This is a genomic window from Bacteroides mediterraneensis, assembly GCF_900128455.1.
Classification (GTDB): domain Bacteria; phylum Bacteroidota; class Bacteroidia; order Bacteroidales; family Bacteroidaceae; genus Phocaeicola; species Phocaeicola mediterraneensis.
In genome coordinates, this window is the sequence record NZ_LT635783.1 from 38,794 (window position 1) to 269,479 (window position 230,686).

The 230,686-nt window shown below is 49.2% G+C and carries 181 protein-coding genes, 2 rRNA genes and 3 pseudogenes (1 of these 186 cut by a window edge); 61 read left to right on the forward strand and 125 right to left on the reverse strand.

Annotation, left to right across the window (positions count from 1 at the left end; genetic code table 11):
- Both BQ7480_RS00170 and BQ7480_RS00175 read left to right on the forward strand, forming a co-directional pair.
- The coding region (locus tag BQ7480_RS00170) for a RagB/SusD family nutrient uptake outer membrane protein (RefSeq protein WP_139255807.1) at positions 1–419 on the forward strand (419 nt) is incomplete at its 5' end.
- A gap of 680 nt (positions 420–1,099) precedes the next feature.
- Positions 1,100–2,359, forward strand: a complete 1,260-nt coding sequence (locus BQ7480_RS00175) for an alpha/beta hydrolase (protein ID WP_072541224.1) — start codon at positions 1,100–1,102, stop codon at positions 2,357–2,359.
- Positions 2,360–2,393: 34 nt separating this feature from the next.
- On the opposite strand, the gene BQ7480_RS00180 is transcribed toward BQ7480_RS00175, so the two are convergent.
- From BQ7480_RS00180 to BQ7480_RS00235, 12 genes are all read right to left on the reverse strand, one after another.
- Complete coding sequence (locus tag BQ7480_RS00180) at positions 2,394–4,619, reverse strand: S9 family peptidase (RefSeq protein ID WP_072543818.1); 2,226 nt, start codon at positions 4,617–4,619, stop codon at positions 2,394–2,396.
- Between the two features lie 141 nt (positions 4,620–4,760).
- Positions 4,761–7,169 carry a glycoside hydrolase family 127 protein gene (locus BQ7480_RS00185; RefSeq protein ID WP_072541225.1) on the reverse strand — a complete coding sequence of 803 codons (2,409 nt, stop codon included), beginning with the start codon at positions 7,167–7,169 and terminating at the stop codon, positions 4,761–4,763.
- A gap of 32 nt (positions 7,170–7,201) precedes the next feature.
- Positions 7,202–9,616: a family 43 glycosylhydrolase gene (locus BQ7480_RS00190; RefSeq protein WP_072543819.1), complete on the reverse strand. Its 2,415-nt coding sequence runs from the start codon at positions 9,614–9,616 to the stop codon at positions 7,202–7,204.
- Positions 9,617–9,635: 19 nt separating this feature from the next.
- Entirely contained in the window at positions 9,636–12,359 is a 2,724-nt protein-coding gene (locus BQ7480_RS00195; protein ID WP_072541226.1) for a glycoside hydrolase family 97 catalytic domain-containing protein, read from the reverse strand.
- Between the two features lie 160 nt (positions 12,360–12,519).
- The gene (locus BQ7480_RS00200; RefSeq protein WP_072541227.1) at positions 12,520–13,410 is read right to left on the reverse strand and encodes a DMT family transporter; all 891 of its coding nucleotides are present in this window, start codon (positions 13,408–13,410) and stop codon (positions 12,520–12,522) included.
- Positions 13,407–14,780, reverse strand: a complete 1,374-nt coding sequence (locus BQ7480_RS00205) for an aminopeptidase P family protein (RefSeq protein WP_072543820.1) — start codon at positions 14,778–14,780, stop codon at positions 13,407–13,409. The genes BQ7480_RS00200 and BQ7480_RS00205 overlap by 4 nt, the downstream gene beginning before the upstream one ends.
- Before the next feature lie 12 nt (positions 14,781–14,792).
- A complete protein-coding gene (locus BQ7480_RS00210; protein ID WP_072541228.1) occupies positions 14,793–16,145 on the reverse strand; it encodes a DUF6055 domain-containing protein in 1,353 nt (450 codons plus the stop codon).
- Positions 16,142–18,400, reverse strand: a complete 2,259-nt coding sequence (locus BQ7480_RS00215; RefSeq protein WP_072541229.1) for a DUF6055 domain-containing protein — start codon at positions 18,398–18,400, stop codon at positions 16,142–16,144. Before BQ7480_RS00215 ends, BQ7480_RS00210 begins: the two co-directional genes overlap by 4 nt.
- An 85-nt stretch (positions 18,401–18,485) precedes the next feature.
- Positions 18,486–19,976 carry a DUF4859 domain-containing protein gene (locus BQ7480_RS00220; protein WP_072543821.1) on the reverse strand — a complete coding sequence of 497 codons (1,491 nt, stop codon included), beginning with the start codon at positions 19,974–19,976 and terminating at the stop codon, positions 18,486–18,488.
- Positions 19,977–19,984: 8 nt separating this feature from the next.
- A complete protein-coding gene (locus BQ7480_RS00225; protein WP_072541230.1) occupies positions 19,985–21,703 on the reverse strand; it encodes a RagB/SusD family nutrient uptake outer membrane protein in 1,719 nt (572 codons plus the stop codon).
- A 13-nt stretch (positions 21,704–21,716) separates the two neighbouring features.
- Positions 21,717–24,815 carry a SusC/RagA family TonB-linked outer membrane protein gene (locus BQ7480_RS00230; RefSeq protein ID WP_072541231.1) on the reverse strand — a complete coding sequence of 1,033 codons (3,099 nt, stop codon included), beginning with the start codon at positions 24,813–24,815 and terminating at the stop codon, positions 21,717–21,719.
- Positions 24,816–24,841: 26 nt separating this feature from the next.
- Complete coding sequence (locus BQ7480_RS00235) at positions 24,842–27,280, reverse strand: glycoside hydrolase family 127 protein (protein ID WP_072541232.1); 2,439 nt, start codon at positions 27,278–27,280, stop codon at positions 24,842–24,844.
- A gap of 581 nt (positions 27,281–27,861) precedes the next feature.
- On the opposite strand from BQ7480_RS00235, the gene BQ7480_RS00240 reads away from it, so the two are divergent.
- From BQ7480_RS00240 to BQ7480_RS00265, 6 genes are all read left to right on the forward strand, one after another.
- The gene (locus BQ7480_RS00240; RefSeq protein WP_072541233.1) at positions 27,862–31,845 is read left to right on the forward strand and encodes a hybrid sensor histidine kinase/response regulator transcription factor; all 3,984 of its coding nucleotides are present in this window, start codon (positions 27,862–27,864) and stop codon (positions 31,843–31,845) included.
- A gap of 71 nt (positions 31,846–31,916) precedes the next feature.
- Positions 31,917–33,149: a 3-phosphoshikimate 1-carboxyvinyltransferase gene (locus BQ7480_RS00245; protein WP_072541234.1), complete on the forward strand. Its 1,233-nt coding sequence runs from the start codon at positions 31,917–31,919 to the stop codon at positions 33,147–33,149.
- A 7-nt stretch (positions 33,150–33,156) separates the two neighbouring features.
- A complete protein-coding gene (locus BQ7480_RS00250) occupies positions 33,157–33,576 on the forward strand; it encodes a phospholipase (RefSeq protein ID WP_072541235.1) in 420 nt (139 codons plus the stop codon).
- Between the two features lie 17 nt (positions 33,577–33,593).
- Positions 33,594–34,415: a metal ABC transporter permease gene (locus BQ7480_RS00255; RefSeq protein ID WP_072541236.1), complete on the forward strand. Its 822-nt coding sequence runs from the start codon at positions 33,594–33,596 to the stop codon at positions 34,413–34,415.
- A gap of 53 nt (positions 34,416–34,468) precedes the next feature.
- Positions 34,469–34,897, forward strand: coding sequence for a tRNA (adenosine(37)-N6)-threonylcarbamoyltransferase complex ATPase subunit type 1 TsaE (gene tsaE / locus BQ7480_RS00260; RefSeq protein WP_072541237.1), 429 nt, complete (start codon positions 34,469–34,471; stop codon positions 34,895–34,897).
- A 2-nt stretch (positions 34,898–34,899) separates the two neighbouring features.
- On the forward strand, positions 34,900–35,121 hold the full coding sequence (locus BQ7480_RS00265) for an immunity 17 family protein (protein ID WP_072541238.1): 222 nt from the start codon (positions 34,900–34,902) through the stop codon (positions 35,119–35,121).
- A gap of 72 nt (positions 35,122–35,193) precedes the next feature.
- Here BQ7480_RS00265 and BQ7480_RS00270 read toward each other — a convergent pair whose 3' ends face one another.
- A complete protein-coding gene (locus BQ7480_RS00270) occupies positions 35,194–35,796 on the reverse strand; it encodes a ribonuclease HII (protein ID WP_072541239.1) in 603 nt (200 codons plus the stop codon).
- Between the two features lie 163 nt (positions 35,797–35,959).
- Between BQ7480_RS00270 and BQ7480_RS00275 the strand changes: the two genes are divergently transcribed.
- On the forward strand, positions 35,960–36,541 hold the full coding sequence (locus BQ7480_RS00275) for a DUF3109 family protein (protein WP_072541240.1): 582 nt from the start codon (positions 35,960–35,962) through the stop codon (positions 36,539–36,541).
- A gap of 59 nt (positions 36,542–36,600) precedes the next feature.
- On the opposite strand, the gene BQ7480_RS00280 is transcribed toward BQ7480_RS00275, so the two are convergent.
- The 3 genes from BQ7480_RS00280 to dxs form a co-directional block, all read right to left on the reverse strand.
- Positions 36,601–37,992, reverse strand: coding sequence for a FimB/Mfa2 family fimbrial subunit (locus BQ7480_RS00280; RefSeq protein WP_139255670.1), 1,392 nt, complete (start codon positions 37,990–37,992; stop codon positions 36,601–36,603).
- Between the two features lie 66 nt (positions 37,993–38,058).
- Positions 38,059–39,396 (reverse strand): Trk system potassium transporter TrkA, encoded by a 1,338-nt coding sequence (trkA, locus tag BQ7480_RS00285; protein ID WP_072541242.1) that lies wholly within the window; start codon positions 39,394–39,396, stop codon positions 38,059–38,061.
- Positions 39,393–41,300 carry a 1-deoxy-D-xylulose-5-phosphate synthase gene (gene dxs, locus BQ7480_RS00290; RefSeq protein WP_072541243.1) on the reverse strand — a complete coding sequence of 636 codons (1,908 nt, stop codon included), beginning with the start codon at positions 41,298–41,300 and terminating at the stop codon, positions 39,393–39,395. The genes trkA and dxs overlap by 4 nt, the downstream gene beginning before the upstream one ends.
- An 84-nt stretch (positions 41,301–41,384) precedes the next feature.
- On the opposite strand from dxs, the gene BQ7480_RS00295 reads away from it, so the two are divergent.
- Both BQ7480_RS00295 and BQ7480_RS00300 read left to right on the forward strand, forming a co-directional pair.
- Positions 41,385–42,371: a GSCFA domain-containing protein gene (locus BQ7480_RS00295; protein WP_072541244.1), complete on the forward strand. Its 987-nt coding sequence runs from the start codon at positions 41,385–41,387 to the stop codon at positions 42,369–42,371.
- Complete coding sequence (locus BQ7480_RS00300) at positions 42,347–44,812, forward strand: bifunctional UDP-N-acetylmuramoyl-tripeptide:D-alanyl-D-alanine ligase/alanine racemase (RefSeq protein ID WP_072541245.1); 2,466 nt, start codon at positions 42,347–42,349, stop codon at positions 44,810–44,812. The genes BQ7480_RS00295 and BQ7480_RS00300 overlap by 25 nt, the downstream gene beginning before the upstream one ends.
- A 94-nt stretch (positions 44,813–44,906) precedes the next feature.
- On the opposite strand, the gene BQ7480_RS00305 is transcribed toward BQ7480_RS00300, so the two are convergent.
- The 8 genes from BQ7480_RS00305 to topA form a co-directional block, all read right to left on the reverse strand.
- Positions 44,907–45,509: a LysO family transporter gene (locus tag BQ7480_RS00305; protein WP_072541246.1), complete on the reverse strand. Its 603-nt coding sequence runs from the start codon at positions 45,507–45,509 to the stop codon at positions 44,907–44,909.
- Positions 45,506–45,784, reverse strand: a complete 279-nt coding sequence (locus tag BQ7480_RS00310) for a LysO family transporter (protein ID WP_072541247.1) — start codon at positions 45,782–45,784, stop codon at positions 45,506–45,508. The genes BQ7480_RS00305 and BQ7480_RS00310 overlap by 4 nt, the downstream gene beginning before the upstream one ends.
- Before the next feature lie 234 nt (positions 45,785–46,018).
- Entirely contained in the window at positions 46,019–46,495 is a 477-nt protein-coding gene (locus BQ7480_RS00315; protein WP_072541248.1) for a hypothetical protein, read from the reverse strand.
- Positions 46,485–46,994 carry an RNA polymerase sigma factor gene (locus BQ7480_RS00320; RefSeq protein WP_072541249.1) on the reverse strand — a complete coding sequence of 170 codons (510 nt, stop codon included), beginning with the start codon at positions 46,992–46,994 and terminating at the stop codon, positions 46,485–46,487. The genes BQ7480_RS00315 and BQ7480_RS00320 overlap by 11 nt, the downstream gene beginning before the upstream one ends.
- Before the next feature lie 64 nt (positions 46,995–47,058).
- Positions 47,059–47,832, reverse strand: coding sequence for an acetylglutamate kinase (gene argB / locus BQ7480_RS00325; protein WP_072541250.1), 774 nt, complete (start codon positions 47,830–47,832; stop codon positions 47,059–47,061).
- Between the two features lie 16 nt (positions 47,833–47,848).
- Complete coding sequence (speA, locus tag BQ7480_RS00330) at positions 47,849–49,741, reverse strand: biosynthetic arginine decarboxylase (RefSeq protein ID WP_072541251.1); 1,893 nt, start codon at positions 49,739–49,741, stop codon at positions 47,849–47,851.
- A gap of 31 nt (positions 49,742–49,772) precedes the next feature.
- On the reverse strand, positions 49,773–50,297 hold the full coding sequence (locus tag BQ7480_RS00335; RefSeq protein WP_072541252.1) for a shikimate kinase: 525 nt from the start codon (positions 50,295–50,297) through the stop codon (positions 49,773–49,775).
- Positions 50,297–52,627 (reverse strand): type I DNA topoisomerase, encoded by a 2,331-nt coding sequence (topA, locus tag BQ7480_RS00340; protein WP_072541253.1) that lies wholly within the window; start codon positions 52,625–52,627, stop codon positions 50,297–50,299. Before topA ends, BQ7480_RS00335 begins: the two co-directional genes overlap by 1 nt.
- Positions 52,628–52,752: 125 nt before the next feature.
- Here topA and BQ7480_RS00345 point away from each other — a divergent pair, with 125 nt between their 5' ends.
- The 4 genes from BQ7480_RS00345 to BQ7480_RS00360 all read left to right on the forward strand — a co-directional run bounded on the left by BQ7480_RS00345 (position 52,753) and on the right by BQ7480_RS00360 (position 57,574).
- Positions 52,753–53,163: a hypothetical protein gene (locus BQ7480_RS00345; RefSeq protein WP_072541254.1), complete on the forward strand. Its 411-nt coding sequence runs from the start codon at positions 52,753–52,755 to the stop codon at positions 53,161–53,163.
- Positions 53,164–53,580: 417 nt separating this feature from the next.
- Entirely contained in the window at positions 53,581–54,972 is a 1,392-nt protein-coding gene (locus BQ7480_RS00350) for a PTS galactitol transporter subunit IIC (protein ID WP_072541255.1), read from the forward strand.
- A gap of 23 nt (positions 54,973–54,995) precedes the next feature.
- Positions 54,996–55,916: a 5-dehydro-4-deoxy-D-glucuronate isomerase gene (kduI, locus tag BQ7480_RS00355; RefSeq protein ID WP_072541256.1), complete on the forward strand. Its 921-nt coding sequence runs from the start codon at positions 54,996–54,998 to the stop codon at positions 55,914–55,916.
- A gap of 203 nt (positions 55,917–56,119) precedes the next feature.
- Positions 56,120–57,574, forward strand: a complete 1,455-nt coding sequence (locus BQ7480_RS00360) for an MFS transporter (RefSeq protein ID WP_072541257.1) — start codon at positions 56,120–56,122, stop codon at positions 57,572–57,574.
- A gap of 64 nt (positions 57,575–57,638) precedes the next feature.
- Here BQ7480_RS00360 and BQ7480_RS00365 read toward each other — a convergent pair whose 3' ends face one another.
- On the reverse strand, positions 57,639–59,696 hold the full coding sequence (locus BQ7480_RS00365; protein WP_072541258.1) for an HD family phosphohydrolase: 2,058 nt from the start codon (positions 59,694–59,696) through the stop codon (positions 57,639–57,641).
- 85 nt (positions 59,697–59,781) lie between these two features.
- Between BQ7480_RS00365 and gltX the strand changes: the two genes are divergently transcribed.
- Positions 59,782–61,299 carry a glutamate--tRNA ligase gene (gene gltX, locus BQ7480_RS00370; protein WP_072541259.1) on the forward strand — a complete coding sequence of 506 codons (1,518 nt, stop codon included), beginning with the start codon at positions 59,782–59,784 and terminating at the stop codon, positions 61,297–61,299.
- A gap of 8 nt (positions 61,300–61,307) precedes the next feature.
- Positions 61,308–62,528: a 3-deoxy-D-manno-octulosonic acid transferase gene (locus BQ7480_RS00375; RefSeq protein WP_072541260.1), complete on the forward strand. Its 1,221-nt coding sequence runs from the start codon at positions 61,308–61,310 to the stop codon at positions 62,526–62,528.
- A 290-nt stretch (positions 62,529–62,818) separates the two neighbouring features.
- On the opposite strand, the gene BQ7480_RS00380 is transcribed toward BQ7480_RS00375, so the two are convergent.
- The 4 genes from BQ7480_RS00380 to rrf (BQ7480_RS00395) all read right to left on the reverse strand — a co-directional run bounded on the left by BQ7480_RS00380 (position 62,819) and on the right by rrf (BQ7480_RS00395) (position 65,419).
- On the reverse strand, positions 62,819–63,199 hold the full coding sequence (locus tag BQ7480_RS00380; protein ID WP_072541261.1) for a GntR family transcriptional regulator: 381 nt from the start codon (positions 63,197–63,199) through the stop codon (positions 62,819–62,821).
- Positions 63,196–64,080, reverse strand: a complete 885-nt coding sequence (locus BQ7480_RS00385; RefSeq protein WP_083581719.1) for a hypothetical protein — start codon at positions 64,078–64,080, stop codon at positions 63,196–63,198. The genes BQ7480_RS00380 and BQ7480_RS00385 overlap by 4 nt, the downstream gene beginning before the upstream one ends.
- Before the next feature lie 10 nt (positions 64,081–64,090).
- Positions 64,091–64,930, reverse strand: a complete 840-nt coding sequence (locus BQ7480_RS00390; protein WP_072541262.1) for an ABC transporter ATP-binding protein — start codon at positions 64,928–64,930, stop codon at positions 64,091–64,093.
- 378 nt (positions 64,931–65,308) lie between these two features.
- Positions 65,309–65,419 (reverse strand): 5S ribosomal RNA (gene rrf / locus BQ7480_RS00395).
- Positions 65,420–65,458: 39 nt separating this feature from the next.
- Here rrf (BQ7480_RS00395) and rrf (BQ7480_RS00400) point away from each other — a divergent pair.
- A 5S ribosomal RNA gene (gene rrf, locus BQ7480_RS00400) occupies positions 65,459–65,569 on the forward strand.
- A 406-nt stretch (positions 65,570–65,975) separates the two neighbouring features.
- On the opposite strand, the gene nadB is transcribed toward rrf (BQ7480_RS00400), so the two are convergent.
- Positions 65,976–67,562, reverse strand: coding sequence for an L-aspartate oxidase (gene nadB / locus BQ7480_RS00405; RefSeq protein ID WP_022353431.1), 1,587 nt, complete (start codon positions 67,560–67,562; stop codon positions 65,976–65,978).
- Positions 67,563–67,865: 303 nt separating this feature from the next.
- Here nadB and BQ7480_RS00410 point away from each other — a divergent pair, with 303 nt between their 5' ends.
- The 6 genes from BQ7480_RS00410 to BQ7480_RS00435 all read left to right on the forward strand — a co-directional run bounded on the left by BQ7480_RS00410 (position 67,866) and on the right by BQ7480_RS00435 (position 73,723).
- Positions 67,866–68,162 (forward strand): PH domain-containing protein, encoded by a 297-nt coding sequence (locus BQ7480_RS00410; protein ID WP_235816613.1) that lies wholly within the window; start codon positions 67,866–67,868, stop codon positions 68,160–68,162.
- Between the two features lie 29 nt (positions 68,163–68,191).
- Positions 68,192–68,584 carry a hypothetical protein gene (locus tag BQ7480_RS00415; protein ID WP_072541264.1) on the forward strand — a complete coding sequence of 131 codons (393 nt, stop codon included), beginning with the start codon at positions 68,192–68,194 and terminating at the stop codon, positions 68,582–68,584.
- Between the two features lie 22 nt (positions 68,585–68,606).
- Positions 68,607–69,947, forward strand: a complete 1,341-nt coding sequence (lpdA, locus tag BQ7480_RS00420) for a dihydrolipoyl dehydrogenase (protein WP_072541265.1) — start codon at positions 68,607–68,609, stop codon at positions 69,945–69,947.
- 13 nt (positions 69,948–69,960) lie between these two features.
- Positions 69,961–71,373 carry a D-alanyl-D-alanine carboxypeptidase/D-alanyl-D-alanine endopeptidase gene (gene dacB, locus BQ7480_RS00425; protein WP_072541266.1) on the forward strand — a complete coding sequence of 471 codons (1,413 nt, stop codon included), beginning with the start codon at positions 69,961–69,963 and terminating at the stop codon, positions 71,371–71,373.
- Between the two features lie 217 nt (positions 71,374–71,590).
- The gene (locus tag BQ7480_RS00430) at positions 71,591–72,385 is read left to right on the forward strand and encodes a gluconate 5-dehydrogenase (RefSeq protein WP_072543823.1); all 795 of its coding nucleotides are present in this window, start codon (positions 71,591–71,593) and stop codon (positions 72,383–72,385) included.
- A 102-nt stretch (positions 72,386–72,487) separates the two neighbouring features.
- On the forward strand, positions 72,488–73,723 hold the full coding sequence (locus BQ7480_RS00435; protein ID WP_072541267.1) for a DUF4861 domain-containing protein: 1,236 nt from the start codon (positions 72,488–72,490) through the stop codon (positions 73,721–73,723).
- A 79-nt stretch (positions 73,724–73,802) separates the two neighbouring features.
- Here the strand turns inward: BQ7480_RS00435 and BQ7480_RS00440 are convergent, their stop codons facing one another.
- From BQ7480_RS00440 to BQ7480_RS00535, 20 genes are all read right to left on the reverse strand, one after another.
- Positions 73,803–74,414 (reverse strand): polysaccharide deacetylase family protein, encoded by a 612-nt coding sequence (locus BQ7480_RS00440; protein ID WP_072541268.1) that lies wholly within the window; start codon positions 74,412–74,414, stop codon positions 73,803–73,805.
- A gap of 141 nt (positions 74,415–74,555) precedes the next feature.
- Positions 74,556–77,888, reverse strand: coding sequence for a DUF2723 domain-containing protein (locus BQ7480_RS00445; protein ID WP_072541269.1), 3,333 nt, complete (start codon positions 77,886–77,888; stop codon positions 74,556–74,558).
- 111 nt (positions 77,889–77,999) lie between these two features.
- The gene (locus BQ7480_RS00450) at positions 78,000–78,767 is read right to left on the reverse strand and encodes a metal ABC transporter ATP-binding protein (protein ID WP_072541270.1); all 768 of its coding nucleotides are present in this window, start codon (positions 78,765–78,767) and stop codon (positions 78,000–78,002) included.
- A gap of 10 nt (positions 78,768–78,777) precedes the next feature.
- Positions 78,778–79,662, reverse strand: a complete 885-nt coding sequence (locus BQ7480_RS00455) for a metal ABC transporter solute-binding protein, Zn/Mn family (RefSeq protein ID WP_394332640.1) — start codon at positions 79,660–79,662, stop codon at positions 78,778–78,780.
- A 342-nt stretch (positions 79,663–80,004) separates the two neighbouring features.
- The gene (gene mnmD, locus BQ7480_RS00460) at positions 80,005–80,664 is read right to left on the reverse strand and encodes a tRNA (5-methylaminomethyl-2-thiouridine)(34)-methyltransferase MnmC2 (RefSeq protein ID WP_072543824.1); all 660 of its coding nucleotides are present in this window, start codon (positions 80,662–80,664) and stop codon (positions 80,005–80,007) included.
- A gap of 71 nt (positions 80,665–80,735) precedes the next feature.
- On the reverse strand, positions 80,736–81,200 hold the full coding sequence (locus BQ7480_RS00465) for a YqaA family protein (RefSeq protein WP_072541272.1): 465 nt from the start codon (positions 81,198–81,200) through the stop codon (positions 80,736–80,738).
- Positions 81,176–82,111 (reverse strand): hypothetical protein, encoded by a 936-nt coding sequence (locus BQ7480_RS00470; protein WP_072541273.1) that lies wholly within the window; start codon positions 82,109–82,111, stop codon positions 81,176–81,178. The genes BQ7480_RS00465 and BQ7480_RS00470 overlap by 25 nt, the downstream gene beginning before the upstream one ends.
- A 2-nt stretch (positions 82,112–82,113) precedes the next feature.
- Positions 82,114–83,388, reverse strand: a complete 1,275-nt coding sequence (purD, locus tag BQ7480_RS00475) for a phosphoribosylamine--glycine ligase (RefSeq protein ID WP_072541274.1) — start codon at positions 83,386–83,388, stop codon at positions 82,114–82,116.
- Between the two features lie 23 nt (positions 83,389–83,411).
- On the reverse strand, positions 83,412–85,658 hold the full coding sequence (locus BQ7480_RS00480; protein ID WP_072541275.1) for a S9 family peptidase: 2,247 nt from the start codon (positions 85,656–85,658) through the stop codon (positions 83,412–83,414).
- A 13-nt stretch (positions 85,659–85,671) separates the two neighbouring features.
- Positions 85,672–87,192, reverse strand: coding sequence for a THUMP domain-containing class I SAM-dependent RNA methyltransferase (locus tag BQ7480_RS00485; protein ID WP_072541276.1), 1,521 nt, complete (start codon positions 87,190–87,192; stop codon positions 85,672–85,674).
- Positions 87,193–87,483: 291 nt separating this feature from the next.
- Positions 87,484–89,208, reverse strand: a complete 1,725-nt coding sequence (locus BQ7480_RS00490; protein WP_072541277.1) for a RagB/SusD family nutrient uptake outer membrane protein — start codon at positions 89,206–89,208, stop codon at positions 87,484–87,486.
- 24 nt (positions 89,209–89,232) lie between these two features.
- The gene (locus tag BQ7480_RS00495) at positions 89,233–92,577 is read right to left on the reverse strand and encodes a SusC/RagA family TonB-linked outer membrane protein (protein WP_072541278.1); all 3,345 of its coding nucleotides are present in this window, start codon (positions 92,575–92,577) and stop codon (positions 89,233–89,235) included.
- A gap of 181 nt (positions 92,578–92,758) precedes the next feature.
- Positions 92,759–94,045, reverse strand: a complete 1,287-nt coding sequence (locus BQ7480_RS00500) for an IS1380 family transposase (protein WP_048318236.1) — start codon at positions 94,043–94,045, stop codon at positions 92,759–92,761.
- Between the two features lie 392 nt (positions 94,046–94,437).
- A complete protein-coding gene (locus BQ7480_RS00505) occupies positions 94,438–95,601 on the reverse strand; it encodes an IS4 family transposase (protein ID WP_072541279.1) in 1,164 nt (387 codons plus the stop codon).
- A 247-nt stretch (positions 95,602–95,848) separates the two neighbouring features.
- Positions 95,849–97,471: a sialidase family protein gene (locus BQ7480_RS00510; protein WP_072541280.1), complete on the reverse strand. Its 1,623-nt coding sequence runs from the start codon at positions 97,469–97,471 to the stop codon at positions 95,849–95,851.
- 15 nt (positions 97,472–97,486) lie between these two features.
- On the reverse strand, positions 97,487–97,933 hold the full coding sequence (locus BQ7480_RS00515) for a NanQ anomerase/TabA/YiaL family protein (protein ID WP_072541281.1): 447 nt from the start codon (positions 97,931–97,933) through the stop codon (positions 97,487–97,489).
- A gap of 15 nt (positions 97,934–97,948) precedes the next feature.
- Complete coding sequence (locus BQ7480_RS00520) at positions 97,949–99,187, reverse strand: MFS transporter (RefSeq protein ID WP_072541282.1); 1,239 nt, start codon at positions 99,185–99,187, stop codon at positions 97,949–97,951.
- A gap of 38 nt (positions 99,188–99,225) precedes the next feature.
- Positions 99,226–100,413, reverse strand: coding sequence for an AGE family epimerase/isomerase (locus BQ7480_RS00525; protein WP_161946423.1), 1,188 nt, complete (start codon positions 100,411–100,413; stop codon positions 99,226–99,228).
- An 11-nt stretch (positions 100,414–100,424) separates the two neighbouring features.
- Positions 100,425–101,342, reverse strand: coding sequence for a dihydrodipicolinate synthase family protein (locus BQ7480_RS00530; RefSeq protein ID WP_072541283.1), 918 nt, complete (start codon positions 101,340–101,342; stop codon positions 100,425–100,427).
- A 73-nt stretch (positions 101,343–101,415) separates the two neighbouring features.
- Complete coding sequence (locus tag BQ7480_RS00535; protein ID WP_072543826.1) at positions 101,416–102,507, reverse strand: cyclically-permuted mutarotase family protein; 1,092 nt, start codon at positions 102,505–102,507, stop codon at positions 101,416–101,418.
- Positions 102,508–102,806: 299 nt separating this feature from the next.
- Between BQ7480_RS00535 and BQ7480_RS00540 the strand changes: the two genes are divergently transcribed.
- On the forward strand, positions 102,807–104,015 hold the full coding sequence (locus tag BQ7480_RS00540; protein WP_072541284.1) for an ROK family transcriptional regulator: 1,209 nt from the start codon (positions 102,807–102,809) through the stop codon (positions 104,013–104,015).
- A gap of 76 nt (positions 104,016–104,091) precedes the next feature.
- Here BQ7480_RS00540 and BQ7480_RS00545 read toward each other — a convergent pair whose 3' ends face one another.
- Genes BQ7480_RS00545 through BQ7480_RS00565 form a run of 5 tightly spaced genes read right to left on the reverse strand, consistent with a single transcriptional unit; the run spans position 104,092 to position 106,646 of the window.
- Positions 104,092–104,301 (reverse strand): helix-turn-helix domain-containing protein, encoded by a 210-nt coding sequence (locus tag BQ7480_RS00545; RefSeq protein WP_022353539.1) that lies wholly within the window; start codon positions 104,299–104,301, stop codon positions 104,092–104,094.
- Between the two features lie 14 nt (positions 104,302–104,315).
- On the reverse strand, positions 104,316–104,768 hold the full coding sequence (locus tag BQ7480_RS00550) for a DUF2975 domain-containing protein (protein WP_072541285.1): 453 nt from the start codon (positions 104,766–104,768) through the stop codon (positions 104,316–104,318).
- Between the two features lie 15 nt (positions 104,769–104,783).
- Entirely contained in the window at positions 104,784–105,434 is a 651-nt protein-coding gene (locus BQ7480_RS00555) for a DUF2975 domain-containing protein (protein ID WP_072541286.1), read from the reverse strand.
- A gap of 24 nt (positions 105,435–105,458) precedes the next feature.
- On the reverse strand, positions 105,459–106,298 hold the full coding sequence (locus BQ7480_RS00560) for a CPBP family intramembrane glutamic endopeptidase (RefSeq protein WP_072541287.1): 840 nt from the start codon (positions 106,296–106,298) through the stop codon (positions 105,459–105,461).
- 27 nt (positions 106,299–106,325) lie between these two features.
- Entirely contained in the window at positions 106,326–106,646 is a 321-nt protein-coding gene (locus BQ7480_RS00565; RefSeq protein WP_083581720.1) for a DUF3836 domain-containing protein, read from the reverse strand.
- A 471-nt stretch (positions 106,647–107,117) separates the two neighbouring features.
- Between BQ7480_RS00565 and BQ7480_RS00570 the strand changes: the two genes are divergently transcribed.
- From BQ7480_RS00570 to fucO, 3 genes are all read left to right on the forward strand, one after another.
- Positions 107,118–108,629 carry a glycoside hydrolase family 30 protein gene (locus BQ7480_RS00570; protein WP_072541288.1) on the forward strand — a complete coding sequence of 504 codons (1,512 nt, stop codon included), beginning with the start codon at positions 107,118–107,120 and terminating at the stop codon, positions 108,627–108,629.
- Between the two features lie 80 nt (positions 108,630–108,709).
- The gene (locus BQ7480_RS00575) at positions 108,710–112,177 is read left to right on the forward strand and encodes a family 78 glycoside hydrolase catalytic domain (protein WP_449374835.1); all 3,468 of its coding nucleotides are present in this window, start codon (positions 108,710–108,712) and stop codon (positions 112,175–112,177) included.
- 199 nt (positions 112,178–112,376) lie between these two features.
- Positions 112,377–113,531: a lactaldehyde reductase gene (gene fucO, locus BQ7480_RS00580; protein WP_072541289.1), complete on the forward strand. Its 1,155-nt coding sequence runs from the start codon at positions 112,377–112,379 to the stop codon at positions 113,529–113,531.
- Between the two features lie 118 nt (positions 113,532–113,649).
- Here the strand turns inward: fucO and BQ7480_RS00585 are convergent, their stop codons facing one another.
- On the reverse strand, positions 113,650–114,561 hold the full coding sequence (locus tag BQ7480_RS00585; protein ID WP_072541290.1) for a serine O-acetyltransferase: 912 nt from the start codon (positions 114,559–114,561) through the stop codon (positions 113,650–113,652).
- Positions 114,562–114,649: 88 nt separating this feature from the next.
- Between BQ7480_RS00585 and BQ7480_RS18290 the strand changes: the two genes are divergently transcribed.
- Positions 114,650–114,781: a hypothetical protein gene (locus BQ7480_RS18290; protein ID WP_262483140.1), complete on the forward strand. Its 132-nt coding sequence runs from the start codon at positions 114,650–114,652 to the stop codon at positions 114,779–114,781.
- An 85-nt stretch (positions 114,782–114,866) separates the two neighbouring features.
- Here BQ7480_RS18290 and rnr read toward each other — a convergent pair whose 3' ends face one another.
- Positions 114,867–117,017 (reverse strand): ribonuclease R, encoded by a 2,151-nt coding sequence (gene rnr, locus BQ7480_RS00590; RefSeq protein ID WP_072541291.1) that lies wholly within the window; start codon positions 117,015–117,017, stop codon positions 114,867–114,869.
- A 149-nt stretch (positions 117,018–117,166) separates the two neighbouring features.
- On the opposite strand from rnr, the gene BQ7480_RS00595 reads away from it, so the two are divergent.
- Genes BQ7480_RS00595 through BQ7480_RS00605 form a run of 3 tightly spaced genes read left to right on the forward strand, consistent with a single transcriptional unit; the run spans position 117,167 to position 120,060 of the window.
- Complete coding sequence (locus BQ7480_RS00595; RefSeq protein ID WP_072541292.1) at positions 117,167–118,069, forward strand: cation diffusion facilitator family transporter; 903 nt, start codon at positions 117,167–117,169, stop codon at positions 118,067–118,069.
- A gap of 6 nt (positions 118,070–118,075) precedes the next feature.
- A complete protein-coding gene (locus BQ7480_RS00600) occupies positions 118,076–119,086 on the forward strand; it encodes an NAD-dependent epimerase/dehydratase family protein (RefSeq protein ID WP_072541293.1) in 1,011 nt (336 codons plus the stop codon).
- On the forward strand, positions 119,083–120,060 hold the full coding sequence (locus BQ7480_RS00605; protein ID WP_072543828.1) for a phosphatase PAP2 family protein: 978 nt from the start codon (positions 119,083–119,085) through the stop codon (positions 120,058–120,060). Before BQ7480_RS00600 ends, BQ7480_RS00605 begins: the two co-directional genes overlap by 4 nt.
- Before the next feature lie 21 nt (positions 120,061–120,081).
- On the opposite strand, the gene dusB is transcribed toward BQ7480_RS00605, so the two are convergent.
- Positions 120,082–121,068, reverse strand: coding sequence for a tRNA dihydrouridine synthase DusB (dusB, locus tag BQ7480_RS00610; protein WP_072541294.1), 987 nt, complete (start codon positions 121,066–121,068; stop codon positions 120,082–120,084).
- Between the two features lie 88 nt (positions 121,069–121,156).
- On the opposite strand from dusB, the gene BQ7480_RS00615 reads away from it, so the two are divergent.
- Both BQ7480_RS00615 and BQ7480_RS00620 read left to right on the forward strand, forming a co-directional pair.
- Entirely contained in the window at positions 121,157–122,428 is a 1,272-nt protein-coding gene (locus BQ7480_RS00615) for a peptidase U32 family protein (protein WP_072541295.1), read from the forward strand.
- 283 nt (positions 122,429–122,711) lie between these two features.
- Positions 122,712–124,205 carry a DUF3843 family protein gene (locus BQ7480_RS00620; protein WP_072541296.1) on the forward strand — a complete coding sequence of 498 codons (1,494 nt, stop codon included), beginning with the start codon at positions 122,712–122,714 and terminating at the stop codon, positions 124,203–124,205.
- On the opposite strand, the gene mnmA is transcribed toward BQ7480_RS00620, so the two are convergent.
- Complete coding sequence (mnmA, locus tag BQ7480_RS00625) at positions 124,206–125,255, reverse strand: tRNA 2-thiouridine(34) synthase MnmA (protein WP_072541297.1); 1,050 nt, start codon at positions 125,253–125,255, stop codon at positions 124,206–124,208. It abuts the gene before it with no gap.
- A 679-nt stretch (positions 125,256–125,934) separates the two neighbouring features.
- Here mnmA and BQ7480_RS00635 point away from each other — a divergent pair.
- From BQ7480_RS00635 to BQ7480_RS00650, 4 genes are all read left to right on the forward strand, one after another.
- Positions 125,935–128,151 (forward strand): GH92 family glycosyl hydrolase, encoded by a 2,217-nt coding sequence (locus BQ7480_RS00635; protein ID WP_072541299.1) that lies wholly within the window; start codon positions 125,935–125,937, stop codon positions 128,149–128,151.
- A 27-nt stretch (positions 128,152–128,178) separates the two neighbouring features.
- A complete protein-coding gene (locus tag BQ7480_RS00640) occupies positions 128,179–130,470 on the forward strand; it encodes a GH92 family glycosyl hydrolase (protein ID WP_072541300.1) in 2,292 nt (763 codons plus the stop codon).
- Positions 130,471–130,480: 10 nt separating this feature from the next.
- Positions 130,481–132,706 (forward strand): GH92 family glycosyl hydrolase, encoded by a 2,226-nt coding sequence (locus tag BQ7480_RS00645; protein ID WP_072543829.1) that lies wholly within the window; start codon positions 130,481–130,483, stop codon positions 132,704–132,706.
- Between the two features lie 200 nt (positions 132,707–132,906).
- A complete protein-coding gene (locus tag BQ7480_RS00650; protein WP_210436342.1) occupies positions 132,907–136,230 on the forward strand; it encodes a glycoside hydrolase family 2 TIM barrel-domain containing protein in 3,324 nt (1,107 codons plus the stop codon).
- A 542-nt stretch (positions 136,231–136,772) separates the two neighbouring features.
- On the opposite strand, the gene BQ7480_RS00655 is transcribed toward BQ7480_RS00650, so the two are convergent.
- Complete coding sequence (locus BQ7480_RS00655; protein ID WP_072541302.1) at positions 136,773–138,752, reverse strand: alpha-L-arabinofuranosidase C-terminal domain-containing protein; 1,980 nt, start codon at positions 138,750–138,752, stop codon at positions 136,773–136,775.
- Positions 138,753–139,911: 1,159 nt separating this feature from the next.
- Positions 139,912–140,208, reverse strand: coding sequence for a hypothetical protein (locus tag BQ7480_RS00665; protein ID WP_072541303.1), 297 nt, complete (start codon positions 140,206–140,208; stop codon positions 139,912–139,914).
- Between the two features lie 30 nt (positions 140,209–140,238).
- On the opposite strand from BQ7480_RS00665, the gene BQ7480_RS00670 reads away from it, so the two are divergent.
- The 9 genes from BQ7480_RS00670 to BQ7480_RS00710 all read left to right on the forward strand — a co-directional run bounded on the left by BQ7480_RS00670 (position 140,239) and on the right by BQ7480_RS00710 (position 143,799).
- Complete coding sequence (locus BQ7480_RS00670; RefSeq protein WP_072543830.1) at positions 140,239–140,460, forward strand: hypothetical protein; 222 nt, start codon at positions 140,239–140,241, stop codon at positions 140,458–140,460.
- 46 nt (positions 140,461–140,506) lie between these two features.
- A complete protein-coding gene (locus BQ7480_RS00675; RefSeq protein WP_072541304.1) occupies positions 140,507–140,929 on the forward strand; it encodes a PcfK-like family protein in 423 nt (140 codons plus the stop codon).
- Between the two features lie 223 nt (positions 140,930–141,152).
- Positions 141,153–142,202, forward strand: coding sequence for a PcfJ domain-containing protein (locus BQ7480_RS00680; protein WP_317043137.1), 1,050 nt, complete (start codon positions 141,153–141,155; stop codon positions 142,200–142,202).
- Positions 142,203–142,228: 26 nt separating this feature from the next.
- The gene (locus BQ7480_RS00685; protein WP_022232584.1) at positions 142,229–142,486 is read left to right on the forward strand and encodes a hypothetical protein; all 258 of its coding nucleotides are present in this window, start codon (positions 142,229–142,231) and stop codon (positions 142,484–142,486) included.
- Positions 142,487–142,497: 11 nt separating this feature from the next.
- The gene (locus tag BQ7480_RS00690; RefSeq protein ID WP_072541306.1) at positions 142,498–142,713 is read left to right on the forward strand and encodes a hypothetical protein; all 216 of its coding nucleotides are present in this window, start codon (positions 142,498–142,500) and stop codon (positions 142,711–142,713) included.
- Between the two features lie 2 nt (positions 142,714–142,715).
- A complete protein-coding gene (locus BQ7480_RS00695; protein ID WP_072543831.1) occupies positions 142,716–142,937 on the forward strand; it encodes a DUF3873 domain-containing protein in 222 nt (73 codons plus the stop codon).
- Positions 142,934–143,173, forward strand: a complete 240-nt coding sequence (locus BQ7480_RS00700) for a DUF6956 domain-containing protein (protein WP_072541307.1) — start codon at positions 142,934–142,936, stop codon at positions 143,171–143,173. Before BQ7480_RS00695 ends, BQ7480_RS00700 begins: the two co-directional genes overlap by 4 nt.
- Positions 143,174–143,235: 62 nt before the next feature.
- Complete coding sequence (locus BQ7480_RS00705) at positions 143,236–143,439, forward strand: hypothetical protein (RefSeq protein ID WP_021908424.1); 204 nt, start codon at positions 143,236–143,238, stop codon at positions 143,437–143,439.
- 54 nt (positions 143,440–143,493) lie between these two features.
- A complete protein-coding gene (locus BQ7480_RS00710; RefSeq protein WP_072541308.1) occupies positions 143,494–143,799 on the forward strand; it encodes a hypothetical protein in 306 nt (101 codons plus the stop codon).
- 120 nt (positions 143,800–143,919) lie between these two features.
- Here the strand turns inward: BQ7480_RS00710 and BQ7480_RS00715 are convergent, their stop codons facing one another.
- The 38 genes and pseudogenes from BQ7480_RS00715 to BQ7480_RS17850 all read right to left on the reverse strand — a co-directional run bounded on the left by BQ7480_RS00715 (position 143,920) and on the right by BQ7480_RS17850 (position 174,164).
- A complete protein-coding gene (locus BQ7480_RS00715) occupies positions 143,920–144,264 on the reverse strand; it encodes a hypothetical protein (protein WP_022232581.1) in 345 nt (114 codons plus the stop codon).
- Between the two features lie 122 nt (positions 144,265–144,386).
- Entirely contained in the window at positions 144,387–144,875 is a 489-nt protein-coding gene (locus BQ7480_RS00720) for a glycoside hydrolase family protein (protein WP_210436343.1), read from the reverse strand.
- A gap of 34 nt (positions 144,876–144,909) precedes the next feature.
- Entirely contained in the window at positions 144,910–145,428 is a 519-nt protein-coding gene (locus tag BQ7480_RS00725) for a DUF3872 domain-containing protein (RefSeq protein ID WP_072541309.1), read from the reverse strand.
- 5 nt (positions 145,429–145,433) lie between these two features.
- Positions 145,434–146,345 carry a toprim domain-containing protein gene (locus BQ7480_RS00730; RefSeq protein WP_072541310.1) on the reverse strand — a complete coding sequence of 304 codons (912 nt, stop codon included), beginning with the start codon at positions 146,343–146,345 and terminating at the stop codon, positions 145,434–145,436.
- Positions 146,346–146,356: 11 nt separating this feature from the next.
- Complete coding sequence (locus BQ7480_RS00735; RefSeq protein WP_072541311.1) at positions 146,357–146,914, reverse strand: conjugal transfer protein TraO; 558 nt, start codon at positions 146,912–146,914, stop codon at positions 146,357–146,359.
- Entirely contained in the window at positions 146,911–147,903 is a 993-nt protein-coding gene (gene traN / locus BQ7480_RS00740; RefSeq protein WP_072543833.1) for a conjugative transposon protein TraN, read from the reverse strand. The genes BQ7480_RS00735 and traN (BQ7480_RS00740) overlap by 4 nt, the downstream gene beginning before the upstream one ends.
- A gap of 76 nt (positions 147,904–147,979) precedes the next feature.
- The gene (gene traM / locus BQ7480_RS00745; RefSeq protein WP_210436316.1) at positions 147,980–149,314 is read right to left on the reverse strand and encodes a conjugative transposon protein TraM; all 1,335 of its coding nucleotides are present in this window, start codon (positions 149,312–149,314) and stop codon (positions 147,980–147,982) included.
- On the reverse strand, positions 149,280–149,567 hold the full coding sequence (locus BQ7480_RS00750; RefSeq protein WP_072541313.1) for a TraL conjugative transposon family protein: 288 nt from the start codon (positions 149,565–149,567) through the stop codon (positions 149,280–149,282). The genes traM (BQ7480_RS00745) and BQ7480_RS00750 overlap by 35 nt, the downstream gene beginning before the upstream one ends.
- Before the next feature lie 4 nt (positions 149,568–149,571).
- Positions 149,572–150,195, reverse strand: a complete 624-nt coding sequence (traK, locus tag BQ7480_RS00755) for a conjugative transposon protein TraK (protein WP_072541314.1) — start codon at positions 150,193–150,195, stop codon at positions 149,572–149,574.
- A 143-nt stretch (positions 150,196–150,338) separates the two neighbouring features.
- Positions 150,339–151,364: a conjugative transposon protein TraJ gene (gene traJ, locus BQ7480_RS00760; RefSeq protein ID WP_072541315.1), complete on the reverse strand. Its 1,026-nt coding sequence runs from the start codon at positions 151,362–151,364 to the stop codon at positions 150,339–150,341.
- 3 nt (positions 151,365–151,367) lie between these two features.
- Positions 151,368–152,006: a DUF4141 domain-containing protein gene (locus BQ7480_RS00765; protein WP_072541316.1), complete on the reverse strand. Its 639-nt coding sequence runs from the start codon at positions 152,004–152,006 to the stop codon at positions 151,368–151,370.
- Positions 152,007–152,034: 28 nt separating this feature from the next.
- Positions 152,035–152,451, reverse strand: coding sequence for a DUF3876 domain-containing protein (locus BQ7480_RS00770; RefSeq protein ID WP_072541317.1), 417 nt, complete (start codon positions 152,449–152,451; stop codon positions 152,035–152,037).
- A gap of 59 nt (positions 152,452–152,510) precedes the next feature.
- On the reverse strand, positions 152,511–153,188 hold the full coding sequence (locus BQ7480_RS00775; protein ID WP_072541318.1) for a hypothetical protein: 678 nt from the start codon (positions 153,186–153,188) through the stop codon (positions 152,511–152,513).
- 43 nt (positions 153,189–153,231) lie between these two features.
- Positions 153,232–154,347: a conjugative transposon protein TraN gene (gene traN / locus BQ7480_RS18340; RefSeq protein WP_394332611.1), complete on the reverse strand. Its 1,116-nt coding sequence runs from the start codon at positions 154,345–154,347 to the stop codon at positions 153,232–153,234.
- Between the two features lie 79 nt (positions 154,348–154,426).
- Entirely contained in the window at positions 154,427–155,755 is a 1,329-nt protein-coding gene (traM, locus tag BQ7480_RS00785; protein ID WP_210436317.1) for a conjugative transposon protein TraM, read from the reverse strand.
- Complete coding sequence (locus BQ7480_RS00790) at positions 155,724–155,996, reverse strand: TraL conjugative transposon family protein (protein ID WP_072541320.1); 273 nt, start codon at positions 155,994–155,996, stop codon at positions 155,724–155,726. Before BQ7480_RS00790 ends, traM (BQ7480_RS00785) begins: the two co-directional genes overlap by 32 nt.
- A gap of 7 nt (positions 155,997–156,003) precedes the next feature.
- A complete protein-coding gene (gene traK / locus BQ7480_RS00795) occupies positions 156,004–156,627 on the reverse strand; it encodes a conjugative transposon protein TraK (RefSeq protein WP_004322024.1) in 624 nt (207 codons plus the stop codon).
- Between the two features lie 128 nt (positions 156,628–156,755).
- The gene (traJ, locus tag BQ7480_RS00800) at positions 156,756–157,781 is read right to left on the reverse strand and encodes a conjugative transposon protein TraJ (RefSeq protein ID WP_055220750.1); all 1,026 of its coding nucleotides are present in this window, start codon (positions 157,779–157,781) and stop codon (positions 156,756–156,758) included.
- Positions 157,782–157,784: 3 nt separating this feature from the next.
- Entirely contained in the window at positions 157,785–158,423 is a 639-nt protein-coding gene (locus BQ7480_RS00805; protein WP_055220748.1) for a DUF4141 domain-containing protein, read from the reverse strand.
- 36 nt (positions 158,424–158,459) lie between these two features.
- The gene (locus tag BQ7480_RS00810; RefSeq protein ID WP_055220746.1) at positions 158,460–158,873 is read right to left on the reverse strand and encodes a DUF3876 domain-containing protein; all 414 of its coding nucleotides are present in this window, start codon (positions 158,871–158,873) and stop codon (positions 158,460–158,462) included.
- Between the two features lie 260 nt (positions 158,874–159,133).
- A complete protein-coding gene (locus tag BQ7480_RS00815) occupies positions 159,134–160,957 on the reverse strand; it encodes a reverse transcriptase/maturase family protein (protein WP_072541321.1) in 1,824 nt (607 codons plus the stop codon).
- 580 nt (positions 160,958–161,537) lie between these two features.
- Positions 161,538–163,928 (reverse strand): annotated as a pseudogene (locus BQ7480_RS00820) (TraG family conjugative transposon ATPase); the annotation flags it as partial.
- Positions 163,925–164,257, reverse strand: a complete 333-nt coding sequence (locus BQ7480_RS00825) for a DUF4133 domain-containing protein (protein ID WP_071148924.1) — start codon at positions 164,255–164,257, stop codon at positions 163,925–163,927. The pseudogene BQ7480_RS00820 and the gene BQ7480_RS00825, both read right to left, overlap by 4 nt.
- Before the next feature lie 42 nt (positions 164,258–164,299).
- A complete protein-coding gene (locus BQ7480_RS00830; RefSeq protein WP_072541323.1) occupies positions 164,300–164,611 on the reverse strand; it encodes a DUF4134 domain-containing protein in 312 nt (103 codons plus the stop codon).
- A 171-nt stretch (positions 164,612–164,782) separates the two neighbouring features.
- Complete coding sequence (locus tag BQ7480_RS00835; RefSeq protein ID WP_072541324.1) at positions 164,783–165,499, reverse strand: conjugal transfer protein TraD; 717 nt, start codon at positions 165,497–165,499, stop codon at positions 164,783–164,785.
- Positions 165,493–165,789 carry a DUF3408 domain-containing protein gene (locus tag BQ7480_RS00840; protein ID WP_072541325.1) on the reverse strand — a complete coding sequence of 99 codons (297 nt, stop codon included), beginning with the start codon at positions 165,787–165,789 and terminating at the stop codon, positions 165,493–165,495. Before BQ7480_RS00840 ends, BQ7480_RS00835 begins: the two co-directional genes overlap by 7 nt.
- 17 nt (positions 165,790–165,806) lie before the next feature.
- Positions 165,807–166,109: a DUF3408 domain-containing protein gene (locus BQ7480_RS00845; RefSeq protein WP_072541326.1), complete on the reverse strand. Its 303-nt coding sequence runs from the start codon at positions 166,107–166,109 to the stop codon at positions 165,807–165,809.
- A 20-nt stretch (positions 166,110–166,129) separates the two neighbouring features.
- Positions 166,130–166,540: a DUF3408 domain-containing protein gene (locus BQ7480_RS00850; protein ID WP_072541327.1), complete on the reverse strand. Its 411-nt coding sequence runs from the start codon at positions 166,538–166,540 to the stop codon at positions 166,130–166,132.
- Positions 166,533–167,306 (reverse strand): ParA family protein, encoded by a 774-nt coding sequence (locus BQ7480_RS00855; RefSeq protein WP_072541328.1) that lies wholly within the window; start codon positions 167,304–167,306, stop codon positions 166,533–166,535. Before BQ7480_RS00855 ends, BQ7480_RS00850 begins: the two co-directional genes overlap by 8 nt.
- Positions 167,307–168,157: 851 nt before the next feature.
- The gene (locus BQ7480_RS00865; RefSeq protein WP_072541330.1) at positions 168,158–170,194 is read right to left on the reverse strand and encodes a TraG family conjugative transposon ATPase; all 2,037 of its coding nucleotides are present in this window, start codon (positions 170,192–170,194) and stop codon (positions 168,158–168,160) included.
- The gene (locus BQ7480_RS00870; RefSeq protein ID WP_018709714.1) at positions 170,191–170,523 is read right to left on the reverse strand and encodes a DUF4133 domain-containing protein; all 333 of its coding nucleotides are present in this window, start codon (positions 170,521–170,523) and stop codon (positions 170,191–170,193) included. Before BQ7480_RS00870 ends, BQ7480_RS00865 begins: the two co-directional genes overlap by 4 nt.
- Before the next feature lie 36 nt (positions 170,524–170,559).
- Entirely contained in the window at positions 170,560–170,871 is a 312-nt protein-coding gene (locus BQ7480_RS00875) for a DUF4134 domain-containing protein (RefSeq protein ID WP_072541331.1), read from the reverse strand.
- Positions 170,872–171,050: 179 nt separating this feature from the next.
- Complete coding sequence (locus BQ7480_RS00880) at positions 171,051–171,764, reverse strand: conjugal transfer protein TraD (RefSeq protein ID WP_072541332.1); 714 nt, start codon at positions 171,762–171,764, stop codon at positions 171,051–171,053.
- Entirely contained in the window at positions 171,758–172,054 is a 297-nt protein-coding gene (locus BQ7480_RS00885) for a DUF3408 domain-containing protein (RefSeq protein WP_072541333.1), read from the reverse strand. The genes BQ7480_RS00880 and BQ7480_RS00885 overlap by 7 nt, the downstream gene beginning before the upstream one ends.
- A 17-nt stretch (positions 172,055–172,071) precedes the next feature.
- Positions 172,072–172,485: a DUF3408 domain-containing protein gene (locus tag BQ7480_RS00890; protein WP_072541334.1), complete on the reverse strand. Its 414-nt coding sequence runs from the start codon at positions 172,483–172,485 to the stop codon at positions 172,072–172,074.
- A gap of 4 nt (positions 172,486–172,489) precedes the next feature.
- Positions 172,490–173,251 (reverse strand): ParA family protein, encoded by a 762-nt coding sequence (locus BQ7480_RS00895; protein WP_072541335.1) that lies wholly within the window; start codon positions 173,249–173,251, stop codon positions 172,490–172,492.
- A gap of 10 nt (positions 173,252–173,261) precedes the next feature.
- Positions 173,262–173,726 (reverse strand): hypothetical protein, encoded by a 465-nt coding sequence (locus BQ7480_RS17660; RefSeq protein WP_139255675.1) that lies wholly within the window; start codon positions 173,724–173,726, stop codon positions 173,262–173,264.
- 261 nt (positions 173,727–173,987) lie between these two features.
- Entirely contained in the window at positions 173,988–174,164 is a 177-nt protein-coding gene (locus tag BQ7480_RS17850; RefSeq protein ID WP_154670757.1) for a hypothetical protein, read from the reverse strand.
- Between the two features lie 7 nt (positions 174,165–174,171).
- Between BQ7480_RS17850 and mobA the strand changes: the two genes are divergently transcribed.
- From mobA to mobC, 5 genes and pseudogenes are all read left to right on the forward strand, one after another.
- Complete coding sequence (gene mobA / locus BQ7480_RS00905) at positions 174,172–174,618, forward strand: conjugal transfer protein MobA (RefSeq protein ID WP_083581724.1); 447 nt, start codon at positions 174,172–174,174, stop codon at positions 174,616–174,618.
- A complete protein-coding gene (mobB, locus tag BQ7480_RS00910) occupies positions 174,615–175,862 on the forward strand; it encodes a conjugal transfer protein MobB (RefSeq protein WP_072541337.1) in 1,248 nt (415 codons plus the stop codon). Before mobA ends, mobB begins: the two co-directional genes overlap by 4 nt.
- Before the next feature lie 32 nt (positions 175,863–175,894).
- Positions 175,895–176,185, forward strand: a pseudogene (locus BQ7480_RS00915) (YWFCY domain-containing protein); the annotation flags it as partial.
- Between the two features lie 4 nt (positions 176,186–176,189).
- Positions 176,190–176,978 (forward strand): annotated as a pseudogene (locus BQ7480_RS00920) (conjugal transfer protein MobB); the annotation flags it as partial.
- Positions 176,979–177,012: 34 nt separating this feature from the next.
- Positions 177,013–179,022 (forward strand): conjugal transfer protein MobC, encoded by a 2,010-nt coding sequence (gene mobC, locus BQ7480_RS00925; RefSeq protein WP_072541339.1) that lies wholly within the window; start codon positions 177,013–177,015, stop codon positions 179,020–179,022.
- A 41-nt stretch (positions 179,023–179,063) separates the two neighbouring features.
- Here mobC and BQ7480_RS17550 read toward each other — a convergent pair whose 3' ends face one another.
- The 22 genes from BQ7480_RS17550 to BQ7480_RS01040 form a co-directional block, all read right to left on the reverse strand.
- Positions 179,064–180,233: a GNAT family N-acetyltransferase gene (locus tag BQ7480_RS17550; RefSeq protein ID WP_083581725.1), complete on the reverse strand. Its 1,170-nt coding sequence runs from the start codon at positions 180,231–180,233 to the stop codon at positions 179,064–179,066.
- Between the two features lie 82 nt (positions 180,234–180,315).
- Positions 180,316–180,921, reverse strand: a complete 606-nt coding sequence (locus tag BQ7480_RS00935) for a GNAT family N-acetyltransferase (protein ID WP_072541340.1) — start codon at positions 180,919–180,921, stop codon at positions 180,316–180,318.
- A gap of 6 nt (positions 180,922–180,927) precedes the next feature.
- Complete coding sequence (locus BQ7480_RS00940; RefSeq protein WP_072541341.1) at positions 180,928–181,107, reverse strand: hypothetical protein; 180 nt, start codon at positions 181,105–181,107, stop codon at positions 180,928–180,930.
- Positions 181,108–181,185: 78 nt separating this feature from the next.
- The gene (locus BQ7480_RS00945; protein ID WP_072543837.1) at positions 181,186–181,821 is read right to left on the reverse strand and encodes an RteC domain-containing protein; all 636 of its coding nucleotides are present in this window, start codon (positions 181,819–181,821) and stop codon (positions 181,186–181,188) included.
- A gap of 247 nt (positions 181,822–182,068) precedes the next feature.
- Positions 182,069–182,491, reverse strand: coding sequence for a dihydrofolate reductase family protein (locus BQ7480_RS00950; RefSeq protein WP_072541342.1), 423 nt, complete (start codon positions 182,489–182,491; stop codon positions 182,069–182,071).
- A gap of 326 nt (positions 182,492–182,817) precedes the next feature.
- The gene (locus BQ7480_RS00955) at positions 182,818–184,119 is read right to left on the reverse strand and encodes a sigma-54-dependent transcriptional regulator (protein ID WP_072541343.1); all 1,302 of its coding nucleotides are present in this window, start codon (positions 184,117–184,119) and stop codon (positions 182,818–182,820) included.
- Positions 184,100–186,448 carry a hybrid sensor histidine kinase/response regulator gene (locus BQ7480_RS00960; RefSeq protein WP_072541344.1) on the reverse strand — a complete coding sequence of 783 codons (2,349 nt, stop codon included), beginning with the start codon at positions 186,446–186,448 and terminating at the stop codon, positions 184,100–184,102. Before BQ7480_RS00960 ends, BQ7480_RS00955 begins: the two co-directional genes overlap by 20 nt.
- 136 nt (positions 186,449–186,584) lie before the next feature.
- Positions 186,585–188,273, reverse strand: coding sequence for an autotransporter outer membrane beta-barrel domain-containing protein (locus BQ7480_RS00965; protein WP_139255677.1), 1,689 nt, complete (start codon positions 188,271–188,273; stop codon positions 186,585–186,587).
- A 42-nt stretch (positions 188,274–188,315) separates the two neighbouring features.
- Positions 188,316–189,323: a fimbrillin family protein gene (locus tag BQ7480_RS00970; protein ID WP_072541346.1), complete on the reverse strand. Its 1,008-nt coding sequence runs from the start codon at positions 189,321–189,323 to the stop codon at positions 188,316–188,318.
- A gap of 30 nt (positions 189,324–189,353) precedes the next feature.
- Positions 189,354–190,256 (reverse strand): fimbrillin family protein, encoded by a 903-nt coding sequence (locus BQ7480_RS00975; protein WP_072541347.1) that lies wholly within the window; start codon positions 190,254–190,256, stop codon positions 189,354–189,356.
- 83 nt (positions 190,257–190,339) lie between these two features.
- A complete protein-coding gene (locus tag BQ7480_RS18075; RefSeq protein WP_072541348.1) occupies positions 190,340–192,259 on the reverse strand; it encodes a fimbrillin family protein in 1,920 nt (639 codons plus the stop codon).
- A 47-nt stretch (positions 192,260–192,306) separates the two neighbouring features.
- Positions 192,307–193,224 carry a fimbrillin family protein gene (locus tag BQ7480_RS00985; protein WP_072541349.1) on the reverse strand — a complete coding sequence of 306 codons (918 nt, stop codon included), beginning with the start codon at positions 193,222–193,224 and terminating at the stop codon, positions 192,307–192,309.
- A gap of 26 nt (positions 193,225–193,250) precedes the next feature.
- The gene (locus BQ7480_RS00990; protein ID WP_072541350.1) at positions 193,251–194,147 is read right to left on the reverse strand and encodes a FimB/Mfa2 family fimbrial subunit; all 897 of its coding nucleotides are present in this window, start codon (positions 194,145–194,147) and stop codon (positions 193,251–193,253) included.
- The gene (locus BQ7480_RS00995) at positions 194,144–195,385 is read right to left on the reverse strand and encodes an OmpA family protein (RefSeq protein WP_072543838.1); all 1,242 of its coding nucleotides are present in this window, start codon (positions 195,383–195,385) and stop codon (positions 194,144–194,146) included. Before BQ7480_RS00995 ends, BQ7480_RS00990 begins: the two co-directional genes overlap by 4 nt.
- Before the next feature lie 28 nt (positions 195,386–195,413).
- Entirely contained in the window at positions 195,414–196,571 is a 1,158-nt protein-coding gene (locus BQ7480_RS01000) for a hypothetical protein (RefSeq protein WP_072541351.1), read from the reverse strand.
- Positions 196,572–197,001: 430 nt separating this feature from the next.
- Positions 197,002–198,141 (reverse strand): helix-turn-helix domain-containing protein, encoded by a 1,140-nt coding sequence (locus tag BQ7480_RS01005; RefSeq protein WP_072541216.1) that lies wholly within the window; start codon positions 198,139–198,141, stop codon positions 197,002–197,004.
- Positions 198,142–198,526: 385 nt separating this feature from the next.
- A complete protein-coding gene (locus BQ7480_RS01015; RefSeq protein ID WP_072541352.1) occupies positions 198,527–204,451 on the reverse strand; it encodes an N-6 DNA methylase in 5,925 nt (1,974 codons plus the stop codon).
- Positions 204,438–204,890, reverse strand: coding sequence for a DUF1896 family protein (locus tag BQ7480_RS01020; RefSeq protein ID WP_072541353.1), 453 nt, complete (start codon positions 204,888–204,890; stop codon positions 204,438–204,440). The genes BQ7480_RS01015 and BQ7480_RS01020 overlap by 14 nt, the downstream gene beginning before the upstream one ends.
- A gap of 156 nt (positions 204,891–205,046) precedes the next feature.
- Complete coding sequence (locus BQ7480_RS01025) at positions 205,047–207,146, reverse strand: type IA DNA topoisomerase (RefSeq protein ID WP_072541354.1); 2,100 nt, start codon at positions 207,144–207,146, stop codon at positions 205,047–205,049.
- 147 nt (positions 207,147–207,293) lie between these two features.
- On the reverse strand, positions 207,294–209,006 hold the full coding sequence (locus tag BQ7480_RS01030; RefSeq protein ID WP_072541355.1) for a DUF4099 domain-containing protein: 1,713 nt from the start codon (positions 209,004–209,006) through the stop codon (positions 207,294–207,296).
- A gap of 6 nt (positions 209,007–209,012) precedes the next feature.
- Positions 209,013–209,396, reverse strand: coding sequence for a helix-turn-helix domain-containing protein (locus BQ7480_RS01035; RefSeq protein ID WP_072541356.1), 384 nt, complete (start codon positions 209,394–209,396; stop codon positions 209,013–209,015).
- A 12-nt stretch (positions 209,397–209,408) separates the two neighbouring features.
- Complete coding sequence (locus BQ7480_RS01040; protein ID WP_072541357.1) at positions 209,409–209,759, reverse strand: helix-turn-helix domain-containing protein; 351 nt, start codon at positions 209,757–209,759, stop codon at positions 209,409–209,411.
- Between the two features lie 303 nt (positions 209,760–210,062).
- Between BQ7480_RS01040 and BQ7480_RS01045 the strand changes: the two genes are divergently transcribed.
- Both BQ7480_RS01045 and BQ7480_RS01050 read left to right on the forward strand, forming a co-directional pair.
- Positions 210,063–210,353 carry a helix-turn-helix domain-containing protein gene (locus tag BQ7480_RS01045; RefSeq protein WP_072541358.1) on the forward strand — a complete coding sequence of 97 codons (291 nt, stop codon included), beginning with the start codon at positions 210,063–210,065 and terminating at the stop codon, positions 210,351–210,353.
- Positions 210,354–210,384: 31 nt separating this feature from the next.
- Positions 210,385–210,678 (forward strand): helix-turn-helix domain-containing protein, encoded by a 294-nt coding sequence (locus BQ7480_RS01050; RefSeq protein ID WP_072541359.1) that lies wholly within the window; start codon positions 210,385–210,387, stop codon positions 210,676–210,678.
- A 96-nt stretch (positions 210,679–210,774) separates the two neighbouring features.
- On the opposite strand, the gene BQ7480_RS01055 is transcribed toward BQ7480_RS01050, so the two are convergent.
- Positions 210,775–211,134 carry a hypothetical protein gene (locus BQ7480_RS01055; protein ID WP_072541360.1) on the reverse strand — a complete coding sequence of 120 codons (360 nt, stop codon included), beginning with the start codon at positions 211,132–211,134 and terminating at the stop codon, positions 210,775–210,777.
- 26 nt (positions 211,135–211,160) lie between these two features.
- Entirely contained in the window at positions 211,161–212,396 is a 1,236-nt protein-coding gene (locus BQ7480_RS01060) for a site-specific integrase (protein WP_072541361.1), read from the reverse strand.
- A gap of 361 nt (positions 212,397–212,757) precedes the next feature.
- Between BQ7480_RS01060 and BQ7480_RS01065 the strand changes: the two genes are divergently transcribed.
- The 7 genes from BQ7480_RS01065 to cysS all read left to right on the forward strand — a co-directional run bounded on the left by BQ7480_RS01065 (position 212,758) and on the right by cysS (position 227,814).
- Complete coding sequence (locus BQ7480_RS01065) at positions 212,758–216,954, forward strand: two-component regulator propeller domain-containing protein (protein WP_083581727.1); 4,197 nt, start codon at positions 212,758–212,760, stop codon at positions 216,952–216,954.
- 210 nt (positions 216,955–217,164) lie between these two features.
- A complete protein-coding gene (locus BQ7480_RS01070; protein ID WP_083581728.1) occupies positions 217,165–220,305 on the forward strand; it encodes a SusC/RagA family TonB-linked outer membrane protein in 3,141 nt (1,046 codons plus the stop codon).
- 13 nt (positions 220,306–220,318) lie between these two features.
- Positions 220,319–222,178, forward strand: coding sequence for a RagB/SusD family nutrient uptake outer membrane protein (locus BQ7480_RS01075; RefSeq protein ID WP_072541362.1), 1,860 nt, complete (start codon positions 220,319–220,321; stop codon positions 222,176–222,178).
- Positions 222,179–222,196: 18 nt separating this feature from the next.
- On the forward strand, positions 222,197–222,916 hold the full coding sequence (locus BQ7480_RS01080; protein ID WP_072541363.1) for a DUF3823 domain-containing protein: 720 nt from the start codon (positions 222,197–222,199) through the stop codon (positions 222,914–222,916).
- Between the two features lie 206 nt (positions 222,917–223,122).
- Complete coding sequence (locus BQ7480_RS01085) at positions 223,123–224,130, forward strand: arabinan endo-1,5-alpha-L-arabinosidase (RefSeq protein ID WP_072541364.1); 1,008 nt, start codon at positions 223,123–223,125, stop codon at positions 224,128–224,130.
- A gap of 164 nt (positions 224,131–224,294) precedes the next feature.
- A complete protein-coding gene (locus BQ7480_RS01090; RefSeq protein WP_072541365.1) occupies positions 224,295–226,235 on the forward strand; it encodes a glycoside hydrolase family 97 protein in 1,941 nt (646 codons plus the stop codon).
- 97 nt (positions 226,236–226,332) lie between these two features.
- Complete coding sequence (cysS, locus tag BQ7480_RS01095; RefSeq protein WP_072541366.1) at positions 226,333–227,814, forward strand: cysteine--tRNA ligase; 1,482 nt, start codon at positions 226,333–226,335, stop codon at positions 227,812–227,814.
- Positions 227,815–227,901: 87 nt separating this feature from the next.
- On the opposite strand, the gene BQ7480_RS01100 is transcribed toward cysS, so the two are convergent.
- Positions 227,902–230,469: a M60 family metallopeptidase gene (locus BQ7480_RS01100; RefSeq protein ID WP_072541367.1), complete on the reverse strand. Its 2,568-nt coding sequence runs from the start codon at positions 230,467–230,469 to the stop codon at positions 227,902–227,904.
- An 81-nt stretch (positions 230,470–230,550) separates the two neighbouring features.
- A protein-coding gene (locus tag BQ7480_RS01105; RefSeq protein ID WP_083581729.1) for a BT_3987 domain-containing protein crosses the window boundary here: on the reverse strand, positions 230,551–230,686 show its final stretch. Its footprint extends 1,250 nt past the window's final position; only the last 136 of its 1,386 coding nucleotides appear in the window; its start codon lies beyond the right edge, outside the window — the gene reads right to left on this strand; its stop codon occupies positions 230,551–230,553.

A 230,686-nucleotide genomic window follows, 5' to 3' on the forward strand; every position in this document is an offset into this window, starting at 1 on the left:
GTTGCGAATTTATTGGTGAAGGTATGCGTTGGAACGATTTGGTACGTTGGTCTTCAATGGACCAGTTGGTGAATAATAAGTTTATTCCTGAAGGATGTAATTTCTGGGCTAAAATGTATAAGACTGCCATTTATGATGGTGAAGGGTATGAAGCCACAAACGTCGTTACTTATATTGAAGGACCGACAGATGCAAAAGCCAATATATCTTCACGTTCAGAAAGTACTTATATTCGTCCTTACAGAATTTTAAGCAACAATCCTGTATTTGATGGATATACCTGGATGAATGCACATTATAATTCTCCACTGCCGATTCGTGAGATTGAATTGCTTTCACCGGATGAATCAGTAGACACTTCTGTCCTTTATCAGACATGGGGTTGGCCTACAGTTCCGAATATGGAAGCGGAAAAATAAACTAAAGTTTTAATATTCTTTGAGAGAGGTTGTTCCGAATTTACACAGGAACAACCTCTCTTGTTATTTTGTCCCTGTCCAATAAAGCCAATTAGACATAAAAAGTATTGCTCAACTATAACCTGCAAACACCTCATCTATACTACATTCCTACTTTTACAGCCATCCGAGAATAGTACATTCCTGATATAGTATATAGGCAAAAACAGATAAATTCAAATATAGCCACCAGCCGTCATTTGTTGGCACCGAAAAGAACTCTACACAAGAACGTGGAAGCCATAAACACATGACGGCTGAATAAAAGCACATAACAACAAGATGATTACAAGCATCGGAACCCTTTACATCGTATTCACCACCATATTTACATCATATCCAAAGGATTGCTGACTTATCCAGTAATTTTATCACTCGACAATAGGGTGGTTGCCCGCTAAAATGCATACTTTTACCCATAAATAAGAATTTGGGAGTGACTAAATTCTAAGGGATATGGACTGAGTTCGCAATTGAAGTCAGTCCTATTTTTAGGCCTCCGCAAAATCTTTATCAAACAACAACGAGAAAGATATCACTTGCAGACTACCTTTACCTAACAAACTTTTACAAAACATATCACACTTACAAATTAAACCTCCAATAAAAGTCCTTACCTTTGCTAGAAAAATTATTCTGCCATGAAAAAAATTCTACCGTTCTTTATCGGAAGCTTATTTTTAGTTTCTACCCTCCACGCCCAGCAAACCAACCTGCAACGGGCCGCAACCATTCTGCAATGGATGAAAGACACCCAATGCGACAGTATCTATGCCTGTTTCGATGCAAAAATGCAGCAGGCCATTTCCTCCTCACAGTTAAAAGACATGTGGACACAGGTGGAGCAACAACTTGGCCCGCTAGAAAAAGAAAAAGAATGGAAACAGGATGCCATCGACGGTACGGTGGTCTACTATACTGATTTGAAATTCCAACGCGCTCCACTACGCTTGCTGGTGACCTTCAATGCAGATAACAAAGTGAGCGGACTCCGGTTGCTTTCGGTTCCTCCGGAAGAAAAACCATTGGTCGCCCCGTTCGACAGTGTGCATCTGGAAGAATCCCCCATTGAAGTGGTTTCCGGAAATTACAAACTACCCGGCACCCTCACCCGTCCGAAAGGAAAGACCCACCTTCCGATTATCATCCTGGTGCATGGCTCCGGCCCACAAGACAGAGACGGAAGTATCGGTCCCAACAAAATTTACCGGGACATTGCCTGGGGACTGGCCGCTCAAGGTATAGCTGTACTCCGCTATGACAAACGTACGTATGTATATGGAAAAGCCTCCGTTCCGGAAGGCAAAGAGATTACTCCCGATGAAGAAGTGGTAGAAGATGCGGTTTCAGCCTGCCAATTAGCGGCCTCCCTGCCGTTTATCGACAAGCGGAAAGTATTCATTGCCGGACACAGTCTGGGAGGACTACTGGCCCCGCTTATTGCTACCCGCTGTCCGTCGGTCACCGGACTTATTCTGCTGGCCGCTCCTTCCCGCCCACAGGATGACATTCTTAAAGAACAAATACGTTATTTGGGCTCATTGAACGGAAACACGGATGAAAAGCTTCTTGCCCAACAATACCAGCAAATAAAAGCCGCTGCCCCCCAAATCTATTGGGACTATCTGGACAAGTACGCACCTGTCATGACTGCCTGTTCCTTGTCTGTTCCGATGCTCTTCCTGCAAGGAGAACGAGATTATCAGGTAACGATGCAGGATTTTGCCATGTGGAAACTGGGAATGTTCGGCAAAACGAATGCCACGTTCCAGTCCTACCCCACCTTAAACCACTGTTTCATGGAAGGTACCGGTAAATCGACGCCGATGGAATACAATCACCCCGCACGGGTATACGGAAAAGTAATGGAAGATATAGCAAAATGGGTCACCCAAGAATGAATGACCCATTTTGCTATCTGTAAAACCGGATGATTTATTTTCCGGTTTTGATTTTATCCCATGACGGAGGAGTGACTCCCATCAAATTACGGACAAAGAAATCATATCGTTTGTGTTCGCCAAAATCCTCTCCCATGGTATGGTGAGCACCCGGAATCACCACCAGTTCAAAATCCTTATTGGCTTTTACCAACGCATTGACTACCTGCATCGTAGAAGAGGGGTCTACATTGTCATCCAATTCGCCGACCACCAGCATCAGTGGACGAGTCAGCCGATAGGCATTGTCCACATTCGAACAAGCACTGTAAGACTCATCTACCGGATATCCCATCCAAAGTTCGTTCCACCAGATTTTATCCATCCGGTTGTCATGACAACCACAAGCCGAATAAGCCGCCTTGTAGAATTCTGGATGGAACAGTACAGCTCCTGTAGATTCCTGTCCGCCGGCTGAGCAACCAAAGATACCGACACGGTCAATGTCCATATAAGGATATTTCTGTGCAGCAGCCTTAATCCAGGCAATGTGGTCGGGCAGTCCGGCATCTTTCAGGTTTTTGTAGCACACTTCCTCAAATTCTTTGGAACGGAAAGAAGTGGTCATACCATCTACCTGTACTACGATAAATCCAAGCTCGGCCAAAGAAGTCATCCACCAGTTATAAGAAGAGAAAGTCTTCGGCACATACTGGTCGCCCGGACCGGAGTAGATGTACTCAATCACCGGATATTTCTTCGACGAATCGAAATTGGACGGACGGTAAATCACACCCCACATGTCGGTTTTTCCATCACGACCTTTGGCTGTAAACACTTCGGGAGCCTTCCATCCGTTAGCCAGCAGTGCAGAAATGTCTGCCTTTTCCAGCTGCATACGGATTTTCCCATTCTTTGCCTCACGCAACACAGCTACCGGCGCCTGGTCTACCTTACTGTATACATCTACCAGATACTTATAGTCGGGCGAATACCAGCACTGGTGCATACCCTCTTCGGGAGTCAGTTCTACCAGGTTGCTGCCGTCGAAGTTGATTTTATAATAATGAATCAAGTAAGGGTCTTCCTTTTTATTCATGCCATTGGCGGAGAAATAAATCACCCCGTTGGCCTCATCCACATACTGCACACCACGTACGTACCATTCACCTTTGGTAATCTGGTTCAACGGTTTCCCTGTGGCCCGGTCGTACATATACAAGTGATTGTAATTATCCCGCTCGCTCGACCAGATAATCCGTTTACCGTCGCTCAGATAATTCCGGTAAATACGGGGATAATTTACGTATTTCTCTTCTTTCTCTTCAATCAACGGACGGACCTTTCCATCGACTGCCGACATTTCCAACACCCGATACACCTTGTGTCCGCGTTCGTTGTATTCAAAAGTAATGCCTTTGCTGTCTGCATTCCACATCGGAGCCGACAAATCATACTGATGACTAAACAACTCTGTAGAAGGAATCAACCGGCGACCGGATTCCACCTCAAAAATGCAGGGCACCTTGAAACGCAGCTCATCGCCCGGTTTGGCATACTCCTGCTTGTGCAGCTTCGGCTGTGACTGGTCGGCAGGAGAAGACTCCACATAATACACATAGCGCTTCTCTACCGGACGAATCCGACAAGACACCACCGACTTGGAGTCGGGCGACCATTGGATATAAGCAGAATAATAATTACTCAATGTACCGTCTTGGCTCAGCTGTTTCTCTTCGCCGGTCGCAATTTCACGCACATACACATTGTCGTTCTTGATGAAAGCCACCCATTTACCGTCGGGAGAAGTCACCGGACGTCCTTCTTTTTCATCGTCCACTTCCATCCAGTGGCGTTCTTTTCTACGGGGAGGAACCGCACCTTCATCGAGCAAACGGTTGTGCTTGATGCTGTAAGCCCAGAACTTACCGTCAAGTTGGAAGCGCAACGTATCAAGAGACACATTCAGCCGACAGTCCTGAAGCGGAAGATGATACGCATCCACCTTCCGACCTGACTGTTCAGATAAAGCTGTAGCCATTTTCTGCTGGTCGAACAAAGCTGTCCGTTTAGCCGATGCCGCATCCACCTTCACATACTCGTTTCCTTTCTCAGTCTGACGTACATACCAGAAAGAAGAAGTCTGTTCTACCCAGTGAGGCACCACTCCTGCATAAAGTACCTGCTTCATACTGTATCTCTCCCGAAGCGCATAAGCCCGGTTATAATCTTCTACTGTACCCTGTGCAAAAAGCGGCATACAAGCTGCACTTCCCAGCATGATGGACAAAAGTCCCGATTTCCATAAATTGTTTCCCATTGTGTTTTATTTTAAAAATCGGGACTTCAGATATTCTTTCTCGTATCCAAGAATATCCAAAGCCCCGAGTCTGATTGCATTATTATCTATCAATTATCATGGTCATTTCACTTCCCATTCGTACAAGCCTGAAGAGTTCTTATCCGGCTGAACGACTTCCAGTTTTACAGCCTTGGTCTTTACCGGTTCAAATTCTACCGTGTTCGGATTACCTTTCTTCACGCCATATTCCGAGATGTTCTGTACCGGAGTCCAGTTGCCGGAAGCATCTTTGTAATAAATCTTCCAAGCTTTCGGCACACGGCAACCTCCCCATGGTGCATCGTCAAACCAGTAAACCGTAGAGCTGGAAACTTCCATCTCTTCCGGAAATTCGTAAGAAATCCATTCCGTAGTACCTTCTTTCGGCCACCAATGATAATAAGGAATGGTTCGGTCGTTTTCATCTTTCGGTACCAGCCCGTCGGTGATGGCAGACAAAGAAGTCACTTTATGAGATGCATCTATCTTACTCTTGGAAGCCAAGGTAGGAATAGCTACCGGACGAGTGGCACTTACTTCATTCGGCAACCATACCGCCATGTTACCGGCTCCACGGTGAGCCCATGCATAATACGGAATCATTGTCAGTGTATGATCTTTAGCCACCAGACGACCCGACTCATCGTATTCCAAGGTCTGGGCCTGTGTCTTGATTTCGTTAATACCATACAGCAAATCCGGTTTTTCTACCACTTCGAACTTCGGCGTGCGGTTCATCAAGACACTCAGCACATCGAAATCGTTGTCCGGCCATTCCGCACAATAGACAATCGGGCCACGTTCTACAGACACCCGGCCACGGTCAGCTTCCACTTTACCGTTGGCTCTAACCGTACGCACATTCATGTCGAAATGGATTTCCACCTTATCTCCCTTCTTCCATTTACGGTCGATAGTGAGATATCCTTTCTCTAAATCCGATTTCACCTCTTGTCCGTTTACTTTCACACAGTACTTCGGACGACTTCCGTCGGTATAAGTATACAAATCGCTCGGAACCACCTGATTGCGTACCCATCCCGGGATACGAATCTTCATGGCAAACTGTCCGGCTGAATTCCGGTCGACTGCCAACGTGATGTCTCCGTTCCAGGGATAAGAAGTGGTCTGTGACAAGGTCACCTTCTTGCCGTTTACTTTCAGCGTGGCATTGTTGGCAATGAACAAGTTGACATACACATCCTTGTCCTTCACTGCATACACATAACCCGGTACAGAAGGAATGAAACGGCAGATGTTAGACGGGCAGCAGGCACAACCGAACCACGGCTGGCGCTGATGCTGTCCCATGGATTCCAACGGATTCGGATAGAAGAATGAACCCCCATCCAATGATACGCCTGAAATCAGTCCGTTATACAATGTACGTTCCAGCACATCATAATACTTGGAATCCCCATGCAAGAGGAACAGACGGTAATTCATATACACATTTCCGATAGCCGCACAAGTCTCACAGTAAGCCGACATGTTGGGAAGTTCATAATTTTTTCCGAAAGCTTCCCCATTGTTCGTTGCACCAATACCACCGGTTATATACAATTTCTTGGAAACGATGTTTTCCCAAATACGGTCAATGGCATGCACATACGCCGTATCTCCCGTCAAGGCAGCTACATCGGCCATACCAGAATACATGTAAGCCGCACGAACGGCATGTCCTACTGCCTCATCCTGTTCAATCACCGGCTTATGAGCCTGACTGTATTCATCCCGGCGGGAAGTGTAGCCACGCTTGTCCAGGAAGAATTTAGCTTCATCCAGATATTTCTGGTCACCTGTTACCAGATACAGTTTGGCCAATGCCATTTCGGCAATCTGATGGCCCGGTACACGTACCTGCTGTCCCGGTTTATCGCCGATTTCCCGGCAGACACAGTCTGCATAACGAATCGCAATATCCAGGAAGTTACGCTGTCCCGTAGCCTGATAATGTGCAATGGCTCCTTCAATCATGTGTCCCAGATTATAGAACTCATGACTCAGTTCCTCCACCTTTTCCCAGCGTTTGCTACCCGCCCATTCATGCGGATGTTTGGGGTTCATGGTACGTGCCGTGTACAGATAGCCGTCGGGCTCCTGTGCGGCTGCCACAATCACCAGTACACTGTCGATATACTTCTTCAATTTCTCATCCGGATACGTCTGAAGCAGATAGCTTGCTCCCTCAATAGTTTTGTACACATCCGTATCATCAAACGAATACCCTGTCACCTTGTTGTTTTCACTCGGGTGAGCGGCCATTTCAAAGTTCTTGTAACGTCCGGTTTCTTCACATTTGCTGAAAGCCAGCGGAATCGTCACCTCACGGCTTGCTTTCAATCGTTGTCCCCAAAAAGAATCCGTCAGTTTTACCGAAGTAAACGGAACCGGATCAATCGGATAGCCATGTGCCGGAGTTTTCTTCTGTGCGTATGCCCCGCCTCCAATCAACGAAAAGAGCAGAGCTGAAATCACTAGTTTTTTCATGGTTTCATTGTTTATTTATAGGTTCTTGTTTTTCATTTATGTTCCAATGGAAGAGCTTCATCCCAAATTTTCAACGCATGCACATAACCACTAAACGGCCAATTGCCTTCCGCATTTTGTCCCAAAGTTACAAATTGTATCGGTTTTATCAGCAACTGAATGTCTTTCGAGCTGATTAATTGGTCATTTATATACACTTTTTCTATTCTTCCATCAAAAACAACATAAATATGTTGCCACTTCCCGGCCAAACTCTGGGCATCCTTATAACCCACGTCTTCATAAAAGCCGTAATGGTTCAGCATGCCGCAACGAGGTTCCGTCCCATTCACCAACATAATCTTTTCCAACTCGTCATGTGAACTGGTAAAATCGGCTACACATTCATTTTCAGCCAGTTCCAGATTCAACACCCATGCCTCCAAAGTGTAAGGCGCATTGTCACGAAGAGTAGCCGGCAACATAAAGCTGGAGCGGAAGAACTGCTTGCCTTCAAAACGGAAAGCCTTCTTCCCTTGCACTTCCTCCACCACTACCGGCGCTTTCCGTGCCTCGAAATAACCTTCCACTACGCCTTTGTTCGGGATATACGGCACAGTATCTCCTACGGCGAAATCTTCGGCTGTCATAGAGACCAGCAATCCTTTCTTTACACGGTCGGAAGCCTCCACACGTACCAGTCCCACTGTGGCATCGTATGCTTTTTCCACTTCTTCCTGCTTCCAGTTATAATACCGGAAATTCGTCAAGACCAGTTCCCGGCCTGGAGCCTGAATCACCACTTTCCCGCGTTGCACATAGTCTTCTGCCGACTTGGAAGTCCAGCGGTTATTTTCATATACCCAGACTGTGGCTGTATGTTCCTCTTTCGGATTGATGACCGGTGATTCGAATTCCAGCTGCGTACCCGGTGCCAAGACGATGGCTTCCTGTCCTCCTATACGCTTGCGGGAAACTTGTCCGGTCGTCAGTCGGAAGATGCCGCCCAGCATACCGCCGTCGTTCTTCCATTCCGTACCGTTCCAGTCCAAGCCTGAAAGCCCCATCCACAGCTGAGGAGAGGCCGTTTCATACGCCCCAAACACCTTGATATTCCACAATGCACCGGCAAAACCGTTTTTCTGTGTACCCGTGGTTGTCAATCGTACATAACGTGCATCCGTTTCTCCAAAATCCACCATCGGACTTCCAGCCAGATAATTGTGACGCTTGTCCGCAAAGACCTTCCATTGCTTTCCATCCACTGAGGTTTCAATCAGGTATTGATAATAAGATGTACCATATTCAAACTGCGTCCAGATGGTACGTATCTTTTCCACCTTCTGCAAATCAATTTCAATCCATTCCTGCCCCATCGTTTTCGGACGCCACAACGTACCGTTATTGTCATCCACCGCATATTCAGGCAAGAAATTCGCATCATAATACGAAGAAGCCTTGACCGGTTTCCCGTATGCCAAATTCTTCGATTTCAAGATACTCTTGGCAAAAGCACCGACTCCACTGTGTGTCCCTTCCACCGGTACAATCGAGCCATCGGCATTAAACTCCAGCTTGTCTATGCAAAGCTGGCGATGGAATCCCCGGTTGGAATGAGGATTGTCGTGACGATGATAGACAATGTAGTAATTGTCCCCTTCCTTCAGAATACTGTGATGCCCCGGACCATGCACCGTACCGTCGGCCGAGGTTTTCAGTACCGTACCTCTGTACGTATAAGGACCGAGCGGCCCTACTGTACTTGTGGCATATTGTACATGATAGGTGCTGTCATGACAAGAATCGGAGGAATACATGAAATAATAAATTCCGTTCCGCTTCATGACAAACGGAGCCTCGAAAAAGTCCTTGATTTCCGTATTGGGTATCAGCTTCGTTTCCACAAAACCTTTCATGTCGGGTGTCATTTTTCCTGCCCCGCAACCAAAGCCTTTGTAAATACCCCATGTTCCCCAATACAGATACACGGAGCCATCGTCATCTACAAACGACTGCCCGTCCAGCGTAATCGCATTTTTTACAAACCGGTCGGGTACCAGTACTGCTTCACTCTCGCCGAGCACGTTTTTCCACGGGCCACGTGGCGTTTCAGCCATTCCTTCATACACATTACACGGCTGGCAATAAAACATCCGATACGTTCCATCCGTATGTTTCATCACATCCGGTGCCCAAATCCAGTGACTGTTCGGCCAGTTCATCGGCATAATGGTCCAGTTCTCAAAATCCTTGCTACACCACACCTGCGCAGGGCCAAAGCCGGCTCCACTTCCATCGGTTGTGGCATATACATAATACGTGTCTCCAAATTTCTTTACAGTAGGGTCTGCAAAATATCCCGGAATAAAAGGATTGCCTGCTCCCGGTGTATTCCACTCCACTTTCTGCGAATACACCGCCTGCAAGGCCATTCCTAGAAACAAACCTGTCAGAACTTGCTTTTTCATTGTGTTTCTCTTTTTCTTATTATAGGTGAACTTCATTCAAAATAGGTATCTCTATCTCATAAAAATACTCTTTCAACAACTGATACATCTCCGGGTCGTACGATTTCAGTTTTGTACGACGGTTCATGGAATTATGCACCTTGTTGGGAGTCTCCGAATAACGGTTGCAGTTGAAGAACGACTGCACACATTCTGCAAAATACTCTTCCTTGTTAGAAAGGGCATACGTATCTTTCCATAAGCCCTTGGCAATGGCATGCTGCATACATTTCTCCAAGCGCTCGTTGAAATCAGGTTCTACCCCCACTATACCGATGGTGTGGAACAAATGTGCGAACTCATGAATCAGGATATTCTCACCCACATACCGGTCGCCCGGCAAAGCCAACACGTTCTCTTCTCCGCAGCTGGCCGAGAAGTCATCCTCCGGTGCTCCGCCAAATCCACGGGCCCGCTTGTTCCAGAAAGCAATGTTTTCCGGCGTATTGCAGATATGCGCATATTCAGGCAAGTCGCACACCTCTTCATGCTCTCCGATAATCATCACATGACAACCTTTGCTCACCATTTCTTTCTTGATGTCCGGACGCTTGGCCGTCATCAACGACACAATCTCATAAGCTTTTTCCAACGCCTCGTCGCGCACGTGTTCCGTAGACACAATATACAAACCGTCCACAGCCAGGTATTTCTTATAGAAAGAAGGTATTCCCTTTCCTTCCGGTACAGCCGAAGGCTTCACTTCTGCCACAAACGTGCGTTCCAGTTTCAAGGCGAAACCACCTCCCGAAGCCAGATGGATAGGTAGCTTCGTATTCGCATCTACGATGAAGGTCTGCTTTACGTAATCTTCCGCCTGACGAGAAGCATTGATACCGTCTTTAAACAACGTACATCTATACTTCTCCCCTTTGCCCAGGAACGAGAAGTCCAATGTGATATCCCGCTCGTCCCAATTGGTCATTCCACCGATATACCAGTTGATATCTTTCTTGCGGACCGTCACAATCGACTCACCCAGCTTACCCGAGTAAACAAAAGTAGAATCTACCTCCATCGGAATCGAACTGATGAAATCCACACATTCCTGCTCTTTCAGGTAATTCGTCGGCGCGTCGCACAACATCGTGAACGGTGAATCATGTACGATATAAGCTGCCAGCTGATGACAGCGCGTACCCATGCTGGCCGGTGTGGAATACATCGGCTGGAAGTCGCGTTTTGACAAGTTACGCATCGCTCCCGGCGTATAGTCTACATATCCCGCCATCAAGCGAATGTAGGGGAAAGTCACATCATAAAGCGGCATGTTCTTTTCCACCTCACTCCATTTCATTTCCTCCATGCCGAACACACTCTCATAGTTCACCACGTTCGGACACGTACGGTTCAGCCCTGTCGGTTTGTAGATACCGTGATAGTCCAGCATCAGTTTATATTCTGCCGCTTTTGCCGCAATCCGATAAATCATCTCTACCGCCGTCTGGTCATCCCGATCCAAGAAATCCACCTTGAATCCCTTGATGCCCATCTCCGAATATTTCCGGCAAGCCTCATCCAACTGCGAATCCAACACGTTGAATACCGTCCAAAGCACCAGTTCCACTCCCTTGCTCTTTCCATAGCGAACCAGCTCCGGCAAATCCAGTTCCGGAATCACCGTCAGCATGTCCCCGCTCTTCGGGTCGTACCATCCTTCATCCAGCACCACATATTCCAGTCCGTTACGGGAAGCAAAATCGATATAATATTTATACGTATCCATGTTGATACCCGCCTTGAAAGGTACCCCCTTCAAGTTCCAGTCATTCCACCAGTCCCAAGCCACCTTTCCCGGTTTTACCCATGAACAGTCGCCTATACGGTTTGGCGAAGCCAAGGCATACACCAGATTGTTCACTGGCATATCCGTATCTTTTTCCGTAATGGCCAGAATACGCCACGGATACGTGCGGCTACCTTTTACATACGCGATATAATCTTCCGTTTCCGTCACATACTCTTGCTTGCGCCACGGATAAAAATCCGTCTTTTTCGGATAAGGAGCAAACACCCCCTTCAAGGTCTGCTTCCCATCCGGCTGCACGAACATACCCGGATACGCCTCCAAGTCCGACTCCAGCAACGTCACCTTCACCTGCCGGCAATCCACTGTGATCGGCAAGAAAGCCAGTTCCTGCGGCGCCTCCGACAACGGCTTCACCTCATACGTATTCTGGAATGCCATCGCCATCGGCTTTTCCTTGTTCGTGGAATAAGGCAGATAGGCCGTATAATCACCGGCAAACCGGAACTCCGCGATTTCGTTTTTGATAATCAGATTCTCTTTCGAAGAGGTATAAAAGCGATAAGCCACTCCTTCGTTGTAGACACGGAAATAAACTCCGTACCCACCTTTCAGCTTCAAGTCCATTTCATTGCAAATCGCACGAAACGACCTGAAGCGATAAAAAGGTGCGTCAATGTCCTGAATCATCTTTTTAGTCTTGGAAGAAATTACTTTCTCCACGCCGGATGAAGCCGACGTTTTTCCTTCTTGAATTAACCCTAATTTACTATCTACAACAATAAGAGAGTCTTTATGATATATACAATAAGTCAAGCCATTTGCACCGGATGAGACCTCCACTTTCAGGTGTTTATCCGGCGACTGAACCACATACACTTTATTACTGGCTGCCATTGAAGAAAGGCAACCGAACAACCATAAAAAGGCACAACACAGAAACGATGTATTTTTCATAACCATAGAATCATTTTTCCGATTACAAAGAAAAAAGATAAACGAATAAGTCCCTGACAGGGAAGTCTGAAACGATAACAATATCATCCCAAAATCTCTCCCCCTGCACCCAAGAGAAGAGATTTTGTATTATTTTTTCATCCGGCTGGACGATTTTTGCCTACTTCTTAGCCTTCACGAAGTACTGGTTGAACACGATGCCCAGCACAATCATCACCAGTCCGATGTAAGTGGTAAAGACGATGCGTTCGCCCAACACCACGGAAATGAAGAACAACGACATGAAGGGAGACAAGTAACACAGCTGGTTTATCAACGCCGGATTGGAGGTCTTCCGCATGGCCAGTCCGAAGAAAATAAAAGGAATGCCCATTTCAAAACCACCTACATACATGCCCGACAACACTCCGGTCAGAGAATGCAGGTTCAATCCGCAGAACAAAGCGCCGACCGACAAATAAACCGAACCGAACAGAAAAGTCAGAAAGAGCACCACACTGCCGTCCGTCTGTACCTTATTCCGGTTGTTGAACATCCAGTAGGCAGCCCACAGCACCGCACTCAATGCCGCCAACAGGAAACCTTCGGCCGACACGGTCATTTCCCCCTCGAATCCGGTACCGATAGAAATCAATGCCACTCCAGCCAACGACACAAACATCCCGATATACTTCTTCTTCGGAATGGGCTGTCCGGCAAACAGCGCCAGCAAAATCAGCAGCACAATCGGCCACGCATAGTTGATGGGCTGTGCCACCTGTGCCGGAAGCAGTTCGTACGCCTTGAACAACACCAAGTAGTAGGCCACCGGATTCAGCAAGCCCAATGCGGCATAATATCCCCATTGCTTCCCGGTCAGGCCTCCCAGCAGTCTCCATTTCCGCTGTACGGTGAGCAACACCGTAAATATCACCAGCGAGGTCAGGCTGGCCACCCACAACATCTCAAAATGCGTCAGATAACGCAACGCCATCTTGAACGCCGTGGCTACCGTCGACCAGCTCAACACCGCCACACAGGCACACGCAATCGCTTTGTTATCGTTCGTCATCTCATCGCCTCCACTTCTTCAGTTGTCAATGGAATTCTCTGCCCCAGCCGCCGTGCCCCGGTTGCCGTAATCAAGTAATCCTCTTCGTTACGCAAGCCCGTAAAATCACGGTAACTCTCCAGTTTCTCGTAATTGATGAAATCCGTAAAGCGATGTTCCGATTTCCAATAATCTATCAGTTCCGGAATGAAATAAATACCCGGCTCAATGGTCAGCACGAACCCCGGCTCCAGCTTCCGCGCCAGACGCAGCGACTTCCGCCCGAACTGTGTACTCTTGGGCTGTCCGTCATAACCTACCCACACTTCGCCCAAGTTCTCCATGTCGTGTACATCCAGTCCCATCATGTGGCCCAGTCCGCAAGGGAAGAACATCGCATGCGCTCCCTGTTCCACGGCATCCGCCGGATTACCTTTCATCAAGCCCAGCCCTTTCAAGCCTTCACAAATCACCCGGCAAGCCAAGTCATACACATCCCGGAAATACACTCCCGGCTTCAAAGCCTCCACTGCCGCCCCATGCGCTGCCACCTGAATGTCGTACACATCCTTCTGACGACTGGAAAATTTCTTCCCGGCACAGATGGTAGACGACATGTCTCCGGCGTAGCCCATCTCCGTTTCTGCTCCCGCATCCACTAACAGCATATCGCCTTCCTTCACCGTATGTCCATAATAGTGGTTATGAAGCGTCTGTCCGCACACCGTAGCGATGGTCGGGAAAGACAAACGGCATCCGTTCGCCCGAGCCACAGCTTCCAAAGCCGCAGCCGCTTCATATTCCTTCATGCCGATGCGTAACACCCGCATGGCTTCCAGGTGCATTTCTGCCGTTACGTTGCAAGCCCGTTCAATCTCCGCAATTTCCTCTTCCGTCTTGTGATTCCGCAAGTTGACAATCCCTTTGATAAACGGTACAGAAGGCATCTCCGCTCCCGGTTTTACTCCCAGCAAATCCATCAGCTTCAACCGATGCTCCGCACGGTAGGGTGGCAAATAATGCACCATCCGCTTTTGTGCCACCACTTTCTGCACGTATGTCTTCAGTTCCGCCAACGGGCGTGTTTCCGTCACCCCTACCCGCTGTGCTTTCTCGTGCAAGGTAGGCTGCGTACCCATCCACACAATATGGTCGATGGTCAGTTCGTCGCCAAAAATGATTTCACGACCCTCATCAATGTCAATCACGGCAGCCAGTCCGGCATACGACAACCCCCAGAAATACAGGAAGGAAGAATCCTGCCGGTAATCGTACGTGTTGTCCTCATAGTTCATTCCACACTCATCGTTCCCTAAAAAGAGGAGCAGACCTGAGCCCACACTCTCCTTCAATTGCCGCCTGCGGGCGACATACGTTTCTTTTGCAAACATAGTTTTATCCATTTAGTCCTTTAAATCCGTACCTTTCAGTCTGATGCGATAAGGCCATTGTGCATCTTTTTCCCCGCTCCGAGGCGAAGGATTCATCCAATGCTCCTCCGGTGCCCCCATCACTACGAGCCACAAATATACTAACTTCTCGCTTTCAGGTACCTTAAAAGTCAGTTTTCCTTTCTGCTTGGCACTCATTTCGCCATACAGACTTTTTCCGTCCGCCTTTACGGCTACAAAACCATACCGCCAGCCTGCCTTTTCCGGATGAACCGATACATACCCATCCTGCGGACCTTTCAATCCCTCAAATTGTAAAGTCACCTTCGTTCCCGGCTCCGGCACCACCAACGGAATGACATTGAAGCCGTAGTTTTCCGGACAAACCTCAGCAGGCACCTGATACCATCCATCAGCCTGCTTCGACAGCTTACAATCATACTGGTTGGCATAAGGCCGTGTATTCTTCCACACCCGTTCAAAATCCAGGTTCACCAAGTGACGGCTGGCATCGAACATCTCGTCGCAGAAAGCCTCCTGCGACAATCCCGTCAGCCGTTTATACGTCATTACCGGGTCTTCTCCCTTCTTTCCCTGCCGGAAAAGTTCAGCAATGATGGGACGTCCCCGCTTCACTCCCCAATACTCCAGAATGTACGGAGAGTGATAGATATTCTCCAAATGCAGATAGGCCTTGTGCGTCAGTTTCGTAAAGGCATCCCAGTGATAACGCTCGTCGGTCTGCCAGTCCGGATTGACCTGCCACAACATCCATTGCGAAGCCATCTCGAAGAAACCGGAACCTCCCCAGGCCTCTCCTTCCCCGTCACACGAAATCTGCGACTGAAAACTGTGGCCCAGCTCATGTGCCACACAGTTCAGCTTTTCATCCTGAATACGGTTGGGAGCCACCCACAAAGCTCCAATCTGCTGGTCATAATCCCCGCCGTAGGCCGTTCCCTCGAGCGAGTAGTTAATCATGACCATCATCCGGTAACGGTCGCTCTTCGACCCCGGTTTCGTGAATTGTAGGGAGTCCCGGAAAAAAGTATAGAAATGTTCCAGCTTGTCCGTCAGGTTGTTCAAGTCCACATGCATGTCGTGTCCTTCCAGCTGAGGAGGATTTGCCAGGTCATTGCCGAATCCCTTCTCCCAAAACACCGCCACATTGTCCGTGCAGCACATCCGCTGATAACTCCATTTGGAGTCCGGGTTATGAAGGTCCATGCCTTGCAAATCCTTGGGAATGTAAATTTCCTTCCCTCTCAGTTTGTTATTGCACAAATCAACGGGACACACCGATTGTGAAAAAGCGGCAGTACACACTGCCGCTAAAAGAAATGCTCCGATAAATCGTTTGTTCATTTGATATGAATATTAAAGACAAAAGTTATCCGATACTGTTTCCCTCCTTCGGTATAAACCAAGGCTTCCTTCACCGTATAAGTATCACCGGAGGCCGATTTGCCCGGATATTGTCCGATGGAGAAAATAAAGTTCTCCGCATCATATTCCACATACACCTTACTGTCATTGTCACTACCCCATCCAATGGAATTACCCAGGCTGTCAAACCAGAAGCCATATCCGTTGGCTGTCGTATTATAGTCCAGACTACCGTCCGCCTTCACTGCAGCAAAGGCAATTTTTCCCTCTTGAGGCTCTGTTTTTGCCGACAACATGTACGATGCCAGCTGTGAAGGCTGCATGGTCAGTGCCTGTGCTACTTTCGTGAGATCTCCCACTTCAGAGATATTGACAGAAGTTCCATTGTAATCTGTCGCGCTCGCTGCAAAAGAAACGTCGTACGTCAGTGTCAGGTTCTGGGGCTCTGCATCCGGGTCAATCGTCACGTTCCCCAACAAATCCGTATGCTCGAACTTCACTTTATACGGGAACTGTTGGTCGGTCAATTCCTTTTCATCCCACGGATGAACCGTATAGGTCTGTGGAGCAGCCTGTACAATGAAATACAAGCTCTGCGTACCTGCCGGTACGTTAAAGGAAACTTTCCCGTTCTTGTCCGAATGCGCTTCACCATATTCCCGGCTTCCATCCTGTTTCAATGCCACGAAGCCATACATCCAGCCCATATTTCCGGCACTTCCTGCCGTATTGTATTTCGTGGTTGTACCCTTTACAGCCTCCGATTCCATGTACTCACCCGGATCGTCCGCTGCCAAAGCTGCACCAGGTTCCAGTCCTACGAAATCGGCTGTCACCACCGTATTGCCAGCTTCCGGCAGATTCAAAGGAATCACGTTGAAGCCAGTAGCTTCCGGACAATTGGCATAGGCCACCTGATAATAATCTCCACTCGAATAGAACGTCGTGTGATATCGTCCGAGATACCCATCGGAATATTCACGTACCCCATCGATGTCGAAAGTAGCCATCCGGCTGGCATAATCATACAACTCTTCTTTCGTCTTGTTCCAATCGTTGTTGCAATACAACCGTGTATAAGCCGAGATGGCATCCTCCGGATACACAGACTCTCTCCAGATATTACCAATCGTCTCAATGCCATGTTTCATGACCCAATAAGATTGTAACCAGTAGCTGGCATAACGCATCCATTCGTTTTCAAAATGACGGTGATTATTCTTCAACCACACATCAAAATAGTAAGAGGTGAACATCTCTTCCGGATAATCCTGGAACGACTGCCATTGAGCACACTGCTCCCAGAAGCCACATCCACCATTGCTTCCTTCATATCCGTAACGGAAACCCGATTTAAGATCATCATTTCCTCCCTGGCATAACTTATCGCAGTACACCTGATACTGGAAGCTATGTCCGATTTCATGTGCAATGGTAGACCCCACAGGCTGGCACGTACTTGGATTTACCCACAAAGCCCCGATGGTATTGTCGTACCCGGAACCCGTAGCGAGCCATTCTTCCTGATACAACAGATAGATTTCCATCTTGTAGCGGTCCAGAAATGATTTGCCCTGTCCGGTTTCCGCAAACTTCAGCTTTTCGATATTGGTCTTATAGAACTGCTCGGCCTTTTTCAAAAGGTCATCGATGTCTACCCGCAAATTGGCAGGTACCGTTTCCGCATTCGGGTCATCGCCAAATCCGGCTTCCCAGAACACGAAGAAATGCTCACTCTGTTTGGAACGGAACCACGACCATTTGGCATCGCTGCGCAACATGTCCATACCTTCAAACTCTGCTGGCTTGTAGTATTTGTCGAAATCTTCCACCTCCGACTCGTCCATCACCTGCAAGGAACCTCCTCCCTGCGTGATGCCAATTTCTTTCACGGTACTTCCACAAGAAAGCACCAAAGTGGCCGTTCTCGCCGCCTCATTTTCATTGATGGAGAACGTCAGGTTCAACGTGATGGCTCCTCCTACTCCACTGGTTTCCGAGAGTGTAATCCAATCAGCTGCCGAATCCTCTTTCAACGATGCTTTCCACGACGATACGGCGGTAAACTTCACAGAGGCAGAAGTATCTTCCGCTTCCAATGTCAGTTGCGATGAAGTTTCATCTATTTTTATCTCTTCGCCTTGCACTTGCTCCTCTTCTTTACAGCTATTCAGCGAAACCACCCATAAAAATGAGAGCAAGCATAAGCCTATCCATCTCAATGTGCTTTTCATAAAACTGTTTATTAAAAAAGAAAGATGTGCTTAACCATAAACAATCAAACACATCTTCCCCATTTTATTAATTAATCAACTATTCTCACTCTTCCACCTGAGGATCAATCTGCAATGTCAGGTTCACCGTCACTTTTCCACCGTTACAAGTAATGATGTAAGTAGTCTTCACGGTAGCTCCGGCTGTAGGTGATACATTTTCAGGATGGTTACCTCCATACAGGTACAGTTCTGTTTCACTGGTTCCCAAGCTTACCCAGCCAATACCTTCGGCAAACTTGACGGCCGAGCCATCTTCTCCCAACCAATATCCCGGAACATCTGCAGTATATTCAGGGTCTTCTGAAGATTCCTCCTTGCAATAGATTTTCAAATCACCTGAAACACGTGCACTGTGAATCTGATAAGTCGTCATCTTAAAGGCTTGACGAAGCACATCCCGAATATCATATTGCACATTCGCATAATCAGTGGTATAATTCTTGGTCAGTGTCACATCGATGGTCTTTTCTTCCGGTGTCCCTTCCGGAGCGGTTTCCGGGTCATTGTAAGCTACCACATTGACCGTGATTTCCATCATTACAATCTTATTGTTGGCCAGGAATCCATAGTTGAATGTATATGAATCTCCCACAGCTGTCTTGCCCGGATATTGGCCGATACCGATTTCATTTTCAACCCATTCATCACCTCCATAGGATGTATAGATACGAGAGTTGTCAGAATATCCGCTGGCATATCCATCCACGTCGAACCAGAAACCATTTGTTCCGGCATCTGATTCCTGTGCATAGCTTCCATCAGATTTCACAGCCACAAATTTCTCGATATCATCCATTGATGAGATACCCAAATCGGCTTTTACCTGATCGGCATCAAACTGTACATTGTTCAAATCGTATGTACTTGCCGGATTCACGTCAATGCTGAGTTTCTGAGTAGAAACCACCGGTGCCGTAATGGCTGCCGCTCCATGCGCATTAACCGTGATGACTACAGCCACACGTTTTTCACCATACTTCAAACCTTCAATCACCTTTACAGTCTGTCCATCGGTCAGGTGGCCCGGATACTGCATCACATTGAAATACTTATCGTCCGTATTGAACTCACAACAAACCATGGCGGTAGTTCCCCATGCAACAACATCTCCTTTGGCGTCAAACCAATGCCCCCAAGTAGAGTTACTGTTTGAAGCCGTCATATTATCGGCATGGGTAGAACCTTCAATGGCAAAGCCCGTAATCTCAGGTGCTCCAGACTCCAAGGCGATACCTGCCAACAGGTCTTCTTCTGAGATTCCAAACAACTCAGCTATTTTATCTGTCTCCACCGTAACATGAGCCCCATCATACGCTACGGTACTCAACGTGATATCTGCTGTATATTCCAAAATCAAATCTGCATTAATCTGATTTCGTTGCGCTTCTTCGATGGAATCCTGACGCGCCATTTCTGCGATTTCAGCATCGGTAAGCACATGCTCTCTCGAAACATCTTCATTATCCCCGCAGCTTGTAACTCCCAAAGAACACAAACCACCCAATAATGCCGCATATAATAAATGTTTTTTCATAATCTTAATCAATTACCAGAATAACCTTCATTTTGTTTCAAACTAATATTCGCATCCAAAGCCGACTTCGGAAGAGGGAAATAATCCCATTTGGTTTCAGTAGTCGCATCCTTGCAGAACCAAGATTTTCCATTGAATACATTCCGTCCATCTTGCATCTTGAAACGAATCAAATCCTGACGGCGATGGTGTTCACCTACAAACTCCCAGCCAAGATCATCCAGCAAACCACCGAGAATAATATCACTACCGCCTTCCTGTGTAGATACATAAGAAGCTCTGTCCCAGTTTGCAAAACCTTCGCAAGTATATTCACGGTGACCGTAATCATACACACTTCCACCTTTCAGCTGTGCCACAGTACGAGTGGCTTTTGCCACAGAGTCGAAAGAACGTTTACGAACTTCCGTAATCAAATCGGCAGCTGTCTGCTCTGTTTCACCGTTGTATCCGCCCAGTCTCAGCAGACATTCGGCCTTGATGAACATCGCATCGGCCAAACGAAAGAATGCCACATCGTTTCCATACGTACCATCGGTACCTGAACAGATTTCACTCTTGACAAAACGGTAACCTTCCTGCTGGTAAGCACCCGGATTGTCAATAGAATGTACATCTTTATTATAATTCAAGTATCCGGTACCCGACCAGTCATCTGCAGTAAACTCTATCGGATCACCAGCCTGCGGAGTATAAGTTCCATCGGAGTTCTTCACCGCATTTTTCTGAATGCCACCAGCCCAGGTATCAGTCAGACGTTTATCCTCTGCATCGTAAGTATCAATGAATTGAGGCACAGCGCAACTACCATTCTGAGCCGCACCGGTACAACCATACGCAGCCAAACCTGATTGCGGCAGACACTTACTGGACAGATAATTATGAGAGGCATGCGTAATATCCAAAGGAATGGCAAATATCACCTCTGGAGAAGAATCAATGTCATGTTTAAAGTTATCTAGATAATTTTCGGCCAACGAATAACCTCCATCGTTAATCACCTCATTTACTTCTGTATAAGCTTTCTCGTACCAAGAGTTATCATCACCCCCAAAATAAGCATTGTGGTTCAGGTACAATTTGGCCAATGTCATACAAGCCGCATAACGATTGGCATAGCCAAACACGTGCTCTGTACCTAAATCATCTTTGATTTCTGAAAGCTCAGTCACACAGAAATCAAAAATATCCTGTGCCGAACTTTGAGTTGGAAGATATCCCTCGGGTACATTTCTTGTCGTCTCCAATGGCACATTGCGGAATGCATCCATCAACATATAATATACGGTAGCACGAAGGAAACGCAATTGGGCTCTATCCGCAGCATTTGCTTCCGGCAGGACATCCAGACACTGGTTACAATATCCGATGCATTTATACGCATAGTTCCAGAAACCATCAATGTGGCCCAAGTTATAATCCCAATCATGTTTATGCATATTCACATACAGGTCACCCCAGCCAATGCCAATTCGTTTCGGGGTCATGTATGTATCACTACATTCTTCCTGCAAGTCAAAATAGCCATTCCATGCCCAATAAATGTAGCGGAATTGTGCAAAAGCTTGCCCCATCAATGCATTCACATCATTTTCACTGGTAAAGTCCAAGTTACTCTCGTTCAACGAATCATATAAATTCTCTGACAAATCTGTACATGAACCAAATGTCAAACAAGAACTTGCAGCCAATCCTACCAATATATGTTTGAATCTCAAATTTTTCATAAATCTACATCAATTAAAAGTTAACATTCAAGCCAAAAGTAAATGAACGAGTGGTCGGATATTTATCCTGATAATCAACACCTGGTGTCATAAAGGCATTGTCCACTTCCGGGTCAAGACCTGAATATCCCGTAATACAGAACAGGTTCTGGCCTGATACATAAACTCGTAAATTATTAATATATTTCCGGAGATTTCCTTTCAACGGCACTGTATAGCCAATAGTTGCACTTGACAATTTTACGAAATCACCATTTTCAATATGGTCACTCCAATAACCCTGTGACATGGAATTTGAAAGACGAACCATCTTCTGTTCACCCGTAGCTTCGTCAATTACAGGAGTCATATCCGTATTGATTGCCGGATAATAGTTGGCGGCAGATTTCAAACGGTTGTAGGCAATGGAGTTGTTTTCGTAGAAACAACGCTGTGCATTCAAAATCTGATAACCGAACTGTCCGGTGAACTGCAAGCTCAAATCAAAACCTTTGTAACGGAAGGTATGGTTCCATCCGGCATAGACCTTCGGCAGACCGTTACCCAAACGCTGACGGTTACTTTCCACATTCAAATTGGTATTGAAAGGTTTCACTGTCCAGTTTCCATTATCATCTTTTACTTCTACCAAGACAAATCCGTCTTTATCTACTCCCACGGACTTCAAGCCCCAGAAATCGCCCAAACGATGCCCTACTTCCATACAGTGAGTAGGGGTACTGATCGGTTCACCCAAACCTCCATACAATTCTTGGAAGTTATCCGTCTCATACAAATCATTAGAAAGGCTTAACAGTTTGTTGCTGTTATGTGAAAGTGTCAATGTCGTACTCCATTCAAAATCTTTCGTCTGTACCGGAATGGCATTAATCATAATTTCAATACCACGATTACGCATCTGACCTACGTTAGCAGTTGTTGTACCATACAAGTTAGGTGGTACAGGAACAGCGTAGTCATACAGCAAGTCAGATGTCTTCTTGTCATAGACATCGATAGAACCGCTTAAACGGCCACTCAATACGCTCCAGTCCAAACCAAGGTTGAACTCACGAGTGGTTTCCCACTTCAGATTCGGGTTATAATTTTGGACAATAGCCAAAGTCTTTATCCATTCACCGTCTTGTGACATCACATCACCGTATGCATCATAATTATACAAATACAGTGACTTATAAGAATCACCCGGTATCACACCTGTCACACCAAAACCGAATCTCAACTTCAAGTTGTCCAGCCAATGCTTGGTGTTCTGCATGAACTTCTCATTACTGATTGTCCATCCGGCAGAAGCAGAAGGGAAGGTACCCCATTTATTGTTGGCACCAAACTTGGAAGAACCTTCACGACGTACACTCACCATCAAATTATAACGGTCGGCATAACCATAACTGACTCGTCCGAAGAAACCAATCAATGTATTGTCGTTTTTATAAGACCCCATTGAAGCGTGAGGTGCTTTCTCATTTGTCAGATAATTACCCAAGCCCAAGTTGTTATACAAGTAGGCCTCAGTCGGGAAATCACCGTTTCCAGCACTAAATCCATCGTTTACGGTGTACAAGTAGCTATAACCGACCAATGCATTTACATGATGTTTTCCGATAGAAAAATCATAGTTTGATGTAAGTTCCAAGTTGTTGCTCCGGGAACTTCCTTCAGATTTCGAAGCATAACCGTTCACTTTCTGTTGAGCCTGGTCGTAATATTTACTTGAATAATACGTTTCTCCACGGGTTATATTCTCTTTGGTAGACAACATCAAGTTTGTTTTCCATCCCTTGATGGGTTCTACGGTAATATTTCCGGTCAATCGAGCCCAATTGACTCTTGTATCTCCAATCAGCTCATTCTGGATTTCTACCGGATTGTAGTAATACAGCTTGTCAAAGTTCTCATTGTAAGAACCATCTTCATTATAGATTGGGGAAGACGGGTTACGGATGATAGCCTGACGATAGACATACGAGTTGTTATTGTTCGTATAGGTCTGACGGCCATACAACATATTGACGTTGAACTTCAAGATGTCATTCAAGGCATATTGAGTATAGTCCATCTGCATTTTCAGGTTCTGGTTGTCACTCTTCCGCATGATACCCTGTTCATCGCTGAAAGTCACGTTGGCAGAATAAGTGGAATTTTTGGAACCTCCTTCAATAGACAAAGAATGATTATGTTTGAAACCTGCCTTACGGGTAACGGCTGCCAGCCAGTCTGTATCATAACCTTCGTATTCAAACGGAGTCAGCCCATAAATCACGTCGTGCGTATCCATGAAATCTGCTGTCTTAAACCAGTCTGACAAAGAAACATAGCCTGAATATGAAACACTCGCCTTGGATTCACGTCTTCCCGTCTTGGTTGTAATCAAGATTACACCGTTCGCACCTCGTGTACCGTAAATTGCTGCCGCAGACGCATCTTTCAACACATCGATGGATTCAATGTTTTCGGGAGCCACCGTGGTAAGGGAACCTTCTACTCCATCCACCAACACCAACGGAGTGACACTTCCCTTAATGGTAGTGATACCACGCAACATGATGCTGGAAGTGGCTGTCGGGTCACCAGAAGAATTGGTCACACTCAAACCGGCAATCTTACCTTTTACCAAGTCGGCTGCATCGGTAATCTTACCTGCCGTAAAATCTTCCGCCTTCACAGAAGCAATCGCACTGGTCACATCGCCTTTACGCTGCGTACCGTAACCAATCACCACTACTTCATCCATCACTTCGGTATCTTCCTTCAACGTAATGACAGCTCCTTTCTTCAATTGGCTCACAGGAATATCCTGCGATTTATAACCAATGTAACTGATATGAAGTACCGCTTTCGCCGATACATTCAAACTGAATTTACCATCAAGGTCCGTAATCGTACCATTCGTGGTACCTTTTTCCATTACATTCGCACCAATAATGGCTTCACCTTTTGAATCTACTACCGTACCGGAAATGGCTTTCTGCTGCAACACAGCCTCTACCACCGGTGCTCCATTGGATTCCGCATAAGCTGCCACAGGCAGGCAACCTGCAGAAAGCGCCACACATGCCGACATTTTTACAAATGCACGACTAAACAACATGCGATTTAAATGTGTAATCATCTTGTTTGTATTTAAGGATTAATAAATTACTCTACTTTCCATTCTATAATACCTCCCGAAGCTCCTTTCTGAAGCTGTGCAGAGATTTTCAATCCGGTAGTCTTGACCGGCTTGAAGTTGACTACGTTGTACTTGTCTTTTTCTACGCCATATTGATCATTAGTTTCTACTTCTTTCCAGGAATTTCCGTTCTTGTAATAGAGCTTCCAGCTTTGCGGTACGCGGAAATTGCCGTCGTAATGGTCAAAGTCGAGCCAGTAGACTTCTACTTTCGAAACCGTGTAAGGCTGGTCAAACTCGTAGGCCAGAGACTCCAGTGTTCCGTCTTTCAACCACCAGTAGAAATAAGGTTTGGAAGTATCGGAAGAACGTTTGGGTTCCCACTGGTCGTTCACGCCCCATGCGTATGACATCACAGCTGCCGACTCGGGTGCATCTTTCTGGATAGGAGCCTGGATGGTAAATGTCTTGGCCTTGGAAGCGATGGTCGGTTCCGGTGTCGGAGTAGCGTATTCCTTGGTCTCCGGAATCCAGACTTCCATCTGGTCGGACCCGCGGTTATCCCAAGTAGAATAAGGGATGGCACGGAATGGTACATCTTTCACACTGCCGTCCTTACCCAGTTCCTTAGCTGTTCCGCTTAATACCATCACCCCTTTCAGCAGGTTAGCATCGTAAGTGGCCTTTATCGGTGTGTCACGCGGAATGAACTTGTTGAAGACGATGCTGTCGGGCTGGTCTTTACCTTCCAGACAGAACATAATCGGACCGCGTTCCAAAGCTACCATACCCCGGTCGACTTCCACTTTGTCGTTGGCCGTGATACGACGGACATCCATCGGCAAATTCAATTCAATCACATCGCCCGGTTTCCAGGTGCGGACAAGTGTTTCGTAACCGTCACCTTCCATGCCTTTTACGTCGGAACCATTAACTTTCAACGTATATTTCTTGGCGGCATCTGTATAAGCATACAGGTCGGAAGCTACCGGAGCCGATTTTGCCCAGCTGGGGATACGCAGACGGATGGCAAACTTACCTTCTTTCTCTGGAGTGACTTTGATGGCAATCTTGCCGTCCCACGGATACTGAGTGGTCTGTTCCAATGTTACTTTATTGTCAGCCGTCTTCATCTCTGCTTTTCCCTGAATGTACAGGTTCACATAAATGTCGTTCTGCTGAGTGGCATATACATAATTGGAAACGGAAGCCATAAAACGGGTGATATTACCCGGACAGCAGGCACAACCAAACCAAGGCTGGCGGTCGTGTTGTCCCATGGATTCCAACGGATTGTCGTAGAAGAATCTGTCACCGCTCAATGACACACCCGAAATCACGCCGTTGTACAAGGCACGTTCCAGCACATCCATGTATTTGGAATCGCCGGTAGCCAGGAACATACGGTAGTTCCAATATACATTGGCAATGGCTGCACAAGTTTCGCAATAAGCGGTATGGTTCTGCAATTCATAGTTCGGTCCGAAGCCTTCTCCCTGTGCCCGGGAACCCATACCACCGGTGATATACAATTTCTTGCTCACCAGATTGTCCCACAAGCGGGTCAAGGCATGGAAATAAGCGGTATCCTTGGTCAAGGCTGCCACATCGGCCACACCTGAATAAAGATATCCGGCACGTACGGCATGACCTACGATTTCATCCTGCTGGAGAATCGGCTTGTGGTCCTGACTGTATTCGCTCAGTTTGTGACCGTCGGTACCCCGTCCGGTTTCTTCCACGAAATACTTCGCCATATTGAGGTATTTCTCGTCGCCCGTCACCTTATATAATTTACACAATGCCATTTCAACGATAGGATGACCTGAAGGCACGTGCTTCTGTCCCTCGCCCGGACCGAACACCTTGCATACCAGGTCGGCATTCTTGATGGCCACATCGAGGAAGGTACGTTTACCCGTAGCCCGATAGTGTGCGATGGCTGCCTCGTACATGTGACCGCTGTTATACAGTTCATGGCTGTTCAGTTTTTCCCATTTGGAACGTCCCCACCATCCGGAAAGACGGTAGCACTTGTTAGTGACGCAAGTAGTCAGATAACCGTCCGGTTCCTGAGCCGCTGCAATGATATTAATCACACTGTCCAGATAATGGTCCAGCTTCGGGTCATATTTCACAGCCAGTGAATAAGAGGCACCTTCTATTACTTTATAAGGGTCGGTATCATCGAAAGAAAAATCCCCACGATGTTCTCCTTTTTTCAATCCACCCGCAATGGCGAAATTATCGAAACGACCGTTTTTCTCACATTCCTTAAAAGCAGAAGGAATAGAGACGGTACGGTTCGTTTCAATACGAGGCGACCAGAAACCGTCACTAATATGTACTTGGGTAAACGGGACCTCCTGAATCGGAGCATCCGGCTGTTGATAAGCAGGCTTGGTACAGGAAGTGATTCCCACCACTGCGATTCCGCTCATCAATATCAAAAGTCTGTTCTTCATATTGTATAAATTGGGTTTTTATTTTCTTTTAGCAAAAGTAGGTTTTAATAAGAAAGATGGGTAAAAATATCATCCATTCATCTACAAAAATAGTCGCATGGAAAGAAATATTTTAAAAATACACAATTCTCTATAAATCAATACATTACATAACTAAAAATAGATTTTTATAGCATATCTTCGGACGATTTTATCATCCTTTTCCAGACAGGAAGGGGGATAGACTGCGCTGAAATTTCAGTTATCAATTCTTAAAGCTGAAAACGCCTTGATGCAAAAGCCACTTTCCTTTTTCGGTTTTTATGTTTCCCGTGCCGAAAACGTAGGTTTTCGCATTGGAAAACGTACGGCTCCGCCACGGGAAACGTACGGTTCCGTACAGGGACCCCAACACAACACATCGGAACTCTACAAAAAAGACAAAGAAAATCGACGAACAAAAGACATTCATCCGCCGCACGCGTTAACCAACCGACACCACCTTTCAGAATTAGACTTTTACATTATCTTTTTTAAATTATTTTATATGCCTTATTCGTCTATTTTAATGAACTTTGTACAGTTTTTAAAAAGGTATACGTATGAGGACACTTTATTGCTTATTCATTTTCCTGTCGGTCGGCCTATGGGGAAATGCCGCGCTTCCCACTCACTTCCAATTCCGTCATTACAACATCGAAAACGGGGTTTCTTCCAATGGCATATCCTCCATTCTGCAAGACCAGAAAGGCTATATCTGGCTGGGAACAGAAAGTGGATTAAGCCGGTTCGACGGGAACCAATTTGTCTTCTACCAAAAAAGCAACCCACTTTATCCTGACTTTCATGCCAGTTCTATAAATGCCATCTGCGAGACAAACACCAATGAATTATGGTTAGGCACAGAAAACGGAGTGTATATCTACAACCAGGTAAAAGATACATTTGCCCCCTTTTTGGAAAAGACAAGCAATAATACGGGCATCACCTCATGGATAACCCATATCATCCAAGACAAAGAGAAGAATATTTGGATTGCCACCCGCAAGCAAGGCGTGTTTCAATACAACACCCAAACCTGCAAACTGATACAATATGAAATTCCTCAGAATGACAATATCATTATCCGTATATTGAACGATGCTCAAAACAATATCTGGGTATCCGGTCCTTACCGTCTCTGCCGACTCAACAAAGCCCACAATACGTTTGAAGAATTTCCGATTAAAGGAGAGTCTGCAGGGGTATATTCCATGGCCCTGTGGGAAGACTCATCTCATAACCTTTGGATTGGCACTTGGGAAAAAGGGCTCTGGAAACTCAATCCGCAGACACATGAAGTGCAAAAGTTTCTGGTTTCCGAAAAAGGTATAGGCATACGCCATATCCATTCCATTCTGGAATACTCCCCCGAAATTTTCTTCATAGGTTCCGACGAAGGGATGACCATCTTTAACCCGATTACCCAAGAAAGTTTCCTTTACGACCAATACGGAGAGGGCAACGAGTCTTTATCCAACAAATTCATTTATCCGATGCTGAAAGACCGGGAAGGCGGTGTATGGATAGGTACCTACTACAACGGAGTAAATTATCTGCCTCCCTATTGTGGACAATTTCACGGATACTCCGGCACAGATGATTTTCCCTTTTTCAACGGACAAATCATCAGCCGTTTCTGTGAAGGGGAGAATGGAGAAATCTGGATTGGTTCGGACGATGCCGGAGTAAGTTGTTTTTCTCCATCCAAAGGACAGTTTGTGAACTTTCCCGGAAGAGAACAGCTGACCCACAAAAATGTCCATGCCCTATGCCACACCGGAAAAGAGCTCTGGATTGGCACCTACAGCGACGGGATATACGTTTTACAAACAGCCACCGGGCACATCCGAAGATACAGCGGAGAAAACGGACTGGATGAAAGCAGTATCTATTCTATTTTTCAGGACAGCCACGGACAAATCTGGACCGGCTCCATGAGCGGAGTCTGTTTATATAATCCGCAGAACGACCGGTTTACACGGGTCAAGAACCTGGATGCCCTGATTATCGAGATGAGAGAAGACGCAAAAGGAAATATCTGGATTGCCACCCAAGGGAAAGGGGTCTTTAAATACTCTCCCCAAAATCAGGTATGGGAAAAATATGGCCAGTCTGAAGGGCTGAACTGTCAGACCATCAACCATCTTTGCATCAATCGTGAAAATGAGCTGTGGGTAGCCACCGCAGAAGGACTTTACTTATTTAATCCTCTCAAAAACACCTTCTCCTATCATCCCCTGAACATACCCAACCAATGCATCAATGCCATTCTGGAAGGAGAAGACTGCCTGTGGCTCACCACCGCCAAGGGACTGGTGAAATATACTCCCGCCACAAGGAGCGTACAGATTTTCACCAAAAGTGACGGGCTGCAAAGCGAAGCTTCCGTCATGGCTTCAGCCCTGAAAACCCGCAACGGGGAATTCTACATCGGCAGCATCAATGGTTTCAATACGTTCTATCCGCATTTGTTGAAACTCAACATGCAAAAGCCCAATGTAGTATTGACTGGACTGGAAATTTTCAACAAAAAAATAGAAACTCAAGAAGGAGGCATATTACCAGAAGCCATCGACCACCTGGAAGAAATCCATCTTCCCTACAAAGACAACGTCATCACACTGACGTATGCGGCTTTAAGCTACTGTACACCCCAAAAAAACCAGTACGCCTACATTCTGGAAGGTTTTGACAAGGAATGGAACTATGTAGGTCCTCAACACAGCACCACCTACACCAACTTGCCGGCAGGCACTTATACCTTCCGGGTAAAAGCCTCCAATAATGACAACGTATGGAACGAAGAAGGTACGTCCATCCGCATCATCGTGCATCCTCCGTTCTATTTCTCCCTGCCGTTCAAGATTGGCTATTTTCTGCTGTTTATCCTCGCTATCGGACTGCTGCTGCGTTACGTGGTGCGCCGGAGCGAAAAGAAACATGCCAAGGCCATCGACGAATTGAACAGCAAGAAAGAAAAGGAAATCCATGAAGCAAAAATCAATTTCTTCACCATGATTGCCCATGAAATCCGTACGCCGGTGTCACTCATCATCGGCCCGCTGGAAAAAGTGATGCAGTCCACACACATCCCGTCCAACGAACGGCAGGAACTGGAAATCATCGACCGCAACAGCCAGCGCCTGCTTTACCTGGTGAACCAGCTGCTCGACTTCCGGAAAGTGGAACAGAAGGAAATGCGGATGCACTTCACTTCACAATCCATACGGGAACTGATGGAGGGCGTGTGCGAACGCTTCTCTCCGACTCTACACCAGAAAGGAGTCAGTTTCTCCGTAGTCTATCCGGAAAAGGATTTCCATGCCGACGTAGACAAGGAAGCCATCACAAAAGTGTTGAGCAACCTGCTGACCAATGCCAACAAATATACGGAAAGCATGATTGAAGTCCGCTTCCTGGAACAACCGGAACAGCAGACTTTCTCCATCCAGGTGAAAGACAACGGGAAAGGAATGAACGAAGAGGAACTGAGCAAAATCTTCAAACCTTTCTATCAGGCGTCGGAAAACAAACCGGGCACGGGCATCGGACTGAGTATCGTGAAAGGCATCGTGGAAGCGCATCATGGCAAGGTGGAAGTGACCTCCCAACCGGGAATGGGCTCTGCCTTCATCATCACACTTCCACAGAAACAGGAGAAACAGACCAACGAAAACGGAGAAATCTTGTCGGCAGGCCCGCTACCCGAAGACATCATCCCCGAGCAACATGACTCTTCAGCCCCCAACAAGGTGCTGCCCATCATGCTCATTGTGGACGACAACGAAGACATGCTTCATTTCCTGTCCTCCCATTTCCAGAACAACTATACCATTGTGACGGCCTCCGACGGCACCGAGGCACTGCATAAGTTGAAAGAGCAGGAAGTATCATTGATTATCAGCGACTGGATGATGCCGCACATGAACGGTATTGACCTGTGCAAGGCAGTACGAAGCAACCAGATGACGAGTCATATCCCGTTCATCCTGCTGACTGCCAAGACAGGCACAGAGGCCAAAATTACCAGCATGAACTGTGGGGCGGATGCCTATATTGAGAAACCCTTCTCCCTGCAATACCTGGAAGCCTGTATCAAAAACCTGTTGGAACTGCGTCTGCAGCTGAGACAGAAATTCTCGCAGATGCCGACGGTTGCCATCAATTCCATCGCAGCCAACCAGACTGACAAGGTGTTCCTGGAGAAGATGAACCACCTGATTGAAGAGAACCTGAACAACGACCAGCTTTCGGTGGATTTTCTGGCTGAAAAACTGTGCATCAGCCGTTCGGGACTGTTCGTCAAACTCAAAGGACTGGCCAATACCACCCCGAACGAGATGATTCAGATTATCCGTCTGAAGAAGGCGGCCTCCCTGCTGCTGGAAAACCAGTACCGCATCAACGAGGTGAGCTACATGGTGGGATTCAATAACCCGTCGTACTTCAGCAAGTGTTTCCAGAAACAGTTTGGCATGAAACCGGGCGAATACATCGCCAGCCACACGTCCCAGCCTGCCGGTTCACCGACAGAGAAGGAATGAGATTTTATAAGGGTACGACGGCGCGACTACGTAAAATTGTGTATCTTTGCGATTCAAAGATTTGATTCAACATGAAGTGCATAACCATTACCCCACCGGAACGCATACAGGCAACCATTCTGTTGCCTTCGTCCAAGAGTATCTGCAACCGGGCACTGATTATCCATGCACTGGCTCACAGCCAGTGCAAATTGGAAAACCTGTCCGACTGCGACGATACGCATGTCATGACCGAAGCGCTGGCTCACATGCCGGAAGTGATTGACATCATGGCGGCGGGAACTGCCATGCGTTTTCTCACAGCTTATCTTTCCGTTACACCCGGTACCCATACCCTGACCGGTACGGAACGGATGCGGCAACGCCCCATCCAGATTTTGGTGGAGGCTCTGCGAAGCCTGGGAGCGGACATCGCATACATGGAGAACGAAGGCTATCCTCCTCTGAAAATTTCCGGACAGACGCTGAAAGGAAATTGTCTGACCCTTCCGGGAAATGTGAGTTCCCAATACATCTCTGCCTTGCTGATGATTGGTCCGATGCTGGAGAAAGGACTGGACCTGACCCTCAGGGGGGAAATCGTATCACGTCCTTACATCAACCTGACGCTGAAAGTGATGCGGGATTTCGGAGCAGAAGTGGAATGGACTTCCGATTGCAGCCTTCATGTGACTCCTACCCCCTATCAGGCTTTACCTTATTATATAGAAAGCGATTGGAGCGCAGCTTCCTACTGGTATGAAATAGTAGCCTTGTCGCCACAGGATGCCACCGTAAGCCTTCCGGGACTTTTCGCACAGAGTCCGCAGGGCGATTCAAAAGTAGCGGAACTGTTCGAACAACTGGGCGTGGGCACGAAAAGAGAAGGACAGACCGTCACGCTCTACCAGACAAATTCCTGCGTAAAACACTTGGAATATAATTTTGTGAACCAGCCCGACCTGGCGCAGACATTCGTAGTGACATGTGCCATGCGGGGAGTCACTTTCCGCTTTTCAGGACTGCAAAGTCTGAAAATCAAGGAAACCGACCGCATGGCGGCCTTAATGGCAGAAATGCGCAAACTGGGCTACGTACTGGAAGAAAGCGAAGGTTCTGTACTTGCCTGGGCGGGTGAACGGTGCGAACCGCAGAATCCGCCAGTCATCGACACGTACGAAGACCACCGCATGGCCATGGCCTTTGCACCGGCAGTGTTACGCCAAGGCGCGTTGTGTGTGCGCAACCCACAAGTAGTCTCCAAATCATATCCCCGGTTCTGGGAAGATTTGCAGCAAGCTGGTTTTCATCTCACTCAAAACTGATTGTATCATGTGGATTTTAATCATCATATTAATTGGAGTCGTTCTCTTCGGACTGGTGGCCGGATTTTTCTACAACCGCTCCGTACAAAAGAAGATTGACCGCGGAGAATTGACAGAAGCCCCGGAAGTCAAGACGGTGGATGGGGAATGCTGCGGACAGCATCAGGTCTGCGAAAAAGAAAGTTTGCTGGCGGCCGTCAGCAAACAGATAGAGTATTACGACGATGAGGAACTGGACCGCTTCAAGGGGCATCCGTCGGATACTTATACGGAAAAAGAGATTGATGAATTCCGGGAAATCATGTACACCATGAAAGAGGAGGAAGTGGCTGGATGGTGCCGCAGCCTGCAACTCCGTGGCGTGGAAATTCCCGATGAACTGAAAGACGAGCTGTTCCTGATAGTCGGAGAACGCCGTTTCCATTAACCCTCCCTCACTTGCCCATGAATATCCTCGATTTGTTGCATTATACTTTTTTCCAGCATGCGCTGCTGGGTAGCCTTTTTGCCAGCATTGCCTGCGGCATCATCGGCACGTACATCGTAACCCGAAGGCTGGTATTCATCAGCGGGGGTATCACGCATGCCTCATTCGGAGGCATCGGTATCGGGCTCTACGCCGGTATCTCTCCGATTCTGAGTGCGGCAGTGTTTTCAGTGCTGTCGGCTTTCGGCGTGGAATGGCTCAGCAAGCGCAGCGACATGCGCGAAGACTCGGCCATCGCCGTATTCTGGACGTTCGGCATGGCTGTGGGTATCATCTTCAGCTTTCTGGCACCCGGATTCACCCCCGACCTTTCTTCGTTCCTGTTCGGCAACATCCTGACCATCACGCGGGCGGACATCCTTTTGCTGGTGGTGTTGAGCCTGGCACTTACCGCCTTTTTCACCCTGTTTCTCCGGCCCATCACGGCCATTGCCTTCGACCGGGAATTTGCCCGTTCCCAGCGCATCCCCGTGAGTGCCTTCGAATATACCCTGATGGCTTTCATCGCACTGACCATCGTGGCCTGCCTCCGGATGGTGGGCATCGTACTGGCCATTTCCCTGCTGACCCTTCCGCAGATGACGGCCAACCTTTTCACCTACAGTTTCAAACGAATCATCTGGCTTTCCATCGGTATCGGTTACCTGGGATGCCTGGGCGGGTTGCTGCTGTCATACCAGCTGCGGGTGCCTTCGGGAGCGGCCATCATTTTCGTGTCCATCCTGATTTATGTGGGAGCCAAAATATTATGCATGCTCCGCAAAAAACGAATGAGCTGAGGGAGATTTATCCTAATTTTGTAACATAAGCATTCAAGTTAAAATCACAGTATATGGAAATAAAAATTGATTCACTGGAAAACATCCACGAAGCTGCCAAGAAATTTATCGCAGCCATGGGTGACAACACGGTTTTTGCCTTCTATGGAAAAATGGGGGCAGGAAAGACAACCTTTATCAAAGCCGTATGCGAAGAACTGGGCGTGACGGATGTCATTAACTCACCGACATTCGCCATTGTCAACGAATACCGTTCGGATGAAAACGGAGAACTGATTTATCACTTCGACTTCTACCGTATCAAAAAACTGGAAGAAGTGTACGACATGGGATATGAAGACTATTTCTACAGCGGCGCACTCTGCTTCATCGAATGGCCGGAACTGATTGAGGAACTGCTTCCGGGCGATGCGGTCAGCGTACACATCGACGAGAACGAAGACGGTACCCGCACGGTACGTTTCGACGAGAATAACAATTAAAAATGGAAGTACACTATTTCATACAGGCCTTGTTCGTCCTGGTGGGACTCCTGTCCCTGCTGGCGGCCATCTGCAACTGGAACTGGTTTTTCACGGCCAAAAACACACAATTTGTTGTGAGAAACGTAGGACGGAAACAAGCCCGCTGGTTCTATGCCTTGATTGGTATTCTGATGGTGGGCACAGGAATCTTTTTCTTCTTGTCCATCCAGGGAACGGTGTAAAACAAACAGAGTTTTCAACAGCTTGTTAATAACTTCGACGGGTTATTAACAGGCTGTGCTGTTTTCCACACCTTAAAAATCGAAGGAAAGCTGGCCGTCGCCCAGCAGATTGAAGCTCATGCGATGATAGGGGGAAGTGCCGTAAGCGGCAATGGCGGCACGGTGTTTCTTGGTGGGATAGCCCTTGTTGCTCTTCCAGTCATACATGGGATATTCTTCATGCAGACGGTTCATGTAATCGTCACGGTAGGTTTTTGCCAAAATGGAAGCTGCCGCAATGGACAGGTATTTCCCGTCTCCTTTTACGATGGTAGTATGCGGAATGTCCGGATAAGGATTGAAGCGGTTACCGTCAATCAGCAGGTGCTGGGGAACCACCTTCAACTGTGCAACAGCCCTGTGCATGGCCAGGAAAGAAGCATTCAGGATGTTGATTTTATCAATCTCTTCCGGCGATACCACTCCAACGGCCCACGCCGTGGCTTCCTGCTCGATGACCGTACGCAACTCATAGCGTTGTTTCTCCGTCAGCTTCTTGGAATCGTTGAGCAGTTCATTCCGAAAGCCGGGAGGAAGAATCACAGCTGCCGCATAGACCGCTCCGGCCAGACAACCTCGTCCGGCCTCATCACATCCGGCCTCCACCAACTCTTTATGCAAATAGGGCAACAACATATCCACCTCTTTCTTTTTTCGGACTGCAAAGGTAGCACATTTTTTCCAGCCCACCACCTCCGGAAAGCAGAAGTTATCCCAAGGTTATCCACCGATTTTCCGCCGGATATATAATGAGTATTACAAGAAGATTCGTATCTTTGCACTGCAAAACAGTGAAAACATGGTACAGATTGACGACGTAATAGTAAGTCTCGACATTTTCCGGGAAAAATTCCTGTGCGACCTGAACGCCTGCAAAGGAGAATGCTGCATCGAAGGAGATGCAGGAGCTCCCGTGGAACTGGAGGAGGTGGAAAAGCTGGAAGAGGTGCTTCCCGTTATATGGGATGACCTTTCACCGGAGGCACAAGCCGTCATCAAACGTCAAGGAGTGGTCTATACCGACCAGGACGGCGATTTGGTTACTTCCATCGTCAACGGGAAAGACTGCGTATTCACTTGCTACGATGAAAAAGGTTTTTGCTACTGTGCCATTGAAAAAGCATTCCGCGAAGGGAAATGCAGTTTCTACAAACCGATTTCCTGTCATCTCTACCCCATCCGGGTCAGTGACTACGGTCCGTATAAAGCCCTGAACTATCATCGCTGGGATGTGTGTAAAGCCGCGGTATTGCTCGGAAAAAAAGAAAACCTGCCCATCTACAAGTTCCTGAAAGAACCGCTCATCCGAAAATTCGGAGAAGAATGGTATCTGGAAGTGGAGAACGTAGCCAAAGAACTAGAAACCCAACACTTGATTTAATATAGGTCTTTTTTCCCGCCACTCGGATTAGTCGTCCGATGGCGGGATTTTTTTATGTTTCATTTGGCCTTTTCCACCCGTACTTTCTTTACCAGACGCAAAGCATAGTCTACCGTTTCACCGGAATCGAGAATCTTGGTATTATAGAAACAGAAAGTGGAATTAAAATCATTGCACAGATAACGGCAGTCGTACTTATTGAAGGTATCCACCCCATTCTCCTGCAACATCTCGTTCAAGCTCTCAATGGTATCATCATACTGGTCGCGAAAGGCTTTGGCCTCTGCCGTTGTAAATGTCCTCCACCCCGAGATTCCATCCACTTCATACGCCTCGCAAACGGAAAGAGCTTCCGCTTTCTTTAACAGCCATTGACGGGGAGAAACCAGCGTGGCTTCCACTTCGCCGGAAGACAGAGGCTCTACCTTCCACACAAAGAATGGTCCCCAGATGGTTTCCGACTCCGGAAGGACCTCCGCCACCATCACATCCGTATCATTATCGGTTTCATTGTGATTTCCTCCGTTCTCCTCTTCCTCTCCCCCTGAGTTTCCATCTCCATCCGGGACATCCGGTTTCGGGTGCTCCCAATCCTCCTCAGGGGTCATGTTCTCGAAAGGAAATTCCTCAGAAACTTCGGGTGTCCAGCCCTCTATCTGCCCGTTTCCCTCCAATGAGACTTCGCCATCCCCCGTGCTGACAAACCTATACGGTTTTCCAGCCTCCAGCGGATAGCTGAAGAAATAACCATATACCGTTTCTCCGGAGGCGGTCTTGACGTTTAACGAGAGATGGGTCTGACTGCTTTCTGACGGGAAGACATAGACAGGCCCTGCTTTCCAGATGCCTCTTACTTTTTGGCACGGCACAGAGGCAAACTGCCCGTCATTGTTCCAATTCCCCTCTAAAGTTATTCCGGAACTTACCGGCGAGATGCGTGCCTCTACTGCGATAGCGTCGTCGGGCACACCGCCAAATGACAAATACAACGCTGCGACCGCGTACGACAAGTTCATGGATATCTTTACGTCGTTCTTCAGTTTCACGACATTTTTTCCTATCACCAACGGCGTATCTGCACAGTTTCCTTGTGAGAAAGTCAACAGCTGCTTGGCGTTTAAGCTCATCGGAGGAAGATAGTCTTCCGACGAGAGTCCGGAAATGACCGTCAGCACATACTCCCCTGTCGGCTGGGACAAGACAGGCCATTCCGTCTGCGCCTGTACCTCTTCATTCCAGACAATCGCCCCCTTCGAATCGAACAGATAGAGCTGCAAAGGATAAAGGGACGTGAAAAGCGTTGCATTAGACAAGGCCACATCCATTGTATAGGGTCCGGGAGATTCTGTTGCTTCCGTATCATCGTCTACCTGATAAGTACCACACCCCCACAAAAAAAGCATACAAGCCCACAAGGCGAAAAATAAATGCGTCTGAATACGTAGTTCCATAATGTTTTTTATTTAGAACAACGCATCCAGACGCATCCGTCCACCTTTTCGGCTTAAAAATTGCAATTAAAAATATTTTTCCAGCTTCTTAATCATCATTCCAAGGCAGAAAACCACCACATGATCGTTTTCCTGAATCATGGTATTACCGGTCACCAGAATACCTTCTCCATTCCGAATCAATCCACCGATGGTGGCTCCTTTGGGAAGTCCCAAGTCCTTCACCGGCTGCTTGGTTATCTTTGCCCCCGGCTTAACGGTAAATTCGGCCACATCGGCGTTGGCAAAAGTCAGACATTTCACATTCGACACATCGGCATCGAGCATCATCTGATAGATATGGCTGGCGGCAATGAATTTCTTATTGATGACCGTTCCGATATCCAGGCTTTCGGCCATACTGATATAATCCACATTCTCCACTTCCGCCACGGTCTTGGTCACTCCCATCCGCTTGGCGGCCAGACATGCCAGAATATTGGTTTCGGAGTTGCCGGTCAGTGCCACAAACGCTTCCGTATTTTTGATACCTTCCTCCAGCAGAAGTTGGATATCCCGTCCATCTCCGTTAATCACCATCACTCCATCGTCCACCAGTTCCGTCAGGCGGTTGCAACGGGCTATGTTGCTCTCAATAATTTTCGCTTTCATATACTCCGGCATATACTGTACGGTACGTACAGCAATACGGCTTCCACCCATAATCATCACATTCCGCACATCGGCTTCATTTTCTTTTCCGGAGATTTTACGGATATAAGGGATATATTTCTTGGTAGTCGTAAAGTACACGATGTCGTTCAGCTTGATGACATCATCACCCCGTGGAATGATGGTTTCGTTACCACGCTTGATGGCCACGATATGGAACGGAATGTTTCTTCCTCCCAGCTCGTGCAAAGGCACATTCAGAATCTCCGCCTGTTCACGCATCTTGGTTCCCAGAAGTACCAGTACCCCTCCAGCGAATTCCCACCACTGCCGAATCCAGCTCATCTTGATGGCATCCACGATATCGCGGGCAGCCAGCATCTCCGGATAAATCAGGGAATGTACTCCCAGCTTGGCAAAAAACTCCTTGTGCTTGGGCAACAGATATTCATAATTGTCGATACGAGCCACAGTTTTCTTTGCCCCCAGACTGGTCGCCAGCATACAAGCCGTCATGTTACGGCTTTCGTCGGGCATAACCCCGATAAACAAATCGGCTCCAGACACTCCGGCCTCTTTCAGCCCGTTAATCGACGTGGGCGACAGATTCACGGTCATAAGGTCCAGGTTGCTTCCCATGGCACTCAGCTTGCTTTCGTCTTCATCCATCAGGATAATATCCTGTTTTTCACCGGAAAGCAGTTTGGCCAAATGGGTACCTACGGCACCTGCACCTGCTATAATAATTTTCATATCTTGATAATCTGAGTAATTGTGTTCAATATACTTTCCTCATCAATGCCACAAATGGCATACAGGTCATTCACGGGACCATGCTGCACAAAGCGGTCGGGCAAGCCCAGACGTGTCACCCGAGGATAATAGCCATGGTCGTTCATAAACTCCAGTATGGCACTGCCCATACCGCCATTACGCACCCCGTCTTCTACGGTCAGTATGCGCGTGAACTTCTGCCCCACTTCGTGCAGCAAGGCTTCGTCCAGCGGTTTCAGGAAACGCAAATCGTAGTGGGCAATGCTGCAGCCAAGTTCTTTTTCGGCCCGGGCAATTGCAGCAGCAGCCTTGTTGCCAATTGGCCCGATGGTAATGACAGCCAAATCGGTACCCTCTTTCAACTTTCGCCCCGTTCCAATCTCTATGGCTTCCAACGGACATTCCCAGTCGGTCAGCACGCCGCGGCCACGAGGATAACGGATGACAAAGGGTCCTTTATCCGGCAACTGAGCGGTGTACATCAATCGGCGCAATTCATGCTCGTTATAAGGAGAAGCGATGACCAGATTTGGGATAGGGCGCAAATAAGCCATATCGAAAGCCCCGTGATGGGTAGGACCGTCTTCCCCCACCAGACCGGCTCGGTCCAGGCAGAGTACCACATTCAGTTTCTGGATGGCTACATCGTGAATAATATTATCGTATGCACGCTGCATAAAAGAAGAATACACGTTACAGAACGGAAGCAAACCTTCCTTGGCCATTCCTCCTGAAAAAGTCACGGCATGGCCTTCCGCAATACCTACATCAAACACCCTGTCGGGCATCTCCTTCATCATGATGTTCATGGAGCAGCCCGACGGCATAGCCGGCGTCACCCCCACAATTCTATCGTTCTTGCGGGCCAGTTCCAGCAACGTATTTCCAAACACTTCTTGAAACAAAGGAGGCATCCCGGTCGTGTCCGTCACGATACGTTCTCCTGTTTCCTTGTCGAAGATGCCCGGTGCATGCCATACTGTAGCCGCTTCTTCCGCCGGCTTGAAGCCTTTTCCCTTACGGGTATGAATGTGCAGAAGTTTAGGCCCCTTCATATCCTTTATTTCTTTCAATACCCTTGTCAGTGCGGTTACGTCGTGCCCGTCCACCGGACCGAAATAACGGATATTCAGCCCCTCGAAAATATTCTGCTGCTGCATCAGCATGGATTTCAGGCTGTTATTGAAGCGTATGAGACTCTTGCGCCGTTCATCGTTCAGGATTCCCAAACGGTAAAGTTTACGGGATAAGGCGTTTCGTAGCCGGTTATACCCTTCGGAGGTATGCAAGTTCATCAAATACTGCTTCATGCCGCCCACACTACGGTCGATGGCCATGTTGTTGTCGTTCAGAATAATCAACAGGTTATTGGGAGTGGAGGAAGCATTGTTCAAACCTTCGAAGGCCAGTCCGCCACTCATGGAACCGTCGCCGATGACCGCGACCACATGACGGTTATCTTCTCCTTTGCGGGCAGCCGCCACAGCCATTCCTAACGCAGCAGAGATGGAATTGGACGCATGTCCGCACGTGAACGTGTCGTATTCGCTTTCCGCAGGAGAAGGGAAAGGACAAATCCCGTTCAACTTACGATTCGTATAAAAACGGTCGCGACGCCCCGTCAAGATTTTATGTCCGTAAGCCTGATGGCCTACATCCCAGACAATACGGTCGTAAGGGGTCTGATACACATAATGAAGGGCTACCGTCAGTTCCACAACCCCCAGACTGGAAGCAAAATGTCCCGGGTTGCAAGATAATTCATCTATAATTTTATTCCGCAATTGATCACAGACCTCCGGCAACGCTTCGACAGAAAGTTTCCGTAAATCCTCAGGGCTATCTATCTTATTCAACAAATCGTATGAAGTTGTCTGTTCCATCCTTGTTCTTCATTAACTTTAATCGTACAAAAATAGCACAAATATAGTGAATGTATTTACATTTGCAGTAAAATTTCTCTGATTATGGAATTTAGGACTAAAGTTGAACTGCCCGTGAACGGGCCGAAACTGCATCATGCTGACAAATTGATGATATGGGGCTCCTGTTTCTCCGAACACATCGGCAACTTATTGACGGAAAACAAATTCACCTGCGACGTGAATCCTTTCGGCGTGTTGTACAACCCCCTGTCGATTATCTCTTCCATGCAGTGCCTGTGGGACGGAACCCTCTACGAGGAAAAAGACCTGCAACACACCGCAGACACATGGTACAGCCTGATGCACCACAGCAGTTTCTCTTCTTCTTCCATGGAGGAATGCCTGGAAAAAATCAACGAACGCATCCGTAAAGGACATGAGAACCTGCGGCAAGCCGACTGGATTCTCATTACCTGGGGGTCCTCATTCGTCTATACCTGGAAAGAGAACGGAAAAATTGTGGGAAATTGCCATAAGCTGCCGGCTCGTCTCTTCGAACGGAAGAGAATCGGTACCGATGAGATTGTCGAAGCCTATCTTCCCCTGCTCCGCCAGATAAAAACACTCCGCCCGCAGCTACAGTGCCTGTTTACGGTAAGTCCCATACGGCACCTGAAAGACGGCCTGCACGGAAACCAGCTCAGCAAAGCCAATCTGCTGCTGGCCGCCGACAAGATTTGCCAGGAACTCGATTTCTGCCATTACTTCCCTTCGTATGAAATCATGATGGACGAACTGCGGGACTATCGCTTCTATGCTGACGACATGATGCACCCGTCTGCACTCGCCATCCAATACATCTGGGAATGTTTCAGCAATACCTACTTCACCTCCTCCACCCTCTCCTTCCTGAAAGAATGGGAGAAGATACGGCGCGGACTGGCCCATAGGCCTTTCAATCCCGAAACGGAAGCCTACCAAACCTTTTTAAGTCAAATACTGTTAAAGATAGAGGAGTTAAAAGAAAAATTACCGTACTTAGATGTTCAAAAGGAAATAAAGTTATGTCAAGCACAATTGAAGAAATAACCTCCATCCTGGGGGCTGAACGCAGAGGAAACACGCCCGCTACCATCGACTGGATTTTAACAGACAGCCGGTCATTGTGTTTCCCGGAAGAAACTCTGTTTTTTGCCTTGAAAACAAAACGTAACGACGGACATAAATATATCCCGGACCTTTACCAGAAAGGGGTACGCAACTTTGTCGTGAACGAAATACCCGAAACAGCTTCCTCCTATCAGGATGCCAATTTTCTGATTGTCCCCAACCCGCTGAAGGCCTTGCAACGGCTGGCCTCCAAACATCGGGAACAGTTTCAGGTGCCAGTCATCGGCATCACGGGAAGTAACGGAAAAACCGTTGTCAAAGAGTGGTTGTACCAGCTGCTCAGCCCGGATCGCGTCATCACCCGCTCTCCAAGAAGCTATAACTCCCAAATCGGTGTGCCCCTCTCCGTATGGCTCATGAATGAGCATACCGAGCTGGGTATCTTTGAAGCCGGTATCTCCGAAATGGGCGAAATGGAAGCCCTGCGCCCCATCATCCAGCCTACCATCGGTATCCTGACCAACATCGGGGGAGCCCATCAGGAAAATTTCTCTTCTCTGCAAGACAAATGCATGGAGAAGCTCCAACTCTTTAAAGACTGTGACGTGATTGTCTACAATGGCGACAATGAACTTATTGCCAGCTGTGTCACCAAATCTTTGTTCACGGCCCGTGAAATCGCCTGGTCGACCAAAGATTCCGAACGCCCGCTCTTTATCGAAAAGATACTGAAAGATGAAACCGGAACCACCATCAAATACCGTTATCTAGGATTCTTCAAGGAATACCGGATTCCGTTTATTGACGATGCTTCCATCGAAAACTCACTCAACTGCCTGGCTGTAGCCCTTTACCTGATGGTACCACCTGAAACCATTGCAGAACGTATGCTCCACCTGGAACCCATTGCCATGCGTCTGGAAGTGAAGGAAGGAAAAAACGGCTGTACACTGATTAATGACAGTTACAATTCGGATTTTGCCTCTCTCGATATCGCACTGGACTTTATGATGAGACGCTCGGAGGACAAGAACCGCAAACGCACACTGATTCTGTCGGACATGCTGGAAAGTGGACAAACCAGCAAACTGCTCTACAGACAGGTGGCCGACCTCGTACACAGCCGGAAAGTAGACCATATCATCGGAGTGGGCGAAGAAATCTCCGCAGCAGCCAACCGGTTTGAAATCCAAAAGGATTTCTTTCCCAACACCGCAGAACTTTTGAACTCAGGCCTGCTTCACCAATTGCACAACGAAGACATTCTGATAAAAGGGGCCCGCGTATTCCATTTCGATGAGATTACCGACGCACTCGAATTGAAGGTGCACGAAACCATCCTCGAAATCAACCTGAATGCACTGGTCGACAATTTGAACCATTACCGGAACAAGCTGAAACCGGGAGTCAAGATGGTCTGCATGGTAAAAGCCTCAGCCTATGGAGCCGGTTCTTTTGAGATTGCAAAAACGTTGGAAGACCAACGGGTGGACTATCTGGCCGTGGCCGTAGCCGATGAAGGAGCCGATTTACGAAAAGCGGGAATCAACAGTTCCATTCTCATTATGAACCCGGAAATCACGGCCTTCAAGACCATGTTTGATTATCGCCTGGAACCGGAAGTGTACAGTTTCCATTTATTGGAAGAACTGATTAAAGCTGCCGAACGCGAAGGAGTGAGCAACTTCCCGATTCACATCAAGATTGATACGGGCATGCACCGCCTGGGATTCGCTCCGGAAGAAATGCCTCAACTGGTACAACGCCTGCAAAAGCAGAGTGCGGTCATTCCCCGTTCCGTATTCTCTCACCTGGTTGGTAGTGACGCAGAACGTTTCGATGCCTTTACCCGCCATCAGATAGAAACCTTTGAAGCTGCCTCAAGCGAACTTCAGCAAGGTTTCAAGCACAAGATTATCCGTCACATCTGCAACACGGCGGGCATCGAACGCTACCCGGGAGCACAGTTTGACATGGTACGTCTGGGAATCGGACTCTACGGCATCGACCCGTTTACCAACAAGATGCTGCATAACGTCACAACTTTAAAAACCACCATCCTGCAGATTCACGATGTACCTGCTGACGACACCGTAGGCTACAGCCGGAAGGGAGTTCTCACTCGCGATTCCCGTATCGCTGCCATTCCTATCGGATATGCGGACGGACTGAACCGACATTTGGGTAACGGACATGGCTACTGTCTGGTAAACGGACAAAAAGCGCCTTATGTAGGAAACATCTGTATGGACGTGTGCATGATTGACGTGACCGACATCGACTGCAAAGAAGGCGACAAAGCCATCATCTTCGGTGATGACCTTCCAGTCACTGTCCTGTCGGATATCCTCGATACCATTCCGTATGAAATCCTGACAAGCGTTTCCAATCGTGTAAAAAGAGTGTACTATCAAGACTGATTCGTCAATTACACAGATAAACAAATACAGCCTCTGGCATGAAAAGATAATTCAATGCCAGAGGCTGTATTTTTATCTATATAACAGATATCTCTTAGAAAGAACAAAAGAAAGTGACCAGAAACGGCACGCTGAAGTCGGTCACAAAACCATGAAAGATGGACACAATCACAAACTGTTGCCCGGAACAACGGGTAATGATGGGCAACGTGGTATCCATGGTGGTAGCTCCTCCCGAGGAGATAGGTGCCAAGTTACCAAACCAACGCACTAGCAAAGGAGCCCCCAACAGCGTCATAATCTCCCGGAAAATATTCGACAACAAAGCCACTGTACCCAGTTCCGGTCCCTTATACTCAGTGATAAAAATACTGGATAACGAATAATAGCCCATGCCCGAACCTACCGCCATACAATCGGCCATACTCCGATGGGGTAGCAGGACACTCACCAAGGCCGCGGCAGTCAACGTACCCAGAATCGTGGCTATGGGGAGAAACACCAGCCTCGGATTCAAAGCACGAAAGTTTCTCAAAGTCTGCGGGTCATTCCCGATGCTCAATCCCACACTGAACATCAATCCGCACAAAGCATAAAAACTGACATTCGTCTCACCCACGTCAAAAGGCAGCCAATGGAACGCCCCACACAGGGTGCCCAGCACGAAAAAGCCTATAATAATCAAACTCCCTTTCATACCTTTCCCCTCTTCCCTTTATACAGCCAATGCCACAATACCCAAGCCAAAGCACAGCTGCCCAACACGCAAGCCAGTGCAATGAAAAAAGCTTCTCCTCCTAGCGTGACCAAGCCTTCCACAATCCGGCGATTTCCGCCTACCTCCACCCCAAGCAGGAACAAAAGCACCCAAATCAATACGGTAATCACCTTCCCAATCCAGGAAAGTCTCTGACGACGAAACAGAAAGCCTATCGCTATTCCACCGAACATGACACCTATTACTGTAAACATGTAGTAACCTTATTCAAAATCTGCTGCAAAAATAACGAAAAAAGTCTACTTCTTCCCCCTCCCCAAAGACGGTTATGAAAGACTTCAAACAAAAAAGGATTACTGCTCACGCGGTAATCCTTTTTTATCTAGTTAGTAGATTAATTTTGAGAGAATTGAAACTTCACAGCCTCATTGTTGTTTTAAGTTCTAATAAGCACTAACTATATTTATATAAAAGCAAATGAAAATGTTCTATCTGTTACTGTTCTCCTCCAGCCTGGGCTTGGGAGAAGTTTCTTTCATCAGTGTCCTCACCGAATCGGCCTCATAAGCCACCTGTGGGTCTGCCTGGCGATTCTCGAACTGATCATGTACATATACGATACCTGAAGCATCGCCCTCACCTGCATGCTTTACCACACCCCCAAGAGTGAAAAGCAAAATCATCATGGCTGCAGCCTTAAACAACGGCATAAAACGCGTATAAAGCGTCAACCGTCTGGCCTTTACCACCGGACGTTCAATTTCTGCCAGCACGCGCTTGTCAAAATCTTCACCCAGCTTCATTTCGCCCGCAGCTTCCTGGTAAGTAAACAAAGAACGGTAACGGCGCAAATGGGCGGGAAGTTCTTTCTGCTGAAAGAAAATCCGGAGAATCTGTTCTTCCTCCACGGAAGTTTCACAGTTCCAGTAGCGTTCCAGAAGTTGTTCAATGTACTTATAGTCCATAATCGTTTATTTCACTGTATTTTAATTTGATGCGTTGGCGAGCGCGGAAAAGGTTCACTTTCACTTGCTCTTCTGTCACCCCCAGCACATCCGCAATTTCTTTATAACTCTTACCTTCAATATCCCTGAGCTGTACGATGGTTCGTTGCTTCTCGGGAAGTTCGTTTATCAGCCTGTGCACCAGCCGGAACTGTTCATCCCGTTCCATTTGGCTTTCAGGAGTCAATGCATCCGGCATTTCCTGCGTCTCAGGTGTCAGCTCCAGGTTCTGTGCCTCTTTTTTCTGGCTCCGGTCGATGGCCAGATTGCGGACAACCGTCAGACAGTAGGCTTCGATGGATTCCAGTTGCGCCCATTCCTCGCGTTTGCTCCACACTTTAATCAGTGCATCCTGAACAATGTCTTCCGCCTCAGCCCGATTGAACGTGATGCGCAGGGCCAGTCTGAAAAGCTTGTCCTTCAGCGGTAGGATATCGTCACGAAAACTGATTTCTTGCATTGCTTTCTATAATAATGACGGGTGAGTTACCTAAAAGTTACACCCACCCGTCGATTTTTTTCAATTATTTTCTGATAATGGTTCCCGAGTCTTTGTGAATGGCTGATGCTAAGGTGATTACGACCTGCGACACTCCGGCATCCAAGGCCGAAAAAGAATTTTCCAGCTTGGGAATCATGCCTCCTTGTATGACGCCCTCGTCCACATAACGCTTGAACAAGTCGGGGGTCAGTACCGGAATCACGCTGTCATCGTCATTCTCGTCGCGCAGCACGCCCTTCTTTTCAAAACAATAGACCAGTGTCACCTCAAAATACTCAGCCAGGGCCTTTGCCGTTTCTCCGGCAATGGTGTCAGCATTTGTGTTCAGCAGGTTACCCTGACCGTCGTGCGTCAGCGGTGCCATGACAGGCACAATCTGACGGTGAATCAGTTCGGTCAAAGCCGCTCCGTCCACCTTTTCCACGTCGCCCACATAACCATAGTCAATATCCTTTACCGGACGCTTCACGGAACGGATGACGTTCATATCGGCTCCCGTCAATCCGACGGCATTCACGCCTCTTGCCTGCAAACCGGCCACGATATTCTTGTTGACCAAGCCCCCGTAGACCATGGTCACCACTTTCAAAGTGTCGGCATCGGTAATACGGCGACCGTTCACCATCCGGCTCTCAATACCCAGTTGGGCGGCGATACGGGTAGCCGAACGGCCTCCACCGTGTACCAGCACCTTATAACCGGGCATGGAAGAAAAATCGTCCAACAGCTGATTCAATGTATCAGGCTCTTCTACAATCTTTCCCCCTACCTTTATGACTGTCAGTTTCTCTTTCATATCTTATCTTCTTATTTTACTCCAAGTAAGTATAGCCATACAGGCCGGAACGGTAGTTGGCCAGGAATTCCTTTCCTTCTTCCAAGGAAATACGTCCTTCCTTCACCGACTTGGTGACCCAAGTTTCCAGTGTACGTACCAGTTTCTTCGGGTTATACTGCACGTAGTCGAGCACCTCGGCCACCGTTTCCCCGTCAATTACCTGATCGATGCTGTAACCCTTGTCGTCCACACTCACATGTACGGCATTCGTATCCCCGAACAGATTGTGCATGTCACCCAGGATTTCCTGATAAGCTCCTACCAGGAACACACCGATATAATAAGACTCCTTCGCCTTGATGGTATGTACCGGCAAATCGTGGGCCACGTTCCGGCTGGTCACAAAATTGGCAATCTTCCCGTCCGAGTCGCACGTGATGTCCTGCAGCGTAGCCGTGCGGTCGGGACGCTCGTCCAGGCGCTGAATCGGCATAATCGGGAAAATCTGGTCGATGGCCCAGGAATCCGGCAGCGACTGGAACAGAGAGAAGTTACAGAAATACTTGTCGGCCAGCAGTTTGTCCAAGTTGCGGAATTCATCCGGCGCATGCTTCAGGCCCGAAGCAATCTGGTTGATTTCACGCGTCACCGACCAGTACATCCGTTCAATCTGTGCCCGTGTCTTCAAATCCACGATACCATGACTGAACAGGTCGAGCGATTCCTCACGAATCTGCTGCGCATCGTGCCAGGCTTCCAGCATCCGGCTCTGGTTCAGGTTGTCCCAAATCTGATACAGTTCCTGCACCAGTTCATGGTCGTCCTTGCTTACCACGAAATCCTCGTCCATGGAAGGCAGAGAAGCAGTTTCCAGCACCTCAAAAATCAAGACCGAGTGATGAGCCGTGAGCGAGCGTCCGCTTTCCGTAATGATGTTCGGATGCGGAATGTTGTTCTTGTTGCTGGCATCGACCATGATGGAGATGGAATCGTTCACATATTCCTGAATGGAATAGTTCACACTGCTTTCACTGTTGGAAGAGCGAGTTCCATCGTAGTCCACGCCCAGTCCGCCACCGATGTCTACAAACTCCACCGGGAAGCCCAACTGATGCAACTGCACATAGAACTGAGAAGCCTCACGCAAAGCTGTCTTGATACGGCGTATTTTGGTCACCTGACTGCCGATATGGAAATGAATCAGTTTCAGACAATCCTGCAAGTCCTTCTTTTCCAAGAAATCGAGTGCCTCCAGCAATTCACTGGAAGTCAATCCGAACTTGCTGGCGTCGCCTCCACTTTCTTCCCACTTTCCGCTACCGGAAGAGGCCAGTTTAATCCGGATACCGATATTGGGGCGCACGTTCAGCTGCTTGGCCATCTTGGCAATCAGCCGCAGCTCATTCAGTTTTTCCACCACCAGAAAAATCCGCTTACCCATCTTCTGTGCCAGCAAGGCCAGTTCAATGTAACTCTCGTCCTTATAGCCGTTACAGATAATCAGCGAATCAGAATCCGTGTTAATGGCAATCACTGCGTGAAGTTCCGGTTTCGAACCGGCTTCCAGTCCCAGATTAAACTTTTTTCCATGACTGATAATCTCCTCCACCACCGGCCTCATCTGGTTTACCTTAATCGGATAAATGATGAAATTCTCGGCCTGATAGCCATATTCTTCAGAAGCCTGATGAAAACAATTGGATATTTTTTCAATCCGGTTGTCCAGGATGTCCGGGAAGCGGACCAGCATGGGAGCCGTCACGTCTCTCAGCTGCAATTCGTCTACCAGCTCCTTCAAATCGACAGCTACCCCGTCTTTGCGTGGAGTTACTACCACATGACCTTTGTCATTGATACCAAAGTATGAAACGCCCCACCCCGTGATGTTGTAGAGCTCTTCAGAGTCTTCAATACGCCATTTTCTCATTTCACTACATAAAGTCTAGATTTATACTTCTTTAATTTATCAAGTTTTTCAAGCGGTTTACCGCCCTGTCAATCTGTGCATAACTTTCAAGTTCTTCCGCATTGAAACGCCACTTTGCCTTCGTATAGTAGGGCAGCCGCTTTTCCAATGCCGAAGTAATGACCTGCATCAGTTCCTCGTCCGTTTTGTTCGCCAACAACGGACGTTTGGCCTTTGCTATCTTTAAACGACGGAACAGTACCTCCGGAGATACATCCAGAAATACTGTTTCACCTGTATGATTCATATAATCCATGTTGTCGAAAAAGCAAGGTGTCCCTCCCCCGCACGCAATCAATACGTCTTCGAACTCACCGGCTTCATGAAGCATCCGCTGTTCCAGCAGCCGGAATCCTTCTTCCCCCCGCTCCGCAAACAAATCGGAGATGGATTTGTGCATGCGCTCCTCGATATACCAGTCCAAATCGACAAACTGCAGTCCGGTTGCCGCACTGTAAGCTTTTCCCAGTGTGGTTTTACCCGAACCCATATAGCCAATCAAGAACACCCTTTTCATTACTTCTTCTTTGCTTTTGCTCCTTTCACCTTACGCATCTCGGCTTTCTGGTTCTGCAGTTCAATGACCTTGAAGCAGGCTTCCAGATTCAAATCGACCGGATTCACGTTGTTCGGAATCTTATAGTTTTTCTTTTGATAAGCAATGTAAGGACCGTAACGCCCGTTCAATATCTGCATATCCGGATTGTCCGGGAACTGCTTGATGATTTTCTGGGCCTCCTGTTCTTTCTTTTCTTTCAGCATCAGCTCCGCCTCCTCAAAAGTGACCGTCATAGGGTCTTTGTCCTTCGGGATGGAAACGAATTCATTGCCGTGACGCACATACGGTCCAAAGCGTCCCACACCGACCGAAACGGCCTGTCCGTCGAGTTCTCCCAACACCCGAGGCAGTTTGAACAGGTCGAGTGCCTCTTCCAGGGTAATGGTTTCCAGCGAATGTTCCTTATTCAGCTGGGCGAATTTCGGCTTTTCCTCATCGTCGGACGAACCAATCTGTACGACCGGACCGAAACGTCCGATTTTTACAGAAACAGGCTTTCCTGTCTTCGGGTCCGTACCCAGCATACGTTCACCCACCTTGTGTTCGGTCTTCGTGGCCAAGGTGGTTTCCACCAACGGATGGAAATTCTCATAGAACACTTCCATCAGGTCGGTCCACTTCTTTTCACCTTCGGCCACTTCATCAAATTCTTTTTCCACGCTGGCCGTAAAGTTATAGTCCATAATCTTCGGGAAATACTGCATCAGGAAGTCATTGACCACACAACCTACATCGGTCGGTATCAGCTTGGACTTCTCGCTTCCGCTCATTTCCGTCTGAACCGTTTCATCTATGCCTTTTCCTGTCAGTTTCAACAGGAAATATTCACGCTTTACACCTTCCTTATTGCCTTTTTCCACATAACCTCGCTGTTGGATGGTGGAAATGGTCGGCGCATACGTAGACGGGCGACCGATACCCAGCTCTTCGAGTTTACGCACCAGGCTGGCTTCCGTATAGCGTGCCGGAGCCTGACTGAAACGCTGTACGGCCGCGATTTCCTCGCGTTGCAGGTTTTCGCCTACCTCCATCTTCGGCAGTCCGGCCGTGTCCTCCTGTTCTGTTTCTTCATCGAATGACTCCTTATACACTTTCAGGAAACCATCGAATGTAATCACCTCGCCCACTGCCTGGAACTCATCCTCGCAGCCACTGATGCCAATGGTAGCCGTAGTCTTCTCCAGTTCCGCATCGGCCATCTGTGAAGCCAGCGTACGCTTCCAAATCAATTCATACAAGCGTACTTCCTGCGAAGTGCCGTCAATCGACTCATTCGACATATACGTCGGACGGATGGCTTCGTGTGCCTCCTGAGCCCCCTTTGTCTTGGTGGCATACTGGCGTGTGTGCACGTAGCGTTCGCCCATCAAGGAAAGAATCGTATCGTGACTCGTAGCCAATGCCAGTTCGGAAAGGTTCACCGAGTCGGTACGCATATAGGTAATCAATCCACTTTCATACAGGCGCTGCGCCAGCATCATGGTCTGTGCCACCGTATAACCCAGCTTGCGGGCCGCTTCCTGCTGGAGCGTGGAAGTGGTGAAAGGCGGTGCCGGCGATTTCTTCACCGGACGCGTCGTAATATCTTTGATGGTGAAATCCGCATTCTGGCACTTTTCAAGGAACTTCCGCGCTTCTTCCTTCGTCTTGAAGCGGCGTCCGAGCGTCGCACGGATATTGGCACCTTCCGCATCCTTGAACGTAGCGACCACTTTATACGAAGCCTCACTGGTAAATGCATTGATTTCACGTTCGCGTTCCACAATCAAACGCACAGCCACCGACTGCACACGGCCGGCAGAAAGGGCCGGCTTGATTTTCCGCCACAACACGGGCGACAATTCAAAACCCACAATACGGTCGAGCACACGGCGTGCCTGCTGTGCATTGACCAAATCAATATTGATGTCCCGAGGATGTTCTATCGCCTTCAGGATAGCTGTCTTCGTAATTTCATGGAATACAATTCGTCGTGTCTTCTTCGGATCCAGCTTCAACACCTCAAACAAGTGCCAGGAGATAGCCTCTCCTTCCCGGTCCTCATCGGATGCGAGCCATACCATATCGGCCTTTGCTGCCTCTTCCTTCAATTCGGACACCAGCTTCTTCTTGTCTTCCGGTATCTCGTAAATCGGCTTGAAATGATTTTTTATGTCAATACTGAACGCTTTCTGTTTCAGGTCGCGGATATGCCCGTAACTTGACAATACTTTATAGCCCTCCCCCAAAAACTTTTCGATTGTCTTAGCTTTTGCCGGAGACTCCACTATGACCAGGTTATTTTGCATGATATTCTGTATTCCGTTTTTATATTTTTCGGGACAAATGTAAAAAAAAAATTATAACCTACACGATAAACAAACTGAAAATAACTTACTTTGCAAGGGAATATCGCATTTAATTACCATAATTTATGAACAACAAAAGTATCAACAGCAACAAGCAATTCATGATAGGCAACGGAATCCTGGCCTTCGGCGTGTTTTTTATCGTATGTCTCTTTCTGTACCTGGGTTTCCGAGGCCAGTCCAAAGGAAACGAAAAGGACAAAACCTTCGAAGGTCTTTATGCCATAGAGATAGCCAATTCCTTCAGCGGAGACAGCCTTTCGGTCTATATCAATGACAGCCTGCTGTTTAACTCCACCCTTGGAAACAGTTCCGTCAAATTCCAGGTGAAACGTTTTGCCGAAGAGAGTACCCTGATGGTGGTAGACAACCGTACCGATGAAGTGACTCCCTTCAACCTGAATGCGGAAGGAAGCCAGGTACAGATTCAAAAGAAAAACGGAAAAACCTTCATTCAGGAAACAGAAAACGAATAAAAGAATTTTCTCAGATTTCAGCCCGAATTCTCTGTCCCACACTGTGGGATACAAAAACCACAGTGTGGGATACATATCTCACACTGTGAAATACAAATCCCGCAGTGCGGAACAAAGAAAAGACGCCCTCATTCCCTTTTTATTTTCTTCACATTCCATCTTTATCCTTTCTGCCCCCTTTATTTCTCCCTTCTCCTCCCCGCCCGGCAGCCCCTTCTTCAAATTGAAACAAATTGTCTACAGATTCTTTGAGAAAACACGTCCGTGTGCGTAAACGAAAAAAATGTTATTAAATGAGCAAAGTTTCGAAAATAAGGTCTTTCTAATTGGATATTAGAATAAAAGGCTGTATTTTTGACACGCAATCAGATATTTTTAACCTAAAATCCATATAATAGAGAGAATAAAAGAAAAAACATGGAACAAGTTTTTAGTTACATCATCGGGCTCGGGGCAGCCGTGATGATGCCTATTCTGTTTACCATTCTAGGAGTGTGTATTGGCATCAAATTCGGCAAGGCACTGAAAAGCGGCCTGCTGGTCGGAGTAGGATTTGTGGGGCTTTCCGTAGTAACGGCCCTTTTGACCAGCAGCTTGGGGGAACCGCTGAAAAAAGTAACGGAGATTTACGGACTGAGCCTGGGCATTTTTGACATGGGATGGCCTGCTGCCGCCTCCGTGGCTTACAACACCTCCGTAGGTGCCTTCATCATTCCGGTGTGTCTGGGTGTAAACATCATCATGCTATTGACCAAAACCACCAAGACGGTCAATATCGACTTATGGAACTACTGGCACTTTGCCTTTATCGGTGCGGTGGTTTACTTTGCTACGGAAAACATCTGGTGGGGATTCTTCTCGGCTATCATCTGCTACATCATCACCCTGATCATGGCCGACCTGACTTGCAAACAATTTCAATCTTACTACGAAAAGATGGATGGTATTTCCATTCCACAGCCTTTCTGTCAGGGATTCGTGCCTTTCGCACTGGTCATCAACAAGGTATTGGACAAAATTCCGGGATTCGACAAGCTGAATATCGATGCAGAGGGAATGAAACGGAAATTCGGCATCATGGGAGACCCTTTGTTTCTAGGGGTCATCGTAGGCTGTGTCATCGGGGCCTTGGCCTGCAAGAACACAGATGAACTGGTGGACGGCATTCCTGCCATCCTCGGACTGGGAATCAAGATGGGAGCCGTCATGGAACTTATCCCGCGTATCACCTCTCTATTCATTGAGGGGCTGCGCCCGATATCCGATGCTACCCGCGAACTGATTGCCCGCAAGTTCAAGAACAGTGCCAGCCTGAATATCGGTATGAGTCCGGCACTGGTCATCGGCCATCCTACCACACTGGTGGTTTCCCTGCTGCTCATTCCGGTCACCTTATTCTTGTCTGTGATACTGCCCGGCAACCAGTTCCTGCCGCTGGCTTCACTGGCCGGCATGTTCTACCTGTTCCCGGCCGTACTGCCCATCACCAAAGGAAATGTCCTGAAGACCTTCCTCATCGGGCTGGTGGCGCTGATTGTTGGCCTGTATTTCGTGACCGACCTGGCTCCCTTCTTCACACAGGCTGCTCAGGATGTGTTCATCAGAACACACGATACAGCCGTACAGATTCCGAACGGATTCCAGGGAGGAGCTCTCGACTTCGCTTCGAGCCTCTTCTCATGGCTCATTTTCCATGCGGTCTATCACTTCAAGATAGTAGGTTCGGCCATACTGGTCATTGTGACCTTGGCCATGGCTGTCTACAACCGCCGCCGTATTATTAAAGAAGCAAAACACATTGAAGAATAAAACCAATCATAAAACAAACGCTTATGAAAAAATTAGCAATGGCTATGATGCTGGGTGTGGCAGCTCTTTCGGCTAACGCCCAGGTAAACTACCGGATGCAGACTGCCTGCAACCCGCAAGACGTAAAAACATACGATACACAAAGACTGCGCAGCAGCTTCATGATGGAAAAAGTGCTGGTAGCCGATGAAATCAACGTAACTTACTCCATGTACGACCGTTTCATCTTCGGAGGAGCGATGCCGGTCAGCAAGGAACTGACTCTGGAGACCATCGACCCGCTGAAAGCTCCTTACTTCCTGTTCAACCGCGAACTGGGTGTCATCAACATTGGGGGTGACGGTATCGTTACAGTAGACGGAAAAGAATATGAGCTGAAATTCAAGGAGGCTCTTTACGTAGGCCGAGGCAAACAGAAAGTGACTTTCAAAAGCAAGGATGCCAGCAAGCCGGCCAAATTCTACATCAACTCTGCCATCGCCCACAAAGAATACAAGACACAGTGGGTTACCATCGACGGGCGCAAAGGTTCACTGAAAGCAAATTCTTTTGCTGCCGGCAAGATGGAAGAAAGCAACGACCGCGTCATCAACCAGCTGATTGTGAAAAACGTGCTGGAAGAAGGTCCTTGCCAGCTGCAAATGGGCCTGACGGAACTGAAACCGGGTAGTGTATGGAACACCATGCCGGCCCACACGCACAGCCGCCGCATCGAAGCTTACTTCTACTTCAACGTACCGGAAGGCAACATGATTTGCCACCTGATGGGACAACCGCAGGAAGAACGCCTGGTATGGCTGGCCAACGAACAGGCCATCATGTCACCGGAATGGTCTATCCATGCAGCTGCCGGAACCAGCAACTATATGTTCATCTGGGGTATGGCCGGTGAAAACCTGGACTATGGCGACATGGACAAAATCAAATACACAGAAATGAGATAACACACCCCTCTTCCTGACCGGAAGAAAATCATGCCAGATTCCACAGACTTGTACAGCACTCGGCAAATGATGAGTCTGTAGGGTCAGTGGAATTTGGCATTTTACCTTATGTTTACAGGAATTCAGACGAATACGGATTGAATTCTTATCCGTTTTTTACAAGCGGGACGCTTGTAAAAAAGTATCTTTAATCTAATATCATTATGAGTACATTAAAAACGACAAGCGAAAAAATGAGCAACTACCGGTGGATTATCTGCTCCATGCTGTTTTTCGCCACCACGGTCAACTACCTAGACCGTCAGGTACTTTCGCTTACCTGGAAAGATTTCATCGCACCGGAATTTCATTGGACAGACACACACTACGGCATCATCACCGCCATTTTCTCCATCGTCTATGCGATTGCCAACCTCTTTGCCGGCCGTTTTGTCGACTGGCTGGGAAGCAAGAAAGGATATTTATGGGCCATCGCCATCTGGTCGGTCGGTGCCTGCCTGCATGCATTGTGCGGTTGGGCCACGGAAATGAGCGTGGGACTTCAGAATGTCAACGCCATGCTTTCCGCTTCCGGCGCACTGACCTCTACCATCGCCATTACCAGCGTATATTATTTCATCGCCGCCCGTATCGTACTGGCTGTAGGTGAATCGGGAAACTTTCCCGCTGCCATCAAAGTTACTGCCGAATATTTCCCCAAAAAAGACCGCGCATTCTCCACTTCCATCTTTAATGCAGGAGCTACCGTAGGTGCGCTCATCGCTCCGGTCAGTATCCCTTCACTGGCCAGCTATTTCAAAAGTATAGGGGTAGGCAACGGATGGGAAATGGCCTTCATCGTAATCGGTGCGTTAGGTTTCATCTGGATGGGACTCTGGCTGTTCGTGTACAAGAAACCTCAGGAAAATACGCATGTCAATGCCGCGGAACTGGCTTATATCCAGCAGGACAAAGGCAATGAAGAAACAAACCATTCAGAAGAGGAACCTAAGCTGTCACTCTGGCAATGCTTCAAATACCGCCAGACTTGGGCTGTCGCATTCGGCAAGTTCCTGACCGACGGCGTATGGTGGTTCTTCCTTTTCTGGACACCGGCCTATATTTCTGATGTATACGGGTTCTCGTCCGACAGCCCCACCGCCCAGCTGCTGATTTTTGTATTGTATGCCATCACCATGCTCTCCATCTACGGCGGAAAACTGCCAACCATCATTATCAACAAAACCGGGAAAGACCCGTATGCTGCCCGTATGAGAGCGATGCTGATATTCGCCATATTCCCACTGTTTGCCCTGTTCGCACAACCGTTGGGAAACATCTCCTACTGGTTCCCGGTCATCATTATCGGTATTGCCGGAGCCGCCCACCAGTCCTGGTCGGCCAACATTTATTCCGTGGGCAGTGACATGTTCCCCAAAAGCGCTGTAGCCACCATCATCGGAATCGGCGGAATGGCCGGCGGAGTGGCTGCCTTCCTCATCAACATGTGTTCGGGTATTCTGTTCGATTATGCAGAAGCCACGCAGATGACCTTCCTCGGATTCCAGGGAAAGGAAGCAGGGTACTTCATCATTTTCTGCATCTGTGCAGTGGCCTACCTGATTGCCTGGTGCATCATGAAAGCCTTGGTGCCCAAATATGAACTGATCAAAGTCTGATTCCCGTACGTATACAAAAAAGTCACGGCCTCACTTCCGACGCCGTGACTTTTTTCTGCCACTCTTATTTCTTCAGTTCCGGATAACTGATACGAGTGTGATACATGGTTTTCAGTTTTTCCTTGAACACCGCCTTCACTGTCGCAATGTCCTTGAACGTAATCGGACATTCCTTGAAATACCCGTCTTGTACCTGACTGTCGATAATTTTCTCTACCAAAGCCGAAATGCTTTCCTCTGTATATTCCGGCAAACTTCGGGAAGCGGCTTCCACGGAATCGGCCATCATCAGGATAGCCTGTTCCTTGGTGAACGGATTAGGCCCCGGATAGCGGAAAGCCTCCTTATCGACTTCTTCATCGGGATGTTCATTCTGGTAAGATATATAGAAATACTTGGTCAGTCCTTTCCCGTGATGCGTGCAGATGAAATCTTTTATCACCTGCGGCAAATCGTGCTTGTCGGCCAATTTCATTCCGTCGGTCACATGGCTGATGACAATCTGCGCACTCTGCTTGTAACTGAGCTGGTCGTGCGGATTCACGCCCGATTGGTTTTCCGTAAAGAAGGCAGGATTCATCATCTTCCCGATGTCATGATACATGGCGCCCGTACGTACCAGCTGACTGTTGGCCCCGATACGGTTGGCCGCCGCTGCCGTCAGATTGGCCAGCTGAAGTGAATGCTGGAACGTGCCCGGTGCTACCTCCGACATCTCACGCATCAGCTTGTTGTTGATATTCGACAATTCCACCAGAGTGACATTCGAAGTAAAGCCGAACGTCTTTTCCAGGATGAACAGCAACGGATACGTAAACAACAGCAAGATACCGTTCAACATAAAGTTCATATACATGTGCGTGCTCAGCTGGGCCACTTCACTGACATGAATCAGGTCGAGTGCCAGATACATCAGTGCATAGGCACACGCCACAATCAAGGCACTGCGGAACAACTGGGAACGCTGGGACAGTTCCCGCAAGCTGTAGATGCCGGCCATGCCTGCCGCCATCTGCAACAAAATAAACTCATGAGGGGTACGCAGGCAGATGGAACACAACAGAATGGTAATGACATGGGCCATAAATGCCGTGCGGGAATCCAGAAAGATACGGATTATCAGCGGAATCATGGCAAAAGGTACAATATACACGCTCATAAAAGCATGCTCTACCATCACAGAAGAGATTACCGGGAAGGCAATGATAATGATAAAGAGCAAAGCCAGCGTCCGGTGCTTTTTGTAATAATCACTCCGGAAAAGCTCCAGGTAAATCATGAAACAGCCTATCAGCAAAGACACGAAAAGCAATTGGCCCAGCAAAGTCAAGCGTTTCTCCGACACCGTTTCACTGCGCTTGTCCCACTCCTTCTCCAGTGACTTCAAGATGTTGTAGGTACGACTGTCTATAATTTCTCCACGGTCGATGATTTTCTGGCCGTTCATCACAAAACCGTTGGCCCACGACAATCCGCCCAACAAATCCTGTTTGGCCGCTTCCGATTTCTGGGAGTCATACACTAGGTTCGGAGCAATGTATTCATTCAAGTTGCATCGCTGCAACAACAGCCGGCGGTAATGCAGTGTATCGGCAAAAATCAAAGTCTCGTAGGCCGTTTTGAAACTGTAGAGTTCGTTTATAGCCACCTGATTTGCCGTATTCTTATCCACCAGCTGGATGGAATGCACGCTGTCCTTGCGCAATTTTTCCCAGTCATTGGGGGCAAAAACGCCTTTTTCATACACCACTTTCAGCAACCGTTCAATGTGATGCTGGTAGGCCGGTGCCGGAATGATACGATGCAAACTGTCGGTATAAGCTTTCTTGAACTGCTGTATCATCCGTTCGCCCACAGTCTTGTCCAATCGGTAATACGGGCTGTACAGACGCATGATACTGTCCTGCTCGCGCTGCACTTCGGCATCTTCCTTATAGATAGGAAAGTCGAAGGAAGCCTGCAACAGGCCATACTTCCAAGGTTTGTTGATGTCAAATTGATAGTTAAACCGTCCTTCTCGTGGTAAAAAATAGACAATCACACTTACTGTCACAATGAATATGCCCAGTTTATATAACAATCCTTTATAGGAAAACTGTCGTTCGGTCTGTAAACTTTTCATGTCAAAGAGATATTTTGCGTGCAAAATAAGAAAAAAACGGGAAAATTAGATTAATTTTGCGGCGTATTTTTAGATAAAAACCACAATGTCAGAAAGAAAAGTAAGAGTCCGTTTTGCACCGAGTCCCACAGGTGCGTTGCATATCGGCGGCGTACGTACCGCTTTGTACAATTATCTGTTTGCCCGCCAGCACGGGGGAGAACTGGTTTTCCGTATTGAAGATACCGACTCACACCGTTTCGTTCCGGGTGCTGAGGAATACATTATCGAATCGTTCAAGTGGCTGGGCATCAAGTTCGACGAAGGTGTCAGCTTCGGAGGCAACTATGGTCCGTACCGCCAGTCGGAACGCCGTGACATCTACAAGAAGTATGTGCAGGTGCTTCTGGACAACGGAAAGGCTTACATCGCTTTCGATACGCCCGAAGAACTGGAAGCCAAACGCAAGGAAATTCCGAACTTCCAGTACGATGCTTCTACGCGTAATTCCATGCGCAACTCACTGACCCTTCCGAAAGAAGAGGTGGACAAACTGATTGCAGAAGGCAAACAGTATGTGGTCCGCTTCAAGATTGAACCGAACGAAGACGTGCATGTACACGATATCATCCGCGGAGAAGTGGTCATCAACTCTTCTATCCTCGACGACAAAGTATTATATAAATCGGCTGACGAACTGCCGACTTACCATCTGGCCAACATCGTAGACGACCACCTGATGGAAATCTCACACGTAATTCGTGGAGAGGAATGGTTGCCTTCGGCTCCGTTGCACGTACTGCTGTACCGTGCGTTTGGCTGGGAAGACACCATGCCGGAATTTGCCCACCTGCCGCTGTTGCTGAAACCGGACGGAAACGGCAAGCTGAGCAAGCGTGACGGCGACCGTCTGGGATTCCCGGTATTCCCGCTTGAATGGCACGACCCCAAAACGGGAGAGGTTTCTTCCGGATACCGTGAATCGGGTTATCTGCCGGAAGCAGTCATCAACTTCCTGGCCCTGCTGGGATGGAACCCGGGCAACGATCAGGAAATCATGTCGATGGACGAACTAATTAAATTGTTCGACCTGCACCGTTGCAGCAAGGCGGGTGCCAAGTTCGACTACGAAAAGGGAAAATGGTTCAACCATGAATATATCCTGATGAAGAGCGACGAAGAAATCGCCCAGCTGTTCATGCCGATTCTGAAAGAACACGGCATCGACGCCCCGATGGATAAGGTAGTTACCGTAGTCGGACTGATGAAAGGTCGTGTAAGCTTCATCAAGGAATTGTGGGACACCTGCAAGTTCTTCTTCGTGGCTCCGACAGAATACGATGAAAAGACGGTGAAGAAACGTTGGAAAGAAGATTCAGCCGAACGCATGACCGAACTGGCCAATCTGCTGGAATCATTGGATGATTTCTCACTGGCTCATCAGGAAGAAGTGGTCATGAAATGGATTGAGGACAAAGGTTACCACTTGGGTAACATCATGAATGCTTTCCGCCTGACACTGGTAGGAGAAGGAAAAGGTCCCCACATGTTTGATATCTCAGCTGTACTGGGCAAAGAAGAAACAGTAGCACGTATGCGTCGTGCGGTAGAGGTACTCAAATAAACAAAGACATGATTTATAATTTTATCATCGCCCTTTATACAAGTGCAGTCAGATTGGCTGCACTTTTTAATAAGAAGGTGGCCCTGATGGTCAAAGGGGAAAAGGAAGCGTTCGGCATATTGGAAAAACAAATTGTGCGCGGCGAAAAATACCTGTGGTTTCACGCGGCCTCTTTGGGAGAATTTGAACAAGGCCGTCCGCTGATTGAGGAAATCCGGAAAAAATATCCGCAATACAAGATTCTCCAGACCTTCTTCTCGCCTTCCGGATACGAGGTACGGAAGAATTACAAAGGAGCGGACATCGTCTGCTATCTTCCGCTCGACACACCGGGCAACGTAAAGCGTTTCCTGGATCTGGCCCAGCCTTACATGGCTTTCTTCATCAAGTATGAGTTCTGGCAGAACTACCTGACGGAACTGAAACGACGGAATATTCCGGTCTACAGTGTGTCTTCCATCTTCCGGAAAGAGCAGGTTTTCTTCCGCTGGTATGGGAAAAGCTACCGCAAGGTGCTGAACACGTTTACCCACCTCTTCGTACAGGATGAAGCATCCGTGAAACTGTTGCAGTCCATCGGCATCACGAATACGACGATTGTCGGTGATACCCGTTTTGACCGGGTACTGGAAATCTGCCGTCAGGCCAAAGAGCTTCCTTTGGTAGAACGGTTCAAAGGAGAGCATACCGCCTTTGTAGCCGGCAGTTCCTGGGGACCGGATGAGGATATTTTCATCCCGTACTTCAACGCACATCCGGAAGTGAAGCTCATCATCGCTCCCCACGTGATTGAGGAAAGTCATTTGAAAGAGATTATCGGCAAGCTGAACCGTACAGTCGTACGTTACACGCAGGCCACAGAGGAGAAGGTGAAAGAAGCCGACTGCCTGCTGATTGACTGTTTCGGTCTGTTGTCTTCCATCTACCGCTACGGAGAAATCGCCTACATCGGAGGTGGATTCGGAGTCGGTATCCACAACGTACTGGAAGCAGCGGTATACGGCATGCCGGTTATCTTCGGCCCGAACAACAAGCGGTTCCGTGAAGCACAGGGTTTGTTGCAATGCAGAGGAGGCTTTGAAATACAGGGAGCGGAAGACTTCAAGAAAATCATGGACGAGTTCCTGACCAATTACGGAGCCTTGGACAAAGCAGGCAAGAAAGCCGGAAACTATGTACGAGACAATGCCGGTGCCTTGGAAAAGATTATGCATACAGTGACGCTATAATCCGTGCGCATAAAATAAAAAGGAGCTGTAGAAAGAAAAAACACTGTTCAGAATTTTGTAAAAATAAAAACAGGATTCAGTTGTAAGTTCTTCTTATAACTGAATCCTGTTTTTATTTACATAAGCATAAACTGGTTCCACTTGAAAAATCCGATAGAATTATTAAACGGTCCGACGTGTCCATCACAAACCATCGCTGCCTGACATGGTCGCAAACTGTGGCTGCCACGTCCCTCTTGTCGGTGAGACAGATAAAATGACATTAAGTTTATCCATGCGAGGAACCAGACTTACTCCGAAGCCTTTCTCCGTTCTTCTTGATAAGTTTTATACATTTCGGCCAAGGTTTCCATCGGGATATGTAACAAATACATTTCCTTGAACACATCGGGCAATACTTGCTGGAGAAAGGTTTCTTTCCGAAGCGCCACAATCTTCTGTGCAGCCCCGGTAGACACGAAATAGCCTAATCCCCGTTTGTTGTAAATAATGCCCTGATTTTGCAGGTAATCGTACGTACGAACCACTGTATTGGCATTGACTTCCACCACGCCCGCATACTCACGGACCGACAGGATGCGCCCTTCTTCCTCATATACATGCTGAAGAATTTCATCCATGATACGATCGGCTATCTGCAAATAAATCGGTTTATTCTCTTTAAAAGTCATAGGCGCCACAGCTTTCGTTTAATTACTTGTGAACGGGTAAACAGTCGGTACGACAGCCACCAGTTGAAAAGAGTGAACAAGAGAAAGAAAACAGCAATTGATGCCAACACTCCATCTACAAATTGGGGGGTATCCTGGAAGTGCTCCTTTATCCACTCTGAAAAACGAATTAAAGATCCTCCTTCTGCCAGACTGGCAAACATAATCCCTCCGAGAATCGTCACTGCCAGACAGGTTCCGATGGTTTTCAGGAAAGGATGCTTATACCAGAAACTTCCTCCCAAGATGAAGAGGGAATGATTCCACAAACAGAATATCCATCCGAGCAGCTGCATCAGCCACCAAGAATATACAGGTTCGCCTGTTACGTCTACCGAGGCATGTGTAGCCCATTTCATGGAAAAGACTTCCACTAACAAAGACTGGCTATACACTGTCGGTAAATCAAACAAAGGCAACAACAGGTAATGAGTAAGTTCCAAGGCCAGCAAGGCTACCAACACCATCAACAACGTACCTATCGTCACCAATACCGCCCGTGAAAAGAACTTCTCCAGCTTCGTAGCCGGAAGCAGCAAATAAGAGATGCAGTTCTCCTTGCTGTCCATGCATTTCATAATTCGGGAAGCATAGAAGATCATCGCAAAACTCACTACCATGCCAATTACCCCTAACATATTGCCACAAAAACGATGAAAGGAATAAACCTCCGGAAAACCTGTCTCTACCCAATCCTCTGCCGACCACAAAAAGCCCAACATCGGGAAAAAGAAGGCCGCAAAGATACCCAGCAAGCCATAAAGGTTACTTTTCCAGTTCTCTATCAAATCGCGTTGCATAATATTCCGCACGCGTACCATACTAAAAGTTGTATCCATCATGTCGTGTCGTTTATTTATCATTAAATATCGCTTGTATTTTCTCACGTTCCGTCAACAGAGCGTTGAACAGCAACTCCAGATTCAACGGACTTTCTTCTCCCGAAAGGTTAGGCCATATCACGCTGTTTCCATGTACGGATGGCTGCACAAAAAGGGCATCGTCTGTCGGCTCATTCATCCCTTGTTCCGCAAATAAGAGCTTGTCCGTAATGTCTACTACCGAACGATTCAGCAGCACCTCATTCCCTTCGATTACCACTACCTGATCCAACAAACGGTCAATATCCCTCACCTGATGCGTAGAAACCACCACCGATTTCTCTTCCGTCATCCCCGAAGCAATTACTTTACGGAACTGACTTTTGGAAGGAATATCCAGTCCGTTGGTCGGTTCATCCATCAAAAGTAAGGAAGTATTAGCCGCCAGTGCAAAACACATGTAAGCCTTTTTCTTCTGTCCCATGGACAACTCTCCCAAGTGAATGTCCTCATTCAGCTCAAAATCATTCAAACAGGTTCGCAACAGTTCCCGACTAAAACGAGGATAAAACGGAGCATTTACTTTCACAAACTGCTGCAGGCTCAAATTGGGCAAGGTAAATTCTTCCGGAACTAGATATAGGTCGGACAAAGTCGCCGGCAGACGCTTTTGTACATCCATTCCTTTCATCCAGACACTGCCACCTTGCGGACGTAACAAACCACTCATCAAATAGAGTAAAGTAGATTTACCCGTCCCATTCTTTCCCAAAAGGCCTATCACCTTTCCTGCCTCCATTTCCAGGGAAAAATCCTGGAAAATGGAAGCTTTCTTTCCATAACTGAAGGCCAATCCTTCGATTCTTATCATAGACGTGTTCATGTTGTTGATTAATGATATTAGTGTAATAGTTTAATAGTACACCGCAAATGTAATGCTTTTTCTTAAATCCACAAGCATAAACGAAGTTTTTAATAAAAAAAGGCGGATTAAATCCAAATCTCCAGTCTTTTGAGACCTATCAGAAGGAAAAAAGGAAAAAGACAAGAACATCCTACGACAAAACAGAAAATAGCGTCAGAGAAGAGAAAAAGGGCTTAAAAGAGGAAGTCTATAGACAAAGCAGCCAACGAAAAAAGGAAACGACAGAGAACAAGTTTTCCGTGAAGAAAGAAGCGGAGACTTCCAGAATGATCCGCAAGGGCACAAAAAAAGCCCCGCAGCATTTCTGCCTCGGGGCTCTCTGTAAAACGGCGACTACCTACTCTCCCACTTGTACGCAGTACCATCGGCGTGGCGAAGCTTAACTTCTCTGTTCGGAATGGGAAGAGGTGGAACCTTCGCGCCATAGTCACCTTAATATCCTTATTTCATCATGACTCACAAGCAAGCAATCCCAGCACTCACTATGGCGCGAAGGTTCCACCTCTTCCCATTCCGAACAGAGAAGTTAAGCTTCGCCACGCCGATGGTACTGCGTACAAGTGGGAGAGTAGGTAGTCGCCGTTTTACAGAGAGCCTCGAGATAGCAATATCTCGGGGCTTTTTTTGTGCCCGTAAGGGAACGGGGAATGGAAGGCCTCGGACGTGCATTCCGGTATACGGCCTCCCCGTGGCGGAAGCAACCTCCGGTGTTTTTCGGAATGTGTATTTTTCTGGAAGATGTCAGAGCTGCCGGCGTGCTTTGCAGAAGCAATCTTTTGCTGACGGGCGAAAATTGAGAGACTTGTTCCTTCTCTATCCAGCTTCTAAAGCTTATATTATCCCAGACACTATTTTAAAGCCTTCTCGGCAATCTTTTGACGTTTTTAAGGATTGGTATGGAATGTACAGAAATCTTGCGCCTGAGGGGAAATAAAAAGGTATAAAAAAGCCGGAACGAAAAATTCCGGCTTCTGATAGGGTGTGTGGCAGATTATTTTTCTGCTTCACTTTTGGCTGCATGCGGATAATCAATCGTGTAATGAAGCCCTCTGCTCTCTTTTCTTTCCATGGCCTGACGGGTAATCAGATAGCCTACGTTAATCATGTTACGGAGCTCACAAATCTCTCTGGAAGCTTTTACACGTTTGAAAAGGCGTTCTGTTTCTTCGTACAGAATATCCAGACGGTTCCAGGCACGTACCAAGCGCAGGTTGCTTCGAACGATACCTACGTAGGCTTCCATAATTTGGTTGACTTCTTTCATGCTTTGGGTAATCAGGATACGTTCTTCATTGCTGATGGTACCTTCTGCATCCCATTCCGGAATATCTTCGTTGAAATCGTAACGGTCGAGTACGCTGAGAGCATGTTTGGCAGCTGAGTCAGCATATACGATGGCTTCTATCAGTGAGTTGGATGCCAGACGGTTTCCTCCATGCAGTCCGGTGCAAGAGCACTCTCCGAGGGCATACAGCCGCTTGATGCTGGACTGTCCGTCCAAATCCACCTTGATACCTCCACACAGATAATGTGCAGCCGGTGCAACCGGGATGTAGTCCTTGGTTATATCGATACCTAGGCTCAGGCACTTCTTGTATATGTTCGGGAAATGTTTCTTGGTCTCTTCCGGATCTTTATGAGTGACATCCAGATATACATGGTCTTCTCCACGCTGTTTCATTTCACTGTCGATGGCACGAGCTACGATGTCACGGGGTGCCAGAGACAGACGCGGGTCGTATTTCTGCATGAATTCTTCGCCAGCGAGGTTTCTCAGTACAGCCCCATATCCACGCATGGCTTCCGTAATCAGGAAGCTGGGACGGTCGCCCGGATGATACAAGGCGGTAGGATGGAACTGGATAAATTCCATGTCTTTTACCACACCCTTGGCACGATATACCATGGCAATACCGTCTCCAGTAGCTACCAGCGGGTTAGTGGTATGGTTGTAAACGGCTTCACATCCGCCGGTGGCCATCACTGTCACTTTAGACAGGAAGGTATCGACTTCTCCTGTAGCTTCATTCAGCACGTAGGCCCCGTAGCATTTGATACCGGGCGTATGGCGGGTGACAATGATGCCTAAATGATGTTGGGTGATGATTTCTACGGCATAGAAATTGGTGAACACCGTAATGTTGGGATGACGTTTCACTTCTTCAATCAGGCTGGTCTGGATTTCGGCTCCCGTATTGTCCTTGTGGTGTAGAATACGGAACTCAGAATGTCCGCCTTCTTTGTGTAGGTCAAATTCCCCGTTTTCTTTTTTATCGAAATTTACTCCCCATTTTATAAGTTCCTCTATTTGAGAGGGTGCGTTGCAGATTACTTTTCTGACAGCGGCAGGGTCGCTGATCCAGTCTCCTGCAACCATGGTGTCGTGGATATGTTTTTCAAAGTTATCCACCTTCAGATTGGTCACTGAAGCGATGCCACCTTGTGCATAGTAGGTATTCGCTTCTTCTAGTCCGGCCTTGCAGATCAGTGCAACCGAACCTTTGTGCGCCACTTTCAGCGCAAAGCTCATTCCGGCAATTCCTGAACCGATAACGAGAAAATCGAATTTTCTTATCATAACGTTGGATATTATGACACAAAACTACAAAAAAGTCAGTTAGATGATGCTTAAAAGCATCCTTTTTTATAAATGCTTTATAAGTAGACTTTTAAAATATTTAAAGTTGCATTTGAGATGTTTTATTTTCAAGCAGAATTTCTTATCTTCACGGGAAATTAAAATAAAAATCAGACGATGAATCGTACTTTTCAATCAAAAGTTGGTTGGTGGTATTGGATAGTAATAGGAATAACTTCTGTGTTGTTGTTCTTTTTTTTCTGGGAACACTATTTGCTATGTACAATTCTGTGTGCAACCATTGTGATTTTTGAAATCGAGATGCTTATTCATACCCAGTATGTCATTACAGGAGACGGTTGGCTGAAAGTGGAGACAGGACGCTTTGTGCCCAATGCCTCGGTGGAGATAACCGAAATTCTCCGGGTACGGAAAGTTCGTTCCATGGCTTTCTGGGAACCAGCCTTGTCATTTGAACGGCTGGAGGTCGTGTTTAAAAAGCATGGAAAAGTACATTCCATTTGCCTTTCCCCCAAGAATCCGCAGGATTTTGTCCGTTGTTTGCTGAAACAGAACGAGACAATCCAGTTTTACGACTGAGACTATTTATTAACTGAAGAAAAAATACTATGGTACGTGAATTTAAAATCCGCAGGACCCCTTTTAAGGTGTGGCTAGGGGTCATCATTGTGATTGTGGCCATCGTGTTGATGGCGTTGCACACTGAAAATTACTGGAATCTTTCACCGATTGTACTTCCTGTACTTTTATTGATTGACGAGCAGATGACTCGTATTCTGGTGCAGGAAAACGGTGATATCTGGTTGAAAAGGGGATTTAGCGGGAGTATCAAGGCATACGGTGTCATGCGGATTGTATTGCGGAAAAAAGATTCTTTGTTGAAAGGCCGGGTGACGGTGTATTATACCAAAGGATTCCTTAATTTTGATCCGGCGGACTTGAAAGGTTTTTTGGCATGTGCGAAAGAGCGTAATCCACATGCGGACTATCGTGAAGAATAATCATCCTGTAAATTGAAAGCGTATGAAGTATCAACTGGCAATCATTGGTGGAGGTCCGGCAGGATATACTGCGGCAGAAGTAGCAGGAAAGGCAGGACTGAGCGTAGTTTTGTTTGAAAAGAACAATGTGGGAGGAGTCTGTTTGAACGAGGGATGTATCCCCACTAAAACGTTGTTATATTCAGCCAAGGTGCATGATACGGCGATGCATGCTTCCAAGTATGGCGTCAATGTGAAAGAGATATCAGTCGATTTGGGAAAGGTGATTTCCCGAAAGGCAAAGGTGGTAAGAAAGCTGGTATTGGGTATCAAGGCAAAGCTGACGGCACAGCAGGTGACACTGGTACAGGGAGAGGCTTACGTGCAGGACGCACATACAGTCCGCTGTGGAGAAGAGATATATACTTGTGAGCATCTGATGCTTTGTACGGGAAGTGCGGCTTTTGTGCCTTCCATTCCGGGAATGGACACAGTGGATTACTGGACACACCGAGAGGCTTTGGATAATAAAGAATTGCCTTTTTCATTGGTGATTGTAGGGGGGGGAGTGATTGGTATGGAGTTTGCTTCTTTCTTCCATAGTTTGGGCACGAAAGTGACTGTCATCGAAATGATGGATGAGATTTTAGGAGGAATAGACAAGGAATTGTCCGGACTTTTGCGGGTGGATTATGCCAAGAGAGGGATTAATTTCCTGCTGAATACGCAGGTGACCGAAGTTGGCCGGACAGAAGAAGGAATAAAAGTGAAATACGTACACGACGGAGAAGAAGGAGAGGTATGTGCGCAAAAGCTGTTGATGAGTGTCGGACGCCGGCCTGTGATGACCGGTTTAGGACTGGAGAATCTAAATCTGGCACTTACAGACCGGGGCATGGTGAAGGTCGATGAGTGCATGCAGTCTTCTGTGCCGGGTGTGTATGTGTGTGGAGATTTGAACGGAGTCTCTTTGCTGGCTCATACGGCGGTGCGGGAGGCAGAAGTAGCGGTACATCATATTTTGGGCGAAAAAGACGCTATGAGTTACCGGGCTATTCCGGGAGTGGTCTATACCAATCCGGAAGTTGCTTCGGTAGGTCTTACGGAAGAAGCTTTGGCGAGTGAAGGACGTGCCTATCGTGTCGTTCGGTTGCCGGCGGCTTATTCCGGTCGTTTTGTGGCCGAAAATGAAGGAGTGAATGGCATTTGTAAAGTCTTGGTGGGAGAAGACGACGAGATTTTAGGTGTACATTTGCTTGGAAATCCGGCTTCAGAACTGATTGTACAGGCAGGGATGATGATAGAAGACAGGCGCAAGCTGTCGGAATGGAAAAAATATGTTTTTCCACATCCCACGGTGGGCGAACTGTTTCGCGAGTTATAAATCAATTGAATAGATGAAACGGATAAACGGACTGTTGTTTTTTTTGTGCTTCTGGGTAGGAAGTATCTATGCACAGGCTTCATTGACAGATAAGCTGGATGAGTTGATAACTTCCGACCCCTTGTTGAAAACTTCGGAAGTGGGCATTGTGGTCCATGATTTGACTACAGGAAAAGAGCTTTATGCGTATCAGGCAGATAAATTATATCGCCCGGCTTCCATTGAAAAGGTGGTGACAGCGGTAACTGCATTGAATGTATTAGGCAGCGAGTATCAGTTCCAAACCACACTTTCGTATGATGGAGTCATAAAAAACGGTATTCTGAAAGGAAACCTGTATGTAAAAGGAGGTTTCGATCCGGAGTTTATGGACCTGGATATGGATTTTCTGGTCCGGGCTATTCAGGAGTCAGGCATACGAGCTATTTCCGGGAAGCTGGTGGGAGATGTGTCGTTGATGGATTCCCTGTACTGGGGAGCCGGCTGGTCGTGGGACGATACACCGGAATCCTTTCAGCCCTATCTGTCACCGTTGATGCTGAACAGAGGATGTGTGGACATCAAGGTCTCTCCTTCCTCCAAAGGTCAGGCGGGAAAGGTGGAAGTCACTCCAGAATCAGACTATTATCGGTTGAACAACCGTTCGGTGAGTCTGCGTCCGGATGCCGGACGTTTGAAAATTACACGCGACTGGCTGGTGAATGGCAATACGATTGATATTTCCGGTTGTGTGTCTTCTGTGCGGAAAAGAACCCTGAACATGTACGATTCCAAGCGCTTTTTCATGGATACATTCTGTTACAAGCTCAAGAAGGAAGGGCTTTCTGTGTCGAAAGACAGTATTTTCTTTATGGAGACTCCAGATAGCACGAAATGGGTTTATACCTGCCGTCGTCCGTTGGAAATTGTATTGAAGCGTGCGTTGAAGGAAAGTGATAACCTTTCGGCCGAAGCTCTGTTCCGGCAACTGGGACGGAAGAACGGGCATGTGTCGCATCTTTCTTTTGAAGACTGCCAGAGGGTGGTAGAACGGTTTATGCGCCATTCGCTTGGATATGACCCTGAGAATTATCGGATAGTGGACGGAAGCGGGGTTTCCCTGTATAACTATGTTTCTCCCCGTTTGATTCTGGCCTATTTGAATTATGCTTACCGCCATCCGGATGTGTTCCGTCTTTTCTATGACTGTCTGCCCGTGGCGGGAGTAGACGGTACGCTCAGAGGAAGGATGAGAAGCGGAAAGGCGTTCCGGAATGTAAGGGCCAAGACGGGAACCGTAACAGGAATTTCCTCACTGGCTGGTTATTTGACATCTGTGAACGGGCACAAGGTTTCTTTTGTCATTATCAATCAAAATGTGTTGAAAGCCCGTCAGACCCGAGACTTGCAGGATAAAATCTGTGAGTTATTAATCCGGATGAATTGATAAAAAACAGAGCTTCAAACGTATTTCTAAATAAAAAGAGAGGGAAAAATACCAAAAGTAGCACGATTTTATAGTTTTTGTGAACGAATATTGTATCTCAAACTCAAGTGACTTTTGTATTTTTGTCTGTGTAGAGAGAAAATATTTGAAGTAATAACGTCAAGTTGTTTTCCGGTTTCCTCGGGAAGCAATGAGCGAATTTAAAATTATAATTATTATGGTAAACTTTTCACTTGAAGGTAAGATAGCCCTTGTGACAGGTGCTTCTTACGGTATTGGTTTTGCGATTGCTACAGCCTTTGCGCAAGCTGGTGCGACCATCGTGTTTAACGATATCAAACAGGAATTGGTGGACAAAGGTCTGGCTGCTTATAAAGAAAAAGGCATCCATGCATACGGTTATGTATGTGATGTCACCAATGAAGCTGCGGTCAATGCATTCATTGCACAGGTTGAAAAAGAAGTGGGTGTGATTGATATTCTGGTTAACAATGCCGGTATCATCAAACGTATTCCGATGTGCGAGATGACAGCTGAACAGTTCCGTCAGGTAGTGGATGTGGATTTGAACGCTCCGTTCATCGTTTCAAAGGCTGTGATTCCCAGCATGATTAAGAAAGGTCACGGAAAAATTATCAACATCTGTTCCATGATGAGTGAACTGGGACGTGAAACTGTTTCTGCATACGCTGCTGCCAAAGGTGGTTTGAAGATGCTGACCCGTAACATCGCTTCCGAATACGGCGAATTCAATATCCAGTGTAACGGCATCGGTCCGGGTTATATCGCTACTCCGCAGACCGCTCCGTTGCGTGAACGTCAGGCTGATGGTTCCCGCCATCCGTTTGATGCATTCATTGTGGCCAAGACTCCGGCTGCCCGCTGGGGAACTCCGGAAGATTTGATGGGTCCTGCCGTATTCCTGGCTTCTGACGCATCTAACTTCGTAAACGGTCACGTATTGTATGTAGACGGTGGTATTCTGGCTTATATCGGCAAACAGCCCAAATAATGCACAGACCTGTATTCGAGAATAAAAAAATGTCATTCTGGGGAGGAGAATTCTTTCTCAGGATGACTTTTTGGTACATATACATAAGATAAAGATAATATTATGAAAAAGACATTGTTTGCTTTTGCTGCCTGTGGCACTGTGTTGCTGGCAGGATGTGGCAAATCAGAATCGGTCACAGTGACGGTTTCGAACCCTTTGGATATGGAACGGACGGGGGAGATGGTAGAAGTCCCCGTCGACGATATTTATGAGCAGTTGAACCTGTCCGACACGGCCCAGTTTGTCATTTATGATGACAAGGCGCAGGAAGTTCCTTATCAGCTCACCTACGATGACAAGGTGATATTTCCGGTCTCTATAGCCTCCAATGCTTCTGTGAATTATACCATACAACAGGGTACTCCTTCCCTTGTGAATGCGGTGGTATATGGACGGTATTATCCGGAGCGTCTGGACGACATTGCCTGGGAAAACGACCGTGCGGCTTACCGTGCATACGGTCCGGCTCTGCAAAGAAGCGGGGAGAAAGCCTATGGTTATGATGTGTTTACCAAGAGCGTAGAAGAATTGGTGGTAGAAGACCGCTATGCCATGGAACTGGATTCCATGGCGTGGGTGCAAATCAATGCACTGCGTGAAGTGGGCAAGAAAGAAGCCGCCGATAGCTTGGTACGTACGATTTCCTATCATGTAGACCATGGCAACGGAATGGACTGCTATGCGGTAGGTCCTACGCTGGGAGGTGGAACTTCTGCATTGATGCTGGATTCGACAATCGTATATCCTTATTGCTACAAAGATTACGAGATATTGGACAATGGACCACTGCGTTTCACCGTCAAACTGGTCTTCAATCCGTTGGTGGTGAAGAATGACTCGAATGTGATAGAAACCCGCGTCATACAGTTGGACAAAGGCTCCCAGCTGAACAAAACCACGGTGACCTATGATTACCTGACACAACCCACTCCCGTGGCTGCCGGTCTGGTATTACATGCGGCCAACCCGAAAGGTTATGCGTATGATGCTTCTGCAGGTTATATCTCTTATGCTGACCCGACCACAGAGCCAGGTTCAGACAACGGAATCGTGTACGTAGGTGCTGTGTTCCCTGAAACCGTACAAACCCGCGTGCAGCTGTTTGATAAACCTGTAGGCGATGCCTTGGGACATGTATTGGGGATATGCGGTTATGAATCGGGTAACGAGTTTGTCTACTACTGGGGTTCCGGATGGAGCAAGTACGGTTTCCCGAAAGCCGACGATTGGAACAACTACCTGAAAGACTATGCCCAAAAGGTACGCAACCCGTTGACGGTCACCATTCAGAAATAAGAGACTGTCATTATTCGGACAGACCAAACATAAAAAAGCGCAGGGTAAACGTGGAGGTTTGCCTTGCGCTTTTTCTGTGTCAGGGAAATACCTTAAACTCGTATCCTTCCTTCAAGAGCCATTCAATGGAGCGGGGAAGGGCATATTTGAGGTTGTTTTCCGACTTCAAAGAGTCGTGAAACGTAATGATGGAGCCGTTTCGGGCATATTTCTTGACCTTTTCGAATACTTGCGGACCGTTGAGCCGCTTGCTGTAATCCCGGGTCACCAAGTCCCACATCACAATCTGATATTTTTTTTTCAGCACGTGATACTGCATCCAGCGCATGTGGCCGTGAGGAGGGCGGAAGAGGTTCGTCTGAAGATAAGCGTTGGCCTTGTCCGTGTTGGCCAGGTAATTCCGGCTCAGGAACTCAAATCCACGTATGTGGTTGAATGTATGGTTGCCGATGCGGTGTCCTCGTTCCACCACCATCTGGAACTCCTTCGGATGTTTCCGTACGTTGTCGCCCACCATGAAAAAAGTGGCTTTTATGTGGTATTTGTCCAACAAGTCGAGCACCCAAGGCGTGATGTCGGGTATCGGACCATCGTCGAAAGTCAGATACACCGACTTCTCGGTCTTGTCCATGCGCCATAAGGCCTTAGGGTACAACAGACGGATGAATTGGGGAGGTTGTTCAATGAACATGCTTTCGTTGTTTTTTAGAGGTTGTGTAATATCCGGAAGTCAGCCGAAAAAAATGTCATTCCGGAGCAAGCATAAGGTGAATCATCTTTTGCTGTGTCCAGAATGACATTTTATATCTGATGCTACAGCTGTCAGTAACGTTTACTGAGCCTGTTTACTGGTTCCTACCCGTTGTTCAAGCAATTTGTACAGCTGGTCAAACTTCTGTGCGTAATGCAAGGCCGAATCGGTTTCCTTTCCTGTCTTGCTGTCCTTGATGTTAGCCAAGGTCTTGCACACATCATCCAGTATGTAGAAATAACGCATGCAGTTCTCGTAAGAGCTGGTAAAGCGAGTATCGTCCAGGCTCAGGTACCAGGTAGCATATTCCACTGCATTGTTGGCCAGTTCGTTGAGAATCTTCTCTGCCTTCTGGGTTTGTCCCAATGCCAGGTAGTTGTCGGCCATCTCCTTGGAGCTGCTCATCACGTAATCGTGAGGAACCGTGGTGGAAGGAATAACCTTCTCGCAGTAGTCGAGTGCCTTCAGAGCCTTGTCCTTTTTGCCTTCCTTAATCAGCTGGCTGGTCAGTTGCACGAACATGCGGCGGTGTGTATCGCACATGCGCAGTACCGTTTCATCCAGATAGATGTTCGGGTTGTCGATGCCGCCGAACTTGAACTTGTGCATCAGGTTGTCGTACATCTTCTCACTGTCCAGACGTCTGCCCAGCTGCGCGTTGTCGAACGGAGTGATACGATAGGCCAGTCCTTCCTGCAGGAAGTTGTTGGTCAGGTTCAGGTGATTTTCCGAACCTACGGTGATGGCCATGTACATCGGGCGTTCCCAGTTGGTGTTGGCCAGCATTTCCAGCATCATCAGCTCACTCTTGTACAACACCCGTTTGCCTTTCAGCGAAATGTGCATATAGTCTGGAATAGAATCAGGTGTCAGCATGCCCGAACGTTTGATGGCTTCCTTGTCCAGCTTGATGACGATACTGTCGGTCGGAATCATCTGCAAGTCTTCTTTCGGCGAGCGCACCCAGTGTTCCAGAATGTTCTTCAGCTCGTAGGGATTGTCTCCGAATTCCTTGGCCGCTTCTTCCGGGTTTTTCTTGTAGAATTCCAATACCGTAGGCATGGCATCCGGACGTACATACACGGCTTCGTTGTGGCCGGATACATAGTCAATACGTTCCCAGTCGATAGGAACCGATGGAGAATCGTAGGCCGGACGGCGCATCTGGTCGATGTACCAGTCGGTCTGCAGGTAACTCAGGTTGCAGACACGTACATCCGTGCGCACACCTTCCGTTTCCTGGTTGTACCACAAGGGGAAAGTATCGTTGTCACCGTTGGTGAAGAGAATCGGATTTCCCTTGTCTGGTACGGAGTTCAGGTAGTTCTGTCCGAAATCACGGCAGGTATAGCGGCCGCTGCGGTCGTGGTCGTCCCAAGTCTGGCTGACCATCTGTATCGGTACCAGCAGACACACCACGCTGGCCAGAATGGCCGCAGGCTTTTCGTTGATTTTCTTGCTCAGATATTCCGCTATGGCAGCGACTCCCAGTCCAATCCAGATAGCAAACGCATAGAAGGAACCTGCATACGCATAATCTCGTTCACGCGGCTGTTGCGGTGTCTGGTTCAGGTAAAGCACGATGGCCAGTCCGGTCATGAAGAAGAGGAAGAAGACTACCCAGAATTGCTGGATACCTTTTTCGCCCCTGTAGGCTTGCCAGAACAGACCGATGAGTCCCAGAATCAGCGGCAGACAGTAGAACACATTGTGTCCCTTGTTGTTTTTCAGCTCGCTCGGAAGCAGGGACTGGTCGCCTACCAGCATGTTATCGATGAAAGGGATGCCGGTAATCCAGTTGCCATGTTCAATTTCTCCCTGGCCCTGGATGTCGTTCTGACGTCCGGCGAAGTTCCACATGAAATAACGCCAGTACATGTAGTTCAGCTGATAGATGAAGAAGAACTTGATGTTATCCCATTGAGTCGGAATCTTGACCATAATCATCTCGCCACACTGGTCGTAAGGCACCTGACGTCCTTCCACGCCGCCCAACCAGTCTTCATAGGCCTGTGCATGCACGTCGCTGTACATACGCGGGAACAACATGTTCTGCGCATATTTGTATTCCGTCTTGTGACGTACGATTTCGTAGCTGTCTTTTTCGTCCGGACGTTCCTTTTCTTTCCGCTGGTAGACAGGTGCACCTTCTTCCACGTCGTACACACAGCCCCCTTCCGTCGGTTTCAAGGCCGGTTTGGAAGCGTACGTTTGTCCGTAGAACAGCGGACGGGTACCATACTGTTCACGTCCCAGGTATTCTCCCAGCGTAAAGATATCCTCCGGAGAGTTCTGGTCCATCGGCGTGTTGGCCGAAGAACGGATGACAATGACGGCATACGAAGAGTAGCCCACTACAATCATCATCATGGCCAGCAGGCTGGTGTTCAGCGTGCGGGCACTGACACGGTACTTCTCGCTGAGGTTGGCGAAGAGGTAGATGGCCAGAATAGCCAGCACGATTATACCGATGAATACGCTGCTCCATCCGTGTCCGTAGAACGGAATACCCAGCAGACCCACCGTGGTGAGGAAAGAGATGTTCATCCGCTTGCGGCTTTTCACCGTGTAGCTTTCATATACACCCCAGATGATGCTTGCGGCCAGGATAATCATGTAGATGATGACACCCGTATTGAAAGGCATGCCGAAGTCGTTGACAAACAGTAGTTCAAACCATCCGCCCACTTTCACGATGCCCGGCACGATGCCGTAAAGCACGACTGCTACCAGCACCATGGAACCAATCAAGGCAATCAGGCTGCCTTTCAGGTTGGCATTGGGGTTTTTCTTGTAATAATATACCAGTACGATGGCCGGAATACAAAGCAGGTTCAGCAGGTGTACGCCGATGGACAACCCTGTGAGGTAGGCAATCAGAATCAGCCAGCGGTCACTGTGAGGCTCGTTTGCCCGGTTCTCCCATTTCAGAATCAGCCAGAAAACGAGGGCTGTGAACAAGCTGGAGTACGCATATACTTCTCCTTCCACGGCACTGAACCAGAAGGTATCACTCCACGTATAAGCCAAGGCACCCACGAGTCCCGAACCCATGATGGCAATCAGTTTTCCGGTTGTCATCTGGTTCTCATCCGGGCAAATCAGTTTCTTGGCCAGATGGGTGATGCTCCAGAACAAGAACAGGATACATGCGGCACTCATCAGGGCACTCATGATATTGACCATGCGGGCCACTTGTGTAGGGTCACTGGCAAACTGACTGAACAAATTGGCGGTCAGCATGAAGAAAGGTGCGCCGGGAGGATGTCCTACTTCCAGCTTATATCCGGTGGTAATGAATTCCGGACAGTCCCAGAAGCTGGCTGTCGGTTCGATGGTCATGCAGTAAGTAAATGCGGCCACCGCAAAAGTGAGCCAGCCAACCAGGTTGTTAATCTTGTTGTACTGTTTCATGAATTATTTTTGGTTTCTCGTTAAAATTCAATGCGGCAAAGATAGCAAACATTTGCAAATCAAGTCCCAAAAGTAAATGATAATGTTGCAAAAGGCGTTAAAAGCGGCCCTTTACTCTTCATGGTGATGGCATTTCAGGATGCGATGAGGCAAATTGCCATGTCCCAGCAGTTCGATGGGACACTCAAACTGCGTTTCCAGCCACTCGGCGGAGACTTCCGTATCCGGATGGTAATCCAGTGTGCCGTTCACGCAGGCCACACTCTTCACGTTCTGCAGAATGGTGCCGATGTCATGACTCACCAGGACGATGGCACGTTCCTTGTTGATTTCCTCCAATAAAGCATAAAGCCGGGCTTCAAAGCGCTTGTCGATATATGTGTTGGGCTCGTCCAGAATCACCACTTTGGGGTCGGAAACCAGCGCCCGTCCCAGCAAAGCCCGTTGCAGCTGTCCGCCGCTCAGTTGTCCGATGGCCCTTTGCTCCAGTCCTTCCAGTCCCATGCGGACAATGGTCTGCCGCACTTTCTCGTGCTGTTCCTTGGAGAAAGCACGAAACAATGATTTCTGCTTGTTCAGTCCCGACAGCACTACTTCGTAGACCGAAATCGGGAACTTCTTGTCGATACGGTTGTATTGGGGAAGGTAGCCCATGGTAATTTCATCCACTTCCTTTCCCGCCTCAAAAAATTGGATGCGGCCGGAAGTGGGTTTCAGCAAGCCCAGTATGATTTTCATCAACGTGGTTTTTCCTCCTCCGTTCGGTCCGATGACTCCCAGAAAATCTTTTTCTGCAATTTCCAGGTTTACATTTTCCAAGACCTTTTTCTGGTCGTATGCGGCCGATATTCCGGTCAGTCTGATAAGCGGTTGGTTCATGGGCGATTGTTTATTGCTCGTTTTTGCTCAGGGATTTGGCGATATGAATCATTTCCTTGTCCCAGTTGTAAGTCAGCGGGTTGATGGGTACGATTTTCAAGTGAAGCTCCTGCGCTATCACTTCGGCATTGCGTTGGTCGAACTCCTGCTGTACGAATACCACCCGCACCTGTTTCTGCTTGCAGGTGTTCATCAGCTCCTGCAGATGCGTGGGCGAAGGTTCTTTTCCTCCCTCCTCGATGCTGATTTGCTGCAGGCTGTAGTCGCGGGCAAAATAACTCAGTGCCGGATGGTAAATCAGGAAGCTCGGGTCGGCATTCGACAGGTAGCGCTGCATTTCCCGCTCCGTACGGTCAATCACCTGTTGCAGGCTGTCCAGCCGGTTTTGATAATACGCTTGGTTGTCGGGGTCAATCTCCGACAGCGCCTTGCAGATGTTGGCCGAGATGATGTGGGCATTCGGTATCGAATTCCAGATATGCGGCTCCACGCCGTCCAGGTTTCCATGCGTATGGGCATGCGGATGTATCTCATGAATAAGGTCGACTCCTTGCGACATGTCGTAAAACGGCAGTTTGGGCGTATTGGCCTGCAATCTTTCAGTCCAGGTCTGTTCAAAGCCGATGTGTCCGATACGCAGGTAGGCTTTGCTCCGTGCCAAATCAACGAGCTGTTGTGGGGTAGGGTCGTAAGTTTCGGGATTCCCTCCTTTGGGAACGATGCTCACCACCTGGAACTTGTCTCCGGCGATGGCTTCCGTGAAGTAGCGTAGAGGTTCAATGGTTACGGTCAGTGTTTGTCGTTTGTCGTTCCCCTCATTTCCTGTACATGCGGCGAGTACCAGCCCCATCAGAAGCAGGAAAAGGTATTTTTTTGTGCACATATATTCAGCTATTAGATAAGTATTTTTGCAAAGCTACAAAATCTTTCCGAGGCTTGAAAGCAAGCGTCTGAAGTTTCGTGTGGAGAGAAGGGAAAAACTCTTCTTGACCGTCTTATTTTTTTTTCAGCTGGAGTAAGTGGGGGGTGCCTGGGGGAAAGGATATGTTTCGAAAGCAATAATGGGCAAATTCTCTTGCATGAATCGGAAAATGTTTTCTTGTTTTGTATGTTTCTCACAGCGGAGCCCTACGTTTTCCACCGCAGAAACGTATGTTTCCGGTGTGGAAAACGTAGGGCTCGCGGGCGGGAAACATAGACAATGTCGCCGCTTTTCACCTTTTATGACACGGTGTTTTCAAATTTCCTTGCTGGCACGGAGAATCTCCCGTTTGCCTCCCGGAGGACCCGGAAGCCGTTCTACGGTGAATCCGGCAGCCTGAAGCATTCTTCTTACCACGCCTTTGGCACAGTAGGTGGTAAGGATGCCGCCGGGATTCATTTGCCGGTACAGGTGGTCAAAAAGGGGCTGGCTCCACATTGCCGGCTGTTTTTCCGGTGCGAAGGCATCGAAGTAGACCACGTCGTAGTGAGACTGGAAATCGAAGTGCGTGAAATCTCCTTCTATCTTGTGCAGGGTGAAACAGGGAGAGAGGCGGACAGGCCGGTTCCATGGGGCAGCGTGCAGGGCATAGAACTTTTCGCTGGCTTCCGGGGCGATTATCTCCGGATATCCCAGTTTCCGCACGATGTCTTCTCCCAGCGGGTATCGCTCGATGCTGGTGAAACAGACTTCTCTATGCTGTTTCTCAGCTTCCAGCAGGGTCAGAAAGGCATTCAGCCCGGTACCGAACCCGATTTCCAGTACATGAGGATTTTCCGCCTGCGAGTGGTTCAGCCCCATCTGGATGAAGATGTGCTGCGATTCTGTCAAGGCTCCTTTCACGGAGTGATAATGCTCGTCCAGTTCCGGCACAAACAGGGTGTTGCTTCCGTCGGCTGTCGTTTCAAGTGTAATCATAAAGCTATCAATTGCGTTGTTGCAAAGATACGCATATCCTGTAAGTAAGGAAAATATGTGCCGGTTTCTTATTGGAGATATTGGAATACGCCCAGTGCCGTGGCCACGATGATGGCATAGCGTGCCAGCTTGCCGATGGTCATGGCAAGGGTGGTAATCCAGAAGTTGCCCCGCATGAAACCCAGGGCGATGAGCAAGGCGTCGCCGATGACGGGCAGGAACGAGAAGAAGGCCATCCATGAACCCCGTCCGTGAATGAAGCGGACGGCTCGGTCCATCTGCTTCTTGTCGACCTTGAAATATTTTTCAATCCATTCGGTCTTTCCCATCCGTCCTATCCAGTAGCAGGTCACACCTCCCAGGGCATTGCCTGCCGTGGTGAAAAGAGTAGACCACACCGGGTCCAGTCCCAGCCCCACGCAGGCCAGCAGGACCACTTCCGAACTGAAGGGCAGGATGGTACCTGCCAGGAAAGCCGAGAGAAACATCCCCCAGTATCCCCAGTCTATCAGAAATTGAATAAATGCATCCATACATTAAATATACATACGCCAATCCAGAGGGCGAAGGCTGCCCACAGGAAGATGCGGGTAAAACGGTTGAAGGTCAGTGCCAGCAGGTGTCCTCCCAGGATGGAGCCTGCGATGAGCGTCATGGTGAAAAAGGTATTGAAATGGGAAGGGATGAGTATCATGCAGACCAGGGTGGCCGCTCCGGTGATGAGAAGGATACGGAGCATGATACGTGTCTGTACCTTGTCCTGATAGATATGCAGCAAGCCTTCTATACCACAGATGAGGATAATCAGCAGAGCCGCACCGCCGGATACCAGCTGGGACAGTGACAGCACGGAATAGTCTATCGGAGGAAAGCTGGAAAGCTGCAGGAACGGTTCGCCGATTTTTTCCGGCGTGCCTGTGTACAGGTGGTAGCAAAGCATAATCCAGTAGGGGGTGAAGATACCCGTCAGGCCCGCAAAGAAAGTGCGGAGAGTAAACGCGCGCAATCCCATCATGTAAAAGTAAATCAGAGGAATGAAATACAAGGTCTGTGGCAACAGGAAACTGCTGATGCCGATGCAGAGAAAGGTGTGGAAGATAGGGATGGCCGCGTAGGGCGACTCATAACTCCGGAACAGATAGGCAAAGCTGATGACAAACAGCAGTGGAATCCATTGTTCGTGCGAGTAGGTGTGCAGGAAAGGAATTCCCCCAAAGAAAAAAAGATACAGGGCCGCATGCAGCGTGGTACGTGTGCGGATGAGCGAGAAAGTGGTGTTCAGCTCTATCAGGAAGTAGGTTATCAGGCCGTGAATGGCCAAAGAAATGAAGTCCGTTTCTTCGTGGTAGGTGATGGCCCATAGAAGCAGACAGAAAATAACGGCAACAGGAAGAGTGATTCTTCCTGTTGCCAGTTCATATTGAAATTTGTTTCGCGCAAGCATGTTTAGAGGTCGAATCCGATGTCAGAACGGAAATATTTCTTCTCGAAGTGGATTTTTCCTGCATTCCGGAAAGACTGTGCCAAAGCTTCTTCCTTGTTGGCACCGTAAGAACTGACGGCGATGACACGTCCGCCGGAAGTCACTACCTGTCCGTCTTTCAGGGCCGTACCGGCATGGAATACGGTGCTTCCGCCTGCTTTGGCTTCCTCGATGCCGCTAATCGGAAATCCCTTTTCGTAAGCCTCCGGATAGCCTCCGGATACCAGCATGACGCAGACAGCCGACCGTGGGTCGATTTCCAGCGTCTTTTCGTTCAGGTTGCCCTGGGCTACTCCCTCGAAGAGGTCTACCAGGTCGCTCTTGATACGCAGCATGACGCTTTCTGTCTCGGGGTCGCCCATACGGACATTGTATTCGATGACCATCGGTTCACCTTTCACGCTAATCAGTCCGAAGAAGATAAATCCTTTGTAGTCGATACCTTCTGCCGCCAACCCTTCTACCGTAGGACGGATGATGCGGTCTTCCACTTTCTTCATCCAGTCAGCGTCGGCAAACGGAACGGGAGAAACAGAACCCATACCGCCGGTGTTCAGGCCTTTGTCGCCTTCACCGATACGCTTGTAGTCTTTGGCTTCCGGCAGAATCTTGTAACTCTTTCCGTCGGTCAGTACGAATACCGAACATTCAATGCCGCTCAGGAATTCCTCGATTACCACCGTAGCCGAAGCGTTGCCGAACATGCCGCCCAGCATTTCCTTCAGTTCCTTCTTGGCTTCTTCCAAGGTAGGGAGAATCAGCACCCCTTTTCCGGCACAAAGTCCGTCGGCCTTCAGCACGTAAGGAGCTTCCAGTGTTTCCAGGAAAGCCAGTCCCTCTTCCAGATTGGCTGCAGTAATGCTCTTGTATCCGGCTGTCGGGATGTGGTGACGTTGCATGAATCCTTTGGCAAATTCCTTGCTTCCTTCCAGTACGGCTCCTGCTTTCGACGGTCCGATGACCGGAATCTGTTTCAAGGCTTCATCATGCTTGAAGAAATCATATACCCCCTTCACCAGCGGGTCTTCCGGACCTACCACTACCATGTCGATACCGTTGTCGATGACAAATTGCTTGATACCTTCAAAGTCGTCGGCCTTGATGGCTACATTTTCGCCCACTTCGCGTGTGCCGGCATTTCCCGGAGCTATGTACAACTTCTCAATTTTCGGGCTTTGTGCGATTTTCCATGCCAGTGCATGTTCGCGTCCTCCTGAACCTAACAGTAAAAGTTTCATATACGTATCTGTTTTTTAGTCGATTATTTCAAATGGTCTTCAAAATAGCGGGTGATGTGTTCGTGCAGGTGTACACGGTCGCGCCCCATCATGTTGTGTCCGTCTTCCGGATAAATGAAGAGGTCGGGGTGTGTGCCAGCTTCGATACATGCTCTCAGGAACGTGTAAGTGTGCTGGGGTACGCAGGTGGGGTCGGTTCCGCCGATGATGATTTCCAGACGGCCTTTCAGGTTGCCGGCTTTCAGTTTCAGGTCGGAGCCTTTGTAGCCTTCCGGATTCGCCTGTGGCGTATCCATGTAACGTTCGCCGTACATCACTTCATAGAACTTCCAGTCGATGACCGGTCCGCCGGTTACCCCCACTTTGAAAATATCGGGATAAGTCAGCATGAGGTTGGTGGTCATGAAACCGCCGAAGCTCCAGCCATGTACGCCTATGCGTTCACCGTCTACGTACGACAGGGATTTCAGGAATTCCACTCCTTTCACCTGGTCTTTCATCTCTTCCACTCCCAGGTGACGGAATGTACAGTTTTCAAACGCCAATCCCCGGTTGTCACTTCCCCGGCTGTCTACCGTCAGCATGACATATCCTTTCTGTGCCATGTACAGGTCCCATCCTCTGGCATCGTAGAAGCGCGTGTTGTGGATGAGCTGTGCATGCGGTCCGCCATATACATAGATGATGGCCGGATATTTCTTGTTCGGGTCAAAGTCCACCGGTTTAATCAGGCGGTAATATAAATCCGTCTTTCCGTCGGCAGCTTTAAGAGTTCCGAGGGTGATTTCCGGCAAGTTGAACTGACTGCGCATCGGGTCGTCGGCCTTCAGCAGGGTGGTTCCCTTCTTGCCGCTGGTAGGTAGCAAGGTGATTTCCCGTCCCACGGTGAAAGAAGAGAAGTTATCTATCAAATACGTACCGCTGGCGGAGAGAGAAGCCCGGTGCATGCCGTCTTTTTCTCCCAGTAGTGTACGTTTCCCGGTTTTCACGTTGAGGCTGAACAGATTGGTCTGCAGCGGAGAGATTTCCGTACTGCCGATAATAATCTCCTTCTTGTCCGCATTGAATCCTAAAATATCCTGAACCAGCCAGTCACCTTGGGTCAAAGGAGTGACTTTCAGGTGCTCCAGGTAGGTGCTGCCTTCCAGTTTGCCATTCTTCCAAACTCCTTCTCCTTTGGTTTTCGTATCCATCAGGTACAGGTGGTTGAAACCGTCGCGCTGGCTTTGGTAGATGAACTGAGTTTCATCCCATGGCAGGAATACCAATGGGTGTTGAGGTTCTACGTATTTCGGATGCTTTTCTTCATACAGGATACCTTCCTTTTCTCCGGTGGCAGCCTGATAGCTGACCAGCTGTGCATGGTTCTGGTCGCGGTTCAGCTCGATGACGTAGATATGCTGCTCGTCGGGCGACCAGCTGACATTGGTGAAATAACGGTCGGTAGGGTCGCCTGCCTGCAAGTAAATCACTTTCCCAGTTTTTACATCGTACACTCCCACGGTCACCTTGTGGCTGGTCATGCCCGCCATCGGATATTTGTCCGGTTCCAGGGTAGCGATACGGGTGGAAGTATTTACCTGCGGATAATCGGTCACCATACTCTGGTCCATGCGGTAGAAAGCCAGGTAGTTTCCTTTCGGACTCCAGAATGTACCCTTATAGATGCCAAACTCGTTGCGGTGTACAGCCTGACCGTAAACCACTCCTTCTTCCGTCTGTGACGGATTGATTTGCCGGCTTTCTTCTCCCTTGTCGGCTACAAACAGACCGTTGCCGATGGTATAGGCTACTTTGTCATTGGCCTTGCAGAAGTCCAGGTTACCTGCTTTTTCGTTCAGGCGGAACAGGTTGGTAATCTTTTTCTGTCCGAAATCATATTCCACCCAGTAGTTGCTTTGCTGGAATACAATTACTTTCCGTTCCGCCCAAGGCAATGAAGCAGCCATCAGACTGCGGAGCGGTTTCAGTTCGTGCGATAGCTGGAAAGGCTTTTCTCCTTTTTCAAGAGCCTGGTTCACTTCTTCCAAGGTTACCAGTACGGTTTCCTTGCCATCTTTCAACTGGATACGGCGGATATTTTCCACGTCCGCGCGTACACATACATCCCCCCACCATTGCAGTCCCGGAATGTTCTTGGGCATCAGGTTGAAATAATTGTTGCCGCCCGGAATGACATCTTCCAGCGTATAGGCAGCTTTTTTTTCCTGGGCAAAAGTGGTGAGGACGGTCATACTACATAAAAAGAAGAATAAAAATATACGTTTCATGTGTGACTTGTCTTTAATCCTGTGAATTTTCTTCTTCCTCGCTGCGGCGCTTGTGCATGTAGCGAGGAGCAGGAGCCGCTTTCGGGCGTCCGTCATCCGTAGAAGGACGCGGGTTGCGCGGTTTCGGTTCCTCTTTGTATTTGAATTCTTTGCGGCGTTCGCGGGTAAATTCTTTTCCGTCGCCGGCTTTCCGTCCGCGGAACGTTTCTTTCTGGTCGGAATCTTTGCGGAAACCTTCTTTGCGTTCGCTTCGGAAACCTTCTTTCCGTTCTCCACGAGCGCCCTCTTTGCGTTCCTTACGTACGTATTCCACTTTTTCTCCGTGATGACGCGGGCGGGCCGGTTTCTCTTCGTGCTTCGGCTTGAACTCCTTGTCACTGTTTTCTGAGCGGAATTCCTTGTATTTCCCGTCAAAAATCTGGTATTTGCGGAACTGACACTCCAAGGCACCGTTGAACAAAGGTACTTTCACGGAAGCCTTCAGGCCAATCTGGTCGAAACATTCGTCGCGGTAGCTCAGAATCCAGGCATCGTTTCCTGTGAAGGCATGTTTCAAACGTTCCCCAATCATCTGGTAGAGGCCCAGCAAATCGTCGGAAGAGATACGTTCTCCATACGGCGGGTTGGTGATGATGATGCTTTTCTGTTCTGGCTTTTCAAACTGCTGGAACGGTTGGATTTTCAGGATGACATCCTTGCTGACTCCTGCCGCTTTCACGTTGTGCTGGGCAATCTCGTTGGCTTTCGGATTGTTGTCGTACCCGTAAATCTTATGCGCGAATTCACGTTCCTGTGAATCATCGTTATAAATGGCATCGAAAAGTTCCTGGTCAAAATCTTTCCATTTTTCGAATCCGAACTCTTTGCGGAACACTCCCGGCGCAATGTTACGGGCTATCAGGGCCGCTTCGATAGGGATGGTACCTGAACCGCACATCGGATCAATCAGGTCGCATTCGCCTCTCCAGCCTGTCATCAGAATCATACCGGCAGCCAACACTTCATTCAGCGGTGCTTCCACTTGTTCCTGACGGTAGCCTCTGCGATGGAGGGATTCGCCGGAACTGTCGAGTGCCAGTGTACATTCTTCTTCCGCAATGTGAATGTGAATGGCCAGGTCCGGATTACTGATACGTATGGAAGGACGGTTGCCAGTCTTTTCACGGAAATAGTCGACCACTGCATCCTTCACCTTGTAGGCCACAAACTTGGAATGGCGGAATTCGCTGGAATAAACCACGGCATCCACGGAAAAACTGCTCATGTTGTCGAGGTATTTCTCCCATTCGATGCTTTTCACGGCTTCATATACTTCGTCGGCCGTCTTGGCTGTGAAATGTTTGATGGGTTTTAAAATACGGATGGCGGTGCGCAGGCAGAAGTTTGCCTTATACATCATGGCCTTGTCGCCGGTGAAAGAAACCATGCGTCGGCCGATTTCAATGTTGCTGGCTCCCAGCTCTGTGAGTTCTTGTGCCAGAACTTCTTCCAGTCCCTGGAAGGTCTTGGCGATAAGCTCGAATTCTTGATTCATCTTGATAAAATTACGTAATTTCAATTGATAGGGGCAAAATTACGAAAATTCGGCTTGCTAATCAACTGTTTGAAAATGTTTTCTGTGGAAATGTCATTTTGCCAGAGAGTTAAAGGAGGTTTTCGATGTCTTTGAGAATGACGTGTTTGAAGTAAGATGAAGAAACTCTGTTTCATTTTTTAGGCTTTTCAGAGTTAGGTAATAAAAATCCCCTCTCATTTATTGGAGCGAGCCATAAAGAGAGGGGAAAGTACCTATTGAAACTTTATAAGGGAGTCCTGAAAGGAAATTTTATTTTCCACCCATTTCATATCCTGGTGTTTGAACCAGCAATGGGTCATTGTTCAAGTCGCTGGTGCTAAGTGGCCAAAGTACACGGTAAGACTGGGTGGGAGAGATGAGAGGTTCTGCAACCAGTTGTGGGGCAGGGGTCTCTTCCCATTTGTTGGGGCTTAGTTCTTTCCATTTGGGATGAGAAGCAAGGTCAAGCCCATAAGCTATACTGCCTTCACTGTGGAATACCAGATGGTCTGTTTCTCCGCAGTTGGGGCTTACAGACATACGGCGAACATCGTACCAACGTTGACCTTCCTGGATGAATTCTTTATCTTTTTCGTGGAGGATAGCCACCTCATTTTCAAGAAAGGTTCCCGGTTTATAGCCGTATGTGGCTTCGTTCCAATTAGTCTCACCGTATGCACGTTCACGTACTTTATTGATGTAATATTTGACATTGGCATTGTCGTTTTCCATGTTGGCTATTTCTGCCAGATACAAATAAGCCAACGGTAAACGGTAAATGGGCTGGTCGCCGTTAAAACATTTGTATCCGGTAGTTTCCAATACAGAACCTAAATTCTTACATACAAACGTTCCTCTTAATTGGGTTTTAGCTTTATCATGCCATGAAGGATAAAGTGAGGCGTCCCGGCGGGTGTCTTTGTCATCAAACTGGTACCATAAGGCATTGCTATATTGGTAGCGGTGTACTTGCCCCGGAACTGTCAAAGGGTTGTCCCACAGATTTCCCTCATTGTCGTATGCTGTCCCCTTTGTATATCCGGTGGTGATAGAATAGGTAAAACCTCCAGGTATACCATTGGGGCTTTCAGTATCAGAATGCATGAAGGCCAGAATAATTTCGGAGTTTTGTTTGTTGTTCACTTCAAAAACCTTTTTAAAAGTAGGCTGTAAAGATAATCCGTAGTTCTTTGTCACATTCGTAAAATAGGTTTTTGCTATAGCAAGATCCTCTTTTACGATGGGTTGGTCGCCCGTAGCCACTTTGGCATTCCACAAGTAGACTTCGCCGGCAAGCATTTCGGTGGCAGCTTTAGACCAATAATATTTGGCGTTTTTGTGGTCATCATTAAAGTTAAAAGAATCTTGATTGCCGAAGTTTTCCAAAGACACTCGGATATCCTCCTTTATCTGTTTCATGGTTTCGGAAGCTTTGGCACGAGCCATGTACAGCTGAGCCGCATTATAATTTCCTTCCGCTACATCTGGAGTCAGGCGTAAAGGTACTCCTCCGTATGCACGGTACATGAGGAAATAATAGTAAGCGCGCATGCCATAAGCCATTCCCAAGCAATATTTCCTTTTCTCTTCACTGGAGAAATAATTTGCCGATTCTACGTTCTTGATGAACAGGTTGACATTGGATATCAATCCCCAGTATCCGCCAAAGTTGGATACTGCATAGTTTGTCTGCGACAGATTTTGGTCTCGGAGAATCTGGTCGGAAAGAGAAGAACCGTCGGAGCCTCCTGTTTCTCTTGTATAAGCTCCTCCACGTAACTCACCATACGTAATATTGATTTGGAAGCTACGCCCTCTCAATTGTGACATCTGTGCACTAAGGTTTCCTATGGCTTGTGATTCTGTTTTCCAGAAATTTCCTGCTCCATAATAATCTATAGGATTAAGGTCGAGCCAGTCCGAGCAGGATGTCATCCCCATGCCGGTGGTAATAATTACGGCAGATAGTAAAGCGTATATTTTATTTCTTTTCATAATTTGTGGTCTTTAATGTAAAGTTTAGAATGTAATGTCAAGTCCGAACAACACAGTCCGAGGCAGAGCATAAGCACCTCCCCAGCCCGAGTTGTTTCCATCGGTAGAAACGATGTAGTCGGGTATGGCACAATCACTGCTTGTCAGATATCCGAGATTCTGTCCTGTGACTGAGAGTCTCAAATTCTGGCAACGGAATTTATTGCATATATTCTTGGGTAGTGAATAGGATAACTGTAGCTCTCTGAAAGCAAGGTAATTACCTTTTGTAACGAATAATTCGGATGTACGTATCCAGTTATTAGCTCCCAATTGGTCGGCCCAAACATAACGAGGGTATTTGGCGTTGGGGTTCTCGGGTGTCCAGGAATCCTTTATGTCTGTTGTCATATTATATGAACCTTGGGCACATCCGTTGATCCATGATTTCATTCCATCGTATGTTACAAATCCTAACCCAAAATCTGTACGCAAATAGAGGGAAAGACCTTTCCAGCTTAAAGTGGTGTTGAAACCTCCATTCCATTTAGGGGTTGTGTTTCCGAGCACTTTTCTGTCGTAAGAGTCTATTTTCCCATCATTGTTGATATCTTCAAACATGAGGTCTCCACGTGCCAGCTCTGTTGTTTTACCTGTCCAGCCTGCATCTTTAAGCTTTTGCAAACCTTTCTCGCCATAGTAAACAGCAATAGATTGTGATATATCACAATAACCGTCGACCAGATCTTTTTCAGTACGAACCATCTTGTTTACGCCATATCCTACCAATACGTTATAAGGCGTCTGTCCTTCCTGCAAGCCACCTACGAAATGGGTTTCGTTTCCATTTCCTGTATAAATTTCGGTACCTCCCTGGCGATTGTTCTTCAAATCGTTGAAAGGTAATTGTACTACGGTGTTCTTGTTGTAGGCTATGTTGCCACCCAATGTCCAAGTAAAGTCTTTCTTTTTCATCAGATTAGCATTGATGTCTATTTCAATACCGCGGTTACGGAATTTACCGTTGTTGTTGGTTACGGAATTGAATCCAGTTGTAGGTGGTAGTGACAGTGATGCATACTTGTTCGAAGTCAGACGGTCGTAGAAAGTAAATCCAACAGTAAATCTGTTGTTTAAGAAACCAAGGTCGAGGCCTACTTCTGCGGTGCGAGTTTTTTCCCAGCGTAAGTCCGGATTAGGAAGTGTGCTCATAATATATCCGGTGTTTCCATTGTATTTACTAGAGCCGTATGCTCCATGTAAGGTATAGATGCCGATGTAATTGGTATCTATACTGCCGTTAATACCATAGCTGAGGCGCAATTTTCCGTAATTAGCTATGTTTTTGAGTGGAGAATAGAAATTTTCGTCAGAGAAAACCCATCCTGCCGATACACCTGGGAAGAATCCCCAACGGTTGTTTATGAGGCGTGAATAACCGTCCTCACGGAAGGTGAATGCCACGATGTAACGGCCCAGATAGTCGTATTGGAAGCGACCGAAATATGACATAATACGTTCTCGGTTGTGTTCTGTATCTACAGTGCGATAACCTTTCTCATCTGACGTATATCCTAAGTCTGCAAAGTCATCGGTAGGCGCCCCTTTTCCATAGGCATACATGCGTTTATATTGTTTGTCCCAAAACTCGACTCCGGCCATGGCATTGACAGAATGGTCTCCAAACTGTTTGTCGTACGAAGCGATTAAGTTATAAGTCTGGTTGAAATAACGGTAAAATTCCGCCGCAGAGCCGTATTCCGTATTCATGACGGTTTCTGCTTGATTGGTGTGGTAGCCTTTGTTGAATGTTTCCGATGTATATTCGCTATAACTCCATGCCATTGTTCCTCTCAGTTTGAATCCTTCGAACAAAGTCGCTTCCAATGTTTGGGTCATATTGAATTTGTCGGTTTGGTAGTCACGCTGAAATTTGTCGTTTTCGTACAAGTAGTTTCCATCTGCCTTGTTGAGACCGAGCAAATAATTGCCTTCTTCATCTTCTAAGCGAAGAGTCGGTGGAAGGGTGAGGACGCGTCCGAAGTAGTATTTATCCAGGTTGCTGCCATATTGGCTTGCCACGTATCCTGGACCTGTTTGCCAATTTGCACGGTTATAGTTGAATATAGAACTGGCGTCTAACCAGTTGGTGATTTTGTAGCTTCCTGTTAATGCGTATGAATAACGCTTGTAGAAAGAACTTACAGGCAAACCTTTTGAGTCGTAATAGCCTAGACCTGCATAGTACTTTCCTCGTTCATTACCTCCAGAAAAACTCAAGTTGTATTCTTGAGAAAGAGCCGGACTGTTGATGTTATATTGGGAGGCATCGGTATCTTTAAACAAAATCTTGCCGTCTCCTATGGGGTCGTCCATCACCTGCCATCCATGCTTGTTGATGAGATCCTGTTGGTATTCTGATCCGGTATAGTTCAATACATTAAACTGGCTTCCTTTAGACAATTCTGTTGCTCCAGTACCCACGCTGCTATTAGAAGAGGTAAGATTACCCGAGGCTGTACACCAAGGTGTATTGGCGATGGCTTTTCTCATCCAATATATATAATCTTTGCCCGACATCATGTCATAAGTGGGATTATAATATTGTGCACCTACTTTCATGTTGAAGTTGACTTGGGCTTTTCCCGATTTACCTTGTTTGGTGGTTACAAGTATAACACCGTTGGCAGCACGTGCCCCATAAATTGCCGTAGCACCTGCATCTTTCATAACTTCCATTGATTCAATATCGTTGGGATTAAGATCACTCAATCCGTCTGTCCGAATCTGTCCATCCACTACCACGAGTGGAGACCCAGTGCCATTATAACTTGTACCACCACGAAGAGTGATTGTAGGAGTTGCACCTGCAAAACCAGATGTTTGATTTACTTTTACACCTGATATTGCGCCCACCAATGCTTGTGCGGGATCACCGTATGAACCCACTGTTAAAGTTTCCTCGCTTACGCTGGATACTGAGTTGGTAAGTTTTCCTCGCTTCTGCTTTACTCCATAAGCAAGTACCACTACTTCATCCAGTGTCTGTGTATCTTCTTTTAAGGTAATGGTCAGATTTGTGCCATCCCATTTTACGGTCTGTGTGTTATATCCCACGAAAGAAATTTCAATCATGTCTCCTTTCTTTACGTTTGATAATGAGAAGTTTCCATCGATGTCGGTAATGGTTCCGTTGGTGGTTCCTTTCACTATTACGGAAGCACCGATGACAGATTCGCCTGCGGCGTCTTTCACAGTACCTTGACATACACCCGATTGCTGTACGATGTCAATTTCAGATTGGTTTTTGGATAAGTCTGCATACGCCATTCCTGTGGATAGGCTGCCTAGCAGCAGGCATATGCCGACAGACTTAACTTTCTTATTCATAATTTGTACATCCTCAAATCCGCAACTACGCGCCTATATGATACAGAAGCGAAAATAATCTGCATCGTTAGTAAAAAGGGGGCACAGTGCATCGAATGTCACCATAAAGACATATAAACGCCCCTTACCCCACCATGCGACTTGAGGCAATACGCAAAGTCACGACCATAAGTTGTCGGTGTTATCCAAAGTCATTCTGGAACACATCAGCATAAGCGTTGTTGCATGAATAGATATTCAGCACATACTGCCTTGATGTCCTGCCCCATTTGGCTGGCACAGAGATGAACTTGAAGACAAACGCCTTGATGCGGCTTGTTGCTTTGAGTCCGAACCTCTTCACGTCAAGCCTCGCCATGATGAATTTATAGAAGTTGCGTATGAGTGCCGTAAGCAGAAGAAACACCGTGTTTTCTCCCATGAAGGATTTTGGAAGCCTGTTCCAGCCGAATCCGTTATTCATTTCATCGAAGATGCGTTCCTTCCCTCCACGGAGGTTATAGAATTTGACAATCTCTTTCTCGGAAGACTCGTAGTCATTTGTAAGGATGCAGCGGTAGGTGTATTCGCCTTCCCACAGGTCAATCTCACCGTCAATTCGCTTCTGCCTTTGGATTACAAGACGGTATGCCCTCCCTTTCCATTTCTCAACAAGAATGGAGTTCAGTTCAAACTCAATGCCGCCCAGTTCCTCTCTCTTCCACCCTCTGAGTGCAAAGATGTCATCGTAGAGCGAACCGCAGCGGTTGGCGCGGATATAGAAAGTCATGCAATGCTTTCCGACCTCTTCCACAATTTCCTCTGAGCAGGATCCGCAATCTGCCCTGAAACGATTGACTGTCAATCCTTTCTGTTCAATCCTCTCAAAGAATCTCCTCAACGTGTCCTTCTGGTGGAAACGAACGTTAGTGTTGCCGTCGCTGTTCTCTATGCCGACAATCATGTCGCCAATGACAGCCACACCTGGACGGTACCCGAGAAACTTCTTGTATGTGGGTTTCGCATCAAACTTCTCAGCCTCTATGAACTGGTGGTCGAAGTCAACGTCATACCCCTCGCCCTCTTTCAGCTGCCCTGTGGACAATAGGCAATTGAGGAGCAGTGTATTCAGCATGTCTGCCGTGTTGAAGTCGTAGGTCTTGCCAGTGTCGGATGTGTAGGAAATGTTATCCTGGGTCAGTTCCTTTATGGCTCTGAGAATCGTGTCGGCACTGCATGTGCGAAATGTCGGATGAAGCGAGAGGTGGTACATCAGATGAGTGGTGACATCCTCTATGCATGAGCCGCCACAGAAATAAACGCTCATAAGCGAACGGATGATTTCGCTGTATTGATAACCATACAGCCTACATCTCATACCGAGGGTTGAGTCGATTACAGATGAGAGATTGGAGTCAAATTGCTCCATTATTGAAAAAATTCCTCCAAAAGGAGAGAGTTTCTCAGATTTTATTGCTACCTTTGCCATGTCTGTCGGGTTTGATACATATTTTGATTTGCAACACTAAGATAGGTGAAAAATCTGACATGGCAAAATCCTGAGCAACTTTTTGTTGCTCAGGTACTTATAAAATAAGTTAAACTAAAATGCTGCGGAATTTAGGTACATATAAAAGGTTAAAGTTTGAGATTGAATAGCCTAGGTTAACCGAAGGTAGTATTTAATTGATTTTATTAATCATGCCTATCTGTGTGCGACAAATATAGAAATAAAAAATTAAAAACGCAATTATTTAGAAAAATATTTTATGAAATATTGGTTCTTATAGGTGTACAATTTTGTTTATGCACCTTTTAATAAGGATGAATGTTTATTTTTTATCTTCATTAGTGTCCCGTTAAAATCGGGACAAATTAATATTAATCAAACAATCCCGGAAAAAGGGAAGAATTGAGTTCTTTGACATCGTTGAAATTAGTCTTATCAAACAGTTCCTTAAGGCATGTTTTGTCCGTAAGAGAAATGCTTAGAATTTGTAGAACTTCATATGTTGACCGTTCCAGTTGCATATCATGTTGCACTATAGCAACAAGGCAATAACTGATAATGGCAGTACTGATTTGGATTCGAACAGCGTTCTCCGTAGTACCCCAAAACTTCTTAATTTTGAGGTGCTGCTTTAGCCATTTGAAGAACAACTCAACCTGCCAGCGGTTTTTATACAGTTCGACGATTTCAAGTGAAGTGAGATGAAAAGCATTGGTAAGAAAGACAAACTCTCTATCCTGATTTTCGTCTCTGTACTTCACTAAGCGCAACCGCTCAGGATACTTCTGCCGAGTGATTATGTCGGTAAGTTCTATTACAGAATCGGTAAGTACATTCTTTGGCAATCTGCGTCTCCATCGGATACATTTAAACTGTAGATTCTTCTTGGCTCTCACTATAAAGAAAGACTCGTGCAAATGTATCTTATGGAGTTCTTTGAAGGCATTGTAACCACGGTCAAACACATAGTAAGACCCTGATTCATAAGGAATATACTTCATTGCTTTTGAATCGTGGACAGATGCTGTAGAGAAGTGGAAGTATGCTGGGACTTGTGCTTCCAAGTCATACAACACATGAGCTTTTACACCACCTTTCTTCTTACGAAACTTGGCCCACCAGAAGATAGACAGACATAAAGGTATTGTCGTAGAATCGAAAGCATACACATGCCCTTTCAACTTAAAAATATCTGTTGCCTGTTTTTTCCGAGCCTGTTCCATCATGAAGAATGCAAAGTCTTCAAAGATGCGGTAATCTCGATTTTGGTTGGCTGAAGCAAATGTCGTTTTAGCAATAGGATTCCGTCCTATTCCAAGATGATAGCATTTGGTATGATGCGCTTCCAGCGCCACGACTACATCGCGTAGACTTTCACAATTACTAAGCTGACCAAACATCAATGCAAGAAGTTGGTTCCAGCACGTGAATGACTTGACATACCGATTGCCATTGTATTTGTCAACTAAGTGGCGAAACTTATCTTTATCAAGAAATTCTACCAATTGGGCAAAGATATATTTGTTTTTGTTCATATGCAGTCTATCTTATAGACTACAATGTAGCAATTTCAAATCGTCGCACCCTAAAAATGCTTGTAAAAGACTATATTTCAACTATTTCAAAGACCGATTCCCTTTTTTAACGGGACAGTAGTGTTTTATCTTCAATAAGATTTGTATATATATTGAAAATAATAATGTTATATTTTGATTATCAATAAATAAAAAGGGAATATTGCTAGCAATATTCCCTTTTTAATCAAATCTGTTATATAATAAATTATTTTATAATATCACGGAGCTTAATACTTTGGAACGTCATGTGGGCTACGCTGCTCTCGTACAATATACCGATGGTTTCTTTATCAATCATGGTCAGGCAGGAATATCCCCAGTTGTATCCCTCATCCAATAGTAACTGATGTTCCGGGCTCCAGGTATTTCCTCCGTCCAGACTGATTTTGATGGTCATGTCCTTTCGCGCGCTGGTTGAGTTGGGGTTGGAGAAAATCAGCAGGTCTTTTCCCAGCACGTTGTCCTTGGCTTTCACGCTGATCAGGCTGGCCATACATACAGGCTCTATCAGGGCCGTACGGGAAGATTCATGTTCTTTCCACGTCTTGCCTAAATCCCGTGTGGTATATACAGCCCGGCTTCCTCCCCGGTTGTCACGCATGTTCAGCATGAGAGTGCCAGGTTCGAGTTCGGCCACCTGCGCTTCTGTGGTATTGGTACGTGCATGGTGGTGGATGGTCCAGGTTTTTCCATGGTCTTTGCTATACATGATGCCTGCATTTGGAATACGGGTCTTGTCGATGAACTGGATAGGGAACACCAAGGTACCGTCTTCCATGGTGATGCCTCGTCCCGGTCCCTGAAGCAGGAAGTACCATTCCGGAAGCTTCACCTGTTCGGTGATGTTGATAGGCTCGGACCAGGTCTTTCCATCGTCTGTACTTTTGGCCAGTACCAGCTGGGCCGTGTGGTTCAGGTCCATGCCCGGATGGGAACTCCACCAAGCTCGTTGGTTGCCCATTCCGTGCGTCCAGGCTGCTACAATCCATACTGTATTCGTTTGGGTGTCTACCAGAATGGAAGGGTCACCTACGCCGTTCTGAGCCGACGGAAGCCCTCCATATTCTTTAAAGGCCAGTGGCAGACGCATTTTCTCCCAGGTCTTTCCACCGTCTGTACTACGGCTGAGACCGATATCGATGTGTTCCTGCAGGTCCACACTGCTGTTGTAACGTACGTCATATACGCCCAGAAGAGTACCTTTGTTGGTCGTAACCAGACCGGGGATACGGAAGGCGGCAGAACCGTCGTCACCGGCATGACGTACGCCGACTGCCATTCTCTGCACCACCTTTTGTTCCTCTGCATTTTTGGTCGGGAGAATTTTCCCGTCTGCTTTCACTTGCGTGATTTCGGCACTGATTTTGGTTTGCAGTGAGGCCGTGGGTTGCATCTCAATGCTGATCCAGAAGAAATTGTATCCGGGAAACAGGTTCTGCTTGCCCTCCAGCGTAAGGGTATGTTTCTTGGGGGTTACTTCCGATTTCTTGATAGAATAGGAAGGGTTTGCCGATAACGTCTGGCCAGGAGTCTGACTGGAGATATATTCTACCGGGGCAAACCGTTTTTTTCCTCTGTCTTGGGAAGCGTCCGTACCACTATAATAGAGTTTGACTGCTTTTATCTGTGAAAGCGGAACCTCTTTGTCGAACGTGAGGGTGACATTTTCCAGTGTCTGGGTCTCTTTTGCATCAAGCCGCATATAGGCCAGCACATTGTCATGTCTTTCTATCAGAATGGGCACCTGTGGGGTTTTCACAAATACCGTGTCGGCGGCTTGCAGGCTGATAGAAATCATTCCGATACATAGGGAAAGTAATTTTCTCATAATTAAGAGTTTGGGTTAGATTTTTACTTTAGCTATCAGTTTTCTGATTTTTCCTTCTCCGATGAGTGGAGCATGAGGGTCTTCCGGATAGACAATCAGGAATTGTCCCGGAAGCAGGTCCACGAAACACGTGGGAGTGTCCGTATAGAGGGCGCAATCTCCTTCTTCCTGGTAAGCTTGTTTCAGTTGGCAGACATCTTCCATCGCTTTCCAGCCGATACGTTCCTTTCCTTCCAGCAGGATGTGTATGTCAATGTAGTCACGGTGTACTTCGAGCACCTGTTCGGATGCCTTGACACATGTGGGGTTTACATTGTTGATGAACAGGTTGTTCCCGTCCAGTTCGATTCTTCCACATGGAGTATGCAGAAGGTCATGACTTTTTACATAATCAAACAACTGTTTGAACAGAGGGTGGAGTGCTTCAATCCGGGCACTGTTTTGTAAATTGGAAACAATCATATTTTCAAAGTTTTATTATTCCATATTGTCTGTCTTGGGGCGCAGGAAGTATAATTGCACGCAGAGAGCGACTGCCACCACAATGGCCAGCATGGCAAAACCGGCTCCCAGGCTGCCGTTGTCTCCCCAACGGCCCAGCAGATGTGTAATGAAGGCACCGGCAGAAACTCCCACCATGTTCATCACTCCGTATGCCGTGGCTCTTTGTTTGGACGATACGAACTGGCAGAGGATAGGCATGTTGTTGGTGTCGAAGATGCCATATCCGATACCGAACAGCAGTCCGGCACCCACTACAGCCACCAGGTTGTGTCCAAAGCCTAATAAGAGCAAGGAAGGGATGGTCAGTCCCAAACCGATGGCTCCGGTATATACGCGTCCGCGCAAGTTCTTTTGTATCCACCAGTCGGATAACGGACCACCGATAATGACACCGATGAAGGAAGAAACGGCAATCGTAATGGTAGAGATAGGGCCAGCCTGTGACATCGGTAAGTTAAGGTTTTCAGCAAACAAGGTCGGGAGCCAGTTTTTGGTAGCCCATCCGGGAAGGCTTGGAGCGGCAAAATAGAGCAAGATTACCCAAAAAGCCACATTGGTCAGCAAGGATTTCAGACTGATGAATACGCTCTCCTTTTCTTTATGCGGTGGAGCTTGCAATTTTTCTGTGGGGATGGATTCCGTCTTTTTGTCGTGTAGGAATAACATCAGAATCACGGCGTAGGCGATTCCGATGATACCGAACCAATGGAAGGTGGTATGCCAGGAGACAGCCGCAGCCACGGTAGCTCCGAATCCTCCGATGGCCTGGCCAGTGTACAGACCGGTCATGTGGATGCCTACAGCTAAAGAGCGGGATTTCCCGGTGTGGTAGTCTGCAATCAGGGAAAGTCCGGCAGGGATGTAGAGCGCTTCGCTCACTCCCATCAAGGCACGCAGCCAGACAATCTGGTTGAAGGTGTCGGCCACTCCCATCAGGTAGGTGACAGAAGACCATACGAACAAACTGCCTACAATCAGCCATTTGCGGCTCAGACGGTCGGCAATGACACCCGAAACCGGACTCATCAATGCGTAAATCCAGAGAAAAATCGCCATCAGACGGCCGAAGTTGGTAGCCGATTGCAATTCCGTGATATCCATCTGCATGGCCTCCTTCATGGTGCTGAGCATTTGGCGGTCCATATAGTTGAGCAATGCCACGCCCCACAGCAATCCTACTACAACCCAAGGATAAATCTTAGAGTTCTTCATATATTATGATTATTCAGTTAGCAATGGTACTTGCCGGATTATTCTCCGGCAAGTATTTCTTTACATAAAGTATATCCCTTGACCATCATTCGTGGAATATGGAAAGGACCTTTGAACAAGTTACCTTTTGCGGGTTGGGCTACTGTGCCGTCGCGGTGCAGGTATCCATACCATTCGCCGAACTCATTGTCGGGAAAATGGGCATACGTCCACTCACTGATTTGTTTGTGGCGTTTCAGGTACTTTTCGTCTTTGGTCAGCTTATAGGCATACAGGTTGGCGATGATGGCTTCGGTTTGCGGCCACCAGAATTTCATGTCCTGTGAATAGTCTTGAGGAGGCAGGTTCTTGCAGTCCTTGAAGTTGATGATGCCTCCGTACTGCTTGTCCCATCCCCATTCCCATGACCAGTCGAGAATGGTTAGCGCCATGTCGATGAGCTCCTTGTTTCCGCCCATGTTACGGGCTACGTCGAACAGGAACCAGGACGTCTCGATGCAATGTCCCGGGTTGATGGTACGTCCGTTCATGGTGTCGATGAATTCTCCTTTAGGGCCTACCATTTCAAGTAAAGCCTTAAATTCCGGGTGCATGAAGTAATTTTTCAACGCATGGATGGATTCCTCAATCTGGGCATCCAGTTCCGGGTCGGAAATCACTTGCTTGATGCAGGAAGCTACGTTGACCATGATCATGGTGATGGAATGGCCCTGTGCCTGGAGAGTCGGAAGGTATTTCGGTTCCAGAATGCCCGGTGTGTGCAGGAAATGACGCATCCGCTTGAATAGGTCGAGTGCTTTCTTTGCATATTCCTGGTTGCCGGTAGCCAGTGCATATTCCGACATGGCGATGGCGGCGAAGCTTTCAGAAAACACATATCTTCTTTTCCGGAGCGGTGTGCCGTCGGCCATGACTTCGAAATACATTCTTCCGTCTGTATCGAAACAGTGGTTTTCAATGAAATCCAGCGTCAGTTTGGCTGCTTCCAGCCATTCCGGGTTCTTTTCCACATGATTGTAGGCAAAAGAACAGATAAAGGCAAACCGGCCCTGGAACCATACCGACTTGGTGGTGTCGAACAGCTGTCCGTCGCGTGCCACGCAGGTATATACACCTCCGTGTTTCTTGTCGAGACCATATTTCAGCCAGAAAGGCATGATGTTGTGGGTGAGATCTTCTTTGTAGTTCTCCGCCCAGTATTTTGCGTAGGTATCTATGCACATCATAAGGCCGACGATTAGAATTTGTTGCAACGGTCAAAGAAATTGATAGCTTCCAGTTCCGCCTTCATGCGGGCTTCTTCTTCGTCGGTCATGTTCTGGAACGGCGTACGGTTCTTGCCCAAGTCCAGACCAATCAGTTTCATAATCCGTTTTCCGGCTACGATGTTGCCGCGGTAGTGACAGATTACGTTGATGACATCCTGTGAGAAGTTCTGCAATTCGCGAGCCTTTTCAATGTCGCCGGCTTTCCAGGCATCGAGGATGCCTACCAGGTTGATACCATTGTAGTTGGTCGTTCCACCGATACCGCCCTGTGCACCGCCCATGGCCAGTGAAGGAAGGATGGTTTCATCTTGTCCGTGCAGCATGTCGAATTTGCCGTTCTTGTACAGGCGGCACTGGTTGTATTCATAAATGCTTTCGTACGTATATTTGATGCCGGCAAAGTTCGGAATACGTCCGTCTACCGCTTTCAGCAATTCCACCATCGGCAGGTAGGCACCGTTGAATGCGGGAATGTGGTAATAATAGAATGGAAGATTCGGCGCTCCGGCTGCGATTTCTTCGCAGTATTTCACCAGTTCTTCGATACGGCCGATTTTCGGGAAAGGAGGAGCCATGGCACCGATACCCCATGCGCCGATTTTCTGTGCATGTTCGGCCAGCATCTTGCTCGCCTTTACGCAGCAGCTTCCCACGTGTACAATCACCTTGAAACCTTCGGGAGCTACTTCAATCCAGCGTTCAGCCAGTTTCATACGTTCTTCTTCCGTCAGCATGTAGCCTTCACCGGATGAACCGTTGATGAACACGCCTTTCAGGCCATTCTTTGCCAGCATGGCAGCATACGCTGCTATCGGTTCATAGTTTACTTCCCCATTTTCATAAAACGGAGTAAACGGAGCATCAATTAAGCCAATAATTTTTTCCATAATATTATATTTAATAAATTGATTTATTTAATATCGGCAAAAATAGCGATATAATTTTTATATTACAAGGTTTTTAGGGGTTATTTTGAAAATCTCTTTCTTTTTTAAGTGGATAAACAGTAATTTGTGGGGTACGTATGCCGGGTTTTATTTCTCCGCATACCATGTATAAAAAATGACGATGTAGCAGGAGAATGCCTCCGGCCCGTGCCATACCCGGGATGTTGGGATGTTGGGTCCATTTTTTATGTGTGAAGTCAAAGCAGAGAAGGTCATCGTTGAACCGATACCAGGATGGCTCATGAGTGAGATAGTCTTTTCCCGCTTTTCCATCCAGGGCCTTTTTAAAAATGCTATAGTTGACTCCTCCGGCAAGGATGAGATGTGTGGAGGTTTGGGTGCCGCTTCCTCCCGCCATACAGCGTTTCTCTCCATTCTCTTCCAGGGGTATGTCCGACTCGTACTCCCAGCGGTCGGTTTCGGGGAGATAGCATACGATGTCGTGTGAAAGTATGCTTTCCGAAGTGTCCGATGCTGCCTGGTATCCACCTATTAAATAAAGCTTGTGCGCGTCGTGGACCAGAATCGGCTGTACGCGCTGAGGCCCCGGATAGGCAGACAGTTTCTGCCAGTCACGACCTGTGTTCAAGTCCAGTTTGTACAGAGCGTTCTGTCTGTGCTGCTGGTTTCCTCCGGTAAGGTAGATACAGCCGTTAAGAAGGGTAGCCGCGGCGTTGTCTATGGTTTCGGGCAGTGAAGGAAGTGGCTGGATGGTGAACTTTTGTGGAGATTCGGTAGCCTGAATACGGAATACGCAGGTCAGGCAGGAATCTGCATTGGCTCCTCCGATGCAGACCAAGCCCTCCGGGGTTTCTATGGCACAGCCGTAGGCCACCGGGCAAGGCAGTGATGGAAGTGGTATCCACTGTGGGCATTCAGACTGGACGTTTAACGCATAGCACTGGTCGTAATACACTTTCTCTCCTCCTTCGGCAGCAGGCTTGTGGGGGAAATTGCAGCCCCCACCCACTATCAGCCAGTCTTTTATGAAGCCCGCAAAAGGAGCAGATACACCTTGTGTAATCGGATACTCGGGTACAGATTGTGCCAGAGATATTGCATACTGGAATACTAGGATTCCCCAAATCAGAAGCTGTTTTTTCATACGTATCTTCATTCGGTTAAAGAAGGATGGAATTGTTTCTGCTAAAATAAGCATAATATTTAAGCTGTCCATGATTTAATGAAGAATTTTCTTGGTCTCCGCCATAGATAATTAATATTTTGCTTTTGTTGTTTTGTATCAATAAATTTATTATCTTAGCCATCGGTTTGTCGGGCAGGTCATTTTAATAAGTAGGGCTGTCTTATGAGCCTTAGCGTTAAATGTAATAATATGAAAAAAGAATAGCCCGTTATTTTAGCTGGTTATTGTGGGTTCAACTAAATTATGGTCATGATATTATGGTACACAAGTTAATCGAAGGGTTGGGAAATGGCACAAAAAATATGCTTACTCAAAAACGGATAATTACCTATCTGATGCACAATCATTCTTCTACTATTCCCGATTTGGCAAAAGACATAGATTTCAGTATCCCTACTGTCACCAAGTTCGTGATGGAGCTGGTGGATGAAGGATACATCATCAATTATGGGAAGCAGGAGACCAGTGAGGGCAGACCCCCTAATCTGTATGGTCTGAATCCGGATTCAGCCTATATGGTGGGAGTGGATATCAAGGCATTTTGTCTGAACATCGGCCTGATGAATTTTACGGGTGACATGGTAGATATTCAGATGGGAATAGAGTGTCGGCTCGACAATACGGTGGAAAGTCTGGATTTACTGATTCAGCATATTTGCACTTTTATAGAGAAACATAAGAATATCAGGGACAGAATTCTTCAGGTAGGAGTGAACATATCCGGGCGTGTGAATCCAGAGGAGGGTTATAGCTTCAGCATGTTTAACTTCGAGGAACGTCCGCTGGCCGAAATTTTGACTGAAAAGATTGGCATTCCGGTAGGCATCGACAACGATACTCGTGCCATGGCCTATGGCGAGCTGCTGAAAGGGGTGGTCAAAGGAGAAAAAGATGTGGTGTTTATCAATCTCAGCTGGGGACTTGGTTCGGCCTTTATCATTGACGGAAAAATCTATACGGGTCGTTCGGGTTTCTCAGGAGAATTCGGTCATTTCAATGTGTTCGACAATGAAATTATCTGCCGTTGCGGAAAAAAAGGATGTCTGGAAACCGAGGTTTCCGGTTCGGCTCTGCATCGGATTCTTTGTGAGCGGGTAAAGAACGGACAGACTACCATTCTTTCCAAAAGAATTCTTTCAGGTGAGTCCTCACTTACGCTGGAAGAGATTGTGGAGGCCACCAATAAAGAAGATATCCTGTGTATTGAGCTGGTGGAAGAAATCGGGCGCAAACTGGGGCGTTATCTCGCAGGTCTGATTAACCTGTTCAATCCGGAACTGGTGGTCATCGGCGGAACGCTGGCGTTGACGGAAGATTATATCTTGCAACCCATCAAGACGGCCATCCGCAAATACTCCTTGAATCTGGTAAGCAAAGATTCTGCCGTGGTCTTGTCGAAGCTGCAAGCAAAAGCAGGAGTGGTAGGTGCCTGTCTGCTGTCTAGAAGCAAATTGTTTGAATGGTAAATTATAGAAATAGGTGAGCCTGTCTGGAATGATTCATTTCAGACAGGCTTGTTTTTTGTGTATACCTTTATTTTTTCTATTCTTCCGCCCGATATTCCAGTATGTCCCCCGGCTGGCAGTCCAGTTCCTTGCAGATGGCCTCCAGGGTGGAGAAGCGTATGGCCTTGGCCTTTCCTGTTTTCAGAATGGAGAGATTTGCCGGTGTCAGGTCAATCCGTTCGGCAAGCTCTCCCAGCGAAACTTTCCGTTTCGCCATCATCACATCGAGATTTACGATAATCGGCATAGTTAGTAGTTGGGTTAAATAGTTAAATCTTGTTCTTCCTGCATCTGGATACCTATTTCAAACAACAAGGAGACCAGCACGAAAACGGCTCCTATCACAATCAGCAGGATGCTGTTCTGATGGAATGTGTCTATTGGGGTGAGATTGACGATGACATTCATCAGCACTCCCGAAAGTATGGTGGAGATTCCGATGGCCGATAAAATCCGTTGGTTGACGCGGCAGAATACTTTTCCTTTTTTCACGTTGCGTGCCATGAAATAGGTCAGCAGGCCGATAAAGAAAATGGTGTAACACTCAATGGCTTGTACCAACGCTTCCCATATAAAAGTATCGCTGTCGTTTTTCCCAATTTCATAACAGAGAGGCACTATCTGGCTAAAGCCATAAGCGATGGATGCCAAAAGGCTGAGTACCGAAATAAAGTCGCAGTATTGCATCAGGCGTTTGTAGGATTGGGTTTTCATTGTTCAAGTGTTTAATTAAATCGTCAAATCGTTTTCTTCTTTCAGTCGCAGGCCGAGGGCAAAGATTTCAGCAGCCAGCAGGGCGATAAAACCTAAAATCAGTGTGGAGTCGGAAGAAGCCATCAGGGTATTGAATTCGCTTCCCGCCAGTTCAATGGCCTGTGCAAACTGATGGTTCGAAATCCAGATACTGATATAACCGAGTACATATATCCCTAACATGTTCCAACCGATGCGGCGCAGGTGTTTTACGTTGATCCAGTCGAACACGATGTTTCGGTTGATGTGTATCATCAGCTTGCCGAAATAGACAACGACAGAGATAAGTCCAATGAGGACAATGAAACCGATGAATCCCTGTAATACACTGATACCAAGACTAATATTGGTGTAAGGATATTCGATCAGTGCTGTCATAGGTTTGATGGCCAGTTGCTTACCGTCTTTTAGGTTGGTGATCGTACCGGCTGTTTTCGTCAGGTCGGTGGGCAGAACGTGCATCGTTTTATATTGGGGAACGTCTATGATTTCTCCTTGAGCGGCTTTCAGGCCGATCTCCATTCCGTTGATAAATAATATTTTTGCAACCATGTACATGTTTCCGGAAGCAGACAGCAGAAAAGCGGCAATCACGCATGCACAGAATATATTCAGTTTCTTTTTCATAATGCGAAGGATGGGGTTAGATGGTCAAATCATTTTCTGGTTTTCTATTTCAATCGTTTCTGCCTGGGCAGGCTGATGCCAGGAAGCCGGTTGCGGAACCAGCTTCTTTTGGATGAACAGTACACAGAGGATGGTGAGGACAAATCCTCCGGCTGCCATGAGCGCCGCTCCGGTGGCTCCATAAGTAGAAACCATGGTCGCATTCGGGTCGTCTGCCGATAAGAAAGCAATCACAGCCGCACTGTTATTGACAAAGTGCATCAGGATGCCGGGGAGCAGGCTGCCCGTGCGGTAGTACATCCATCCCAGTGCCAGTCCGGTGACAAAGGCGAAAGGTGCCTGTACCCAGTTGCCGTGTACCAGTCCGAAAATCAGAGAGGAAAGTACGATGGCCCAGGCTGGATGTTTCCATTTGCGGAGCAGATATCCCTGAATGGCTCCACGGAACAGCAGTTCCTCTACGAGGGGAGCCATGATGACGATAGCCACGATACCTAAGGGATGATGCATCATCATGTCAAAGGCAGCCTCCATATTGTTGGGCAGGTCGGCCAGTTCGTTGAAGTAATTGGTCCATAAGCCCATCGCTAAAATGAATATCACCGATGTAACTAATAGTTTTGGGGAGCAGTGATATCCCCAAGTTTTCCGGTCCATTCCCACATATTTACCAGCCAGCAGATGGATGCCTAACGCAGCGGTAGAGAGTATCTGTGCCAGCATGATCAGGTTTGTATAAAGAGCGTCGAGGGTCTTCGGCAATTCGAAGGTGTGGCGATACAGCATGTATCCACAGATGGCTACCCCCATGAAAGCCAGTTGGTAGGCAAAGAAATACAGTAATAATTTAATGGTGCGTCCCATAATTGTGTACGTTTTAAAAAAGTTTGTTTACTTGTTGGTTGAAAGTTTCTGAAGAGCCGGACCTTCAGTGCCCCAGGTCAGCAGATAAGCCGGATTCCAGGTTTTTCGGTCCGCATCCCAGCGGTAAGCCTTTTTCTCGGTCAGGGTTCCCAGTGTGTCGTATCGGTATTCGTACTTCCACTTGGGAGTGAGTGTTTTGCCGTCTTCATTCAGGGTAGATACCGTCAAGCTTTGGTGGTTCTGTCCGTAAATGAAGGTTCCTTTTGCGTGTGCGTGTGTGGCTGTCAATGTCATCAGTGCAGCGGCAATTCCTGCTGCCAGTGTCTTTTTTGTGAATGTCTTTTTCATAATTGTACGTGTTTGTGTGTAAATAATAGTGTGTGTCGTTTGTTTTCGATAAATATTTATCGTTTTTCGATATGCAAATGTAGGTGTTATTTTTGAACTACAAAAGAAAAACAGAAATATTTTATCGAAAAACGATAAATTTTTCCTTTTTTACGGGAAAAATGAGGCTTAAAGCCCTGGAAAAGGAGAAAAGAGGACTTTGCAGGCTTTAAGGAACACAGGTGTGTGATGGGGTCAGAATTCTGGAAAACCTAAGGGTATGGATGGAGAAATGCAGTGGTTTATTTTACGTTTCCCTTACGGAAAACATACGTTTCTCGGTGCGGAAACGTACGTTTCGCGGTAGGAAAACGTAGGTTTCTATATAGGGAAACATAAAAAATACTGATAAATTCTCCTTTTAATGCCGTGTTCGCTTTAAAATTAATACTTTTACGTTGTCTTTAGGTTCAACAAAAATCTGTACTTACCATGAAAACTCGATTAAGAATGTATTGTATAAGCTGTCTGTTTACCTTAGGGGCCGTACAGCTTTCCGCTCAAACTTATAACTGGATACATAGCAGTGAGAATGCAACTTGGCAACAATCCACTGTCCGCTTGAAAAGCGAAGTAAATGTCCTTCCGGATGTGTCTGTGGACGAAAAGGCTAAAATAACCACGTTTAAGACCTGGGGGGTTACTTTCAATGAGCTTTGTTGGGATGCGCTGGGCGCGCTGACCCGTGAAGAGCAGGATGAAATCTTGAAAAAGGTATTTGCCCCGGATGGTGATTTGCGTATCGGGCGGGGACGGATTTCATTGGGTGCCAACGACTATGCTCGTTCCTGGTACAGTTGCGATGAGGTGGAAGGTGATTTTGAATTACGCTACTTCAACATCGACCGGGATAAACAGGCGATTATTCCTTTTATCCGGGCAGCACAGAAATATAATCCGGCACTTACCTTTTGGGTTTCTCCCTGGTCTCCCCCCAGCTGGCTGAAAATAAATGGAGATTACCCGGTGTTGAGCAGTCCGTCCAATCATCTGTCGCCGAAATTGGACTATCTGCTTTATGGAAATGTAGGCGGAACGACCGATCCGGACGAGATGAAACTGGTAGGAGAACGTAAAGGGAAATTCCCCCGTCAGCTGGCTACTACCGACTATATGATACAAGACCCCCGTTATTTGCAGACTTATGCCAATTACTTCTGTAAGTTCATTGATGCCTACAAGGCAGAAGGCATCCCTATTGATATGGTGATGTATCAGAATGAGGCTTACAGCTATACCCCCTATCCCGGATGTGCATGGACGGCAGAAGGAACTATCCTCTTTAATCGGGATTACCTGGCTCCGGCACTGAAAAAGGCGCATCCGGAGGTGAAGTTGTATTTAGGCACGCTGAACACGAACCGGCAGGATCATGTGGAGAAGATTCTTTCGGATAAGCAATTGCAAGATTGTATTTCCGGAATGGGCTTCCAATGGGAAGGACGAGAAATCTTGGCAGCCATCCGGCAACAGCATCCCGACTGGAGTTACATTTGTTCCGAGAGTGAATGTGGCTGGGGAAGCTTTGACTGGAAGTCGGGCGAGCATACTTTTGAACTAATCAATCATTATTTGGGGAACGGATGCAACGAGTATAACCTTTGGAATTTTATCCTTTCGGATAATGGAGAAAGCACCTGGGGGTGGAAACAGAACGCCTTGATTCGGGTCGATTCAAAGACACGTACGTTTACGTATACGCCTGAATATTTTGCGGTGAAGCATTATGCCCATTATATTGCTTCGGGTTCGGAAGTACTGGCCTATAAGCCGGAGGGAGACGACAAGAAACCGGTGCTAGTGGTAAGGACTCCGGCGAAGAAGTATGTGGTGATAGCCGGAAACTTCAAGGAAGAGTCACAAAAGCTGACCGTAAAGTTGGGCAAGCGGTATTTGGAAGTGGTGTTGACTCCTCATTCCATGAATACATTTGAAATGAAATAATACAGAAAGGCATTGAAAATCTGGGATATAAGATAATAAAACAGGCTATGGTGGGGAAGCATTTATTTATCGCAATTTTGTTGGGAATCATATTGTCGAGCAATACCTATAAGAAAGAATCGCCCTCCTTGGCGGGGATGACCGTAGAATTAGCCGAGACTCCTCTTGGTGTAGACACTTCTACTCCAAGGTTTGGCTGGCAGCTGACGGCTGCTCCGCAGGAAAGAGGAATCTATCAGACGGCTTATCAGCTGATTGTGCAGGATGAGGCTGGAAAGAGGGTATGGGATTCCGGGAAGGTGGCGGGAGACGCCTCCCAGCATCTGGTGTACCAGGGGGAAGCCTTACAGCCGACGACCCGTTATACGTGGAAGGTAAAGGTATGGAACAATCAGGGAAAGGTGCAGGAAGGAATGTCCTGGTTTGAAACCAGTCTGCTGACAGACCATGAGGCGGATGGCTGGCACGGAGCCCGCTGGATTGGGGGTGGCGACGAGGATATGGTACTTTATTCACCCTATCTGCCTGTGTTCCGCTTGGATTTTTCTTTCCAGATGAAGGAGCAGGCCGTATCCCGTAAGATAGCCTTTGTGTATGGAGCGAATGACGAGCGGTTGATGGATGCGAACAAGAACCTGTATCATCTTTCCAATGGAAAGGATGCTTCTTACATCAAGGTGGAGTTCGATTTGACACCGCTGAAAGGTGGCGGAAATGCATGGATACATCTTTATCGTGTGGGTTATCAGCCCGATGACAAGCCTTCCGTACCGTTGAAATCTTTTTTGATACCGAATGACGTGTTGAATGCCGGGAACCAGTATCAGGCGCATACTTTTTCTCTGTATTCCAACTTGGGCTTTACGGTTTTGAAAAAAGGAGAAACTCAGCTGGGGGAAGTGAATGTGAATCCCTTGGGGCAGGGAGGCGATTTCATTGCCTTTCCCGTAGTGGGTGAGGTGGGCTTTGCCTTGGAGGATGTAAAGGCCTTCTCGGGTGTGAAGACGGATATCCGTAATTTCCGGAGTCCGGAAAACCGACTGACTTCCGTGACACTGGATGCGTCCCGATTGAAAGGGGGGAGAAAATGGTATGTGCAAGACCCGAGCCGCAATTCCATGCCGATGTTGCGTACGGAATTTGCGACCGTTGCGAATAAAATCAGGAAAGCACGGCTGTATGTCACCTCCCGCGGTATTTATGAGATGTATCTCAACGGGCAGCGGGTAGGAAAGGATTATTTCAATCCGGGCGTGACACAGTATAATAAAACACACCTGTATCAGGTGTACGACGTGACGCAGCTGGTACAATCCGGGAAGAATGCATTGGGTGCGGTGCTGGCCGAAGGCTGGTGGAGCGGAGGTGCCACTTATGCCGGAGAGAACTGGAACTTCTTCGGCGACCGTCAGTCGTTGCTGGCCCAGCTGGTAGTGACGTACGAGGATGGACAGCAGCAGACGGTGGTCACTTCGCCGGACACATGGAAGTATTTCAACCAGGGACCGGTGGTGTATGGCAGTTTCTTTCAGGGAGAAGTCTATGATGCCCGGAAGGAACAGGCAATCGCCGGATGGTCTTGCCCGGGTTACGAGGATGCGGCGTGGAAGCCGGCAGTGGAAGTGACGCTGGAAAATCATGTCAGTCAGGTGGGAGGAGGAAACGTGCCGAAAGTGAACGATTATTCAGCTTTTCACCTGAAGGCCCAGTATGGCCAGACGGTACGGGCCATTCAGCAACTGAAGGCGCGGTCGGTGGAAGAAGTACGGCCGGGTATCTTCGTGTACGACATGGGACAAAACATGGTGGGAGTGCCTGAAATCACGCTCCACGGAATGGAAGCGGGCCGGGAAATCAACCTGCGTTATGCCGAAGTGAAATATCCGGACTTGCCGCGTTATGCCGGTAACGAGGGAATGATTATGCTCGAGAATATCCGTGCGGCAATGACACAGGACAAATATATCACCAAGGGAGGGGAGGAAACGATTGCGCCGCGGTTCACTTATCATGGCTATCGGTATGTCGAGATTACGGGCATTGACAAGGCCTTGCCTTTGGAAAGTGTGAAGGGTACGGTGCTGAGCTCGATTGACGGGCTTACTTCTCAGTATGAAACCTCGAACGAGAAAGTGAATCAGCTGTGGCACAACATCGTGTGGTCTACCTATGCCAATTTCTTCTCCATCCCGACCGACTGTCCGCAGCGGAACGAACGCCTGGGTTGGGCGGGAGATATCTCGGTCTTCTCCCGGACGGCGACTTATCTGGCCGATGTGCCGCAATTCCTTCGCCGTTATTTGCAGGCCATGCGCGATGTACAGCGGGAAGACGGACGTTTCCCTGACGTGGCTCCGCTGGGGGTAGGCTTTGGGGGCCTGTTGTGGGGTAGCGCGGGTATCACGGTGCCTTGGGAAGTGTACCAGCAGTACGGCGACAAGAGCTTGCTGGCGGAACATTATGCGGCGATGGGCCGTTACATTGATTATATACTGGCAAAGACCATCAACCCGGAAACGGGTATCTTGGAGCAGGAGAAGGTGTGGGGAAATCTGGGCGACTGGCTGGGGCCGGAGGACAACAAGAACGACAAGACACTGATGTGGGAGGCTTATTTCTTGTACGACTTGGACATCATGGTGAAAGTGTCCAAGCTATTGGGCAAGGAAAGTGAGGCACGGAGATATGCGGATTTGTATCGGAAGCGGAAGGATTTCTTCCTGCGTACGTATGTGGATAAAGCGACGGCCCGGACGATTTCTTCCGGGGCCGACGGGCCTGAAAAAGGGAAACCGATAGACATACAGATTTCGTACGTGCTTCCGCTGGCGTTCGGTCTTGTTCCGCCGGAGCTTCGGGAAGAGTTTGCAGCTCGTCTTTCCCAAACGGTTCAGCGGGAAAATGTGGGTGACGACGGAAAGACTTATCCGGCTTATTCTCTGATGACGGGATTCATCGGGACGGCCTGGATTAGCAAGGCACTTTCGGACAATGGCCACGACGACGTGGCCTACAAGTTGTTGCAGCAGACCACCTATCCTTCGTGGCTGTATTCCGTGGAACAGGGAGCTACGACCATCTGGGAGCGGCTGAATTCTTATACTCATGTGGATGGGTTTGGGGAAAACAACCGGATGAACTCGTTCAATCATTATTCATTCGGGTCCGTAGGGGCTTGGATGTATGCCTATTCACTGGGGATTATGCGGGATGAGAATCATCCAGGGTTCAAGCATTTTGTGTTGTCACCGCGGGTGGACCCGACCGGACAGATGACGTTTGCCCGTGGGTATTATGACTCCTTGTACGGTCGGATAGAAAGTGCATGGGAAGTGAAAGACGGGGAAGTGAGGTATTCATTCACTGTGCCGGCCAATACGAGTGCCACACTTTATTTGCCGGTTGCTTCGACAGACAAGGTGACTGAAAACGGTCGTGTCTTGCAGGCAGGAAAAAAGGGTGTAAAAGAAGTGGTGTGGCAGGAGGGCATGCTCCGGGTGGAAGTGTTGTCGGGTACTTATCATTGGGTGGTTCAGGTTATGCCATGAATTTTATCAAGAAGATGGGTATTGGGCGTATCAGATGAAAAAGAAAAGAAAAAACTGTGAAAGCCTTTGCCTTTACCAAGGGAATTTTTGTAGCTTTATGGCCGATTTAAACATTTGTATTTCTGGTATAAGTTTGGAATTTAATTGAGGTTCCATGCTTCCGGATAAATTTCAGTCTAACCCTTTAAACCGTAAATCTATGTACAGAATGATTTTGAACGAAACCTCTTATTTTGGAGCAGGATGTCGTGAAGCAATTGCCACGGAGGCTGCTCGCAGAGGTTTTAAGAAAGCTTTTTTTGTGACAGACAAAGACCTGATTCGTTTTCATGTAGCCGATAAGGTGATTGAAGTGTTCGAAAAGGCAGGTATTCCTTACGAAATATACAGTGATGTGAAGGCCAATCCGACCATTGCCAATGTGCAGCATGGGGTGACTGCCTTTAAGGCTTCCGGAGCTGATTTTATCGTGGCACTGGGTGGAGGCTCTTCCATTGATACTGCCAAAGGTATTGGTATCGTAGTAAACAATCCGGAATTTGCTGATGTACGTTCATTGGAAGGGGTAGCCGATACACGTCATAAGGCAGTCCCGACTTTCGCTCTTCCTACTACAGCCGGAACGGCTGCCGAGGTAACGATTAACTACGTGATTATCGATGAGGCGGCTACCAAGAAAATGGTGTGTGTAGATCCGAACGATATTCCGTCGGTAGCTATCGTTGACCCTGAGCTGATGTATTCCATGCCAAAGGGACTGACCGCTGCAACGGGGATGGATGCCTTGACCCATGCCATTGAAAGTTATATCACTCCGGGAGCTTGGGTGATGTCGGACATGTTCGAACTGAAGGCCATTGAGATGATTGCGAAGCATTTGAAGGCTGCAGTGGATAACGGTAATGATTCGGTGGCCCGTGAGGCCATGTCGCAGGCACAGTACATTGCCGGAATGGGATTCAGCAACGTGGGGCTGGGAATCGTTCATTCTATGGCTCATCCGTTGGGTGCACACTATGATACTCCGCATGGAGTAGCCAATGCGTTATTGTTGCCTTATGTCATGGAATACAACGCGGAATCTCCGGCTGCACCTAAGTACTTGGACATTGCCAAAGCCATGGGAGTGGATACCACTGGCATGAGTGAGGCGGAAGGGGTAAAGGCAGCGGTAGAAGCTGTCCGCCGGCTTTCTTTGAGCATCGGCATTCCACAGAAATTGCATGAGATTGGAGTGAAAGAGGGTGATTTGCACCAGCTGGCCATCGATGCGTTCAATGATGTCTGCACGGGAGGTAATCCGCGTCCGACTTCAGTAGAAGAAATTGAAGCACTTTACCATAAGGCTTTCTAGTATATTTCACAGTCTTGCTAAATTAAACGTCCGCAGTTTCCGGAGATTTTTTCCTGAAGCTGCGGACGTTATTCTTGTGGATTTCTCAAGTGGGAAAAACGGTTCTTGGACGAGGACTTTATCCTTTGTTTTCCTTGCTCTTCCGCTGTACGATGCGGGCACCGGCAGGTACGCTTTCCGTCACCCAGATGTTACCGCCGATAGTAGCACCTTCACCGATGGTGATGCGTCCCAGGATGGTGGCGTTGGAATAGACTATCACATTGTCCTCCAGTATCGGGTGGCGGGGAATGCCTTTGATAGGATTCCCTTGCTCGTCGCAGGGGAAGCTCTTGGCCCCCAGGGTGACTCCCTGATACAGTTTCACGTGGTTACCGATGATGCAGGTAGCTCCGATGACCACACCTGTGCCGTGGTCAATGGTGAAGTGGTGTCCGATTTGGGCACCCGGATGGATGTCGATGCCGGTTTCGGAATGGGCCATTTCGGTGATGATACGCGGGATGAGCGGTACGTTAAGCCGGTAAAGTTCGTGGGCAATCCGGTAGTTGGTCACGGCCCGGATGACCGGATAGCAACAGATGATTTCCCCGAAGCACGTGGCGGCAGGGTCACCGTAGTAGGCAGCCTCTACGTCCGTGGCCAGAATGCGTCGGATTTCCGGCAGACGGCTGATGAACTCCGCCGCCAGTTGGGTTGCTGTGGCCCGGCAGGGAGACTGACAGTCACATTGTCCTTCGTTTTCCACGCCGAAGCACAATCCGGCCTGTATTTGTTCAATCAGTAAGGAAAACAGCTCTTCGATGTTGACTCCGATGTGGTAGTTGATGGTCTGGCTGTTGATGGTTGAGTTTCCGAAATAGCCGGGAAACAGGATGGCGCGTGCCAGTTCCACAATCCGCTCCAGCGATTTTCCCGAAGGGAGCGGTTCTCCTTCCCGATGCTGATGGAACAGCCCTCGGTAGGATTGGTTATCGGAAAGTTCGTCAACGGCCTTAGTCAGTATATGCGTGTAATCAGTTGGACTCATGGACATTTCATTTTGATAATGGGCAAAAGTAGCGATATTTTGTGATGAATCCAATAAAATCCTATTTTTGTGGAAAAATCAGTGCAGTATGGTAGTGAACAAGAAAAATCCTTTTGCTTTCAAGGCGAAGCAGAGCAACAAGAAAAAGGCGAGTGGGAAACGGGTGGGGAAATCCCGTCCGGAAAAAGCGAATAACCAGTTGAACCGCAGAGTGAAATAATAAGAATCCCCGTTCTTCTCAGACATGACTGAGATCTTTAAGAAGAACGGGGAGTTTTTATGGGATAGAACGGATGTGGTGTCCGTTATTCTTCAGCCAATACGAAATCCAGTTGTTTCTTAGCCAGGTTGGCACGGGCTACCTTAATCTTAATCGGGTCACCGAGACTGAATTTCTGGTGGTGACGACGTCCGATGAGGCAGTAGTTCTTTTCGTCGAACTCGTAGAAGTCGTTGCCCAAATCACGCATGGCAATCATGCCCTCGCATTTGTTTTCATTGATTTCCACGTAAAGGCCCCATTCCGTGACTCCGGAAATGACTCCATCGTAGACTTGTCCGATACGTTCGCCCATGAATTCCACTTGTTTGTATTTCACGGAGGCACGTTCCGCACTGGCGGCTGTCTGTTCCATTGCCGAACTGTGTTCGCACAAGGTTTCGTATTTGTCGGCCTGTGCACTCCGTCCTCCTGCCAGGTAGCGGGTGAGCAGACGATGTACCATCAGGTCCGGGTAACGGCGGATAGGAGAGGTGAAGTGGGTGTAATAATCAAATCCCAGTCCGTAGTGTCCGATGTTGTAGATGGAGTAACGGGCCTTCTGCATGGCGCGCAAGGACACCGTTTCTATCAGGTTCTGTTCCTTCTTGCCGTTGATTTCATTGAGCAGGTGGTTGAGTGACTTGGAAACTTCCACCTTGCTGCCTCCCGTACGGATTTTGTAGCCGAAGCGGGCGATGAACTGGTTCAGGTTGTCCAGCTTGTCGGGGTCCGGAAGGTCGTGGATACGATAAGGGAATACTTTCGGCTTCTTGTTCTTGGGTACCTTTCCGACGTATTCGGCCACGGTGCGGTTGGCCAGCAGCATGAATTCCTCAATCAGCTTGTTGGCTTCCTTGGAAACCTTGAAATACACGCTGAGCGGTTTTCCGTTTTCGTCAATCTCGAATTTCACTTCACAACGGTCGAAGTTGATGGAGCCGGCACTCATTCGTTTCTCCCGCAGGATTTGTGCCAGACGGTTCAGTTCCAGAATTTCTTCCTTGTAGTCACCTTCTCCCGTTTCAATAATCTGTTGTGCCTCTTCGTATGTGAAGCGGCGGTTGGATTTGATGACGGTGTGGCGGATACGGAAGTTCTTTACTTCGGCCTTGTCGTTCATGTCGAAGATGACAGAGTAAGCCAGCTTTTCCTCGTCCGGTCGCAGAGAGCAGATGAAGTTGCACAACCGTTCCGGCAGCATCGGGATGGTGCGGTCGACCAAATAGACGGAAGTGGCGCGTTTCACTGCTTCCTTGTCGATGATGCTTCCTTCTTTCACGTAATGTGAAACGTCGGCGATGTGTACGCCTACCTCCCACAATCCCGGTTTCAGGTTGCGGATAGACAGGGCATCGTCGAAGTCCTTGGCATCTTTCGGGTCGATGGTGAAGGTCACCACGTCGCGGAAGTCTTCACGTTCGGCATAGTCTTCCGGTGTGATTTCAGCCGACAGTTTTTCAGCAGCTGCTTCCACAGCCTGCGGATAAGTGTAAGGCAATCCGTATTCGGCCAGGATGGCATGCATTTCGGTCGTATTGTCGCCAGCCTGTCCCAAAATGTCAATCACCTCTCCAAACGGGTTCTTCGCTTCTTCCGGCCATTCGGTGATACGGACTACGGCCTTGTCGCCGTTCTTTCCGCCTTTCAGCTTGTCTTTCGGGATAAAGATGTCGTTGGCCAGTGTGTTGGCTTCTGTCAGCAGGAAGGCATAATTCTTGGAAACTTTCAATACGCCGACAAACGTTTCGTTGGCATGTTCCAGAATCTCGATTACCTGTCCTTCCAGCTGGCGCTTCTTGCATTTGGCACACAAGGACACTTTCACCTTGTCGTTGTTCATGGCGTGTGCCGAGTTGCGTTCTGCAATGAAAATCGGTTCTCCGCCGTCGTCGGGGATAAACGAGTTCTTTCCGTTACTCTTCCGCTGGAAGGTACCGGTTAGAATCTGTCCTTTATCATTGATTTTATAGCGCCCTTTTTCGATTTCAATCAGGAAATTGTCTTCCACCATTTCCTCTATGACATCGATACAAAGCATTTTTCCCGGATGGGTCGTGAGTTTTAGAGCTTGGAACAACTGCTTGAGGCTGAATGCTTCATTCGGCTTTGTGCGGAAATAATTGAGCAGCATTTCTACGAGCTCTTTTTTCTTCAGGTGTTTTCCGCCTTTTTTTTCTTTTTTCTTTTTAGCCATGTTGTTTATAGTTTAGAGCCGGCTCCTCTCTTAGTAACCGGCATGTTCGATTATACAAAGAAAGCAAATTCCACGGAATAAACGCGGATTTTTCTGTTAAGATGCTGAAAAACTATTATCTTTGCCGCGTTCTTATTACAAAGTCTGATATGAATGAAGTTGAATCATCTGTCCGCGAACATGAAATATACAAAGTGACCTTGGTGGGAAGCTTGGTGAATATTCTACTGGTAGCTTGTAAGTTTGCGGCTGGTTTTTGGGGCAAGAGTGCGGCTATGATTGCCGATGCGGTCCATTCTTTGTCGGATTTGATTACGGATTTAATCGTAATCGTCTTTGTACGTATTTCCAGCAAGCCGGAAGACAAGGACCATGACTATGGGCATGGCAAATACGAAACGCTGGCTACTTTGCTGATTGGTGCGGCTCTGCTGGCTGTGGGCGTGGGCATTTGCTGGAGCGGAGTGGAGTCGATTGTACTCTTCTTCAGAGGAGAGACGCTGCAGTCTCCCGGTTGGATTGCCCTGGCAGCGGCCATTGTATCCATTGTATCCAAGGAAATCTTGTTTCATTATACCCGTGTGGTGGGCAAACGTTATAACAGCCCAGCCGTCATTGCGAATGCCTGGCATCACCGCAGCGATGCATTCTCTTCCATCGGTACGGCAATCGGTATCGGAGGAGCCATTCTGTTGGGCGACAGCTGGCGGGTACTCGACCCGTTGGCGGCAGTGATTGTCAGCGTCTTTATCGTGCAGGTGGCTGTCAAGCAACTCAAGTCGTGTGTGGATGAACTGCTGGAACGCTCGCTTCCAGACGATATTGAACAAGAGATTACCAAGATTGTCTTGTCGGAAGAGGGGGTGTCACAACCTCATCATCTGCGTACCCGACGGATAGGAAGCCATTATGCGATGGACATGCATGTGCGTATGGATGGAAATATTTCTTTACATGAGGCGCATGAAAAGGTGACGTCCATCGAAAAGAAATTGCGGGAGGCCTTTGGGGCAAATACGTATATCAGTATCCATGCAGAACCTGAGAAGTAAAAAAGTATGGAGAAGAAAGTATTAGTGACAGGTGCCAGTGGGTTTATTGGCAGTTTTCTGGTGGAAGGAGCCTTGGAACGAGGTTACCAGGTGTGGGCCGGTGTCCGAAAGACCAGTAGCCGGAAATATCTGCAAGATGTGCGGATTCATTTTGCGGTGCTGGACTTTACCGATTCCGACCGTCTGGCCGGACAGCTGGAGGAGCAGAAACGCTTGTATGGGAAATGGGATTACATCATTCATTGTGCCGGGGTGACCAAATGCCTAGACAAGGCCGATTTTGAAATTGGAAATTACTGGGCTACGCGGCATTTTATTGAGACGCTGAAGCGACTGGACATGCTTCCCGTGAACTTTATTTACATTAGTTCGTTAAGTATATTTGGACCGATACGTGAGAAAGATTACTCTTCCATCAGCGAGGAAGATACGCCACGCCCGAATACGGCGTATGGATTGAGCAAGCTTCATACGGAGGAATATCTGAAGTCCTTGTCAGGCTTTCCGTATGTGATTTTTCGTCCCACTGGCGTGTATGGGCCTCGGGAGCGCGATTATTTCCTGATGGCCAAGTCCGTAAAGCAGCATGTGGATTTTGCGGCAGGCTTCAAGCGGCAGGACATTACGTTTGTTTTTGTGAAAGATTTGGTGCAGGCCATTTATCTGGCCATTGAAAAAAACGTCACAGGCCGGGCCTATTTTGTGAGCGACGGAAAAGTGTACAGTAGCCATACGTTCTCCGATTTGATTCGGAAGGAGCTGGGCAATCCGTGGATGGTTCGTCTGGTGTGTCCGTTGTTTCTCTTGAAAGCCATCTCGTTTGTGGCGGAAAATATCGGACGGCTGGCCCGGAAGACCAGTACATTGAACTGTGACAAGTATCGCATCATGAAGCAGCGGAACTGGAGGTGTGACATTTCCCCGCTGGAAAAAGAGTTGGGCTATGTGCCCGAATATCCGTTGGAGAGAGGTGTAAAAGAAATAATTGCCTGGTATAAGAAAGAAGGATGGCTATAGAACTGAAGTTATTTGAACGAGTAGAAAGTGGGAAGGGACTGTTTGCGGTAGAAAGCATCAGCTTGATTTATAATGCCCTGACCTCTATTTTGATTTTGTTGCTCTATCCCCGGATGGACCATCCTGGGACCATGTTGCTGGAACGTCTGGGTATTGTAGTACTGACGTTCGTACTGATTCATTTGTATCAGGCATTTCCCTGCCGGTTGACCGCTTTTATCCGGATGGTGGTGCAGATGTCACTGCTGGCTTACTGGTATCCGGACACGTTTGAGTTCAACCGTCTGTTCCCGAACCTGGACTATCTGTTTGCTTCTGCCGAACAGACCATTTTCCATTGCCAGCCCTCCGTGGAATTCAGTAAGCTGTGCCCCTCGGTATGGTTCAGTGAGCCGTTCAATATGGGTTACTTCTTTTATTATCCCATGATGCTGATTGTGGTGGTGTATTACTTTTTGACCCGGTTTGAGTGGTTTGAGAAAATCTGTTTTGTGTTGGTCACCTCTTTCTTCATTTACTACCTGTTCTATATTCTGGTGCCGGTAGCAGGCCCGCAGTTTTATTTCCCGGCCATTGGAATGGACAAGGTGAATGCGTGTGACTTTACGCCTATCGGCGATTATTTCAACCACAATACGTTCTTGCTTCCGGGACCCGGATATGAGCATGGATTCTTCTATAATCTGGTGGAGGCCTCTCAGGAAGTGGGCGAACGCCCTACCGCCGCTTTCCCCAGCTCGCATGTGGGTATCTCTACCATTGTGATGATTATGGCCTGGCGTGTGAACCGGAAGCTGGCCTATATCCTTTTCCCGTTCTATGTGTTGCTGTGTTGTGCCACGGTCTACATTCAGGCGCACTACCTGATTGATTCCCTCGTGGGATTGATTACCGCGTTCTTCGTGTATCAGCTGGCTACGCTGATGTACAAGCGATGGTTCATTTCGCCTGTTTTCAAGCGCATTATGTATTAAGGAAAAAGTCGGTAAGGAGTCTTATTCCTTACCGAATGTATTTTCAATGTGATCCAGAATGGCATTTAAATCCTGGAGAGTCTCTGCACGCAGCATGGCGATGCGGGTATCCTTGAAGTTGGGAATCCCCTTGAACAGTGGGGAGGCAGCCAAGTGACGGCGCACGTGCAGAATTCCTCTGCGTTCATCCAGCAGGTTCACACTGTCGAGTACTTCCTGCCGTAAAACATCCATCCGCCATTTGAAAGAAAGGGGCGGAAGTTCTTCTCCGGTTTCCAGATAATGCTTTACTTCCTTGAAAATCCAAGGACGTCCGAAACTGGCCCGTCCAATCATGATGGCATCCACTCCGTAGCGCTCGAAACATTCTTTGGCACGTTGAGGGGTGGTGATGTCGCCGTTGCCGATGATAGGGATGTGCATTCTCGGATTCTTCTTGACTTCTCCGATAAGGGTCCAGTCCGCCTCGCCGGTGTACATCTGGGCACGGGTACGTCCGTGGATGGTCAGGGCCTCAATGCCGCAATCCTGCAACTGTTCCGCCAGTTCCACGATGATTTTATGTTCCGCGTCCCACCCCAGACGGGTTTTTACCGTAACCGGAATCTTGACGGCGTCGACCACGGCACGGGTGATTTCCAGCATCTTGGGCACGTTCTGCAACAGTCCTGAACCGGCTCCCTTGCCGGCCACCCGTTTCACCGGACATCCGAAGTTCAAGTCCAGAATATCAGGCTGTGCCTGTTCCACGATGCGGGCCGCTTCTACCATCGTATCGGTATCTTTCCCGTAAATCTGGATGGCCACCGGGCGTTCCTTCTCGCTGATGTTCAGCTTTAGCATTGTTTTTCCCACCGAACGGATCAACGCATCGCTCGACACGAACTCCGTGTACACCATGTCGGCACCGAACTGCTTGCACATCAGGCGGAAAGCAGGGTCGGTGACATCTTCCATCGGGGCCAGCAACACTGGCTTTTCTCCTAAATCTATATTCCTAATTTTCATTGGCTTGATATTGTCGCGCAAAGGTAGTGAAATTTTATTATATCCCGAAAAAACGCTACCTTTGCGCGGTAATATCATAATAGTGGACATGAGTTATACAATCAAAGACTTTGAAATCATGGCACCTGTTGGCTCGCGTGAGTCGTTGGCAGCTGCCCTTCATGCCGGAGCCGATTCCATCTATTTCGGCATTGAGAGTTTGAACATGCGTGCGCGCTCGGCGAGTACTTTTACTATAGAAGATTTGCGTGAAATCGCCAAAATGTGCGAGGAACACGGGGTGAAGAGCTACCTGACCATCAATACCATCATCTACGATGAGGACATTGAACTGATGCGTAAGATTGTGGATGCAGCCAAGGAAGCTGGCATCAGTGCCGTCATTGCAGCCGATGTAGCCGTGATGGCCTATTGCAATGAGGTGGGACAGGAGGTACATCTTTCAACCCAGCTGAACATCAGCAATGCGGAGGCGTTGAAGTTTTACTCCCGCTTTGCTGATGTGGTAGTGCTGGCCCGCGAGTTGAATCTCAAGCAGGTGCGCAAGATATATGATGCCATTCAGGAACAGCAGATCAAGGGCCCGATGGGTGAGCTGGTACGTATCGAAATGTTCTGCCACGGTGCCTTGTGCATGGCGGTTTCCGGAAAATGCTATCTGAGTCTGAACGAACAGAACGCATCGGCCAACCGGGGAGCTTGCATGCAGGTATGCCGCCGGGCCTATATCGTGAAAGACAAGGAAAGCGATATCGAACTGGAAGTGGACAACCAGTACATCATGTCACCGAAAGATTTGAAGACCATTCATTTCATGGACGAGATGATTGAAGCCGGTGTCCGGGTGTTCAAGATTGAAGGCCGTGCCCGTGGTCCTGAGTACGTGCGTACGGTGGTGGAATGTTACAAGGAGGCCATCCAGTCGTATCTCGACGGTACGTTCTCCGATGAGAAAGTGGCCGACTGGGATACACGCCTGAAAACGGTGTTCAACCGTGGTTTCTGGAACGGATACTATCTGGGACAACGTCTGGGCGAATGGAGCAAGAACTACGGTTCGGAGGCTACGGAACGCAAGGTATATGCCGGACGCGGCATCAAGTATTTCTCCAATATCGGGGTGGCTGAGTTCTTGATTGAGGCGGCTGAAATCAAGGTGGGCGACAAGCTCCTGATTACCGGTCCTACTACCGGCGCCATGTATGTCACACTGGAGGAGGCACGAGTAGACCTGAAGCCGGTGGATGTGGTGAAGAAAGGGGTACACGTATCGTTTAAGGTACCCGACCGTATCCGTCCCAGTGACCGTCTGTATCGTATGGTGCCGGCAGAAGAGCTGAAGGCAAAAAGAAAAGACTAAACTTTGTTTAGTTAGTGTGTAGACGGAAATCCTGCCCTCGTTTCTGAAACGTAGCGGCAGGATTTTTTGTGGATATAGGGATATGAACAGGCCGGTTCATTACTTGTTGAAATCATTTTGGATACTATCTGATTTCTCTTTTATAAGGATTGTATATCAGCAGATTACTGATATTCACAGCCTGTGAACAACGTGTGAATATCAAATAAGTTCCGTCCGGATGATTGTTTACTCTCGTAATTATTTTACTTTTGCACCACAAAATTTTAAATCCAAATCTAAGATGAAGAAGATATATGTAAAAGAGTGGATGTCGTTTCAGCCCTACGGACGGCAGGATGAAATAGATACATATTATGTGAAAGTGGCCAACCGTCTTGCTGATTTCTTGAAGACTGCGCTCGGCGAACGGTATTCGGAACACAGCCTTCATGGCATTGCCATTTACTTGACTCTCTGGTTTCAGGACCTCACCACACAGACCGGCGTCTGGGAAGCGTTTACCGGTGAATGTCGCAAGCGGTACGGCCATCCTGTGCCTTTCATGACGTCGGAAGAAGAAGAGGAATATTATCCGGGAGAAGTGAATCCGGAAGACATGCGGTTTCTGCTGTGGCATTATTTCCAGTCTTTGGAAAAACAGGCAGGCGGTGTGCTGAATCCCGAGAATCCGGTATTTGAGGATCTGGCTTATCAGCTCTACGATTATCTTTCGGACGAATATGAGGTGGCTCCGGAAAACACCCGCTTGCATGACATGCTGTATGGAGAGCCTTTTGGCGAAAATGATTACATGCGTTATCGCAGCCTTTTGGAGTGGTTTCATTTCTGCAGCTATGTAGGGTTCGAAAACCGGAGCGAGTACCAGCATGCGGTGGAGGCGGCCGTCCGTATGGGGAATGCAAACCCAAGTCTCCTGTCGTACGATGTGAAGCAGAACATTCTGTTCGAAGGAAGAAAGAACCTGCTTTCACTGACCTCCGTAGAATGGCTGGCGTTGGTAGGGAAGACTCACCCGGAAGCTGCCCAGTGGGCAGAAGTCAAAGTCGTCCCCCAAGGAATGTATCTTTATGAGGGTGAAGACGAGACTTCGTTGTTTGTGAAAGATTTGTCGGGAGAAGAAGAGGTACAGTTGTCTGTCCGTAAGGACTCTGTGAACATGGACTCTTTGAAAGGCCGGAAGGAAGGCATGACGGTATTGCAGAGCCGATGGGTACAATATGGGGGTACCTGGTGGCAGGACGGTACGCTGGTGGTGTCAGACTACGAGGAAAAGATGAAGGAAGAGTTAGTCCGGCAGGCTGCGAAACGTGAAGATATCCGGCAAACCTACGATGCCTTTATGAAAGCATCCGGCGGGAAGCAGTTTGTGTTCTGCCAGTCGGAGGAAGAAGTGCGGGATTTCCTTTTCCAGAAAATGGAGTACAAGGAAAAAGAAGGGATACAGATGCCGAAGATGGATGCACAGCACGGGCTGGTGCTGATGGTTTCTTCGCATACCGGTATCCATATCCAGATGCGTTTGTGCGAATGCATCTCTTCACCGGAGAACAAGTTTTATGATTCGAAGGAGGCACAGAAGAAGGCCATTTTGTTCCTCTTGAATCCGGAGGTGATTCCGTATGACTTGAGTTGTGCCCTGCAAGATGCCGGCATGTTGCCGGATGCCGGTCTGAACAGCCTGCAAGGCGAGAAGCAGGGGCGGGAACTGGTCAAGAAGCATGCCCGTTTCCTGACCGACTATTTCTTTGGGAAATGCAGGGAGAAGGATTGCTGATTACTCGATGATTCCTCCTCCCCATACGGTATCTCCCCGATAGAATGCCGCTGCCTGTCCGCTGGCAATGGAAGCCAGCGGCTCATGCAGCTGGATGTGCAGCCGTCCGTCTTCCAGCAGGGTGACAGTACACCGGTTGGCCTGTTTCCGGTAGCGTATCTTGACGATGACGTCATCGTGTCCAAGTAGGGCTTCGGGATGAATCAGGTTCCAGTGCGTGAGAAACATCTCATTTTTCTCCAGTGCCTGCAGACGGTCACTGAGGATGACCTTATTTTCCGTGGGGATAATATCTTTTACAAAGAGCGCTTTGTTCAGGTGAATGCCCAGCCCCCTCCGTTGTCCGATGGTGTAGAAGGGATATCCCTCGTGTTTTCCGAGGCAATGCCCCTGTTCGTCATAAAAAATTCCGGGTACAATTTCTCCTTCCGGTACATGAGCATTCAGGAAGCTGCGGTAATCCATCGGGCAGAAGCACACACCCAGGCTGTCGCGCTTGGTAGCCGCTTTCAGGAATCCGCGTGCGGCGGCTATCTCACGCACACGGGTTTTGGTCAGTCCGCCCATGGGCAGACACATCCGTTCCAGTATGGATTGGGGAAGCCCCCACAAGAAAAAAGACTGGTCCTTGTCGGTATCTTTCCCGCAGGTGATGTGCCAGTAGCCGTCGGTGTACCGTTTGTTGACATAATGTCCTGTGGCCAGATGATAAATGCCTCGTTCGTCGGCCACCTGCGCCAGCAACGGCCATTTCAGGTAGTTGTTGCATAAGGTACAAGGCACCGGGGTACGTCCGGCCATGTATTCCTGAATGAAATACCGGATGATTTTCTCCTGAAACACGGTGCGGGCATCGTACACCAGATGAGGAATGCCCAGTGAGCGGCACAGTTCCCGTGCATCGTCCAGGTATTCCGTACTACCGTCTTTCTCATAAAAACGAAAAGTGATGCCGGTCACTTCATATCCGGCGTCCTGCAAGAGCAACGCTGCCACCGAACTGTCGGTACCGCCGCTCATACCCAATAATACTTTCTTGTTTTTTTCCATTAGGCGACAAAGTTACGTTTTTCTTTGGTTGGCAGGCCCGTTTGCCCGGTGATTCTGTAAAAGAAGACGGTGGGTTGGGGTATGGACATAAAAAAAGGAGTTCCGCTGAACTCCAACCTTTTGTTAACCTTAAATCTAATACTATGAAAAACACATTGTAAAGGTAAGGCTTTTGGAGAAATCTGCAAGCAGAAAATGTGTTTTATAACATGTATTAAGAAATACCCTTTTTTATTCAAGGCTTTTATACAATGGGGTTGGTAAATACATGTTTTTTTGCAAGAGGCACGAGCGAATGGTCTTCGCCGGCCAGCGAGAAGGGGGTGGCGAAATGTCGTGATGAGGTTTGAATCATGCGGCGGGTAAAATAGCGTTTTTCCCCTTGCAATAAATGTACTGTGTTTCAACAATTTCTCTGTACCACAGTGTGGGATACAAAAACCACACTGTGAAATACATATTCCACAGTGTGAAATATGAATTCCACACTGCGAAACAGAGAATTTGCAGGGAGGACGGAAAGAAGGGGCGGGTATGGTTTGATGTATGGATAAGGCCGACAGGCAGGATTCAAATGGTTTTCGATGGGATAAAACGTTTTTTTATGCTTCCTTTGTATGGACTTTCTGGCAGATTTATTAGATTTGTTTACTTTTAACTACTTGGCAACAATCATAGTATGAAAAAATCATTTTGGGTGTTAGTGGGGTTGGTCAGTCTGACGTGGGGATGTGCGTCTCCAGTTGTTTCTACGGAAGAAGATTTGACACAATATGTGAACCCTTTCATTGGGACTGATTTTACCGGGAATACGTATCCAGGGGCACAGGTGCCGTTCGGCATGGTACAGTTGAGTCCGGACAACGGTTTGCCGGGGTGGGACCGGATTGCGGGGTATTATTATCCGGACAGCACGATTGCCGGATTCAGCCATACCCACCTTTCGGGCACCGGAGCTGGCGATTTGTATGACATTTCTTTTATGCCTGTCACCTTGCCCTGTGTGGAGGCGGAGCCTCCTTTGGGTGTACATTCCAAGTTCTCACACGAGAAAGAGCGTGCGTCGGTCGGGTATTATCAGGTCTTTCTGGAAGATTACGGAATCAATGTGGAACTGACGGCCACGGAGCGTTGCGGCATCCAGCGTTACACGTTCCCGGAAGCCCAGTCGGCCATTATCTTGAATCTGAAAAAAGCGATGAACTGGGACGCCACACAGGACAGTTATGTGGAGGTGGTGGATTCTGTGACGATTCGGGGTTACCGTTTTTCCGACGGGTGGGCCCGAAACCAGAAGGTCTTTTTCCAGACTCGTTTCTCAGTACCTTTTGAGAAGGTACAGCTGGATACCACACCCCTCCTGCACGATGACCAGACGAGGGGAACAGCCTACGTGGCCCGTTTTGATTTTTCCACACGGAAAGGTGAGCAGGTGGTGGTGACCACGGCCCTTTCGGGTGTCAGCATGGAGGGGGCTGCGAAGAACCTGCAGGCGGAGGCGCCGGAGAATGATTTCGAGAAATACCGGTTGCAAGCCCGGGAGAAATGGAACAGGGAACTGGCGAAAATCCGGGTGCAGTCGGACGATAAAAAGGATAAGACCATTTTCTATACGGCACTTTATCACAGCATGCTGGCGCCTACCATTTATTCGGATGTGGACGGGCAATATTACGGCCCGGACGGCCAGGTGCATCAGGCTGTCGGCTGGACCAATTACAGCACGTTTTCGTTGTGGGACACGTTTCGGGCATCGCATCCGCTGTTCACTTATACCCAGCCGGAACGAACCAATGACATGATTAAGTCATTTTTGGCATTCTATGAACAGAACGGGCGTCTGCCGGTGTGGAACTTCTATGGAAGCGAGACCGACATGATGATTGGTTATCATGCGGTGCCGGTCATTGTGGATGCTTACCTGAAAGGTATCGGCGATTTTGATGCGGAAAAGGCCTTGGAGGCTTGTGTGCATACGGCCAATCTGGATGAATACCGGGGCATCGGCCTTTACAAGAAGCTGGGGTATGTGCCTTATAATGTGACGGATAAATACAATTCGGACGACTGGTCGTTGTCGCGGACGCTGGAATATGCGTTCGATGATTTCTGCATCGCGGAGATGGCGGCCAGGATGGGACGCAAGGACGTGGCCGATACGTTCTATGCCCGTTCGCAGAATTATCGGAACTTGTATAATCCGGCCACTTCGTTCATGCAGCCGAAAGATGACAAGGGGAATTTTATCCCGGATTTCCATGCGGAAGAATATAGCCCGCATATCTGCGAAAGCAATGCCTGGCATTATTTCTGGTCTGTGCAGCACGACATCGACGGACTCATCGCACTGGTGGGTGGAAAAGCACGCTTTGCCGAGAAACTGGACAGCATGTTCACCTTCCATCCGACGGAGGGGGAAGACCTGCCTATTTTCAGCACGGGTATGATTGGGCAGTATGCGCATGGCAACGAGCCGAGCCATCATGTGGCTTATCTGTTCAACAAGGTGGACCAACCCTGGAAAACGCAGCAATATGTGTCGCAGATTATGGAGGAACTCTACCTCGATACTCCGGCAGGGCTATGCGGGAACGAGGACTGCGGACAGATGTCGGCATGGTACGTGTGCAGTGCCATGGGATTTTATCCGGTGAATCCGGTATCCGGTCGGTATGAGATAGGCAAACCGAAATTCAAGAAAATGGAGTTAAGGCTTTCGAATGGGAAAACCTTTACCGTGCAGGCGAAGAACCTGAGTAAGGAAAACCGGTATATCCGTGCGGTCAAACTGGACGGAAAGCCTTACCATCAGCACTTCATCACGCACGAGCAGATTATGTCGGGGGCTACGCTGGAACTGGAAATGTGCAAGGAACCCGGTCATCTTTGGTATTAATGGAAAATAGTAGATTTGGAATTTAGCATGAAGAAATTAGTTTTGTGCATGATGGTACTGTGCATAGCCCTTTTCTGCAAGGCTACGAACTATGCCGGTTATGTGAATCCATTGATGGGTACACAATCCACTTACGAGTTTTCTGCCGGAAACACTTACCCGGCCATTGCCCGCCCGTGGGGAATGAATTTCTGGACTCCGCAAACCGGAAAAATGGGAGATGGATGGCAGTACATGTACACGGCCACCAGAATCCGAGGTTTCAAACAGACCCACCAGCCCAGTCCGTGGATTAATGACTACGGCCAGTTTTCCATTATGCCGGTGGTCGGAAAGCCGGTGTTCGAGGAGGAGCAGCGTGCCAGTTGGTTCTCGCACAAGGGGGAGGAAGCCAGACCGTATTATTATAAGGTCTATCTGGCCGAACATGATGTGCTCACGGAGCTGGTGCCCACGGAACGGGCTGCGATGTTCCGCTTCACTTTCCCTGAAAATGTACATTCTTATGTGGTGATTGATGCGTTTGATCAGGGCTCATACGTAAAGATTGAGGCAGCGGAAAACCGTATCATCGGGTATTCCACCAAAAACAGTGGGGGAGTACCGGCAAATTTCAAGAATTATTTTGTCATCGAATTTGACAAGCCTTTTACGTACACGGCTACAGTGGCTGATAGCTGCATTTCGGCAGATAAAACGGAACAGAAGGCAGACCATGCGGGGGCCATTATCGGTTTTTCTACCCGGAAAGGGGAGAAGGTACATGCACGGGTGGCTTCTTCGTTTATCAGTGTGGAACAGGCCTTGGAAAACCTGAAGGAACTGGGCGATGACAGTCTGGAGGTGCTGGCAGAAAAAGGAAAGTCGGCCTGGAATGAGGTGCTGGGCAGAATCGAAGTGGATGGCGGAAATCTGGACCAGTATCGCACGTTCTATTCCTGCCTGTATCGTTCGTTGCTGTTCCCCCGCAAGTTCTATGAGATAGATGCCCGCGGACAAGTGGTACACTACAGTCCCTACAACGGGCAGGTGCTGCCGGGGTATATGTATACGGATACCGGTTTCTGGGATACGTTTCGCTGTCTGTTTCCGTTGCTGAACTTGGTTTACCCTTCTGTGAACAAGGAAATACAGGAAGGTTTGATAAATACTTATAAGGAAAGCGGTTTCTTTCCGGAATGGGCCAGTCCCGGGCACCGCGGTTGCATGGTAGGCAATAATTCGGCTTCGGTGCTGGTTGATGCGTATATGAAAGGAGTCCGGGTGGACGACCTGCAGACCTTGTACGAGGGATTGGTGCATGGTACGAAAAATGTACATCCGGAAATCTCTTCTACCGGACGGCTGGGATATGAATATTACAACCAGTTGGGCTATGTGCCTTGTGATGTACACATCCATGAGAATGCGGCCCGTACGTTGGAATATGCCTACGACGACTGGTGCATCTACCGGCTGGCTAAAGAACTGAAACGTCCGAAAGCAGAAATCAACCTGTTTGCCCGGCGAGCCTTGAACTATAGGAACCTGTTTGATCCGGCAACCAGGCTGATGCGGGGAAAGAAGAAGGACGGCACGTTCATGCTGCCTTTCTCTCCGCTCAAATGGGGGGATGCCTTTACCGAAGGAAACAGCTGGCACTACACTTGGTCGGTGTTTCACGACCCCCAGGGACTGATTGACCTGATGGGGGGAGACAAGGTGTTTGGGGCAATGCTGGATTCCGTGTTCTCAGTACCACCCGTCTTTGACGACAGTTATTACGGTTTTGTCATCCACGAGATTCGGGAAATGACCGTGATGAACATGGGAAATTACGCCCATGGCAACCAGCCTATCCAGCACATGATTTACCTGTACAATTATGCCAAGCAGCCCTGGAAGGCCCAGTATTGGTTGCGGCAGGTGATGAATCGGATGTACTCGCCTACGCCGGACGGGTATTGCGGCGACGAGGACAACGGCCAGACCTCGGCCTGGTATGTGTTTACCGCACTGGGGTTTTATCCCGTTTGCCCGGGAAGCAACCAGTATGTGACAGGGGCTCCTCTGTTTAAAAAGGCAGTCCTTCACTTGGAAAACGGAAAGGACGTGAAGATAGAGGCCCCGTTGAACAGTGAGGAGAATCTGTATATTAAAGACCTGAAAATGAACGGAAAGACCTATACTCATAATTATTTTTCTCATAAAGATTTGAAGAATGGTGCTGAAATACAAATAGAAATGAGTAACTTGCCGAACGAAAAAAGAGGAATCGCGTGGGAAGATGCCCCTTATTCTTTTTCGAGAGAAGGAATTTATGACCTTGAATTATATTAAATTTAAAACCATGGATAAAAAATCATTATTGTTTGTTCCGGTCTTGTCTTTGTGTCTGGTTTCCTGTGGAAATAAGCAGGAAAAGCTGGAAATGGAAGACTTGACGCAGTTTGTAGACCCTCGTATCGGTACCGGTGGACACGGACATGTGTTTTTCGGGGCCAATGTGCCCTATGGCTTTGTACAGCTGGGGCCGACCAGCATCCCTCAGTCGTGGGACTGGGTGTCGGGTTATCATGAATCGGACTCTACGGTCATCGGTTTCCCTCATACGCACCTGAGCGGTACGGGTATCGGCGATTTGCACGATATTAACGTGATGCCGGTGGTGGGTGAAGTGACTTATGCACGCGGCGACACCACGTCGTATGAAACAGGACTTTGGTCGTATTCCGACCGTTCGAAAGAAGTGGTCACCCCGGGTTACTATCGTACGCATCTGTCAAGATACAATGTGGATGTGGAACTGACGGCCACCAAGCGGGTGGGGTTCCATAAATATACTTTCCCCGAAAAGGAGAGTCCAGCCATCGTGTTTGATATGGTGAACGGAGGTTGCTGGGACAAGACCACGGATGCAGTCATCCGGGTGGTCAACGACAGCACACTGAGCGGTTACCGCTATTCCAAGGGATGGGCCGACGACCAGCGCATTTTCTTCCGTGCTGAATTCTCGCGGAAGTTTGACAGTGTAGCTTTCATCGTCAATGATTCAGTCAAGGAAGGCAATATGGGTCAGGGAGCACAGCTGTTTGCCCGGGTAAATTTCCCGGCTGGAAATCCGGCGCCGATTTACATGAAGGTAGCTCTTTCGCCTACCTCTGAAGAAGGAGCCCAGCTGAACATGCAGACAGAGCTTAGTGGTTGGGATTTTGAGCAGACGGTGGCCGATGCCAAAGCTACCTGGAACAAGGAGCTGAACAAGGTGAAGGTGTCTACCCAAGATGCAGTATCCAAGAAAATTTTCTACACCAGCCTGTATCACACCCTGTTTGCTCCCTCAGAATTTTGTGACGTGAACGGCGATTATTATGGGGCCGACAAGCAAATACACCACGGAAAGGGTTTCAAGAATTACACCACTTTCTCTCTTTGGGATACCTACCGGGCAGCACAGCCTTTGATGACCATCCTCCAGCCGGAACGGATGAGCGACATCATCAACACGATGCTGCATATTTATGAACAGCAGGGCAAGTTGCCGGTATGGCATCTGATGGGTTGCGAAACCAACTGTATGGTGGGCAATCCGGGAGTGCCGGTAGTGGCAGATGCCATTCTGAAGGACATCAAGGGATTCAATTCGGAACTGGCGTTCAAGGCGTTGAAAGAATCGTCCATGCTGCCGGAACGTGGTATGGAATATCGGATTCAGTACGGATTCATTCCGGCCGACAAGATGACGGAAGCCATTGCTTACGATATGGAATATGCCATTGCCGACTGGGCGGTGGCGCAGGCCGCCCGCCGTTTGGGCAAGCAGGAGGATTACGCCTATTTCCTGGAGCGCAGCAAATCGTATAAGCATTATTTTGATGCTTCTACCGGCTTCATGAGAGGCAAGCTGAGCGATGGTTCCTGGCGTACGCCTTTCAGTCCGTATGCCTCGGCGCACAGAGACGATGACTACTGTGAAGGAAATGCCTGGCAGTACACTTGGCTGGTGCCGCAGGATGTAGAGGGACTGGTGGAGTGCTTTGGCAGTAAGGAGGCTTTTGTTCATAAACTGGATTCTCTGTTCCTTGCTGAGGGTGACATGGGAGAAGCGTCGTCACCGGATATCAGCGGTCTGATTGGGCAGTATGCGCATGGCAATGAACCGAGTCACCACATCACCTATTTATATACTTTGGTGGGCCAGCCTTGGAAGACCGCCGAGCGGGTGAAAGAAATCTTGCATACCATGTACACCGACCAGCCGGACGGATTGTCGGGTAACGAAGACGTGGGCCAGATGTCGGCCTGGTATGTGCTTTCTTCCTTCGGTTTCTATCAGGTGGAACCTGCCGGTGGTAAGTTTGTCTTTGGCTATCCGAACTTCGAGAAAGTTGAAATTGCGGTACCGGCAGGCAAGTTTGTCATCAAGCGCAATGACCAGGGCCAGCAGAACAATTACATACAGGGTGTGCTGCTGAACGGAAAAGAGTATAAAAAAGCCTGGATAGAATATGCCGATATCATGAAGGGAGGTGAACTGACCTTCCTGATGGGCGATAAGCCGGTGGTATGGTATTGATTGCCAAAAGGTAATAGATAGCGGATGTCCGTCATTGAATTGATTTCGGTGGCGGACATTTTTCTTGTAAAGCACATTCCTTTATAAGAAAATAAAATTTATGAGGAATTTTGGGTTGAATATGAAATATTCTTCCTAACTTGCGCTCTGAAATTTATTAACCTTAAAAAGGACAGATGAAAAAGAACCTCACTCTTGCAATGAAGACTTTTTGCTGTACGCTGACGGGAGCGCTGACCATCAGTGGAGTGCCCCAACAGGTATATGCAGAAAATGCATCTTTACCTTATTGGAAAGATATTCAAACCGTATCTGTAAACCGCGAAGCGCCTAGATCGGCTTTTATGACGTATGCCGACAAGACACAGGCTTTGACCGGAAAGTATGAAAACAGCCCTTATTATGAGCTTTTGAACGGCACGTGGAAATTTTATTATACGGATTCTTACCTGAACCTTCCGGCCGATATCACTTCGCCGGAGACCAGTACCGACGGATGGCATGACATCAAGGTGCCGGGCAACTGGGAAGTGCAGGGCTTCGGTACAGCCATTTATACCAACCATGGTTATGAGTTCCAGCCGCGCAATCCCCAGCCTCCGCTGTTGCCGGAAAAAAATCCGGTAGGTGTGTATCGCCGTGACATTACGGTACCTTCGGAATGGAAAGGACGCGATATTTACCTGCACATTGCCGGAGCCAAATCGGGCTGTTATGTATACTTGAACGGCAAAGAGGTGGGCTATAACGAGGATTCCAAGAATCCGGCAGAATATTTAATCAACGATTACCTGAAGGAAGGTAACAACGTGCTGACCTTAAAGATTTTCCGCTGGAGTACAGGGTCTTATCTGGAATGTCAGGACTTTTGGCGTATCAGCGGTATCGAACGCGATGTGTTCCTTTATTCGCAACCGAAGGCTTCGGTACAGGATTTCCGCATCACTTCTACTTTGGATGATTCTTATACCAACGGTATTTTCCGTCTGGACATGGAACTAAAGAACCACCGTACACAGACAGCGGGACTGAGTGTAAGCTATGAATTGCTGGACAGCAAGGGAAAGGTGGTAGCCAGTGCCGAGCAGGCTTCTGAAGTGTTGCCGGGAAAAGAGGGGACGGTGTCTTTCAGCAAGGAACTGCCGGATGTACAGACGTGGACTTCGGAAGCTCCGAACCTGTACAAACTGCTGATGACGGTGAAGGAAAACGGCAAAGTGACCGAGGTTATTCCGTATCACGTAGGTTTCCGCCGTATCGAAATCAAGGAAATTGACCAGAAGGCAGCTAATGGCAAGAACTATCACGTGTTGTTCATCAACGGACAGCCGTTGAAACTGAAAGGAGTGAACATGCACGAACACAACCCGCTGACAGGTCATTACGTGAGCGAAGAACTGATGCGCAAGGACTTGGAGCTGATGAAGCGCAACAATATCAACACGGTACGTCTGTGCCATTATCCGCAAGACCGCCGTTTCTATGAACTGTGCGATGAATACGGTCTGTACATTTACGATGAGGCTAACATCGAGAGCCACGGTATGTATTACAGCTTGAGCAAGGGCGGTACGTTGGGAAATAATCCGGAATGGCTGAAGCCGCATTTGTATCGTGTGGAAAACATGTTTGAACGTAACAAGAACTATCCTTCTGTGACGTTCTGGTCATTGGGTAACGAGGCTGGTAACGGGTACAACTTCTATGAGGCGTACTTGTGGGTGAAACAGGCCGACAAGGGACTGATGGACCGTCCGGTGAATTACGAGCGTGCGCAGTGGGAATGGAACTCAGATATGTACGTACCCCAATATCCTAGTGCGGCATGGCTGGAAAGCATCGGCCGTCAGGGTAGTGACCGTCCGGTGGCACCCTCGGAATACGCCCACGCTATGGGTAACTCTACCGGAGGCTTGTGGGACCAGTGGAAGGCCATCTACAAATATCCGAACCTGCAGGGAGGTTATATCTGGGACTGGGTAGACCAGGGTATTTTGGTAAAGGATGAGAACGGAAGAGACTATTGGGCTTACGGAGGTGACTTTGGTACCAACATGCCGAGTGACGGTAACTTCTGCTGCAACGGTATCGTGAATCCAGACCGTAATCCTCATCCGGCGATGAGTGAAGTGAAATATGCGCATCAGAATGTGGCTTTCGAAGCTACCGACCTGGCGAACGGAAAATTCAATGTGCTTAACCGTTTCTATTTCACCAACCTGAAGAAATACCAGATTGCGTATGAGGTGAAAGAAAACAACAAGGTAGTACGCCGTGGAAAAGTGTCGCTGGACGTGGCTCCTCAGGCCAAGAAAGAATTGGCGGTAAACGTCGGAGGATTGAAGGCCAAGGCAGGTACAGAATATTTCGTGAACTTCTCGGTGACGACACTGGAACCGGAACCGCTGATTCCGGTCGGTTATGAAATTGCGCATGAACAGTTCCGTCTGCCGGTAGAGGCACTCGACCGTTCGTTCACGGTACAAGGTCCGGCTTTGCAGTGCAGTGAAAACGGTAACCTGCTGACGGTACAGTCGTCACGCGTATCGTTTGTGTTCGACAAATCAACCGGGCTGGTGACTTCCTATAAAGTAAAAGGTACTGAATATTTCCACGACGGATTCGGTTTGCAGCCTAACTTCTGGCGTGGACCGAACGACAACGACTACGGAAGCCAGATGCCGAAACGTCTGCAAATCTGGAAACAGTCGAGCAAGAACTTCAACGTCGTGGATGCCTCACTCGCCTTGGACGGAAAAGATGCCGTATTGAAGGTGAGCTACCTGCTGGCTGCGGGCAATCTCTACATTGCGACATACCGCATCCATCCGTCGGGAGTGGTGAAGGCTGATTACACCTTTACATCTACCGAAATGCAGGCCGCTCAGACTGAGGCTTCGGAAGCGACCCTGATGGCTACCTTTACACCCGGCAACGAAGCACGTCGCAAGGAAAGTTCCAAACTGGTGGTACCGCGCATCGGAGTACGTTTCCGTTTGCCGGCCGACATGGAGCAGGTGACTTATTTCGGACGTGGACCGGAAGAAAACTACTGTGACCGAAACAACGGTACGTTGGTAGGTGAATACCGGAGCACGGCGGAACAGATGTATTATCCGTATGTACGTCCGCAAGAGAACGGACATCACACCGATACCCGCTGGCTGACCTTAAAGCAGAAAAACGGCAAGGGACTGGCTGTGTATGCCGACGGAACGATGGAATTCAACTCTCTCCGTAACTCCGTGGAAGATTTCGACGGTGAAGAAGCGACAAGCCGCGACTACCAGTGGAACAACCGGGATGCGGAAGAGCTGAAACACGATATCCGTACGGCGAAAGACATTAAGCCGCGTCAGACTCACATCAACGACATTACTCCGCGTGATTTTGTGGAAGTCTGCCTGGATATGCGCCAGATGGGTGTGGGCGGTTTCGACAGCTGGGGTTCTATTCCAGACCCGCAGTACCTGATTCCGGCCAACAAGGAATACCGTTGGGGATTCACCATCGTGCCGATGTAAAAATCGCTAGTCACGGAAACTGAAAATTCCGGGCTTGAGCAAGAGAATGCTCAGGCCCGGAATTTTTTTGTGTTCACGTATGGACATAAAAAAAGGAGTTCCGCTGAACTCCAACCTTTTGTTAACCTTAAATCTAATACTATGAAAAACACGTTGCAAAGGTAAGCACTTTCTGGAAATCTGCAAAGGAATAGGACCAAAAGATGTGTTTTATAACATAATTTGAAAAATCATGCTTATCTGAAAGATTTATTAAGAAAAAGTATGGGTGGAATTTGGAAAGCATTTTCACACAAAAGTTGCTTTATTTACATGATTTTGTAATATATTTTTCCGAACTTTGTTACAGAACAAATGGAGGACTTGGTATGGAACTTAGTTTGAAGGAGCGTCAGAGAGCCTTGAAGGTGACACTGACCATGGTACTGGTGGCATGTACTTGTTTATTGTATTTGGGATATAGGTTGTGCATGTATTATTAAAGCGAAAAAAAGGTGCGTCCGGGCAATCCAGACGCACCTTTTTGGCAATTAACCGATGATTTATTTGCTTTCTTTCTTGAATTTGTAGACAGCAAATGTCATGGCACCTATTTCGGTATTGAGCGTATTTCCTTCGATGGATACGGCACTCTCTTGAGGTGTAATCAGGTTCGGGTTGTCGAGAGTGTTTTCTGCATCCGGATTTTCCGTGTGCAGGGTAATGCATTTTCCGTCGCCCAAAGTGACTGACTTCTTCAGTCCCTTGAATTCCAGTGTAAGAGGTTGTGCCTTGTCAGAAGTGTTGGCTACTTTTACGATGTAAGTCTGAGTGGGTTCATCCCAGACTGCACTGGCAAAGAGTCCGTTCTGACCCTCTTGTCCGCTGACCGGTTTCTTGTCCATGGTCAGAGGCACTACGTTAGTACCTTTGTTGTGACCGTAGAGTGACTGTACATACCAGCTGCACGTGCGTACCGAGCGCAGGTTGTCGAACCAGATTAAGTCCGGACGCCATTGCCATCCTTCCACGTGAGCCAGCAGCGGAGCGTAGGTGGCCATGTGTACCACATCGGCATTTCTTTCTACTCCAGTCAGGAAGGCAGCTTCGAGCAGAGATGCGTGGAAGTGGTTCCATTTCTTGCCTTTTCCGTGGCAGGCGTATTCTCCGGCAAATACTTTCGGGCCTTTCCGGTCGTAGTTGTCGTAACGGTTGCCTGATTTCAGGAACCAGTCTTCCGGACGGTAGAAATGTTCGTCTACCAAATCGACTTTCAGTTTCTTCATTTCCGGCCACAAGTAGTCGAAATCCTTTCCTTCAGACTGCGGACCGGAGGAACCGATAATCTTGATTTCCGGATGTGCTTTGCGGATGGCTTCTACAAACGGTTTCAGACGTGCCGGATATTCCGGTCCCCACTGTTCGTTTCCGATGGCCATGAATTTCAGGTTGAACGGAGCCGGATGTCCCATGTCGGCACGGAGTTTTCCCCATTTGGTGTTGGTATCGCCATTGGCAAACTCAATCAGGTCGAGTGCATCCTGAATGTAGCTGTCCAGTTGGTCTACGGGTACGTGTGCTTTCGGGTCATCGTTCTGATACTGGCAGGCCAGTCCGCAGTTCAGTACCGGAAGCGGTTCGGCCCCCATGTCTTCAGCCAGCAGGAACAGTTCATAGAATCCCATGCCGTAGCTCTGGAAATAGTCTGGGAAGAAACGGTAGGGGAAGGTGTACTCCCAGCGGTTGCTGTTGAGCGGTCGGTTTTCCACCGGCCCTACAGAGTTTTTCCAGTTGTAGCGGTCGGTGATTTCGGTTCCTTCCACGATACATCCTCCCGGAAAACGGAAGATACCCGGTTTGGTATCGGCCAATGCTTGTACGAGGTCTTTCCGCAGTCCGTTTTCACGTCCTTTCCAGGTATCTACCGGAAACAAAGACACATGTTCCAAATCTACTGTGCCCGGAGAAGCCAGGAAGATTCTCAGATGCGCTTTGGCTTGTGTCTGGGTAGGTGTCAGGATGACTTCATATTTTTTCCAGTCCTTGGAGTTGATGTTTACGTCTTGTGAGGTGATGACCTGCGATTCTCCCATGGAAGCGTTGTCAATCAGTTCCACCTGTATTTTCTGGTTTTCCCCTCTTGCCCATACGGTAAAGCGGTATTTTTCGTTGGCCTTGATACCGATTCCGAAGAAGCCTTCGTTTTCAATGCCGGTCCGTTTGTGCGGATGGCTGGGGGCTCCGAGGCGTACGTAATGTGGGTTCTTTTCAAACGGCCCGTCATCTTGGAGGGTGACGTTGCCGAAAATGTCCCATCCCATCAGGTGTTGTGGAAATTCGAACGAACGGTTTTTAATCAGTTCTGCATAGAGACCTCCATCGGCTCCATAGTTAATGTCTTCGAAGAAATGCCCGTACATGGTCGGTTGTATTTCCGCACCAATCTTGTTGGCCTGAATCACCATTTGATTGGTGTTTTGCGCTTGCAGGCTGAGACCTGCACTGAGTGCAAGCGCAGAGATAAAGGCTAAGTGTTTGTTCATGGTTTTATTTTTAATTTAATGTGATACAAACTTACATAAAATGCTGAGATTTTTGATGAAAAAATGGTAAAATCTCTGTCCCTATGTATTTTAAAGCTAAAATTAGGTCCAATCATTTTGCGGGAGGTGGATAAATTCTTCTATTAGGTGGACATTTGTTTTTCGGGTGGATTTTTATCGCATTTTTCAGAAAAAGACTATAAAAAACGGTTTATCTTTGTGACAGATAATTGAAAAAGTTGTATCTGGCTGATACACAGAATTGAATTGTAGAGTTTGGAATTTTAGGTAACGATTTGGCGACCTTCAGAACGCTTTGGTCTGCTGCGGTTTACCTTATAGCTTCAAACAACTCTTTATATTTACAAAGGTACATGTTTTGCTTCATAACTCCAAATCATTACTAACATTTTAGGGATTTTATGCTAATGTATTCTATTCTGAAAACCGCTATCGTCTGATGCACGAAAGCCGATTTCAGAAACAGCACAAGCAAAAGAAAAGCCCACAGCGACCACAATGTCATAAATGACACTGCCATCGCTGTGGGCACTTCTTTTATATGCTTGTACTAAAAACGGTCAAAACCGTTCTTACAGCCATTATTTCATTCATATACAAGTAGCCGAAAATGCCACTTCTACAGGACACGCCAGGCGTGGATCTGTTCTTGTGACCATTTTCGGCTACAATGCCCTGTGTCTTCAAACCAGTTCCTTCCATTGCAGACAAAGCAACGGCAGACAATCCCGTTTTACGACAATATACCACCGGAGGAACACCAGTAACCGTAAGCCATGCACGCATGACAATGACGGTTACAGGACTTCCACACGGCGGTCGGAAAGCCAACTTTCCCCTTATTGGTAGCGCCGCCCTTAATCCATCCACATGGCGCTGCACGCCAATAACTCTGTTCCCTTTTTCTTTCCGCCTCTCTATGCGTATGCCTCTGTTTCCATGCCGCCATCCAGGACGGCATCAGGTGTCATTTTCGTTGCTTGGGGCAAAGGTAAAGACGGGATTAGGAACTCAAATTTTTTGTCGAAAAATCTCCACGCCCTTTCAGGGGTAGTATTTGTCTAAAAAATTTGCTAATCCTACTCCCTAACCTTTGAGAAGCCCCCGAAACGAAAACGACCAATGCGGTCGGAAGACGTCACAAGAAAACATCGGACATACAGAGAGGCGAAAAGAAAAAGAAACCGTCCGCTCCAAATCCGAACAAGGTAATCAACAATCTAAAATCGGAAAATATGAGAAAGATATTGAGTGACATCGGAAAGGTATTGTGGAAAACATTATCCGCAGTAGTAACGACAACATCAAACATAGCCTTTTGTGCTGGCAGTTTGGTAGTAGGTATCATAGGAGAAATCCTATTCGGTATGTTGAGCATCATGTTCGGCATACTAATCTCCCTATTTTCAGTAATGGCAGCAATCGGCTTTTTCATTTGGTTATTAACAATTTAACAAATAAGGATATGGCAAGACGATACAACAAGACAGCAGCGCAGCAATGCAGATTTTACGAGGTGGACAACATCTTTGAGTATATGGTGGAAACCTACATCAACGGCAACCATTCAACCCTAAGAAGGCTATACCACGAACTCAACAAGGAAGCGAGAAAGGACTTTATCGGTTTTCTTTTGATAGAATGTCCGCCACAATACCACATAGAGATTTTACAAGATATTGTCTGACACGAGATACTTTATTTGAACGACAACCCGACTAAAATTTGAGATTATGAAAGGAACTGACCATTTCAAACGAACCATACAGATGTTTTTGGAGCAGAGAGCAGCGAAAGACAAGCTGTTTGCTGCAAGTTACAACAAACCGCACAAGAACATCGACGACTGCATCACCTATCTTCTGAATTGGGCGAAAAGCCAGTGCAATGGAGATAACAGCATAGGTACAACCGGAGGTGAAGTCTTGTCGCAAGCGGTACACTACTATGATGAGGACAACATCGAAATCGGTAAACCGATGCAATGCCACGTGATGGTAAGCCACGATATTGAGCTGACTGACGAAGAAAAGGCGGAAGCAAGGAGAAAGGCGGTTGCCCAATATCAGCAGATGGAACTCCAAAAGCTACAGAACCGCAACAAGCCGACAGCGAAAAAAGAAACACAAGTCCAACCCTCATTATTTGATTTTTGATATGAAGCCGAGAAACAAGTTTGAACGCAATATAGTAGAAGCAAGTAAACATTTACAGCCACTTACAAGCAAGCAGATACAATGGGGATTAGACCATAGTATCAGATATGTCGGACACAAATCATATAAGAAAGTAGTAACCTGCACCAAGTGTGGGCATCAATGGAAATCTGACACGAAACGTAAATATGAGAAATGCCCGTATTGCAATACAGTGCTGACTATGTATGAAGGTAGAAAAAGAACTTTCAAAGAATGTGAGTATTTCACCGTAATAACAGCATGTAAAGACTACCAAGTTGTAAGGTCAATAATGGTGAAGTGTTTTTTGAAAGTTGGCAAACCTGCTGAATATGAATGGGCAGAAGTCATGCAAAGATGGATTGCTCCCAATGGGAAGCATGTAACTTTTGCGAGATTAAGGCAAACAATGGGTACTATGTATTATGATTTATGGCTCTTTTACACTCCGTTAGAATTAAGACGGGAAAATTACAAATACAACCTTATCTATTCTGCCACGATTTGTCCTTTCATGACAGTTACGCATGAATTAAGGAAAAGAGGTTTCAAAAGGTATTTTTACGGTCAATCACCTTTGAATTTTTTTCATGTGTTATTGACTAACAGCCGCATAGAAACATTGTTGAAGACAGGACAAACCAAACTCTTGAAGTATTTTATTGAACATCCGCATGATAATATAGAAGATTATTGGCAGTCTATTCGTATTTGCCTCAGAAATGGATATAAAGTACATGATGCTACTATATGGCGTGACTACATTGACGCATTAAAGTATTTAGGTAAAGATATTAGGAATATGAAATATGTGTGTCCTCAAAATCTTTACCATGAACATGACAAGGCGTGTAAAAAGGTCATAGAAAAAGAATTGGAAAAAGAGATAAGAGAAAATACACCAAAATTCCTTTCAAAAGAACAATGTTATCTGCTTAGCAAAGGAAGATTTTTCGGACTTTCTTTTTCAGACGGTCTTATACGTGTCAAGGTTATAGAAAGTGTCAAAGAGATGATTTTGGAAGGGAAAGCAATGCATCATTGTGTAGGGAATTATTATACAAGAGAAGACTCTCTTATTCTTTCAGCCACCATTAATGGGAAAAGGATAGAAACGGTAGAAGTTTCGCTGTCGCAAATGAAAGTTTTGCAATGCAGAGGTGTATGCAATTCCAATACCGAATACCACGACCGCATCATCAGCCTTGTAGAGAGCAATGCCGAACTTATCCGCAAACGGATGAGTGCTTGATTTATAGACTTCAAAATATACATGATATGGAAATAAAGATAGAAAACATACTGATATTATGGGACGAGAAAGTAACCGACATCTTTGTCAGTCTGATAAACACCTTGTCCTTGAGTTTCAGCGAAAAGGAAATCCGTAATTCAATGGCGAAACTTTCAGAAAACGAGAACTTCGGAAGGCTGTTCGCCTACGGCTTCGGAGCGCATCACCTTTGGGTAGCCCAAAGGATGATAACCGACCCCGAAAAGGTAATGGAGAACCGACTGCTGATTGTTGAATTTTAACCGATACAGATATGGCAAAATATGTAGTAAATACAAGATTTGTATTTTCGGGAGTGTTCGAGGTAGAAGCCGATAGCAGAACGAAAGCAAGAGAACTCGTAATGAAAGAGTGCGGTTTGGTAATGGGCGGAAACATTCACACCACATTGGATGATGAAGAAGTGGACTGGGATTTCGATACCCACCCCGAAAAAGAAATAGGAAAGATAACCATTAAAAGGAAATGACCATGACAACAAGAATGACCATCAACGGAGTGAGTACCTGCCAGACGGCAGGTACTGAGAAGTACGAAAAGTACCAAACGACTATCAGACGGAAAAGAACAACCCTTTTCCAGTATGACTACCGACACACGGACGGAGAACTTTTCTCTTGCGTGAGACCGACATTGGAGGAGTGCAGACACCTGCGTGACGAATGGATAAAAGGAAAGGAGGACAGATTATGACAGCATACTATGATACTTTGATTGTGACATTCAGCGACCCTATCAGAATTTTGGATATGATGTGTACCGATACTTGTGATGTGGCAACACTAAAGGTGTGGATAGAGAGCTACGAAAGTACAAGAATGACCCCGATAAACGAACATACGGCAGTCATCACTTCCGAATACAACATGGTGCATGTGGTGGAATGGCTCAGAAAATATACCCCCATTGCCGAAATGAAAGAATACTAAAGGTGTGGCGGTACACAATACCGCCCGCACCCGAAACAGATAACCCATAAAACAGAAAGAGCATGAAATACTATTTTATATTGACAGACAGCAGGGACGCATGGATGCAGTTCGTTTACCTCCCTACGGGAGATTATGTGTCCGGCTATATCCGTGACTTGCAGAGTGTGGGAATATCCGTACATGACTATGACCTTTGGACGGAGGAAACACGACCCATTGCCGAGCGCACATTGGAACATATAAGGCAGAGCATGAACGTATAAAAAAAATCGGGTGGCAAAAGCCACCCATTGACAATAACTTAAATTCATATACAGATGATAGCGAATACAATCTTACAGCAGTTGGGCGGTCATGGATTTACCGTCATGACGGGAAGCCGTAACTATATCAATTTGGGCAACGGACTACAAATGAGCCTTGCAAGGAACAAAACGTCAGCCAACAGACTGAAAATCATATTGGATGAAGACACAGATACATACACCATGTATTTCTGTCGTCAGACACTGACGAAGTATGCGGACATCAAGGTCAAGGAGATAGCCAAATATGAGGGAGTGTACTTTGATATGCTCCAGCAGATTTTCACGGATGTAACGGGACTTTACACCCGACTTTAGGCAGAGGCGGCGAGAGCCGCCCTACTTTCTTTCGGTGAGCAGAAGGCGGACAAAGAAAGTAGCAAAGAAACCGCTGTTCCAAAGACTTCCACTAACGGAAGTCTTTTTTTTGTTTCCATCTTACAGATTTCTATTCAAAATAAGTGAAAGCGGATAGATATATTTGTTGTATGCTTTCAGTTTCTTCATATCCACACGGTTGTCCGAATACGGGTTGCTCTTCTCGTCATAGAAGAAGATGTCCGTTATGTTTTCCTTTCGGACAATACGCTCCCCACACAGCGGAATATCCTCCACGTCAAAATCCTCCAGCGGAAGCGTTTCCAATCTGCCGGGAAGATGGTTGCCAAGCTCGTTCATGTTGTAGTTGAAAAGAGCGAAGCCCTTGTGTTTGAAGTCAAGACGTATGCCATACGGACGCCCTGTCAGAAAGGCATCCGCTGCTTTTGCCATATAATTTTCCATGATTGTTTTTCAGTTTCAAAAAAAAGTGATACAAAATTAGGTCTTTTCCCGGAGCAAAGCAAAACCTTTCCGGAAAATGACAAAGGGAGACCCCACCATTCGTGTGAAGCTCTCCCTTTGCGTTACTTCTCATACAGCAGCAAAAACTCCATTTTCCGTCGCCGCTCTATCGAGCGGATTTTCTGTCCCTTGTAGTGGCAGTAGGATATGTATTCCCCATAAATGTCCCGGTCGCCCGCTTCCAGCTTCTTCAGCAGCCGGCTTTTCGGACGTTTACCGTAACCGAGCAGAGTCCCGTGCCCTACATTGTAGCTAAGAATGGTCAGGAGCAGGGCATCTTTCTTGTACTTGCGAAACAGCCTGTAACGCTCTTCCAAGTCCTTCCGCAGCAGTTCCTCCGCTTCCGCCTCCGTCATGTCGTAGGAGAGTTTCTCTCCCTCCAGCCGACAATGTCCGTAACCGTAGTAAGGATAATAATCGGGACTGTCATGAAGTCCCTCGTATTTTTTTATAAGTTCGACGGCTAATTCAGCTTTCGGCTCATCATGGAACGATGCGGGCGTTTCATCCGTACCTTGTGCGGACAGGCTGGCGGAGAAAGCGACCGCCATCACCGCCGACACAAACAGCCGTTTCAATTCTGCCTTACTGATAGACACCTCCTTTCATCATAGCCAAGGTATCAGCCCCGGACAGAACCTCCTCCGTGTCCGTGTCGTTGTTGAACTCTACTTCCCATTCAAAGGCATTGCCGAAGTTGTCCTCCACCGTGATGGTCAGGCTCTGCGACTCGTCGCACTCCGATGTATAGTACAGGCGGAACTTCCCGTTCTCCAGCAGGTAGCGGTCGTTGGGCTGGAAAACCAGACCGTTGTCCAGTTTCAACGTGCCTTCGCCGTCATATTGGAAATAACGGATGGTATAGACCGCACCGTCAAACTCGCCCTCGCATACCAGTTTGCATCGTATTTCCACCGTTTCACCCTGTTTCAGTTCCTTCGGCACGGGCATCGTTTCCACCGTGAACGGGTAGGCTTGCATGACATCCAGCTCATCATCGCACGAGGCGAAGCCGAAGGCGAGCAGCCCCACACAGAAGGTTGCCAGAAATTTCACCATGTTTCTTTTCGTTTTTGTTCTATTGTTCAATTTGTTCATGTTCATAATCGTTACATTTTAATGGATTTGCTTTTCTTTTCGTTTTCACGTTGTGCCTGCCTTTCGGCGAGCGTCTTTTGCAGATGCTCGTTCAAGTCCTTGCATCCGCCATAGATGTCGGAGCAGTCCGACACTCTTTCCCCGTAGCGGGTGCCGAGAGCTTCCAGCGTCCGCCGTCCGGCTTCGTCGTTGTCAAGGTAGCACTTTATCTGTCCGTAGCCGTCCAGATGCCGGAATGCCCTTGTCACGTTGGACACCGAGTTGAGTACAAGGTGGTCTTCCCCGTTCCCGATGCCCAGCGCACGGGCGGACAGGTAGTCCATGAAGCCCTCATGCACGTTGCAGGCGGTCGAACCGGACGGCAGCAGGGTCACGTCTTTCGGTGGCACACACCCCTTGAAAAACGGGTTGCGTATCTCATATCCGCCACTTCCGTTGCCGAATGCCACGGCAAAATACCGCTTGCCGTGTGTGGTGTAGCGCATCTCCTTGCAGTTCGCTATGGCGACGGCAGACGGTATGCCACGCTCTTGCAGGTAATGGAGCAAAGCCCGGTTCTGCAAGGGAAGTATCTCCACATTCTCAAAGCTCTGCCCGCCCGCTTGTCGCACTTCGGAACTCCGGCGCGGCTCATGTTCCGGCAGCGGCATACCCGACACCTCCGCCACATACCTTACCTGCGAGAGAAAATCGTCGCAATGGATGAACTCCCCGGCAAGGGCGAAGATGTTGCCACCCTTGCCCAATCCGTAGTCATACCACAGGTTTCGCTCCATGTTCACTTTGAACGACGCCGTGCGTTCCTCCCTGTACGGAGCCTTGTACCACAGTGCGTTTGTCCTGCGCTGCATGGGCGAATGTCCCAGCCGTGCGAGGAACTCCTCAATCGGTATTCTCTTCATTCTGTCTATCTCCGTTTCCATAGGCTCATACGTCAGTTGATGATGAACTTTATACCTATCCCGTACTCCGTGCGGCACACGCCCGTACTGCCGCCCCATAAGAAACGCTCCCTTACCGAAGCCGTCAGTGCGATGAAGTCCGCAAGATACAGCTCCATGTCCAGTGTGGCGGCGCAGCCATAGACGAAGCCGTCCCTGTTGTTCAGCCTTGCCCCGTCATACAGCGTTCTTTCTCCCCAGTTTACCGTCTCGTATCCGGCAATCGCTGACGCCCCCGCGTAGAAGAACACCGTCTTTTTCACATCCGACAGTAAGTTGTAGTAGAAGCCGCCCTCCGCCGTAAACTGTGCCACGGGAACATTCACGCTTCTGTACGGATGGTTGGTCTGCAGGTATTCCACCCCGTACATCCATTTGTTGCCGCCCCTCGCATAGCTTGACAGCGAGGCTCCCAGCCAGTATCCGTTTCCTCCGGTCATTCCGCCCTTCATTTCAATGCCCCGCATCTTCGGCAGGCATCGCTGGGCTTCCGCCCGTCCCATAAAAAGGACGGACAGAAGCATTGCCATAAACAGTACCTTGCCTTTCATCGTACACGCAGTTCGTTGATGGTTTCAGCCTGTACCAGGTCTTCGTTCTCCACGGTGAACGTCTGGTGACGCCCGCCGTTCTTCTCGTTCATTTCCACCACGAGCTGCTTGCCGTCAGGGATGGTGAACTTGGGGAGGCAGAACACCGTGCGTTCGGATTGTTTCCCGGCTATGCGCACGGCATAGTTGTAAGCGCGGAGCGGGAACAACACCTGTTCCTGAATGGCGGTGCGTTTCACCACCTTTTTGTCCACAATCTTGAACGTAATGTAGTCCACGTCAAACGGCACGTTGCTCTGGTTCTTTACTTCCGTGTGGAAATACAGCAGATCGTTGTGGACATAAATCCCTTTCAGCAGGTACTGGATACCGAAACGCTTGCAGCCGATGTGCTTCACCTTGCGCTTGTTCTCCTTGTGCAGCGACTTCATAATCAGGTGCACCAGCATCGGGCTTTCACTGCCAAGTTCCTTCAGGTAGATTTCCTGCGCGTTGTTCGGGCGGTTTACAGCGTTGCCGTCATGAATAAAGTCCTTCATCTCCACGTTGAGCATCAGTGGCTCATCGGCATATTTCACGTTGAATGAATAATAGGAGCCGTCCTCCGTGATGACGCTCATGTTCGTCTCCGTGCGGAAGTTCCTTACCGTCGCCTTCACGCGGATGACGTTCTCCGCGCCGTCCGCCTTGCCCGCTATGAGGTTAGGCGAACCCAAGTCCACATAGCGCACCGCCGAGGGGAACAGGATATGCACCGTCTTGTCATACGTGACCTCCAGACCGTGCGGCGGTATCATGCGGTCGAACATCAGCTTCTTCGTCAGCCCGTGGTACAGGTCGCCCTCTTCTTCTGCTTGCGGATAGACCTCCTTCGTCAGTTTCAGCCCCTCTGCCTTTGCGGTGGCGGTACTGTCATTGCTTACACCCTGTGCATAGGTTGCACAGGCTATGCCTATGAAAAAGGCAAACATTGTCATTACTTTCTTGATACTCATTTTACTTTGGATTTAGTGGATTAAAATTGTTTGGTTGTTTTTTTCTTTTCGTCTTTATGTTTTTCGGTTGTCATTCCTTTTCCTGATACAGCAGCACCATGTATCCCGATTTCAGATGCACCCTGACGGTACGCATCCTTTTTGAGATGTATTGCGACACTCCCTGTATCACACCCTTTCCCAAATCGGAGGCGAGCTGTGCCCCGGCATCGGTCGAGATGTTGATGCTGCTTCCGAGCGAACTTCCCATGTTCGCCCCGATTTCCTTTGCCGCGTCCGTTTCCATCGAGCCGGGCACAAAGATGCCCGCCTGTCCGTCATTGTCGTACACCTCCAGTTTCACCGGGATGATGTTTCCCTGATGTTCCAGCGAGGTGATGCCGATTTCCAGACGCTCACCCTGCAAGCGTGCCGTTCCCACAAGGGTGGTGTTCCGTGAAACAGTCCTGCCCGACACACGCATCGGCTCCAGCAGCCGCAGCCTTACCGTCTGTCCGTCCGTTACCGTCTGGTCACCCTGCACGCAGGCTGCTATGGTGTTCTTTCCCGATGCCTCCGTACAGCCGATGGCAGTGTGGAACCCGTAGTTTCTTTCGCCCCCGTAGTCCGCTATAAAGACGGAATCTGTCAGGGGCTGCGGCAGGGCGGACACCGTTGACGGGCGCACGCCGCTCACTGGTTCAGCCTTCATTTTCTTTTCGCCGGCATTGCTTTCCGTCATTTCCGTCCCATCGGTCCGTGCGGTCTGCCCGGCATTGTTTCCTCCATTCTGGTATTTTGCCGCCAGCTCGTAGGACTTTTCCAGCAGGGCGACCTGTTCCTCCATTGCCGAGGGCTTTTTCTCCTGTTCCATGACCATGCGCTCCAGTTCGTCGATGCGCTGCCTGAGCTCCTTCTTCTCGACATCCTCTTTCGGCGGCTCGTAGAACGTACCCAGCGAGGTGTTCAGCCGCTCGTTGGCGGCAGCCGAGGAGCGGATACCTGTCTGTATTCCGCTTCCGCCCGTCTTCGACGATGTTTCCGGTTGTGCAAGGCGGCAGTCGTCCGTTCCGTCTGCCGTGTCCGTTCCTTCCGTCTTGTCGTCCCAGAACGCGGACAGGTCGCCCACCATGCCCCGGCGTTCCTTCTTCCTGTTCTCCAGCTGCTGCTGTTCGTATGCCTTCGCCTTGTCGCCGATGATTCCGGAGTTTTCCGGCAGGGGCATGTCCGTGTTGAATCCCAGTCCCTGCCGTTCCTTCTCCCTGTCCTCCTGCGAGGGGGAGAAGATGAGCCACATGCAGCCCAGAAAGGTCAGACCCATCAGTGGATAGACCAGCATCTTCCTTCTTCGCTGGCGCTGTTCCTCTGTCAGCGGCTTTTTTTCTTTCGTTTCATTCTTCTGTTCTTTTTTCGTTTCCATATACATTATTATATAAGTTATCACTTTCCTGCACGGGCAGGTTCAATTTTTCGATGTGCCGTATCTCCAACTCCTTTTCACTTTTCCCGAAACCGGCAATGGCTGTGGCCGTCGTATAGAGGCATCCGGCGGCAAAGGGAACAAGCATCCCGGTAATGACCGCCAGCCTTGCCTTCGGCGACAGCGTATCCAGCTTTCCATGCAGTTCCGTTTTGAAACGGGTGGCGCACTTTTCAATGATAATTTTCATCTTTCCCATACGCCTATCTCTCCATGCTTCTGATGTCCCTGTTCTCCAGTATCGTGAATCCCTCGATGGTGAACCCGTTCGGATTGTCGTCCGAGCGGCTCGCGTTCAGCAGCTGGCAGGTCGTTACCAGCGTGCGCTCCGTCACGTTGCTCTCGCGGATAATCATCTGCCTTGCGTAGGTGCGTGCCTCGTAAGGATAATGGTCAAAGTTGCAGACCACGCTGTCCACCTGCAACACTTGGTTGATGTTCCCCGCGATGATACGATTGTAGAAACCCTTTTCCGCGAAATCGGCGTAGTAGTTGTACGCGCTCCTGTCCGCCAGCAGCAGGGCACGCTTCACGTTGTGCTCGATGGCGCTCTTCTCCGGCGAGAGGGTGAAGAACAGCTCGTGGAAGCGGCGCACGTGTTCCTTTGCTTCCGCCGGGCGGTTCTGCGACAGGTCCTGCGAGAGCGCGAGCATCAGGCTCTTTCCCCCGTCAAGAACGTATATCTTCTGCCTCTGCGCTTCGGCGAAGCGGAAGGCGCACACCACCGAGCAGACCACCACGAGGGCACACGCTGCCGTGTAGATGATTCCGAACAGACGTATCTGCCGGAAACTCGTTTCGATGTTCTTGAGTGATTTGAATTCCATTCTTGTTCTGCTTTATTAAATTGTCTTTCTTCTTTTCATATGGAAGGCTGCTGCAAAGGATATACGACCAGACACTATCAGGTATACGACCGGACACGGTCAAGTCCCATACCCTTTGTGCCGCCCTCACTTGCGATAATTTGTCATCTCCTGAACAGTTTGCCCGCCGTTCTCTTGATGAACTTGCCCGTGCGTCCCGCCACGTTTCCGGCTGCGGCTCCCGCCAGACTTCCGCCAAGGGCTCCGGCGGTGTTGATGTTCTTGTTATAGCTGCCCACTCCGCCACCGGCCTGGATTATCCATCCGGCTACCGTCGGGATGGTGAAGTATCCCACGATACCGATAACGAGGAACACGATGTACACCCCGTTGCTCGCCTCTACCGAGAAGTTCGGATCTGCCTGCATCGCCTCGATGTCGTTCTGGAGCATCAGTATCTGTATCTTCGCCAGTATCGTGCTGAACAGGTCGGAGACGGGCAGCCACAGGTAAATCTGTATGTAGCGGCTGAACCATGCCGAAAGCGTGGAGTGGAAGCCGTCCCATACCGAGAAGGCAAAGGCGACGGGTCCCAGTATCGACAGCACCACGAGAAAGAACATCCTGAGCGTGTCGATAACAAGGGCGGCAGCTGCAAACATCAGCTCCAGCAGCTCGCGGAACCAGTCACGTACGCTCTTCTTGATGTTGTACGCCGCACGGTCCATGTACATGCCCGTCATGGTGATCATGTCCGACGGCGACCAGCCCAGCTCGTCTATCTGGCGGTCGAACTCCTCGTCCGAGGCGAGATAGGCGGTTTCCGGGTTGCGCATCATCGCCTCGTATTCCAGCCTGTCTTTCTGTTCCCTGTACTTCTCCATGTCAAAGGTCTGTTCCTCCAGTATCGAGTGCGTTCCCTGTACGATTACTCCCAGAACGGAGTTCATCGTCCCCAGCACGATGGTCGGGAAGAAGAGGATGCACAGTCCGATGGCAAACGGCCGCAACAGCGGGTACACGTCTATCGCCTCGGCACGGGCGAGCGACTGCCACACGCGCACCGCCACATAGAACAGGGCGCCCAGTCCGGCAAGCCCCTTTGCCACTCCTGCCATGTCCGAACAGAGCGGCATCATCTCCTCATACAGCGAGAGGAGTATCTGGTGCAGGTTGTCAAACTCTCCCATAGGCTACCAGTATTTTTCGTTGGAGTTTCCGTAGAGTGCCATCACCCGGTCCATGTCGTTCTTCTTTCTCGCCCGCAGGTACGACACCGATATGGTCTTGTTCGTGTAGTAGCGCACGAGGTTGCGGTAGTTCATCAGGCTGCGGTAGGCATTGTTTATGATGGCGAGCCTTTCCGCATCCGTCAGTGACATGCCCGTCACGTTCACCACATTCTTCAGGTCCTGCAGCACGTCCGAGCTTTCGTCTATCAGCATCGCATAGCCCGATGAGATGGCGGCAAGCTCCTCCGGCGTGTAGTTCTCGTCCGAGAGCATCTTCTGGTAGTTGTCCACATAGATTTCCGATATTTCCATTACCAGAGAGATGCTTTTCGCCACCTTCGCGCCGCCCTTTACCACGTCGTGCACCGATTTCAGTGCGTCGTAATACGCCTTTCCCTGCTCGAACACCTTCTTCGTTTCCAGAAAGCCGTTCAGGGTGTTGGCTTTCGTCCCGGCTGTCTCCACCATCTCCTTGGCGGAGTTGATGATGCTCTGCGCAAGATTTCCGGGGTCGGACACCACCCATTGGGCATTTGCCCCGCCTGTCCCCGCAAGGCACAGGCAGACCGCAATCAGCGGTATTTTCAGTTTCTGTCTCATTTTCATTCACGTTGGATTTAGTGGTCGGTTATTGTTTGTCTTTATTCTTCTTTTCGCCGTCACCGGTATCCGTATTCATCCGGATATAGTCGCCGCCCGGCGAGAAGGTCAGCACGTCCGTTTCCTCGTTGTATGCCACGTCGATGCGGTAGCCCGTGTTCATGTACAGGCTGCCGTCCTCCGCCCGGCTGAGTAGGTAGGTTTCCGGCTTCAGCACGCGGCGCACGCCCTTGCGCCGGAACAGTGTCACCTTATACAGTTCTCCTTCCTTATATACCAGTATGCCAGGACCGGTTTCCGCGCTTTCCCAGTTCCCGCAGATTCTGTCGCGTGTGTCGCCATCTTCTTTTGCCATTATATCACAGGCTTGCAGCATCAGCGATGCCATGCCTATCAGACCGCCACACAGCAGCAGCCTTTCCGTCTTTGTCAGTTTGATGTTCATTTTCTTGTCTTTTTTAAGTTCTGTTTTTTAGATTGGTTATTTATTCTGTTATCTTTCCGTCAGAATCCCGGTCTTCTGCCTTTACGCCTGCACATGCGGTTTTCCCTTGCGCCATTCTCCGGCGCCTCCCTCCGTGCAGGTACCGCCTGCCGTACTGCGGGCTTACCGAACAGCTCGTCCGCATCAGGCTTCTTGCCCGTCATCCGACAGAATCGGGCATCCAGTTCCCGGTATGCCTTTTCCACCTGCTTGAGCACCGTTTCGCGCGGTCCCTTGTGGTCAATGCCGTATTTGTTCAGGATTTCCGGCTTGTACCACATCGGGTCGTCATAGTCTTTCCGGTACACCATACCTCTCAGATAGAGCAGTTCCTGATATTTTTCTTCCAGATAGTCCCTTGCCGGAGCGGGGCAGATGCTTTCGTAAGCCTTTTCCACTGCAAGAGTGATTTTTCCCTTGGCTCTTCCTGCCTCGCACAGTTCTTTCATGTGTTGCTCCTTCCCATATCCCCTGCAGTCCTGTTCAGCAGGCATCCGGTGAACCTGTATTTCCAGTTTCTTGTACCGCTGGTAGTCTTCTTCCAGTCCGTATCGCCTTCTGATATGTTCCGGTAGCGAAGTCCCGAATGTCAGAAACTCACGGAACCATGAGATATGCTCCCGGATTTCCTCCCGTTTCCGCAGCGCTTCATCGCTGTATCCGTCATCAATGTACATGTTGTCAGTCTTTTGGTTCATAAATCATTTTCTATTTTTCATTTACTGTATATTTCCTGCCGGTTCACTGTCCCGTCCGTTCCTCCAGCCGTCGCTCCGCCACCTGACGGATGGCAGCTTCCATGTCGCCTCCCGGTTTCTCCGCCAGTTCGCGCACTTCCATCTTCTCCGTCTCCTCCGTCGTGTAGGCGAGATACTCTTGCATCGACACCTCCGTGACATATACCGCCGAATGCGTGCCCCCAAGTCCTATCCACACCTCCTTGTACCGCCTCGACGGGTCGTTGGACTGGTTGATCGAGAGTATCTGCGACTTCTCCTTTTCCGTCAGACCCAGCAGCGACTGTATCTGGTCGAACTTGTTCATGTACTTGCGCTGGTCCAGCAGGATTTTGCAGTCCGAGTTGTTGATGATGCTTTCCTTCACGATGGGCGAGCTGATGATGTCGTCCACTTCCTGTGTCACCACAATCGCCTCCCCGAAATACTTTCTCACCGTCTTGTACATGTATCGCAGGTAGTCAGCCATGTTTGCCGATGAAAGGNACTGGATGCCGAAACGCTTGCAGCCGATGTGCTTCACCTTGCGCTTGTCCTCCTTGTGCAGCGACTTCATGATGAGGTGTACCAGCATCGGGCTTTCGCTGCCCAGTTCCTTCAGGTAGATTTCCTGCGCGTTGTTCGGTCGGTTCACTGTGCTGCCGTCGTGGATAAAGTCCTTCATCTCCACGTTCAGGATAAGCGGCTCGTCGGCGTATTTCACATTAAAGGTATAAAAGCTGCCATCCTCCGTGATGACGCTCATGTTCGTCTCGCTGCGGAAGTCCCTGACCGTCGCCTTCACGCGGATGACGTTCTCCGCGCCGTCCGCCTTGCCCGCTATCAGGTTGGGCGAACCCAAGTCCACGTAGCGCACCGCCGCCGGAAACAGGATGTGGACGGTCTTGTCATACGTGACTTCCAGACCGTGCGGCGGTATCATGCGGTCGAACATCAGCTTCTTCGTCAGACCGTGGTACAGGTCGCCGTCCTCCTCCGTCTGCGGATAGACGTCCTTCACCAGTTCCAGCCCGTCTTCCTTGGCGGTGGCGGTGCTGTCGTTCGTCACTCCCTGCGCGTAGGTCGCACAGGCGATGCCCATCAGCAGGGCAAACATTGTCATTACTTTCTTGATACTCATTTTACGTTGGATTTAGTGGTAAGTAAAAATTGGTTTGTTGATTATTTTTTCTTTTTTCGCCTTTATGTTTTTGGACTGTTCATTCCTTTTCTTGGTAGAGCAATACCCTGTACCCTGACTTCAGATGTACCTTGACCGTGCGCATCCTTTTCGAGATGTACTGCGAGATGCCCTGTATCGCCCCTCGCCCCAAGTCGGAGGCGAGCTGCGCCCCCGCGTCGGTCGATATGTTGATGCTGCTGCCGAGCGAGCTGCCCATGTTCGCCCCGATTTCCTTTGTCGCGTCTATCTCCATCGAGCCGGGTATGAAGATGCCCGCCTGCCCGTCGCTGTCGTACACCTCCAGTTCTACCGGGATGATGTTTCCCCCGTGTTCCAGCGAGGTGATGCCGATGCCGAGCCTTTCGCCCTGCAACCGTGCCGCGCCCACAAGGAGCGTGTTCCGGGGGATGACGCGCCCCGACACGCGCATCGGCTCCAGCAGCCGGAGCTTCACCGTCTGCCCGTCCGTAATGGTCTGGTCGCCCTGCACGCAGGCGGCGATGGTGTTCTTTTCCGAGGCTTCCGCCGTGCCGATGGCGGTGTGGAAGCCGTAGTTCCGTTCACCTGCGTAGTCCGCGATGAAAGCCGAGTCCGTCATGGGCTGCGGCAAGGCGGACACCACCGCCGGACGCACCCCGCTTACCGGTTCCGCCTTCATGCTCTTTCCGTCCGCCTTGGCGGATGTTTCCGTCCCTTCGGGATGTGCGGTCTGCCCGGCATTGCCCTTCCCGTTCTGATATCTTGCCGCCAGTTCGTAGGACTTTTCCAAGAGCGCGACCTGTTCCTCCATCGAGGACGGCTTGCCCTCCTGCGCCATCAGCATGGCTTCCAGTTCGTCAATGCGTTCCCGAAGCTCCTCCTTTTCCCGGTCCTCCTTCGGCGGCTCGTAGAACGTGCCCAGCGAAGTGTTCAGCCGCTCGTAGGCGGCAGCGGAGGTGCGTATGCCCGCCTGTTGCTTATCGGCACGCTCATTTTCGGACGGTTCCGTCTGTGTCAGGCGGTAGTCGTCCGATGCAGCCGCCGTGTCCGGCTTTTCCGCGCCGTCGTGCCAGAACGAGGACAGGTCGCCCACCATGCCCCGCCGTTCTTTCTGCCGGTTCTCCAACTGCAACTGCTCGTAGGCTTTCGCCTTGTCACCGATGATTTTCGAGTCTTCGGGCAGGGGCATGTCCGTGTTGAATCCCTGACCCTGCCGTGCCTTCTCCCTGTCCTCGGAGGACGGTGCGAAGATGAGCCACATGCAGCCCAAGAATAGCAGTCCCATCAGCGGATAGACCAGCATCTTCCTGCGTTGCTGCCGCTGCTGTTCGGTCAGCGGCTTTTTCTCTTTCTGTTCATTTTTCTTCTGTTCCTTTTCCATACACATTATTATATAGGTTCATATTCTCCTGCACAGGCAGGTCCAATTTCTCGATGTGCCGTATCTCCATTGCCCCGTTCCCCTTGCCGAAACCGGCGATGGCGGTGACGGTCATGTACAGGCAAAGGACGGCGAAGAGGGCAAATGCCGTGAGGACTATCCCCAGACGCGCCTTCAGCGGCAGGGCTTCCAGTTTCCTGCGCACCCCGCCTTTCAAGCCTTCAATCAGAGTTTTCATCTTTCCCATACGCGCATCATCTTTCTATGGTTCGGATGTCCTTGTTCTCCAGCACCGTGAAGCCCTCGATGGTAAATCCGTTCGGATTGTCGTCCGAGCGGCTCGCGTTGAGCAGGCGGCAGGCGGTCACAAGCGTGCGTTCCGTCACGTTGCTCTCGCGGATAATCATCTGCCTTGCGTATGTCCTCGCCTCGTAGGGATAACGGTCAAAGTTGCACACCACGCTGTCCACCTGAAGCACTTGGTTGATGTTGCCGGCGATGATGCGGTTGTAGAAGCCCTTTTCGGCGAAGTCGGCGTAGTAGTTGTACGCGCTCTTGTCCGCCAAGAGCAGGGCACGCTTCACGTTGTGCTCTATCGCGCTTTTCTCCGGCGAGAGCGTGAAGAACAGCTCATGAAAACGGCGCACGTGTTCCCTCGCTTCCGCCGGACGGTTCTGCGACAGGTCCTGCGAGAGCGCGAGCATCAGGCTCTTGCCCCCGTCGAGGACGTATATCTTCTGCCGCTGCGCTTCGGCAAAGCGGAAGGCGCATACCACCGAGCAGACCACCACGAGGGCGCAGGCTGCCGTATAGACGATGCCGAACAGACGTATCTGCCGGAAACTCGTCTCGATGTTCTTTAGTGATTTGAATTCCATTTTTCTTTTCGTCTTTCTTTTTCTGTTTGTAAAATCATGTTTCGGTATCCTTTTTCCGAAGTGGCACTTCGGGGAGGTCAGAGTGGCACATAGGCAACCCCAATGTGCCACTTCGACTGTTCCGGCTGTTACCTCTTGAACACCTTTCCAGCCGTTCCCTTGATGAGCTTCCCGGCACGCCCCGCCATGTTTCCTGCGGCTGCACCTGCCACGCTGCCGCCCAAAGCCCCGGCGGTCCCGATGTTCTTGTTGTAGCTGCCGATGCCGCCTCCGGCTTGGATAATCCAGCCCGCCACCGTCGGTATGGTGAAATACCCCACGATGCCGATGATAAGGAATACGATGTACACCCCGTCGCTTGCATCCAGCGAAAAGTTCGGGTCGGTCTGCATACGCTCGATGTCCTGCTGGAGCATCAGTATCTGGATTTTCGCCAGTATGGTGCTGAACAAATCCGACACGGGAAGCCAGAGGTAAATCTGTATGTAGCGGCTGAACCACGCCGAGAGCGTCGAGTGGAAGCCGTCCCACACGGAGAAGGCGAAGGCTATCGGCCCCAGTATGGACAGCACCACGAGGAAGAACGTCCGTAGCGTGTCGATGATGAGCGCGGCTGCGGCGAACATCAGTTCAAGCAGTTCGCGGAACCAGTCACGCACGCTTTTCTTGATGTTGTACGCCGCCCGGTCCATGTACATCCCCGTCATCGTCACGAGATCCGAGGGTGACCAGCCCAGCTCGTCCAGCTGCCGGTCAAACTCCTCGTCCGAGGCGAGGTAGGCGGTTTCCGGGTTGCGCATCAGTGCCTCGTACTCCAGTTTGTCCTTCTGCTCCCGGTACTCGTTCATGTCGAAGGTCTGTTCTTCGAGAATCCCGTGTACGCCCTGCACGATGGGACTCAGCACGCTGTTCATCGTGCCCAATACGATGGTCGGGAAGAACAGGATGCACAGACCTAATGCAAAAGGTCTCAGCAGCGGGTACACGTCTATAGCTTCGGCTCGTGCAAGCGACTGCCATACGCGCATCGCCACATAGAACAGTGCGCCCAGCCCGGCAAGCCCTTTCGCCACGCCCGTCATGTCCGCGCAAAGCGGCATCATCTCGTCATAGAGCGAAAGGAGTATCTGGTGAAGGTTGTCGAACTCTCCCATAGGCTACCAGTACCTTTCGTTAGCCGTTCCGTACAGCGACATCACCCGGTCCATGTCGTTCTTCTTCCTTGCCCGCAGGTAGCTCACCGAGATGGTCTTGCCCGTGTAGTAGCGCACGAGGTTTCGGTAGTTCATCAGGCTGCGGTAGGCATTGTCGATGATTGCCAGCCGTTCCGCGTCCGAGAGCGACATCCCCGTGACGTTCACCACGTTCTTCAGGTCTTGCAGCACGTCCGAGCTTTCGTCTATCAGCATGGCGTAGCCCGACGAGATGGCGGCAAGCTCATCGGGGGTATAGTTCTCGTCCGAGAGCATCTTCTGGTAGTTTTCCACATAGATTTCGGAGATTTCCATAACCAGCCCGATGCTCTTCGTCACCTTCACGCCTCCTTTCACCACGTCATGCACGGATTTCAAGGCGTCGTAATACTTCTTGCCCTGCTCAAAAACCTTCTTGGTTTCCAGAAAGCCGTTCAGGGTGTTCGCCTTCGTGCCAGCCGTCTCCACCATCTCCTTGGCGGAGTTGATGATGCTCTGGGCGAGGTTGCCGGGGTCGGACACCACCCATTGGGCGTTTGCCGTGCCCGCACCCGTGAGGCACAGGCAGACCGCTATCAGCGGCATTCTCAGTTTCTGTCTCATTCTCATTCACGTTGGATTTAGTGGTACATTAGTTTTTTATTGTTCTTCTTTCTTTTCGTCGTCCGAAGCATTATCCGTGTTCACCCGGATATAGTCGCCGTTCGGCGAGAAGGTCAGCACGTCCGTTTCCTCGTTGTACGCCACGTCGATGCGGAAGCCCGTGTTCATGTAGAGGTTGCCGTTCTCCTCCCGTTGGAGCAGGTAGGTTTCCGGCTTCAGCCTGCGGCGCACGCCCGACCGCCGGAACAGCGTCACCTTGTAGTGTTCACCCTCCTTATACACCAGTATGTCGGGTCCCGCCTCCGCACTCTGCCAGTTGCCGCAAATCTTCTCGCGGACATCCTCGCTTTCCTTCATTACCGTTTCGCAGGCTTGCAGCATCAGCGATGCCAAGCCAATCAGACCGCCGCAAAGCAGCAGCCGTTGTGTCTTTGTCAGTTCAATGTTCATTTTCTGTTTCAATTTTTAATGTCGTTGAATAATCTGTTTACTGTTTTTCTTCTTTCCGCCTTTCCGCTATCTGTCGTATGGCGGCTTCCATGTCGCCGCCCAGCTTCTCCGCCAGTTCGCGGACTTCCATCTTCTCCGTTTCCTCCGTCGTGTAGGCGTAGGCTAAGCACCCAGCGCCTTGTCATATTTCTATGGTAGGTTTCCGAGTACTCGCCTCCGAACCGGACTTACAAGTCTCCCTGTATCCGGCTCTCCACTAATTAATTCAGTCTGATTCTTCGGTCGGGGTCTATTTTTGCATGACATTTTGAGCAGACAGCCAAAGTTTTTCGTCTTCGAGCTATCATTTTCTTTTCCCAGTCGGATTTACCTTTCAGGTCTTTAAGTTTGCGAACGTGATGCATTTCGAGTTTATCGGTAGCACCGCATAATTCGCAGACTTGGAGTTTCAGCCTTTCCATAAGGCTATTACGTCCACCTGTTATGGAAACTGTCCGTGGAATAGTGTCACAGTAAATATTCCCTGCAACCTTTTTGCGTTTGAAACCATCATGATAAAATGATTGGTAAAGTGTCTTACCCTTGCTATTTTCATATGCCACTTGGAAAACCTTGTTCTTTTTATATTTCAGAAGTATTTTCTTTACAGATGATTTGTATTTGTTCGCAAATACCTTATACATGCTGTATGACATAATGTGATAGAAAGAATTGATGACATAGCTATTATTGGCTATTGAGTAGTAATTATAGAACCCTCGGATTTCGGCATTGAACTGACTGACTATTTCCAAGTCATCCAAGTTCAGCATGTACGTTCTGACGATGGATTTCCAAACCTCTTTGCCATTGACAACCGCTATTCTTGCGACTTTATAATCAAAGAGTTTCTTCCGCATCGTTTCAAAATTCAGGTACAAGACAGGCTTGTGTCCGAATGCCCTAACCGTTCTACCGAACTTATCCTTACGTAAATCGTTACACCTGCGTATAAATACGTCATATCCGAGAAATTTCGCTGGTTTTTGTGCATTGGTTATCAGTGTCTTTTCATCTGACAGTTCCAGTTTAAGAGCTTCATTAAGATAATTCTTAATATCCTCTTTTACTGTTTTGCAGTCTTCAAGACTACCGGTAATTCCAATCAGAAAATCATCTGCGTATCTCACGTATTTTAACCGTTTGATGCTGCTGTCCATTTCATTACGTGCCGGATAGTTGTTCCGTTCTTCTCGTAGCCGCTTAATTTCAGCGGTCATCTGTTCCCTTACCTTTGCATCTTTCTCATTTTTCAGTTTCTTTGCCAGTCGGTATCTCCGCTGTTCGTAGAGCTTGTATCGAGCGTCGCCTTTTCTCGTTACTCCTTTATTGAACCGATTGGTGTATTCCTTGATGTACTTGTCGAACTTGTCAAGGTAGATATTAGCCAGTATTGGGCTGATAATCCCGCCTTGCGGAGTTCCACTGTACGTTCTATGAAATACCCAGTCTTCCACATATCCGGCATTCAGGAACTTTCGGATAAGCCGCAAAAATCTTTCGTCAGCGATACGTTCCCGAAGAATATTAATCAATACGTCATGATTGATATTGTCGAAGAATCCTTTAATATCGCCTTCAATAAACCATTTCACGGCAGTGAATGTCTTTTGTATATCTATAAGAGCAGTATGACAACTTCGTTTGGGACGAAACCCATGCGAAGTATGTTCAAAACTACCTTCATAGATTGCTTCAAGTATCATTCTAACTACTTCCTGTACCAGCTTATCATCAAAAGAGGGTATGCCAAGCGGACGTTTTTTCCCGTTTTTCTTAAGTATGTACGTCCTTTTGGACGGGTTAGGCTGATAAGTCTCATTTTTAAGACTACCAATCAGTTGTTCAATTCGGTCAATGCTCATTCCGTCAATGGTTTTACCATCGGCTCCTGCCGTCATGTTGCCTGTCTTGCTATAAATATTCTGATAGGCTACATAAAACATTTCCTCGTTAAACAGTACTCTATACAGCCGCTCAAACTTATAGTTCAAGTTACCGCTGTGTTTACTCAGACTGTTCAACACATTTTCTGGATTTCTCATGTCTCTCACATCTTCCTTTAAATTGTTAAACTTAATTAGCTGCTTCCCTTCGCCATGTACAGGGCGTTACCCTGCTCAGACTACTATGGAAGCTCCGTTGCCATGCCGGATATTCAGGGGCAGACCCCATAGCCGTACAACTGGCTTTCCGGTTTAGGCAATCCCCGTTTAGAAATTTGACGACTATTTGGCTTGACAGATTGTCGGATACGACTTTCGTCCTTTACTACTTATGGTAGTTGCCTTGCGGTAAGTTTATGCTACTCCTGCTACAAATCATCAGTGTAGTACCGCAACATGACGGTATAATTCCGAAGAATTATTCAACTGTCTTCCGTCATTGCCCAAGGATACGACTGCTCGGACTATCGTTCAACCAATACAGGCTTTATCCTCATATCTGTCATTTTAACTTGCCATTCGGTCGCAGCCTGACAGTTGGCTGACTTATGGCTTTACCAACGTGCTGTGTTCCCTTATGGGGTTTCCCCCTCCGGTAAGCGGTTGTTAATGGGCATTATAAACACTTGCCCAGTCGCTTGCCAAAGCGACATTCATCAAATTCCCTTTACGGGCGCACTAAATACTCCTGCATGGACACCTCCGTGGCGTACACCGCCGACTGCGTGCCGCCCAAGCCTATCCACACCTCCTTGTACCGTCTTGACGGGTCGTTGGACTGGTTGATGGAGAGTATCTGCGACTTCTCCTTTTCCGTCAGCCCCAACAGCCCCTGTATCTGGTCAAAGCGGTTCATGAATTTTCTTTGGTCGAGCAGTATCTTGCAGTCCGAGTTGTTGATGATGCTCTCCTTCACGATGGGCGACGAGATGATGTCGTCCACCTCCTGCGTCACCACAATCGCCTCGCCGAAGTATTTTCTGACCGTCTTGTACATATAGCGCAGATAATCAGCCATGTTCGCCGAAGAAAGGGCCTTCCAAGCCTCCTCCACGATGAGCTGTTTCCGGACGCCTTTCAGCCGCCGCATCTTGTTGATAAATGCTTCCATGATGATAATCGTAACCACTGGAAAAAGCTCGGCATTATCCTTTACGGAATCAATTTCGAAGACCACGAACCGCTTGTGCAGCAGGTCGATGTTCTCCGTGGAGTTGAGCAGGAAGTCGTACCGTCCGCCCCGGTAATACTGCCGGAGCGTGGTCAGGAAGTTGTCGATGTTGAAGTCCGTCTTCGCCACCTTGATGTAGCGTTCCTCCATCTCCTTGCGGTACACGTCCCGCATGTACTCGTAGAACGAGTTGAACGACGGCACGATATTCTTGTCCTGCTGGATTTTCAGGATGTAGGCGTTCACCGCGCTGCCCAGTTCCGCCGACTCCGTTTTCGTGGCGGGTTCGTTCTCGCTTTTCCACAGGGTGAGCAGCAGCGTCTTGATGCTGTCCTTCTTCTCCACGTCGAACACCCCGTCATCCGTGTAGAACGGGTTGAACGAGATAGGCTTTTCCTCCGTGTAGGTGAAGTAGATGCCGTCCCTGCCCTTCGTCTTGCGGTGTATCATCTCGCACAGCCCTTGGTAGGAGTTGCCCGTATCGACCAGCACCACGTGGGATCCTTGTTCGTAATACTGCCTGACAAGGTGGTTCATGAAGAATGACTTGCCGCTTCCCGAAGGACCCAGTACGAACTTGTTTCTGTTCGTCGTCACGCCCCGCTTCATCGGCAGGTCGGAGATGTCGATGTGCAGCGGCTTGCCGCTTATCCTGTCCGCCATGCGGATGCCGAAGGCGGAGGGCGAGTCCTTGTAGTTGGTCTCGCCGGCGAAGAGGCACACCGCCTGCCCGATGAACGTGTGGAACGCTTCTTCCGCCGGGAAGTCGGCTGCGTTGCCGGGGATGCCCGCCCAGAACAGCGTCGGGCAGTCCGTCGTGTTGTGGCGCGGCACGCATCCCATTGAAGCCAGCTGGCTGCCCACGTCGTTCTTGATGCGTTTCAGCTCCTCCGCGTCGTCGCTCCACGCCATCACGTTGAAGTGGGCGCGGACGGACTTCAGCCCCTGTGAGTGGGCTTCGTTCAGGTACTCCTCGATCCACTCGCGGTTGATGGCGTTCTGGCGGCTGTACCGCGAGAGCGACTGCATGTTTCTCGCCGTTTTCTCGAAGCGGCGCAGTTCCTCGTCGCTGTTGCCGATGAACACGTACTGGTTGTATATGTGGTTGCAGGGAAGCAGCAGGCCCACGGGAGCGGCGAACGACAGGCGGCAGTCCGAGCGGTCGGTGGAGAGCCGCTCGTAACGGCAGTCCGTCGCCACCGCAGCGGGCAGGTCTTCCGTGTCCGACAGGGTGTGCAGGCACAGCCGGTTGTCGCCGATGCGCATCTCCCTCGCCGTCATTTCCATGTCCTCCAGACAGTCCACATTGCCCGGCGAGAGCGCGAAGTACCTGCCTATGATGCCCGTTTCCTTCTCCGTGCCCGTAAGCTCGTAATCGGAGAGCCGGCGCAGCCGGATGTGCCCCGAATCGTTCAGGATACGCGCGAACTGCTCCACCGCCTCGATGAACTTCACCGCCGTTTCCTTGTCCTGCATCTCCTTCGGCACGATGTGCCCCCGGCACAGGGTGTTCCAGTTGCTCTGCTGCCTCATGCGCTCCTTCGTTGTCTTGGTCAGGAACAGGTAGCACTTGTGATGGAGGAAAGGTCTTTCGTTGAAGTGCATCTCGTAGCTGCAGGCGAGGAAGCCCATGCCCTCCCTGCCTGTGTCGGGGCGGTACCGCTCCTTCACGTACCAGTCCTGCTTGTGCAGCACCGAGTAGTCGGGCAGCACCTTTATCGCCTTGCACCACGTGGCATGGATGGCCTCGTACTCCTCCGCCGTGACGGTATAGACCTCCGGCAGTTCCACCTCGAAGGCGGCGGTAATGTCCGCGTCCTTCGAGACGATGCAGCCGTGCTCCACCGAGAGCAGCGGGAAGCGGCTTTCCAGCGTGGTGGCTTTCATTACATTTCTCATACGTTTCTTCCTTTCTTTTTTCGTCTTAACAGATTGGACACCCGTCTGCGGTGGAGCACATGGCGGGGGCGCATCCGTGCCGCGCCCAGCTTCATCAGCCCGTGTTCGCCGTACTTCGCGTTCAGGCGGAACGTGAGCCAGACGGTGGCGGAAGCCGACACCACACCGAAGCCGATGCAGAGCCACTGGCCCGCGCCTGCCATGTACAGGATGACAAAGAGGATGAAGGCGGCAAGCAGCCCGCCTGCGAAGATGAACAGGTATTGCGCCTTCAGTCCCTTGAACTCCACCGGACGGCCTATGCCCTTGTTGATAGGGTATTCAGCCATTGTCCTTACACCTTATTATATATGTATGGGAATGTACGTTTATTAAAGGAAGAACGAACGGAGAATCGTCGCGCTCACAATCAGGAAGATGCACGCCCCGAACCAGCTTGCTGCGGTCTTCGAGGTGTCGGGGTCGCCGGCGCTGAACTTGCCATATACCTTGATGCCCCCGATAAGCCCGACGACAGCGCCGATGGCGTAGATGAGTTTCGTCGCCGGGTCAAAGTATGAAGTGACCATGCTGGTGGCTTCGGTGATGCCCGCCATGCCGTTGCCTTGTGCGGACGCTGAGATGTTTGCAGCCAGCAGAAGGGCTGCGAGAATGATTTGTTTTTTCTTCAATGTCTTTGTCATAATCGTTTCTTTTTTGTGCCTCCGGGTTGGATAGTCCCTTTGGCGGTTGATACTTGTTTTACTTCTTGCGGCTTTGGATGAAGCCGGCTTGTGGATTTAGTGGTTCGGTGGCAAGCCGGGGTTTAGCCGTAGTCGATTTTCTTTTTTCGCATCATTGTTTCGTTTTACTTGTTATACAAAATCACGGATATTGAAATCCTCAATATTGTCCGGCACGTTTGGGACTGTAGTCCGTACCGCCGTCGGGGTCGGTTCCTTCCGTATGGTGGCGGAAACGCTGTCCATATAGAAGTCCATCAGTTCGTTCAGTTTCCTGCGGGTCGCTTCCGAACTCTTTTCTATCATCGCGAACAGCTCGTTACCCTTCATGTCGCAGAACACCATCCCGGCGTGGCGGCGTTCCTCCATTGTGGCTGCCGGTTTCTTTACCGTCCGCATGGCAAGGTCGATGTCCTCGAAGGTGAAGCCGCTTGCCTCATGGGGTTCGCCATCGTAATCCTCATTCCCGTCATATTCTGCCATGTCCGACACGCGGCTGTCGCTGAATGTTTCATCAAGTTCGTCATCGGGCACTTGGCGTGACGGCTTGTTTTCCGGTGCTTGTCCTCCGTCGGTATCCGTTTCATCGGCAAAGGTAACGTCCTTTTCTTCCACCGCCTCGGCTTCCACGGAAGTGGCAGCTTCCGGCACTGTGGTGTCCTTTTCTGTCCCAATCCAGTCCGATATTTTGAACTTGCTCCTGCCCACGACATCGGGCGGCGGTTCCTGCCGTTTCCGGTCTGTGTTTTCTTGACTGCCGGCCTTCTGCCGTTCCTGCTGCTCCCATGTCAGATAGAAAAGTATCCACAGGTTGCACATCATCATCAGGACAATCAGGAACGTCACCATCGGCTTATCGTTATCTGTTCGACCATCCCGTGGCTCTTCTTCCCATGCAGGGTTTCCAGTTCAGCCCTGTGCTGTTCAAGGTGTTCGGTGACAATGCTGTCTATGTAACCGGATATGGTTGTCCCTTGCCCTCCCGCCATGCCTACGATCCGCTTGACGGCTTCATGGTTCTCGCGGCTGATGTACACCGCCTTCTGTGCGGTTCCTTCCGGCCTGCGCCCGTTGAGGTACTTGCCCGCATAGGCTTCTTCCTTTCCCTTGCGTCTGAAAATGTTGATGTTCAGTTTCATGATTATTTTCTTTTGAGTTAGAAAATCGGTTTGCTTAATTCATACAGTTTGGTCATCTCATCCTTGTGGCTTGCGAAATGCTCTGCCAGTACATTGTCTATGTAACCGGATAACGTAATCTTGTTCTTCCCGATAATATGGACAATATGTTGTATCCGCTCGTGGTGTTCGTCACGGATATAAGCTGTCTTACATGTGCGGGCGGTAAAGTCCGCACTCTTCAGGTATGTATAGATGTAGTTTTTTACTTTTTCCACCTCACTCGCATCTTGCGCGATACCTGTTCCTGAATTTTTTTTCTTGTCTATTTTTCTTTCCATTGTCATTTTTGCTTTTAATGTTAATAAACGTCTTCATAATTCTTTTTGTAGAGCCTGCGTATCACTTCCTCTTTCTCGCGGAAATGTTGTTCCAACACACGGTCCACATAGACTGACAGCGAAATCCCGTTTTTCCCGATGACCTGTACGATGCGCTGTATCCGCTCATGGTAATTCTTACGGATATAGGCAGTCTTGCCTGAACATATGGGAGTTTTCGGCGCATGTAGGAAGAGTTCCATATATTCCTCTTCCTGTATGGTTTCTTCCTTTTTCGCCTTTATTGACGGTTTCTCCGTTGGTCTTGTCACCTTGTCTGGGGCATTTTCATCCGTTCCAGCATTTTCAGGGGCGGCGGACGTGGGCATTTCTGGACGGAACGAGTCCAGAAACTTGCCGGGATCAATATCGACATCAAGTTTTTTAGCCATGCGTCGGGCGCTTTACGATACCGAGTATTTCTTCCGCAAGGTCATCGATGCCGCTACCTTTCGCCAGTGCTTTGTCTGGTGGCAGCAGCGTGGAACGGAAAAACGGGCGGTCGCCTTCTTCCGAACCTTCCTTGCGGAAACGCTTGCTGTCCGGCAGGCTTGTCTTCAGCGTTTCCAACCCCATCCCGGCAATCACTTTGTCATAGATGTCGTACAGGTCGGTTTTCTCGCGTTTGTCCACCATATTCCACAACAGTCGGATACCTTTGATGTTCGACTTGCCAGTGGTGATCAGCGTGTCATTGATAATGCTTGCATACTTCAGCGAACTTTCCATGATGAATCGGTCGGCGGCTATAGGACAGAAAATGTAATCCATGGTCGCCACCGTCTTGATTAATCCGAGGTTGTTCACCGTACCCGTCAGGTCGAAAAAGATGAAATCGGGCGGTGTCGCCGACTCAATGAAGGGCTTGACCGTTTCTATCGCATTGTCGGGTCGGCTGCCCACAATCGGGTAGGCACGTTTGCCGATGCGCTTGAACTGGTCGTATGCCAGCTTGCGCAGGTACGGGTTGCGCTCGATGTTCTTCAGGTCACGCTCGCGCATGTCCTTGATGCTGAACTGGGGAAAGTCGCAGTCCACGACTACTACGTCGTACCCTTTCACGTAATACAGGTAACTCGCCATCAGTACGGTGAGTGTCGTTTTGCCGGCTCCTCCCTTCTGGGTGGAGAAGGCGATGAACAAAGGTTCTTTTTTCATTCTTCTTTTTTTAATTGTTAGACATCGGTTTATTGCAGGTCGGCATATATGCCATTTCGCAGACTTGTTCATTTACACATTTACGGCTTTGCTTGTATGCTCATGAGGTTACTCGCTTGCTTGCAATCTAATGTGCCTGCTTGCGTTTCCGCCTGTACGCTTGCGTGCCGGCAGGCAGGCACACAGGCAGGAGGGCAGACAGGTACAAGGATTTGCACATTTGCGGATATGCCTGTACGGAAATAGGCAGGCTTGCCGACCTTTCTGCCTGCAAAGTAAAGGGCATTTTTCCATATCCGTATCGTTTTGGAGTTTGGTGGCAGCTTGTGGCAGCAAGTGGTAGGGAGTGGCTTCGTTCTTATCACGTTTTCAAGGGCTTAAACGCTCTACCTTTGCACCCAAGCGGCAGGGCAATGCCGAAAGCGCGTACCGCGGCCCCCGGCTCCGTCCTTCTTTTGGGCAGCCGGAGGGTATCGGGCGACCGATACCTTTATGGGATTGTTATAACAGGTATATCCCCAATCCGTCTGCTACGGATTTTTGTGTCCTCAAAGACACAGCAAGGTGTCCTTTGAGTAACTCAAAGGGTTTTCGGTTACTCCCGAAAACACACCTTGCCCCTTGCGGGGGAAGGCTTCCTCTCCGAAGTCGGGAAGCCTGTTTCCTACCTGCGGTATGCGTGCTNAGACTTCTCCTTTCGGAAGGGCTTCATTGTTGGTTCTGTTACCGCACGGGTTCATTGCTTAATACCGCACGTTCCCATAGGCTACTGTTGACGGAACAACAGGTTCAATCGTTCTATTTCCAACTCGTGGAATGAAAGTTGAACAATCATATACAAGACTTACATGTCACAGCCATGCCTCTTCCACAATCAGCTGTTTCCTTACGCCTTTCAACCGGCGCATCTTGTTGATGAACGCCTCCATGATGATGATGGTCACCACCGGGAACAGCTCGGCATTGTCCTTTATCGAGTCAATCTCGAAGACCACGAACCGTTTGTGCAGCAGGTCGATGTTCTCCGCCGAGTTGAGCAGGAAGTCGTAGCGTCCGCCCCGGTAGTACTGCCTCAGGGTGGTCAGGAAATTGTCGATGTTGAAGTCCGACTTCTCCACCTTGATGTAGCGTTCCTCCATTTCCTTGCGGTACACGTCCCGCATGTATTCGTAGAACGAGTCAAACGACGGCACGATGCCCTTGTCCTGACCGAGCAGCTGGATATAGGCGTTCACCGCGCTTCCCAGCTCCGCCGATTCCGTTTTCGTGGCGGGTTCGTTCTCGCTTTTCCACAATGTCAGCAGCAGCGTCTTGATGCTGTCCTTTTTCTCCACGTCGAACACCCCGTCATCCGTGTAGAACGGGTTGAAGCTGATGGGCTTCTCCTCCGTATAGGTGAAGTAGATGCCGTCCTTTCCGTGCGTGCGGCGGTGTATCATCTCGCACAGTCCCTGATAGGAGTTTCCCGTGTCCACCAGTACCACGTGCGTGCCCTGCTCGTAATACTGCCTGACCAAGTGGTTCATGAAGAACGACTTGCCGCTTCCGCTCGGTCCCAGCACGAACTTGTTGCGGTTCGTGGTGATGCCGCGCTTCATCGGCAGGTCGGATATGTCGATATGCAGCGGCTTGCCGCTGATACGGTCTGCCATGCGGATGCCGAAAGCCGAGGGCGAGTCCCGGTAGTTGGTCTCTCCGGCGAACAGGCATACCGCCTGCTCGACAAACGTGTGGAACGATTCCTCTGCCGGAAAGTCCGCCGCATTGCCCGGTATGCCCGCCCAGAACAGCGTCGGGCAGTCCGTCGTGTTGTGGCGGGGCACGCATCCCATCGAGGCCAGCTGGCTCCCCACGTCGTTCCTTATCCGTTTCAGCTCCTCCGTGTCGTCGCTCCACGCCATCACGTTGAAGTGGGTGCGGACGGACTTCAGCCCCTGTGAGTGGGCTTCGTTCAGATATTCCTCTATCCACTCGCAGTTGATGGCGTTCTGGCGGCTGTAGCGCGAGAGTGACTGCATGTTCCTTGCCGACTTCTCGAAGCGGCGCAGCTCCTCGTCGCTGTTGCCGACAAACACATACTGGTTGTAGATATGGTTGCAGGGCAGCAGCAGTCCCAGCGGGGCGGCAAACGACAGGCGGCAGTCCGAACGGTCGGTCGAGAGCCGTTCGTAACGGCTGTCCGTGGCTACCGCAGCCGGCAGGTCTTCCGTGTCCGACAGCGTGTGCAGGCACAGGCGCTTGTCGCCGATGCGCATCTCCTCCGCGCTCATGGCGATGTCTTCCAGACACGCCGTATCCTCCGTTGTCAGTGCCAGGTATCTGCCTATGATACCCGTTTCCTTTTCCGTTCCCGTAATCTCATCGTCCCTCAGGCGGCGCAGGCGGACGTGTCCCGAATCGTTCATGATGCGGGCGAACTGTTCCACCGCCTCCATGAACTTCACCGCCGTCTCCCTGTCCTGTATCTCCTTCGGGATGATGTGTCCGCGGCACAGCGTGCTCCAGTTGCTCTGCCGCCTCATGCGTTCCTTCGTCGTCTTGGTCAGGAACAGATAGCTTCTGTGGCTCAGATACGGGCGCTCGTTGAAGTGCATCCCGTTGCTCCGTGCCAGGAAACCCGTACCTTCCTTCTCCCAGTCGGGGCGGTACAGCTCCTTCATATACCAGTCCTGCTTGTGCAGTACCGAATAGTCGGGCAGTACCTTGATTGCCTTGCACCACGTGGCATGGATACTCTCGTATTCCTCCGCCGTTACGGTATAGACCTCCGGCAGCTCCACCTCGAAGGCTGCGGTGATGTCTGCGTCCTTCGAGATGATGCACCCGTGTTCCACCGCCAGCAGCGGGAACCGGCTCTCCAGTGTGGTGGCTTTCATTACGTTTCTCATTCTTTCCTTCCTTTCCTTTTTCGTCTCAACAGATGGGACACCCGTCTGCGGTGGAGCAGATAGCGCGGGCGCATCCGTGCAGCGCCCAGCTTCATCAGTCCGTGCTGGCCGTACTTTGCGTTCAGCCGGAACGTGAGCCATACCACGGCGGAAGCCGCCGTGACTCCCAGGCCGATGCAGACCCACTGGCTCACGCCCGCCATGTACAGGATGACAAACAGGAGGAAGGCGGCAAGCAGACCGCCCGCAAACACGAACAGGTACTGCGCCTTCAGCCCCTTGAACTCCACCGGACGACCGATGCCCTTGTTTACCGGATATTCAGCCATTGTCCTTTTATCTTATTATATATGGGAAATGCCTGTTTAGAGGAAGAACGAGCGCAGGATGGTTGCGCTTACAATCAGGAAGATACAGGCTCCGAACCAGCTTGCGGCGGTCTTGCTCGTGTCCGGATCACCGGACGAGAATTTGCCGTACACCTTGATACCCCCGATGAGTCCTACTACCGCACCGATGGCATAGATGAGCTTTGTCGCCGGGTCGAAATACGAGGTGACAAGGCTGGTTGCCTCCGTAATGCCCGCCATGCCGTTGCCCTGTGCAAAGGCGGAAATGTTTGCAGCCGTCAGAAGGACTGCCAGAATGATTTGTTTTTTCTTCGATGTCATTGTCATAATCTTTTTTCGTTTTTGTGCCTTGGGGTCGGATATTCCCTTCGGCGGTTGTTACTCTTTTTAATTCTTGCGGCTTCGGATAAAGCCGACTTCTGGATTTAGTGGATTCGGTGGCAAGCCGATGATTTAGCCGTAGTCGATTTTCTTTTTTCGCATCTTCGTTACGTTTTTTTACATTGTTATACATAGTCGCGGATGTTGAAATCCTCAAAGTTGTCCGGTACGGCAGGAACTTCTTTCCGTACCGTTGCCCGGACGGGAACTGCCTGTACAGCCGTTACGGAGTCCAGATAGAAGTCCATCAGCTCGCCCAGTTTCTTGTGGGTCGCTTCCGAACTTTGTTCTATCAGGGCAAACAGTTCGTTGCCTTTCATGTCACAGAAGACTTTTCCTGCATGGCGACGTTCCTCTCCAGTGGCTTTGGACTTCTTGACCGTGTGGACGGCAAGGTCGATGTCCTCGAAAGAGAAGCCTCCCGCCATGTGGGGCTTTTCGTCGTAGCTTTCGTCCTCGTCATATTCTGCGATGTCGGATACTCGCCTGTCGGTAAACACGTCGTCCAGTTCTTCGGCGGTTACTTGGTGCGAAGCCCCGGTTTCAGCAATCCGTTTGTCGGCGGTTTCCATTTCATCGGCAAAGGTAACGTCCTTCTCGTCCACAGCCTCGGCTTTTGCGGAAGTGGCAGCTTCTGGCACAAGGATGTCCTTTTCTGTCTCCGTTTTCTCAGGCATTCTGAATTTGCTCCTGCCCATAATGTCGTCAGGCGGTCTTTGGTATGCGTTTCCGACATTATCACTGTTGTCCGTCTTCCGTGTTTCCCGATGCTCCCATGTCAGGTAGAACAGCACCCACAGGTTGCACATCATCATCATGACCAGCAGCAGCGTCACCATCGGCTTATCGTTATCTGTTCGACAATCCCGTCCTTTTTCTTCCGGTACAGGTTTCCCAGTTCCACATCGTGACGCTCAAGGTGTTCGGTGACGATGCGGTCTATATAGCCGGATATGGTCGCCCCGTTTTCCCCTGCCATGCCCACTATGCGCTTGACCGCCTCGTGGTTCTCGTGGCTGATGTACACCGCCTTCTGTGCGGTACCTTCCGGCTTGCGTCCGTTTAGGTACTTGCCCTTATAGGCTTCCTCTCTCTGCTTCCTTCTGAAAATATTGATGTTCAGTTTCATAATTCTTGCTTTTAACTTTAATAAATGTCTTCATAATTCTTGTTGTATAGCCTGCGTATCACTTCCTGGTTCTCCTTGAAATGATGTTCAAGCACATGGTCCACATAGACCGAGAGTGAAAGGTCGTTTTTCCCTATGACCCTGACAATGCGCTGGATGCGTTCATGGAACTCAGGGCGAATATAGGCAGACTTTGCCGACCTTACCGGACCTTTCGCCGGCTGGAGGAATTTCTCAATGTATTCCGTTTCGTCCGTACTTTCATTATCGGTTTCCTTCCGATCTGTCGGACATCCTTCTGCCGGAACTGTATCTTTTTCACAGGAATCTTTCACTTCTTTATTCCCTGTGGTGGCGGGCGCGGGCATTTCCGGACGGAATGAATCCAGAAACTTGCCGGGGTCAATATCAACATCAAGTTTTTTCGCCATCTGTTCAACGCTTTACAATACTGAGTATTTCTTCTGCAAGGGCTTCGATACCGCTCCCTTTAGCCAGCACCTTGTCAGGTGGCAGCAGCGTGGAACGGAAAAACGGACGGTCGCCTTCTTCCGAGCCTTCCTTGCGGAAACGCTTGCTGTCCGGCAGGCACGTGTTCAGTACCTCAAGTCCCATACCGGCTATGACCTTTTCGTAAATGTCATACAGGTCGGTCTTCTCGCGCTTGTCCACCATGTTCCAAAGCAGGCGGATACCTTTGATATTGGACTTTCCTGTCGTTACCAGCGTGTCGTTGATGATGCTTGCGTATTTCAGCGAGCTTTCCATGATGAAGCGGTCAGCGGCTATCGGACAGAAAATGTAGTCCATCGTTGCCACAGTCTTGATAAGGTCGAGGTTATTCACCGTACCCGTCAGGTCGAAGAAGATAAAGTCGGGAGGTGTTTCCGACTCGATGAAAGGCTTGACAGCCTCCATTGCATTGTCTGGTCGGCTGCCCACTATCGGGTAGGCACGTTTGCCTATATGCCTGAACTGGTCGTATGCCAGCTTGCGCAGATAAGGGTTGCGCTCTATATTCTTCAGGTCACGCTCGCGCATGTCCTTGATGCTGAATTGTGGATAATCGCAGTCCACGACTGCTACGTCGTATCCTTTCACGTAATACAGGTAACTCGCCATCAGCACGGTGAGTGTTGTTTTGCCGGCCCCTCCCTTCTGGGTGGAGAAGGCGATGAACAAAGGTTCTTTTTTCATTCTTTCTTTTTTATGTAGTTAATAATCTGTTGTCCGGTCGGCAGTCTGTCCTGCCTGTCGGTTTGTCTGTCAGCATACCTGCCGGTCGGCAGTTGCGCCAGCTTGTCGGTCTGCCTGCTCTCCGGCTGTCCGGCAGACTGGCCAGTCGGAAATCCGACAAACCGGCTGGTCGGATAGCTGGTATGTCTGACAGCGGGCTGACCAACCGACCATTCTGTTCGCAAAGTAAAGGGCATTTCTGCGAACCTGTACCGTTTCCGCCTTTGGTGGCAGCTTGTGGCAGCAAGTGGCAGGGAATGGCATTACCCGTAAGCACTTTCAAGAATCGTTTGCCTTCTGACCGGTTTGTTGGCCGGTAGTCCGATTCTCCGGATGTCCGGCTGGTCGGCCATCCGGCAAGCTGGCAGGTCGGACTGTTGGCTTGTCTGACGACAGGCTGGTCAGCCGACCTTTCTGCCTGCAAAGTAAAGGGCATTCTTGCAACTCCGTATCGTTTCGGGTTTTGGTGGCAGCTTGTGGCAGCAAGTGGTAGGGAATGGCTTCGTTTTATGCACGTTTTCAGGTGATTAAACACTCTACCTTTGTACCCAAGCGGCAGGGCAATGCTCCCGATGTGCACACCGCACCCCGGCTCCGTCCTTCTTTTGGGCAGCCGAAGGGTATCGGGCGACCGATACCTTTATGGGTTGTTATAACAGGTTTATCCCCAATCCGTCGTGTACGGATTTTTGTGTCCTCAAAGACACAGCAAGGTGTCCTTTGAGTAACTCAAAGGGTTTTCGGTTACTCCCGAAAACACACCTTGCCCCTTGCGGGGGAAGGCTTCCTCTCCGAAGTCGGGAAGCCTGTTTCCTACCTGCGGTATGCGTGCCGGAAGCTGCGCTTGTGCCGTGAAACGAACCACTAAATCCATAATAAAGATGAACAAGAAAAAGAACGGGGATGAAACGCCCAAATGGGGACGGCATCCGAAAGAGAGCCGCAAGTCGCACTGCGTAATGGTGCGCTTCGACAATGAGGAATGGCAGAAGTTTCTTGCCATGTATGAGAAATCCGGCGTGTACGCGAGGGCGGTGTTCCTGAAAGCGCACTTTTTCGGGCAACCCTTCCGTGTACTGGTCACGGACAGGACGCTGCTGGATTACTGCACGAAACTCTCCGCATTCCATGCGCAGTACCGCATGGTCGGCAACAACTACAATCAGGCGGTCAGAGAGCTTCGCTGCCATTTTTCGGAAAAGAAGGCGATGGCATTGCTCTACAAACTGGAGCAATGCACCAAGGAATTGGCCGCTTTGACGCGGCAGATCATGGAGCTGTCCCGTGAGTTCCAGCAGAGGCTGTCGGAAAAGGAGGAAAAATCATGATAGCGAAAATTACCGTAGGCACGTCACTGTACGGTGCGCTTGCCTACAACGGTCTGAAGGTGAACGAAGGGGAAGGCAGGCTCCTTGCCGTGAACAGGATCTTTGACAACGGAAGCGGACAGGTGGATGTGGCACGTGCCGAGCAGGACTTCAAGCGGTTCATGCCGGAGCAGGTGCGCACCCGGAATAAGGTCATCCATATTTCGCTCAATCCGCACCCCGACGACCTCCTGACAGACATGGAGCTGGAACAGCTCGCACGCGAGTATCTCGACAGGCTGGGTTACGGCGACCAGCCTTACCTTGTCTTCAAGCACGAGGACATCAGCCGCCACCACCTGCACATCGTTTCCGTCAATGTGGACGAAAACGGCAGGCGGCTCAACCGTGATTTCATCCACCGCCGTAGCAAGCGCATCACCTCCGAGCTGGAAAAGAAGTACGGACTGCACCCGGCTGACCGTAGGCAGCACCGCACCGACAACCCGCTCCGCAGGGTGGACGTATCGCAGGGTGACGTGAAACGGCAGGTATCGAATGTAGCCAAGGCGGTCATGGCAGGCTACAAGTTTCGGACAATGGGCGAATACCGCGCTCTGCTCTCGCTCTATAATGTCACGGTAGAGGAAGCACACGGCATGGTGAACGGACGCGAGTATCACGGGCTGGTCTATTCCGCCACTGATGATGCCGGCAACAAGACCGGCAATCCTTTCAAGGCTTCCCGCATCGGCAAGTCCGTCGGCTATGAAGCCGTTCAGTGCAGGTTTGAATTTTCCAAAGAACAAATTCGGGATAAACGTCTGGCGGAGATGACCCGCAAGACCGTCGTCGCCGCGCTTGCTCGGACATACCGCCGCGAGGAGTTCGTCACCCTCCTCCGGGACAAGGGCGTGGACGTGGTGTTCCGCCATACCGACGAAGGGCGCATCTACGGAGCAACCTTCATCGACCACCGCACAGGCTGTGTGCTCAACGGCTCGCGCTTGGGCAGGGAGTTTTCCGCCAATGCCCTGCAGGAGCATTTCACCCTGCCGTATGCCGGCACTCCGCCCATGCCGTTCACCATCGCCGTGGACGGGCAGCAGCCCGACACCCGTCCCGCCGTGGAATACGACGAGGGGTATTCCTCCGGCTTGGGCTTGCTCGGCGGCGACGCTTCGGGCGCACAGGCCGAGGAAGCCGCCTTCGAGCGCGACCTCAGGCGCAGGCGGAAAAAGCGCCGCAAGGGACAGGGATTATAATTCAGTCATTCACTTGAAAACAGAAACAGATTATGTCACAACAGGAAGACGATTTGAGGGCACTGGCGAAAATCATGGATTTTCTCCGTGCCGTAAGCATTATTCTGGTGGTCATCCACCTTTACTGGTATTGTTACGAAGCCGTAAGGCTGTGGGGCATCGGTATAGGTGTCGTGGACCGGGTACTGATGAACTTCGACCGCACCGCCGGGCTGTTCCATCACATTCTCTACACGAAGCTCTTTGCCCTTCTTCTGCTCGCGCTCTCGTGCCTCGGCACGAAGGGTGTCAAGGAGGAGAAAATCACCTGGCGCCGGATCTGGANCGGCTGACCGTAGGCAGCACCGCACCGACAACCCGCTCCGCAGGGTGGACGTATCGCAGGGTGACGTGAAACGGCAGGTATCGAATGTAGCCAAGGCGGTCATGGCAGGCTACAAGTTTCGGACAATGGGCGAATACCGCGCTCTGCTCTCGCTCTATAATGTCACGGTAGAGGAAGCGCACGGCATGGTGAACGGACGCGAGTATCACGGGCTGGTCTATTCCGCCACTGATGATGCCGGCAACAAGACCGGCAATCCTTTCAAGGCTTTCCGCATCGGCAAGTCCGTCGGCTATGAAGCCGTTCAGTGCAGGTTTGAATTTTCCAAAGAACAAATTCGGGATAAACGTCTGGCGGAGATGACCCGCAAGACCGTCGTCGCCGCGCTTGCTCGGACATACCGCCGCGAGGAGTTCGTCACCCTCCTCCGGGACAAGGGCGTGGACGTGGTGTTCCGCCATACCGACGAAGGGCGCATCTACGGAGCGACCTTCATCGACCACCGCACGGGCTGTGTGCTCAACGGCTCTCGTCTGGGTAGGGAGTTTTCCGCCAATGCCTTGCAGGAACATTTCACCCTGCCTTATGCCGGCACTCCGCCCGTGCCGTTCACCATTACCGTGGACGGGCAGCAGCCCGACACCCGTCCCGCCGTGGAATACGACGAGGGGTATTCCTCCGGCTTGGGTTTGCTCGGCAGCGATGCTTCGGACACACAGGCGGAGGAAGCTGCCTTCGAGCGTGACCTCAAACACAGACGTAAGAAACGCCGCAAAGGACAGGGATTATAATTCAGTCATTCAAACTTAAAAACAGAAACAGATTATGTCACAACAGGAAGACGATTTGAGGGCACTGGCGAAAATCATGGATTTTCTTCGTGCCGTAAGCATTATTCTGGTGGTCATCCACCTCTACTGGTATTGTTACGAAGCCGTAAGGCTGTGGGGCATCGGCATAGGTATCGTGGACCGGGTACTGATGAACTTCGACCGTACCGCCGGACTGTTCCATCACATTCTCTACACGAAGCTCTTTGCCATTCTTCTGCTCGCGCTCTCGTGCCTCGGCACGAAGGGTGTCAAGGAGGAGAAAATCACCTGGCGCCGGATCTGGGCGGTACTTGCCGCGGGGCTGGTGCTGTTCTTCGGCAACTGGTGGGTGCTGTCCCTGCCGCTTCCGGTGGAGGCGGTTGCGGGTTTCTACACCGCTTCGATGGCGGCGGGCTATGTCTGCCTGCTCATGGCGGGCACGTGGATGAGCCGCCTTTTGCGTACCAACCTTATGGAAGACGTGTTCAATGTGGAAAACGAGAGTTTCATGCAGGAGACCCGCCTCATGGAAAACGAGTATTCAGTAAATCTGCCCACCCGCTTTTACTATAAGAAGAAGTGGAACGACGGATTTATCAATGTGGTAAACCCGTTCCGTGCTTCCATCGTGTTGGGTACTCCGGGCAGTGGAAAGTCGTATGCTGTGGTTAATTCTTTCATTAAACAACAGATTGAGAAGGGCTTCGCACTCTATATCTATGACTTCAAATTCAGCGACTTATCTACCATTGCCTACAACCACCTGATGAACCACCCGGACGGGTACAGGGTCAGGCCGAAGTTCTACGTGATAAACTTCGACGACCCGCGCCGCTCGCACCGCTGCAATCCCATACACCCGGATTTCATGGAGGACATCACCGATGCCTACGAGAGTGCCTACACGATAATGCTCAATTTGAATAAGACTTGGGTGCAAAAGCAGGGCGACTTCTTCGTGGAGTCGCCGATTATCCTGTTTGCCGCAGTGATTTGGTTTTTAAGGATTTACAAAGACGGGAAGTATTGTACCTTTCCCCATGCCATCGAGCTGCTCAACCGCCGTTACGAAGACCTGTTCCCGATTCTCACCAGCTATCCCGAACTGGAGAACTACCTTTCCCCGTTCATGGACGCCTGGCAGGGCGGGGCGATGGAACAGCTCGCCGGACAGATAGCCTCGGCGAAGATTCCGCTCTCGCGCATGATTTCTCCGCAGCTCTACTGGGTCATGTCCGACAGCGAGTTCACGCTCGACATCAACAACCCCGACGAGCCGAAAATCCTTTGCGTGGGCAACAATCCCGACCGTCAGAACATCTACGGGGCGGCGTTGGGACTGTACAACTCGCGCATCGTCAAGCTCGTGAACAAGAAAGGAAGGCTCAAATCCTCAATAATCATAGACGAGTTGCCCACGATTTACTTCAAGGGGCTGGACAACCTGATTGCCACCGCCCGAAGCAACAAGGTTTCCACCCTGCTGGGTTTTCAGGACTTTTCCCAGCTCAAGCGTGACTACGGCGACAAGGAGGCCGCCGTAGTGATGAACACCGTCGGCAACATCTTTTCCGGTCAGGTCGTGGGCGAGACCGCCAAGACCCTTTCCGAGCGTTTCGGCAAGATTCTCCAGAGGCGGCAGAGCATCACCATCAACCGCGAGGACAAGTCCACTTCCATCAATACGCAGATGGAGAGCCTGATTCCGGCGAGCAAGATTTCCACGCTCACGCAGGGCATGTTCGTGGGAGCCGTCGCCGACAATTACGACGAACGCATCGAACAGAAGATTTTCCATTGCGAGATTGTGGTCGATGCCGAGAAAGTGAAGCGTGAGGAACAGGCTTACAAGCCTATTCCCATCATCACGGACTTTACCGATGCCGACGGCAACGACTGCATGAAGGAGATGATTCAGGAGAACTACAACCGTATCCGTGCAGAGGTCCGGCAGATTGTCGCCGATGAGCTGCAGCGCATCCAGTCCGACCCGGAACTGCAATACCTCTTGCAGAACAAGTAACATGCCGCAGGCGAAAAAAGGAAAATCCGTAGCACTGACTGTTACGGATTTTCTTTTTTGTCAATTATATTTTTCTGCTTATATAACAGATGGGGCATTTCCTTTCCATTATATACAATGGTATGGCTGCCACAGGGTATCATTCCGATGGCTTCTGCCACACGGAGGGAAGATGTATTTTCGGGACGAATGCTGCAACAGACTTCCTGTAATCCCAATTCCTCAAAAGCATATTGCAGACACCTTCGGGCGGCTTCCGTGGCATAGCCATGATGCCAATGCACATTGTCCAGCATGTAGCCGAGTTCCACGGTATTGTTCCCGTCAATCACGCTTTTCATTAAGCCTGCCTGTCCGATAAACTTATTGTTTTCCTTTAATATGACGGCAAAATATCCGTATCCGTCCTTACGGTAACGGGTAAGCTGGCGGTTCAGCCATTGGCACACTTCCTTCTTTTCAAACCCGTGTTCCCATGCGTACATGACTTCCGGCTTGCCCATAAGGGCGAGCAATGCACCCATATCCTTGCGGGTGATTTTTCTGATTATAAGCCGTTCCGTTTCCATGACCGTAAGCGACTCGGTATAGGTCTTTATCTCCATGCCGTCGTCTTTCCATTCCCTGACCAGCTTCCGGACGGTATCGTCTATGAGCTTGCGGTATGCGTCATCAGGGACGACTTTTAGATAAAACGCATCGTTGGTCTCTTTCAATACCCAATCCGCTATATCCTGCAAGTCCTTTCCTTCGGGGATATAGTCCTTGTGTATCATGAACTCGTTGATATTGTCCTCCAGCAGTTCTTCAACGGCAATGCGGTTGTCTTCATCCAAATCCGAAAAGGGGGTTTCTTCGATTTCATAGATTTTGCCAAACAAATCATCCGCTTCTTCATCATCCTCTTCTGGTGCATAATTGCCGCGTTTCATGTCAAGCATTTCCTGTGCGAACTGCCCGGACTCCCTGTCCTTGTATTTCTTGGCATATTTTTCCAGCAGTTCCCAATCCTGCTGCCTCATGGGGAAGCGGAATGCGGCACGCTCCACTTCGTTACAGCGCATCATGTCCGCTTGCTCGTCCTTCGGCAGCGACTGGCATTCCTTGCAGATGTGCTGTGCGTGTCCTTTGCCCGTAAAGCTTTCGTTGGACTTGCAGCAGCCGCATACTTTACAATAGTGTCCGTTATGTTTCTTCTTTTTCTTTGCCATTTTCACGATATAAAAACTCCCATGCAAAATAGGAGGCAAATTGCATGGGAGATATGTTATTGTATTGTTTTACGGTTCCTTCTTATCGGGTACGCAGCAGTATCAGGTCAAAGTACATCAGTCGGGTGCGCATGGGCTGCATGTCAGGTTTTTCTTCCGCCGTTCTCCTGCCGTGCAGGAAAGTCCGTTCCTCTTCCTCCGTGGAGAACAGGAACTTGAAGCCGTTCCGCTGGTAAAAATCGAATATTTTCGGATTGTTCAGGGCATCCACCACTATATAGCGGCATCCGGTCTTGTTCAGCGGCTCGATGAACCATGACTTGATGGCATCCAGTATCTCATCGCCGATGTGCTGTCCCATATAGTTCTCGCTGACGGCAAGCTGCCCCACCAGCACCGCAGGATATTGGGGACGGCGTTTCTCGTTGGGTATGTTACGGTTGAGCCTGTTGCGTCGGCTATTCGGAAGCAGGTCGGCACGGATGCTTGAATTGGCTACGGTGAAAGCTCCGACGATGCGGTGCTTGTCCTGCTCCACGAAACAGTAGGACTTTCCCAAAAGCTGGTAGGCATAATCCGCATATTCCTTCGTGAAGAACTCGGTTATATCCCTGTCCTTGCACGAGAAGCCGCCGCATTCGCGCAGCACGTCTTCATTCAGCTCACAGAACTCACAATATTCCAGCATACCGTCCTATCCCTCCTTATCTATATTGTACAGTCTGGAGCGTTTCAGGATGGCACGCATCTTTTCCACCTGCTTCGTGAAGTCTATGGAGCCGCGTTTTTCTCTGGCGTTCCTGTCCGCTTCTTCCACGAAACGCTCCGCCGCCTTGCCGCGAAGTACCGGAATGGGTTTGATTTCTATTGCCATAATCTATTGTCTTTTAATTGTTTTTGCAAAGGTAGTCTTTTTCTTTCGAATAATTGCAGAAAACCGGACTTTTCTCGATTACCTTCTCATCCTTTCCCGTTCCTCGTCCAGTTGCATCCTTCGGTTCACTTTCTCGGCTGCACGGTCAAGGAAATAGGTACGGCTTTCGTTCTTCCGCATCTTGATGTCGCTGTATATGTTATAGCATCCTTTCGCCTGTATGCCAAGCATCTTGTAGAAATAGTCGGCAATTTCCTTCAGTGAGGTCTCTCCGTCATTGATGCAGCCCATTTCGCTGACCCCATAGATAAGTTCCACAAGGTCGGATGCCTTGCCAGTCCATCGTATGGCAGGAATGTTGTCTGTATCTTTATTTCTCTTTTCGCATTCAGAGTGGATAGTAGTAGATAGTGGTGGCACTTGTAAGCGGCTTGTGGAGATTTGCTTTTGCATCTTGCGGACAAAAGACAAGGCTTTGCGGACAAATAGGTCGGTATGGCTTTTCACCCCACCTGCAAGATACTGCGTGTTGTGATATTCCAGTTCGTTCTCGGCATACGCCAGTGCAATCTTTACACCGTCCGTATCGTTATCGGACAGCAGTTCGACAACCGCCTTGACAAAACACCCGTAGGCGGCATTCAGATTGATTGTTTCATCATTTCCGTTTATAAGACCGAAAAACTCGGTTTCTGTCAATATAAGGTAATTCATGTTTTTTCTGTTTGAATGATACACTTTGATTATCAGTGTGCGCACATGAACTATGAGTACAAATGCTTTTCCGCAAACAGAAAAAAAACGGCAGGATTTTGTATCCTGCTGTTATACAATAGAATAGAGATAAAATATTTTTCAGCCATTGTATAAACGGCCAAAAAAACTGTTTCAAGATGAAACCGCGTTTCATTTTGGAACAACCGAATCCGTGTTTCACGTTCCATTTTGGAACATGATACGGCTAATTATCTTCCACATCCACCTTACGGTATATGTGTCGCAAGGCTCCCGGCATACTTTTCTGTTCGGTCAGTTTCCAATAGGATATTGGCAAATTCTTTTGAAACAGAAAGAAACCGGTACCCGCTATGAACGGTACGGTGTAGATGATAATTTCATCAACGATACGCATATTCAGCAGCGCATTGATAAAATCGGCATTCTGATGGGTCGCTTCAATCAGATAAACGGTGTTGTCGTCTTGTTTCTCATGTTCGGCTATCAATGTGGTCATTGAATAATCCGGTGAAAGTTCAAAGGTTGCCTTGTTATATATGTCTGAGATGCCATGACAATCTGGACGGAGCCACCAGCGCCCTTCTGTTTTCATATCCGCCAGACAGCCGTCCATCGAAAGTATTGCCAGCAATTGTATTTTCGCCATAATCTGAATTTCTTGGTCTTTCCGGTTCGCTTGGAATAAAAAAGTAGCGTGCTATCCACGCTACACCAAGCGTAGGCTCTGGAAAGCCCTTGAAAGGTTATATACGTGAATGCACGCTATGACAAAGCATAGCATAAGCACCACGCAATTTGTACCTTTCAGTGTCAATTTTCCAGATTTACGCTTGGACACCTTGCGTTCTTATGTCTATATCAGCAGACAGCCGGACATGATCCGACTGCCTGTTTTATTCCTAAACTTCTCCACAAAGATAGGAATTTGTGCGGATAATATATTATTTTACAGCGGAAATATTCATTTTGGAGCTATTTATCGCCGTATTTCAGTCCATATTCCATCATTTTCCGATATAATGTCGTACGACCTATACCCAATATCTGCGAAGCCATATTCCGGTTGCCGTTCGCCTGTTCCAGTGCGTGCAGGATACGTTCTTTTTCTTGTTCCTCATCTTTTAATGTGGAACAAGAAGTGCAGATATGTTCACCGGTTATTTCCAAATCTTTTGCAGACACCATATCTCCTGCCGTATGCAATACCGCAACCTGTACCGTCAGACGCAGTTCACGCACGTTGCCCGGCCATGAATGGGTGAGCAGGGCTTTGCGTGCCGACTGGTCGAAGCCTTTCACGTTGCGTTCCAGCTCCATATTTGCCTGTTCACGGAAAAATTCCGAGAGAGGCATGATGTCATCACTGCTTTCCCGAAGTGGTGGTACAGTTACTGCATATTCCTGCAAGCGGTAAAGCAGGTCTTGACGGAAACGCTTCTCCGATACGGCTTTCTGCAAATCCTCGTTGGTGGCTGCTATAATGCGCACATCGGCTGTCTTGTCTTCTTTGCCGCCTACGGGTCGGTACCGCCGTTCCTGTATGGCACGCAACAGCATTTGTTGGGTGTCAGGCATGAGGTTTCCCACTTCGTCCAGAAACAGCGTGCCGCCTTCCGCTTCCTGAAAAAATCCGCTGCGGTTGGCATCCGCACCGGTAAATGCTCCTTTCACATGTCCGAAAAAGGCGGACTGTGCCAATGCCGGGGACAATGAACCGCAGTCCACTGCGACAAACGGCTTGTCCGCCCGTTTGCTTTTTTCGTGGATATACTGGGCGAAATGCTCCTTTCCGGTTCCGTTCTCGCCCAGAATCATCACACTCAGATTGGTCGGTGCGACAATCTTGGCGCGATGCTTTGCGGAAAGATACGCCTCGCTGGTACGTCTGAATATGGGGGCACGTCGTGTGCGTTCCTGTTCTTTCCTTATGGTCTGCACAAGTGGCAGCAGCCGTTCTTCTATCAGCCGTTTCGGGATATAGTCCTCAGAGCCGAGTTTCATGCTTTCCACTGCCGTATGTACCTCGGCGTAGTCGGTCATGACGATGAAGCGTTGCCGTTTGCCTTGATTGCGCATCCACTGCAACAGTCCGGTACATTCACCGTCGGGCAGGCGAAGGTCGGCAAGTATGATGTCCTCACTTTCCATCTTGTCCGCCAGCTTGCGGGCGGCTGACAGCGATGAAGCTGTTTCTGTTTCAAATCCTTCTCTGGCAAGCAGGTTGCATACATATTTGCAATAGACTGGATTGTCCTCAACCACAAAAACCTTCATCCTGTATCCTCCTTTCTTTTTTTGCCTGTTCTATGATACTTTGCCCCATGCGGACAACCGCATCGACAGCCCGGCTGATTTCATCTTCCGTACTGCCGCCTTCCTTGTGTAACAGCCCGTGCAGTTTCCAAAGTGGCTTGTCAGCCCGGATCACGCTCCATGAGCTGCGCAGATGGTGTACCCATTCGTCCAGAGCCTTGAGGTCTTTCATCATGCCGGCCTGTTTCACTCCCTGCATTTCTTTTTCCGTAGCTTGGGTCAGTGTATCCAGCATTTCCTCCTTGTTGCCGTATGCCAGCAGGGGGGATAAGTCCGGTGAGTATTCCTGTTCCTTTATACCGATACATTTCTCGGATATTTGCAGCAGGTCTGGCAATGAGAATGGCTTGAAGAGGCAGCCCGAAAAACCGAAGTCAAGCAGGCTCTGTTCATCACAATTGCCCCAGGCCGTAGTGACGATTACCGGAATGGTCTGTGAGTTGCCCACATTCGACGAGCGCAACAGTTTCAGCACGTCATATCCGTTTGTTTCAGGCATTCGCAGGTCTGTTATCAGTAAATCATAATGCCGTTCCCGTATGGCTTCCATCAGGTCCGATGTATTGGCACATGTGTCACAGCGTATATTGCAGCTGCCATACATCTCTTTGGTCATGGCCAGTGTCATTTCATCATTGTCCAGAACCAGAACGGAGTAAAAAGCCGCATGGCGTCTGGCTGAAATTCCGGCCTTGCGCTTTTCTATCTCTATGATATTGTCGGCAAGAGGCATCGGCAATTTTACGGTAAACCGGCTGCCTTTGCCTTCCTCGCTTTCTACATCTACTGTTCCTCCCAGCAGGGTGACTGTGTTCTTGACTATCGGAAGTCCCAGTCCGAAACCGTCTTTGACGGCAGCATTCGGCAGGCGTTCAAAAGGTTCAAATATCTTTTCCTTCTGTTCATGGCTCATTCCTGTGCCTGTATCCTGCACGGTCAGTACAAGTTTCCCGGCTTCATAAGCCATGTCCAGTCCTACCGTACCGCTTTCCGTAAACTTGATGGCATTGCTCAGCAGATTGTTGCCGATCTGTACCAGCCGGTTGCGGTCACCCATCAGAATGATGTCGCTGCATCCGGTAATGCGCAGGGTCAGGTCCTTGGCTTCAGCTCGCGGTTCAAATTCTGTCTGGAGTATTTCTGCCACGTTTCTCAGGCGGAAGGGGACAGCGTTTGCCTGTTCTTTCCCGCTGTCAAGCCGGAAAAAGTTCAGCAGGGTATTCAGCATATCCGTCATTCTACCTGCCGCCTGCCTTATGTTTTGGGTATATTCTATTCTTTTGTTCTCATTTTCAGTCTGTGCCAAAAGTTCCCCGTAACCGTTGATGGCAGTCAGCGGTGTGCGGAGTTCATGCGTGACGGTCAGCATGATTTTCCGGCGGGCGGTAAGCAGTTGTTTGTTCTGTTCCACCGTCTTTTGCAGTTTGTCTATCAGTTCATTTGTCTCTTTCTTATACTGACTGATACGTTTCACGTTTCGATGGATGATAAAATACGAGAGCAGCAGCAGTAATGCTACAACTGCCGTCAGTCCGCCTACTTGCACCGACGATTGCCTGCGTATGGCGGCTAACTCTGTTTCTTGCTGTTGCAGGTCTGTCCGTATTCTCGCATCCATTTTCTTAATCATTCCTTGCAACTGGCAGTTCAGTTTCCTGTTTCTTACAGAAAGGCTGTCGGTGTATTGGCTCAACCTCTCGCTTTGTTCTTTCTGGCGGGCTATCACGTCACTGTTCAGCGTATTGAGCATGGAAGTCGTAACAGTCGGTTTCGCTTCTTCCTTTTTTCCGAACAGTCCTAAGAAGCCTGTCCGTTTTCTTTTTGGGGGCTCTTCCTGCGAACTCTTGCGGGCTATTACTGGAACCCGTCGGGCTATTTTGTCTTTTATTTCTTCCTGTTCGTTGAGTACCAGCATGATTTTATTCAGCAGATTTTCCTTTTCAGCCAGCAGCCGGCAGACGCTGTCTATACGTTCGCTGCGATAGCTGGACTTGAACAGGCTGAGCAGACTGTCCACCTCCAGACGCTTCTTATGGTATATATTCATATCTTCCTCATTCCAGTCCAGCACGGTCTCACCAATAAGGGATAAATCCACCATTTTAACATATACCTCGTGTATGTCCTTGCGTAAACATCTTATCTTTTGGCTTGTAATCTCTAATTCCTGTCGTCTGTGCTGTTCGTTGAGCCAAATATAGACGATGCCGAAAATGACGAATAGTATCAGCACATATCCCGCCGCTATCTTGGTGCGCAGGTGCCTGGTTGCTATTGTTTTCTGTTTCATGCGGTTTACCTCATTTTGTTTATAGTTTCTCCTATGAAAATGCAGCCCACTGACCTTGCGGTAGCGGGCTGCGGTGTCTGTATGATGTTACCGGGCACAAATGCTCCCGCCCGGAATGGGAGTTCTTAATACTTTGTTACGGTCTTGCCACATTGACAGACATGACGCTTGCTTGCGAAGCATCATTCTGCCCCTTCACATACGCACGGAAAGACTTCACCTTTACTTGGACTCCATCGGTTATCGGATAGATGTTGCCGTTCTTCAGGAAGTAGCCCGCGTTGGGTATAACCTCACTCATTGTACCTACCATGAAGTTGTCTGTCGCAGGGGTGGTTACCAGTTCCACGCCTGCGGCACTTTCGGCGCTGAAGGTGATGTCGCCTGTACCGGATGTTTGATAGAACAGCGGCTTGCCGGCTTCAAAATCAGTTTCTACGAGGGTAATCTCGTTGCTTCCCAACTTCTCGACCTGATAGTAAGTAACCTGACCGCCAGCTACAGAAGTAGGAACGAACGGCAGACAGATGGTTCCATATTGGGAGTTATCTGACAGGGCACGGACATAAGTAACCTTTTTGCTTTTCAACTTGAGTTGGTAACCTGCATACTCGCTAATACCCTCATCGTCAGTCAGCGTTATTTCGCCCAAAACAAGATTTCCCGAACCTTCCAATTCCTTTGCATTTTCGAACGTACCTTCCAATACCAGTTCTCCGTTTACAACCAACTGGTTGGCATCGGCAGTCAAAGTCTTATCTTCCGGAATCGTCAGGGTGCTGCCCTCCGGGATGGTGACCACCGCGCCGCTGGGGATGGTGATATTCTCTTTCAGGGTATAGTTGCCGCCCACGGCGCTGGGCTGGTTGCTCTGGCCGTAGATCAGCCAGCTGCCGTTGCCGGTGGGGGCCAGCGGTTTTTCAATGAAAGAATTATCATGCAATATCACACTGTTGGCCAGCAGGGTGGAGTTGTCCCCGACGGTCACAGCCCCTGCGCTGCCAAAGAAGTTCAGGACGTAAATGCCGCCCGCCCTGTCCGCCGATTCGCTCCGGGCGGTGAGGGAGCCGCCGCCGGATATGGTCACCGAAGGGGAAGAGGAATCAATATAAAGGCCATAACTTGCATTCCCAGATCCGCCGGTGGCGGTCACGGCGGCGCTGCCCACGGTGACAGGCCCTCTCGCAGAGATGCCATAACTGCTGCCACTGGTGTCACCGCCGGTGGCGGTCAGCGTCCCGCTCTGCACCGTAACCGCGGCACCGTATACATAGAGACCTTCCGAATTATAATTTCCGCTAACATTGCCGCCGATGGCGGTGACGATGCCGCTTTGCTGGGTGAATGATCCCGTGACAAAGATACCATAACTGCTGCCTGAGCTTGTCTCAGCGCCCTGCGCGGTCAGGCTGCCGCCTTGGATGGTCAGGTTCCCAGACACACGGATGCTCTGGGATTCGTCGTTTGGATCCTGAACGCCCGTGACGGTGCTGCTGCCCTCCAGCACGATGGTCAGGTCACCCTCTGCGTAGATGCCCGCTCCGACATGACCGGTGGTATTCGTGCCGTTGATGGTGGCGTCCTTCAGGGTCAGGGTGCCGTTGCCGTCGTAGTAGACATTGTAGTTGTCTGCGCTGGCCTCGGTCAGGGTGCCGTCGGCGTTGGTCGTCCAGTAGCCGCCGTTCAGCACATCAGTGCCGCCCACGGTGAGGGTGGTGGGATTGCCCGCCCATGTCTGTCCGGCACCGAATAAGCCGAGCAACGCTGTCAGCAGACAAAGGAGGCGCAGCCGGCTCTTATCGTATAGTTTGTTTCTTGTCTTCATTTTGTTATTCCGTTTATTTTATGGTCTGAATTTTATTGTATGTCAATCGGCAAGGATATACTCGCCATCGTCAGGTGTCAGTCCGTCCGTCGAAGTCTGGATGCTGAATGAAAGGGCTGCGTCTGCCGTGCCGCTTTCCGTCCAGCCGCCGGTACCCCAGTCGCCAACCGTAACGCTGTTGATGGTGGCACCATTCTTACCTACGGTCACGTTGAAGGTATAGGCTTTGCCCGATTCCAAACCGGTAGTCAGTTGCTCGTTGGCCTTGACGGTAAGCGAAGTGCCGCCCTGAATGTTCAGCTGGACAAACGTATCATTAGTAGCATACTTGCCCGGCAGCAGGACGGCGGTGAAGCTGTGTTTGGCTTCTGCCGAAGTGTCCTCGCTGAATAGTCCGGTTACTGTCGTTCCATTGCCGGCAACGGTCAGTCTCTTTCCATCTACTGTAGTCGTTGTGGTAGGTACCGTGAATGTAGGAGCCTGGAATGTAGGTTTCACCGTTTCGTACTGGTCACCGTAACCGCTTATCTTCACGGTAACCTTGGTCAGGTGGTGCTTGAATGTCAGGTTCAGCGCGTCGCTCTTACTTTGTGACGCTGCCGCCGTCATATAGTCCGCACGGCCTATGTAATTGGTTTCAGTTGGATTGCTGCTGCTCTGGTCGGCCGGGAGTTCAAACTGCGTGTAGGAGTCCGTTTTCCCTTCCACGACGGGATAATAGGCTTCAAAGGTGTTTTCGACATCGTCAGACCAGACTATGTAGTCTGTTCCTTCAGGCACCCATGTGCTGCCGTTGTATTTGTAAACCGCCTTGTCCTTGCCTGTTATCGCTTCTGGCGAGGTGTTTGTTACCGAAATCTGGTCGTTCTCGTCCCATGCGTTGCCTGTTCCTGCCGTGTTCACACGGGTCTGCAGAGCCTCGATGCCTGCACGGATGTGTACGGCCATCGGGTCGTTGGCATAGTCGGAAGAGATGAAATCATCTTCACTTTGGCAGCCTGCCAACACCAGTGCGAGGGCGGCAGCCGGAATATATTTTGCTATTTTCATTCTTGTTATGTTTATGAACGTTGTTTACTTTTATTCTGTTACTAAGTCGCCGCCTTGCTGTTCGTTATCCCATGACTCGGCAGAAATGGTGCCCGTCGTCACTTTGTCGCGGCCTACGGTAAGATTCAGCGTATATTGTTCACCACTGGCAAACGTAAGGCCTTTGTTGGATGTGAATGTATATACCTTTCCGTTGTTGTCGGTGATTTCCACCTTCAGGCTCTGAGCGAAGGTCTGCGGTACGAGGATGCACTCGTATTGCTCGTTTGGCGTTGCAGCATACATGGTGATGGTCTGTCCGCTGTTGGTAGTGTTACCGGTTGTTCCGTCAGTCAGATTCACGGTAGTGGCCGTGGCGCAGTTGGAGAGCCTTACCGATGTGAAGATCAGTCCTTCTTCAAGCTCAGAGCCCTTTGTCAGTGTCACGTTCAGCTTGGACAGTGCATGTTGGAAGTTGATGTCGAGTGCCGTTCCGGGTGTGGCGGTTTGCTGTCCGGTCCAAAGCAGGTCGGAAGCCTTGACGTTGCTCTCATCGCTGTTCTGGTCGGTCTGTACCGCAAAGGCATAGTTTGCAGCATCACTCACTGTTCCTGTATAGGGCAGATAAGCGTAATAGGTAACTGTTGCATCATTGCTTTTCCACAGGAGTTGTTCGCCCTGAATTGTCCAGCCACTTTCATATCTCACTTCCCGGTTCGTGCAGTTGTAGCGTTCGTCGCTGTTGGTGCCTTCCGTTGTCAGATAAAGTCCGAAACTTCCTTCGGTCAATGCTCCCTGTTCATAACCGGCACGGGTTGCCATCGGGCCTACGTTCACATTCAGTCCGATAGGCGTGTCGGCATAGTCGGGCGTGTTGAGCACGTCGCTGTCGTTGGAGCAGGCTGCCAAAAGGGTGGCCAGCGCTGCTGTTGCCAAAATGTTTGCTTTTTTCATTTGAACTATTTTCTGTTAAGTTGTTAATTATTTATCTTTCAAAGATTCCTTTTTCGGATGGAACCGGAATCCCGTCCGACGGTTTATTTTTCCTCCAATGTCGGCAGCGCTCCGTTGAGTACGTACTTCCAGCTTTCAGAATTCAATGCGGTGTTCATGGCATCCACAGCCGTCTGCCAAGTAGTCGGGCCGTCCACCTGAGTGGTTTCGCCAGTGCCCGCCTGATTATAGCCTATGCCTTGTTCCTGACCGTTGTCTCCCCAGTAGCAGGCGGTGATGATACCGCCACCAAACATGGAGTCCTTGAAGTTCTGTCCCGCCACGCCGCCTGTGGCTCCGTCCGGGCCGCTGACAGTCCCATTGGCATGGTAGCAGGCGGTCAGGGTGCCATTAAAGTTGTCTCCCGTTACGCCGCCTACACAACAAGAGCCGGTTCCAGTGCCTGTACCGGTCACGTTGCCCGTGGCATAGCAGGCGGTGAGAATGCTGCCGGTTCCGTTAAGTCCCACCACGCCGCCAGCGAAGGTGTTGATTGTGGAGGCTCTTTCAAAGGTCACGTTTCCTGTGGCATAGCAGGCTGTCAGGGTGGCACTATTATCCGTTTTACCTGCCACGCCGCCGACTTCGCCCGTTCCCTTCACTGTGGCCGAGGAGCCGCATAGGGTGATGGAACCGCCAAATTGCTGGCCCACCACGCCGCCTGCGGTATGGCGACTGCTGACACTGCCCGACACCGAGCAGTTTTCAATGTTGCCATCGCTATTACCCGCTACGCCGCCAACACAGCCATACTGGTTATCGCTTTCTATCTGTACGTCCTTCAGCACCACATTCTTCACCGTGCCGCCGGAGCCGATGCGTCCGAACAGGCCCGCATATTCGTTACTTCCCGTAACGGTCAGCCCCGTGATGGTATAGTTGCCACCGTCGAAGGTGCCGGTGTATCGGTTATAGTAGTCTCCTATCGGCGTCCAGTCGATGTCCGAGAGGTCGATGTCATTGTCGAGGGTGATGTTGATGTCGGTATCACCGCTGTTCACCACATCTGCCGCTACCTTCAGTCCTTCACCGCTGTAAATGGTGATGGTTTTGGTATTGGAATCGTATGAGTAGGCTTCGTTCGCTTCTGCGCCATCAATGGAAGTACCGTTTTCCCAGTCGGACACGCTGATGCCCGCATCGTCCAGTTCGATCCTGTCGTGTCCCAGCACAAGGTTCACCGTAGTGTATCTGCCCGGTTGCAGGTCTATGCCTGAAGGGTGGGTATAGGTATATACCTTGCCGTTCTCCAGCGTGACGTTGATGGTGCGGAACCCGCTCTGCCCGGGAATCATGATGCCGGCATAGCTGGCGGATGTGCCCGTGAAGGGAATCACCACAAGGTTTTGACCGGCTGCCGGGGTTACCTCGACAGGATTCTCTAAATAATTCACGGTGGCTTCGGTGCATGCGGTTGCCGTTACCGAAGCCACTTCGGGTGCGGTTGTCCACTCGTTGCGGAACGAAAGGTTTACCACGAGCTTGGCCATTACATGCTCAAACTCCAGCTTCACGGCAGAACCGGTGGGCTTGGCCGTGGTCCTCGCCACCAGCAGGTCGCTCGCGGTCTGGTTATTGAAGTCCAGCGTATAGGGGTCGGCATCGTAATCGGTAGCTCCGTTGCGCTCGGGATAGATGCCGAGGAAATAGTGGTCGGACGTATTGTCGGCCCAAAGCATCTGCGGCTCGGCGGTCCATGTGCCGTCACCGCCTAATGTATTGATGGAGTTGTCCACCACAAGCCGCTGCATGTCGTTGTCGGCTCCCAGCCAGGCATAGACACTGATGCGGTCATTCGTCTCGAAGGTGGTCGAGTTGCCGCTATGGGCCACACGGGTCATGGCTCCCACGGATGCCGTTACCCTTATCTGTCCAAGGTCTTGCGGTGGCAGTACATCGCTGTCGGTGCTGCACGCAGCCAACAGGATAGCGGTTGTTGCCAATAATAGATTCTTTATATTCATACGTTTGCTGTTTTAATCAGTTATAAATATATAGTCAGCACAGCGGTTTACGCACCCGGAAAAAATATGTTACCGCCATAGTCGCCTTCGAGCGGAGCCCAGTCGGTGATGGTGATGTCTTTGTCGAGTGTGATTCCGTCGCGTCCCAATGTCAGGTTGACGGTGGTGTACTTGCCTGTTTCCAACGGGATGGAAACCCCTACGTTATAGACGTATGGCTCGTCAATGTCTTTTACCTTGATCTGTATTTCAATTAAATTGCTGTTAGGAATCATGATACCGGCATAGCTGCAAGCGTAGTTGGGTGCCGGTGTTTCCAAAGCCGGGATGTCTATCGCCTTATTGTCGCCCTGTGGCGTAATCTCTCCGGAGAGGAAATTGACGCTTGCCTCAGTCTTGGCAACGGCTGTGACCGATTCCACGACCGGTGTTTCAGCCCACTGGCTGCGGAAGTTCAGGTTCACTATCAGTTTCGACATCAGGTGATTGAATGTCAGCGTCACGGGTGTGTTCGTGGGCGTGATGCCCTTGTTCTCAGTGCCGGTGTTAAGGGCATAAAGCAGGTCGCTTGCCTCCTGGTCTTCGGGGGTCAGCACAAAGTTCATGGCCTGAAGGTCGCTAACCTCCTGCACCGGATAAATGCCCAGAAAGTAATGCGCCGAACTGCTGTTTGCCCACAGCATTTGCGGGCTGGCCGTCCATGTGCCGTCGTCACCTAAGGTATTGACGGAATTGTTCACCACAAGCTGCTGTGCATCGTCGGCTGCACCCAACCAGGCATAGACGCTGATACGGTCGCCCGTCTCAAACACCGATTCGTCGCCGTCGGTTGTCACACGGGTCATCTGCCCGATGGAGGCATCCACCCGGATCTCTTTTGCCGGAGCATAGCCGGGTTCATGGTCGTTCGTGCATGCCGCCAGTACAAGGAGTGCGGCTGCAACGGATAACATTTTCTTCATCATAACTCTATCTCTATTTTATTTGTTAATTATATTCCGGGATTAAAGATGTCATCACTCGTAATCCAGCCTTCGCCCCAGGGGTTAATGTCGGTGGCGGTGATATACATGTAGGGCTGCATCCTGTCGTATTCCAATGCCAGCTCGTAGCGTTTCCCGGCAAGCATCAGGGGAGCTTCCGCCGTGTATTCATGACGGGAGCCGTCGGCAAAGGTCATGACCAGGTAGAGCAGCGTGCAGGTTTCGCCCTGTGCCGTCGGCATCAGACGGGCACCGGCCGAGATCGTCCCCCCGTCGGCAACGGCTTGCGGCAGGTGCGCCTCGCTCTTTTCGGCAGAGGGTACGATATAGCTGTTGTCGTCGCCCTGCCGCGCCAGATAAAGCGAGGTGGCGGCATTGCGTACTGTGACGGCAAGCTCTGCCCCTTCGGGCACGCCGTCGATACGGACGGCAAGCTCTGCCAGCAACGGAGCGACACGGATGACGGAACGGAGATTGACCCCGGTGTCGGTCACGCTTGCCACAGCCACGCCGCCGACGGCGTGTGCGGGCGAAGCCGACGGGTCGGCAAGCGAAACGCGCAGCATGTCGGCTGTCCGTGTACCGTTCTCGTAATCATACCGGTACGGCTCTGTCAGGCCGCAGACGCCTACAAGCGTATAGTCGCCCTCCGGCAGGCTGAACAGGCCGGATGCCAGTTCTTGCGGAGAGGAAAACTCGTGCGCTTCCACTTCATGACCATCAGCGTCGTATATCCACAGGTTTACCGGGCTTGTGATGTCGGTCGGTTCGATGCCATCGAGCCATTCCATGCCGACGGCAAGGCCGTGGCTTTCATTTTCGTGTACGTCCTTGTCGCAGGCCGTAAATGTTGCGCTGAACAGGGCGCATATCGTTATATACAAGTAGAATCGGGTCGTTTTCATTTGCTTACCTCCTTTCTTTCCTTGTCTGTCACTTCGGCACGGCGGGCTTTCTCCGCATCCTTCTCGTTCACGTCGCTGCCACGCCCTACGGCTGTAATGCGTCCGGCTGCGATGCCACGACTTTCAAGCCACAGCTTGACTGCTTCGGCACGACGGATGGAATAGCGTTCGTTTACGCTCCGGCTGCCACGGGTGTCGCACCAGCCCGTCACGACTATGTGCATGTCGGGATGTTCTTTCAGTATGCCGAGTATCGTTTCAAGCTTGGATGTCTCGGACGGACGAAGCGAAGTGCTGTTGAAATCGAAATAGACAGTCGGGAATTCAAAATCGGTTTCGGTTGAATTGTCTGCTGCCGTGACAACAGTTTTCTGTGCCGTACTGTCCGTGACGGTCTGTTCCGGTATTTCCGCCGGGGCTGTTTCTACGGCATTGTCCCTCTCATCCTGCGGCTGACCGGTAGATGCCGGGTAAGCAATGCCGTGGTCTGCTTTCTTTCCGCTTTTCTTGCCGAACACGAAACTGACACGTATGCCGCTTTCCCATATATAGTTGGCTTTGTGCCCGCTCTTGGGAAGTCCGTCCATGCCGTCGCCCGTAAGGTAAGTGACACCACTGTAAATGCCGACACCTATACCGCAGGCAAAACGGTATCCTGCCTGAATGTTTCCGCCTGCACCCAGATGCCATTCCGTATTTTCCTTGCATACTTCTTTTCCGCCGTCAAGGGTGGACAGGGAGGCTTTCGTGCCAACGGCTGCCAGCAGGGGCGACACCTCCACGCTCCACCGGCTTTGACGGGTGGACGGGAAAAAACCAAGCACATCGGCATTGAGCTGCAAACCGTAGCGTTGCGTCGTCACACTGCTTTTCAGACCGGCGTAGTCCCAGCCTTCCATTCCGAGTACCGGAGCATGATAACGGACACCGTCCGAACCAAGCCAGTAATTGCCGGAGATACAGCAATCTCTCTGGCTCATGCTCATTTTCCCGAAAACAGCCAGAGCCTCCAAAGAAAGTACAGGATTGAAACGGTAGCCTCCATAAACTCCGCCGCTGAATCCCGCACGGGTCTTGTCGAAACCGAAACTGCTGAACTGGCTCACACCGAAGGGTACGCCACCTTGCAGACCCACATACCAGCCGGGAAATTTGGTTTTTTCAGAAGCATCCTGGGCCATGAGCGGAGCTGCACAGAGCAGGATGCAGAGTAATAGAATATAGTTCTTTTTTTTCATATTATAGGTCATTATCACTTGATGCTGCTTAAATGGAAGAACCGATTTTCTTCTCCTCGATTCCGTCGCATTTCAGTTCTTCTTCAAACTCCGAACGGGCACGTGACTCGTAACGGAAAAAATTATTATAGTACGTGTTCCAGTATTGCTCCACCAGTTGCAGCCGGTAAAGGCTGGCTGCGGATAAAGAATCGAATTTCCTACAGATCAGGACACGTATGTTCCCATCGAGAAGAATCCTTTTTTGATGTTCTCCCTCAGTGGTAAGCTGAAACTGGTAACGGGTGGAATGGCAGCGGCGGCTGACAACCACGTAATAAGGATGCGCGTCGGCAAATATCCCTCTGCCTTTCTGTATCTGACTGCAAATCCTCTTTGCCCGGTCAGTAGTCATTTCGCGGGGACGATACCAGAGATATTCACACCGTTCATGTTCATCTCCCCGGATTGCCGGATGAAAACGGCATACTGTCTTTGTCAGACTGAAAATAATCAACGCCACACCATATAAGAGGATACAGACCTCTTTGTTTTGCCATAGGGACCAGAGCAGGGTTACCGAACAGACCGGATAGGCCAAAAGGTACAGGCTTTCCGGATACATTTCCTTCCAACCGATGTCTTCGGTATATTCGTAATCGAAACGCTTCCTGTAAACACGTCTATAATCGTAAACAAGAAAGGTGTATGCCAGCAGATTACAGGAAAGTACCGCAAAACGGTATATGGAAGAATCCAACAGACCGGCAACGTATGGCAGCCACAGAAGTGGTATCAGGCAAAGAGCGGCTGCGACTTTCCATATATTGAACCCGGTAAGGCGGTCGGCATACTCAAACGGATCGTTGTATTCCTGACGCAGGAACAGGATGCACGACACCTGGCAGGCAGGAAGAACAAGGGCAAGGCTGTCGAACCACTGCCCCGGTGTCACCGTCCGGGACAAAGACTTGTCCAGCAAGGTAAGTAGTGACATCGCTCCCACAAACATCGTCAGGACGGAGAAGAATATATGTATGCCGCGTGCCGGATAGTCATAGCGGAACGGACGTTCCATGTAGTCCACGTCAGGACGCATCCATCGGGGCATCCATGAAGTATTGCTGTAATCGAGCGTAAACGGAAACGCTGCCAGTCCGCCCAGCAACAGGAATATACTTGCTATAATGGTTATTTCGGTATTCATACGACTTTTGTTTTAATGGGTTAAACGGGGCATACGAATACGGAAAAGGGCGGAAAGCTCCCGTAAAAAGGAGTTTCCACCCTTGCATGTATTGATGATAATAAGTATATTAACGCGCGAAGATACGCCGGTCGCAATGTGTGTGTGTGTGTGTGTGTGTGTGTGTGTGTGTGTGTTTACACAAATCTCACACATATCCAAATTTACAAGACACTTTTTTGAATACAGGTATATGCACGATGCAGCGGACAACGGAATGTTGCCTGAACAGATTGCCATATTTCCTGAAATGTGCTGTAAATCAAAATACATTGTCATTCAATTATTAAATTCCGCTTGCAAAGTTAGCGGATTTTAACGGAAAGTGAGAGGACAATCTTAGAAAATTTGAAGGACAATTCAAGGAAAAATGCTCATAATGAGGGACAATTCAGGGAATTTCCTTAAATTGTCCTTCTGTGTTCTTGTCCTGCATCCCGGATTTCAGGTTTCGGCTGTAAGTCCTTACATTGGAAAAACCGCAATGTGTAGCAATTTCTTCACGGCTTGCCGAAGGGTGTTCTTCCCGGTATCGGACAGCGGCCTCAATCCTGAGCCGGTTCAGTTCCTTATAAAAGGAACCGAAACGTTCTTTCATGACAATGGATACATATTTCCGGTTGCTCTTTACCGCATCTGCCAGTTCGCCGATTTTCAGGTTCGGATTCAGGTAAAGCCTGTCCTCGGTCAATGCTGCCCGTATTTTCGCTTCCAGTTCATCCTTGGCATCAACAGACAGCAGGCTGCTGCCGCTTCCCCGGTCGGACAGTACCGTTTCTATTTTTTCCGCTATGAGTTCTTCCGTTTCTTCTACCACCTCCCGATATTCTTTTCGTTGCGGATGCAATATCCGTATCAAAAGTACGATGTGCATGACAGAAATGACCAGCTGGAACCACATGTTATAATTATGGTCGCCTGTAAAAAACAGCCACCATGCGGCTCCCAGATACAGCACCGGCATGAATACGACAAAACCGGCAAAACGTACCGGAAAATCTTCACTGTTGGAATATTCTTCCTGCATGTGTAGGCGAATCTGGCGCAACAGCCAGCTTGTGGTATGCAACAGCATGGCTGTAAGCAGCAGGGAATATCCTCCGATAAGGAGAAGAAGCATATCACGATGGCGGTAGAGGGTATCTCCACCAATCCAGCCGTATATCCAACAGACCAGTATAATGACAAGAGGAATGATACCGGACAATACAAATATCAGTCTGCGGTGTCTTGTCTTGCTGAAGAAAAACCGGCGGAACGACAACACGCCCGCACCGGGCAACAGCAGCATAAGAAAAACACGCATAAAGAAGTATGCGTCCGGGCTGTCCATGCGGAAAAGCCATACCACAGGCAGGGCGAAACAGGCATAGACAATCGTGATGAGCTTGCGGGCCGGATAGAAATAGGCTTCTTCCTCGTCAAACGGACGGCACATGTGGAAATAACGCACCAACGCACAAAACAGTGACGTAACGACCAGTATCAGGCAGGATGCCGCATAATATATTTCAGGACCTTGTATTATCATTTCGGATTTCTAAAAATTTTGCGAATTTACAAAAATCCGTTCGTATTAGGCCTCTAATCAGAGCTTTTTATCATCTAACCCCCTTATTTTTCATATGTATGTCAAAGAACAATGAATTATTTCTTTATTTTTATGGCTTTTACTAAATGAAGCTCCTTTATACCGAGTTTACGAAGTTCGGGTGAATGCACATAAATGACACCGACCTCATAAGTGTCGGGCTTCACATGAAAACTGTAAAGCAGATAACCGGTATATGGCTTGGCAAGCAGGCACGCATGGTAATGATACTTTCCGTCACATTCACTTAAGAATGTATTTCTTTACAATTGCAACAAATAATCTCATAATAAAAGACGGCTGCCTTATGACAACCGTCTTTTAATTACAGTTTCAAACCTTTCGGTTTGTTTTCCTTTTGCAAATCACCCATGACATAGCCAGATTGCAGCTGCGGCTCCATAGACACCGGTTTTGGTTCGGCTCCTTCCTGTAAGGACGGCTTTTCTCCGTTGGGGACATTCTCACCGGGCGGAGCCAGCTCCAGCTGTATTTTGCGGTCCAGTGCAGCGAGTTCGGACTTCAGCTGTTTCAGCTCGTCTTCCTTCTTCCATGTCTTGCCGGCTATCGCTTGGAGTTGCGGAATTTCTTGCTCCAGTACTTCGTTCCTCTTTTGATGCTGGTCGATGATGCCCGGTATCTTTTCCAGTGCGTTCAAGAAGTTAGTGGCGGCGGCGTGCGTGTCAGCCATCGCCAGATGCCCATTATTGTAGTTGTACCTGAGATTTCCCTTCACCACAAAACGGTTGTCGGTAAATTCCAGTCCATCCCTGAGCGTCGGCTCGCTGACCACCTCGATGGGGAAGCCGTACAGTTCTCCAATCCGCTTGTACTGCCCGCCAGTCGTGGCATTCTTGGCTATCTCCTGCAAACGCTTTCCGATTGTCTTTTCGTCTGTCGAATCCAGCCCGTCAATCTTTATCGGGTTGAGCCGGTTACCCTCACGGTCTATCTGTACAGTAGCCATGAACTTCTCCCAATCCTCAGTCATGGCGGCTATGGCAACTTGGTTGTTCCTTAATGCCAGCATCTTTTCTTCCAGCTTCAGCTCCGACTCGCGCCTGCCCTTGTTGAAGGACTTGCGCTCTCCCTCCAGCGAGGCTATTCTCTTTTCGAGCTTCGCCTTTTCCAGCAGATCGGTGTTCCCGGAAAGGATAGCCATGTACTCCGAGAAGTTCATGCCCGACTTCTCGTCCATCGCCCCCTCGTCTATGGTTCGTGCGCCCAACGCACCGCTCTTCAGCTGCGAGATGAACGTCTGTTTGCAGTGTAGCAGGTTGAACTTGTACGAGTCCAGCGACTTCTCCACCGCATAGATGATTACGTCCACTTTGTTGTCGGCATACAGTTTCGCTATCTCGTTGCCCTTTCTGACCGCACGTCCGTCACGCTGGGCAAGATCGGACGGTCGCCATGGCGTATCGAGGTGGTGAATGGCCACCGCCCTGCGCTGGGCATTCACCCCCGTGCCGAGCATCGAGGTCGAGCCGAACAGCACGCGCACATATCCCTCGTTCATAGCCTCTATCACCGCTTTCCTTGACTTCTCGCTTTTGCATTCCTGAATGAAGCGGATTTCATGGGCGGGTATGCCGTAGTCCTCCACTAATTTGCGCTTGATTTCGGTATATACGTTCCATTGCCCCGGCTGGTAAGTACCCAAGTCAGAGAATACGAACTGAGTGCCGAGCTGCTCGTCATATTTCCGGTAATATTCCGCAATCGTCCTTGCGCAGTGGCTCGCCTTGTTGTCCGGGTGGTCTTCATATTCCGGGTCAATCATGCGCATGTCTAGCGCCATCTTCCTTGCGTAATCCGTGGCGATGAGCATCTTCGCCTTTTCCTCCGTTTCCGAAAGTGGCAACCTGCCGAGCAGGGTGGCGTCGCCCGTCTTGGCAAATTCCATCAGCTGCTTGATGAAATACTCCTGGTCGGGCGTGGGCGGTATGTTATGCAGTATCTCGTTCTTGTGCGGACGGTCCACGCCCACATCCTCTGCCGTGCGATAGTCCGTTATCTCGTTGTAGAACGCCGCCAGCTCCGGCACCTTGATGAAGTAGCGGAAGCGTTCCTTCTGCACGATGTTGTTCGTCACATTGAACTCAAAATCCGTCGTTTTTTTGGCGAAAATTGCCGCCCATGCGTCAAAGCATCGGATGTCCTGCCTTTCCAGCTCCTTCGGACGCAGGTACTTGAAAAGCAGGTACAGCTCCGTCAGCGAGTTGCTGATGGTCGTGCCCGACAGGAACGTCGCCCCCAGATCCTTTCCCGTCCGCTCCTGAATGGTGCGGATGGCAAACAGCAGGTTCAGTGCCTTCTGGCTGCCTTCCGAGTTGCCCAGACCCGCCACACGGTCATGCCGGGTGTTGAACGTAAGGTTCTTGAACTGGTGCGACTCGTCCACGAAGATGTGGTCGATGCCCATCTGCCTGAAGTCTGCCACATCGTCCGTCCTCGACTTTATAGCATGTTCCACCTTGTCCAGCTTGGCTTGCAGGTTGAACTTGCGCTTCTCCAGTCCCCTCAGCATTGCCCGCGACACGTCCTTGCCCTGCGAGCGGAGCACTTCCAGATTTTCCTCCACCGTGTCCAGCTCCGCCTGCAATATCCGCTGTTGCAGCTCCGGCGACTGCGGGATTTTTCCGAACTGGTCGTGCGACATGATGACACAGTCCCAGTCGTTGTTCCGTATATCGTTGAAGAATCGCACGCGATTTGCCGCCTCAAAGTCCTTCTCCGATGCGTACAGCACGCGGGCATTCGGGTATGCCTTGCGGTAGGTCTCCGCTATCTCGCGCACGTTGGCTTTCAGCCCGATTATCATCGGCTTGTGTACCAGTCCCAGCCGCTTCATTTCGTGTGCCGACACGCACATTATCAGCGTCTTGCCGGTTCCCACCTCATGGTCCGCGATACCCCCACCATTCTGTTTCAGCATCCAGATGCAGTCCTTCTGGCTGGGATACAGGTCGGTGATTCCCAGCCCTTTCAGGTCAAGTCCGGGAAAGGTCTGGTGCGAGCCGTCGTACTTCGGACGCACGAAGCAGTTGAACTTGTTGTTATACATATCTGTCAGCCGTTTCTTGAATTCCGGCGACTGTTCATCCAGCCACTCAGTAAAGCCGTTACGGATTTCGTCAATCTTCGCATTGGCGAGCTGGATGCCCTCGCTGTCACGTGCCTTGATGTCGTTTCCGTTCTCGTCCTCGCCGACCTTCTTCATCATGTCGGGGCAGGTGTTGTGCAGAGCGTGTTTCAGCAGGTGCATCCCGTCATAGTGGCGGTAGTACCCTTTTACCAGAAACTCGTCGGTGATTTTCATCGTCCTGTGACTGCACGCCACCGAATACTCGTCAAGGCTCTCCGAGTAGCTTATCCGCACGTCCGTGTCAAACAGACGGCTCATGTAGGCAGCATATACGCCTGTGGGTATCCATCGTTCCCCGAAGTTGAAGTCCAGGTCCTCAAACGGGATCTGTTCGGGGATGTTCTCGTGCAAAGCCGCCAAAGACTCCCGTGCCTGCGGCATCATCCCGTGCCCCTCGTGTCCCTTTATCCATTCCTCCACCTCCCTCGCTTTCACCACCACGTTACCGGCGATGAAGCGGTCGGCTATCTCGTAGTTCCCCGCTATCGGGTTGTAGTACACCCTGCCTTTCAGTGCTTCCAGCATGTCCTCCTGCGGCATGTCGCAGATGGATTCCATGTACGGCAGGTTCACCCCGCCGTAGCGGTTGAGCGAGGCGGACAGGGCTTCTTCCGGCGATTCCGCGGCGACTGCCGTTTCCTGCGAAAAGGAAACGGGATGGTCGAATATGTCCGCCTTCACCATCGTGCCGCCCTCGCTGCGTTCCAGTGCCAGCATGTTGCGTCCCGAAGCATCCATCATCAGCAGCTTCACGTTCTGCTTGGCGTTCAGGCAGCCGTAACGCATCACGAACTCGTCGTAGTAGGTGTTCAGGTGGCGGCGGAGCATGTCGTTTGCCTCCTGCCGTTCCGCCTCCTGTGCGTAAAGCCGCTCGTAGGTGTCGCGCATCGAGATATACAACTGCGCTTTCTCCTTCTGCATACCCTCCATGTCCAGCGGCTGGAAGGTCGCCCCGTATCGGGTCACATCTTTCAGCACGCCCACCTGATAGCGCACGCCCTGCGTGTGTACCCATGCCAATGAGCCGTCCTTCAGGTGCGGTTCCAGAGGTCGGCTGTACGGGCGGGGCATCATTTCCTCCTCCCGCTTGCGCTGCCGCTCTTCCGGTGTCAGGGCGGCTTCCTCCGCGCGGAGGGATTTCTCCACTTCCGCTATCCGTCTGTCGTGTTCCGCCTCGAATCCGTTTTCTATCGGATAGACTACCGTAGCAGTAGCATCCTGCGGCTCTGCCGTTTTCCCTGCATCGGCTTTTTCTCTTTTCGCCTCCGTTGTTCCGGCCGCTTGTCTGGCGGCATTGGCTTCCATCTTCGTCTTTCCAAGCCGGCGCAGCTCCGCACGTCGTTCCGGTGTAAGGTCCATCATCATTTCATAAAATCCGTTGATGGGCGGGTTCGTTTCCCAGTCCAGACTGCGATACACTTCATCTTCCGGGTCATAGGATTCTTCCGCTGCGGTGCCGGGTCCCGTCTTTTCTGTTGCCGGGACAGCCGCTTCCGGTTCGGCATCAGTCGGCGCATCCGTTCCGCCACGTATGATTTCGTCCATTTCGCGTGCCTCTTCCGGTGTGATGCCGGCATCCGTTTCCGCATTTTCCTTATCCGTTGTTCTTCCCGTACCCTCCACTGGCATGGAGAACAGTGTCGGCTGCACGGGTTTCTTCCCTTTGAACTTTCCGCCTTTCTTCCTGTCCGGTTTCACACCCTGTTCAGCCATCCGTCTTTCCTCCTGCGTATAACCGAACAGGTCATACAAGTCCATTATCGGGGTTTCCGGCTGTTTTACCTCCACTTTCTGTGGTACAGCTTGCCCTTGTTCCGCTTCCTGCCTCACCGGATTTTCTTCTTTTTTCGCCTCCGACCGTTGCATTTCCTGAACTTGCGGCTGCAAGATTTCCTGCCGTGCCTGCACGACTACTGTCTGCCGTGTTTCCAGCCTTTCATTCTTGATACCGTTGTAGCGTTCCAAGTCCAGCCGTACCGACAGGTCCTCCGACAGCATTTTATACAAATCCATCGCGATGCCCTCCACACCACCGCTATGCGTATATATCATGGCAGGCTTGCCGTAGGGGTCGGTATCCCTTTTCGCTTCGGTATGGATGATGCGTTCCGGGTGGTCAAGGAAATATTCATTGGTAACTACTCCGGTATAGTTGCTTCTGACTGTCCGGGTAAACAGTCTGTCCTCTTCTGAAAGTTCCTCTTTTCTTTCATTCTTTTGCAGGATTATCAGGTCGCAACCCACCTCCGTGTTGGCGTTTTCCGAGAACAGGTTGTTCGGCATACGTATGGCGGACAACAAGTTCGCCTGTTTCATCATCAGGTAGCGCGTGCCTCTGTTGCCTTCCGTATTCAGTACGCTCTGCGAGGTGATAAATGCCACAATACCACCGTCGCGCACCGCGTCCATCCCTTTCAGGAAGAAATACGTATGCACTTTCTTCGCCGCTATCCGGTGCATTACCGACTTTTTCTCGTATTCCGCGTCAAACACGGCGATGTCCCCGAAAGGTATGTTGGAGATGGCGAGGTCAAAATGGTTCAGAAAAGGCTTCTCTATCTTCTCGAAGCCCTCCGTGCGTATCTTCTGCTGCGGGTACAGGTGTCCGAGCATCTTGCCCGTCAGCAGGTCTTTCTCGAATGCCATCACTTCCGCCTGCGGGTTGTTCGACAGCACCGGGCTGATGAACGCGCCCATGCCTGCCGACGGCTCCAGCACCAGCCTTGGGCGTACCTTGCGGTCGTACAGCACGTCCGCTATGGTGTCCGTTATGGCTTGCGGAGTGTAGAATGCCGTCAGTACCGAGGCTTTCAAAGAGTCCATATAACGCTTGTACTCCCTCTCATCCCGGCTGTTTTCCCGGATGATGCGGTGCAGCTCTACCGTCTGGGCGAACAGTTCGAGGTCAGATTTCGCCCAGTGTACGGCATCCGTCAGTTCCTGTGCCGGGTTCAGTATGCATTTCAGTCCCCCGAAGCCGCAGTACCTTTCCAGCAGCACGCGCTCCCTTTCGGTGGGCGTGCGCCTTTCCCGGTCGAGCGTGAATGCCGTCCGTATCGCCTCGATGTTGTCCCTCAGTTTCTGTTTCCTATTGAACGCCATAGGACTCCAGATAAAGCATGACGGTTCCGGTCAGCTCCGTGTAGAGCAAGTCGTGTTCGGGCGACAGGGCGAAGGTGTCATCCGACGTGTCGTAACCGCCGAGCAGGTTTTTCAAATAGGGGAACAGTTCTCGGCAAAACGCCTCGCGGTCGGAGTCCGCCACTTCGTCGGCGAACTCGTTTTCCACCACTTCACGCAGCAGTGCGTAGGGGGAGAAGTGGAGTCCTTCGAGCAGGACGCGCATGGCTTCCTCCTGTGCGGCTTCCACCGTGCTTCCCGTCGCTCTTTCCTTCTCGAAGGTTTCCGAGGCGGCTTCCTCCCTTCCAGTAATGAATGGGGTGTCTGATACTTTGTCCGGATGATATTTTCTCAGGTAATCCAGCAGGTACAGTCCGTAGTAGGACAGCTCCGCCGGAACAATTCTCTTGTTCTGTTTCATTTTCTTATGGATTTAGTGGATAAATAAGATTGATTGTCAGAAAGGATAGAAAAAGGCACCCGGTATCCCTCCGGGTGCCGCCACTAAATCCATGTGAATAAAGAGTATCAACGAATTGAAACAGATTATGACATGAACCAGTGGCGAAGTTACACATTATTTTCGTTTTCCTTTCATGTTCGTACCTTTTCTTGCGCCTTTGGCTTCGGGAAAGATGAAGTTCGTGTTGAAGTCCGCATCGAAAGTGACTTCCGCGCTGAAAGGCTTGCCCTGCTTGCTCTTGAAGCCGCTGAGGACTCCTGTCTTTCCTTTCGTCAGTAAATCGGTCATATCTCCGTCGGTAAGTGTCTTTCCGGCTATCTGACGGAATACAGGCAGGGCGCATTCCGGGTTGTCACAGCGCACCACCTTGCCGTAGAACTGCATCGTGCCCTTGCCGCACTTGGGACAGGTGCAGCCCGAAGCCTTGTGCCCGAAAATCTTGTTACACGCAAGCAGCTCCGTGGTGATTTTCCGTGTGTAGGCTTCAATGTCCCTCATGAAAGCCTCGTGCGGTGTCTTTCCTTTCTCAATCTTCGCCAGCTCAGCTTCCCACTGTCCGGTCATTTCTACGTCAGCGATGTCCATTCCCTTGACAATGGAATACAGGGCGAGTCCTTTCTCCGTCGGTATCAGCGACTTCTTCACACGCACCATGTATTCCCTTTTCAGCAGCGTTTCGATGATTGCGGCACGTGTGGCGGGTGTACCGATGCCGCAGTCCTTCAGTGCTTGGCGTACCTCCTCATCCTCCACATCATCACGCCCGGCGGTTTCCATCGCCGCCAGCAGCGAACTTTCCGTGTGCAGGGGTTTCGGTCGGGTCATGCCCGAACTCATTGAGCAGCCCGCCATCGCCAGCATGTCTCCCTCTTTCCAGTCCGGCAGTATCGTGTCTTCCTTGTCACCATATACACCGCGCCAGCCTGCCTTACGCACGATGCAGCCTTTCGTCTCGAATGCCGTGCCACAGCATTCGGCTTCCACGCTTGTCGTGTCCTTCACGCACTCCGGGGAGAATGCCTCCACCATGCGTCCGGCAATCATGTCATAGATGATCTGCTCGTTCTTGTAGAGGGCAAGCGGACGGTTCAGTGTCACCAGCAGAGCATGGTGGTCAGTCACTTTCGAGGCATCCACACAACGGCGGTTCAGTTCCCCCAGTTCCCCGATTTTCTCCGCAAGGGCAGAGTGCCCTGCCAGCCGTTCAAGCAGCAGCGGTATTTCAGCAAACACATCTTCCGGAATATGGCGGCTTGATGTTCTCGGATAGGTGACGAGCTTCGCTTCATAGAGCTTCTGTACCAGTTCCAGCGTCTGTTCCGCCGTGAATCCGTGTTTCGTGTTCGCCTCCTTCTGCAGTGTGGTCAGGTCGTACAGTAGCGGAGGGTTCTCCACCTTCTGCTTTTTTTCGACTTTGGTCACGGTGGCACACATCTTCGCCTTTACCTTATTATATAGTGCAGCCGCCTCTTCCTTGTCCTGCCATTTCTCCACCGAGGCGAACTTCACCACCGTATCCGTATTCACGGACGGTACGGAGAAATGCAGCTGGTGTACCGGCTCCGGCGTGAAACGTCTGTTTTCCCAGTACCGCTTGCAGACCATCGCCAATGTGGGTGTCTGCACACGCCCCACCGAGTATGTGCCGCGCCCGGCGGCTACGGTCAATGCCTGCGTGCCGTTGATGCCCACCAGCCAGTCCGCCTCACTGCGTGCCTTCGCTGCCAGATACAGGTCGTCATATTCATGCCCGTTCTTCAGTTCTTTCAATCCCTTGCGGATAGCGGTGTCCGTAAGCGAGCTTATCCACAGGCGGCGGAAGGGCAGCGTACAGCCCGTATAGGCATACAGGTATCTGAATATCAGTTCCCCTTCGCGTGCGCAGTCCGTTGCCACTATGATTTCCTCGCTCTCGTTCCACAGCTTCGTTATCACCTTTATCTGTTTCACCGCCGCCGCGTCCGCCTTGTAGCCCTTGTCCGTCTTTACCTGGCGGGGTATCAGCATGAACTCCTCCGGTATCACCGGCAGGCTGTCTTTGCGGAAGCCCTTGAAGCCATAGCCGTCCGGCAGGGCAGGCTGTACCAGATGCCCCAATGCCCATGTCACATGGTAGCCGTTTCCCGTGTAATATCCTTCCTCTTTTCTTGTCGCTCCGGTGATGCGTGCTATCTCACGCGCCACGCTCGGTTTTTCTGCCAATATGGTAATCATACATTTTCTGTTTTAATCATTGATACTTTTGTTCCTTGTGAAATGAAACGGGGTACGCCGGTTATCCGTGGGATATATGGTGTATGGCGTATGAAGCCCCGTTTCAATCCGTTGCTTATTCTCTTGTCATGGATTCAGTGGCGGCACTCAGGAGACCTTCATGCCCTTGCTTTTCTTCGGTTTTTCCTGCTGTTGTTTCTGGGCATCGTCCTTCGGGGCGGTCTGTCCCTGCGTGAGCGGCTCTTTCAGGTGTTTGGTCGCCTCGTTGGTCTTGCCCTCGTTGTTCACGGCGAGCTGCGTGCGGCTCTCGTTCGACGGGGCAACGGTCTGTGCTAAGTCGGGGTTGTATTCAGTAGCCAGTGGACGTCCCAAATCAGGATAGAATTTCAGGTACTTTGTACAGGGCTGTCCCTTGTCATCCTTTGCGTTGGCAAGTACCACGACTTTCCCCGCCACATAGTCCGCCTTCTGTTGTTCGGTAAACTTGTCGTCCTTCCATTTCCCTATCGGGCGGATGCTGCCGTCCTCGTTTGTCCACGAGCGGTTGCGCCGTTGTCCGTTCTCCAGATTCCCGTCTTCCTTCTGCTGCAGTCCGGGAGTATCCGGGGTTTCCTTACTCTTCTGTTTCTTCTCCTGTCCGTTTCCACGTCGCTGCGACTGTCCCTGCCACAGATACTCCGGCACAAACTCTACGTCGCGCTTGTCAGCGTTCACCTGCAGCATGGCCTCAAATTTGCGACCGCCCTTCAGTGTCACTTCCTTGGGCAGTGCCAGCCCCGCACGCAGGATTTCCTGTTCCGCTTTCGACAGTTCCGTCAGTCCGATCCGGTTCGGGATGCGTACCTTGTTCGTTGGTACATCCACTATCTCATTCGTCAGGCGGTCAATGCTGATGTACGACTTACGGAATTCGCCGGTCTTTGTATCCGCTACATCTACCTGTCTGCCCAGATTTCCGGTCTGCTTCAGCATTTGCTTGTCTTCGTCCGTGAAAGTATAACCATTGTGTGGTACGTCAAGCCTCGGTTCATGGCGCACAAAGTGGGGCGTGAGCTTCAGCTTGCCGTCTTCCGTCTTCTGGAACGAGAGACGGGCTTGCAGCTCGTAGCTATCGCCGCCGAAAGTCGGGTTCACAGTCACCAGCCCCGTCTTCCCATAGTTCATCAGGGCTTTCATGTCCTTTTCAGAGAGGTTTTCCCTTTTCACCCCGAACTGTTCCAGCTCCTTCCAGTCCACGTCGCCGTCCGCTATCAGGTTCGTCTTTTGCGGATTCGCCTGCGTTTGCCCGTCCTGTGCCGGTTCCTGTACTTGTACAGCCTGCGTTTCCGCCGTTTGTGGCTGCTGTTCCTGATTTTTCTGTTTCATTTCTTCCATCTTATCGTCTGTTTTCTGTTCCACATTGTCTTCTTCCGTATTTTCTCTTTTCGTTTCTTCCGTAACCTGCTGTTCCTCAGCCTCCGTTTCGGCATTTTCTCTTTTCACCTCCTCCATAGCCTGCTGTACTTCAGCCTGCTGGTACGCCGATGTATCCACTTTGTGCGGTGCGAGAAGGTCTGCGTTTGCCGCAGGGTCTTTCAGCAGGTCCTTGATTACCGGAAGCAGTGCTTCCACCGTATCCGCTGCCACCCTGTAGAAACCGAATCGTGTCGGCTCCTTACACTGGCGGTAGAAATTTCTCATGAAATTGTCTATCGCATCCCCGTGGCGGTCAAAGCGCAAAAACTCCTGCGAGTGTTCCGCCTTTGCCTGTGCCCTCTTGGGATAGCCCCCGGCATCCAGCCCGGCAACCACACTGATTTCGCCCGTCTTCTCGTCGCGAACGACCAGTACATCCTCTTGTTTTTTCTTTTTCTGTTCCATTTCTGTTTACTTTTTTTGGTTCGTTTTTCCTTTCTTTGAGTTTTTCCCGGCTGCATCCGTTTTGCCCGGTGTCCTGTCCCGGAGTATCTCCTTCATGTGGGTGGTGATGAACATCTCCACGTCCGACTTCCGGTAATAGGTCTTGTGGCGGTGCATCCGGTATGGGAGCAGCCCGTCGCTGCGGTAGCGTTGTAGGGTGCGCTTGCTCACATGGAGCAGCATGCACACGTCCTGATTGTCCATCGTATCGTCCTCCAGCATCTCAGTCAGGGGAGGCTTCTCCTTTTTGTCCTCCTGCATGGAAGCGAGCATTTCCTGTTGCCGGTCAAGGCGGTTGAACACCTGCCTCATGCAGTCCTCAAAAGTCTTTCTGTCTAAAAAATCCGTCATGTGAATAAGATTTTAAGTTCCGTCCGGCTTCCTGCCCGTGCGGAGCAGGTAGTTGTGTTTAAGTTCTTCGAGTTTCTCCGGTGATGCCTTGATGACGTTCTCCCGGATAATGCGTTCCACCTCGTCCGGAGGATAGCGGCAACTCCCGCGTATGATGGCATACCGGATACGTCTTTCATCCCTGAGCCGTTGCAGGGTACGCCGGCTTATCGACAGCAGGCGCATTACCTCACTGCCGTCAAGAAGTCCGGCAGTGCCGCAGTCCCGCTTTTCCGGGCTGTGCTTCCTCACATGGGAGGCAATCTCCTCAATGCGCCCTACAATATCTTTGTAGGCTGCACTTTCCATCGTGATTATTTCCATGTCCTTCCTTGTTTTAATTGTTGGTAAATCAATTTGTCGGAAGCAAAATTCGCCTGTTTTCTATGGGCGGACACGGTACTTACCCGTAACTTACGTGAGATTTTTATGGATTTTCCCGTCCCGATGGAAATTCAAGAGGCATCCATGAACTTAAAATATCGGGAAACATATATTGAAAGTCATATCATACCTGTCCTAAACAGGCACAGAGAACGGAGCCAGAAGCTGCCACCGTACCCGAATCCTGCGGTTTCCGTCATAAGTGCGCCTAACTTTGTGGCAAACCGATAAAATTTTGTAGATATGGAAATAGTAATCATTGAGAAGAGCGCCTTTGAGATGCTCCTCGCGGGAGTGAAGGCATTGGAGGAAAGGGTAAGGACACTCGCCGAAAAGAGCGGCGACCGTAGCCTTGCCGAATGGATGGATACGGAGGACGTGTGCCGTGTACTGCATGTCACCCCGAAGACATTGCAGGCAATACGCGACAGGCACGGCATTGCCTTTTCACAAATCGGACGCAAGTTCTATTATAAGCCAGAAGATGTACAGCGGCTCGTACCGATGCCGGAAACGGCATTGACGTCCGTGTAATTTCCGGTAGTGCCACTGAATCCGTTGTAAGATGAGTGATAAGGTATTGACAAAGGATTGCGGAGTGATGGCGGATGCCATGCAGTCCGTAAGGAGAAGCCTGAAAATGGCAGACAGGATCGCCGACGGTTATATCCCGCCGTTGGGTGGCGAGCGTTACCTCACCGACAGGGAACTGATGCAAAGGCTGCACGTGAGCAGGCGTACCTTGCAGCAGTACCGTCATGAAGGGGTACTGCCATATTTCCTGTTTGGGGGCAAGACACTCTACCGTGAGAGTGACGTCCAGAAAGTATTGGAACGTAACTACCGTAAGGCTGACTGATGCCTGCGGTGATTCAATGACAGAATCGGGAGACGGACAGTTTCATACGGACTGCCGCCTCCCGACAATTTTTTTTGTAAGCCATGTTTGCGGGATTCAGCAGCATGTCCCGCCTTGATGGTGCAGGAACAGAACCATAGTCCTTTTTTTCGGTCGTGCCACAGTTCGGGCGAGCCATTTGCGGAACAGTGCAGCCGCGCCCGTGTCGAACCTGAAAGACAGGGCTATGACCGTTCCCATGCCGTAAACGTCCGTATAACATTTTTCGTCCAGCCGTATGCGGCGGCAGTCAGCACTGTTCACTATACAGCCTTTCAACAATTTCCGGATAGCGGCTTCTACCGACACGCCACGCACATAAAACAGGCTTGCTATCTCTCCGGCTGTCATCCATATTTCCGTATCGGGAACGACCACCGTCCTGCCTTCGATTGTTATGATGCCTCTTTTTTCCATGTTTCTTTTTATTTCGGGTTTGACTTCTATATGGCTTGGCAGATAAGCTTTTCCATCGGGGCGAGCTTCTGTGAGAGCTGTTCCATGTCCCGGCTCATCTTTTCAGCCGTAATCTTCGCATAAATCTGTGTCGAGCGGATGCTTGTGTGCCCCATCAGTTTTGACAGTGTTTCAATGGGTACTCCGTTGGAGAGGCATATTGTCGTGGCATAGCTGTGTCGACTTTGATGCCATGTAACGTTTTTGTTTATCCCGCATTGTTTTGCCACCTGCTTGATTCCATATTTACAGATGTTATAGCATGGGACGGGAAGTAGTTTCCCATCTTTTGAAACTCCCTTGTATTTATCAATGATGTGTTTCGCCACGTCCAGCAGACGGATATTCGTTTCTACTCCCGTTTTCTGGCGGCTCGTCTTTATCCACAAATGACCGTCGAAAGAGATTTGCAGATTCTCTTCCGTCAGATTTGCCATATCGCGCCAACTCAACCCTGTGAAGCAGCAGAAGACGAACAGGTCACGTATCAGTCCGTAGTTTTTCTTTTTGAATGTGCCGTTTATCATCTGTGCAATTTCCTCTTTCGTCAGGTAGCCGCGTTTTGTATCTTCCTTTGTGATATGATAGGCATAAAACGGGTCACGCTGCAACCATCCGTTGTTGATGGCGGTAAAGATGATACTTTTGAATGGCATCATGTACGACCATACCGTATTGGTGCAGTGCCCTTTCTCCACGCGAAGGAACAGCTCGAAGTCCGTGATGAAGGCGGGGGCAAGCTCTTTCAAGGCGATGTCCTCCATCTTGTAGCGTGTCCTGACAAATTCTGAAAGATGCTTGTAAACGACCTCATATTTCCAATAACTACGCTGGCTTTTCATTTTGCCGACCAGTTTTGCATAGTCATCGTTATGCTGCCGGAATACGGCAAGCAGAGTCTTGTGGTTCATACCCATACCGAGATACTCGTTACGCACTTTCTCTGCCGTGACATAGGTGTTGCGGTCGCATACGTCCTGATATGCCTTGTTCACACCCACACGGATTTTGTCAAGCATACGGTTGCCTTCCAGAGCGACGTTGCTCCTTCCGGTCAGACGGCCCATTTCCACACTCCACAATTTTTCCTCCACATCCAGCTTGCAACTGAACTGTGCTATTTTTCCGTTCACCGTGATACGGCACATAACCGGTATCAGCCCGTTCTTCTTCGGCGCATTGCGCTTCAGGTAAAATAAAATCTTGAATGTACTTCTGCTCATGGCTCTACTTTTTTGTTTGCAAAATTACCTTGTGTAGAGCTGTTGGGCTGTATGTAAACCACAGCGGATTACGGCAATCGAACCTGGCGTAAGACTTTTTGCGTTCCAAAGCCATCAAACGCCTGATTAAGTGCTATTTTTACCTCGCTCTGCCGTCCTTTTCCGTACCGTTACCGTTACGCAAATACGGTAACGGGATAGTAACGTATCTATGGTTCAACTTGGCTTTCGGAAGGTTTCCGTTGGCACTCGCTTAAATCGTCAATATTCCGTAAACTGCTAATTTCCAATCATTCTTCTGTGGTTTGCTCAGTATCTCACTTTTTTGTATTATCTTTGTCTGAAAAGTGAAAGAAATCTCATGAGAAAAAGAAGTGCACGACTTTATCTGTGGCTGATATTCTGCCTGTGTTATCCTACTGTATGGCTTTATGCCGTTCAAAGTTCCAGCCGTTTTTCGTTGGCTACCATTACGATGAACGAAGGTTTGCCGTATAACTTTGTGGATGATATCCTCAAGTCGAGCGACGGTTATTTGTGGGTGACGACCTACGGGGGAGGAGTGGCCAGGTATGACGGACATGAGTTTGTGACCTTTCACACCAATGCAACCGATAAAACAAGAGTATTGAAAAGCAACTTTGTGGAAAAGCTGGCAGAAGATACTTTTCATCGCATCTGGATGGCAGGGGAAGCCGGTATCGAATTGCTTTCTATAGAAAATATGCAAATATTGTCGGCGGAATCTTTACAGTCACGGCAGATGACAGCCTTGATGAAGCAGCCTTCCAGTTTCTTACTGGTCAGCAAAGCCGGAAACTTGTGGGTTTGCAGCCGTGGAAAGATATATAAGGTAGTCTTTGATGCCACGGGTGCCGTTAAGCAGGTGATTCATGTGTCAGATACCTCCCTGAATGAACGTGGTTGTGTGCTGGCCGAAATAGACGGTTATATATGGTTCCTGCATAAGGGAAAACTTTGCCGGATAAATGAAGAGGTAGAAGGGGTGCAAGAGCCGCAGCCGGTTTCTGTCTCCTTGAAAATCTCACCACGCGATGCGGTATTCTGTATTTATCATTGTCGGAATGAGGTCTGGATTGGCACAAGCAATGGCTTGTTCTGTTATGACTTGGCTACAGACACGAGTTCTCATTACTTGTATGATCCGCACAACCCCAAGTCTTTGTCGCAGAATTATGTAACGGCAATTACTTCCACACGAGACAATGAGATTATTGTCGGCACCTTAATGGGGTTGAATATTTTCAATGCGTCTACTTCTGATTTTACCCGTATCCAGGCCACTGAGGTGATGGGAATGCATGGCCTTTCCTGCAATTTCATCAACTCTTTGTTTACGGATGAGGAAAATGAAATTGTGTGGATTGGTACAGAAATTGGAGGATTGAACAAGATGTTTCCTTCGCGCTTGTCGGTTGTCAATTATTATTATGAGCCCAACAAGGCGGGAACTCTTTCTAAGAATCCGGTTAATGCGATTGTGGAAGATGAATACCATACGTTATGGGTGGGTACGGTGGAAGGAGGCCTGAATTGTCGACTGAAAGGAAGTGACCGTTTTTTGCATTATACCACCGATGCACCTGCTTATTTGGCCCACAATACGGTAAGTGTGTTGGCTTTGGATGACAAGGACCGTTTGTATATCGGTACCTGGGGAGGAGGACTGGGGTGGATAGACCGTCGGCCTTCAGCTCCGAAACGTTATGTCCCTTTGCCATTAAAGGATGCTTTTGTGTCGAGTCTGGCATTCGATTCCATCAACCGGTTGGTGTGGATTGGCACGATGGGAAATCTGTATGTGTATAATCCGGTCGACGGCAGTATCGTGGAACCGTTTTTGAATGAGAAAAAAGAGCTGGTCAATCAAAATGCATTGGGTATGTGCATTACCCGTGAGAAGGAGCTTTGGGCGTCTTCCCCTTTCGGTTTGTTGCGTATTGACCTCGTAGCGTATGGGAAAGGACAACTGAAATATAAAAAGTATATATATAAATTGGATGAGCCGGCTTCGGAAAAGAAGGAACGCATTACGTCTGTTTTCCAGTCGAAGAATGGGATAATCTGGTTAGGGAGCAATGGCAACGGGTTTTATAAGGCACAAAGAAAAGGAAATGATTATCAGTTTACGGCCTTCACGAAATATGACGGTTTGGTGAGCAACAGTGTACGTGGTATTTTGGAGGACTGGTATGGGAATATCTGGGTTTCTACCGACAATGGTTTGTCACGCTTTAATATAAAAGATGAATCTTTTCGCAATTACAGTCAGACTGACGGTTTGGTTTCGAAGCAATTTTATTGGAATGCCGATGCCTTGTCCTATGATAAAGAGCGTTTGTTTTTCGGCAGTCAAAAAGGACTGATAGAAATACATCCGATGCTTGAAACGGAAAGTGAGCATAGGTTTCCTTTGGTGCTTACCCATTGTTGGGTGTTTGGGCAGGAAGTCTTTCCGCAGGATGGAATGATTACGATGCATGAAAGCGATAAATCGCTTTCCTTTGAATTCTCCGCGCTGGATTATGCGTTGGAGTCGCAGGCACAATACGCCTATCGGTTGAAAGGGTTTGATGATACATGGGTGACGGTACCGGCCAGCCGGAATAATGCAACCTATACGAATCTTTATCCGGGTAAATATACGTTTCAGCTCCGTTATGCGCCGGATGGGAAACACTGGCTGGAACATACGGAAGAACTGGTCATTGTGGTGCGGCCTTATTTTTACAAAACAGCTTGGTTTTTGTTGTCTGTGCTATTTATTTTGTCGTTTGGAGGATATCGGTTCCTGTTGTGGCGTTACAAAACGATGAAACGTCAGCAGAATTTACTGCATCAGATGGTGGAAGAACGTACCTCTGAACTGGAAGAACAGAAAAAACTGCTTTCCAACCAGACGCAGGAGCTTTCCGAACAGAATAAGCTGTTGAAAGACCAGAATGAGAAGATTACTGCACAAAAGAATCAGATTCTGGAAATGTCGCGGAAGGTGGAGGAACTGACCATCGACAAGCTGGCTTTCTTTACGAATATCACGCATGAGTTCCGTACCCCGCTGACTTTGATTATAGGACCTATCGAGCGGGCTTTGAAGCTGAGTTATAATCCGCAAGTCATTGAACAGCTGCATTTGGTGGAGCGGAATTCCAAGTATCTGCTTTCACTGGTTAACCAGTTGATGGATTTTCGGAAAGTGGAGGAAGGGCATATCAAGATTGCCACGAACTATGGGAATCTGAAGGCTTTTATGTGTGAACTGGTTCCTCCTTTTGTCGATTATGCTACCAGCCGCGGTATTACTCTTCAGCTGTATCTTCATCTTCCCTCTCCGTTCCTTATGTTTGACGAGGATGTGATGCGTAAGATTATGACCAATCTGATTAGCAATGCCTTGAAGTTTACTCCGAAAGGAGGCAGTATTGGCATTTATGTGGGAGTGATTGGTTCTGGAAAAGACAGGAAACTATTTATCAGTGTCCGTGATACAGGAAAGGGAATCCCGGAACAGGATATGGAGCGTATCTTTTCACAGTTCTATCAGTCGGACAATCAGAGTCAGGAATCTGTGAGCGGACAGAGCGGAACGGGAATCGGACTTTATCTGTGTCGGGAACTGATAGGTCTGCTTAATGGAAAAATCTATGCCAAGAATAACCCCGTGAAAGGTACTTCTTTCCGTATCCTGTTGCCTGCACTATATGGTGAGTCGCAGAATGTACAGGATTCGGACACCGATAAGGAGGATGTGGTAGTGGATATTCCCCGGAATGGAAAAATGACTGTGCTGGTAGTGGAAGACAATAAAGATATGCGTGATTACATCCGTTCTATTTTGGTGGAGTATTATAATGTTTTGGAAGCCACCCAGGGTGAAGAAGCCTTGGCTGTATTGCGTACCAGCAGTGTGGATTTTATCATCAGCGATTTGATGATGCCGGTGATGGATGGAATGGAACTGTCGCGCAGGGTGAAGAATAATTTTGCGATTTCGCACATTCCTTTCCTGATGCTGACAGCTAAAACCTCCGATGAGGCCCGCTTGGAAAGTTATAGGATGGGGGCAGACGCATTTCTGTTGAAGCCTTTTGATGAGAACATGCTCTTGGCCCGTATCTCCAATATTCTGGAGAACCGGAGACGTGTCCAGCAGAAGTTTTCCATCGACATGAATACAGATACATTGGAGGTAGAAGAAAACTCCGGTGATAAAAAATTTCTTAATAAAGCCATGGCAGTGGTAAAGGAAAACTACAAGAATCCCGACTTTGAGGTCAGCGATTTCATTGAAGCGGTAGGCATCAGCAAGAGTCTGTTGAATAAAAAAATGCAAAGTCTGACGGGGCAGTCGGCCGGTCAGTTTATCCGTAACTATCGTTTGAATCTGGCCCGTGAACTCCTGTTGAAGAACAGAGTGAGCCGGGCGATGAACATTTCTGAAATTGCTTATGAAGTGGGATTCAATGATCCAAAGTATTTTACGCGTTGTTTCACGAAGCATTTTAATGTAACTCCGAGCAGTCTGTTGGATAGTTAATGTCTATTTGGCAAAAGAAGGATGTATTGTTGCAGAATCTGAATCTATTGTAGTAGAGAGGAAAAAAGATTGTCCTTTTATCCTCCTATTTGTAGGGTTTTGTCCTCCTGTTTTTTAATGATTCTTTTGCGAATTTTAGGATATAAACACTAAATTCGCAATGCATTTACAAATGCATGCCTTATTATTAACTTTAAAATTATAGTATTTATGAACAACAAGACAATGCTTAGTTCAGCTTATCGGACTTTCAGCTTGATTTGGCTCTTGCTGTTTGTTTTTTGTTCGGTAACATTTGCCCAGACAATGGAAGTAAAAGGTAAGGTTGTCGACTCAAAACAGGAGCCACTCATTGGTGTGAATGTCGTTGTGAAGGGGACAACGAACGGTACTATTACTGATTTCGATGGTAATTTTATTCTCACGGTCTCTAAAGGGGAAACCCTTCAATTCAGTTACATTGGTTTTACTTCTAAAGATGTGGTAGTCACTTCTTCCGATTTGGTAGTGGAGATGAAGGAAGATACCGAAACATTGGATGAGGTAGTGGTTGTAGGTTATGGTACACAGAAAAAAGGGTCGTTGACAGGTGCGATTACCGCTGTGAAATCCGAGGAACTGGTGAAAACTACCACTCCGACTACTGCCGGTGCTTTGGTTGGTAAGGCTCCTGGTATTTCCGCCCGTCAGGCAGATGGACGTCCGGGTGCCAGCGCTTCCATTCAGATTCGTAACATGGGTACTCCGTTGTATGTCATCGATGGAATTCAATGTGAGGAAGGACAGTTCAACAATATTGATGTGAATGATATTGAAAGTATCACTGTCTTGAAGGATGCTTCGGCTGCCATTTATGGTTTGCGGGCTGCGAATGGTGTTGTATTGGTTACTACAAAATCCGGAAAAAGAAATGAGAAGAGTGCTGTTTCTGCCAATTTCTATTATGGTATGCAGAACTTCATGCGTTATCCGGAAGTGGCGGATGCCGCTACTTTCTATGAAGGACGTATGCAGGCTGACTTGAATACGTATGGTTCTACCGCACGCACAATGGACGAATTGAATCTTTGGCGGCAGGGTCAGGGAAAATATTCCAGCTTCGACTGGCAAGATTTTATTGTCAATGAGAATGCGCCTATGTGGTATGGCAATGTGAGCATTGACGGAGGTTCTGAAGCGATTAATTATCACGTAGGTATTTCACATACAGACCAGGATGCCATGATTCATGGCTTTAATTTTCAGCGTACGAATATCCAGAGTAATGTGGAGGCGAACATTACTCCTAAATTTAAAGTGGGTGTACGCGTGAGCGGACGTATCGAATCACGTCACAATGTCGGTGTGCCGGGATTGGACGACTATTGGCAGCCGTATTATGCCATGTTCCAGAACTGGCCGACACAGCATGCGTATGCCAACGATAATCCCAATTATGTGAACGAAACTCGTAACAATGCCACTGGCGCTGCTATTTTTGATGAAAACATCACGGGTTATACAGATGATGTATGGAAATCCGGAACGGTCAATGCCTATGCAGAATGGCAGACTCCGCTGGAAGGTTTGAAAGCACGTGTAGCCTATAACTATTGGATTGCCCAGAATGACCAGGAACAGTTTGAATATACATACGATGTATATCGTTATGATGAAGCGACAGACACGTATACGGCAGTGCCCGGAAACTTGAATCCATGGCGTCGTCGTATCAAAGAGCAGCGTCAGGAAAAAACCTTCCAGGCTCAGTTGAACTATGACCATACATTCGATAATGCGCACCATGTGTCTGGCGTGCTGGGTATAGAAACATTTGAAAAGGATGCCGACTGGACACAGTACAACACACTGCCTTCCAATAATTATATTTCTGTGACCAACGGTATCAGTAATATGCAGTCATTGGACAATACAGTCACCGTATCTCGTCGTGCCGGTCTGGTGTTCCGTGCCGCTTATGATTACCGTAGCAAGTATTTCGCAGAATTTAGTGGACGTTATGATGGTTCTTATCTGTTTGCCGAAGGACATCGTTGGGGATTCTTCCCTTCTGTATCTGGAGGTTGGAGAATTTCCGAAGAACCTTTTATGGAGAATGTGAGAGAAGTGACCAAACTGTCTAACTTGAAAATCAGAGCTTCATGGGGACAGATGGGAGATGACCAGTATAACAATGCCAATATCGTCACACCGTATGCTTTCTTGGATGGATATACCTATGGTAATACAGCAGATGGTGCCGTTTTGGACGGGAATGCGGTTTCAAGAGTGGAATATCGTGGAATTCCAGTCACCAACTTGAGCTGGATTAAATCTACACTGGTGAATGTGGGATTGGATTTTGGTTTCTTTGATGACCGTTTGAGCGGTACATTCGAATTGTTCCAACGTAAGCGTACCGGTCTTCCTGCCATGCGTTATGATGTATTGGTTCCGGTGGAAGTAGGTTTCGACCTTTCCAATGAGAACCTGAACTCAGATTATCATAAAGGACTGGAATTCGGTATTAACTGGAGAGACCAGGTCAATGACTTCAGATATTCTATTGGCGGTAACTTCACATTAGCTCGCCGCATGATGGGCGAATCTTACAAACCACGTTTCGGTTCGAGCTGGGACGAATACCGTAATTCAACTGAAAACCGTTGGGCTTCTACTTTCTGGGGTTATGAAATTGCCGGTCGTTTTGAAAACTACGAACAGATTCAGAATTACCCGGTAGATAATGATGGAGAAGGTAACTCTACCATGTTGCCAGGAGACTTTATTTATAAAGACCAGAACGGGGATGGTGTCATCAACGAACTGGATGAACGTCCGATTGCCTATAGTGCCGGAGAACTTCCTTATATGAACTTCAGTTTGAATTCTTCATTCGAATGGAAGGGATTTGATTTACAGATGGACTGGAATGGAGCTGCCGGACAGTCGTACGAAATGTGCTGGGAAGTAGCTTATCCTTTCCAAGGGGATGGTAACTCTACCGAATATTTGTTGACCGATAGCTGGCATCGTGTAGACCCGACGGACCCGACTTCCGACTGGGTTGCCGGAGAATTCCCTGCTACCCGTTATGCCGGTGCCAATGTAAGTTTCACTCGCCGTAGCGACTTCTGGGTAAAGAAGGTATGGTATCTGAAACTCCGTACATTGGAATTGGGTTACACTTTGCCGAAGTCTGTCACCAACAAGATGCGTCTGAACCGTTTGCGTTTCTATGTAAATGCTTATAACTTGTTTAGCATTGATAACATGCACCGTTACCAGCTGGATCCGGAAATCACTTCTAACAGTGCTTTGGTAACTCCGAACTTGCGTACCATTTCCTTTGGTTTGAATCTTAACTTTTAAATAGTGGATAATTATGAAAAAAGAAATATTATATATTTTATGTTCAGCGATGCTCAGTGGTTCTTTGACCTCTTGTGATTCGTGGTTAGGGGATACTGAACCGACGGATTTTTTGACCTCAGAGCAAGTCTGGAATGACAATTCGCTGATTGAAGGTGTGCTGGCTGAGTTGTATAACGATGTAGCCACAAACGGTAACTTGGACAATGATGTAAATTTCTCATTGATTGATGACTTTATGTGGTGCGGACTGATGAACCAGGATGTAGAATCAGCCCGTAACCAGATGGTGGAATATAGCTACGATGAATTCCGTTATTACGATTACAAATATATTTATAAATGCAATCAGGCCATAGAGTCATTGGCTACCGTGTCTACAAAAATATCCGATGAGGAGAAGGCACTGTATACTGCAGAGTTCCGTTTCCTGAGAGCGTATGCTTATTTCCAGATGTGTATCCGTATGGGAGGAGTTCCTTTGATTACTCAAACTCAGGAATATACTCCGGGTATGGACGTAACCGAGCTTCAGGTGCCTCGTTCTTCAGAAGCTGAGATATACAACTTTGTGTACAATGAGTGTATGGATATTGAGGCTGATTTGGCCGGGAATAACAATGTGACCAACAAATCACGGGCAAACCAATGGGCTGCCTTGGCCTTGGCAAGCCGGAGTATGCTGTATGCAGGTTCTATTGCTAAATATAACATCCCTGAAATTAACCAGCCTTTGCAGCCTGGAGTAGTGGGCATGACCGGTGAAGATCCTCGTCCGTATTATGAGAAATCCTTTGCGGCTTCTAAGCGCATCATTGATGAATTTGCCAACAATACCTTGCAGGGTATCAGCAGTCCTTCTGCCGATAACTTCTACAACGCCATTTGTTCAAAAGACAATAACTCAGAAGTTCTTTGGACAAAAGACTACAACGCAAGCAAATTCCATACATTCTCATTCGCCAATATCGCTCATTCCATGAACGAGGATAATGATAACGGTTCCGACCTTTGTCCGACGCTGCAATTGGTGGAAACCTACGGAGAGATTAAGGATAAAGATGCGTCAGGAAATTATATTGTATATGAAAAACGGGGGGATATTTTCTCCAGTATTTCAGATGTGCGTCTGAAGGGAACTTGTCTGGTACCTGACCAGGAATTTAAAGGCAAGACACTTGACATACAGGCTGGTGTGGCTATCTATCAGGGAAATGGAACTTATGAACTGAGAGAGGGTGCCGATCCTAATTCCAAGTTCGAAGTAGCCGATGGCGGTGATGGTGGTACGTTGGTCGGGAATGACGGTCCGTTAAGCCGTGCCACTTACACGAACACTGGTTTTAATCTTCGTAAGTATGTAGATTCTACCATCGGTTCTTCCGCCCGTGGTCAAGGTTCTTATATCTGGTATGTGTATTTCCGTATGGGAGAAATCTATTTGAATGCGGCAGAAGCCGGTATGGAACTGGGAGGAACTTATGCTGAACAGGCATTGAAATATGTGAATCTGGTTCGTCAGCGTGCCGGACTGGGAGCTAACTCCTGGACAGCTGCAGACTTGACCATCGACAACCTGCTGAATGAACGTCGCCGTGAGCTGGCTTTGGAAGACCATCGCTTGTGGGATTTGAAGCGTTTGCGTAAGGCGGATAAATTGTGGAACGGTGTTCAGTCTACCAATACCATGCTTTATGCCCTCTATCCTTATCGTATTGTAGGCGGTCCTGACAATAATAAGTTTATCTTCGACCGTAAGATTGCTCCACGTTTCAAGGCTCCACGTAACTTCCGTATCGGTAATTACTACACAGCCTTTGAACAAGATGCATTGGATAAGAATCCGAAACTGGTACAAAATCCGAATATGTAATTAGAAAATTGAGTTCGTATGAAAAAGATATATTATTTATTATCCTTATTGTTGGTTGTCTGCTTCACTTCATGTGAGCTGGATAACTATGAGGCTCCTAATATTAACCTGGTGGGAAAAGTGGTTTATAATGGACGACCGATTTATGTAAGAAATAACCAGGTGACTTTCCGTCTGTATGAACCGGGATGGGAGCTTTCTTCAAGTACTTATATGAATGTGCAGGTGGCCCAAGACGGTACATTCAGTGCAGGTGTGTATGGAGGCAAGACCTACAAGCTGATTCGTCAGAATAACTTGGGTCCGTGGGTGAACCCTACCGTCAATGATACGATTACCGTGAATAACTATCATGGGGAAGTCATCGAGATGCCGGTCACTCCTTATTATTTGTTGGACGATGCCACTGCAGACTGTAACGGTCGATTGGTTACTGCCTCTTGTAAGATTACGGAGGTCACTCCGGGACAGAGCATTGAAAAAGTCGGTTTGTATGTAGGCCGGAACATTATCGTGGATGATGTGCGTAACTTGGGTGCGGGTGGATATTCCGAAGTAACTGGTGTACAGGCCGGTCAGACGGTGTCTTTGCAGGTGGACCTGAGTGGGTTCTCTATTAACTCCACCAACGCTTCATTGCCGCAAACGGGTTTCGTTTATGCAAGAATGGGGTTGAAAATCTCGGGTATTGATGCGATGATTTTCACGGAACCGTTTAAACTTTCTTTTTCTGAATGATGATTGTTCAGTTGTAAACTGAATGCAATTAGGTAATACGTCTTGCAGGTGAAAGGACATGAAGTATCTTTTGCCTGCAAGACTTTTTTTATGATATACGAATGTCCTCTTTGGAAGTCTTTTTTTCTACCCGATACATCCCGTAAAATCTTATTTTTGTACCGAGTAGAGAGTCTTAATTTATTATTTTGTTTATCAGTCACACCATGAAACACATTACCTCTTTCCTTTTGTGCCTGGCCATAGCAGGTACAGCTTGCGCTTCTTCTCCAGAAAAAAACCTGTCGCTTATTCCGATCGGTAAAGTCATGACGCACGACCCCGTGCTGGCCAAGCAGGGGGATACCTACTATCTCTTTGCTACCGGACAGGGGATTTCGGTCATGTCCTCCAAAGATAGGAAGAACTGGAAATTTGAGAAGCCGGTTTTTGACAAGGCACCCCAATGGGCGGTAGAAGCCATCAAAGGTTATAAAGGACATACCTGGGCGCCAGATATTCTTTATCATAACGGGTTGTATCATTTGTTTTATTCCTGTTCGGCCTTTGGAAAGAACACTTCGGCTATCGGACATGCTACGAACCCTACGCTTGACCCGTCCAGTCCCGATTTTAAGTGGACCGACCACGGAAAAGTGATTCAGTCGGTCCCTCACCGGGATATGTGGAATGCCATCGACCCGAATGTGATTATCGATGAAAACGGTACGCCGTGGATGAGCTTCGGTTCCTTCTGGGACGGTATCAAGCTGGTCAAGCTGACGCCGGACCTGAACAGGGTGGCCCAGCCCGAAGAATGGCATTCGCTTTGCCGCCGTCCGCGTACGTTCGACTTGCCGGAGGAAGAGGCAGGCGACGGAGCAGTAGAAGCCCCTTTTATCATGAAGCACGAGGATTATTATTACCTCTTCGTGTCGTTCGACTATTGCTGTAAGGGAGTGCAAAGTGACTACAAAGTAATGGTGGGCCGTGCGAAAACGGTGACAGGTCCTTACTTGGATAAAGAAGGAAAAGCTTTGGACCGGGGAGGCGGTTCGTTGGTCATTCAGGGCAACGAGGATTATGCCGGAGTGGGGCACAATGCCGCCTATCACCTTGACGGGAAGGATTATTTCATTTGCCATGCCTATTCGGTTTCGGAAGAAGGAGCGCCGAAATTGATTATACGGGAAATGACGTGGACATCCGACGGATGGCCGATCGTAGATTTTTAAAAGGTGATTTGTAGAGATGCCGCAAGGAGTATGGTACTTCCGGGCGGCATCTTTTTTATATCGATATTGCATAATTTGTGATAACTTTTTGCCGGAATATTTATTGTTGATTTCACACTTAATCGCTATTTTTGCCTTGATTAGTAATTATCTGAAAAACACCTATGAAGAAACAAGTACTTTTTAGCACATTGGTATTATTGGCCTCTCAGGCATTTGCCCAGCAGGCGGCAGTAACGGGGCCGGATGCGCGGTTAAAACTCGATTTTCAGTTACAGGACGGTAAACCTGTTTATTCAGTGACTTACGACGGCAAGACCGTTTTGGAGAATTCTCCGTTGGGCTTCGTGTCCAATATCGGTGACTTCAGTCGGCAGATGACGTTTGTGGACCAGCAGGCAGATAAGGTGGACAAGACCTACACACAGACCCGTATCAAACGTTCTACGGTACACTATACGGCTAACAAGCTGACCGTGACCCTTGAAAATGCGGACAAGAAGAAAGTGGATATCGTGTTCCAGCTGAGCAACAACGACATCGCATTCCGCTATGAGATGCCTCAGTATGGCGAAACAGCCTGTATGGTGGTAGAGAAGGAAGCGACCGGATTTGATTTCCCCTCTTCCACCACGACCTTCCTTTCCCCGCAGAGCGACCCGATGATTGGCTGGATGCGTACCAAGCCGAGTTATGAAGAAGAGTATGTACCCGATGAGCCGTTGGCCACACCGTCAAAATACGGTGAAGGGTATACTTTCCCGGCACTTTTCCACGTAGGCGACAACTGGGCACTGGTTTCGGAAACCGGTGTGCGCAGCTTGTATTGTGCGTCTCATCTGAGCGATGCCACGAAGGACGGGCTGTATAGCATTGCCTTCCCGAACCCGGGCGAGATGAACGGACTGGGTTCTTCCACTCCGGGACTGGCCCTGCCGGGTGTGACTCCCTGGCGTACCATTACGGTGGGCAACGGGCTGAAGCCGATTGTGGAAACCACAGTCCCGTTTGATGTGGTAGATCCGCTCTATGAATCTTCACAGGACTATAAGTTCGGACGTTCCACCTGGAGCTGGATTATGTGGCAGGACCCGAGCATTAATTATGACGACCAGGTGCGTTTCATCGACTTGGCCAGCGAGATGGGTTATGAATATACCCTGATTGATGGCGGTTGGGAGAAGAACATCGGCCGCGACAAGATGGAGAAACTTTTCCAGTATGCACATCAGAAGAAGGTGGACGTGTTCGTGTGGTACAACTCCAACGGTTACTGGAACGATGCGCCTCAGGATGCCAAGCAGTGTATGAGCAACTCCGTGGCCCGCAAGAAAGAAATGAAATGGTTGCAGAAATGCGGTGTGAAGGGACTGAAGGTGGACTTCTTCGGCAGTGATAAGCAGCAGATGATGGGCTTGTACGAAGACATCCTGACCGATGCCAACGAATACGGACTGATGATAATCTTCCATGGCTGTACCATTCCGCGCGGATGGGAACGGATGTATCCCAATTATGTGGGCAGCGAGGCGGTACTAGCTTCAGAGAACCTGATATTCAACCAGCACTTTGACGATATGGAGGCCTACAACGCCTGCCTGCATCCGTTTATCCGCAACACCATCGGCTGCATGGAGTTCGGAGGTACCTTGTTGAACAAACGTTACAACCGGACAAACGACGGGGGAACTATCCGCAAGACCACCGATGTGTTCCAGCTGGCTACGGCGGTGCTGTATCAGAACCCGATTCAGAACTTTGCTCTGGCTCCGAACAACCTGACCGATGCGCCGGCTTTGGCCATCGACTTCATGAAGCAGGTGCCGACTACTTGGGATGAAACGATGTTCCTGGATGGCTATCCCGGTAAATATTGTGTGCTGGCCCGCCGTCACGGTGACCGTTGGTACGTGGTGGGAGTGAATGCCCAGAAAGAACCGTTGAAGCTGACGCTGAACCTGCCGATGTGGCAGAAGGGGGAGACGGTGTCTTATTATCTGGACGACAAAAAGCGCCAGCCGCAGCTGGAGGAATTGAAAATCAAGAATCCGTCCGAAGTGAAAGTGGTGATTCAGCCGGAAGGAGGTATTGTCCTGACGAAATAACCCGAGGGAGATTGCAAAGAGAAAAGCGTGATTTTTTAGCCGAAATCACGCTTTTCTCTTTTTAATTTATAACTTTGCAACCTAACTCTTTTGAATTATGGAGAATAACAAGCTTTTCATTTACAATACACTGACCCGCAAGAAGGAACTTTTCGTGCCTTTGCATGCTCCTCATGTGGGCATGTATGTGTGTGGTCCTACCGTATACGGTGACGGACATCTGGGACATGCGCGTCCCGCCATTACGTTTGATATCTTGTTCCGCTACCTGAAGCATCTGGGCTACAAGGTGCGTTACGTGCGTAACATTACCGATGTGGGCCATCTGGAACACGATGCCGACGACGGAGAAGACAAGATTGCCAAGAAGGCCCGTCTGGAACAGCTGGAGCCGATGGAAGTCGTGCAGTATTATCTGTTGCGTTACCACAAGGCTATGGAAGCCCTGAACGTGTTGCCGCCCAGCATCGAGCCGCATGCGTCCGGACACATCATCGAACAGATTCAGCTGGTACAGGAAATTCTGAAAAACGGATATGCGTACGAAAGCAAGGGGTCAGTTTATTTCGACGTGGCCAAGTACAACAAGGACCATCACTATGGTGTGTTGTCGGGCCGTAACCTCGACGACGTGCTCAACACGACCCGTGAACTCGACGGACAGGACGAGAAACACAATCCGGCCGACTTTGCGTTGTGGAAGTGTGCACAACCGGAACACATCATGCGCTGGCCGTCACCCTGGAGCAACGGTTTCCCGGGCTGGCACTGTGAATGTACAGCCATGGGACGGAAATACCTGGGTGAGACCTTCGACATTCACGGAGGAGGCATGGACTTGATTTTCCCGCATCATGAATGTGAGATTGCACAGGCTGTGGCTTCCGAAGGTCATCCGATGGTACGCTACTGGATGCACAACAACATGATTACCATCAACGGACAGAAGATGGGTAAGTCATTGGGGAACTTCATCACTTTGGATGAGTTCTTCACCGGTTCCAATAAGCTGCTGACACAGGCTTATACACCGATGACCATCCGTTTCTTTATTCTGCAGGCACATTACCGCAGTACGGTGGACTTCAGCAACGAGGCGTTGCAGGCAGCTGAAAAGGGATTGGAACGTTTGCTGGAAGGCGTGAAGAACCTGGAACGTATCACTCCGTCGAAGACTACTTCGGGCATTGAGCCGCAGGGACTGCGCGAGAAGTGCTACGAAGCCATGAATGACGACTTGAATACGCCGATTGTCATTTCACACCTGTTTGATGCTACCCGCATGATCAATACGGTGATTGACAAGAAGGCGACCATCAGCGCCGAAGACCTGGAAGAGCTGAAGAGCGTGTTCCATCTGTTCGTGTTCGACATTCTGGGATTGAAAGCGGAGGCTGAAAACAATGCGGCCCGTGAAGAAGCATACGGAAAAGTGGTCGACATGCTGTTGGAACAGCGTATGCAGGCCAAGGCCAACAAAGACTGGGCTACCAGCGACAAGATTCGTGACAATTTGGCTGCACTGGGCTTTGAGGTGAAGGATACCAAGGACGGATTCACCTGGAAGCTGAACAAGTGACGGAGATTTTGAAAACTACATGATAGGAAGAAGGGGTATCGGTGTGTGTGCCGGTACCCCTTTCTGTTTCTGTATGAGAAGAAATACTTATTTTTTGCGGATTTCAATTCGCTTTCCGTCGGCCTGTACGGCATAGAGCTTGGTATTGGTCAGGTCTACTCCCGCCGGAATGTCATAGCTGAACATGTTGAAGAAATAAACCAGCTCTCCTTCGGCACTGTTTTTCCGCAGTTCAAAGGCCACCGCATTTTCTCCGTTTTCTATGGTATATTTCTTTCCGGAAACGGTGTAGGCAATGTTGGGGCTGATTTCCTTCACTTTTCCTTCAAACTGGGTGTAATATCCGGTGTCCGAAGGTTTGGTATCCAGTCCGGTATCTCCGGCCTTGCGGTCTTCAATGTACTGGAAAGCATGTTTGGGCTTCGGGAATTTCTTCATGAAGTCCTTGGCTTGTTTAATCATTTCTGCCGTCACTTTATATTTCCAGGTACCATACTGGTCAATGGTATCTTCTCCCGGGATAAAGAAGCCCCACAAGTCGAAGAAGTCGGTCAGGTCTTCCTTGGCTGCCTCACTGGCTTTCATGGCAAACTTGAGCTGGGCAGCGCCGGGATCGCTTTCTGTAATCCGGTCTTCACGCAGCAGTTTGAACAAGGTCTGCCAGAATTTGGGGTTGTGTCCGCAACGGTGGTAGTAGTTCCACAGCTGCCAGTTCATGCGCATGTGTATCTCCGTGTCCTCTCCTTGATGCGTGGCGTCTCCCATGTTATACCATGCTTTCTTGTGTACGAAGCGGGAATCAGCCAGGTCGTTCAGTTCACTACCTCTGGAGCAGTATTTTCCCAGTTTGTACAGGATATAGTTGGAGAACAGGTTGTTGGACGATTCCGTACTGCCGGGCCAGTTGATGGCGGCCTGATGGATGTGACCTATCTCGTGGGCTGGTCCCCAGGCGTTGTCTTTGGCGGCCATGACATTCTCTTTCAGCAGGATATTCTTCAGGTAAGTGTAGACGAAGCCGATGCAATAGTCGGAGGCCCACATGTAACTTCCTTCCGGCGAGATGGCAAAGAGGTGGTTGTTCACCTGCGACGGGCGTACATCCTCGATGCCCATCAGTTCCTGTTCCCAGCCGATAATGTTATCCCACAGGTTGATGGCCGACAGTATCTGGTTGGGGACAAATTCCTGCATCTTGGAAGTGTGGAAATAGAACATGATGCGTTCACCTCGTACACAGAAATATTTGTGGGTCGCTTTCTTCAAGAGTTCGGCATACTTTTCATCGGTTTTGTGTTCTTTCAGGTCGAAGAAGCCGGTCACTTTTCCGCTTCCCATCGGGATATGAATCTTGATAGGTTTGGCATCGGGCGAGGTCAGGTCGGTGTTGTACATGACGAAAAGCTGTCCTTCCTTGCGCATGGTCAGTTTGTTGACACCCGGTGACAGGAAATAGACTTCTCCGCTCACGTTGGTCTGCTTGTATTCCTGTCCGCTTTCCCAGATACTTTGCAAGGATATCTGTTGGCCGTGAGTGTCGCCCACCAGTACGATAATTTCATCGCCTTGCTGTACCGAGATACCGGTAGGATTGTCGAGGTTGCTGTATTTCTTAGTCATCAGTTTGGTGGCCCACTCCTCCGGTATGCTGTAAGGTGCATATTCACGGATACGGAATTCTTTTTCATGCGCATCGTATGTGTTGTTCTGGAGAGCTTTGGCCAGTCGGACGAAATAGTCGGGGAGGGCATTGATTTGTTCGTCGGTCACTCCTTCTTTCAAGGTGCTGCAAGTGATGTCGCCGAATACGGTGAGCAGCGTTTTCTCCAGCGTGTTTTCCTGGTTGTACCGATAGAATTCCATTTCGTCACAGCTCACAAAATTGCCGGCACCCGATTTTACTTCAAATTTGATACCTGTCACTTTCTGGGTTGTCTTGAAGGTGATTTTGGAAGGTGCATTCTGCATGCGGAAATTGTAGGAACCATATTTCTTCCAGTCCGAATGTCCCTCGTCGGTTGCAAGCAGCAGGTCAAATTCCCCGAAGTTTCCGTTTCCGGAGCGGGTATAATAAATAAGGTAGTCTATGTCGGCTCCCCCTTGGAAATAATATTCCAGTTTGACCGGGAAATTGGCCGATTTCCCCCATGGTGAGTGATAAGGACTGGCACCATCGGCAGAGAATTTGCCGTCCCATGTGTTTTCAATGTCTTGTCCGGGTTGGCATTCGCTGGCCTTACCTCCGGAAGGCTGCACCTTGATGTCTTCGCTGAGGACGATGTCGGACGAGCCATATTGGGTCACATTGAGGATATAGTTCTGAACGGGAGACAGAAGCTTGACCACCGCTGTTCTGCGCTCTCCGGAGGTGTTGGCCGTAGCGGAAATTTTGAGGCTTGCTCCCTGCGAAGCATCTTCCTGAGTAGACAGGAAAAGCCAGTTGGCCTCACTCTCGGCTTTCCAGTCGTTCAGTGACAGGTTGGTTTTCACAAGGATGATTTTATTTTCCGGAGCACTTCCGAATTCCTGGTTCATGTCTGCCTCCTCAATGGAAAAGAAACGGTCTTTGAGATTTTCTTTTTCTTTGCATCCCGAGGAAGAAAGTATCAGGAGCAACAGCATCGTGAAAGACGCGAAAAATAGTCTTTTTTTCATGGTGTTAAGGTTGAGGTTTTGAAATAGAGGAAGGAATACGGGTAAGTACTCCTCCCTCTATTGCATGAGTGTTTATCAAAATCAATTACCGTATAGTGTAAGCTCTCCCAGGTTGAACCAAGAGCCTCCTCCACTGGTCATGGAGCCTGCGGTACTTGTCAGCACGGCAAAACGGAAATGAGTAAATTTGTTGGCTGCACGGTAGATAGGAGAAGAA

Coding starts and splice junctions, on each gene's coding strand:
- BQ7480_RS00175 (WP_072541224.1), top strand. CDS start 1,100: ATGAAAAAAATTCTACCGTTCTTTATCGGAAGCTTATTTTTAGTTTCT.
- BQ7480_RS00180 (WP_072543818.1), bottom strand. CDS start 4,619: ATGCTGGGAAGTGCAGCTTGTATGCCGCTTTTTGCACAGGGTACAGTA.
- BQ7480_RS00185 (WP_072541225.1), bottom strand. CDS start 7,169: ATGAAAAAACTAGTGATTTCAGCTCTGCTCTTTTCGTTGATTGGAGGC.
- BQ7480_RS00190 (WP_072543819.1), bottom strand. CDS start 9,616: ATGAAAAAGCAAGTTCTGACAGGTTTGTTTCTAGGAATGGCCTTGCAG.
- BQ7480_RS00195 (WP_072541226.1), bottom strand. CDS start 12,359: ATGAAAAATACATCGTTTCTGTGTTGTGCCTTTTTATGGTTGTTCGGT.
- BQ7480_RS00200 (WP_072541227.1), bottom strand. CDS start 13,410: ATGACGAACGATAACAAAGCGATTGCGTGTGCCTGTGTGGCGGTGTTG.
- BQ7480_RS00205 (WP_072543820.1), bottom strand. CDS start 14,780: ATGTTTGCAAAAGAAACGTATGTCGCCCGCAGGCGGCAATTGAAGGAG.
- BQ7480_RS00210 (WP_072541228.1), bottom strand. CDS start 16,145: ATGAACAAACGATTTATCGGAGCATTTCTTTTAGCGGCAGTGTGTACT.
- BQ7480_RS00215 (WP_072541229.1), bottom strand. CDS start 18,400: ATGAAAAGCACATTGAGATGGATAGGCTTATGCTTGCTCTCATTTTTA.
- BQ7480_RS00220 (WP_072543821.1), bottom strand. CDS start 19,976: ATGAAAAAACATTTATTATATGCGGCATTATTGGGTGGTTTGTGTTCT.
- BQ7480_RS00225 (WP_072541230.1), bottom strand. CDS start 21,703: ATGAAAAATTTGAGATTCAAACATATATTGGTAGGATTGGCTGCAAGT.
- BQ7480_RS00230 (WP_072541231.1), bottom strand. CDS start 24,815: ATGATTACACATTTAAATCGCATGTTGTTTAGTCGTGCATTTGTAAAA.
- BQ7480_RS00235 (WP_072541232.1), bottom strand. CDS start 27,280: ATGAAGAACAGACTTTTGATATTGATGAGCGGAATCGCAGTGGTGGGA.
- BQ7480_RS00240 (WP_072541233.1), top strand. CDS start 27,862: ATGAGGACACTTTATTGCTTATTCATTTTCCTGTCGGTCGGCCTATGG.
- BQ7480_RS00245 (WP_072541234.1), top strand. CDS start 31,917: ATGAAGTGCATAACCATTACCCCACCGGAACGCATACAGGCAACCATT.
- BQ7480_RS00250 (WP_072541235.1), top strand. CDS start 33,157: ATGTGGATTTTAATCATCATATTAATTGGAGTCGTTCTCTTCGGACTG.
- BQ7480_RS00255 (WP_072541236.1), top strand. CDS start 33,594: ATGAATATCCTCGATTTGTTGCATTATACTTTTTTCCAGCATGCGCTG.
- tsaE (WP_072541237.1), top strand. CDS start 34,469: ATGGAAATAAAAATTGATTCACTGGAAAACATCCACGAAGCTGCCAAG.
- BQ7480_RS00265 (WP_072541238.1), top strand. CDS start 34,900: ATGGAAGTACACTATTTCATACAGGCCTTGTTCGTCCTGGTGGGACTC.
- BQ7480_RS00270 (WP_072541239.1), bottom strand. CDS start 35,796: ATGTTGTTGCCCTATTTGCATAAAGAGTTGGTGGAGGCCGGATGTGAT.
- BQ7480_RS00275 (WP_072541240.1), top strand. CDS start 35,960: ATGGTACAGATTGACGACGTAATAGTAAGTCTCGACATTTTCCGGGAA.
- BQ7480_RS00280 (WP_139255670.1), bottom strand. CDS start 37,992: ATGGAACTACGTATTCAGACGCATTTATTTTTCGCCTTGTGGGCTTGT.
- trkA (WP_072541242.1), bottom strand. CDS start 39,396: ATGAAAATTATTATAGCAGGTGCAGGTGCCGTAGGTACCCATTTGGCC.
- dxs (WP_072541243.1), bottom strand. CDS start 41,300: ATGGAACAGACAACTTCATACGATTTGTTGAATAAGATAGATAGCCCT.
- BQ7480_RS00295 (WP_072541244.1), top strand. CDS start 41,385: ATGGAATTTAGGACTAAAGTTGAACTGCCCGTGAACGGGCCGAAACTG.
- BQ7480_RS00300 (WP_072541245.1), top strand. CDS start 42,347: ATGTCAAGCACAATTGAAGAAATAACCTCCATCCTGGGGGCTGAACGC.
- BQ7480_RS00305 (WP_072541246.1), bottom strand. CDS start 45,509: ATGAAAGGGAGTTTGATTATTATAGGCTTTTTCGTGCTGGGCACCCTG.
- BQ7480_RS00310 (WP_072541247.1), bottom strand. CDS start 45,784: ATGTTTACAGTAATAGGTGTCATGTTCGGTGGAATAGCGATAGGCTTT.
- BQ7480_RS00315 (WP_072541248.1), bottom strand. CDS start 46,495: ATGGACTATAAGTACATTGAACAACTTCTGGAACGCTACTGGAACTGT.
- BQ7480_RS00320 (WP_072541249.1), bottom strand. CDS start 46,994: ATGCAAGAAATCAGTTTTCGTGACGATATCCTACCGCTGAAGGACAAG.
- argB (WP_072541250.1), bottom strand. CDS start 47,832: ATGAAAGAGAAACTGACAGTCATAAAGGTAGGGGGAAAGATTGTAGAA.
- speA (WP_072541251.1), bottom strand. CDS start 49,741: ATGAGAAAATGGCGTATTGAAGACTCTGAAGAGCTCTACAACATCACG.
- BQ7480_RS00335 (WP_072541252.1), bottom strand. CDS start 50,297: ATGAAAAGGGTGTTCTTGATTGGCTATATGGGTTCGGGTAAAACCACA.
- topA (WP_072541253.1), bottom strand. CDS start 52,627: ATGCAAAATAACCTGGTCATAGTGGAGTCTCCGGCAAAAGCTAAGACA.
- BQ7480_RS00345 (WP_072541254.1), top strand. CDS start 52,753: ATGAACAACAAAAGTATCAACAGCAACAAGCAATTCATGATAGGCAAC.
- BQ7480_RS00350 (WP_072541255.1), top strand. CDS start 53,581: ATGGAACAAGTTTTTAGTTACATCATCGGGCTCGGGGCAGCCGTGATG.
- kduI (WP_072541256.1), top strand. CDS start 54,996: ATGAAAAAATTAGCAATGGCTATGATGCTGGGTGTGGCAGCTCTTTCG.
- BQ7480_RS00360 (WP_072541257.1), top strand. CDS start 56,120: ATGAGTACATTAAAAACGACAAGCGAAAAAATGAGCAACTACCGGTGG.
- BQ7480_RS00365 (WP_072541258.1), bottom strand. CDS start 59,696: ATGAAAAGTTTACAGACCGAACGACAGTTTTCCTATAAAGGATTGTTA.
- gltX (WP_072541259.1), top strand. CDS start 59,782: ATGTCAGAAAGAAAAGTAAGAGTCCGTTTTGCACCGAGTCCCACAGGT.
- BQ7480_RS00375 (WP_072541260.1), top strand. CDS start 61,308: ATGATTTATAATTTTATCATCGCCCTTTATACAAGTGCAGTCAGATTG.
- BQ7480_RS00380 (WP_072541261.1), bottom strand. CDS start 63,199: ATGACTTTTAAAGAGAATAAACCGATTTATTTGCAGATAGCCGATCGT.
- BQ7480_RS00385 (WP_083581719.1), bottom strand. CDS start 64,080: ATGATGGATACAACTTTTAGTATGGTACGCGTGCGGAATATTATGCAA.
- BQ7480_RS00390 (WP_072541262.1), bottom strand. CDS start 64,930: ATGATAAGAATCGAAGGATTGGCCTTCAGTTATGGAAAGAAAGCTTCC.
- nadB (WP_022353431.1), bottom strand. CDS start 67,562: ATGATAAGAAAATTCGATTTTCTCGTTATCGGTTCAGGAATTGCCGGA.
- BQ7480_RS00415 (WP_072541264.1), top strand. CDS start 68,192: ATGGTACGTGAATTTAAAATCCGCAGGACCCCTTTTAAGGTGTGGCTA.
- lpdA (WP_072541265.1), top strand. CDS start 68,607: ATGAAGTATCAACTGGCAATCATTGGTGGAGGTCCGGCAGGATATACT.
- dacB (WP_072541266.1), top strand. CDS start 69,961: ATGAAACGGATAAACGGACTGTTGTTTTTTTTGTGCTTCTGGGTAGGA.
- BQ7480_RS00430 (WP_072543823.1), top strand. CDS start 71,591: ATGGTAAACTTTTCACTTGAAGGTAAGATAGCCCTTGTGACAGGTGCT.
- BQ7480_RS00435 (WP_072541267.1), top strand. CDS start 72,488: ATGAAAAAGACATTGTTTGCTTTTGCTGCCTGTGGCACTGTGTTGCTG.
- BQ7480_RS00440 (WP_072541268.1), bottom strand. CDS start 74,414: ATGTTCATTGAACAACCTCCCCAATTCATCCGTCTGTTGTACCCTAAG.
- BQ7480_RS00445 (WP_072541269.1), bottom strand. CDS start 77,888: ATGAAACAGTACAACAAGATTAACAACCTGGTTGGCTGGCTCACTTTT.
- BQ7480_RS00450 (WP_072541270.1), bottom strand. CDS start 78,767: ATGAACCAACCGCTTATCAGACTGACCGGAATATCGGCCGCATACGAC.
- BQ7480_RS00465 (WP_072541272.1), bottom strand. CDS start 81,200: ATGGATGCATTTATTCAATTTCTGATAGACTGGGGATACTGGGGGATG.
- BQ7480_RS00470 (WP_072541273.1), bottom strand. CDS start 82,111: ATGCTTGCGCGAAACAAATTTCAATATGAACTGGCAACAGGAAGAATC.
- purD (WP_072541274.1), bottom strand. CDS start 83,388: ATGAAACTTTTACTGTTAGGTTCAGGAGGACGCGAACATGCACTGGCA.
- BQ7480_RS00480 (WP_072541275.1), bottom strand. CDS start 85,658: ATGAAACGTATATTTTTATTCTTCTTTTTATGTAGTATGACCGTCCTC.
- BQ7480_RS00485 (WP_072541276.1), bottom strand. CDS start 87,192: ATGAATCAAGAATTCGAGCTTATCGCCAAGACCTTCCAGGGACTGGAA.
- BQ7480_RS00490 (WP_072541277.1), bottom strand. CDS start 89,208: ATGAAAAGAAATAAAATATACGCTTTACTATCTGCCGTAATTATTACC.
- BQ7480_RS00495 (WP_072541278.1), bottom strand. CDS start 92,577: ATGAATAAGAAAGTTAAGTCTGTCGGCATATGCCTGCTGCTAGGCAGC.
- BQ7480_RS00500 (WP_048318236.1), bottom strand. CDS start 94,045: ATGGCAAAGGTAGCAATAAAATCTGAGAAACTCTCTCCTTTTGGAGGA.
- BQ7480_RS00505 (WP_072541279.1), bottom strand. CDS start 95,601: ATGAACAAAAACAAATATATCTTTGCCCAATTGGTAGAATTTCTTGAT.
- BQ7480_RS00510 (WP_072541280.1), bottom strand. CDS start 97,471: ATGAGAAAATTACTTTCCCTATGTATCGGAATGATTTCTATCAGCCTG.
- BQ7480_RS00515 (WP_072541281.1), bottom strand. CDS start 97,933: ATGATTGTTTCCAATTTACAAAACAGTGCCCGGATTGAAGCACTCCAC.
- BQ7480_RS00520 (WP_072541282.1), bottom strand. CDS start 99,187: ATGAAGAACTCTAAGATTTATCCTTGGGTTGTAGTAGGATTGCTGTGG.
- BQ7480_RS00525 (WP_161946423.1), bottom strand. CDS start 100,413: ATGATGTGCATAGATACCTACGCAAAATACTGGGCGGAGAACTACAAA.
- BQ7480_RS00530 (WP_072541283.1), bottom strand. CDS start 101,342: ATGGAAAAAATTATTGGCTTAATTGATGCTCCGTTTACTCCGTTTTAT.
- BQ7480_RS00535 (WP_072543826.1), bottom strand. CDS start 102,507: ATGAAAAAACAGCTTCTGATTTGGGGAATCCTAGTATTCCAGTATGCA.
- BQ7480_RS00540 (WP_072541284.1), top strand. CDS start 102,807: ATGGTACACAAGTTAATCGAAGGGTTGGGAAATGGCACAAAAAATATG.
- BQ7480_RS00545 (WP_022353539.1), bottom strand. CDS start 104,301: ATGCCGATTATCGTAAATCTCGATGTGATGATGGCGAAACGGAAAGTT.
- BQ7480_RS00550 (WP_072541285.1), bottom strand. CDS start 104,768: ATGAAAACCCAATCCTACAAACGCCTGATGCAATACTGCGACTTTATT.
- BQ7480_RS00555 (WP_072541286.1), bottom strand. CDS start 105,434: ATGAAAAAGAAACTGAATATATTCTGTGCATGCGTGATTGCCGCTTTT.
- BQ7480_RS00560 (WP_072541287.1), bottom strand. CDS start 106,298: ATGGGACGCACCATTAAATTATTACTGTATTTCTTTGCCTACCAACTG.
- BQ7480_RS00565 (WP_083581720.1), bottom strand. CDS start 106,646: ATGAAAAAGACATTCACAAAAAAGACACTGGCAGCAGGAATTGCCGCT.
- BQ7480_RS00570 (WP_072541288.1), top strand. CDS start 107,118: ATGAAAACTCGATTAAGAATGTATTGTATAAGCTGTCTGTTTACCTTA.
- fucO (WP_072541289.1), top strand. CDS start 112,377: ATGTACAGAATGATTTTGAACGAAACCTCTTATTTTGGAGCAGGATGT.
- BQ7480_RS00585 (WP_072541290.1), bottom strand. CDS start 114,561: ATGAGTCCAACTGATTACACGCATATACTGACTAAGGCCGTTGACGAA.
- BQ7480_RS18290 (WP_262483140.1), top strand. CDS start 114,650: ATGGTAGTGAACAAGAAAAATCCTTTTGCTTTCAAGGCGAAGCAGAGC.
- rnr (WP_072541291.1), bottom strand. CDS start 117,017: ATGGCTAAAAAGAAAAAAGAAAAAAAAGGCGGAAAACACCTGAAGAAA.
- BQ7480_RS00595 (WP_072541292.1), top strand. CDS start 117,167: ATGAATGAAGTTGAATCATCTGTCCGCGAACATGAAATATACAAAGTG.
- BQ7480_RS00600 (WP_072541293.1), top strand. CDS start 118,076: ATGGAGAAGAAAGTATTAGTGACAGGTGCCAGTGGGTTTATTGGCAGT.
- dusB (WP_072541294.1), bottom strand. CDS start 121,068: ATGAAAATTAGGAATATAGATTTAGGAGAAAAGCCAGTGTTGCTGGCC.
- BQ7480_RS00615 (WP_072541295.1), top strand. CDS start 121,157: ATGAGTTATACAATCAAAGACTTTGAAATCATGGCACCTGTTGGCTCG.
- BQ7480_RS00620 (WP_072541296.1), top strand. CDS start 122,712: ATGAAGAAGATATATGTAAAAGAGTGGATGTCGTTTCAGCCCTACGGA.
- mnmA (WP_072541297.1), bottom strand. CDS start 125,255: ATGGAAAAAAACAAGAAAGTATTATTGGGTATGAGCGGCGGTACCGAC.
- BQ7480_RS00635 (WP_072541299.1), top strand. CDS start 125,935: ATGAAAAAATCATTTTGGGTGTTAGTGGGGTTGGTCAGTCTGACGTGG.
- BQ7480_RS00640 (WP_072541300.1), top strand. CDS start 128,179: ATGAAGAAATTAGTTTTGTGCATGATGGTACTGTGCATAGCCCTTTTC.
- BQ7480_RS00645 (WP_072543829.1), top strand. CDS start 130,481: ATGGATAAAAAATCATTATTGTTTGTTCCGGTCTTGTCTTTGTGTCTG.
- BQ7480_RS00650 (WP_210436342.1), top strand. CDS start 132,907: ATGAAGACTTTTTGCTGTACGCTGACGGGAGCGCTGACCATCAGTGGA.
- BQ7480_RS00655 (WP_072541302.1), bottom strand. CDS start 138,752: ATGAACAAACACTTAGCCTTTATCTCTGCGCTTGCACTCAGTGCAGGT.
- BQ7480_RS00665 (WP_072541303.1), bottom strand. CDS start 140,208: ATGAAAAAGCCGATTGCTGCCATTACTGAAAATAGGGAGATTAGTATG.
- BQ7480_RS00670 (WP_072543830.1), top strand. CDS start 140,239: ATGGCAAGACGATACAACAAGACAGCAGCGCAGCAATGCAGATTTTAC.
- BQ7480_RS00675 (WP_072541304.1), top strand. CDS start 140,507: ATGAAAGGAACTGACCATTTCAAACGAACCATACAGATGTTTTTGGAG.
- BQ7480_RS00680 (WP_317043137.1), top strand. CDS start 141,153: ATGTATGAAGGTAGAAAAAGAACTTTCAAAGAATGTGAGTATTTCACC.
- BQ7480_RS00685 (WP_022232584.1), top strand. CDS start 142,229: ATGGAAATAAAGATAGAAAACATACTGATATTATGGGACGAGAAAGTA.
- BQ7480_RS00690 (WP_072541306.1), top strand. CDS start 142,498: ATGGCAAAATATGTAGTAAATACAAGATTTGTATTTTCGGGAGTGTTC.
- BQ7480_RS00695 (WP_072543831.1), top strand. CDS start 142,716: ATGACAACAAGAATGACCATCAACGGAGTGAGTACCTGCCAGACGGCA.
- BQ7480_RS00700 (WP_072541307.1), top strand. CDS start 142,934: ATGACAGCATACTATGATACTTTGATTGTGACATTCAGCGACCCTATC.
- BQ7480_RS00705 (WP_021908424.1), top strand. CDS start 143,236: ATGAAATACTATTTTATATTGACAGACAGCAGGGACGCATGGATGCAG.
- BQ7480_RS00710 (WP_072541308.1), top strand. CDS start 143,494: ATGATAGCGAATACAATCTTACAGCAGTTGGGCGGTCATGGATTTACC.
- BQ7480_RS00715 (WP_022232581.1), bottom strand. CDS start 144,264: ATGGAAAATTATATGGCAAAAGCAGCGGATGCCTTTCTGACAGGGCGT.
- BQ7480_RS00720 (WP_210436343.1), bottom strand. CDS start 144,875: ATGGCGGTCGCTTTCTCCGCCAGCCTGTCCGCACAAGGTACGGATGAA.
- BQ7480_RS00725 (WP_072541309.1), bottom strand. CDS start 145,428: ATGAACATGAACAAATTGAACAATAGAACAAAAACGAAAAGAAACATG.
- BQ7480_RS00730 (WP_072541310.1), bottom strand. CDS start 146,345: ATGGAAACGGAGATAGACAGAATGAAGAGAATACCGATTGAGGAGTTC.
- BQ7480_RS00735 (WP_072541311.1), bottom strand. CDS start 146,914: ATGAAAGGCAAGGTACTGTTTATGGCAATGCTTCTGTCCGTCCTTTTT.
- traM (WP_210436316.1), bottom strand. CDS start 149,314: ATGTATATGGAAACGAAAAAAGAACAGAAGAATGAAACGAAAGAAAAA.
- BQ7480_RS00750 (WP_072541313.1), bottom strand. CDS start 149,567: ATGGGAAAGATGAAAATTATCATTGAAAAGTGCGCCACCCGTTTCAAA.
- traK (WP_072541314.1), bottom strand. CDS start 150,195: ATGGAATTCAAATCACTCAAGAACATCGAAACGAGTTTCCGGCAGATA.
- traJ (WP_072541315.1), bottom strand. CDS start 151,364: ATGGGAGAGTTTGACAACCTGCACCAGATACTCCTCTCGCTGTATGAG.
- BQ7480_RS00765 (WP_072541316.1), bottom strand. CDS start 152,006: ATGAGACAGAAACTGAAAATACCGCTGATTGCGGTCTGCCTGTGCCTT.
- BQ7480_RS00770 (WP_072541317.1), bottom strand. CDS start 152,451: ATGAACATCAAACTGACAAAGACGGAAAGGCTGCTGCTGTGTGGCGGT.
- BQ7480_RS00775 (WP_072541318.1), bottom strand. CDS start 153,188: ATGAACCAAAAGACTGACAACATGTACATTGATGACGGATACAGCGAT.
- traM (WP_210436317.1), bottom strand. CDS start 155,755: ATGTGTATGGAAAAGGAACAGAAGAAAAATGAACAGAAAGAGAAAAAG.
- BQ7480_RS00790 (WP_072541320.1), bottom strand. CDS start 155,996: ATGGGAAAGATGAAAACTCTGATTGAAGGCTTGAAAGGCGGGGTGCGC.
- traK (WP_004322024.1), bottom strand. CDS start 156,627: ATGGAATTCAAATCACTAAAGAACATCGAGACGAGTTTCCGGCAGATA.
- traJ (WP_055220750.1), bottom strand. CDS start 157,781: ATGGGAGAGTTCGACAACCTTCACCAGATACTCCTTTCGCTCTATGAC.
- BQ7480_RS00805 (WP_055220748.1), bottom strand. CDS start 158,423: ATGAGACAGAAACTGAGAATGCCGCTGATAGCGGTCTGCCTGTGCCTC.
- BQ7480_RS00810 (WP_055220746.1), bottom strand. CDS start 158,873: ATGAACATTGAACTGACAAAGACACAACGGCTGCTGCTTTGCGGCGGT.
- BQ7480_RS00815 (WP_072541321.1), bottom strand. CDS start 160,957: ATGAGAAATCCAGAAAATGTGTTGAACAGTCTGAGTAAACACAGCGGT.
- BQ7480_RS00825 (WP_071148924.1), bottom strand. CDS start 164,257: ATGGCTGAATACCCTATCAACAAGGGCATAGGCCGTCCGGTGGAGTTC.
- BQ7480_RS00830 (WP_072541323.1), bottom strand. CDS start 164,611: ATGACAAAGACATTGAAGAAAAAACAAATCATTCTCGCAGCCCTTCTG.
- BQ7480_RS00835 (WP_072541324.1), bottom strand. CDS start 165,499: ATGGTGACGTTCCTGATTGTCCTGATGATGATGTGCAACCTGTGGATA.
- BQ7480_RS00840 (WP_072541325.1), bottom strand. CDS start 165,789: ATGAAACTGAACATCAACATTTTCAGACGCAAGGGAAAGGAAGAAGCC.
- BQ7480_RS00845 (WP_072541326.1), bottom strand. CDS start 166,109: ATGGAAAGAAAAATAGACAAGAAAAAAAATTCAGGAACAGGTATCGCG.
- BQ7480_RS00850 (WP_072541327.1), bottom strand. CDS start 166,540: ATGGCTAAAAAACTTGATGTCGATATTGATCCCGGCAAGTTTCTGGAC.
- BQ7480_RS00855 (WP_072541328.1), bottom strand. CDS start 167,306: ATGAAAAAAGAACCTTTGTTCATCGCCTTCTCCACCCAGAAGGGAGGA.
- BQ7480_RS00865 (WP_072541330.1), bottom strand. CDS start 170,194: ATGAGAAACGTAATGAAAGCCACCACACTGGAGAGCCGGTTCCCGCTG.
- BQ7480_RS00870 (WP_018709714.1), bottom strand. CDS start 170,523: ATGGCTGAATATCCGGTAAACAAGGGCATCGGTCGTCCGGTGGAGTTC.
- BQ7480_RS00875 (WP_072541331.1), bottom strand. CDS start 170,871: ATGACAATGACATCGAAGAAAAAACAAATCATTCTGGCAGTCCTTCTG.
- BQ7480_RS00880 (WP_072541332.1), bottom strand. CDS start 171,764: ATGGTGACGCTGCTGCTGGTCATGATGATGATGTGCAACCTGTGGGTG.
- BQ7480_RS00885 (WP_072541333.1), bottom strand. CDS start 172,054: ATGAAACTGAACATCAATATTTTCAGAAGGAAGCAGAGAGAGGAAGCC.
- BQ7480_RS00890 (WP_072541334.1), bottom strand. CDS start 172,485: ATGGCGAAAAAACTTGATGTTGATATTGACCCCGGCAAGTTTCTGGAT.
- BQ7480_RS00895 (WP_072541335.1), bottom strand. CDS start 173,251: ATGAAAAAAGAACCTTTGTTCATCGCCTTCTCCACCCAGAAGGGAGGG.
- BQ7480_RS17660 (WP_139255675.1), bottom strand. CDS start 173,726: ATGCCCTTTACTTTGCAGGCAGAAAGGTCGGCTGACCAGCCTGTCGTC.
- BQ7480_RS17850 (WP_154670757.1), bottom strand. CDS start 174,164: ATGGATTTAGTGGTTCGTTTCACGGCACAAGCGCAGCTTCCGGCACGC.
- mobA (WP_083581724.1), top strand. CDS start 174,172: ATGAACAAGAAAAAGAACGGGGATGAAACGCCCAAATGGGGACGGCAT.
- mobB (WP_072541337.1), top strand. CDS start 174,615: ATGATAGCGAAAATTACCGTAGGCACGTCACTGTACGGTGCGCTTGCC.
- mobC (WP_072541339.1), top strand. CDS start 177,013: ATGTCACAACAGGAAGACGATTTGAGGGCACTGGCGAAAATCATGGAT.
- BQ7480_RS17550 (WP_083581725.1), bottom strand. CDS start 180,233: ATGGCAAAGAAAAAGAAGAAACATAACGGACACTATTGTAAAGTATGC.
- BQ7480_RS00935 (WP_072541340.1), bottom strand. CDS start 180,921: ATGCTGGAATATTGTGAGTTCTGTGAGCTGAATGAAGACGTGCTGCGC.
- BQ7480_RS00940 (WP_072541341.1), bottom strand. CDS start 181,107: ATGGCAATAGAAATCAAACCCATTCCGGTACTTCGCGGCAAGGCGGCG.
- BQ7480_RS00945 (WP_072543837.1), bottom strand. CDS start 181,821: ATGAATTACCTTATATTGACAGAAACCGAGTTTTTCGGTCTTATAAAC.
- BQ7480_RS00950 (WP_072541342.1), bottom strand. CDS start 182,491: ATGGCGAAAATACAATTGCTGGCAATACTTTCGATGGACGGCTGTCTG.
- BQ7480_RS00955 (WP_072541343.1), bottom strand. CDS start 184,119: ATGAAGGTTTTTGTGGTTGAGGACAATCCAGTCTATTGCAAATATGTA.
- BQ7480_RS00960 (WP_072541344.1), bottom strand. CDS start 186,448: ATGAAACAGAAAACAATAGCAACCAGGCACCTGCGCACCAAGATAGCG.
- BQ7480_RS00965 (WP_139255677.1), bottom strand. CDS start 188,273: ATGAAGACAAGAAACAAACTATACGATAAGAGCCGGCTGCGCCTCCTT.
- BQ7480_RS00970 (WP_072541346.1), bottom strand. CDS start 189,323: ATGAAAATAGCAAAATATATTCCGGCTGCCGCCCTCGCACTGGTGTTG.
- BQ7480_RS00975 (WP_072541347.1), bottom strand. CDS start 190,256: ATGAAAAAAGCAAACATTTTGGCAACAGCAGCGCTGGCCACCCTTTTG.
- BQ7480_RS18075 (WP_072541348.1), bottom strand. CDS start 192,259: ATGAATATAAAGAATCTATTATTGGCAACAACCGCTATCCTGTTGGCT.
- BQ7480_RS00985 (WP_072541349.1), bottom strand. CDS start 193,224: ATGATGAAGAAAATGTTATCCGTTGCAGCCGCACTCCTTGTACTGGCG.
- BQ7480_RS00990 (WP_072541350.1), bottom strand. CDS start 194,147: ATGAAAACGACCCGATTCTACTTGTATATAACGATATGCGCCCTGTTC.
- BQ7480_RS00995 (WP_072543838.1), bottom strand. CDS start 195,385: ATGAAAAAAAAGAACTATATTCTATTACTCTGCATCCTGCTCTGTGCA.
- BQ7480_RS01000 (WP_072541351.1), bottom strand. CDS start 196,571: ATGAATACCGAAATAACCATTATAGCAAGTATATTCCTGTTGCTGGGC.
- BQ7480_RS01005 (WP_072541216.1), bottom strand. CDS start 198,141: ATGATAATACAAGGTCCTGAAATATATTATGCGGCATCCTGCCTGATA.
- BQ7480_RS01015 (WP_072541352.1), bottom strand. CDS start 204,451: ATGGCGTTCAATAGGAAACAGAAACTGAGGGACAACATCGAGGCGATA.
- BQ7480_RS01020 (WP_072541353.1), bottom strand. CDS start 204,890: ATGAAACAGAACAAGAGAATTGTTCCGGCGGAGCTGTCCTACTACGGA.
- BQ7480_RS01025 (WP_072541354.1), bottom strand. CDS start 207,146: ATGATTACCATATTGGCAGAAAAACCGAGCGTGGCGCGTGAGATAGCA.
- BQ7480_RS01030 (WP_072541355.1), bottom strand. CDS start 209,006: ATGGAACAGAAAAAGAAAAAACAAGAGGATGTACTGGTCGTTCGCGAC.
- BQ7480_RS01035 (WP_072541356.1), bottom strand. CDS start 209,396: ATGACGGATTTTTTAGACAGAAAGACTTTTGAGGACTGCATGAGGCAG.
- BQ7480_RS01040 (WP_072541357.1), bottom strand. CDS start 209,759: ATGGAAATAATCACGATGGAAAGTGCAGCCTACAAAGATATTGTAGGG.
- BQ7480_RS01045 (WP_072541358.1), top strand. CDS start 210,063: ATGGAAATAGTAATCATTGAGAAGAGCGCCTTTGAGATGCTCCTCGCG.
- BQ7480_RS01050 (WP_072541359.1), top strand. CDS start 210,385: ATGAGTGATAAGGTATTGACAAAGGATTGCGGAGTGATGGCGGATGCC.
- BQ7480_RS01055 (WP_072541360.1), bottom strand. CDS start 211,134: ATGGAAAAAAGAGGCATCATAACAATCGAAGGCAGGACGGTGGTCGTT.
- BQ7480_RS01060 (WP_072541361.1), bottom strand. CDS start 212,396: ATGAGCAGAAGTACATTCAAGATTTTATTTTACCTGAAGCGCAATGCG.
- BQ7480_RS01065 (WP_083581727.1), top strand. CDS start 212,758: ATGAGAAAAAGAAGTGCACGACTTTATCTGTGGCTGATATTCTGCCTG.
- BQ7480_RS01070 (WP_083581728.1), top strand. CDS start 217,165: ATGAACAACAAGACAATGCTTAGTTCAGCTTATCGGACTTTCAGCTTG.
- BQ7480_RS01075 (WP_072541362.1), top strand. CDS start 220,319: ATGAAAAAAGAAATATTATATATTTTATGTTCAGCGATGCTCAGTGGT.
- BQ7480_RS01080 (WP_072541363.1), top strand. CDS start 222,197: ATGAAAAAGATATATTATTTATTATCCTTATTGTTGGTTGTCTGCTTC.
- BQ7480_RS01085 (WP_072541364.1), top strand. CDS start 223,123: ATGAAACACATTACCTCTTTCCTTTTGTGCCTGGCCATAGCAGGTACA.
- BQ7480_RS01090 (WP_072541365.1), top strand. CDS start 224,295: ATGAAGAAACAAGTACTTTTTAGCACATTGGTATTATTGGCCTCTCAG.
- cysS (WP_072541366.1), top strand. CDS start 226,333: ATGGAGAATAACAAGCTTTTCATTTACAATACACTGACCCGCAAGAAG.
- BQ7480_RS01100 (WP_072541367.1), bottom strand. CDS start 230,469: ATGAAAAAAAGACTATTTTTCGCGTCTTTCACGATGCTGTTGCTCCTG.